Origin of the sequence: Amycolatopsis albidoflavus, from assembly GCF_039525725.1 — a bacterium.
In the GTDB taxonomy this organism is placed as follows: domain Bacteria; phylum Actinomycetota; class Actinomycetes; order Mycobacteriales; family Pseudonocardiaceae; genus Amycolatopsis; species Amycolatopsis albidoflava.
In genome coordinates, this window is the sequence record NZ_BAAAHV010000017.1 from 287365 (window position 1) to 513675 (window position 226311).

General features: G+C 67.6%; 224 protein-coding genes, 2 tRNA genes and 2 pseudogenes (2 of these 228 cut by a window edge). 126 read left to right on the forward strand and 102 right to left on the reverse strand.

The genetic code is table 11. From position 1 onward, the window contains the following. Positions 1-341: pseudogene (locus ABD156_RS28850) on the reverse strand (transposase) (its annotated part extends 257 nt beyond the left edge of the window); the annotation flags it as partial. 1048 nt (positions 342-1389) lie between these two features. Here ABD156_RS28850 and ABD156_RS28855 point away from each other — a divergent pair. The 3 genes from ABD156_RS28855 (at position 1390) to ABD156_RS28865 (ending at position 3698) form a co-directional block, all read left to right on the forward strand. Then, positions 1390-1848, forward strand: a complete 459-nt coding sequence (locus ABD156_RS28855; RefSeq protein ID WP_344280531.1) for a hypothetical protein — start codon at positions 1390-1392, stop codon at positions 1846-1848. Positions 1849-1862: 14 nt separating this feature from the next. Then, entirely contained in the window at positions 1863-2657 is a 795-nt protein-coding gene (locus ABD156_RS28860) for a hypothetical protein (RefSeq protein WP_377925991.1), read from the forward strand. 237 nt (positions 2658-2894) lie between these two features. Beyond that, positions 2895-3698, forward strand: coding sequence for a hypothetical protein (locus ABD156_RS28865; RefSeq protein ID WP_344280537.1), 804 nt, complete (start codon positions 2895-2897; stop codon positions 3696-3698). A gap of 81 nt (positions 3699-3779) precedes the next feature. On the opposite strand, the gene ABD156_RS28870 is transcribed toward ABD156_RS28865, so the two are convergent. The 8 genes from ABD156_RS28870 to ABD156_RS28905 are packed head-to-tail and all read right to left on the reverse strand — an operon-like array spanning position 3780 to position 13300. Next, entirely contained in the window at positions 3780-4415 is a 636-nt protein-coding gene (locus tag ABD156_RS28870) for a hypothetical protein (RefSeq protein WP_344280540.1), read from the reverse strand. Continuing rightward, entirely contained in the window at positions 4369-4674 is a 306-nt protein-coding gene (locus ABD156_RS28875) for a trypco2 family protein (protein ID WP_344280544.1), read from the reverse strand. Before ABD156_RS28875 ends, ABD156_RS28870 begins: the two co-directional genes overlap by 47 nt. Before the next feature lie 28 nt (positions 4675-4702). Next, complete coding sequence (locus ABD156_RS28880; protein ID WP_344280547.1) at positions 4703-7273, reverse strand: serine protease; 2571 nt, start codon at positions 7271-7273, stop codon at positions 4703-4705. A gap of 50 nt (positions 7274-7323) precedes the next feature. Then, positions 7324-8460, reverse strand: a complete 1137-nt coding sequence (locus ABD156_RS28885) for an AbiJ-related protein (protein WP_344281240.1) — start codon at positions 8458-8460, stop codon at positions 7324-7326. A 19-nt stretch (positions 8461-8479) separates the two neighbouring features. Further along, a complete protein-coding gene (locus ABD156_RS28890) occupies positions 8480-9238 on the reverse strand; it encodes a TatD family hydrolase (protein WP_344280550.1) in 759 nt (252 codons plus the stop codon). Next, positions 9235-10605 (reverse strand): Qat anti-phage system QueC-like protein QatC, encoded by a 1371-nt coding sequence (gene qatC / locus ABD156_RS28895; RefSeq protein ID WP_344280553.1) that lies wholly within the window; start codon positions 10603-10605, stop codon positions 9235-9237. The genes ABD156_RS28890 and qatC overlap by 4 nt, the downstream gene beginning before the upstream one ends. Further along, positions 10602-11339, reverse strand: coding sequence for a hypothetical protein (locus tag ABD156_RS28900; protein ID WP_344280556.1), 738 nt, complete (start codon positions 11337-11339; stop codon positions 10602-10604). The genes qatC and ABD156_RS28900 overlap by 4 nt, the downstream gene beginning before the upstream one ends. Beyond that, positions 11339-13300: a KAP family P-loop NTPase fold protein gene (locus ABD156_RS28905; RefSeq protein ID WP_344280559.1), complete on the reverse strand. Its 1962-nt coding sequence runs from the start codon at positions 13298-13300 to the stop codon at positions 11339-11341. The genes ABD156_RS28900 and ABD156_RS28905 overlap by 1 nt, the downstream gene beginning before the upstream one ends. A 480-nt stretch (positions 13301-13780) precedes the next feature. On the opposite strand from ABD156_RS28905, the gene ABD156_RS28910 reads away from it, so the two are divergent. Continuing rightward, a complete protein-coding gene (locus tag ABD156_RS28910) occupies positions 13781-15616 on the forward strand; it encodes a hypothetical protein (RefSeq protein ID WP_344280562.1) in 1836 nt (611 codons plus the stop codon). 47 nt (positions 15617-15663) lie between these two features. Here the strand turns inward: ABD156_RS28910 and ABD156_RS28915 are convergent, their stop codons facing one another. Next, complete coding sequence (locus tag ABD156_RS28915; RefSeq protein WP_344280565.1) at positions 15664-17064, reverse strand: sigma-70 family RNA polymerase sigma factor; 1401 nt, start codon at positions 17062-17064, stop codon at positions 15664-15666. Between the two features lie 169 nt (positions 17065-17233). Between ABD156_RS28915 and ABD156_RS28920 the strand changes: the two genes are divergently transcribed. Both ABD156_RS28920 and ABD156_RS28925 read left to right on the forward strand, forming a co-directional pair. Then, positions 17234-18502 carry a hypothetical protein gene (locus ABD156_RS28920; protein WP_344280568.1) on the forward strand — a complete coding sequence of 423 codons (1269 nt, stop codon included), beginning with the start codon at positions 17234-17236 and terminating at the stop codon, positions 18500-18502. Positions 18503-18523: 21 nt separating this feature from the next. Further along, positions 18524-20032: a hypothetical protein gene (locus tag ABD156_RS28925; RefSeq protein WP_344280570.1), complete on the forward strand. Its 1509-nt coding sequence runs from the start codon at positions 18524-18526 to the stop codon at positions 20030-20032. 456 nt (positions 20033-20488) lie between these two features. On the opposite strand, the gene ABD156_RS28930 is transcribed toward ABD156_RS28925, so the two are convergent. The 9 genes from ABD156_RS28930 to ABD156_RS28970 all read right to left on the reverse strand — a co-directional run bounded on the left by ABD156_RS28930 (position 20489) and on the right by ABD156_RS28970 (position 32784). Continuing rightward, positions 20489-22714: a thiopeptide-type bacteriocin biosynthesis protein gene (locus ABD156_RS28930; RefSeq protein ID WP_344280572.1), complete on the reverse strand. Its 2226-nt coding sequence runs from the start codon at positions 22712-22714 to the stop codon at positions 20489-20491. An 8-nt stretch (positions 22715-22722) separates the two neighbouring features. Beyond that, positions 22723-23964 carry a lanthionine synthetase C family protein gene (locus ABD156_RS28935; RefSeq protein ID WP_344280575.1) on the reverse strand — a complete coding sequence of 414 codons (1242 nt, stop codon included), beginning with the start codon at positions 23962-23964 and terminating at the stop codon, positions 22723-22725. After that, on the reverse strand, positions 23961-27014 hold the full coding sequence (locus ABD156_RS28940; protein WP_344280578.1) for a lantibiotic dehydratase: 3054 nt from the start codon (positions 27012-27014) through the stop codon (positions 23961-23963). Before ABD156_RS28940 ends, ABD156_RS28935 begins: the two co-directional genes overlap by 4 nt. Before the next feature lie 124 nt (positions 27015-27138). Then, the gene (locus tag ABD156_RS28945) at positions 27139-27342 is read right to left on the reverse strand and encodes an FxLD family lanthipeptide (RefSeq protein ID WP_344280581.1); all 204 of its coding nucleotides are present in this window, start codon (positions 27340-27342) and stop codon (positions 27139-27141) included. 14 nt (positions 27343-27356) lie between these two features. After that, a complete protein-coding gene (fxlM, locus tag ABD156_RS28950; RefSeq protein WP_344280584.1) occupies positions 27357-28643 on the reverse strand; it encodes a methyltransferase, FxLD system in 1287 nt (428 codons plus the stop codon). Between the two features lie 529 nt (positions 28644-29172). Next, complete coding sequence (locus tag ABD156_RS28955; RefSeq protein ID WP_344280587.1) at positions 29173-30372, reverse strand: inositol monophosphatase family protein; 1200 nt, start codon at positions 30370-30372, stop codon at positions 29173-29175. Then, the gene (locus tag ABD156_RS28960; RefSeq protein WP_344280590.1) at positions 30369-31142 is read right to left on the reverse strand and encodes a 7-cyano-7-deazaguanine synthase; all 774 of its coding nucleotides are present in this window, start codon (positions 31140-31142) and stop codon (positions 30369-30371) included. The genes ABD156_RS28955 and ABD156_RS28960 overlap by 4 nt, the downstream gene beginning before the upstream one ends. Further along, positions 31127-32218 carry a DegT/DnrJ/EryC1/StrS family aminotransferase gene (locus ABD156_RS28965; RefSeq protein ID WP_344280593.1) on the reverse strand — a complete coding sequence of 364 codons (1092 nt, stop codon included), beginning with the start codon at positions 32216-32218 and terminating at the stop codon, positions 31127-31129. Before ABD156_RS28965 ends, ABD156_RS28960 begins: the two co-directional genes overlap by 16 nt. Next, the gene (locus ABD156_RS28970) at positions 32215-32784 is read right to left on the reverse strand and encodes a hypothetical protein (RefSeq protein ID WP_344280596.1); all 570 of its coding nucleotides are present in this window, start codon (positions 32782-32784) and stop codon (positions 32215-32217) included. Before ABD156_RS28970 ends, ABD156_RS28965 begins: the two co-directional genes overlap by 4 nt. Positions 32785-32934: 150 nt before the next feature. On the opposite strand from ABD156_RS28970, the gene ABD156_RS28975 reads away from it, so the two are divergent. The 3 genes from ABD156_RS28975 (at position 32935) to ABD156_RS28985 (ending at position 35695) form a co-directional block, all read left to right on the forward strand. Further along, the gene (locus ABD156_RS28975) at positions 32935-33390 is read left to right on the forward strand and encodes a hypothetical protein (protein WP_344280599.1); all 456 of its coding nucleotides are present in this window, start codon (positions 32935-32937) and stop codon (positions 33388-33390) included. 27 nt (positions 33391-33417) lie between these two features. Next, on the forward strand, positions 33418-34764 hold the full coding sequence (locus tag ABD156_RS28980; RefSeq protein WP_344280602.1) for an NsdA family TPR-like regulatory protein: 1347 nt from the start codon (positions 33418-33420) through the stop codon (positions 34762-34764). Positions 34765-35032: 268 nt separating this feature from the next. Beyond that, entirely contained in the window at positions 35033-35695 is a 663-nt protein-coding gene (locus tag ABD156_RS28985; RefSeq protein ID WP_344280605.1) for an HAD family hydrolase, read from the forward strand. Here ABD156_RS28985 and ABD156_RS28990 read toward each other — a convergent pair whose 3' ends face one another. The 3 genes from ABD156_RS28990 to ABD156_RS29000 form a co-directional block, all read right to left on the reverse strand. Further along, on the reverse strand, positions 35696-37105 hold the full coding sequence (locus ABD156_RS28990; RefSeq protein WP_344280608.1) for a helix-turn-helix domain-containing protein: 1410 nt from the start codon (positions 37103-37105) through the stop codon (positions 35696-35698). It lies immediately after the preceding gene. A 247-nt stretch (positions 37106-37352) separates the two neighbouring features. Further along, positions 37353-37592: a DUF397 domain-containing protein gene (locus ABD156_RS28995; RefSeq protein WP_344280611.1), complete on the reverse strand. Its 240-nt coding sequence runs from the start codon at positions 37590-37592 to the stop codon at positions 37353-37355. Positions 37593-37632: 40 nt separating this feature from the next. Next, the gene (locus ABD156_RS29000; RefSeq protein ID WP_344280614.1) at positions 37633-38487 is read right to left on the reverse strand and encodes a helix-turn-helix domain-containing protein; all 855 of its coding nucleotides are present in this window, start codon (positions 38485-38487) and stop codon (positions 37633-37635) included. Positions 38488-39046: 559 nt separating this feature from the next. On the opposite strand from ABD156_RS29000, the gene ABD156_RS29005 reads away from it, so the two are divergent. The 3 genes from ABD156_RS29005 (at position 39047) to ABD156_RS29015 (ending at position 41542) form a co-directional block, all read left to right on the forward strand. Further along, positions 39047-39526 carry a hypothetical protein gene (locus ABD156_RS29005; RefSeq protein WP_344280617.1) on the forward strand — a complete coding sequence of 160 codons (480 nt, stop codon included), beginning with the start codon at positions 39047-39049 and terminating at the stop codon, positions 39524-39526. 525 nt (positions 39527-40051) lie between these two features. After that, positions 40052-40420 (forward strand): hypothetical protein, encoded by a 369-nt coding sequence (locus tag ABD156_RS29010; RefSeq protein ID WP_344280620.1) that lies wholly within the window; start codon positions 40052-40054, stop codon positions 40418-40420. Positions 40421-40492: 72 nt separating this feature from the next. Then, a complete protein-coding gene (locus ABD156_RS29015) occupies positions 40493-41542 on the forward strand; it encodes a sigma-70 family RNA polymerase sigma factor (protein WP_344280623.1) in 1050 nt (349 codons plus the stop codon). A 181-nt stretch (positions 41543-41723) separates the two neighbouring features. Here the strand turns inward: ABD156_RS29015 and ABD156_RS29020 are convergent, their stop codons facing one another. Further along, a complete protein-coding gene (locus ABD156_RS29020) occupies positions 41724-42368 on the reverse strand; it encodes a prepilin peptidase (protein WP_344280627.1) in 645 nt (214 codons plus the stop codon). A 453-nt stretch (positions 42369-42821) separates the two neighbouring features. Here ABD156_RS29020 and ABD156_RS29025 point away from each other — a divergent pair, with 453 nt between their 5' ends. The 13 genes from ABD156_RS29025 (at position 42822) to ABD156_RS29085 (ending at position 54451) form a co-directional block, all read left to right on the forward strand. Beyond that, on the forward strand, positions 42822-43241 hold the full coding sequence (locus ABD156_RS29025) for a hypothetical protein (protein ID WP_344280630.1): 420 nt from the start codon (positions 42822-42824) through the stop codon (positions 43239-43241). 14 nt (positions 43242-43255) lie between these two features. Continuing rightward, positions 43256-44278: a hypothetical protein gene (locus ABD156_RS29030; protein ID WP_344280633.1), complete on the forward strand. Its 1023-nt coding sequence runs from the start codon at positions 43256-43258 to the stop codon at positions 44276-44278. Positions 44279-44397: 119 nt separating this feature from the next. After that, positions 44398-45111 (forward strand): SAF domain-containing protein, encoded by a 714-nt coding sequence (locus ABD156_RS29035; protein WP_344280636.1) that lies wholly within the window; start codon positions 44398-44400, stop codon positions 45109-45111. After that, a complete protein-coding gene (locus ABD156_RS29040) occupies positions 45111-45953 on the forward strand; it encodes a CpaE/TadZ family protein (RefSeq protein ID WP_344280639.1) in 843 nt (280 codons plus the stop codon). The genes ABD156_RS29035 and ABD156_RS29040 overlap by 1 nt, the downstream gene beginning before the upstream one ends. Further along, positions 45950-47392 carry a TadA family conjugal transfer-associated ATPase gene (locus ABD156_RS29045; RefSeq protein WP_344280642.1) on the forward strand — a complete coding sequence of 481 codons (1443 nt, stop codon included), beginning with the start codon at positions 45950-45952 and terminating at the stop codon, positions 47390-47392. The genes ABD156_RS29040 and ABD156_RS29045 overlap by 4 nt, the downstream gene beginning before the upstream one ends. Continuing rightward, the gene (locus tag ABD156_RS29050; protein WP_344280645.1) at positions 47389-48312 is read left to right on the forward strand and encodes a type II secretion system F family protein; all 924 of its coding nucleotides are present in this window, start codon (positions 47389-47391) and stop codon (positions 48310-48312) included. The genes ABD156_RS29045 and ABD156_RS29050 overlap by 4 nt, the downstream gene beginning before the upstream one ends. Beyond that, the gene (locus tag ABD156_RS29055; RefSeq protein ID WP_344280648.1) at positions 48309-49202 is read left to right on the forward strand and encodes a type II secretion system F family protein; all 894 of its coding nucleotides are present in this window, start codon (positions 48309-48311) and stop codon (positions 49200-49202) included. Before ABD156_RS29050 ends, ABD156_RS29055 begins: the two co-directional genes overlap by 4 nt. Positions 49203-49249: 47 nt before the next feature. Next, the gene (locus tag ABD156_RS29060; RefSeq protein WP_344280651.1) at positions 49250-49435 is read left to right on the forward strand and encodes a hypothetical protein; all 186 of its coding nucleotides are present in this window, start codon (positions 49250-49252) and stop codon (positions 49433-49435) included. Between the two features lie 76 nt (positions 49436-49511). Further along, complete coding sequence (locus tag ABD156_RS29065) at positions 49512-49925, forward strand: TadE/TadG family type IV pilus assembly protein (RefSeq protein WP_344280654.1); 414 nt, start codon at positions 49512-49514, stop codon at positions 49923-49925. 53 nt (positions 49926-49978) lie between these two features. Beyond that, positions 49979-50419: a TadE/TadG family type IV pilus assembly protein gene (locus ABD156_RS29070; RefSeq protein WP_344280657.1), complete on the forward strand. Its 441-nt coding sequence runs from the start codon at positions 49979-49981 to the stop codon at positions 50417-50419. Further along, positions 50416-50868 (forward strand): TadE/TadG family type IV pilus assembly protein, encoded by a 453-nt coding sequence (locus ABD156_RS29075; RefSeq protein WP_344280660.1) that lies wholly within the window; start codon positions 50416-50418, stop codon positions 50866-50868. Before ABD156_RS29070 ends, ABD156_RS29075 begins: the two co-directional genes overlap by 4 nt. Before the next feature lie 48 nt (positions 50869-50916). Beyond that, positions 50917-51354: a hypothetical protein gene (locus ABD156_RS29080; RefSeq protein ID WP_344280663.1), complete on the forward strand. Its 438-nt coding sequence runs from the start codon at positions 50917-50919 to the stop codon at positions 51352-51354. Positions 51355-51397: 43 nt separating this feature from the next. Next, positions 51398-54451 (forward strand): AfsR/SARP family transcriptional regulator, encoded by a 3054-nt coding sequence (locus tag ABD156_RS29085; RefSeq protein WP_344280666.1) that lies wholly within the window; start codon positions 51398-51400, stop codon positions 54449-54451. Between the two features lie 28 nt (positions 54452-54479). Here ABD156_RS29085 and ABD156_RS29090 read toward each other — a convergent pair whose 3' ends face one another. Next, positions 54480-54902, reverse strand: a complete 423-nt coding sequence (locus ABD156_RS29090) for a winged helix-turn-helix transcriptional regulator (protein WP_344280669.1) — start codon at positions 54900-54902, stop codon at positions 54480-54482. Between the two features lie 1814 nt (positions 54903-56716). Here ABD156_RS29090 and ABD156_RS29095 point away from each other — a divergent pair. From ABD156_RS29095 to ABD156_RS29185, 19 genes are all read left to right on the forward strand, one after another. Further along, complete coding sequence (locus tag ABD156_RS29095) at positions 56717-57112, forward strand: hypothetical protein (RefSeq protein ID WP_344280672.1); 396 nt, start codon at positions 56717-56719, stop codon at positions 57110-57112. A gap of 360 nt (positions 57113-57472) precedes the next feature. Beyond that, positions 57473-58246: a DUF7178 family protein gene (locus ABD156_RS29100; protein WP_344280675.1), complete on the forward strand. Its 774-nt coding sequence runs from the start codon at positions 57473-57475 to the stop codon at positions 58244-58246. A gap of 369 nt (positions 58247-58615) precedes the next feature. Continuing rightward, positions 58616-58924: a hypothetical protein gene (locus tag ABD156_RS29105; RefSeq protein WP_344280678.1), complete on the forward strand. Its 309-nt coding sequence runs from the start codon at positions 58616-58618 to the stop codon at positions 58922-58924. A gap of 23 nt (positions 58925-58947) precedes the next feature. Beyond that, entirely contained in the window at positions 58948-59685 is a 738-nt protein-coding gene (locus ABD156_RS29110; RefSeq protein WP_344280681.1) for a hypothetical protein, read from the forward strand. Positions 59686-59745: 60 nt separating this feature from the next. Then, positions 59746-60618, forward strand: a complete 873-nt coding sequence (locus tag ABD156_RS29115) for a hypothetical protein (protein ID WP_344280683.1) — start codon at positions 59746-59748, stop codon at positions 60616-60618. 118 nt (positions 60619-60736) lie between these two features. Then, a complete protein-coding gene (locus ABD156_RS29120; RefSeq protein WP_344280686.1) occupies positions 60737-61165 on the forward strand; it encodes a hypothetical protein in 429 nt (142 codons plus the stop codon). Positions 61166-61243: 78 nt separating this feature from the next. Next, entirely contained in the window at positions 61244-61831 is a 588-nt protein-coding gene (locus ABD156_RS29125) for a hypothetical protein (RefSeq protein WP_344280689.1), read from the forward strand. Between the two features lie 33 nt (positions 61832-61864). Further along, positions 61865-62422 carry a hypothetical protein gene (locus tag ABD156_RS29130; protein WP_344280691.1) on the forward strand — a complete coding sequence of 186 codons (558 nt, stop codon included), beginning with the start codon at positions 61865-61867 and terminating at the stop codon, positions 62420-62422. A 5-nt stretch (positions 62423-62427) separates the two neighbouring features. Then, the gene (locus tag ABD156_RS29135; protein WP_344280693.1) at positions 62428-63243 is read left to right on the forward strand and encodes a hypothetical protein; all 816 of its coding nucleotides are present in this window, start codon (positions 62428-62430) and stop codon (positions 63241-63243) included. Between the two features lie 43 nt (positions 63244-63286). Beyond that, positions 63287-63667 carry a hypothetical protein gene (locus tag ABD156_RS29140; protein WP_344280696.1) on the forward strand — a complete coding sequence of 127 codons (381 nt, stop codon included), beginning with the start codon at positions 63287-63289 and terminating at the stop codon, positions 63665-63667. Positions 63668-63783: 116 nt separating this feature from the next. Beyond that, on the forward strand, positions 63784-64215 hold the full coding sequence (locus tag ABD156_RS29145; RefSeq protein WP_344280699.1) for a hypothetical protein: 432 nt from the start codon (positions 63784-63786) through the stop codon (positions 64213-64215). A gap of 118 nt (positions 64216-64333) precedes the next feature. Then, positions 64334-64600: a hypothetical protein gene (locus ABD156_RS29150; RefSeq protein WP_344280705.1), complete on the forward strand. Its 267-nt coding sequence runs from the start codon at positions 64334-64336 to the stop codon at positions 64598-64600. A 115-nt stretch (positions 64601-64715) separates the two neighbouring features. Then, entirely contained in the window at positions 64716-65966 is a 1251-nt protein-coding gene (locus ABD156_RS29155; RefSeq protein WP_344280708.1) for a phosphoadenosine phosphosulfate reductase domain-containing protein, read from the forward strand. A 125-nt stretch (positions 65967-66091) separates the two neighbouring features. Further along, on the forward strand, positions 66092-66619 hold the full coding sequence (locus ABD156_RS29160; protein ID WP_344280710.1) for a hypothetical protein: 528 nt from the start codon (positions 66092-66094) through the stop codon (positions 66617-66619). A 159-nt stretch (positions 66620-66778) separates the two neighbouring features. Next, a complete protein-coding gene (locus tag ABD156_RS29165) occupies positions 66779-67987 on the forward strand; it encodes a hypothetical protein (RefSeq protein WP_344280713.1) in 1209 nt (402 codons plus the stop codon). Between the two features lie 42 nt (positions 67988-68029). Then, positions 68030-68830: a hypothetical protein gene (locus ABD156_RS29170; protein ID WP_344280716.1), complete on the forward strand. Its 801-nt coding sequence runs from the start codon at positions 68030-68032 to the stop codon at positions 68828-68830. 71 nt (positions 68831-68901) lie between these two features. Continuing rightward, on the forward strand, positions 68902-69780 hold the full coding sequence (dprA, locus tag ABD156_RS29175) for a DNA-processing protein DprA (protein WP_344280718.1): 879 nt from the start codon (positions 68902-68904) through the stop codon (positions 69778-69780). Then, positions 69777-70556: a M48 family metallopeptidase gene (locus tag ABD156_RS29180; RefSeq protein ID WP_344280721.1), complete on the forward strand. Its 780-nt coding sequence runs from the start codon at positions 69777-69779 to the stop codon at positions 70554-70556. Before dprA ends, ABD156_RS29180 begins: the two co-directional genes overlap by 4 nt. A gap of 172 nt (positions 70557-70728) precedes the next feature. Further along, entirely contained in the window at positions 70729-71010 is a 282-nt protein-coding gene (locus ABD156_RS29185) for a hypothetical protein (RefSeq protein WP_344280724.1), read from the forward strand. Between the two features lie 124 nt (positions 71011-71134). Here the strand turns inward: ABD156_RS29185 and ABD156_RS29190 are convergent, their stop codons facing one another. From ABD156_RS29190 to ABD156_RS29235, 10 genes are all read right to left on the reverse strand, one after another. Next, complete coding sequence (locus ABD156_RS29190) at positions 71135-72001, reverse strand: hypothetical protein (protein WP_344280727.1); 867 nt, start codon at positions 71999-72001, stop codon at positions 71135-71137. A 195-nt stretch (positions 72002-72196) separates the two neighbouring features. Further along, entirely contained in the window at positions 72197-73153 is a 957-nt protein-coding gene (locus tag ABD156_RS29195) for a C40 family peptidase (protein WP_344280730.1), read from the reverse strand. A 4-nt stretch (positions 73154-73157) separates the two neighbouring features. Continuing rightward, a complete protein-coding gene (locus ABD156_RS29200) occupies positions 73158-74201 on the reverse strand; it encodes a replication-relaxation family protein (RefSeq protein ID WP_344280733.1) in 1044 nt (347 codons plus the stop codon). 124 nt (positions 74202-74325) lie between these two features. Continuing rightward, on the reverse strand, positions 74326-76866 hold the full coding sequence (locus ABD156_RS29205) for a helicase HerA domain-containing protein (RefSeq protein WP_344280736.1): 2541 nt from the start codon (positions 76864-76866) through the stop codon (positions 74326-74328). Positions 76867-76918: 52 nt separating this feature from the next. Continuing rightward, complete coding sequence (locus ABD156_RS29210; RefSeq protein ID WP_344280739.1) at positions 76919-77761, reverse strand: GP88 family protein; 843 nt, start codon at positions 77759-77761, stop codon at positions 76919-76921. A gap of 63 nt (positions 77762-77824) precedes the next feature. Then, positions 77825-79735, reverse strand: coding sequence for a VirB4 family type IV secretion system protein (locus tag ABD156_RS29215; protein WP_344280742.1), 1911 nt, complete (start codon positions 79733-79735; stop codon positions 77825-77827). Beyond that, on the reverse strand, positions 79732-80955 hold the full coding sequence (locus tag ABD156_RS29220; RefSeq protein WP_344280745.1) for a PrgI family protein: 1224 nt from the start codon (positions 80953-80955) through the stop codon (positions 79732-79734). Before ABD156_RS29220 ends, ABD156_RS29215 begins: the two co-directional genes overlap by 4 nt. Continuing rightward, positions 80952-83027, reverse strand: a complete 2076-nt coding sequence (locus ABD156_RS29225) for a TrbL/VirB6 family protein (protein WP_344280748.1) — start codon at positions 83025-83027, stop codon at positions 80952-80954. Before ABD156_RS29225 ends, ABD156_RS29220 begins: the two co-directional genes overlap by 4 nt. Positions 83028-83030: 3 nt before the next feature. Continuing rightward, complete coding sequence (locus ABD156_RS47975) at positions 83031-83540, reverse strand: pilin (protein ID WP_452039187.1); 510 nt, start codon at positions 83538-83540, stop codon at positions 83031-83033. Continuing rightward, positions 83531-84508: a serine/threonine-protein kinase gene (locus tag ABD156_RS29235; protein WP_344280751.1), complete on the reverse strand. Its 978-nt coding sequence runs from the start codon at positions 84506-84508 to the stop codon at positions 83531-83533. The genes ABD156_RS47975 and ABD156_RS29235 overlap by 10 nt, the downstream gene beginning before the upstream one ends. A 543-nt stretch (positions 84509-85051) precedes the next feature. On the opposite strand from ABD156_RS29235, the gene ABD156_RS29240 reads away from it, so the two are divergent. From ABD156_RS29240 to ABD156_RS29260, 5 genes are read left to right on the forward strand one after another with little or no spacing between them, the layout of a single operon-like run. After that, positions 85052-86044 (forward strand): hypothetical protein, encoded by a 993-nt coding sequence (locus ABD156_RS29240; RefSeq protein WP_344280754.1) that lies wholly within the window; start codon positions 85052-85054, stop codon positions 86042-86044. After that, positions 86037-86987, forward strand: coding sequence for a DNA methyltransferase (locus tag ABD156_RS29245; RefSeq protein WP_344280757.1), 951 nt, complete (start codon positions 86037-86039; stop codon positions 86985-86987). Before ABD156_RS29240 ends, ABD156_RS29245 begins: the two co-directional genes overlap by 8 nt. Further along, positions 86984-87778, forward strand: coding sequence for a recombinase family protein (locus ABD156_RS29250; protein WP_344280760.1), 795 nt, complete (start codon positions 86984-86986; stop codon positions 87776-87778). Before ABD156_RS29245 ends, ABD156_RS29250 begins: the two co-directional genes overlap by 4 nt. Beyond that, the gene (locus ABD156_RS29255; protein ID WP_344280762.1) at positions 87775-88296 is read left to right on the forward strand and encodes a VUT family protein; all 522 of its coding nucleotides are present in this window, start codon (positions 87775-87777) and stop codon (positions 88294-88296) included. Before ABD156_RS29250 ends, ABD156_RS29255 begins: the two co-directional genes overlap by 4 nt. After that, positions 88293-89081: a deazapurine DNA modification protein DpdA family protein gene (locus ABD156_RS29260; RefSeq protein WP_344280765.1), complete on the forward strand. Its 789-nt coding sequence runs from the start codon at positions 88293-88295 to the stop codon at positions 89079-89081. Before ABD156_RS29255 ends, ABD156_RS29260 begins: the two co-directional genes overlap by 4 nt. 29 nt (positions 89082-89110) lie before the next feature. Here ABD156_RS29260 and ABD156_RS29265 read toward each other — a convergent pair whose 3' ends face one another. Next, the gene (locus ABD156_RS29265) at positions 89111-89389 is read right to left on the reverse strand and encodes a helix-turn-helix domain-containing protein (RefSeq protein WP_344280768.1); all 279 of its coding nucleotides are present in this window, start codon (positions 89387-89389) and stop codon (positions 89111-89113) included. 643 nt (positions 89390-90032) lie between these two features. On the opposite strand from ABD156_RS29265, the gene ABD156_RS29270 reads away from it, so the two are divergent. From ABD156_RS29270 to ABD156_RS29285, 4 genes and pseudogenes are all read left to right on the forward strand, one after another. After that, entirely contained in the window at positions 90033-90344 is a 312-nt protein-coding gene (locus tag ABD156_RS29270; protein ID WP_344280771.1) for a hypothetical protein, read from the forward strand. A gap of 145 nt (positions 90345-90489) precedes the next feature. Beyond that, on the forward strand, positions 90490-90933 hold the full coding sequence (locus tag ABD156_RS29275) for a recombinase family protein (protein ID WP_344280774.1): 444 nt from the start codon (positions 90490-90492) through the stop codon (positions 90931-90933). Between the two features lie 84 nt (positions 90934-91017). Next, positions 91018-91317: a hypothetical protein gene (locus ABD156_RS29280; RefSeq protein WP_344280777.1), complete on the forward strand. Its 300-nt coding sequence runs from the start codon at positions 91018-91020 to the stop codon at positions 91315-91317. 100 nt (positions 91318-91417) lie between these two features. Further along, positions 91418-92281: pseudogene (locus tag ABD156_RS29285) on the forward strand (recombinase family protein); the annotation flags it as partial. 402 nt (positions 92282-92683) lie between these two features. On the opposite strand, the gene ABD156_RS29290 reads toward ABD156_RS29285, so the two are convergent. The 6 genes from ABD156_RS29290 to ABD156_RS29315 form a co-directional block, all read right to left on the reverse strand. Then, the gene (locus tag ABD156_RS29290; RefSeq protein WP_344280780.1) at positions 92684-92917 is read right to left on the reverse strand and encodes a hypothetical protein; all 234 of its coding nucleotides are present in this window, start codon (positions 92915-92917) and stop codon (positions 92684-92686) included. A gap of 262 nt (positions 92918-93179) precedes the next feature. Beyond that, positions 93180-93252: transfer RNA gene (locus tag ABD156_RS29295), tRNA-Ala, on the reverse strand. 72 nt (positions 93253-93324) lie between these two features. Then, the gene (gene sepX, locus ABD156_RS29300) at positions 93325-94140 is read right to left on the reverse strand and encodes a divisome protein SepX/GlpR (protein WP_344280782.1); all 816 of its coding nucleotides are present in this window, start codon (positions 94138-94140) and stop codon (positions 93325-93327) included. Between the two features lie 161 nt (positions 94141-94301). Further along, the gene (locus ABD156_RS29305; RefSeq protein WP_344280785.1) at positions 94302-94961 is read right to left on the reverse strand and encodes a GNAT family N-acetyltransferase; all 660 of its coding nucleotides are present in this window, start codon (positions 94959-94961) and stop codon (positions 94302-94304) included. A gap of 3 nt (positions 94962-94964) precedes the next feature. Next, positions 94965-96326, reverse strand: a complete 1362-nt coding sequence (glp, locus tag ABD156_RS29310; protein ID WP_344280788.1) for a molybdotransferase-like divisome protein Glp — start codon at positions 96324-96326, stop codon at positions 94965-94967. Next, positions 96323-97228, reverse strand: coding sequence for a UTP--glucose-1-phosphate uridylyltransferase (locus ABD156_RS29315; protein WP_344280791.1), 906 nt, complete (start codon positions 97226-97228; stop codon positions 96323-96325). Before ABD156_RS29315 ends, glp begins: the two co-directional genes overlap by 4 nt. A gap of 24 nt (positions 97229-97252) precedes the next feature. Between ABD156_RS29315 and ABD156_RS29320 the strand changes: the two genes are divergently transcribed. The 4 genes from ABD156_RS29320 (at position 97253) to mscL (ending at position 100048) form a co-directional block, all read left to right on the forward strand. Beyond that, positions 97253-97852 carry a 5-formyltetrahydrofolate cyclo-ligase gene (locus tag ABD156_RS29320; protein WP_344280793.1) on the forward strand — a complete coding sequence of 200 codons (600 nt, stop codon included), beginning with the start codon at positions 97253-97255 and terminating at the stop codon, positions 97850-97852. A 583-nt stretch (positions 97853-98435) separates the two neighbouring features. After that, positions 98436-98765: an FmdB family zinc ribbon protein gene (locus ABD156_RS29325; protein ID WP_344280796.1), complete on the forward strand. Its 330-nt coding sequence runs from the start codon at positions 98436-98438 to the stop codon at positions 98763-98765. 129 nt (positions 98766-98894) lie between these two features. Continuing rightward, the gene (locus tag ABD156_RS29330) at positions 98895-99554 is read left to right on the forward strand and encodes an SAF domain-containing protein (protein ID WP_344280799.1); all 660 of its coding nucleotides are present in this window, start codon (positions 98895-98897) and stop codon (positions 99552-99554) included. A gap of 74 nt (positions 99555-99628) precedes the next feature. Further along, complete coding sequence (mscL, locus tag ABD156_RS29335) at positions 99629-100048, forward strand: large-conductance mechanosensitive channel protein MscL (protein ID WP_344280802.1); 420 nt, start codon at positions 99629-99631, stop codon at positions 100046-100048. Between the two features lie 5 nt (positions 100049-100053). On the opposite strand, the gene ABD156_RS29340 is transcribed toward mscL, so the two are convergent. Next, the gene (locus ABD156_RS29340) at positions 100054-100227 is read right to left on the reverse strand and encodes a hypothetical protein (RefSeq protein WP_167493483.1); all 174 of its coding nucleotides are present in this window, start codon (positions 100225-100227) and stop codon (positions 100054-100056) included. 62 nt (positions 100228-100289) lie between these two features. Next, complete coding sequence (locus tag ABD156_RS29345; RefSeq protein ID WP_009083558.1) at positions 100290-100790, reverse strand: MogA/MoaB family molybdenum cofactor biosynthesis protein; 501 nt, start codon at positions 100788-100790, stop codon at positions 100290-100292. Between the two features lie 123 nt (positions 100791-100913). On the opposite strand from ABD156_RS29345, the gene ABD156_RS29350 reads away from it, so the two are divergent. Both ABD156_RS29350 and ABD156_RS29355 read left to right on the forward strand, forming a co-directional pair. Then, positions 100914-101975: an NAD-dependent epimerase/dehydratase family protein gene (locus tag ABD156_RS29350; RefSeq protein ID WP_344280815.1), complete on the forward strand. Its 1062-nt coding sequence runs from the start codon at positions 100914-100916 to the stop codon at positions 101973-101975. 20 nt (positions 101976-101995) lie between these two features. Then, positions 101996-102877, forward strand: coding sequence for an MBL fold metallo-hydrolase (locus tag ABD156_RS29355; protein WP_344280818.1), 882 nt, complete (start codon positions 101996-101998; stop codon positions 102875-102877). Between the two features lie 18 nt (positions 102878-102895). On the opposite strand, the gene ABD156_RS29360 is transcribed toward ABD156_RS29355, so the two are convergent. Genes ABD156_RS29360 through ABD156_RS29370 form a run of 3 tightly spaced genes read right to left on the reverse strand, consistent with a single transcriptional unit; the run spans position 102896 to position 106055 of the window. Next, positions 102896-103945 (reverse strand): sensor histidine kinase, encoded by a 1050-nt coding sequence (locus tag ABD156_RS29360; RefSeq protein ID WP_344280821.1) that lies wholly within the window; start codon positions 103943-103945, stop codon positions 102896-102898. Next, the gene (locus ABD156_RS29365; RefSeq protein ID WP_344280824.1) at positions 103942-104643 is read right to left on the reverse strand and encodes a response regulator transcription factor; all 702 of its coding nucleotides are present in this window, start codon (positions 104641-104643) and stop codon (positions 103942-103944) included. The genes ABD156_RS29360 and ABD156_RS29365 overlap by 4 nt, the downstream gene beginning before the upstream one ends. Positions 104644-104651: 8 nt before the next feature. Continuing rightward, positions 104652-106055: a hypothetical protein gene (locus tag ABD156_RS29370; RefSeq protein WP_344280827.1), complete on the reverse strand. Its 1404-nt coding sequence runs from the start codon at positions 106053-106055 to the stop codon at positions 104652-104654. Between the two features lie 159 nt (positions 106056-106214). Here ABD156_RS29370 and ABD156_RS29375 point away from each other — a divergent pair, with 159 nt between their 5' ends. From ABD156_RS29375 to ABD156_RS29395, 5 genes are read left to right on the forward strand one after another with little or no spacing between them, the layout of a single operon-like run. Continuing rightward, positions 106215-106859: a glycosyltransferase family 2 protein gene (locus tag ABD156_RS29375; RefSeq protein ID WP_344281245.1), complete on the forward strand. Its 645-nt coding sequence runs from the start codon at positions 106215-106217 to the stop codon at positions 106857-106859. Next, entirely contained in the window at positions 106856-107527 is a 672-nt protein-coding gene (locus tag ABD156_RS29380; RefSeq protein WP_344280830.1) for a TIGR04282 family arsenosugar biosynthesis glycosyltransferase, read from the forward strand. The genes ABD156_RS29375 and ABD156_RS29380 overlap by 4 nt, the downstream gene beginning before the upstream one ends. After that, entirely contained in the window at positions 107524-108153 is a 630-nt protein-coding gene (locus ABD156_RS29385; RefSeq protein WP_344280833.1) for a methyltransferase domain-containing protein, read from the forward strand. Before ABD156_RS29380 ends, ABD156_RS29385 begins: the two co-directional genes overlap by 4 nt. Next, positions 108150-109367 carry a molybdopterin-dependent oxidoreductase gene (locus ABD156_RS29390; RefSeq protein WP_377928054.1) on the forward strand — a complete coding sequence of 406 codons (1218 nt, stop codon included), beginning with the start codon at positions 108150-108152 and terminating at the stop codon, positions 109365-109367. Before ABD156_RS29385 ends, ABD156_RS29390 begins: the two co-directional genes overlap by 4 nt. Then, on the forward strand, positions 109364-109816 hold the full coding sequence (locus tag ABD156_RS29395; RefSeq protein WP_344280836.1) for a hypothetical protein: 453 nt from the start codon (positions 109364-109366) through the stop codon (positions 109814-109816). The genes ABD156_RS29390 and ABD156_RS29395 overlap by 4 nt, the downstream gene beginning before the upstream one ends. A 292-nt stretch (positions 109817-110108) precedes the next feature. Here ABD156_RS29395 and ABD156_RS29400 read toward each other — a convergent pair whose 3' ends face one another. The 5 genes from ABD156_RS29400 to ABD156_RS29420 all read right to left on the reverse strand — a co-directional run bounded on the left by ABD156_RS29400 (position 110109) and on the right by ABD156_RS29420 (position 115946). Further along, the gene (locus ABD156_RS29400) at positions 110109-111749 is read right to left on the reverse strand and encodes a trypsin-like peptidase domain-containing protein (protein ID WP_344280839.1); all 1641 of its coding nucleotides are present in this window, start codon (positions 111747-111749) and stop codon (positions 110109-110111) included. A gap of 79 nt (positions 111750-111828) precedes the next feature. Further along, positions 111829-112899 carry a galactose-1-phosphate uridylyltransferase gene (gene galT / locus ABD156_RS29405; protein ID WP_344280842.1) on the reverse strand — a complete coding sequence of 357 codons (1071 nt, stop codon included), beginning with the start codon at positions 112897-112899 and terminating at the stop codon, positions 111829-111831. Continuing rightward, positions 112896-113696, reverse strand: coding sequence for a DeoR/GlpR family DNA-binding transcription regulator (locus ABD156_RS29410; protein WP_344281251.1), 801 nt, complete (start codon positions 113694-113696; stop codon positions 112896-112898). Before ABD156_RS29410 ends, galT begins: the two co-directional genes overlap by 4 nt. Before the next feature lie 118 nt (positions 113697-113814). Beyond that, the gene (locus ABD156_RS29415) at positions 113815-115257 is read right to left on the reverse strand and encodes a sensor histidine kinase (RefSeq protein WP_344280845.1); all 1443 of its coding nucleotides are present in this window, start codon (positions 115255-115257) and stop codon (positions 113815-113817) included. Next, complete coding sequence (locus tag ABD156_RS29420) at positions 115254-115946, reverse strand: response regulator transcription factor (RefSeq protein ID WP_344280848.1); 693 nt, start codon at positions 115944-115946, stop codon at positions 115254-115256. The genes ABD156_RS29415 and ABD156_RS29420 overlap by 4 nt, the downstream gene beginning before the upstream one ends. Before the next feature lie 140 nt (positions 115947-116086). Between ABD156_RS29420 and ABD156_RS29425 the strand changes: the two genes are divergently transcribed. Beyond that, positions 116087-116455, forward strand: coding sequence for a hypothetical protein (locus tag ABD156_RS29425; RefSeq protein WP_344280851.1), 369 nt, complete (start codon positions 116087-116089; stop codon positions 116453-116455). A 2-nt stretch (positions 116456-116457) separates the two neighbouring features. Here the strand turns inward: ABD156_RS29425 and ABD156_RS29430 are convergent, their stop codons facing one another. Together ABD156_RS29430 and ABD156_RS29435 are read right to left on the reverse strand one after the other, a co-directional pair. Beyond that, entirely contained in the window at positions 116458-117078 is a 621-nt protein-coding gene (locus ABD156_RS29430) for a trimeric intracellular cation channel family protein (RefSeq protein WP_344280854.1), read from the reverse strand. Positions 117079-117087: 9 nt separating this feature from the next. Then, positions 117088-117741 carry a response regulator gene (locus tag ABD156_RS29435; RefSeq protein WP_009083595.1) on the reverse strand — a complete coding sequence of 218 codons (654 nt, stop codon included), beginning with the start codon at positions 117739-117741 and terminating at the stop codon, positions 117088-117090. An 810-nt stretch (positions 117742-118551) separates the two neighbouring features. Between ABD156_RS29435 and ABD156_RS29440 the strand changes: the two genes are divergently transcribed. Both ABD156_RS29440 and ABD156_RS29445 read left to right on the forward strand, forming a co-directional pair. Further along, entirely contained in the window at positions 118552-119352 is an 801-nt protein-coding gene (locus ABD156_RS29440; protein WP_344280859.1) for a trypsin-like serine peptidase, read from the forward strand. Between the two features lie 72 nt (positions 119353-119424). Further along, entirely contained in the window at positions 119425-119769 is a 345-nt protein-coding gene (locus ABD156_RS29445) for a hypothetical protein (protein ID WP_344280861.1), read from the forward strand. Between the two features lie 111 nt (positions 119770-119880). Here ABD156_RS29445 and ABD156_RS29450 read toward each other — a convergent pair whose 3' ends face one another. Continuing rightward, the gene (locus ABD156_RS29450) at positions 119881-120567 is read right to left on the reverse strand and encodes a GntR family transcriptional regulator (RefSeq protein WP_344280864.1); all 687 of its coding nucleotides are present in this window, start codon (positions 120565-120567) and stop codon (positions 119881-119883) included. 110 nt (positions 120568-120677) lie between these two features. Here ABD156_RS29450 and ABD156_RS29455 point away from each other — a divergent pair, with 110 nt between their 5' ends. The 7 genes from ABD156_RS29455 to ABD156_RS29485 are packed head-to-tail and all read left to right on the forward strand — an operon-like array spanning position 120678 to position 128852. Beyond that, on the forward strand, positions 120678-121511 hold the full coding sequence (locus ABD156_RS29455; protein ID WP_344280867.1) for a fumarylacetoacetate hydrolase family protein: 834 nt from the start codon (positions 120678-120680) through the stop codon (positions 121509-121511). A 13-nt stretch (positions 121512-121524) separates the two neighbouring features. Further along, the gene (locus ABD156_RS29460; RefSeq protein WP_344280870.1) at positions 121525-122451 is read left to right on the forward strand and encodes a VOC family protein; all 927 of its coding nucleotides are present in this window, start codon (positions 121525-121527) and stop codon (positions 122449-122451) included. A 27-nt stretch (positions 122452-122478) separates the two neighbouring features. Beyond that, positions 122479-123453: an amidohydrolase family protein gene (locus ABD156_RS29465; protein ID WP_344280872.1), complete on the forward strand. Its 975-nt coding sequence runs from the start codon at positions 122479-122481 to the stop codon at positions 123451-123453. Between the two features lie 5 nt (positions 123454-123458). Next, positions 123459-124664, forward strand: coding sequence for an MFS transporter (locus ABD156_RS29470; RefSeq protein WP_344280875.1), 1206 nt, complete (start codon positions 123459-123461; stop codon positions 124662-124664). Positions 124665-124678: 14 nt separating this feature from the next. Continuing rightward, the gene (locus tag ABD156_RS29475; RefSeq protein WP_344280878.1) at positions 124679-126130 is read left to right on the forward strand and encodes a bifunctional 3-(3-hydroxy-phenyl)propionate/3-hydroxycinnamic acid hydroxylase; all 1452 of its coding nucleotides are present in this window, start codon (positions 124679-124681) and stop codon (positions 126128-126130) included. Then, complete coding sequence (locus ABD156_RS29480; RefSeq protein WP_344280881.1) at positions 126127-126933, forward strand: SMP-30/gluconolactonase/LRE family protein; 807 nt, start codon at positions 126127-126129, stop codon at positions 126931-126933. The genes ABD156_RS29475 and ABD156_RS29480 overlap by 4 nt, the downstream gene beginning before the upstream one ends. Then, a complete protein-coding gene (locus ABD156_RS29485; RefSeq protein WP_344280884.1) occupies positions 126930-128852 on the forward strand; it encodes an acetoacetate--CoA ligase in 1923 nt (640 codons plus the stop codon). The genes ABD156_RS29480 and ABD156_RS29485 overlap by 4 nt, the downstream gene beginning before the upstream one ends. Here ABD156_RS29485 and ABD156_RS29490 read toward each other — a convergent pair. Then, a complete protein-coding gene (locus tag ABD156_RS29490) occupies positions 128836-130272 on the reverse strand; it encodes a carboxylesterase/lipase family protein (RefSeq protein ID WP_344280887.1) in 1437 nt (478 codons plus the stop codon). The genes ABD156_RS29485 and ABD156_RS29490 overlap by 17 nt on opposite strands. A 51-nt stretch (positions 130273-130323) precedes the next feature. Here ABD156_RS29490 and ABD156_RS29495 point away from each other — a divergent pair, with 51 nt between their 5' ends. Beyond that, positions 130324-130926 carry a TetR/AcrR family transcriptional regulator gene (locus tag ABD156_RS29495; RefSeq protein ID WP_344280890.1) on the forward strand — a complete coding sequence of 201 codons (603 nt, stop codon included), beginning with the start codon at positions 130324-130326 and terminating at the stop codon, positions 130924-130926. On the opposite strand, the gene ABD156_RS29500 is transcribed toward ABD156_RS29495, so the two are convergent. Then, positions 130923-131507, reverse strand: a complete 585-nt coding sequence (locus tag ABD156_RS29500) for a TetR/AcrR family transcriptional regulator (protein ID WP_344280893.1) — start codon at positions 131505-131507, stop codon at positions 130923-130925. The genes ABD156_RS29495 and ABD156_RS29500 overlap by 4 nt on opposite strands. Before the next feature lie 102 nt (positions 131508-131609). Here ABD156_RS29500 and ABD156_RS29505 point away from each other — a divergent pair, with 102 nt between their 5' ends. The 3 genes from ABD156_RS29505 to ABD156_RS29515 are packed head-to-tail and all read left to right on the forward strand — an operon-like array spanning position 131610 to position 133275. Next, positions 131610-132338, forward strand: a complete 729-nt coding sequence (locus tag ABD156_RS29505; protein WP_344280896.1) for an FAD-dependent oxidoreductase — start codon at positions 131610-131612, stop codon at positions 132336-132338. Continuing rightward, positions 132338-132658 carry an FAD-dependent oxidoreductase gene (locus ABD156_RS29510; RefSeq protein ID WP_344280898.1) on the forward strand — a complete coding sequence of 107 codons (321 nt, stop codon included), beginning with the start codon at positions 132338-132340 and terminating at the stop codon, positions 132656-132658. The genes ABD156_RS29505 and ABD156_RS29510 overlap by 1 nt, the downstream gene beginning before the upstream one ends. Next, positions 132655-133275 (forward strand): DUF3159 domain-containing protein, encoded by a 621-nt coding sequence (locus ABD156_RS29515; RefSeq protein ID WP_344280901.1) that lies wholly within the window; start codon positions 132655-132657, stop codon positions 133273-133275. The genes ABD156_RS29510 and ABD156_RS29515 overlap by 4 nt, the downstream gene beginning before the upstream one ends. 68 nt (positions 133276-133343) lie before the next feature. Here the strand turns inward: ABD156_RS29515 and ABD156_RS29520 are convergent, their stop codons facing one another. The 6 genes from ABD156_RS29520 to ABD156_RS29545 all read right to left on the reverse strand — a co-directional run bounded on the left by ABD156_RS29520 (position 133344) and on the right by ABD156_RS29545 (position 140890). Beyond that, complete coding sequence (locus ABD156_RS29520; RefSeq protein WP_344280904.1) at positions 133344-136598, reverse strand: type ISP restriction/modification enzyme; 3255 nt, start codon at positions 136596-136598, stop codon at positions 133344-133346. Between the two features lie 1225 nt (positions 136599-137823). Continuing rightward, the gene (locus ABD156_RS29525) at positions 137824-138996 is read right to left on the reverse strand and encodes a methyltransferase domain-containing protein (RefSeq protein WP_344280907.1); all 1173 of its coding nucleotides are present in this window, start codon (positions 138994-138996) and stop codon (positions 137824-137826) included. Beyond that, a complete protein-coding gene (tgmB, locus tag ABD156_RS29530; protein WP_344280909.1) occupies positions 138993-139982 on the reverse strand; it encodes an ATP-grasp ribosomal peptide maturase in 990 nt (329 codons plus the stop codon). The genes ABD156_RS29525 and tgmB overlap by 4 nt, the downstream gene beginning before the upstream one ends. Positions 139983-140015: 33 nt before the next feature. Further along, positions 140016-140279 carry a hypothetical protein gene (locus ABD156_RS29535; RefSeq protein WP_344280912.1) on the reverse strand — a complete coding sequence of 88 codons (264 nt, stop codon included), beginning with the start codon at positions 140277-140279 and terminating at the stop codon, positions 140016-140018. A gap of 21 nt (positions 140280-140300) precedes the next feature. Then, entirely contained in the window at positions 140301-140711 is a 411-nt protein-coding gene (locus ABD156_RS29540; protein ID WP_344280915.1) for a hypothetical protein, read from the reverse strand. Then, complete coding sequence (locus ABD156_RS29545) at positions 140708-140890, reverse strand: hypothetical protein (RefSeq protein ID WP_344280918.1); 183 nt, start codon at positions 140888-140890, stop codon at positions 140708-140710. Before ABD156_RS29545 ends, ABD156_RS29540 begins: the two co-directional genes overlap by 4 nt. A 178-nt stretch (positions 140891-141068) precedes the next feature. On the opposite strand from ABD156_RS29545, the gene ABD156_RS29550 reads away from it, so the two are divergent. Then, on the forward strand, positions 141069-142301 hold the full coding sequence (locus ABD156_RS29550) for an NsdA family TPR-like regulatory protein (RefSeq protein ID WP_344280921.1): 1233 nt from the start codon (positions 141069-141071) through the stop codon (positions 142299-142301). A 111-nt stretch (positions 142302-142412) separates the two neighbouring features. Here the strand turns inward: ABD156_RS29550 and ABD156_RS29555 are convergent. Together ABD156_RS29555 and ABD156_RS29560 are read right to left on the reverse strand one after the other, a co-directional pair. Further along, positions 142413-142485 (reverse strand) — tRNA-Arg (locus tag ABD156_RS29555). Between the two features lie 16 nt (positions 142486-142501). Then, the gene (locus tag ABD156_RS29560; RefSeq protein ID WP_377928107.1) at positions 142502-143122 is read right to left on the reverse strand and encodes a TetR/AcrR family transcriptional regulator; all 621 of its coding nucleotides are present in this window, start codon (positions 143120-143122) and stop codon (positions 142502-142504) included. A 78-nt stretch (positions 143123-143200) separates the two neighbouring features. Here ABD156_RS29560 and wzt point away from each other — a divergent pair, with 78 nt between their 5' ends. Continuing rightward, complete coding sequence (gene wzt, locus ABD156_RS29565; protein WP_344280926.1) at positions 143201-143947, forward strand: galactan export ABC transporter ATP-binding subunit Wzt/RfbE; 747 nt, start codon at positions 143201-143203, stop codon at positions 143945-143947. 30 nt (positions 143948-143977) lie between these two features. On the opposite strand, the gene ABD156_RS29570 is transcribed toward wzt, so the two are convergent. After that, entirely contained in the window at positions 143978-144829 is an 852-nt protein-coding gene (locus ABD156_RS29570) for an SDR family oxidoreductase (protein ID WP_344280928.1), read from the reverse strand. 61 nt (positions 144830-144890) lie between these two features. Then, positions 144891-145406, reverse strand: a complete 516-nt coding sequence (locus tag ABD156_RS29575; protein ID WP_344280931.1) for a pyridoxamine 5'-phosphate oxidase family protein — start codon at positions 145404-145406, stop codon at positions 144891-144893. A gap of 420 nt (positions 145407-145826) precedes the next feature. Here ABD156_RS29575 and ABD156_RS29580 point away from each other — a divergent pair, with 420 nt between their 5' ends. From ABD156_RS29580 to ABD156_RS29600, 5 genes are all read left to right on the forward strand, one after another. Further along, positions 145827-147449 carry an NRAMP family divalent metal transporter gene (locus ABD156_RS29580; protein WP_344280934.1) on the forward strand — a complete coding sequence of 541 codons (1623 nt, stop codon included), beginning with the start codon at positions 145827-145829 and terminating at the stop codon, positions 147447-147449. 85 nt (positions 147450-147534) lie between these two features. Continuing rightward, positions 147535-148776, forward strand: a complete 1242-nt coding sequence (locus tag ABD156_RS29585; RefSeq protein WP_344280937.1) for an LCP family protein — start codon at positions 147535-147537, stop codon at positions 148774-148776. Positions 148777-148914: 138 nt separating this feature from the next. Beyond that, positions 148915-150183, forward strand: coding sequence for a putative lipid II flippase FtsW (gene ftsW / locus ABD156_RS29590; protein WP_344280940.1), 1269 nt, complete (start codon positions 148915-148917; stop codon positions 150181-150183). A gap of 16 nt (positions 150184-150199) precedes the next feature. After that, positions 150200-150982: a helix-turn-helix domain-containing protein gene (locus ABD156_RS29595; protein ID WP_344280943.1), complete on the forward strand. Its 783-nt coding sequence runs from the start codon at positions 150200-150202 to the stop codon at positions 150980-150982. A gap of 46 nt (positions 150983-151028) precedes the next feature. Next, positions 151029-151838 (forward strand): SDR family NAD(P)-dependent oxidoreductase, encoded by an 810-nt coding sequence (locus ABD156_RS29600; protein WP_344280946.1) that lies wholly within the window; start codon positions 151029-151031, stop codon positions 151836-151838. Between the two features lie 46 nt (positions 151839-151884). Here the strand turns inward: ABD156_RS29600 and ABD156_RS29605 are convergent, their stop codons facing one another. Both ABD156_RS29605 and ABD156_RS29610 read right to left on the reverse strand, forming a co-directional pair. Beyond that, entirely contained in the window at positions 151885-153039 is a 1155-nt protein-coding gene (locus tag ABD156_RS29605) for an AAA family ATPase (RefSeq protein ID WP_344280949.1), read from the reverse strand. Further along, positions 153033-154001, reverse strand: coding sequence for an RNA polymerase subunit sigma-70 (locus ABD156_RS29610; RefSeq protein ID WP_377928069.1), 969 nt, complete (start codon positions 153999-154001; stop codon positions 153033-153035). Before ABD156_RS29610 ends, ABD156_RS29605 begins: the two co-directional genes overlap by 7 nt. A 66-nt stretch (positions 154002-154067) precedes the next feature. On the opposite strand from ABD156_RS29610, the gene ABD156_RS29615 reads away from it, so the two are divergent. Beyond that, positions 154068-154628 carry a TIGR03086 family metal-binding protein gene (locus tag ABD156_RS29615; RefSeq protein WP_344280952.1) on the forward strand — a complete coding sequence of 187 codons (561 nt, stop codon included), beginning with the start codon at positions 154068-154070 and terminating at the stop codon, positions 154626-154628. Here ABD156_RS29615 and ABD156_RS29620 read toward each other — a convergent pair. Next, positions 154625-155611, reverse strand: a complete 987-nt coding sequence (locus tag ABD156_RS29620; RefSeq protein ID WP_425546118.1) for a methyltransferase — start codon at positions 155609-155611, stop codon at positions 154625-154627. The genes ABD156_RS29615 and ABD156_RS29620 overlap by 4 nt on opposite strands. Before the next feature lie 90 nt (positions 155612-155701). Continuing rightward, positions 155702-156160, reverse strand: a complete 459-nt coding sequence (locus tag ABD156_RS29625) for a cupin domain-containing protein (RefSeq protein WP_344280955.1) — start codon at positions 156158-156160, stop codon at positions 155702-155704. A 126-nt stretch (positions 156161-156286) separates the two neighbouring features. Here ABD156_RS29625 and ABD156_RS29630 point away from each other — a divergent pair, with 126 nt between their 5' ends. Then, the gene (locus tag ABD156_RS29630; protein WP_344280958.1) at positions 156287-156925 is read left to right on the forward strand and encodes a TetR/AcrR family transcriptional regulator; all 639 of its coding nucleotides are present in this window, start codon (positions 156287-156289) and stop codon (positions 156923-156925) included. Positions 156926-156980: 55 nt separating this feature from the next. Then, positions 156981-157655, forward strand: coding sequence for a TetR/AcrR family transcriptional regulator (locus ABD156_RS29635; RefSeq protein ID WP_344280961.1), 675 nt, complete (start codon positions 156981-156983; stop codon positions 157653-157655). On the opposite strand, the gene ABD156_RS29640 is transcribed toward ABD156_RS29635, so the two are convergent. Together ABD156_RS29640 and ABD156_RS29645 are read right to left on the reverse strand one after the other, a co-directional pair. Continuing rightward, the gene (locus ABD156_RS29640; protein ID WP_344280964.1) at positions 157656-158969 is read right to left on the reverse strand and encodes an MFS transporter; all 1314 of its coding nucleotides are present in this window, start codon (positions 158967-158969) and stop codon (positions 157656-157658) included. A gap of 32 nt (positions 158970-159001) precedes the next feature. Then, entirely contained in the window at positions 159002-160021 is a 1020-nt protein-coding gene (locus tag ABD156_RS29645; protein ID WP_344281260.1) for a glycoside hydrolase family 113 protein, read from the reverse strand. Positions 160022-160119: 98 nt separating this feature from the next. On the opposite strand from ABD156_RS29645, the gene ABD156_RS29650 reads away from it, so the two are divergent. Next, positions 160120-160716 carry a TetR/AcrR family transcriptional regulator gene (locus ABD156_RS29650; protein WP_344280967.1) on the forward strand — a complete coding sequence of 199 codons (597 nt, stop codon included), beginning with the start codon at positions 160120-160122 and terminating at the stop codon, positions 160714-160716. 4 nt (positions 160717-160720) lie between these two features. On the opposite strand, the gene ABD156_RS29655 is transcribed toward ABD156_RS29650, so the two are convergent. Next, the gene (locus ABD156_RS29655) at positions 160721-161071 is read right to left on the reverse strand and encodes an antibiotic biosynthesis monooxygenase family protein (RefSeq protein ID WP_344280970.1); all 351 of its coding nucleotides are present in this window, start codon (positions 161069-161071) and stop codon (positions 160721-160723) included. A 207-nt stretch (positions 161072-161278) separates the two neighbouring features. On the opposite strand from ABD156_RS29655, the gene ABD156_RS29660 reads away from it, so the two are divergent. Together ABD156_RS29660 and ABD156_RS29665 are read left to right on the forward strand one after the other, a co-directional pair. Continuing rightward, positions 161279-162457 (forward strand): cytochrome P450, encoded by a 1179-nt coding sequence (locus tag ABD156_RS29660; RefSeq protein ID WP_344280973.1) that lies wholly within the window; start codon positions 161279-161281, stop codon positions 162455-162457. Positions 162458-162559: 102 nt separating this feature from the next. After that, positions 162560-162943, forward strand: a complete 384-nt coding sequence (locus ABD156_RS29665; RefSeq protein WP_344281263.1) for a hypothetical protein — start codon at positions 162560-162562, stop codon at positions 162941-162943. Positions 162944-162947: 4 nt separating this feature from the next. Here ABD156_RS29665 and ABD156_RS29670 read toward each other — a convergent pair whose 3' ends face one another. Together ABD156_RS29670 and ABD156_RS29675 are read right to left on the reverse strand one after the other, a co-directional pair. Continuing rightward, complete coding sequence (locus tag ABD156_RS29670; protein WP_344280976.1) at positions 162948-163889, reverse strand: MBL fold metallo-hydrolase; 942 nt, start codon at positions 163887-163889, stop codon at positions 162948-162950. Positions 163890-163898: 9 nt separating this feature from the next. Next, on the reverse strand, positions 163899-164888 hold the full coding sequence (locus ABD156_RS29675) for a fumarylacetoacetate hydrolase family protein (protein WP_344280979.1): 990 nt from the start codon (positions 164886-164888) through the stop codon (positions 163899-163901). A gap of 119 nt (positions 164889-165007) precedes the next feature. On the opposite strand from ABD156_RS29675, the gene ABD156_RS29680 reads away from it, so the two are divergent. After that, complete coding sequence (locus ABD156_RS29680) at positions 165008-165607, forward strand: TetR/AcrR family transcriptional regulator (protein WP_344280982.1); 600 nt, start codon at positions 165008-165010, stop codon at positions 165605-165607. Positions 165608-165886: 279 nt separating this feature from the next. Here the strand turns inward: ABD156_RS29680 and ABD156_RS29685 are convergent, their stop codons facing one another. Genes ABD156_RS29685 through ABD156_RS29710 form a run of 6 tightly spaced genes read right to left on the reverse strand, consistent with a single transcriptional unit; the run spans position 165887 to position 172639 of the window. Further along, entirely contained in the window at positions 165887-166768 is an 882-nt protein-coding gene (locus tag ABD156_RS29685) for an SMP-30/gluconolactonase/LRE family protein (protein ID WP_344280985.1), read from the reverse strand. Position 166769: 1 nt separating this feature from the next. Next, complete coding sequence (locus tag ABD156_RS29690) at positions 166770-168251, reverse strand: CoA transferase (RefSeq protein ID WP_344280988.1); 1482 nt, start codon at positions 168249-168251, stop codon at positions 166770-166772. Beyond that, a complete protein-coding gene (locus ABD156_RS29695) occupies positions 168248-169105 on the reverse strand; it encodes a 3-hydroxyacyl-CoA dehydrogenase NAD-binding domain-containing protein (RefSeq protein WP_344280991.1) in 858 nt (285 codons plus the stop codon). The genes ABD156_RS29690 and ABD156_RS29695 overlap by 4 nt, the downstream gene beginning before the upstream one ends. Positions 169106-169119: 14 nt before the next feature. After that, positions 169120-170283, reverse strand: a complete 1164-nt coding sequence (locus ABD156_RS29700) for an acyl-CoA dehydrogenase family protein (protein WP_344280993.1) — start codon at positions 170281-170283, stop codon at positions 169120-169122. Positions 170284-170296: 13 nt separating this feature from the next. After that, the gene (locus tag ABD156_RS29705; RefSeq protein ID WP_344280995.1) at positions 170297-171469 is read right to left on the reverse strand and encodes an acyl-CoA dehydrogenase family protein; all 1173 of its coding nucleotides are present in this window, start codon (positions 171467-171469) and stop codon (positions 170297-170299) included. A 3-nt stretch (positions 171470-171472) separates the two neighbouring features. After that, entirely contained in the window at positions 171473-172639 is a 1167-nt protein-coding gene (locus tag ABD156_RS29710) for a CaiB/BaiF CoA transferase family protein (protein WP_344280998.1), read from the reverse strand. 111 nt (positions 172640-172750) lie between these two features. Between ABD156_RS29710 and ABD156_RS29715 the strand changes: the two genes are divergently transcribed. The 12 genes from ABD156_RS29715 to ABD156_RS29770 all read left to right on the forward strand — a co-directional run bounded on the left by ABD156_RS29715 (position 172751) and on the right by ABD156_RS29770 (position 187303). Then, positions 172751-173641: a LysR family transcriptional regulator gene (locus ABD156_RS29715; RefSeq protein WP_344281001.1), complete on the forward strand. Its 891-nt coding sequence runs from the start codon at positions 172751-172753 to the stop codon at positions 173639-173641. 46 nt (positions 173642-173687) lie between these two features. Further along, positions 173688-174923, forward strand: coding sequence for a TIGR02679 family protein (locus ABD156_RS29720; protein WP_344281004.1), 1236 nt, complete (start codon positions 173688-173690; stop codon positions 174921-174923). Between the two features lie 50 nt (positions 174924-174973). Continuing rightward, on the forward strand, positions 174974-176512 hold the full coding sequence (locus ABD156_RS29725) for a TIGR02677 family protein (protein ID WP_344281007.1): 1539 nt from the start codon (positions 174974-174976) through the stop codon (positions 176510-176512). Continuing rightward, a complete protein-coding gene (locus ABD156_RS29730) occupies positions 176509-177750 on the forward strand; it encodes a TIGR02678 family protein (protein WP_344281010.1) in 1242 nt (413 codons plus the stop codon). The genes ABD156_RS29725 and ABD156_RS29730 overlap by 4 nt, the downstream gene beginning before the upstream one ends. Continuing rightward, on the forward strand, positions 177747-181799 hold the full coding sequence (locus ABD156_RS29735) for a TIGR02680 family protein (RefSeq protein ID WP_344281013.1): 4053 nt from the start codon (positions 177747-177749) through the stop codon (positions 181797-181799). Before ABD156_RS29730 ends, ABD156_RS29735 begins: the two co-directional genes overlap by 4 nt. A gap of 128 nt (positions 181800-181927) precedes the next feature. Beyond that, positions 181928-183328: a fatty acid desaturase gene (locus ABD156_RS29740; RefSeq protein ID WP_344281016.1), complete on the forward strand. Its 1401-nt coding sequence runs from the start codon at positions 181928-181930 to the stop codon at positions 183326-183328. Further along, a complete protein-coding gene (locus tag ABD156_RS29745) occupies positions 183328-183519 on the forward strand; it encodes a ferredoxin (protein ID WP_067576490.1) in 192 nt (63 codons plus the stop codon). The genes ABD156_RS29740 and ABD156_RS29745 overlap by 1 nt, the downstream gene beginning before the upstream one ends. Continuing rightward, complete coding sequence (locus tag ABD156_RS29750; protein WP_344281021.1) at positions 183516-184715, forward strand: NAD(P)/FAD-dependent oxidoreductase; 1200 nt, start codon at positions 183516-183518, stop codon at positions 184713-184715. Before ABD156_RS29745 ends, ABD156_RS29750 begins: the two co-directional genes overlap by 4 nt. Position 184716: 1 nt before the next feature. Next, complete coding sequence (locus ABD156_RS29755) at positions 184717-185340, forward strand: TetR/AcrR family transcriptional regulator (protein WP_344281023.1); 624 nt, start codon at positions 184717-184719, stop codon at positions 185338-185340. 42 nt (positions 185341-185382) lie between these two features. Next, on the forward strand, positions 185383-186111 hold the full coding sequence (locus ABD156_RS29760; RefSeq protein ID WP_344281025.1) for an SAM-dependent methyltransferase: 729 nt from the start codon (positions 185383-185385) through the stop codon (positions 186109-186111). A gap of 59 nt (positions 186112-186170) precedes the next feature. Next, complete coding sequence (locus tag ABD156_RS29765) at positions 186171-186566, forward strand: VOC family protein (protein WP_344281028.1); 396 nt, start codon at positions 186171-186173, stop codon at positions 186564-186566. Positions 186567-186592: 26 nt separating this feature from the next. After that, the gene (locus ABD156_RS29770; RefSeq protein ID WP_344281032.1) at positions 186593-187303 is read left to right on the forward strand and encodes a nucleotidyltransferase domain-containing protein; all 711 of its coding nucleotides are present in this window, start codon (positions 186593-186595) and stop codon (positions 187301-187303) included. 385 nt (positions 187304-187688) lie between these two features. Here ABD156_RS29770 and ABD156_RS29775 read toward each other — a convergent pair whose 3' ends face one another. Then, positions 187689-188405, reverse strand: coding sequence for a CDP-alcohol phosphatidyltransferase family protein (locus ABD156_RS29775; RefSeq protein ID WP_344281035.1), 717 nt, complete (start codon positions 188403-188405; stop codon positions 187689-187691). Positions 188406-188438: 33 nt separating this feature from the next. On the opposite strand from ABD156_RS29775, the gene ABD156_RS29780 reads away from it, so the two are divergent. Genes ABD156_RS29780 through ABD156_RS29790 form a run of 3 tightly spaced genes read left to right on the forward strand, consistent with a single transcriptional unit; the run spans position 188439 to position 190557 of the window. Further along, the gene (locus tag ABD156_RS29780) at positions 188439-189413 is read left to right on the forward strand and encodes a zinc-dependent alcohol dehydrogenase (RefSeq protein ID WP_344281038.1); all 975 of its coding nucleotides are present in this window, start codon (positions 188439-188441) and stop codon (positions 189411-189413) included. A gap of 11 nt (positions 189414-189424) precedes the next feature. Then, positions 189425-189823: a 6-pyruvoyl trahydropterin synthase family protein gene (locus tag ABD156_RS29785; protein WP_344281041.1), complete on the forward strand. Its 399-nt coding sequence runs from the start codon at positions 189425-189427 to the stop codon at positions 189821-189823. After that, positions 189820-190557, forward strand: coding sequence for a class I SAM-dependent methyltransferase (locus ABD156_RS29790; protein ID WP_344281044.1), 738 nt, complete (start codon positions 189820-189822; stop codon positions 190555-190557). Before ABD156_RS29785 ends, ABD156_RS29790 begins: the two co-directional genes overlap by 4 nt. Here ABD156_RS29790 and ABD156_RS29795 read toward each other — a convergent pair. The 5 genes from ABD156_RS29795 to ABD156_RS29810 form a co-directional block, all read right to left on the reverse strand. Beyond that, positions 190540-191505, reverse strand: coding sequence for a DNA polymerase domain-containing protein (locus tag ABD156_RS29795; protein ID WP_344281047.1), 966 nt, complete (start codon positions 191503-191505; stop codon positions 190540-190542). The two genes, ABD156_RS29790 and ABD156_RS29795, sit on opposite strands and share 18 nt — an antisense overlap. Before the next feature lie 77 nt (positions 191506-191582). Continuing rightward, a complete protein-coding gene (locus tag ABD156_RS29800) occupies positions 191583-192362 on the reverse strand; it encodes an oxygenase MpaB family protein (RefSeq protein WP_344281050.1) in 780 nt (259 codons plus the stop codon). A gap of 42 nt (positions 192363-192404) precedes the next feature. Then, complete coding sequence (locus ABD156_RS29805; protein WP_344281052.1) at positions 192405-193448, reverse strand: cytochrome P450; 1044 nt, start codon at positions 193446-193448, stop codon at positions 192405-192407. 78 nt (positions 193449-193526) lie between these two features. Next, positions 193527-193877 carry a tryptorubin family RiPP precursor gene (locus ABD156_RS47880; RefSeq protein WP_352268552.1) on the reverse strand — a complete coding sequence of 117 codons (351 nt, stop codon included), beginning with the start codon at positions 193875-193877 and terminating at the stop codon, positions 193527-193529. Next, positions 193808-194683 (reverse strand): LysR family transcriptional regulator, encoded by an 876-nt coding sequence (locus ABD156_RS29810; RefSeq protein WP_344281055.1) that lies wholly within the window; start codon positions 194681-194683, stop codon positions 193808-193810. The genes ABD156_RS47880 and ABD156_RS29810 overlap by 70 nt, the downstream gene beginning before the upstream one ends. 70 nt (positions 194684-194753) lie before the next feature. Here ABD156_RS29810 and ABD156_RS29815 point away from each other — a divergent pair, with 70 nt between their 5' ends. Next, positions 194754-195896 carry an FAD-binding oxidoreductase gene (locus ABD156_RS29815; RefSeq protein ID WP_344281058.1) on the forward strand — a complete coding sequence of 381 codons (1143 nt, stop codon included), beginning with the start codon at positions 194754-194756 and terminating at the stop codon, positions 195894-195896. Between the two features lies 1 nt (position 195897). Here the strand turns inward: ABD156_RS29815 and ABD156_RS29820 are convergent, their stop codons facing one another. Beyond that, positions 195898-196302, reverse strand: coding sequence for a nitroreductase family deazaflavin-dependent oxidoreductase (locus ABD156_RS29820; RefSeq protein WP_344281061.1), 405 nt, complete (start codon positions 196300-196302; stop codon positions 195898-195900). A gap of 86 nt (positions 196303-196388) precedes the next feature. Between ABD156_RS29820 and ABD156_RS29825 the strand changes: the two genes are divergently transcribed. Then, complete coding sequence (locus ABD156_RS29825) at positions 196389-196838, forward strand: MarR family winged helix-turn-helix transcriptional regulator (protein ID WP_344281064.1); 450 nt, start codon at positions 196389-196391, stop codon at positions 196836-196838. Positions 196839-196870: 32 nt separating this feature from the next. On the opposite strand, the gene ABD156_RS29830 is transcribed toward ABD156_RS29825, so the two are convergent. After that, positions 196871-197542 carry a GNAT family N-acetyltransferase gene (locus ABD156_RS29830; protein ID WP_344281067.1) on the reverse strand — a complete coding sequence of 224 codons (672 nt, stop codon included), beginning with the start codon at positions 197540-197542 and terminating at the stop codon, positions 196871-196873. A gap of 119 nt (positions 197543-197661) precedes the next feature. On the opposite strand from ABD156_RS29830, the gene ABD156_RS29835 reads away from it, so the two are divergent. Further along, positions 197662-198510 carry a PaaX family transcriptional regulator gene (locus ABD156_RS29835; protein ID WP_344281070.1) on the forward strand — a complete coding sequence of 283 codons (849 nt, stop codon included), beginning with the start codon at positions 197662-197664 and terminating at the stop codon, positions 198508-198510. Here ABD156_RS29835 and ABD156_RS29840 read toward each other — a convergent pair. Next, complete coding sequence (locus ABD156_RS29840; RefSeq protein ID WP_344281073.1) at positions 198500-198892, reverse strand: RidA family protein; 393 nt, start codon at positions 198890-198892, stop codon at positions 198500-198502. The genes ABD156_RS29835 and ABD156_RS29840 overlap by 11 nt on opposite strands. A gap of 67 nt (positions 198893-198959) precedes the next feature. Between ABD156_RS29840 and ABD156_RS29845 the strand changes: the two genes are divergently transcribed. After that, the gene (locus ABD156_RS29845; RefSeq protein WP_344281076.1) at positions 198960-201311 is read left to right on the forward strand and encodes a bifunctional salicylyl-CoA 5-hydroxylase/oxidoreductase; all 2352 of its coding nucleotides are present in this window, start codon (positions 198960-198962) and stop codon (positions 201309-201311) included. Then, positions 201308-202453, forward strand: a complete 1146-nt coding sequence (locus ABD156_RS29850) for an acyl-CoA dehydrogenase family protein (RefSeq protein WP_344281079.1) — start codon at positions 201308-201310, stop codon at positions 202451-202453. The genes ABD156_RS29845 and ABD156_RS29850 overlap by 4 nt, the downstream gene beginning before the upstream one ends. Positions 202454-202550: 97 nt before the next feature. Here the strand turns inward: ABD156_RS29850 and ABD156_RS29855 are convergent, their stop codons facing one another. Then, a complete protein-coding gene (locus ABD156_RS29855; protein WP_344281266.1) occupies positions 202551-203180 on the reverse strand; it encodes a DUF2306 domain-containing protein in 630 nt (209 codons plus the stop codon). 410 nt (positions 203181-203590) lie between these two features. Between ABD156_RS29855 and ABD156_RS29860 the strand changes: the two genes are divergently transcribed. Further along, positions 203591-204808, forward strand: a complete 1218-nt coding sequence (locus ABD156_RS29860; RefSeq protein ID WP_344281081.1) for a family 16 glycosylhydrolase — start codon at positions 203591-203593, stop codon at positions 204806-204808. A gap of 287 nt (positions 204809-205095) precedes the next feature. Here ABD156_RS29860 and ABD156_RS29865 read toward each other — a convergent pair whose 3' ends face one another. Continuing rightward, on the reverse strand, positions 205096-205773 hold the full coding sequence (locus ABD156_RS29865; protein ID WP_344281269.1) for a GntR family transcriptional regulator: 678 nt from the start codon (positions 205771-205773) through the stop codon (positions 205096-205098). 148 nt (positions 205774-205921) lie between these two features. On the opposite strand from ABD156_RS29865, the gene ABD156_RS29870 reads away from it, so the two are divergent. The 5 genes from ABD156_RS29870 to ABD156_RS29890 are packed head-to-tail and all read left to right on the forward strand — an operon-like array spanning position 205922 to position 210206. Further along, positions 205922-207181, forward strand: coding sequence for an MFS transporter (locus ABD156_RS29870; RefSeq protein WP_344281083.1), 1260 nt, complete (start codon positions 205922-205924; stop codon positions 207179-207181). Then, positions 207178-207972, forward strand: coding sequence for a putative hydro-lyase (locus tag ABD156_RS29875; RefSeq protein ID WP_344281086.1), 795 nt, complete (start codon positions 207178-207180; stop codon positions 207970-207972). The genes ABD156_RS29870 and ABD156_RS29875 overlap by 4 nt, the downstream gene beginning before the upstream one ends. 1 nt (position 207973) lies before the next feature. After that, a complete protein-coding gene (locus ABD156_RS29880; protein ID WP_344281089.1) occupies positions 207974-208723 on the forward strand; it encodes a LamB/YcsF family protein in 750 nt (249 codons plus the stop codon). A 5-nt stretch (positions 208724-208728) separates the two neighbouring features. After that, positions 208729-209334 carry a 5-oxoprolinase subunit B family protein gene (locus ABD156_RS29885; protein WP_344281092.1) on the forward strand — a complete coding sequence of 202 codons (606 nt, stop codon included), beginning with the start codon at positions 208729-208731 and terminating at the stop codon, positions 209332-209334. After that, the gene (locus tag ABD156_RS29890) at positions 209331-210206 is read left to right on the forward strand and encodes a 5-oxoprolinase subunit C family protein (RefSeq protein WP_344281095.1); all 876 of its coding nucleotides are present in this window, start codon (positions 209331-209333) and stop codon (positions 210204-210206) included. Before ABD156_RS29885 ends, ABD156_RS29890 begins: the two co-directional genes overlap by 4 nt. On the opposite strand, the gene ABD156_RS29895 is transcribed toward ABD156_RS29890, so the two are convergent. The 6 genes from ABD156_RS29895 to ABD156_RS29920 all read right to left on the reverse strand — a co-directional run bounded on the left by ABD156_RS29895 (position 210175) and on the right by ABD156_RS29920 (position 214717). After that, entirely contained in the window at positions 210175-210801 is a 627-nt protein-coding gene (locus ABD156_RS29895) for an alpha-ketoglutarate-dependent dioxygenase AlkB family protein (RefSeq protein ID WP_344281098.1), read from the reverse strand. The two genes, ABD156_RS29890 and ABD156_RS29895, sit on opposite strands and share 32 nt — an antisense overlap. A 173-nt stretch (positions 210802-210974) precedes the next feature. After that, positions 210975-212030 carry an alcohol dehydrogenase catalytic domain-containing protein gene (locus ABD156_RS29900; protein WP_344281101.1) on the reverse strand — a complete coding sequence of 352 codons (1056 nt, stop codon included), beginning with the start codon at positions 212028-212030 and terminating at the stop codon, positions 210975-210977. 148 nt (positions 212031-212178) lie between these two features. Then, entirely contained in the window at positions 212179-212529 is a 351-nt protein-coding gene (locus ABD156_RS29905) for a transcriptional regulator (protein WP_116201118.1), read from the reverse strand. 72 nt (positions 212530-212601) lie between these two features. After that, a complete protein-coding gene (locus ABD156_RS29910) occupies positions 212602-213420 on the reverse strand; it encodes an LLM class flavin-dependent oxidoreductase (protein ID WP_344281107.1) in 819 nt (272 codons plus the stop codon). Positions 213421-213503: 83 nt separating this feature from the next. Then, positions 213504-214187, reverse strand: coding sequence for a metal-dependent transcriptional regulator (locus ABD156_RS29915; protein ID WP_344281110.1), 684 nt, complete (start codon positions 214185-214187; stop codon positions 213504-213506). Positions 214188-214276: 89 nt separating this feature from the next. Beyond that, positions 214277-214717, reverse strand: a complete 441-nt coding sequence (locus tag ABD156_RS29920; RefSeq protein WP_344281113.1) for a GNAT family N-acetyltransferase — start codon at positions 214715-214717, stop codon at positions 214277-214279. 58 nt (positions 214718-214775) lie between these two features. On the opposite strand from ABD156_RS29920, the gene ABD156_RS29925 reads away from it, so the two are divergent. Further along, entirely contained in the window at positions 214776-215090 is a 315-nt protein-coding gene (locus ABD156_RS29925) for a hypothetical protein (protein ID WP_344281116.1), read from the forward strand. A 13-nt stretch (positions 215091-215103) separates the two neighbouring features. Here the strand turns inward: ABD156_RS29925 and ABD156_RS29930 are convergent, their stop codons facing one another. Further along, on the reverse strand, positions 215104-216681 hold the full coding sequence (locus ABD156_RS29930; protein WP_344281119.1) for an amidohydrolase: 1578 nt from the start codon (positions 216679-216681) through the stop codon (positions 215104-215106). Positions 216682-216728: 47 nt separating this feature from the next. Here ABD156_RS29930 and ABD156_RS29935 point away from each other — a divergent pair, with 47 nt between their 5' ends. From ABD156_RS29935 to ABD156_RS29955, 5 genes are all read left to right on the forward strand, one after another. Next, positions 216729-217472, forward strand: coding sequence for an enoyl-CoA hydratase/isomerase family protein (locus ABD156_RS29935; protein ID WP_344281121.1), 744 nt, complete (start codon positions 216729-216731; stop codon positions 217470-217472). Then, positions 217469-219004: an ATP-dependent acyl-CoA ligase gene (locus ABD156_RS29940; protein WP_344281123.1), complete on the forward strand. Its 1536-nt coding sequence runs from the start codon at positions 217469-217471 to the stop codon at positions 219002-219004. The genes ABD156_RS29935 and ABD156_RS29940 overlap by 4 nt, the downstream gene beginning before the upstream one ends. Next, a complete protein-coding gene (locus tag ABD156_RS29945; RefSeq protein WP_344281124.1) occupies positions 219001-219648 on the forward strand; it encodes a TetR/AcrR family transcriptional regulator in 648 nt (215 codons plus the stop codon). The genes ABD156_RS29940 and ABD156_RS29945 overlap by 4 nt, the downstream gene beginning before the upstream one ends. Positions 219649-219694: 46 nt before the next feature. Beyond that, positions 219695-220021 carry a hypothetical protein gene (locus tag ABD156_RS29950; protein WP_344281126.1) on the forward strand — a complete coding sequence of 109 codons (327 nt, stop codon included), beginning with the start codon at positions 219695-219697 and terminating at the stop codon, positions 220019-220021. 129 nt (positions 220022-220150) lie between these two features. Further along, a complete protein-coding gene (locus ABD156_RS29955) occupies positions 220151-220840 on the forward strand; it encodes a 4'-phosphopantetheinyl transferase family protein (RefSeq protein ID WP_344281128.1) in 690 nt (229 codons plus the stop codon). A 79-nt stretch (positions 220841-220919) separates the two neighbouring features. Here the strand turns inward: ABD156_RS29955 and ABD156_RS29960 are convergent, their stop codons facing one another. From ABD156_RS29960 to mihF, 3 genes are all read right to left on the reverse strand, one after another. Further along, complete coding sequence (locus tag ABD156_RS29960; protein ID WP_344281129.1) at positions 220920-222092, reverse strand: IS481 family transposase; 1173 nt, start codon at positions 222090-222092, stop codon at positions 220920-220922. Positions 222093-222220: 128 nt separating this feature from the next. Continuing rightward, on the reverse strand, positions 222221-223387 hold the full coding sequence (locus tag ABD156_RS29965) for an isochorismate synthase (RefSeq protein ID WP_344281131.1): 1167 nt from the start codon (positions 223385-223387) through the stop codon (positions 222221-222223). A gap of 94 nt (positions 223388-223481) precedes the next feature. Beyond that, positions 223482-223793, reverse strand: a complete 312-nt coding sequence (gene mihF, locus ABD156_RS29970; RefSeq protein ID WP_020664542.1) for an integration host factor, actinobacterial type — start codon at positions 223791-223793, stop codon at positions 223482-223484. A 461-nt stretch (positions 223794-224254) separates the two neighbouring features. Here mihF and ABD156_RS29975 point away from each other — a divergent pair, with 461 nt between their 5' ends. Together ABD156_RS29975 and ABD156_RS29980 are read left to right on the forward strand one after the other, a co-directional pair. Next, the gene (locus ABD156_RS29975) at positions 224255-225883 is read left to right on the forward strand and encodes a long-chain fatty acid--CoA ligase (protein ID WP_344281132.1); all 1629 of its coding nucleotides are present in this window, start codon (positions 224255-224257) and stop codon (positions 225881-225883) included. 99 nt (positions 225884-225982) lie between these two features. Continuing rightward, on the forward strand, positions 225983-226311 hold the start of the coding sequence (locus ABD156_RS29980) for an ABC transporter substrate-binding protein (protein WP_344281135.1). It continues 976 nt past the right edge of the window; only the first 329 of its 1305 coding nucleotides appear in the window; its start codon is at positions 225983-225985; its stop codon lies beyond the right edge, outside the window.

Consider the following 226311-nt stretch of genomic DNA (forward strand, 5'->3'; position numbering starts at 1 on the left):
AGTCATAGAACGCCGGCAACTGCTCGACACAGTCGGCGACCTTGGCGACGGCCTTGGGAAACCAACACCGCTGCTCGCGGGTGGCTGGGAAGACCTCGCGCAGCGCGCCCCAGAATCCCAGCGCTCCCGTCACCGACGGCCAGGACCGGCGCGACCATGCCGCGCCGGCGGCGGTCGCGCAGCAGATCCGCCAACGACTCGGTCGTTTCCCGGTAGCCATCGGTCAACGTGACCAGCTCCTTTCGGCCATCAGCACGCACGCCGATCGTCACCAGAAGACACAGTTTGTGTTCCTCCAGCCGGATGTTGACGTGGATACCGTCCGCCCACAGATACCCGTAGTGGTGCTTCCAGGAGTACTAGACCGGCGAGTGGAGCGCGCCCTCGTCAACCCCTACTACATGAGCGTCGTCAGCTACCAAGGCATCCACTACGAGGGCAAACATCAAGCACTGGTCGAACCCAACACATGGCTGGCCGTACAAGACGTACTCGCGGCCCCCCCCAACCACACAGGAGAAAAGGACCGCGTCCACTTGCACTACCTCCGCAGCACGATCTACTGCTCGGACTGCGGAGGACGATTGGTCTTATCACGCTATCGAGACCGGCGTGGCGAGATCTACGGCTACTTCCTGTGCCTAAAGAAGACGAGAGCCAACAACTGTCGTCGACCTGCCGTCAGCGTGGAACGCATCGAGGATGGGACAGCGACTTTCTACGGCAGCTCCCAGATTGAGGAGGAGTACGCCGAACAGATACGTGCGACCGTCCGCGCCGAGCTGGCAACCGAACAAGCCGAAGCGGCACGAGGGTTACAACGGGCACGCGCCGCAAGCAACAAGCCCAAGACGAACGACAGAAGCTGCTTGCTGCCCACTACGCCGGTGCGGTTCCTCAGGATCTGCTGGCGACGGAGATGCAGCGTCTTACGCGTGTGCTGCTTGAAGCTGAAACTGAAATCAAGGCTGCGGAGACCACCACGGCGGACGTGGAAGAGACCTTGGTGAAGCTCTTGACGTGGCTAGTCACTGCGAACGGGCCTACTTGCGCCTGACAAGATTCGACGCCAGATCAACCAAGGATTCTTCGAGAAGCTGTACATCGGGAACGACGGCACTGTCATGCGCGCCGAGCTGACCGAACCGTTCGCCGCATTGCTGACCGCGAGAACAACGATCCGGACCGACAGGGCCACCGACGCCAGAGAACGGTGATCTGGGCGTCTCAGGCGATCTCGGAACGGCGAAGACCGCCGCTGACGCGTCCCTGCGCCGATGACCGTGTGGATCGTTCTGCAACGACACGACGGTCAGGACGCACGACATACGAAACAACACGGCCAGCGAGAATTTCCTCGCTGGCCGTGTTGTGAATGAGAACCATCTGGTGGACCTTGGGGGAGCTTATTACAACCCAAAAGACCAGGTCAGGGCCCTCGAACAGCTTCGCGAGAAGCTTCCCAGCCTCGACGCACCCGAACCGACGTCGGGCAAGCGGGACCGGCCGCGGCGGGCCCGGCAACTCGGCAGCGATCAAGTCGAACAGCTGATCGCCGACTACCGGTCCGGCGCGACCGTATACGAACTCGGTGACCGGTTCGGCATTGAACGGCGGACGGTCAGCAGCATCCTCCACCGGCACGGCGTGCCGATGCGTCGCAGTGGCCTCTCTTCCGAACAGGTCGACAACGCCATCCACTTGTACAACCTCGGCTGGTCCCTCGCGCGAGTCGGCGATCACCTGGGCGTCAACCACACCACCGTGCTGAACAAGCTGCGTGAACGCGGCATCCCCACGCGAGACACCCATGGGCGTCCGCGCGTCGAAGCAGGTGGTGCTCGGTGAGCCGGCAAGCAGTTATGCCAACTCGATCAGGTTCGGACGGAGCTTCTGTCGTTCGCGCCGTCACCGTGATCATGGGCGTCGTCGTCGGACTCACCTTCCTGTTCGGCTTCGGCAACGTCCTCAACCTCGCGCTCCGGCTCGGAGTCCCGGTCTGGGTCGCACCGCTTGTCGCACCTGCGGTCGATCTGTCGATTCTTGGTCTACTGCTGGGCACCCGACATCTGGCGCTCGCAGGCGCGTCTGCGGATGTACTGCGGCCGGCTCGTCGACTCCTGATCTTCGCGAGCTTGGTCACGTTGGCGTTGAACGTGGCCGACCCGGTTATGGCGGGTGAGTACGGAAAGGCAACTTTCGACGCCGTCGGCCCGCTCCTTTTGATCGGCTGGGCTGAAGTAGGCCCCAGCTTCCTGCAGGCGCTGGGTGACTTCAGTTCTTCGACGGCCACGCGCAGTGCGGTCGCTGAAGAGCAGTTGGAAGTGCTCATGCGAGAGAAGCCGGAAGTCAGCTCGGCGAGCAGTGAGACCAAGTGGGACGGAGCAGTCGACCGGGATAGGTCCCACCTGCCGCGACAGAAGCGTTCGCCGGAGAGGCTCTTGGGATTGGCGCGGGAAGCGGACGCTGCGCATCGAACCGCGCACCAGAAGCCGATTTCAGCGGACACGCTTCGTGTTCAGTTGAGCATAGGTGCGACTCAGGCGCGGCGGCTGGTCAAGGCCGTGCGCTCCGAGTTCCAGGCTCGGAGCGAAGGCGGTCAGCGGCAGAGCGGCGTTCCGCAAGACGGTGGGCGGGGCGAGCCTGTTGCCGCCTGATGTACAAGGCCAGGACATCAGCCGCGGTCGCGGCGTTGATCGAGGCCGGAGCTCCGCCAATATGGCGCGCAGTTCCCACGACCAGCGACACGGCCGGCGTGTGCACCGCTGCCAGAGCCTGCGGGGGCGGCACCAACGATAGCCGCGCCGATCCGACTGCCACGGTCGCGCCGACCAAGCCGCTGTTAACCCTGACCTGCTGTCGGGTCAACGTTCCTGAATGAGAGTCTGAAGGGCGTGAGTCTTGATGACGACGCGATTGAAGAACTCGACCTCGTGCTCGGGCAGACGCATCACCTACTTGGTGAGGCTGGCGACGAGTTGGCACAGCGCCTCGTCCAGGCGGCCAAGCTGACTCTGCGCCGTGACGGCGGGTACTTCCACCCGATGCCTGGCGACAACTGGCGGTCGGATACCTACGAGGCCGTGTTCGAGGTGGCACCGTCGTTGGTTCCGGAGTTCACCAGCGAGATTGTCGACCGTATCTGGAGCAAACTGGAGCCAGTGCTGCGACAGCACGACCGTCACGATGTGTTCGGAGTCGTCGTTGAACCGACAGTGCCGCCGCTGCCGGAGGTGGCTGCTGACTGGCGGGCGCGAGCCGAGCGGCCACCTGTTGCTCTGCCGGGCAACCAGGCTCGTCGGGAGCGAGCTGATGGCGGCTACCCGGTAGTTGACGGGCTAACGTTCGGTAGTCGAGCCGAGATTGTGGTTTATGAGTTGCTCGTCGAACTCCAGCGGGCGTGCTCCCGACACCGAACCATCGCAATGATGCCGTTGCCAGCAGCCAAGCTGCGCGACGCCGGTGTGCGCACCCCGGATTTCGTCGTGGTCGGCAACGGCCGCGCGATAGTGATCGAGGTCGATGGACCGCACCACTACGGCACCACACGGAAGGCCGACGACGCCGACCGTGACCGGCACTGGGATCGCTGTGGTGTGCATACCGTCCGGATCGGTGCTCATCACACCGACGAGCCCGCTGCCCTGAAGGAGCTACTGCGGGAAGAACTAGACCGGTGGCTCTTCCAGACAAGGTGACGATCAGCACGATTCACGTCCCGTACGACCCGACTCGATCACCCACCTGGTGCCCGCGACGACTAGGGCTAAGGACTCCGACTACGAGCTGTACAGCTTGTACGGCATCGTCCGAGGCTCGCGCGGCGGTGCGACGAGGTTGTCACCCGGCCAAAAGGGGCCCTCCGCCACGAAGCGGCGAATGTGCCCCGTCAACTCGTCCAGGTGTTGTTGCCGGTCGACGGGTCCGGCTTGGGATCGGGAGCCATCCGGATGGTGCAGTTCGTGGACCGTGTTCGGACCACCGCCGACCAGGACGGCCGTCAGTTGCGGCAGGCCCATCGGCATCGCATCGCACCCCTGGTTCCGTGCCACGTGAGCCACGGCTTCGACAACCCGCTCCCAGTCGCCGATGCGATGCCACAATGCACCGCCGTCCAGCTCGTACGTCAACGTGGACAGAGGCACCAGGCATCCTGGTGTCCGTCCCGGGAACTCGGTCAGGCATCGGTACATCCGGCCGCCGTCGGGTTGCGGCACTACAGGATGCAGCAGGGTCAGAGCGTGCACGATCGTTGCGTTGATCGGTACCGGATGCTGCGGAGACTGGTAAGGCTCGTGCAACGTCAGCAGATACACGTCTTGCACCGTCACGACTGCCTGTACCTCCTTGATGTCGCGCCAGGTCCGTTCACTTGAAATCTTCAGCCGAAGCGCCGATGCGTTCTGGCCGGCCATCTGGACGCTTCGGGTGCAGCGTGATCTTGACCTGATGGGTTCGCTGGCCGGTGAGAGTGCCGCTTGTGCCTGACTCAATCACCCAAACCTTGACTCCGGCGTTGGCTTTGCCTTCGCGGGTGAGGGCGACGGTGAACTGCATCTCGACTGGGCCGACCTCGAACTCCATGGGACTGCCAGCGCCGAGTTCTTTGGCACGCAGTAGTTCGGCGCGCACAGCCTCGACGGCTTCGGCGAGGTCGGTTGATGCTTCCTGCACTTGAACTCCTGTTTGTCGTCCGAAGGGGTCAGTCCGATCCAGCAGCACCGAAGTCCTCGGCAAGTTCGTCTAGTCTCTGCCGAATGTCGGTGATCTCCGACGCGAGCTCCCTCAACGCAGGGCCGAGTTCATCGAGTACGCCGGGGGCCTTTCTGAAACTGTTGCGATACGGAGAAAGCTCGTCGAGACGGCCCGTGACACGCCTTGCTGCATCACGGGCTCTTCTCGTAGTTTCCATCGCGTACTCGTTGTATCCGTGGCCGCCGCGACCGGTGGCCTCGGCGAACTCTCCGCCTTCGGCGAACGCGCGGTACAGCGTGTCCAGATCATCGGACACCAGTGGAAGCATCTCCATCCCCGCGCCGATTCCGTTGGTCAACCCAGGCCGGACAATGTTGAGCAGCTCCTGGATGCTCGCGATCCTGCTGGCCGCTCTCCGAAGTTGAGCCTCTGGAAGGTTTGAGTACGCCTGCGAGTAGAGGTTCCACAGGTCGCGCCGGGCCTGCTCGGTTGGTGTTTCGCCGCTGAACGCCACCAGAACTGCCTGTTGATCGGGACGCAGTTCGCGATGTGCCTCGGCGATGACCGCAGCGATGCCACGGGAATCGGGCACCGCCACCGCGGCGCCGGCGAGCAGCTCGAAAGGCATACGCTGCCGATGTTTCTTCGCCACACTCGCAACGTGACCCCACAGGACTTTGTCGGTCGGCGCCGCGCGGCTGAGCAACGTTAACGCGTGCACCAGCTGGTAATCGCGTACATGGGGAAGGATACCGATGATCACCCACGGCTGGGCGCGAATCCGTTCGACCACAAGATGTTCAGCGACCGAGCTGGGGTGCACCGGTTGCCAGTACCCGTCCGATGGACGGCCGAGTATCTGACCGAGAAAATCGGCGATGCGGCCTAGCGATTCCGGTTCGTCTCTGTTGGCGTAGCGGGCGAGGACAGCGAGAGCGTCGGCTCTTGTGCGGGCACCGTACAAGCACACAAGCGCCACCAGGTCGTCGAGAAGCCCTTCGGGGAACTTGTCGAAGCCCAGTTCCTGTGCGACACGCAGCCAGTACCGGCGTTCGTGCGCCAGCAATTGATCTCGCGTGGACTGTGCGACGACCTCATCGCCCATTGATCCAGCGGCGAGCAGCGCCGTCAAAGCCGCTACCTGGCAGGACATCGGAGAGCCGTTCACCGTGGCGGGGAGTGCTGCGCCTGCTGCGACACGTTGTGCGATACCTGGCCAGTCCCGTCCTGCGCATTCACGGATGCTTGGAAGGCGCGCGGCGAAGCCGCGTACGGCCTCGCTGAACAGCCTGACTTGCTGTTCGGTTGATAACGGCTCGACGTCCACCTGATGTGCGCGAGCATCGTGGAGGACGTCTTCGAGCAGGCTGCTCCGGGTGCGCATCAGGTCCCACCAGGTTCCTGCTGACCGTGCCAGGAGCAGGAGTTTTACCGGTAGCTCCTCGTCCTCGTTACGCGACAGGTGTTCGATCAAGGGGCCGATCACGTCGGGTTTGGTCTCGGCGTAGTCGATCACCACGAGCGTTGGTTGGCGCAAACGGGTCAGCCGAAGGAGGCTGTCTCGGGCTTCGGGGCTCATGGCGTCGAACTCATCAACGAACGCGGCGGCGCCACCGCGCTTGGCCACGGCACGCACCAGCTCGTGGGCGAGCCGGGTCTTCCCGACGCCTGTGGCGCCGTGTAGGAGGCAGGCGCCGAAGCCGGCCTGCGACGCCCAGTCAAAGAGGTCGACGAGGTCGTTGCCCTGCGAGCGGTACGGCAGGACGTCAGCAGTAGGCCGAAGGAGCGAAACCCACGAACGGGGCTTCTGCCACGGCAAGTTGACGCTGATGATACCTTCGAGGTCGGCGGGTTCGACGATCGGATCGTGCTGCACGCTTGCCCGAAGTGCCTGCTGCACCTCCTTGCCGAAGATGAACTCGGTGATCGGAGTGGCGGCGAGGCGGTTCGAGTCGCCCACGGTCTCAGTGATCACACCGATGAGCCGGCCATGGCACAGCACCGGCGCGCCGGACATACCCGGCCATGGATGCGGCCCCGTCCGCCACAGCTTGCTGTCGACGCTGATGTGAAACTGGCGTCGTGCAGCTCCCGACAGCGGATTCACATGCCCGTCAATCTGCTCGTAGTCACGAGGAGCGTCCGCGCCGAGCGCTTGAAAAGTCGGGAACCCGTGGGCCTCTACCGGTACCCGCGGTGCCGCAGAACTCAGCAGGCCCCATCGAGCTGGCGAGACAGTAGGAAGGCCGATCGCCTCTAGTTTCAGCAGGGCGACGTCCAGGTCGTCGTCGTACCATACTCGCCGAAATGGCAGCCAGTTGTCGGTGTCGAAGAGTTTGACTTCGCCAGACTCACCCACGACGTGTGCCGCTGTGAGAACCAGGTCGTCGGAGATCCGGTAGCCCGAACCGCCCTGGGACGAACGCACCATCACCACGCGGTGTGCGGTCCGCGGCACGAACAGACCTCCAACAGGCTGCAGGGTCACGCTCAGATTCAGGTGACTCACGACGACAAGATCAGCACCGATAGAAGAACAGGGAACCTCGCGATGGATACAGATCAGCGCAGTCTTCACCCAATCGGACGCGGGTGAGCTAGCCAGGCGATTCGGCAGGAGCTGCGGTGTCAGGTGGAGTAGCGCTCGGCTAGCCGGTCGAAGAACGCGGCAAGCCGCTTCTCCGTTGCCGGGCCCTCGGCGAGCTCGGCGCCGCCGAAGCGATAGACCTCATAGCCGCAAAGCCGCAGGTCGCGGTCCTCGGCGACCATCTCGGCGTACCGCTGCGGGTCGGAGCGCCCGGACTCGTCTGCGTAGTGCTGCCGGCCGTCGCATTCGATCACGATGCGGATTCGCTGTGGCAGGAGCAGCAGGAAGTCCATGCGCTGGCGGGGCAAGGGCGCATCACCTGGAACATGGCGTGCTCGGGTGTACGGGTCGTAGTGGAGGTACACCTGCGGGAGCAGAGCCGGAATGTCGTCACCAAGCCGGACGTAGCGCTCAGCGTATGCACGCAGGATCCGCCGCTCCGCGTCGTTGTCGCCCAGTGAGCGGTCGAGCCGCCGGTACAAGCTGCGCGAGACCTCGCGTGGAGGTTCCGCCGTCAGCCCTTCGCACTCGGCCCACCACCTGGTCAGATCAGTCCAGGTGAGGCCGTGCGCCGCTAGCGGCCGGTCGTAGATGAGGCAGAACTGTTCGTTCCTGACCACCTGGACGTCATTGTTGAGCGCATCGGTGAACACGATCTCCGGTTTGGGGCCGTCCGCGGCGAAGATCAGGTTCTTCATAGAGCCGGACACACCAGTGCCGATCCTGCGGCCGGCAAAGACGGGCGCACCGCTGATGGCGTCGACCTGGACGATCTCGTAGCCGTCGTGAACCAGTGTCTGGTTGAGGAAGTCGTGCAACTGCTCGACTTCGGCAAGGTTCGTCCGGACCGCTGGGTGCAGCATCTCGGCCAGGAACCGCAGGAGCGCGTCATCGCTGTCGGCCAAGCCGAACCGCTCGTCGTCGAAGATCCAGTCGTCGGGCCAGTCCAGGTTGGCGATGCAGTGCTGAATGATGTCCTCCCGCGCCGTGGGGAACTGCGTGGACCGGAAATCTGTGGTGGGCAGCGTGTCCAGGTCGTAGAGGCGCCCGAGGAACTCCGCTTCGTTGAGCACGCCGTACCAGGCCGTGGCGGCGAGACCCTCGACGAGGCGCCGCCGGGTGACATCGGTGATGCGGCTCGCCGTGGCGATGGTGTACCTCCTGGGAGTCGGCTGCAGGCTGTGAAGAGGTCGTCAGTCAGGCTGGCGGCGGCTCGCTGGCCGTGCAGCGAAGTCGCTGTTCGTTCTGTGCAATCGCCTTTCGCGCTTCATCGGTCGACATGCCCCAGAGTCGTGCGAGGTGATCGAGTGTTCCGAGGAGATCGGAAGGCACGGCTGGGCGGCTCCCGGAGCGGGCGAAGGGGCCGTCGGTTTCCAGCAGGACGCGCTTCGGTGGAATCCGTTGGAGCAGCGGCACGGCTTTCTTCGACCGGACCATGGCCGGGTTGATCGAAAACCAGAGTCCTGCGGTAAGTGCGTCGTCTACGGCCGACAGCGGCCCGGTGTACCAGTGCAGGATTGCCGGCACGTGCGCTTGCGCGAGTCGGGCGATGGTCTCCCGCTCGGCGCCCCGGCTGTGGACGGTGACAGGTCGAGTTCGCACCTGAGGGTCGGCCAAGATGGCCTCGAACACACGAAGCTGTTGCTTTCGGGTTGCGACTCCGGCGCGGGAGAAGTCAAGTCCGATCTCGCCGATCCATGTGGCCTGCGGCAGAAGTCGGAGAAATCGAGCTAGATCATGAGGGGATGCATCTCCTGCGCGAAGCGGGTGAAAGCCCAGTGCGACATCGACGCCGTCACGACGGCCGAGGCGGGTGCGCAGGAGACGGTACTTGCCGGGATCTTCGGTCACAGCGATCACGTGCACTCCCGCGGCGTGGGCGCCGTCTAGAACCGCGACCGGGTTGTCGTAGGCATCGATGTGGCAGTGGGTGTCGGTCAGCGCTGGCGTAGTCACGATCGCGGTTCCATCAGTTCGGTCAGGGCGCCGCGTGCTCCGTTGGCTAGCCAGGCGCGAAGCTCGGCGAGTCCCCGTCGCCAGACTCCTGTGAACGCTGCGCGTTCGCCTTGTGGGAGCGGGCCGTTGCGTAGGACGTCGCGATCCGGTCGATCCGCGAACGCACCGGCTATGACAGCCCGTAGGTCCGCTCCACGGCGGCTGCGGCGGTTGAGGAGGATCGTGATGTCGTGCTCGTCGAACACGTCGTAGGCGTACTCGTCGTCGTCCCATCCGACGTGCGCCAGCGAGGCGCGGCGAATCAGGCAGGGGAAACAGTATCCGCAGTTTCCTTGCTTGCGGCCGACGTAGCGGGCGGTCTCGGGGTGCGAGCAGGAGACGCTGAGTGGCACCAGTCGGCGCAGCAGTTCGGCATTCCGGGATTCGGCGAGGATCTCGCCCTTGGTACGCAGTCGGTACGGGTTGAGAACCGGGTTTGGCACGCCGATCGCGGTGGCGGCGGCGCCGAGTTGGTTCATGAAGTGTGGGTGGGTCGTGCGGGTGCTCGCGCTGCCGACGCGGGATCGGATGAGGGGCACGTTGATGCCGATGAAGCCGTTCTCCGGCACGTACACAGGCGTCTCGATTCCCTCGGCGGCAGCGAGAGCCAGGGCAGCGGTCAAGAAGAGTATTGACCGAGATCGCGTTGTGTTCTCGCGGAACCTGGGCAGCGCGCGTGCCTGATGGCTGTTCGCGGGAGCGGGACGCAGGTAGAGGCGGCGAGAAACGATGCGTTCGGCGCCGTACTGTTCGTTCAGTTCGTCGAGGAGAAGCTGTTGGGCGGTGGATGCCTGTCCGCCTTCGTGGTGGGACAGCAGGCACAGCCGACGGCGGGGATCTTCTTCGAGAAGATCGATGACGCCGCACAGCGAGTCGAGACCGCCGGAAAACAGACACACGCCGTCCACGTCGAGCCCAACCGGCCGATCAGCGGGGGGAACGCCGGCCACTTGACCGAGCGGGTGGCGATCAGACTTGTAAGGGCTGATCTCCCAGTGGTCACCGGTCAGAAACCGTAGGGCCGTGTCAAAGCTGGCGCTTTGCCAGGCAGCAGTGTCTTCGACGGGAAGCCGGAGGTTGATCTCCCTCGTCCAGGAGTCCAATGTGTCACGCCGCCGGGTGGTCTTGTCGGCGCAGTACACGGCTGCTCCAAGCAAGAGGAGGTCGGCAGCTGGCCGGGGCGGTCTCCAGCCGGCGAAGAACTCAGGGCCGGTATCGCCGGTTTGGATCGTGGCCGCGGTCCGAGCAGGAGCCCAGTCGAGTAGCCGGACATCATCGGGTTCGGTCACCGAGGTGGTGAGATCGGTGCGCACCAGGTAGGTGGTCACTGTGCGTCTCCGTCCAGTCCTTGGAGGGCCTCGTACGTCATGCGGACGGTGTCCTCGGCGATCTGGCGTCCCTCAGGGCCGGCCCAGTCGACCGCGTAGGGGTCGTCGGGGATGCGGAGTGAGACGAGGACCTGGATGATCTGGCGCATTTCCTCGTCCGCTTGGCGCACGGCGTGCGGATCGGTGATGCGGCTGAGGCGTTCGGCAATGACCGGAACCCGGTTGTAGACGTACTGGGCGAGGAACGTTTCCAGCAGGGTGGGCAGGTTCTCCCGCGAGACGGCCGTCTCAGCGGTGTCGGTCAACTCGGTCCACGTGTCGGCGTCGCCGAAGACCTCGTCCAGCACGTCGCACGCGGCGTCGCGAGCAGCTTGGGAGTCCAGGTCATCGCCGTCTCCCGCGATGAAGGTGATCAGTTCATCCAGGACGTCGAACCGGGTCCGGCCAACGAGAGTGTCCAGTCCCAGCGAGGTCAGTGTGTTTTCGAGCCCGGTTCCGCCGACACCAGCGAGCAAGGCGCCGAGGCGCTGGACGCCACTGCGTCCGGCACGGGCGCCTGCTGCGGCACCGCCAGCTCCACCCAACACGGGAACGTGGCGAGCGAGCACTCGCTGGGCATACGTGCGAGTGCTCGGAGATCCGGAGGTCAGCCCGCGCACGTAGGACGCGGTGGCGTGTTTGAGCGGAGTCCACGCTCCGCCGCTGCCCGCGGTGCGATCGGCCGAGGTCCCCATCAGCGCCGGCCGCTGAGTCGTTGTGCTTCGCGGGCGGTGCTGATCATGGTCCTCAGACCGGGGACGTCGCTGTTTTCCCACTGGTCCAGCAGCGTGGACACTGTCGGATGATTGGCAGGGAGGCGACGAACGGCGTTCCCGGCCTGCGCAGGCGGGACGGCCGCGGGTGGGATCCGCATGAGGGCGTCGCAGATGCCTGACAGGGTGTCGGGTGCCCGCTCAGCGAGTTCGAGCGCGGCAACGAAGGCCGGTCCGCCTGGTCGACGCGTCAGTACCTCCACCAGCGCTTCCACGAGCTGGGCACGCTCGTCGTCAGGCAGCTTTGCGATCTCGTCACAGGCGAGTCGGCGCGCTCCGGCAACCTCGGTCTGCACCCTGGTGAGTAGTTCCTGCAGGTGGGGAGGAAGCCGAGTGACGGCGACGCCGAATGCGAGTTTGTCGCGGGAGTAGGTGAAGTACGGTCTCAGGTCCAACTCACCGAGCGGAGGCTCCAACCCCAGCCACGCGCGCACGTGCGATTTGTCCGCCCACGCCCGCACATCTTCGGCGACCGGCGGCTGTTGTGAAGCCCTCCGCCCCCGCTTGCCGGCCGGGGATCGGCGGGCGCCCGAAGACCCGTCGGCGGTCTCGTTCTCGTCAGGCCGAGGCGTGTCCCTCTCGTTGTTCGGTTCAGAGATGGTCGCTCCAGCCCGTGCGATGGCCTCCGCAGCCGCAAGCTCAGGGATCGGGCCGGGCGAGGTGAGTTGCCAGTCGAACAGCCGCTGGAAGTCGCTGAAGTGTTGTTCCTCCAGGACCATGAGCTTGGCTAGTACCGGCAGGTCAAGGGCGATCTTCCGGCGCTGCGCGCTGCGGTGCTTGAGCAGCAGGTTGTTGAGGAACCGCTTGAGCTGCCTCGGGTTCCCGCGCAGCCCGCCCCCGAGGACCTGGGCGATGCTCGCCGCCCAGTTCAGGTCGCGCACCAGGTCGTCCGGCACGTTGCCGAGGACCTCCCCGGCCACGCCGACGTTGAACGCGACCTGCAGGTTCCCGGCTTCGCGGCGGCGGCGGGTCTCGTCCAAGACCTTGGCGAACTGTTCGTTGTCGAGGCGCAGCTCGGCCAGCAGCAGGTTGACGTAGGTGTCGGCCTCCGGAGCGGCCAGCGGCGGGATGGCCACCTTGAGCTGCAGCATCTTCTCCAGGTAGTCGGCACCGATCCCAGCGCCGTCGGGCCGGCGCAACTGCGGATAGCGCGAGTCGATCGCGGACTCGACAACCGCCTGGTTGGCCGCCATGACGTAGGCAGTCTTGGGAGTGTTGAGGAACAACCGGATCGCCTCGAACGTGTCCACCACGGTCTCGGGCAAGCACCGGTCGAGGTCGTCGATGAACACCACTACGGCATCCACGTCTTCCAACGTCATGACGACCTTCGCGAACTCAGCCCGGAACCGCCCCGCATCCGCGATCGCCTCGGCCGTGTCGTTACCCGACGCGGCCTGCTTGGTCTTGGGATCCTCCAGCAGCTTGTTGGCCTCACTCGCCACGGCGTTCACCGCGGCCTTCGTCACGTCCAGGACCTGCGGATCGATGCTCGGATCCATCGCCTGGATCACGAAGGGAGCCGCGGTCTGGGCGCCGGCTACCGCGACCCGTCCGCCCCTGCGCCCCCACCGGCCGAAGCCCTGGGCAAACCTACGGAGCCTGGACACATGTTCCTGCTCGTCGGGGGCGACCCGTTGGCCGACCGCGTCGAGCACGGTCGTCATCAGCGCGACCTTGACGTCGTCGTAGTCCTCGTACTGCCAGGGACTGAACTCGACGCACACATACCGTGACGGCAACTTCTCGCCGTCACGGATCTTCAGCAGCTCCTGCCGGGTGATCCGCATCAGGCTGCTCTTCCCAGAGCCCCAGTCCCCAAGCAGGCCCACCGTCAGCGGGAGCAGGCGCGGCTCGGTGAGCGCCACGAACAGGGTGTCCACCAGGAAGTCGAAGCCGAGAAGATCAACCTCGGTTTCGTTGTCCGCCCACATCGCTTCGCTCCGTCCGACGCGGCAGCTTGACTATCCGCTCCTCGGTGGCCGCCGGCCGAAGGCGAACATCGAGGATAGATCGGCGATCAGCGTCGATGGTCATCTGACAGGCGTGTCGGCGACAACCACATACCGTTACTGTCGGTTACCAAGGCTTGACCGGTGCGTTGTGATCACGATGCAGCTGCCTGGTGCATCCCTGGTGCGGCCGTTTACTCGCGTCGTTGCAGGATCCTGGATGGACCCAGCCGGTCAACGAAGTGCAGCCCTGCGCCGAACCGGTGTGCCGCGATCCCGGCGGATGGGCGCACAGACTTCCCGGACTCCGGGCGGGAAAGTTCATGCTCATTCCGGGCGCCAGCGTGATCACGAGGGGACCAAGACGAGGGCCGATGCGGTCTTAGTACTGCGATCGGCGAGGATCAATGGGTGGTAGACGACCTGAGCGGGCTTGGTCCGCAGGGCTTCGAGCGCCTGAGTCAGGCGCTGGCCGTCCGTGTCCTAGGGCCGGGCGTTGAGGTGTTCGGCGAAGGACCGGATGGAGGGCGCGAAGCGACCTTCCGCGGCCGGCTGCCGTATCCAAACTCCACCGAACCCTGGGACGGCTACGGCGTCCTACAGGCCAAGTACAAGGCGAAGATCATGGGGACCGGATCGGATACGGCGTGGCTGCGACAGCAGGTCACCGCCGAACTGAAGGCGTGGTCCAACCCCAGCAAGAAGCGTGTACTCAATGGTCGGGTGCCCGAATATCTGATTTTCGTGACCAACGTATCACTCTCTGCTGTCCCTGGGCAGGGCGGGAAAGATCAAATCGACGCGTTGATCCGAAGCTACGCGACAGCGCTGGGTCTGAAGGACTGGGCAGTCTGGGACGGGACCGCCGTCTCCACCTTGCTCGACAGCTACCCCGACGTCAGGCGGGCGTTCAGAGCCTTGATCACGCCGAACGAGGTGCTGGCGGCGATGCATGATCGTCTCACTGCACCTCCCGCTCCTTCGCGAGTCGATGTCGTTCTTGCCGGTCCGCAGTTTCGCCCTGGCCAGCCCGGACGCGAAGCGACCTTCCAACCCGTCTATGACGTGGCCGGAGGCGCCGACCGTCTAGGCGAGGCGATGGGGGAAGTACAGGAAGCCGGGCCGGGCTGGGTTCAGCACTTCGCTGGCGGACCTCGTGGCGAGCCCACGGTACTGGTCGAATTGCCCGGAAAGCCTGCTTCAGCCGTCGCTCGCACCATATGGGACGACCTGCAGGCGATCGGAGGCGGGCTGCCAAATTCCGGGACGATCGGGATTGGTTTTCCGGCCGTCAACCGCGCCGACCCTGATCCATTCATCGGCTCGGACCGCCAGGTGATCGAACTGGTGGGCGGGCAGTGGGGGCGTAAGGGTCGTGGCCGCCTGATTCGCCGGCCCGGCGAGACCCCGGTGTGGCAGACGGAGATCGTCTTGGACAGCGAAGCGACCCGAGACAAGGACTCCTGGACGAGCTTGTCGGACAAGCGGGACCTTCGGCTACGAGTTGCCGGACGAATCCCGCTGGCAGTGGAGGACTGGGCAATCACCGACCCCGGTCGGGTGAAGATGCTGACCGTCCTACAGCAGACCGGAATGGGTGAGGTTTGCCGTCGCCTTGCAGACCGATATGGACTCGACGCCGCCGGGGTGGACTGGCAAGAGATCGACGAATCTGACGGTCACAACAACAGCCGGTTCAGCGCGTATCACCTCAGTGTGCCCGGCGTCGATGCCCGCCCGGCAGTGTCGATTTGCTTGTACATGGTGCTGCCCGACGGCTACACCACGGAATTGCGGACTGTGGTTGACCTGCGCGTCGACTTCACGGCGCTAGGACCCAATACGGAACCGACTGCTCCCGCGCAGATTCCCGCCGCTCTTCGAATCACGATGACCGAGTTGATTGAGTTCTTCACACAAGCCTGGCACGTCGCCACGATGGTGATGCCGCTGGCAGCCTTGGACGACCTGATCCATACACCGCCTGCCGGCGCACCGCGCCTGGAGTTCTACATCCAGAGCGAACGTCCGGAAAACGGAGGAACAGATCGGACTGTCAGGCCCTTGGACATGGTCGACCTGTCTCGTCTTGGCACTCCACGCAGTAGGCAATCCCGAGATCTATCCGTGGCCATTACTACTCCCCTAGGGCTATCAGGCGAGGACGTCGACAAGTGGATCCATCAGGCGCTGGACCGGATGGCCGCCGACTTCGGGCTGGTCGTCCGCCCGCCGAGCGTGAAGTAGTTGAGCCCGACTCGACTGGCTGACGCACGGAATTCTCGTGAGGCAGTTCAGTTCTCGTCGAAGTGCTCGACCGCGGCTCTGCGGATCTGCGCCAGGCGCTTCGAGACGGCGCTGTGGCTGGCGTACCCGAGTATGTCCGCGATCTCGGTCTTGCTGGTCATGCCGCTGTTGAGCAGCACCACGATCTCCCGGTTCCTGGCGTCCAAGAGCGCGAGGAAGTCGTTGGTGACCAAGTTGCCCAGCACCTCGCTCTCCGGACCTTGAACCGGCGTGGTGTCGGTCAACTCAACGAACTTCACGGTGACCTTGCGTCGCTTGCCGTGCAGCTTGCGTTCGAAGTCTTCCCGCGCGTACGACCAGTGGCTGGAAAAGTCGTCCTCGATCCTGTGCGAGCGGACTGCGTCCACGATGCTGCGCAGGCGGCCAGTCTGGTCGGCGGCCTCCACGGTCTCGACCACCGCGTCGTGGGCATCGTCCTCGCCGAACCACACCGGTCCGCCCATCCGGGGGTTGCCGGCTACGGCCCCGGTGAGAACGCTGCCATCCTCCAGGGTGACCGGACCGGGAGTCTTGCCCTTGTCGACCTCGGGGAAGTCACGCAGTCGGTCCTGGATGGTGGCGGTGACCGCGGGCACCCAGAAGTCCAGGTTGTGGGCCAGCAGCCGGATCGGGTCATCGGCCGAGAACGCCTTCATCTTCGATCCCGAGATCAGGTGCGGCCACACGGTCGATGCCCAAGCGCGGGCAAGCCGGGCTTCGAAATCGGCCGGCAGGAACTCGTCGATGCCCGCGTGGTCAGCCAAGAACGGCCACTGGCCGCCACGTAGCGTCGGCAGTCCGAACATGTCCACGACCGGCTTGGGCAGCATGTGCAGCAGGGGCGCGTACTCGAAGTACCGCGACCGAGTGCGCGGCACGAACGTCACGTTGACGTCGCCGAGGTCCGCGATCTTGGCGATTGGCTCCGGCATGTCATCAAAGTCGAAGAAACGGCGCCGGAACTGCGCAGACTCCCACAGGAGGTTCCATTGCCCAACCGCGCCGACTAGTTCCAGGTCCGAGGTGTGGGGCATGGCGAGCGCTACGTACTCCGGCGGAGCCGGTTCCAGTGGACGGACCACACCACTGAACAGGAACCCGGCCGACATGTTGGTCAGGCACGGGAACTCTTCCGGGGTCGCCGCCTCGTCGGGAAGAAGCACGTTGTCACGGCGCCACGCCAGCATTTCCGCCGCGGTTGGCTTGCGCTCCTCGCCCACCTTGTCCTCCGCCGTCCGCTGGTCTGCCCGATCGTCGATCTGAGTCATACCTACATCACGACAGTCGCGGCTGATTTCGTTCCGAGCGCCACGACCAGCAACACATCGAGTACTCCCTCCGCCTCCAAGGAGGGTGACCGAAGACGAAACTGCAGGCGCAAACGCGAGCTGCGGCACGCCATCGACCACGTTGCAGGGTGCGGGTGCTGACCGGCCAGCAAGCCGCCGACATTGCACGGTGATCAGGTGTATCGCCGCGAAGCTGATCGCGACGCAAAATCGCAGGTCAAGGCAATTTTCTGGGGGTAGGGTGACCTTGATTCGGGCGTTGGGCCCTGGCCGGTAAGAAGGAGACGCGGTGGACGGGGAACACGACGTCGATGGAGCGGCCGACCGCGTGGCGCCTGCCCTTGCCGAGCCAGGCCCGTACCTGTGGCGCACTCTGCGCGCGCAGGCGTCCGGGGCGACGGCGACCGCCGGCAAGGAGGCCCTGCTCTACACCGACAGCGTGCTGACCTCCGCGCAGGACAGGCTCGACATCGGCGCGGCAACCGTCCAGGTGGCGGTCGGCTCGCTCACCGATCCGGCGGTCCCGGCAGCGCGGGTTGTGCTGCGCTGGTGGGAATACGACGAGTCCGACGCACCCCTACGGCCCGACTATCCGACGCGGGTCGTCAACGCCCAGGACTACTGGCTCGGGATGCACGTTGACCAGGAGTTCGCTGCAGTGCTCAGCCTGCTCCTCGGGGTGCGGATGCGCTCGGGCGGCACGATCCGCCGGTATCGCCCCGATGACCTTGCCGGCCGCACCGACCTCGTCGAGCACGTCGTCCCCACCCTGCCGCCGCGAGCCTGGAGCGGGCGCCCGATCGTGCGCGTTCCCGTGGGCGGGCAGGAGCGGGTCCCGCTCGACGACGTTGTGCCGCGCGTGGCGAACCTGCGCCTCGTGAGCGCGCTGCACGCGGTCACGATGGTCCGCGCCGCGTCGGTGTTCTCCGACGCGCTCTGGGTCTGTGATCACGAACCGGAACTGGCGTGGCTACACTGCGTCACCGCGCTGGAGTTGGCCGCCGACCGCTACGACCGAGACCAGGTCAACGCCGTAGAGCTGCTCCGCAAGGAGACGGGCAAGAAGAACTTCGAGAAGGTATCCGCGGAAGGACCGGAGGCGTTGGCTCGCGCCGCCGAGCAATACCGTCGCCGGACCAGGGCGGAGAAGAAGCTCTACGCCCTGCTCGAAGCTTTCCCTCCCGCGGCTCCGGCCGTTCGGCCCGCCAGCCCCACGTGGGCCGGGCTGAACTGGGATGACCAGGCCGATCTGCGTCGTCGGGTTGAAACGATCTACGCGCACCGCAGTGCACGCCTACATGGTGGGGTGCAATTCCCCGCCCCGCTGCTGATCCCGCCGCTCGTGCCGGGCGCCGAGCACGCGGGTGGCGTCGACGACGTCGAACCGGTCTGGCACGGCGGAGGACTCGGCTGGCGCAACGCCGATCTCCCGCTGACCTTGGACGCCTTCGTCCACCTAACCCGCAGCTGCTTGCTCGCCTGGTGGGAGTCGCTGACCACCGCGACAATGACCTCCGCGAAGCACGAACCGAGTAAGGCTGGAGACTGGCAGCGATGACTCATCAGAGGACGGCACAGCGTGGGTAGGTCGCGATCCCGCAAGATCAGCGCGGAACTCGGTCTCAGTTTGGCCGAGCGGGACTACCTCACAGCTGCAGTCTTCGATGCGAACTGCTTCGGTTACGGTCGCCCCGATCTGAACTATCTCGAATTTTTGGCTCGCCGGTTGGCAGAGGTCGGGATCGAGACCTGGGTTCCCGAACCTGTGGCATGGGAGTGGGCTCAGCACGTCGCAGACGACTGGGACGCGATGAGAGTCCGACTCGGCGATGAACATCGCAGGGTGAAAAAGGCTGGTCTGTCGTCGTTTGAATCGCCTTATGGGGACGTCGCTGAAGTGGCTGACGCGTTCCTGGTCAAACTTGGCGAATTATCCAATGTGACCTTGGTACCGTTGAGTTCCAACAACGCCCGCCAGGGCCTCCGTGACCAAATCCTTCAGTTGGCGCCAGGGCGCCGGAAGGAGGGAGTCAAGACTGGCGCATCGGACTCTGCCTGGCTGCGGGACGTTCTCGACCGAACCGAGAGGGACGTCGCTCGGCTCCTGTTCGTTAGTGAGGACAAGGACCTGCGTGCTGCTTTGGCCGCGTGGGGGTACGCGGAGCCGCTCACGCGTCCGCTGAAAGATCTCTTAGCCACACTGTTCGTCGTCACAGTCGACTCTGGTGCCGCCACTCAGGTGTTGCTGCGGTACCTGCTGGACACACTGCCGGCGGAACAGGGGGCGAACGTCTTCGACGTCGGCGAGGCCCCCGACCTTCAATCAGTCGTCGAACGGATCATCGACCCGCCCGAGGAGAGCCCGCGCATTGACAACGTGACGATCAGCAGGGTGACCAAACTCGCCGGCATCGTCTCGGTGACCGTGGAGGTGACTGACAGGGGGCAACCTCAGGGCGCAGATGGCGGAGATGGCGAACCCGACGTCAGCAAACGTGGTATGTACGGCCAGTTCGAGCAAAAGTCGCCGCACACGGTGCAGGCGACCGTGATGCTCCTGGCTGACGCGGAAGCTGCCGTCAGTCGTTACGACGCCGATGACCGCTACGTGACCACCGTAACAACGGTGCCGGATGTACTCCTGCGCGCAAACATGGTGTTCGACTTGGAAGCTGGGGTGGTCGTCGCCGTGCGACCCGAAGGGGAAGTGGCCGCGTTCGGACACCACGATGCCTACGATGATGAGAACGATGCGTACTTCGCGGTGCTAGAGGAGATCGGGGATTTGGTGCCCGGTCTGGAGATGTCTGAGAAGTTGGCCATGTCGGAATCGTTCGACGAAGAGATCAATGGTCGTAAGGTTCATGTTGAGTACAGGGCGATCGATGCTGGCGAGTGGGTGCTGCACGTGGAGATCGACGAGCACGAAGCTGAGCTCAGCTGTTGGTACGACGTCGGCGCTCGGGTATGGGATGGCAAAGACTCGTTTGATATGCCAGGTGCCTATCCGATGAGCGTGAGCATTTCCGCATCGTCCAATCCGGCATGGGCCCTGTCCGGCTGGATCATCGAACGGCTCTACGGCTAGTCCCCCCGTCCACGTCACATCAGAGTTTTCGTAGACCCCGTAGCACACGGGCGAGGAAATCGAGGGTGGGATCGGGCTGTGCGCGGGCGGCTGCGGCTGCTGAGGCGCGCTCGTCTTCGACGCTCACGATGGTAGCCGCCACGCCATCGCCGGGTACGCCAAGCTGCCCCACGCACGGTAGGTATTCGGTCGGTGGCCCGTGTTCGGCGACAGGGGGCGGTGACCGGTGATCGGCCGAGACACCGCCGGTGCGTAGCGGGCTGAAAGGCAATCGCGGAAATGGCAACGCACTGATGACGGCGCCTCGACCGACGCAGTGTGCATGGGGTGCCGGTTCGGACCCTTCGATGAGACAACTGGGCTCGGAAATCACCTGTGGCACAACAAGTCCTCGGTCGAGGTCATCAACGCGGTTCGTGGAGTTCTGTCTGCCAAGAGACGAAGGCTTCTTTGAGGTCAACCTTGGCCGCTGGCCATGGCGCTCAGCGTGTCGACCAAGACAGATCCGGCGGTCTCGACGGACCCCAGGAGGTCGTTCAGTATTGCCTCCGGGATCCGTCCGGCGCCGAGGCCGGCCTGCTCAACGAGCGCGCTCAACGCTGCGATCTGCTCGGGTATCGCCCAAGCGCGACATTCGCTGTGCGCCAGTACCTCCCGTGCAACGAAGGCATCACCTGATCGCTCAGCATCCTCGACGAGCTCGGTGCAGAGAATGCGTGCTTGGCATCCTGCTGCAAGGGCAAGGTCTACGGCAGCAAGCCCGAGCCGAGTCCAGAACAGTGCTGTGGGACGGTCCGTGGCCTCGCGCGCACGCCGGACTGTGGTGATTAGGTCGATAACCTCAGCAGCATCAAGGCGCTGGTCTCTGTGGAGCGCATAGCCGCGAAGCAAGACCGCGACCGCGTGCTCCCAGGATGCGGTTGCGACCGCGTGCCCCCAGGACTCGGTCGCGGCCGAGGTGTCGATCAAATCGAGGGAATGGTCGATCTGCCCACTGAGGGCACAGGCGACGATGCGTGCCTGCCGAGCCTCGCGAAGATGGGTGCTCGCGTCGTCGTACTTCTCGGCGTGTACTGCAGCATCGACCCACTGACCAGCGGCCGTGAGTGCACGGGTTCCCTCATCGCGCATGACGTCACGAAGCCAAGGGTCTACAGTGGACAAACTGTCCGCAATCAGTCCGTTGAAGTCGATTTCCTCGCCATGGACAACAACATAACCACCATTGTGCACAGCGTCGCGGATTGCTTCGAGCTCGCGATAAGCGCCTGCAGGATCGCCAGCCCGGCGGGTCAGTCGAGCAAGATTGACGATGGGCTGAAGCGCGGGGATCATCGCGACACCAGAGATGGGCGACGCAGCGCGGAAAATCTGGAACTGCTGGCGGCAGAGGTCAACCGCGAGGCCGGGCAAGCCGCAGTCAGCGGCGATCAGCGCGGAGAGGTTCCACACCGTGCAGGCCCGGTTGATACGCTCCTCCGCGGTGACTGGCTCACGACAGGAGGCTGCGCACTCCCGCACGTTACGCGCGTTCGTTTCCAAGTCAGGGCAACGAAAACGGCGCTGAGGTACCAATGGGAACCGCGCCAGGATCCGTTCCTCTGCATCGTTGGTAGTTCCGCTCGTGGAAGTCGCCGGCTTTGCTGTTTCAGCGGACTGCCGATCCGTTGCCTGACTCGGAACCGTACGCGCAGGTAGGTCCAGGATTGCAGTGCGTGCCGCCCATGCAAGGATGCTCTGTGTCCGCGCGGGCAGCCCGAGGCGGTTCCAATGGAAGATCACGGCGTAGCTCAGGACGTCGCGTAGACCGCGGCTCAGCGTGCCTGTGCGGGCTGCTTCACCCAGTTCCCGGCCCGCCTGTCGGAAGGCGTTGGCCCACGGCGTTGCGGAGGCCAGGGGGCCATCAGCGCCCAGCAAGGGGCCATCCGGGGTCGTGTCGGCCACCATCAATTGCTTGAGATCGCTCGCCATGGTGGTCACCTTGGCGACCGGGACGCCTTCGGGGAGTGGGCGTTCGTGAGCAACCCGGTCCCAGGTGTCACCCTGCTCGTACCATTCCAAGCCAGCGGCGCGCATCAACGTGTTGCACAGCAACAGTGACAGTTCGCGTCGTCCCAGGCCGACATCACCATCGCGGACGAGGCGCATGATGGCGCGGCTGTCCTCGCAGAATAGTCCGTGTGCGGTCGCCATGCCTTCCTCGCCGCCGAATGCTGCGGTCTCCGCTTCGTAGATTCCGGGCCACCACCGAGAGATTCGCCCATCGCTGGCGACTTGGTCGAGTGCGGCTGCCAGGTGATCTCGCATGACTTGTCCAGCTGTGCCGGGATGCAGCCGTAGTCGCCAGCAAGGGTATTTCCTCATGAACCACCAGTTGCTGACGAGACCGTTCTCTTCGGACTGGTTCAGTAGCGGAACGATCGTGTCGGCCGCGACCTGTTCGGAGGTGCTCCAGTCGGCGAACTGGATGTAGATCTGCCACCAACCCGACACTTGCTGTCGTTCGAGCGCCTCGCGCCCGGCGTGCCTGTAGACCTCGACGGCCTCGGCAAGGTCTGCCTGTCCGACTTGCTCGGCTGCGGCTGCCTCGTTCAGTGAAGTTCCGCCCAGGACCTGGAGAATGGCGCGCTCCGCGCACGAAGAGTCCGACGGCTGCGGCGCGTCCTCGCCTCGTTCCGCCACTCGTGGCGCTAGTCGATGAGTAGACATGCGTCCCATCCGGAGATCGGCGCGCTGTTGCGCGCGGCGGTGTGCAGGGCAAGAGCGGTTCCCGCTGTGCCTTCGAGGAATCCGCGGTTCGTAGCCGGCTTCTGATTGGCTTGGTGGCCTAACCGCGAGGCCAGCCCTGGAAGGTGTTCGGCGAGCCCAGCGGTCTGGGAGTCTTGTGCGGATCGCCAGACGGTTTGGTACAGGCCAGCCCAGCCGTGGCACACGCTGCCGTCCGTGATGTGTCCTTGTTGGACAGGGTCGTCGAGGCAGCGAGTCAGTGCCTGTTCGTACATCAGTTGCCGTTGAGCATCGCCGACGGCGATGCCAGCCAGCTGGCCGGCCCGGGCGATGCCGGGTGTGCCGTAACACCAACTGGGACGTGCGGGGCCTGACTGGTTGGGATGGCCGGTGCGCAGCTCTGCGAGGGTAATCCATTCCGGCCACCAAGGGCCGGCGTCGCCCTCCTGCTGCCAGGCGTCGAGCCATTCGCAGATCGCGGCGATCGCCGCGTGCTGACCGTCTACGGAGCTCCCTCGCCGGATCGCCTGGCTGAGCAGGGCAAGAGGCCCGGCGATTCCGTGCGCCATGCCAAAGTTGCTGTGCCCGTGCTGGAAAGGAGCAGAGTCACGGCGGTGGGGATCGTGGCCAACCCACCAACCAGGCAGCACGTCACCGTTGATCAGCCGAGGTTTGGCCAGAGCGACGAGGTAGCCAAGAACTCGCTCCATGGCGGTGCTGCCAGGTGCGCGACGCAGGAGCAGCGCGCCGATACCGCTCAGCCCGAAGAACACGTCGTACTCGCGGAAGTCCGGGAGTCTGCCGGCCTGAAGGCGGGCCATTGCGGATTCGACGCGTCGGTGCGCGAGCGCGACGACGTGCCTGTCGACATCGGCGAGTGCGTCTTGGTAGCGGTCCTTGGTACCGGACGCGGCATTGTCCAACATGAACGTGACAGCAGGGGCGCCCAGGTAGAGGCCCGAGGTGTCGGTTGCGCTGACTTGCCCGGCGACCGCTGCCATGATCCAGCGATGAGCATGTCGCCATGTACCGCGCCCGGCCAGTGCGCGTTCGATGTGAAGTAGGGCGATCCCGGCTGTCCCCTTGGTGAGTGATTGCGCGACCCAAGGTTCGTCGTCGGGCGGAGGCTCGGGAAGATCCACATCAGCTGCGCGTCGCTGGGCAATCTCGGCGATCTCGGCCGGTGTGATCGTCACCGTCGTCACTGGTTCTCCGCGCGACGAGCGTTGTGCCGCAGCGCGCATGCCCGCGCGAGCCGGCCTGTGACGCGCTCAAGCGCCGGATCGACGCCGACCGAGCGGTTGTGGTGCAGATGAAGCAGCGACGGCAGAACCGCCAACGGATCGCGTTGCTCCGCAAGAGCTTCTCGATACGCACCCAGCGCGACAGCGCGGCGCTGCCATGCGGCCATGACGTCGTCACCACCGGGCAGGGATCGCAACGTCGTCAATGCGCCATCTGGGTCAGCAAGTGCCAGGGATCGCCTGCGGAGCGCAGAATCCAGCGGCCCGTGCTCCCGACGAAGCTGGCGAATCAACCAGTCAGCTCCGGCCTGCGCGGAGCCGGCGAAGTTCACCGCGAGGTCGACGAAGCTGGCAGCCGCTACTGCTTGGGCGTGAGCACCAGCCCGGACAGCCAAGTTGATCTGGGCGAGAGCAGCTGCGGAGTCCGCGGAGAAGACGTCGTACGCGCGATCCAATGCCGTTCCTGAACCGAATCGCCCAGCCTGCGGCTCGTAGGTGGACAGGGCTAACTGCGACAGCAGGTGCTCGACGCGCAGGGCGTTCACCCACTCAGAAAGGCGTTCGGCAGCCGGGCCGTAAGTGGACGGGCCGGGCAGACGCAGATACAGCACGAGGTACTGGTACGCGTCGGGTTGGCTCATCTGGCGATGGCGGCGGAACCACCAGCTGGGTCGGTCTTCGTCACCAAAGGCTTCGACCAGCCTGGCAAGTCGCTCGGTGAGTACCTCGTCGAATCGCCCTGGGTGTCCGTAGAGCTGTGCACACAGGATGCGTGAGACGCTCGGCAGATGGCCGGCATCGCCCGCGACGACCTGTCGCGGACCGGTGACCAGTGCGTGCTTGCGGGCCGCGGACGACGGGCCGAGAAACAATGGGATCAGAACCTCGTGGCGCCGGCCCAGCCAGGCGTTGTCTTGCGGATCAGATGCTTCGCGCAGTTCGAGCCGGTCACCGCGGTCCAGACGAGTCCGTAACAGAAGTCGGTGCACCCGGTGACTTAGGTCCACCGGCTGCCGGCGGTCAAGTTCGACCATTGCAACCCAGTCGGGGACACGCCACTGTTGCCGCCAGGCGTCCAGCCCGGCCTCCCACTCGGCGAACGTGGCACCGCGCCCCGGCAAGTCACTGGCAGCGAGCAGCCAGCGCGCCGGAGACAGGATCGTTCGCCGGTAACGAACTCGGGGAAGGTACGGGAGCCTGGCTGCGGCCCCGAAGTGAAACGCCTTGTAGACCGAAGCCCGTGCGGTCGTGATGTCGGCGAGGAACCGGGCCAGCGGCGGAGTCTGGATGCTGGCTTCCAGAGCATGTGCCACGCGCGGCTCGACCTCTCGACCGGTGGATATCTGGACGAGGTAGAAGCGGCGGTCGTCTGCGGTGACCGCAAGGTCTGCCATCGTGATCAGGTGCTCGCCAGATTCGCGGTGTTCGGCAATGGGAATCACGTGCGGCACCAGCTGTTCGGAGCGGACTAAGTTCTCGTTTCGTCGCTTGCGTGGTGTGAATGACAGCTGGGCGGCGATCGCGTGAGGCCCAGCGGCGGTGAAGGAGGCGGCGATGGCGTCACGGGCTTCTGCAGGCAGCAGGTGCGCATGGCGGCCGGCCATACTGCTGCCCGGCCTGGGTGTTCCAGTCACCGCCAGCGTGAACCGGCCGCGGGACAGGGCTTCCGCGGAGTGGGCACGGATCTCGACGGCCATTTCGGTACGAGTCGGCAGGTGCAGGTCGGCCGGATCGCTTGCCGCGAGGTCCTCGATTACGTGATCAGTCAGGACGATCTCGTCGCTGCCGTTCAGCGTTGCTCGCTGGATCATCGCCAGCAGCTTTTCGTCGCGTTCGGTCAACTGGCTTGGTGCGCGTCCGCGTGACGACCCCAGGTAGTCGGCGGGCAGACCGAGTCCGCTGTCGGCGACCAGGTCCAGGACGGGCACGAGCGCACCGATTCCATAGCGGGCACGGAAGCGGGAGTGATAGTCGCGCCACGCGGGATACCCCAACGGATACGGGGAAAGGCGATGCAGGATATGGACTGCGTCGCGCGCCTCGTGAATGACCTGCTCGGGAATCTCGATGTCGCAATCCAGGATCGTGTCTACGATCACCGGCAGATCCGCGACAGCGCTCAATGCCTGCATCCGTCTGGTCAGGGCCCCATCGCTGACAACACTGCGACCACCCGCCGAAAGCTGACGGTGAATCGCCGCGAGCTCCCGCGTCGTGCTCGCGACCTCAGGGATCGTCTCGGCTTCGACTGCCTCTAGTTCTTGGCAGACGTGGCCGAGGGCGTCTGAACAGGTCATCGGCGCGCTCAAGCCGCTGATCAAAATCCTCTGATCGAGCAGGCCCGTCAGCATTCCGTCGATCTGCTGTGCAGTCGCCGTCGAAAACTGAGCCATGAGCAGGTCGCGGAGGACGCTGAACCGCACGGGTGTTCGGGCTGCTTCGACGGCTGCACGGACCGGTCGGCTGTACTTTACGGAAACCTCGACTGGCGCCAACTCCTGGCCAGCTCCGTCTGGAGCTGGCCCCGGCGCCACGAGTCGATCGCCGCGGACGTGGGCGGCGTCGTTGACGACCACGGACAGCCGCTCCAGTAGGGGCGAGCACTGGTGCAGGCGTACGAGAACGTCGCCGAGCCATGCCGCATCCGCACGGACGGCGACGGGGTGGTCGAGACCCCAACGTACTTTTGCCGTGGTCCCTACCCGCGCCAAGCCGATGCCGGCAAACAGTCCAAAGGGGGTTGGGCGCTGCTGCCACCGAAGGAGGTAGGACGCCAAAGCGGTGACGACTCGACGAACCGTTCGGGCGTCATGGCTCCCGGTAGCGAGCATCTCGTCGAGCTGATGGTGCAGCGCAGGACTCGCGTATGCGATGGCTTCGCGAAGGTCGCTGCTCTGCCACTGCCTCGACAGCCACGCCACGCCGTTCTGGACGGGGTCCTCGTCGAACAGCTCCGGCGCCTCGGATAGGTCCAACCCGCCCGACTCGGTGCTGGCGCGGAGCACAGCCATGCCGGTATGCACGTACGTCGTCGATGACCTGGGTGTCACGTTTGGACTCCTGGGACTCTGCGGCGGGCGGATTAGCTGACGGGTGCTGCTGGTGCGCCGCGGCGCACCAGCAGCACCCGATGAATCAGGACGGATCGTCTGCGAACGAGTTGCAGGAACTGTCGCTGCCGGCGCAGGTGTTGCCGCACCCATCGTCCGTCGGGCAGTCCCCCATGACCGGGCCATAGGCCACGACCACCCGGACGTCGAGCGCGAACTCGTCCTCACCCGCGGCGGCAGGTCGCTCTGCCAATGCCGTGGCGCCGCCCGAAGACAGGACCTCCAACATGTGGGTCACTCTCCTTACTTGGTGTGTTGGTGCAGGGACACCTGACCGGCCGCGGCGTTCGCCGCATTTGGCCAGGAGATCGTGATCCGGCTGTGCTTCTTGTCGACGACGCGTCCGTCGGGAATCTGGTCGTCCGCCGTGTCGATCGGGTAGACACGGAACTGCGGGCCGGGTCCGCCGCGGTGCTCTCGCTCCCAGATCCGAAGCTGTTCTGCTACTTCCTCGGCGAGCTTCTCCGCGTCCGGACCGAAGGCGTGGGCGCCGAACTCCACGTCGTCCTCGTTGGAGGTGCTGCGAGTCGTGACATAAGCCAGGTTTCCGCCAGCGACCACGGCCATCGCGGCGGAGTGACTTCCTGGCGGGGAAATCAGGCCGGTGCTCAGCTTCTTGTCCACCACCACTCGGCAGAAGCCGGACAGCGCCGTCGCGAGCCACATCTGCGTGTCGGCCCACGGCTCGAACCGCCCGATGGTCGCTCCGCTCCAGACCTCTACCCGCGGCATGGCGAACACGCCTGCCAGCGCGGTCGGGTCGACAGGAACCTCGTCGTCCATGCGCAGAGTGACTTCGCCGTCGCGCATCACGAGGAGCTTGCCCTGGTGCGCTCCGGCGCCCTGCATCTGCACGAACCCGAACAGCCGGGCCGACCGGCTGACCAAGCACCCGTCCGCCTTCTCGAAGGCGATCGTCCGCGAGAGGCCCCTGATCTGCAGCGGCACGATGAGACGTCCGGCCTCAGCAAGTTGCTCCACCCAGGCCGGGGGGACGTCCCACGCGCCGACGGTGACGAGGATCCGGTCGTACGGACCGTGCTCAGGAACGCCGAACTCGGCGTCGGCCCGCACGACATTGACGCCTGAGTAGCCTGCTTCCCCGAGGAAGCGGCTGGCCCGTTCGGTGATGTCGGCGTCGATGTCGACCGTGGTCACCCGTCCGGAAGGGCCGACGAGCTCCTTGATCAGCGCAGCGTTGTATCCGCCGGAGCCGATTTCCAGCACGTTCATGCCTTCGGTGATCTCGGCCTGCTCCAGCATGTGCGCCTGCACCTGCGGCGCGGACACCGAACTGACCGAGGTCCCCTCCTCGTCGCGCTTGGTGACCACGCCGTTGTAGAGCTGGTAGACCTCGTCCAGCTCGACACCGGGAGCGAACAGCTCACGGGGCACCTTGCGCATCGCCGCCTCGACCTGAGCCGACAGGATGGTGCCCTCGACGATGAGGGTGTCGACCATCTGCTTGCGCAGCTCGGCGGCACGGTCCGAGCCGGCCGCGCCGCTGTTCGCTTCTTCGGGTACAGCCATGTCGTTCACAGGTCTTCCTCGTCGTCACTCGTTGCGGTTGGAAGGTGAAACTTCTTCTCTGACAGCGCTGGTCAGAGCGTTGTACTGTATCGGTTTGATCACGGTGCGCAATCACCTGTCGTCCTTTGTTACCGACCGTCACACTCCTTCTGCCTCTGTCGGCCTCGCCACCACGCACGGCCGCGTACTGGGGCCGACGTTGTCATCGATCCTGCTCCTCCTGGTCGAACCAACTGCCGTCGTCCTGGGGCAACAGCGGAGATGTTTGCGGCCTCTTTCGCGGCCACAGACGGTCGTGCAAGTCGAGCGGCACTAGATCGCCAAGCCGCAAGCCGGCTGCCAGCGCACGGTGGGCGGCGTCATCGAACCCAGCGCAGGGCCAGGACTGAGCCGAGCACAAAGGGCACGCCCGCGGCTGATCCGGCGACGGCAGATGCGCCGCCAGGTCGTCGACTGCTCGGCCCGCTCGACCGAGCGGACTGTCTGCCGCAACGATCACAGCGAGAACCTCGCGGACACGCCCCACCTGTCACACCACCGCGTCCGGAGCACCGCGCCATTGCACCTGCCCATCAACCAGGTACGCCTCCGCGTCATCTGTCGAGCTTTCCCCCGCCTGCCAAGCGATCCGGCCTCCGACCGTCCGCACGTAATGTCCGCGCTGCACGGCGCCAAACAGGTAAGCACCCGCTGTTCCCCGTGAGCGTCTAGCCACCCATGGTGGGAACTCCGCAGCCGGGAGTTCTTGTTCTAGCCACGATCGAGCATCGCGGGACGACGGGAACTCCCTTTCCGCGATCGTGTCTGCGGTGTCGTCGTCACCGATGCCGACGCCGACTGTGGCGAGGAACGCCGTAGCGTCGGCAACGCGTTCCCGTGCAGGCTCAGCAACGGAAAGCGTAGCGCCGTTGGTCGTAGGGATCGGCCAGTAGCGTGTTCCGCGGACGATGCGCAGGAGTGGCAGTAGATCATCGCGCAAGCCGGGTGTGATCGCGATGGCGCAACGAGAACTCGTGCTGTGCTGACTGCCGTCCGCGTCGACAACGAGCGCGCCGGCCTCCAGGGCGATGATCGTTCCTGCCGCAGTATCCCAACTGCGGTTGCCCAGCGTGAGGCTGGCATCGATCGCGCCCTCAGCAACCCAGGCCAACTCAACCGCCGATGACCCAATGCGTCGAACTCGTTGCGCTCGTTGGGAAAGTGCTCGGTCCAGCTTGGCTGAGGCTCGCGTCCGGGCGGTGCCACCCTCTCCTGATCCGTAGTCGCTGAGCGCGATCATCGAATCCTCAAGGGCTGTCGACCGTGAGACAGTTATGGGATCGCCGTCTCGGAATGCCCCGCCTCCTTTTGTCGCCCAGTAACGGTGGCCAAGGAACGGGGTGTCGATGACACCGAGAACAGGTTGGCCGTGGTGAACGAGCCCCAGCGCCACTGCGCAAAGCGGAACTCCGTGGACGAAATTGGCGGTCCCGTCAACAGGATCGAGCACCCAGTAGACGCCCGGGTCTCCGGTCGCGCCGGTCTCCTCGCCAAGGAAGCCGACATCTGGTACGCGCTGCGCGAGGTGGTCTCGTACGAGATGTTCAATAGCCACCTCAACCTCGGTCACCAGGTCACGATCGCCCTTGGCCTGAACTTCGCCGGCCTGGCGGCGCATGAGGAGATTGACTGCCTTGTCCATGGCGTCGTGCGCAACGACGAGTAGGCGTGCAGTGTCCAGAGTGCTCATCGAGATCTTAAGCGCCCTTCTGGTGACGAGGCTCGGATTCCGACAGAACTCCGTGCCTGCTGGAGCTCTTCAATGCAGAGTCCGTATACGCTCCCAAGCTGGTCGTCGTGGCGGCCGTCATCCTCCTGAACTTGTTCCCACCGCCAGGGGTCTTCGGCGAACGGTGCTTCGATGCCGTTGTTGGCAAGCGCGACCCAGCGGCGAACGCAACCCACACAACGTCCACAGTGGAGCAATGTGTTTTTGGGCTTCATGCAGGAGTGCGTACAGATGAGATCATCGACCGGCAGCGACTGGTCGACATACCAGCGCACCACCTCGGTCTTGGTCATGTCCCGAAACGGGCTGTCGACTCGAACCTGACGTCCGACTGCCTGGGAGATGAGCTCAGATAGGCGCTCAAACGTCACGGAGCTCTTGTCGGCGCCGCGATTCCGCTTGACCGCGACACACCAGACAGTGTCCGCGCGATGACACGCAAGCGCAACGAGATGCAGTTGTCGCAAGGGGATCACACCGTCCTGCAACTCCCACGACCCCAAGTCGAGCTCGCGGCTCACAGCCAACCTGATGCCATGTCGACGCGCGAGGGTGTCGAGGGCCCGGTACTCCTGGTCGCGGTTCCGATCGCCGAGGTCAAAGTAAAGCGCCTGCGGCCTGCCGAGGTAGTGCCACGCGACAAAGCTGTCGATGCCGCCGCCGCAGAGGAGAATCTCCCCTGGGGATGCCGTTCCCGTTGTTGTCCTGTTGCTGCTCATTCCGGTGCCCACGTCTGCGCCTCCCTGTCGATGACCGAGGCGATCTGACGGATTCGGTCGTCCGTGTCCCGCTGCGTGAGGATGATGGCGAGGGTTGAGTCGACGTAGTTTCGCGCTCGCAGGCACCCGTCATCGGCATAACGTCCGAACAGTGGCACCTTGTCGGCCGCGACCGTCAGGAAGCTGCCGACACAATTGAGCACACCCAACGCTGCAAGGCGTGCACTGAACTCCCGAGGCCGCGGTAGTTCAAGTCGGAACAGCGGGTACTGGTGGTTCGGATCCTCGAAGCGCACGCTCTCGGTTGGCCGTATGCGTGGCGTACCAACCAACAACTCGGCCAGCAGCCTTGTCTGCTGGGCACGGTCGCTCAGCAGCTTGTCGAGTCTGACCAGGTTGAAGCGGGCGATCGCAGCAAGGGGTTCAGCGAGCGCATAGTTGTGACCCAGTTCGGCGTTTTGCTGATGACCAGGCGGCGGAGTTTGCCAGTGACTGCGGGCTGCACGGCAGCGGTCTGCCAGGATTTCGTCATCAGTAAGGACAAAGCCACCTTGGCCGGACCAGAGGATCTGTCTATCGCTTGTGGACATACAGCCCAGTTCGCCGAAGGTTCCCGCGTACTGGTCGTCGAAACGGGTGCCGACCGCGTCACGCGCGTCCTCTACAACCTTGAGTCCGTGAGATCCCGCGAACTCGACGAGCCTGACAACGTCGCCCGTGCGGCCCCAGAGGTGCACGGCGATGATCGCGCGGGTTCGCTCGGTGATCTTGGATGCAACGTCCTGAAGGTCGAGGCTAATTCCACCGATCCCGCTGTCAACGAAGACCGGCGCGGCTCCCAAGTAGAGGATCGGAGCGACCGAACTTGGCGATGCGGCGGCCGAGACGAGTACCTCGTCATCCTTCCCCACGCCAAGTGCGATCAGGGCACAGTGCAAGGCGGCGGTGCCGCTTGCTACGGCGATCGCTTCGGCGGTGCCGAAGTGTTCAGACAGCTCCCTCTCATACAGATCGACCTGGCCGGTAGCCCAAGGATCCGGCATTCGTTCTGATACGGACGTCAACGCGTCGGGCAAGGTGATGGTCACGCGGCAGATCCAGATGCGGAGTGCTCGGCGGGTTCGTGAGAACCTTGGCGATCTCCCTCGCCGTGCAGCAGCCCTGCGGCGTCCATGGCAATGAGTTCGCTCGCGAGTGCGGTCGCCAGCCGACGTTCACGGTTACCGGCCTTCCACGACTCCGGGGACTTGAACGTCATCGGACGTTGAAGGCGAGCTGGGATGGTCATGAGCTGCGGTGGCTCCGTCGTTGCGGTCGGGTGGTCGGGGTGGTCAGGGTGTTTCAAGTCCAGGAAAGCCCGAAGGGTCGGATCAGCTTCGTTGCCGAAGGCCCAGACAACCCTGCCAGGGTTGAAGACGTCGAAGTCCGGCTCCCGAAGGGCTCGCGCTGCGGTCACGCGGTCAGACTCCGTGATGGTGAGCAAGTCGACGTGGCTCCTCCAGTGATAGGAAGCGACCAGGGCCACCGGATCCAGTCGTTCGCCGCACAGGTGGAAGGCGAAGCCGTCGTCGACCAACTTGTGGAGCATCTCGTCAACCGCGTTGGACCAGCCGTTCCTGATCGTCAGGCGGTTCATCGTGGTCAGCAAGCTCATCGTGATCACCGTGGTAGTCGTTGGAATGGGCAACCGGCCACGGCGAGGTCGGGGGGCGGCCCTCGCCGCGGCCGGTGCGTTCATGAGATCGTGACCAGGCACGACGGGGGCAGATGACATTCGATGACATTCGCGGAGGAGCACGCGAGCGTGGCTCGACATGTGACGATCACCGGTACCCGCTCGATCCCCATCGAGTCTGAGCTTCCCGGCTTGTTCGACAGCTACCTCCGGCCGTTCGCTGCCCCGGACGCTCACTTCTACCTCGGAGGTGCCGCCGGCATCGACACGACCGCACTGGACTGGCTGGCTGACCGCAGTCAAGCGGCGTTGACCGTCGTGGTGCCGTGCACGGTTGTCGACCAACCGGCAGCGGCGGCGGCGTCCATCCGGCGATGGCAGGACGCAGGCCGACTCGTCGAGGTCGTGGAGTTGGGTGCTGCCCGGTTGGGTACTGCGGCCTACCACGCTCGCAACCGGTGGATGGTCGATCGCAGCGGCTTCGTGATCGGCTTCCCGCGAGGCACCGCGCCGGCCAGCGGCACCTGGTACACCGTGAACTACGCAGCCGAGCAGGGCAAACCGCGACTCGTCGTACCCGTGTGACCTCGTCCGGATGGTGTACTGAACATCGTGACCACGACCGACCGGGCGTCCGGGGCGCTCCTGCTGCGCCAGCTGCGCGAGGGGCGCGGCTGGTCCTGGGCTGATCTGGCTAGAGCACTTCGAGATACCGCGCGTCAGCTCGCGGTTGCCTCCCTGATGAACAGGCAGGTCGCCAGCATCCAACGCACCGTCGCCCGGTGGGAAAGCATCGCCGACCGAACCAGCCCCGGCGACCGCTACCAGTTCCTTCTGGCGCAGGTCTACGCGCGAACCCCAGCCGGCGACCTGGCGATTGGTCCCGGATCCGATTTCGACACCTTGCTGGAGGCGCTTCGTCATTTCGGAACGCCGCCTCAGCGGGTACGACAGCTCGTCGAGCTGATTGGCCACGGCGGACGGGGCGACAGCGGCGACCTGCTCATGCTGCTGGCTCCTGGTACCCGGTCGACCATCGCCGCGATTCAACGTGACCCCTCGAAGCTCGACCATGAGGTCGTCAGCCGGTTGCACGAGGCGGTCATGGCGATCAACGGGCTGGTCGGTACGACCCCATTCGTCCGTCTCCAGCTCCAGCTCGCGCCCATCGTCCAGTCCTGCCGACGGCTCCTGGAGCTTGACCAGGTCGGTCCGCGGCAGGAGCTGATCCTGCTCGCCACGACCGCGTACTCGCTCGCCGGCCGATTGGCCTTCGAGACTCGTGACGACGAGGCGGCGATGGCCCTGTACGCCGATGCAACCAAGGCTGCCGGGAATCTCGCGGACCGAAGCCATCGAGCCGCCGTCCAGACGAGCCACACGATGGTGACGTTGCACGCGACCGACGACCTGAAGGTGGCGCGGACGATCGCCCGCGCCGCAACCGTCGACGCTCACCGCGGCTCCAGCTACGCGATTCGAGCTCGCGCACACGCCGTGCACGCTGAAATTTGCGCTCGGGCTGGTCAAGCCGACGAGGCGGCTGCTGCCCTGGATCGAGCGTGGAAGACCGTCGAGCAGCTGACCGTCGATGATCCGCACGGTGGGTTTAACGCTGACCGGTTGAACGGGTTCGATGGCCTGTGCGCTCTCCACGCGGGCGACGCGGGCCACGCACACGACAGCCTCGACAAGTCGGTTTCCGCTTTGCGGTTGTCGCGAGACGCTGTCCAACGCGGCATCGTCAGCACCGATCTGGCTCTCGCACGTTTGCGTCTCGGCGATCCGGCCGCCTGCGTCAATCTCCTGCACGAGGCCGTCGACATCACCGCGGCCACGGGCGGCCGAGTCGCCGCACAGCGGATTCGGCTGGCTCGGCGCGATCTCCGCCCGTGGCGAACCGAGGATTTCTTGGCTGAGCTCGATGACCACATTCACGACACCCTGATTGGGCGCTGAACAGCACCAACGCAGTCGATGTGCTCGGTATGCACGATCGACGGCCGTGGCGACCGCCCGAGGCCGAGCGCACTGCGCGTCCGACATGTGAACACCTTCTATAACGATGCGTGCATGAACCGAGACGCATAGTCAACCCGCCAAGATCGTGACGAGGTACCGTCCACGACCCGTCCGCTGGGCGTCCGCGGACCGGCCTCCAGAGCATCGGGACACCTACATCGGGCACCATGACGGTGACCGTCATGCAGGCAGGGAGGATCTTCACGTGGCAAGGATCGAAGCGGTCTTCTTCGACGTGGGCGAGATACTGGTCGACGAAACCCGCGAGTACGGGACCTGGGCCGATTGGCTCGGAATTCCGCGCCACACGTTCTCCGCCGTCTTCGGCGCCGTGATCGCTCAGGGTAAGGACTACCGGGAGACCTTCCAGGTCTTCAAACCGGGCTTCGACCTCGCGGTGGAACGCGAGCGGCGAGCCGCCGCCGGCCAGCCGGAGACCTTCTCCGAGGAGAACCTGTACAGCGATGTGCGGCCGTGCCTGCGGGAACTCCAGGATTCCGGTCTTCGGGTCGGCCTCGCCGGGAACCAGACCGCACGAGCGGAGGAGATCCTCAAAGCACTGGAACTGCCCGTCGATGTGATCGGTACTTCCGACGGCTGGGGCGTGGAGAAGCCGTCATCCGGGTTCTTCGACCGGGTCATCGAGGAGGCCGGGGTCGCTGCGAGCTCGGTGTTATACGTCGGCGATCGGCTGGACAACGACGTCCGCCCCGCCCAAGAGGCCGGTATATCGACAGCACTCGTTCGCCGCGGGCCGTGGGGGCACATCCTCCGGATGCCCGAGGTCGAGCAGCGCTGCTTGTTCCACCTGGCCGGCCTGGCCGAGCTACCTGCTCGTGTCGCCGCGCACAACGCCGAGCAAAGCTGATCAAGCCTCGCGAACGGGGCCACTCAACGCCCGAACTCGTTCGTCCAGCTCGCCGATGTAGGGAGTGGCGCTCAGAGCTGCGCGAACGTCAGGTACCCGTTGCAGTGCTGTGCTGTACGGAGCCTGCTCAATCAGGTCACATGCCTGTCGAACGGTGGCGACGGCGAGTTCAGCATCGGTCGGTGCATGTGCCGCGGCGAGGTCGAACAGCAGGACGGCCTTCTGCTTCGTCGCGGTGTCGGCGAGGTTGTCCAGCGCGCTTTGTAGCCGGCCTGCTGCCTCGCGGTTTCGGTCAGCCAGCAGCAGGGCGTTGCCGGCGAAGCCGTCGAGTCGTGAGGCGTCGAAGAAGTCGAGCCATGTGGGGTCGGTTCCGGCTGTCACGAGCGCGTCCTCGGCAGAGCGGATACGAGTGAGGCTTGCCCTCGGCTGCCCAACGCGGGCGGACACCTCGGCGTCGACGCAGTGGAGCCACGAGCGCAGCAAGGGGCTCGCGCCATAGCGTGCGTGCGCGTGCGCTGCCGCGAGGTAGTCGCGAGCTGGCTTTACTTGCCCGTCGAAGCCGGGCACGAACGCGCGATGGCCCAGCACAGCGGCGGCGATAGCGTGATCTTGCGACGTGCTAGCTGCATCGTCCGCAAGCTGGAAGAACTGTTCGGCTGTATCTGCTTGAGCCAGGTCGAAGAACAACAGGCGCGACGCAAGAAGCGCGGACTCGGCGACGGCGGATGCCAATTGCCGTGACTGTGACGCTTCAACGTCCGAGGTCGACTTGAGCATGCCGGTGCCGAGGTGGACGTGCGCTGTCACGGACGGCAGGAGTTCGGCCGCTGCAGTGGTCCAATACAGCTCGCGATGGGAGGTGGTGATCGCGGCGAAGGCGTCAACGGACTGTCGGTCCAGCCGCGTCCGATGTTCACCAGCCAGTACTTCGGCGCCGTCGGGGATCGCGATGCCGTTTGAGAACAGTGCGGCGAGACTCGCCCCGAGCAGGCCCTTTAAGAACACGGGCCGACTGAACTCAGCATTGCCACCCAGCAGCACCAGCATCACCTTCTTCACCACGGTGTCGACGAGTTGCTCGTCCATGAGGCCGTTGGCCGTAGGCGCAGGTACGACCAGATCGGCAGGACACAGCGCGAGCTCCTCAGCAGAGAGCAGACCGAGCTCGCTGGCCGGAAGGCCGAAGACCAGCACGAGGTGCTTCTTGTACCGCGGGTCCGGCTTGCGACCGCCCGTTTCCCAACGTCCGACCATGTCGGCGTTCAGGCCGGCCTCGCCTTCACCGGCCTGCTCGATGCTCCGCTTGATCTGTTCGACGACTTCTTGATGGCTCCAGCCGCGCTGGAGCCGTTGCCATCGCAGCCGCGTGTTCGGAGGGTGCTTCGGCGTCGACGTTCGACGTGTTCCCATCGCGTCTTCCTCTGGTCTGCCTGGTGAGCTCGCCTTACCCGAGAGTAGGAGCTGACGCGGCTGGGCGCGACGCTGGCCGGGGTACGGACGGGCAGTGGACGGTCCCTGGGCGGTAGTCCTTCGCCGCGAGCGAGGGTTCGATCAACAGTGGACCGCTACCAGCGCAAACGCAGGGATACCGAAGACAGTGACTGAAGACCACCGGGTGCTGGCATGCGGGCGACGACGTGATCGCCGCCCGTGCGCACTACGGGATCTTCGGCAGGTTGAAGCTTCCGCTTGCGGCGCCGCCGATGAACGCCTCCCACTCTCCAAAGGTGAAGACCAGCACGTAGCCATCCGGGTTCCGGCTGTCCCGCAACCCGACGGCGTTGCTGCTGAACGACACTTCGACACACTGGTTGTCCGGAGGGTTGCTCAGGGGCGACTTGTGCCATTCGGCGAAGTTGGTGTCGAGATGACGCTTGTGAGCGTCCTGGATGTTCATCTGCTTCTTCGTGCCCTTCCGGTCTCAAGCCGCAGGTCAGCTACAACGACGCGGCGATTTCCAGCAGAGTGCGTCTGGTCTGCTCGGGCCCGCTGGCCGCCGCCTTCTGGTGGTCCCACAGGGTCAGGTACCGCGCGGTCCTCTTGCTGTTGTCGACGTACTCCCCACCGTCATGCTGCTCCAGGTAGATGATGTCAACCGCCGGCTTCGTGTCATAGCCGAAGATCGTGTAGTCGTGACCTTGCCCCATGTAGTAGCCGACGCTGAACGGCACGATCTGAAGTTCGACGTTTGGCCGGTCGATGGTCTCGACGAGCTTCATGATCTGGGCCTTCATGACCGGACCGCCCTCGGTCCGGCGCAGGGCCGCCTCGTCGATGATGAACCAGAACTTCTGGTCGACGTTGTCCAGCACGGTTTGCCGGGCGATGCGGTCGGCGGCGTACTTGTCGATCTCCTTGGCCGACAGCGAGGGCCTCCAGGCCCGTGCGTTCGTGCGCGAGTAGTCCTCGGTCTGCAGTAGCCCTGGGACGACCAACGCCTGGTACGCGGAGTATCGGTTGCAGCTCGGCTCCATGTCGACGAGCAGCCGGAGGTACTGCCGGAACCTGGTGCTGAACGCCCCGCGCTTCGTGCGGTGCTTGCTCTCGGCTTGGAGGTCTCGGGTGTAGTCCCGGTCCGCTTCGTTGGCGTCGTAAAGATCGAGCAGGGCGTTCAACTCGGTCAGCTGAATCCCGCTTCCACCTTCAATGTGGGCGATCTTCTGCTGCGTACATCCGAGGACTTCGGCCGCCCGATCCTGCGTGACGTCCGTAGCGTCTCGGAGCCTCGCGAGCTGGTTGCCAAGGACGACCTTCATCACGGCCGGAGGCAGCTCTCGGCGCGGTTGTGTCACGGACTCCCTCACCTCCACAGCGTGTCTGGTTGCGGAGCGTATCCGCAATTCACCCAATCGGTCGCCTAGTTAATCTGAGTACACAAGTTACCGTCTAAGTGCAGACGCACCAAAGCCCCAGGCCAGAAGGAGCGCAGAGCGATGAGTACACAAGTTAACATCGCCGCTGCGACGGCCGCGGTCGCCCCCAGTGCCATACAAGTCCCCGCTGAGACGTCGTGGGGGTCTGGGTTGGCGATCGCAGCGGCGCTCCTTCTCATGGTGGGCTGCGTGGCCGGAGTCGGTGCCGGTTGGTGGTACCTCGGCGAGCGGCGTCGAGTCCGACGCTGTCGTGCGCACGTACCACCGACTCCACGCCCCGAGGCACCGCTGACGACGGGTGTCACCCTTGCCTCCCAGGGTGTTGATCAACCCGTCGCCCGGTCACGCAGCCCCCGGCACACAGCGCCGACAACCCGCTCGGCTGCGAGCCGCCGAGCGGCTCCGCCAAGCACATCTCCGCAGCGCAGCGCGACTCGCGCTGCCTGACACCCTGCCCTGTCGAAGGAGGTGGCCCGTCGTGACCACGTCGACCACTCGTACTTCAGCCGCATGCTCGGATTCGACCTCCGAAGATCGCTGCAACTTCTACCGCAGTGAATACGGACTACCGGCGACCGTTGACCGCTCGAAGCGGCGCATCCTCTTGCCTGTCGGTGGGCTCATCGGCGCCATCACCATGCCGCTCGAACTTGGTCGGCGAGTCCAGGCCGGCCTCAAGATCCGGATGCTCGCCGGCCCAGTCATCGAACGCGCACAGACCCAACGATGGACATTCATCACGGGCCCCGGCCACACACTCGACGACGCGGTCCACGCGGAAGTCCTCCGATTGGGAGCATCGGTCGCCCCGGAAGGCGACAACATCGTCCTGCCATCCCCCGACGACGAGCGCCTCGGCCTCTGGTGTTGGGAATGCGCTCCGAAGGCGCTGAAGGACTTCCCGCCGCAGTCGGCGGTGATTGCTACCACGAGGGCTATGGCCTCCGCCGGAAGGTGACCGATCCGCGGCAGCGACGCCGCGGCCAACCCTAGAGCGCCGGTGCGCCGATCCGGCCCCGACCCGGATCGGTACACCGGTTCCCAAACGACTCGGCCTGCATCGAGCAAGCGACGAAAGGACATCGATGATGAGCCCAACGATCTTGCTCTCCCCGTCCCCGCTGGCCCCGTCGATAGTCACCATGCGAGGCAACGCTTTCGACACAGCGAGGCTGCGCATCCTCCCACCTGCTGCACCGCAGTGGTCGCCGGCAATCCTGCGCTCCAACATGGTGCATCTTCAGGAAACTGAAGATGGACAGCCGCGAAAAGTTGCCATCGGCAACCACATCGCTCGCATCGCACCAGCACCTTGCCGCGCCTTGCTTTCAGATCACTCGCTCCCGTCACCTCTCGATGTCGGAGCCGATGTCTGCCCCGAGTGCAAGGCGATCGCCGAGCTGCTACACGGGCAAGACTGGGCGGGATTCCTGTGACAGCAACAGTTATTGATCTGCAGCAACGTAGGCCGGCTCGGTGAGTCATGACCGAACCACAGGAAACGTCTGAATCGCTGCTGTACTGGGGAACCAATCATCAGGGCGGAACAGCGGATCACTATGCCGGACGCGTGCACGTCGTCTGGCCGGAGAACGAGTTCTACGGCCTGTGCGGCCTCCCCATCGAAGAGATCTGGGAGCAGCGTCCCCCGGTGCCGGACAACCTGTGCACGCTGTGCTGCGTGCGCGCCATGGCTGCTCTGTTCCCGGCATTCTCGGAGTCTCTGTTGGTTCCGTCTTCAGGAAGCGGAAAGCATGAGCTTGCCCCTCAGGATCACCGCGTTGCTCCGGAGAGAGCCACGGAGCGGACCACGTTGATCCCGGCTGTCGAGTCTGCGGACTCGTGCGCCTGAAGGGAATGTCACTGAACGTGCGGAAGGTCAGTCCGCGCTTTCGTTTACGCATCAAGGAAGTGGAGTGCGACCATGGCCGCCAGTCCCGTCGACATCCGTAGCGAAACGGGTGGTCAGCTCGCCGTCCTCGCCGGTCCCCGACGGAGCTGTGCAGTCAGCCGGGCCCGCGCTCCTCGACGACAGGCGCAAGCACATGAGCAACTTGTCCTGGCAGCGCAACCAAAGCCATCCGAGCCATCGGTCGCCAGCGAGACACCTATCCCACCGTTCTGCAACGTTCGTGAACGTGACGACGCCGACCTGATCGAAGCCGTTCGCCATGGAGACGTCGCGGCCTACGGTGATCTGTACTCGCAACACGTTGGCTCTGCTCGCAATCTCGCCCGTCAGCTTTCCCGGACGGTGACAGAAGCCGACGATCTCGTCTCGGAAGCGTTCATCCGGGTCCTCCAGGCGCTCCGCGCGGGAGGCGGCCCCGACTCTTCCATCCGCGCATATCTCCTCACGGTGCTACGGCACACGGCGTACGACAGGACCCGCAAGGAACGCCGAGTCGAGCCGTCTGAGGACATCACGGAAACGGTCGATCCTGCACTCGTCAGCGTCCCCTTCAATGACACCGTGACGGCAAGTGCAGAAAGGGCCCTGGCGAAGAAGGCGTTCGCCGGGCTGCCCGATCGGTGGCGGAAAGTACTCTGGCTGACCGAGGTCGAGGGGCAGACGCCAGCGGAAGTCGCGCAGAGCCTTGAACTCACACCCAACGGCGTGTCTGCGTTGGCGTACCGAGCTAGGGAAGCGCTTCGCCAGGGATATCTGCAAGCTCATTTGGCTGCCGCTCAAGCAAAGCAGTGCGGACCAACGATCGAGGTCCTTGGCTCGTGGACACGAAGTGGCCTGCCGAAGCGACAGGCCAGAGAGGTTGAAGCCCACCTCGACAAGTGCTCTTCCTGCCGGGCGCTGTCCGTCGAACTTGCCGAGATCAACAGTTCCTTCCGTGTCGCCAAGAAGGCGCCCGCGAAGCCTTCTGATCGTCGCAAGAACGTTCGCCAGTCGGGCGCTCGTCACCAGTGCCTCAGGATTGAGACCGGGCACAGCTTCCTCAGCATGAAGCTGGCGAGCTAACCGGCAACACGTCACACGTGACTCCCCCGATTGGGTTGCTTCACGCGCGACCCCAAGGCGGAGGTCGGGTACCGGCGTACGGTTGGGCTCTCCGGAGGCGCCGACCTCCCCCTTGCGGCGCCGTCCGGGCCGCCGCCGACCGGCGCGGTACCCCCAGTCGCGGACCGGTCGGCGGCTTCATTCAGTTCGTCGAACTGAGCAGCACGGCGGCGAGCCCTCCGATGACCAAAAAGGGACCGAGCGGACTGTCGCGGCTCGCCTCAGATCCTCGAACGGCACGCAGCACGAGAAGTGCGATTGCTGCGGAGAGCCAGCCGAGCAGGGTTCCCGTCAAGATGACCGTCCAGCTGACCCAGCCCAGCGCGAACCCCAGCAGGCAGCTGAGCCGGAGGTCACCGCCGCCGAGTCCGCCAGGACGAAGGAAGTACAGCGCTCCGTAGAAGATGAGGAGCGCGAACATGCCGGCCACGGAGCGGATGAGCGGGTAGGCGTCATGGTCGAGCACGGCGGCCAGGCCGAAGAGCGAGGCCAAGAGGATTCCGGTTGGCCAGATCAGCTTGGTGGGCAGGATGCGGGTTTTCCAGTCGATCGCGGCGAGTTGGACACCGGCCGCAGCCAGCCAGGAGTAAGCGAACAGGGCGGGTTCCGCGCCGAGCCGCCAGGCGAGTGCAGAAAACAGAACTCCGGTTGACACTTCGAGCACGGCGGGCGGCGCCAGCCGCTCGCTCCCCGCTGGAAGGAACGAGCCCCGCTCGACTACGACTCGCAGGACGATGGCGAGTACGAACCCGACCAAACCCCAGCCGGCGATGTTGACCGCGGTCACCACGGATCCAGCGCCGCTCGCTTGCTCGCGGGAGTGACATACCCGCTCACGATGTACCCCCTGTGGACCCCTCGTACGGCTTTCCGGTGTAGCGAAGCTACTACTCAGCGACATTTGGACACGTTGTCTTTAGCCCATTCGGGTGAACCTTGTCCAGTTTTCCCTGTTCCGACACCTGTGTCCCCTCATAGGGACATTGCAGTCTCCTAGGGGGCGCCAGGTAGACGTGAGGTGTACCACAGTTAGATCGAAAGGAATTTTCGCAGATCCGAGGGGGTGCACGTGGTCGGGGGCAACGTACACGGCCGCAACGGCCGGCGTAGGGCGGGACTTGCAGTTGCTGGACTCGCGGCGCTGACGTTGGCGGCCTGTAGCTCGAACTCGTCTTCGACGCCTGGGGGCACGACTGGGGTGGCAACTTCGTCGCCGACGACCAGCGCTCCGCCGTCGTCGATGTCGCCGGCAGACAGCGCTCGTCAGCAGGCGACGGCTGCCTACGCGAGCATGTGGCGGCAGATGGCCAAGGCCGGTGAGACCGCCGATTGGCAGTCGCCCGAGCTCGCGAAGTACGCGACCGGCGATGCGCTCGGGGTGATCAACCGCAGCCTGTACACCGATCACCTCAACGGTGTCGTATCCAAAGGCGCACCGACAAATACGCCGCAGGTGTCCAAGGTCGATCCTGCGGACAACCCGACCACGGTCATGATCTCGGACTGCAGCGATAGCTCTAACTGGTTGAAGTACAAGGACGGCCAGTTGGTCAACGACACACCGGGCGGACGGCGCTCGATCACCGCGGAAGTCAAAAAGCAGCAGGACGGCACGTGGAGGGTCACCCGCTTCGCCGTGGAGGGGGTGGGCTCGTGTTGAAACGCTTAGGGATCGTGATCGGTCTTTCTGCAGCCGCACTGGTGGTGAGCGCCCTGCCCGCGCTCGCGGACGACGGATACGGCTTCACCGACTGCAGCCAGTATCCCAACCCTGGGTGCGAACTTGGCGCGGGCAAGAACCCTCATCCGGGGAACGGCAATCAGGGCAACGGAAACGGCAAGCCAGGGAACCCAGGTAAGGGCAATCCCGGCACGGGGCAGTCCAACGCCAACGGTGACACGATCATCGGCGGCAACTCCAACCTGGCCCAGTGCGGCTACGTACGCAGCGATTACCAGGGCCCGCCACCGGGTGGTGCCCAGCCGGCGGCCTTCCATGTTCCGCCGAAGACCGGCACGGTCACGGCGGTGCCCGCGGTGTACCGACCGCAACGCGAGGCGGCGACCGTACAGTTCGCGGTCGCGGAGCCGAGGTTCGCGCAGGCTCAGCCGCCGGCCGGTGCCTGGTACGTGTACAAGTGCACCGGGCCTGGCATCCGGGACACGCTGTACCGGCCGCCGGTTTGGATCGCGGACGGCCAGCCGGGTCCGGCGGCGCTGCCGTCACCAGCCGAGTTGGCGGCGCAGGCGCGGAACCAGCTGCGGCTGCCGACGCCGAAGATCAAGGCTAACCCGGCCGGCGACCAGCTGGTCACCCTGCCGACGTGGCTGTGGCTCGACCGCAGCAGCTGGGGCGAAGTCTCGGCCACCGCATCGGTTCCGGGCGTCTCGGTGACCGCCGTGGCGAAGCCGACCTCGGTGACCTGGTCGATGGGCGACGGTGGCTCGGTTACCTGCACCGGTCCCGGCTCGGCGTTTCCTTCCGGCGGTGACCCGAAGAGCGCCTCACCGGACTGCGGCTACACGTACAAGACGTCCTCTGCCGGTCAGCGGGCCGATGCGTTCCCGGTGACCGCCACGGTGAACTGGACGGTGACGTGGTCGGGCGCGGGCCAGGGCGGCACGTTCCCGAACATGACGACCTCGGCGTCGGTGGCGTTCCGTGTGGCGGAGAGTCAGGGAATCGCGACCGGCTGAACCAAGCCTTCCGCCTCACGAGGCCGGGCGTGCACAACGAAACACCCTGTTGAGAACAAGGCACGTCGAACACCCGAGTCGACGCGTCGCGATGGCTTCATGCCTGAAGGAGGTCGGCGGTGACCACTACCGCAGGTTCGACCGGCACGGACACGACGACGCAGAAACCAGCGTCGGCGAACGCGTGGGCCAGTCGTGACGGCAAGTCTCCTTCGCGCTTAAGCGGTGGCAACCGGCGCCGCAGCGTGCCCTACCTGTTGCTCGGCGTGCTGCTAGTCGTGGTCTGTGCGGCCGGCGGCGTATTCGCCGGAATGCAGCTGGGCGACCGGGAAAGCGTCCTTGCGTTGGCCCGTCCTGTTGCGGTGGGCCAGATCTTGACACCGCAGGATCTCAAACAGGTCAGCCTGGCAGCGGACTCCGGCATGGACGTGATCGAGGCGTCGGCCGCGTCCACTGTGGTGGGACAACCGGTCGCGTTCGGTCTGCCCGCTGGCTCGCTGGTGACCCGCTCCGTCCTCGGCGCGCCGCAGATTCCCGCGCAGGGCAAGGCCATCGCCGCTGTGGGCCTCAAACCGGGGCAGTTCCCGCCCGACCTGTCACCCGGAACAACCGTGGCTGTACTCGCCGGGCCGGGGCAGAGCACGACAACCGGAACGGCAACGGGATCCGGCCAGACGTCGTCGTGGACCGCGGTCGTGACGGGCATCGCCGCGCGCGAAAACGAGCAGACGACGGTGGTTTCGCTGCAACTATCCGAATCGGACGCTCGCGCCTTGGCCTCGTCTCCGGCGGGACAACTCAGCCTGGTCGCGATTGCGGGAGGAGGCCGCTGATGCTCATTGCCGTCTGCTCATTGAAAGGGTCGCCGGGCGTGACCACGCTGGCGACCGCGTTGGGCGCCCGGTGGCCGGGCCAGGAAAACCCGATCGTGGTTGAAGTCGATCCGGCCGGCGGTGACTTGATGGCCCGCTTCCGCTTGCCCGACACCCCTGGACTGGTCAGCTTGGCCGCAGCGGCACGAGGCCGCGGCCACGCTGACCCAAACCTCATTGCCCAGCACACGCAACTCCTGCCGGGCGGCCTCCGAGTCGTCCTTGGGCCAGTCGGCGCCGAACAAACACGCGCAGCCCTGGCAGTCCTCGCCTCGGGACCATCGTCGCCGCTGCGGCGGGCCGCCGACCAGCCGGACACGACGGTCATCGCCGACTGCGGCCGGGTCGATCCTGACTCGCCTGCGTTCCCGATCATCCGGAGCGCGGACGCGATGCTGTTGGTCGCACGTCCCCATGACGACGAGCTCGCGCATATTGCGCTCAAGCTGCAGGCCGCCCAGCAATGGTCGCGCCGTCCCTGCTTCGTGTTGATCGGCGACGGGTACTCGACCGCGGAAGTCTCCCAGGCCCTGCAGATCCCGGTGATGGGCCGGGTTCCGCGCGACGCCAGGGGCGCGGCCGTGCTCTGCGGCCACGGCACCGGTCGACGCCGACCGGACAAGTCCATGCTGGGCCGGGCCGCGGCGAAGATCGCGCTCAACATCTACTCGCACGGGCATGCGCGGACCGCCTCTCACGGCACCCATGCGCCGCACCTGCGGCTGGCTGTTCCCGGTGAACCGATCTCCGGTGCGTCCCTGCAACCGCTCGGGCCGCAAACCCGTAACGGAGCGACGCCATGACCCGGCCCGGACTCGGCGACCCTCGCCTGACGATGTCGGCCAACGGCACCGGCCCGAACCCAGTCGGCGCCCAACACATGCCCGGCCCGGCAGAGCTTCCGCACCGGCCGGCTGGCGAAGCCGCTGCCGTGGAACGGTTCCGGCAGTACCTGCGCGAGCAACTGTCCACCCAGCTCAGCCAGCGCATCAAGAACGACGAGAGCGCCGGCCGAGCCCCGATGGGCGCCGATACGCGCCGCCAGATGGCCGAGGCGATCCTGCAGGACGCAGCGGAGGCGCACGCCCAGGCGGAGATGCGCGAAGGTCAGGACCCGGTTCGGCCGGAGGTTGAGCAGCGGGTGATCGCCTCCGTGCTCGACGAAGTCTTCGGCCTGGCCGGCCTGGAACCGCTGCTGGCCGACACCGAGATCGAGAACATCAACATCAACGGCGACCGCGTGTTCGTCAAGTACGCCGACGGTCGTCGCACCCGGTTGCCACCGGTCGTCGGTTCGGACACCGAGTTGATCGAGCTCATCCGCGATCTGGCTACCCGTAGCGGTGTGGAGGAGCGCCGCTTCGACCGCGGCAGCCCGATCGTGAACTTCCAGCTCCCCGGCGGCGAGCGCGTCTCCGCCGTCATGGCGGTGACCGCAAGGCCGTCGGTGAGCATCCGCCGGCACCGGTTCAGCAAGGTCACGCTGGCCGAGCTGCGCGAGAACGGCACCATCGACCTCGCCCTGGAGAGCATGCTGACAGCGCTCGTGCGGGCCAAGCGCAACATCCTGGTTACCGGCGGCACCGCGATCGGCAAGACCACCTTGTTGCGTGGATTGGCCTCGGCCATCCCGTCATGGGAGCGGCTGATCACCATCGAGGACGTCTTCGAACTCGGTCTCGGCGAGGACGCCAGCGCGCACCCGGACGTGGTGGCGTTGCAGGCCCGCGAGCCGAACATCGAGGGCCAAGGCGAGATCTCGCTGTCGGACCTGGTGTGGCAGTCCCTGCGTATGTCGCCGGACCGGGTCATCGTCGGCGAGGTCCGCGGTCCCGAGGTCATCCCACTGACCAACGCCATGTCCATGGGCAACGACGGCAGCATGGGCACCCTGCACTCCTCCAGCAGTCAGGGCGCGTTCACCAAGCTGGCCGCCTACGCGGTGCAGGGCCCCGAACGACTGCCGATGGAGGCCACCAATCTCCTGGTGGCCGCCGCGCTGCATTTCGTGGTGCACCTGGAAAAGCCCCGCGACGACGCGAGCAAGCGCGTCGTGTCCTCCATCCGCGAAGTCGTCGGCGCCGACAACGCCCAGATCATCAGCAACGAAGTCTGGCGACCTGGCCCTGATCTGCGTGCCGTGCCCGGCGCGCCGCTGCGCACCGACACCCTCGACCTGCTCGTTGACGCCGGCTACGACCCCGACTTGTTCGAACGGCGCGAAGGGTGGTGGAGGCCGTGACCACCACAGCCGCCCTGTTCGGCCTTCTTGGCGCCGGTGCAGCCGCCGGCCTCCTGCTCATCCTGGTCGGCTTGCGCGGCCGGCCTGCTCGCCCAGCGACGCCGTCACGGCTGAACCTCTGGCTGGCTGCACGGCACGACCGCAAACAGGTCGGCCTGCTCGTCCTGGCCGTCCTCGCCGGCCTGGCAATCGGCGCCGTCACCGGTTGGGTGGTCGGGGCCATCCTGACCGTGCTCGCCGTCATCGGCCTGCCGCGGATCCTCGGCTCGAACGTCGACCACAAGCACCACCTCGAACGCATCGAGGCGATCGCCGGGTGGACGGAGATGCTGCGCGACACCCTCGTGGCCGCGGCCGGCCTGGAACAGGCCATCCTCGCCACCGCCCCGGCCTGCCCCGAGGCGATCCGCGAGGAGATCACCGAGCTCGCCGTCCGGCTGGAACGCGGCGAACGCCTCGCCGCCTCCTTGCGTCACCTCGCCGAACAGCTACGCGACCCGACCGCCGACTTGGTGATCTCCGCGCTCGTGCTGGCCTCCGAGCACCAAGCCCGGCAGCTGGCCGCTTTGCTCGGCGAACTCGCGAGCGAGGCGCGCGAGCAGGCATCGATGCGGATGCGGGTCGAAGCCGGCCGCGCCCGTACCCGAACCAGCGTGCGCGTCATCGTGATCACCACGCTGTCCTTCGCCGTCGGGCTGGTGCTGCTCAACCGCGGCTACCTCGCCCCTTACGACTCCGCGTTCGGCCAGATCATGTTGCTGTTCGTCGGTGTGCTGTTCGCAGTGGCCTTTGCCTGGCTGGCAAGGATTGCGCGCCTGCGCGAGCCCGAGCGGTTCTTGACCGAGCTGGGCGCGATCCGGCCACACGACGCCGATGAGGACGCCGATGACCTCCTTATCAGGAAGGGAGCGTCGTCATGATCAGCGCGTTGCTGTGGGGAGCCGGGCTCGGCATCGGTTTGTGGGCACTCGCGGTCTACGCGTTCCCGCCACGGCCGCCGCTGCGCGCCTTGGTCGACCGGCTGCACACAAGGCCGGCGCCACCACCGATCCTCGCCACGGACTCCGACGGCTGGGCGCTGCGCGTCGGCCGCCCATTCGTCAAACCGTTGGCTGCGCTCGGGTTGCCCAACCGCAAGCTACGCAACGATCTCGCGGTCACCGGCAAGAGCGTCCAACACCACCTGGCGGAGAAGGCCACGTTGGCGCTGACCGGGCTGCTGTTGCCGATCCTGATGCAGCTGGTGTTCGTGGTGGCCGATATCGGGCTCGGCTGGGAAGTCCCCGCGGTCGCGAGTCTTGTCTTCGCCCTCGGCGGGTTCTTGCTTCCGGACATCAGTGTCCGCCAGGAAGCCGAGCGGCGTCGCTCGACGTTCCGGCATGCCCTGTCGGCGTACCTCAACTTGATCCGGGTGCTGTTGGCTGGTGGTGCGGGAGTCGATGGCGCGCTGTCGGATGCGGTGCACATCGGCAAGGGCTGGGCCTTTCAACAGCTTCGTCGAGCCCTGGTCACTGCCAAGCTGACCCGGAGCACACCCTGGTCCACCCTCGGCCAGCTCGGTGCCGAACTCGATGTGCACCAGCTGTCCGAGCTCGCGGCGTCGGTGAGCCTCGCCGGCACCGAAGGCGCCCGCGTCCGCGCGAGTCTCGCGGCCAAAGCGGCGGCGTTGCGCACCCGCGAACTCACCGACGCCGAAGGCGATGCTCAGGCAGCCACGGAACGGATGAGCCTGCCCGTGGTGATGCTGTTCGGCGGGTTCTTGCTCTTCATCGGGTTCCCGGCGCTGGCAAGCGTGTTGGGAGGGCTCTAAGTTCCTCGACTGTCCACTTTGTACTGAGATCTACAGGAGAGAAGCTGATGTTCACCGAAGTTCAAGTTCTCATCGCTCGTATCCGTGTCGAGCTGGAGCGACTGCGCCACGACGAAGGCGGCTACTCGACCGAGACCGTGGTGGTCACCGCTCTGTTGATTGCGCTCGCGATCGCCGCATTGGCGCTTCTCGCCGCTGCCGTCCTGAAGAAAGCCGGGGGAATCACTCTGTAGGCCGGTGCTGACCATGTCGCGACAACGCAGCCGGACTGGCACGCCGCACACACACGGCCGTCCACGGGAGACTCGTGTGCGAGCGGCGCTGCGCAGGTTGCGTTCTGATGAACGGGGTTCCAGCACGGTCGAGCTCGTCATCGCCACGCCGCTCCTGTTGCTGCTGATCTTGCTCATCGCCCAGTTCGCGCTCTACATGCACGCCACTCACGTCGCTCAAGCCGCCGCATCGGAAGCCCTGTCTGCGGCGCGGGTGTCCGGTGGCAGCGCTGCCGCCGGCAACACCGAAGGGCAGCGGGTGCTCGCCCAGCTGGGAAGTGGCCCGCTGCGAGGGACGTCGGTGAATGTCCAGCGTGGACCGACCCAAGTATCCGTGACGGTCACCGGGACGGTGATCAACGTGATTCCGTTCGCGACCTTCACGGCTCATGCCGAAGCCGTTGGGCCCGTTGAGAAATTCACGCCGCCCACCGGAGCGGGGGCGCCATGATCACGATCCGCCAGTGGTCCACGGTCGCACGGGCGGCGTGTGCGCGAGTCCGCGTGCTGCGCCGTGACGAACGGGGTTCTGTCGCAGCCGAGCTCACTCTGCTGACTCCGTTGTTGATCCTGCTGCTGTTGTTCCTTGTCTTCTGCGGCCGGCTGGCCGACACCAAGATTCGGATCAACGACGTCGCGCACCAGGCCGCCCGTGCCGCCACCCTGGCCCGCACGCCCTCGCAGGCCACCGCCAACGCCCAGGCCACGGCCAGCGCCGCGCTCGCGTCTGCCGGGATCACCTGCCAATCTCTGACGGTCTCCACCGACACCCAGGGACTCAAACCGGGCTCCACGGTCACGGTCACCGTCTCGTGCAGCGTCGGTCTGGGAGATCTGACCTCGCTCGGCGTGCCCGGCAGCCGGACCTTCGAATCCAGCTTCTCCTCTCCAGTTGACGTCTGGCGCGGGACCTCGACACTCGCCCAGGCCGGAGGCGCGCCATGAGGTTCGTTGCGTCGCTTCGCCGTCGCGTGCGCGGGCTGAGAGACGACGAAGACGGTCGGGTAACCGCCTTCGTTGTGATCATGGCGGTCGCCGCGTTGCTGTTCTCCGGGCTCGTGCTCGACGGCGGACTCGCCCTCGCGGCGAAGGTCCGCGCGATCGGCGAAGCGCAGGAAGCCGCACGGGCCGGCGCCCAGGAAATCGACCTGACCGCCTACCGCGCTGACGGGACCCTACGTCTGCTTCCGCAACAAGCCAGTGCCGCAGCCCGCAATTACCTTGCCGCTGCGGGCCACGCCGGCACCGTGTCGGTCGCCGGCAACACAGTCAACGTGTCCGTCACCATCACCCAGCCCACCCAGCTGCTCGGCCTTGCGGGCCTGGCCTCGATCACGGTCACGGGCACCGGGCAAGCCCAGCCACAACGCGGAATCTCCGGAGTACTCCCATGAGTCTCCACCGGCACCCAGTGCAACCCATCCACCGGAAAGGAGCCCAGGATGGCAACGACGGATGAAGAGATCGAACGCCGGGTCGAGGAGAACGACGCCCCTCGCACCGCAGAGCGAAAGGCTGCCGCGAAACGCGTGCGCCAGCTCGCACGGCAGCGGGCTGAGGCAGCCGAGAAACTTGCCGATGTCGAACGCGAACTCGGCGACGTGCTCGCCGAGTCCAGCGATGTGATCGGCGTCGAGGAACTGGCCAAGTTCACCGACGTCCCGGCCGCCGACCTCAACCAGTGGCTCAATGGCCGTAGGACGACCCGTCCCAAGCGCAAGCGGACGACCGCCAACTCCTCGGCCGCCAAGGACCATGCGAACCACACACCGCCGACCGCGACGACCGCGGCGACCGGCCAGCCCTCCAAGCAGGCGGAACTCGCTTCCTCCCGCACCGTCGAGGGCACGGCCGTCCGCATTCCGGAACCGGTGACCTGACCGCCGACCCGAAATCCAGTACGTCCAAGGAATCGAGCACGTCGTGACCGCACATTCGCAGTTCTCCCGCAGGAAGCTGACACGGCCGGGCACCACCCGCCCCATCTGGTCGGTGCTGTCGGCCACGGTCCGGTTCGTCCGCGGTCTGCTCGCGCTCGTCGTCCTGCTCGCGCTCGTGGCGGGCCTGCCCTGGGCCCTAGTGCACTTCGTGGGGTGGCCGCTGCCCGACCACGTGCCGACCTGGGGCGAGATCCAGGCGACGCTGCTCAACGCCATGAGCGCCCAGTTCCTGCTCGACACCTTGGCCGTGCTCTGTTGGATCGTCTGGTTCTTCTTCGCCGTGGACGTCGTGCGCTGCACCGTCGACGCCGCTCGTGGGATCACCTGGCCGCAGGTCCGCCCGCCCGGCCCGTTGAACGGGTTGGCCGCGGCGTTGATCGGCACGATCGTGCTGACCCTGCTCGGCAGCCGAGCCCCGTACACAGCGCCGTCTCCCACCGTCGCTGCCTTGACCGGGGAGTTCGCGCCGGTCGCTGTTGTCGCACCGCTGCACCCTGGGCCGGCCGCGTCGACAACCGCGCAGCCCTCCGTTGTGGTTACCCCGACGACGTTGGTCATCGATCGCACCGCGCCCGCTCCGCCCGGCACGGTCCAGGTGATTGAGCAAGTCCGGCTTCCACAGGACGGGATCTACGACAGCCTGTGGCGCATCGCGGAGCGCATCTACGGGCCCGGCGGCGGCAATCGCTGGCACGAGTTGTTTCAGCTCAACCGCGGTGTCGAACAGCCCGACGGCCGCACACTGACCAATCCCAACCTCGTCCGGCCCGGATGGAAGATCATCGCCTACGTCCCCACACCAGCCGACCAGCCACAACCCGGTGAGCAGCCACCGCAGGTGCCACCTGAACAACCGCCACCACCGACGAGCACCGCGCCGACCACACCGCCACCGTCAACCCAGCCCGCGCCGAACACCGCCCCGGCGCCGACCGCAACGAACGAGGCCGGCGACAGCAACGGACAGGCCGGCTCGGGCATAGACCTGCTGACCGGTGTGTTTGTCAGCCTCGGCTTGGCCGGCGCGATTACCGCGGCCATGGTCTCCGTACGGATGCGGCGGCGGCGCCGCTACCGCATCGGCAGCGGTGACCGCGCCGACCTGCAGCGCCCGATCGCGCCGGTAGTCCGCGCCCTGCGCGCTGCGCACGACCGCCAAGATGACGGCGATCAACGGCCGGACGACGAGGTGGAATTCGTCGACCTCGCGCCAGCCCCACCCCGGATCCACATCACCGCGGCCGGAGCTCTCGAACCCGACGACGAACCGACCCCGGTACCGGCGCGAGTCGGCGTGCGGGGCGATCGCGAACTCGCGTTGAACCTCGCCAGCACCCGCGGCCTCGGCTTGGCCGGCCCCGGCGCCACGGCCGCCGCGCGCGCCCTGCTGCTGCACCTGATCACCGAACAACAGCCGGGCAACGGCATTCGCGTGCTCGTGCCCGCCAACGACCTGCACCTCGTTTTCGACGGCGCGGACGTGGCGAACCTGCCGTCCACCGTTCACGTCGTCAGCTCGCTCGACGCCGCCCTCGACGAGATGGAAGCCGCTCTGCTGACCCGGACCCGGCACGTCATCGAGGAAGGCACATCCCGCACAGCCCCCGCCGCGATCGTGCTGCTTGCCAGCCCCGAACCCCACGCCGAACGCCGCCTGCAAGCCGTCCTCGACAACGGCTCCACTCTCGGTCTGGCCGGGGTGCTTCTCGGCCCATGGCGCCCCGGCGCCACCGTGCGCGTCCGCGTCGACGGCACCGTCAGCGTGACCAGCCCCGGTCTCGGTGACGCCCTCGCTGGCACCCGACTGTTCAACCTGCCTGCCACCGACGCCACCGAGTTGCTCGCCGTGCTCCGGGAGGCCGAAGTCCCCGCCGACCCCACCGCAGACGATCATGCCGATCTCGTCGGCGAACAGCCGGAACCGCCCGTGGGCGACCATCAGGACGACGTGGTGACGGCCGCTCCTGTTCCCGAGCAGCGCTCGGTCGAGGACATGACGCACCTCGAATCGACCCGTCCACCCACACCGGTCGAAGGTCGGCAGGCCGCGCCGGTACCGAGCCTGCACGTGCTGGAGGTCCAGCCCATCCCCGTGGAGGTCCAGCCCACCGATGCAGCCTCAACCGCCGCTGCGGCCAATCGCTCGGACGATCACCAGGTGGCGACCGACGATGGCCAGCACACCAGCGACCAGCCATCGCGGAGTGCGCGGCCGTCGATGCCGAACCACGCCGACCAGTCCCCGGCTGGGCGCCCACTGCACGTACTCATGCTGGGACGTCTCCAGCTCACGCTGCAGGAGGACGCGGGCGACCGCGAGCTCAACGGCGCGCTCACGCCGAAGCAACGGGAACTGCTCGTCTATCTCGCACTGCATCCCCAAGGCGTTCGCCGCGAGGTCCTCAACGAAGCCGTCTGGCCCGACAGCCGGCCGCCGCGGCCCTACAACAGCTTCCACAACACCCTGTCGATGCTGCGCCGAGCGCTCAGCGACGCCACGAACGGCCTGCTCGGCAACGCCGTCCTCAACGACGACGGTCGTTATCAGCTCAACACTGACCTCGTCGTCGTCGACTACTGGCAGCTTCAGCACGCTCTACTGACGCCTCGCCAGGACAACGAGGCTATCCAGGCCCGGCTGCACGATGCCGTCCAGTTGTATCAGGGCGACCTCGCCGAGGACCTGCTCGTGCCCTGGATTGAACCGTTCCGCGAGGCCACCCGGCGCGACGTCCTCGACGCGCTCGGCGCATTGATCCGCGCACACGGCGACTCCGACCCGGAAACGATGCTCACCCTGCTGGAACGCACCCGGAGGCTCGACCAGTACAACGAGGGCGTCTATCGCGACATCATCCGCACCCAAGCCCGACTCGGCCAGTACGCCGCCATCCCGCGGACTCTCGCGCTCCTGACCACCACGCTCGGCGAGATCGATCAACACCCCAGCGCCGACACGCTCAACCTCGCCGACTTCCTCCAGCGCCGCGGCAGCACCCGCCGGCCGGCCCCCACCGACAACGCCGCAGCCAGCTGAACCCGCCGCCGTCGACGACAGCCACGCTTCAGTCCGGCTGTTCGTCGTCCGGCGACTGCTCGCCGTCCGCTTGTGCCCGTTGCAGGCGTTCGATCAGGTCAAGATTCTCTTCGGCCCAGTCGATGAGTGGCCGCGACCGATCCAGCAGGTCCGCGGCAGCCTTCGTCAGCGAGTACACCACCGACCGCGGAAATGTTCGCTCCTCGACCCGGTCCACCAACCCGGCGGTCTCCATCCGACGCAGCGTCCGGCCCAACGCTCGGCTCTGGATCTTGCGTTCGGATCCCGTCCACGGATCGAACGTCGTCATTTCCTGGATAGCGGCGTACAGCTCGTTGTAGTGCAGCGGACCAGCGCTCAACGCCACCAAAGTGTGCGTAATCCACTCGCCATTCAGCAGGTGGCGGAGATCCCGCGACCGCTGCAGAAACCTAGCGTCCCCCGTTACCATAAAGCACTCCCCGCTCATCTTCGTCGGCTCGCCCGCACCCCGCCCCCGCGGTACTAGACGAGCCCCCAGAATCAACGAAATCCCATCGCCTCCTTTCCGACCAGAGGGCGTATAATTTCGGTCGTCATCAGCTACCTCGGTGATCAGCGTCAAGGTTGTCAACGCTACGCCAAACGAGGTACCCGGCGCAGCGTATTTCTACTTAGGACGAACCAGCGTCACCACATCGAGTGACGAACTAGTAGATCAACCACACTCTCCGTGAGCACTTCGGACCGTCCCCGTGACATACCAGGCGACAGTCCCAGTCACTTGCCCGTTAGAGCGGTAGCCCCTCGACTCGCAGAAGCACCTGCTCAGAGGGTCCGCAGGGCCTACCGAAGCAACGCCCGACTCGGTGGCCGGCAGGCATATGAACAGTCGATTTGGGTGGGTGGTCGCCTGCCGTAGCTCTTGACTCGGTGGTCACCTTGGCTGCTCTGGTTACGATCTCTTCATACCCCCACTTTCCGCCGTGCGATGACCCATGCATTACCGCGCCCTTGCGGCTCGCTTGCCGCGGTCGCGCCCGACTGCCGCGCGCGTCTCGGTGATCAACCTCCATCAATTCCGATGTCTGTTTCAATTCGCATACGATTGCCAATCGTGCTTGACGAGCACAATTTCGGCCGCACGTCAATACTCGAACCATGATTCGAGTCTTCTTTAGGCTGAATCGCGCTAGCGGGAACCCAATTAAAGCGCTCGCGATTCGCCATTTCTCGGCATTTCGCCATTCAAAACCACAAAAACGCAAGAGATGAGCTGTCCGCTCCGCCGGGCGTCGCCGTGCCGGCCGCTGTCCGCTCCGCCGGGCGTCGCCGTGCCGGCCGCTGTCCGCTCCGCCGGGCGTCGCCGTGCCGGCCGCTGTCCGCTCCGCCGGGCGTCGCCGTGCCGGCCGCTGTGGCTCTTCTATGCCTGACTCCGTCGGTCCGGACCGATCAGCCCGGATGAGTCCGCGCGGCTCTGACCAGCAGATTTGAACCACGAGGTCACGGAACGGTAACGGCAAGGGCTCCCAGGCTTGCAAAGTGTGGACCCAAGGTGTGTACTTCTACATGTCGACTCCACATCAGGAAGTCAACAGATCGAACCGAGAGGGTGAGGACCAGGGCACGGCGTCCCTGCGAGCTCTCCGATTCGGGTCAGTACCTCCTTCCGGGTGTCGAGATGACAGTAGTCCCGTAAAGCGCGGGCAACGGCTTGGGCCGTGCGGACAGCAGCGAAACCGTGCAGAGCAGCGTGAAGAACGACGCGTAGCCAAACGCGCATTTCTAGTCTGGAATGCGTAGTAACTGCGCTTGCAGCTTCGCGACGTAAAGCTCTTGCTATAAAGCGGAGAAGCGCGCATAAATGGCATACCTGCCACAGGTGTGTCCCCAAGATAAGTCAATGGTGGTCTAGCACCGAAAAACGTCGCAATGTGTAGGCGTTCGGGGTTGTCTTAGGCGGTTGCCGAAATTGGGTTTCTCTGGTTTGAGAGCGTCGCTCTCGCCTGCCCATAGCACGCCAAACCCTTACGGACATGGTTCCTTGCGTTGCGCGCTAGACATAACGGCTTATCCCAACAGAGTTTTAGAGACTCAGGGAATGTGCCACCGGAACGCGCAACCCTCGCCACGCGAGTAGTGCCGTATTGCACGGATACAGGATGTGTCCCCTTTGCGGAGATCTCGCAACGGCGAGGATTGCGCGTTTCGGTGCCAGCTCACAACTGGCCTGAATCGCTGTCAGCCAACCACTTTTCGCACACGAAACGGAGTACCGCCATGACTATGACTCTGATCGATTGGTCTGCCCGGATTAATGCCATGGCGGACGCTCTGTCCGTTCCCGACGGCGGATTTTCCGTCAACCCGAACGACGGTTCTGACCTCAGTGCCGGCTATGCGGTCGCCGTGCACCCGGAACACGAACGCGTTTTCGACGGACCCGTGACCAGCAACGACCTACACGAATACATCGCGCAAGCGAAAGACGCCCTGACGCTGCCCGGTCGCGTTCTCGGCGGATGGCGCGACCCTGCGACCGGTCACGTCTACCTGGACGTTTCCGTCGTGACCGCAGATCTGGCCGAGGCAATGGCGCTCGCGCGGGAAACTACACAGCTCGCCATTTTCGATTTTTCCGCCATGGAATCCATTCCGGTTGCGACTCCGGTCGCGGCGTGAATCAGGGGGCAAACAATGAGTGTAGCCACCGTCATGATCACCGATGGACAAGCGCGACGTATCGCGTCCGATTGGCACGGCGGTATGTCGTCCGCCCTGTATTCCCTCGCGTCATCCGGCGCGATTGACCTTGACCGTTTGCGGGATGAGATCTCCCGCGAGCTGCGGCAATTGGACGTCGGAGAAGTGCGACGCGAATTGCTCGCCCTGGACAAATACGTACGAACGGCCGGCGCGCGTCCCCCACGAGCGGGATGGTCCCGCTTGTGGGACGACTCGCCGGTAACCGTGAACCACACCTAAGAGGACTGAATTGTCATGTCTGCCCCCAGTGATCACTCATGGTTCCGGGCACACCCCGTGAGCCAAGAAAACATCGTGTGGCACTGGGAACAGGCCACACGCGACGAAATCGCGCAAGGAATGCGCTGGTATGCCGACGCGCACCACGTGGCAACCGCCATCGCGAACGGTGACGCCCATCTCGGCGCCGGAATGCTCGCGATTTACTCGCCCCAGCAAGGATGGATCGGCAACGTCCTTAATGCCGCTCGCGTACTGCGCGAGGGTAAGGGAATCGGCGGGCCCGGTTCCGGAATGTTCGCCACAACCGGTCAGAAACGCGCCGCTGACCGGTTGCTCGCCGGTGAGCGGTATGGGGACATCCTAAACGGTCCCAAGATCCGCGACTTTGCCCACCTGATCGAGTTCGGCGGAGATCAAGACCCGGATGACCCGCGCGTGGTGATCGACCGGCACGCGCTGTCAGTGGCGCACGGTCGCGCGCTCACGTCTGAGGAGTATGACTCCGCGCCGGTCAACGGGTTCCGTCGCAAGGACGGAACGGTTTCCCGTCGGCAGTACGACCACGTGGTGAGCCTGTACCGCCGTGCCGCGGAGCTGATCTCCGCACGCGCGGGGGAGCGGATCTCGGCGCACCAGGTTCAGGCCGTGACCTGGTTGACCCGTCAACGGCTCAACCAGGAAGCCGAACAACAGCGCGGCCCCAACCGGCTGGACAAGGGACGCAACCACGCTCGCGCGAATTCCGAACGCGCGTGGAACGAATTTCGAACCGTCTACCTGCCTGACCTGGCCACGTGCCCCGGAACGGGCTACCAGTCAGCCGCCTAAAGCATCCCGAGTGAGGTCTCACGATGACTGACACGCAACGCCATTCGATTCGGATGACCGCTATTCGGATCGGTGATCTTATCTTCCTGGACAGTTTCTCCGGACTCGTGCCGGCCAAGGTGACCGGGTACACCACGCGCGGTGAAATCACCGCGTTGGTCACCGCTACGCGGGGTGCTTACCGCCGTGGTGAACACACCACGTTCGCCCCGAGCGGTTGTGTCCCGCGCGGACACGTGCGCGTGCGTTGTGGACATTTCCGCATTTTCGGTGCGTGGACGTTTGACGGACTGCGCGAGGAATTCCAACCGCGCTGGGCCTGAACCGCGCACGCAACCGACCCAACCGGACAACGTCAAGGGAGATCACATGTCCACCGACACGGACAGCGTCGTTGAGCTCCACTATCAGTACGCCCAGAACGGCTACGTCATGACTGACGACACCTACGGCGAACAGGACGCCGATAGCGCGGTCGCGTTCACTCGTGACGGGTGCGCGTTCGTCGCATGCGAACGCGCACCGCGCGGACGGTGGCGCATCGATTCGACCGACGGGGCACCCACTCCGGTGCCACTGTCCGCCTATCGCTACCGGTTTTCGACCCTGGCGGACGCTGCGGACTACGTCGCCAAGAAATGCGGCGCCACCGTCCGCCGCGTCGATTCCTGGATCTAGCGCAACGTCCGTCTTTCCCGGACATGGCACTGAAAGTCAGCCGCGTGTCCGGCGCCCGTTCCATGACGGGCGCCGCGCAGCTCTCACCCGCGCGCAACGGTTGCAACGGCTCGGCTTTCCGTTGTGGATTGTTCGACTCATCCGCGCGCACGTCATCACCACCGTTTCCGAATCAGCAAAGGAGCTCAACCATGTTCGTGTACGGCGTGTCCCTCACCGATATTCAGCGCGTCGTACGCGACGTGTCGAGCGCGCTCTACGACGGAAACATTACCGTGCGCACCGGCGAGGATCGCAGCAACCGCGCCGGCCGCCGCGCGACGTTCACCCTGCGCGCCACCGACACGGCCGGTTGTGGCGCCAAGGGGAGCGCGTCCGCGTGCGGCAAGGGCACCGGACCGAACGGCAGGCGCCGCACGATTTCCGCGTGCTGGCACGCCCATTACGACGTGTTGGCCGAGTTGTTCGCCCGATTCCCGGTCGCTCGTGTGGTCACCGCGATTGCCACCTATACCGCGCCCACGTTCCGTGACCGCGCGCTGGCCACCGCGTCTCGGAACGTCGGCAGTCAGTTGTACCCGGTGACCGCCCCGGACTGCTGCGAATGCGACCACGCCGACTACGTCGACACCTTCGACCAGGTCGCTGGCACCGGTTACGTCGACGACTTCGACTGGATGCCGTCGGGCGACGCGATGCGTCCGAACACGGACGTCGACTACTTCCTTGATCAGCTCGACCGCGTGCTCGCGGAACAGTGACTCCTTTTCCCATCACCTCCGCACATTCACTCAATTCGACCGACGAAAGCGAGCACCACGATGACCGCCGACCACTCGACCACTCTGGATGCGCTGCGCGCCGAGCTCGCACGAGAACGCGCACGCGCTGATTCCTTCGAAGCGATCAACCGCGTGCAGGCGGCCAGCCTCGCCGAGCTGGCCAAGCGGGCGGGGAACCTCCGGTGTCAGGTTGCCGACCTGGCCGACGACGCCCTGAGCTCGAAACCCATGCCGATACAGGGCCTGCGCAACGTCACCGGCCGGATGAACGGCTTGGCGGAGAGCCTGAGCAGGTCGGCACACGGCTACGCGGGCGCACGCACCACGGACATGCTGTACCCGACCGTGGACGACGATCTCCGCGCGCACAAATGGACGCCTCGCCCCGACCGGGGCTTGGACGGCACGTTGCCGCCGATCCCGATCAGCGAGATGGGCGACCGTCGGGGCTACGCCCAAGGCTGGCACCGCGGCCCGCAGTGGATCACGTTGTGGTTCACCGGACCGACCGCCCTGGCGTACGGGGACAGCAGCGACCACGGCCGGCTCACCAGCGTCGACGCCGTGCGCGCCGTGATCACCTCCGCTCAGTCGCTGTCCGCTTCGGCGCTGGCGGAGTGGGTTGCGGCCCGCCAGAAAGCGCACACCGTGCCGTTCGACGCTCCGTATGTGCGGGTGTTCGCACATCTCCAGGCCGGGCCGTGGTCCGCGACGGACATCGACCGGTGCGACGAGTACGGCGTCCGGCGCCCCGACGGCATCGGCAACACCTCCGTGTGGGTCAGCCCGACCGATCCCGATTTCCGGCTCTATGTCTGGGGAATCGGCAACGAACCAGCCCACGTCCGTTACTGGGCCGGCCCGGTCGTCGACATGGCCCACCTCGTCCAGATCACCGGCCAGTACCGCTGACGAGTGATCACGGAATCCGCTCCCGCACACGAGGTCCCACGGCGGGTGTCGGCTGCGCTCAGCCGACACCCGCCCACCGATTGGCGCGTTGCCCACACCTCGAAGGAGATGCCTTCCCATGCCCGACAACACGAACACACACACCACCGCCGTCGTGACGCTGTGGGTCAACGGACAAGACTCCCGCGACGGCATGGCGACCCTGACTCAGATCGTCGACGCGACCGGTGAGCACACCGTCCACATCGTCACGATCGACGAACGCGCCGCCGCGTGCTACGGCATTCCTCAGCCCGTCAGCGTCATCGGTGGCCTCGTCCGAACGCGTGGCCGATGGTCACCCACCGCCTACCGCGACCGTGCGCACCTCCTAGGCGGCGGGGGACTCGTCTACTTCCTGCCGAACGCCCCAAGCCGCGTCCGCGCGGTCCGAGCGTTGCTGCGCTGGTGGTTCGTGGTCGCCCGCAGTGCCCGCGATGGCGCCGATCCGCACCACCTCGACCCATGCCAGGAATCGCCTGCGTCTCGCCGATGGCTGCTGGCCTAACCGCATCACCCTTCTCACTTCGACCACCTCACCAGTTCTCTGCTGCACCACCTTCGGCCGGAAAGGACCGACACCGCCATGTCCACCTCCTCAACCGCCACCGTGGCGGACGTCCTCGACTGCGGCCACCCGCCCACCCCAGACTCCAGCGGGATCGGCACCGGCCGCACGATCGACCCGACCACCGGCGCCACGAGCTGCTACCCGTGCTCAGACGAACGCGAACGCGAGGCCATGACCCGCGCGACCACCTTCGTCGCCTACGTGTCCTCGGCCGGCGACGCGCTGACCACCTGGCCCGGCGGACACCTGGCCACGATCGACCCCACCGACGCCCACCAGATCGGCCGGCGCACCTACACCCCGTCCGGCGGACGGTGGACCCGCTACGTCTGGCACGCCACCGACGTCGACGGAGGCCGCTGGGCCGGCATCAACGGCGGCCCTGGCCTCGTCATCCGCGTCCACCGGCTGCGCGCGTGCACCTGGCAAACCGAGTTCGGCAACGGCCGACCCCCGCGCTACTGCCACCGCCGCGCCACCCACGCCGGCCAGGGCGGCGCCTTCGACCTCTACTGCCGCACCCACGCCCGCCACGTCTTCGACCTCTACGGCTGGACCACCACCGCCCTGCCACCCCGCGCACTCGCCCAGAGCCGCGCCTGAACCCGCGCCACCACACCGAAAGGGGAGTCCCTCGTGTTCGTGAAGTTCTACGACCGCCTCGACCTGTCACGGGCCCACCTGGACGACGTGCTCACCGTGCCCGCCAACCGCGCCAAGGCGCTCGACGTGGCACGGGCCCGCCACCTTCCGCGCCAGTCGCTCACCCGCGCGACCACCCGCATGGGCCTTTGGGTCTACGTCTTCCAACTCGGTGCCGACGTCCAGCTCGGCACGGTCACCCTGGCCGGCGCCGAGCCCGGACCCGAGCACGTGGTCACGCTGCCGTTCCGCCAGCTCGACCACTACACCACCCCCGGCATGCCGTTGACCGAGATGGCCGGGCTGCTGGCCGCGGTCGCCGAGGACTACCCGCCCACCGCGCTGACCGCGCTGCTGGCCGACAGCCTCACCAAGGTCCTCGACCTGTCGGCCGACGCCCGCCGCACCGGCCGGACCGCGATCGACATCCGCGACCTCGACCGCGCCGTCACCAGCGAAGTCGCCCCCGCCGTCCGCGCCTGGCGCACCGGCGACGCCTTCCCACGCCCTCGCCTGGCCGACACAGCCTGGCCCGAACCCGTTCCGAGGTGAACACCATGCCCATCGAGGACTCCACGACCGCAACCCCGTCCGAGATCGACGAAGAGCTCGCCCGGCTCGGTATCGAGCACGCCAAGGCCACCGACACCGTCAACGGGCTCACCGCCCGCGTTCGCCGTCTGGTGAACGACGGCATGGACGAGTACGCGACCGAGTTGCGGCCCCGGATCGAGCAGGGCCGCCAGACGATCGCCGAGTGCGAGGCCGCCGCGCGCCCCCTCGATGCGGAGTTCGAGCGTCGGGGCGGCTGGACCCGCGCGTGGCTGGTCCTCAACACCGGCGGCCACGTCCACCGCACCATGGCGTGCCGAACGTGCTTCCCGTCCACCCGGTTCGCCTGGCTCACCCAGTTCTCCGGGCACGACGAGACCGAGATCGTCGAGCAGGCCGGCAAGGCCGCGTGCACCGAGTGCTACCCCAGCGCGCCGGTCGACGTCCGCAATCGGCCCAGCCGGATCAAGACCCCGGAGCAACTCGCGCGGGAAGCGGAGAAGGCCGAACGCGCGAAAGCCAAGGCCGCCAAAGCTATCACCGCACCTGACGGAACACCCTTGCGCACCAAGCAATACGGGCAGATCGACACCGAGTTCACCGCGCGGCGCTCCTACATCGACGCGCTGTCCTACGCCCGACTCCTTACCAAGCGCAACGTGGCGTTCCACCGCGACACCATCGCCGAGTATCACGAGGATGCGCAGCTCATCCTGGCCGCGCTCGCCGCCAAACACGGCCGGACCGAGGACGACGTGCGCGCCGAACTGGCGCCCAAGGTCGAAGCCAAGTGGAACCGCGAACACCGCAACTGGGGCTAATCGCTCCCGTCAGCCAACCCGTTCTCGCGAAAGGACTCACCCGATGATTCTGGTCGAAACACTGGAAGACCTGGTGCACAACTACCTCGAAAACCCCGCTCGGCCCGGCTCGGCCGTCGGCAAGGTCAACGCGCAAGACCTGGTCAGCCACGTCGTGCAGCACCTCGCCGAGCGCGGGGTCGACGTGGGATTTCACGACGGCTCACGCCTTACCCTGCCGGGCAACGCGCCCCGGCGGCCGGAGCCCGAGCGGCACCGCCTTCCCTTGGTATTCCAGGAAGACGACGGGCACGTCCGCATCTACTGCGACGGCCGCGACTGCGTCTGGTCCTGGCCGCTCTACCAGCACGCGAGCTCGCAGACCAACGGCGACACGATCACCACCGCTGTCGAGCATGCCATCCGGCGACACCGCCACTCCTGACCACTGCGGCAACCAGCTACGCACCTCAGCTCGATGCCCTCCCCAGCACCAACTTGACACGGGGAGGGCATCGCGCTGCATGGGGCTGATACACATCCGAAGGAGCTCGAACCGCCATGACTACCAACGACATTCACGATGCCCGGCAACTCATCGCCGAGATCGACGTCCCCACGGAACGCCCGCGCTGGGCGTGGTGGGCCCCCGGTGACGCCACCCGGTACCACGCCACGCTGATCAACGCAGCACCCAGCGCCAGCATGATCGGTCCCGCATCCGGCGGCACCTTCCGCGCTCTCGTGATCACGATCGACCTGTTCAGCTTGAGTCCCACCTCGATCGTGATCCCGCGGCCCAACGCCGACCTAGACCGTTACACCGCCGAGGAATGGCTCTTCCGGCGGTTTCCTGGTGGCTGGTGGGCCGGTATCCGGCCGCTGCTGGCCGCACTGGGCTGGACGCCCACGAGCGACCGCGACACCAGCTACCGCAGCACGGACCACCGCGACATCACCACGGCGCAGCGCGGCCCAGACGCCGCCCGCTAGCACCAGGCACCGCAGTTCGCCGGCCACGCGGTCGGACCATCTCACCCGCATCCACGCCACACAGGCCCGCGTCCGCGCGGCCGGCAATGAGGGCCACCCGCCTTCCGAGGAGATCATTATGAACAGCACCGCCAACACCGATCTGTCTGTCGTCGCCGGTACGGCCAACCGTGCAGCCATCTTCGAGCCGATGACGAACGAGGACGAACGGCCGACGATCACCGTCGCCGGAGTCCACGTCGCGCTCTACGTCGATCCGGCCAGCCGGCAGGTCCGAGTTTCGATCGATCTCGACGACACCGAGTCGTGGCTGCTGCGCAACGACAAGGACAGCACCGTTCCATTGCGCGTCTGCGTCCAGGGCGACGTCACGTTCGAGGGCTGACAAACCGATCGCGCGAGCGTCGACCCGCGCTCGCGCCATTCGCGCACCGCCGGACAGCTCCATTGTTCGTCCACTCAGGACATCAAATCGCGTCACGTTGATGAAGAGGTGACTCATGCACGCGTCAACCAACGAAATGCCCGGCCTCGCCACCTATGACGTCATCCTCGTCAACAGCAGCGGCGGCAAGGACTCACAAGCAATGCTCGATGAGGTCTGTACTCTCGCCGAGACTGCGGGAGTCCTCGATCGCATCACCGTCCTGCACTGCGCGCTCGGACACGTCGAGTGGCCCGGTACCAGCGAACTCGCCCGCGCCCAGGCTGAGCACTACGGGGTGCGCTACGAACAACGCCACCGCGAGCAAGGGCTGCTCCTCGACCAGGTTCGCCGCCGCGGGCGTTGGCCTTCGGCCTCGGCTCGCTACTGCACTTCGGATCAGAAGCGAGGACCTGCACGGAAACTCATCACGCAACTGGTCGCCGAGCTCGGTGATCTGGGCCGTCCGGCCCGCGTGCTGAACTGCATGGGCCTGCGCGCCGAGGAATCGCGGGCACGGCTGAAGAAGGCGCGCCTAAGCCGTGACGAGGCCGCCAGCAGCGGCCGGCGCACCGTCGACACCTGGCTTCCGATTCACGACTGGACCGAAACCCAGGTATGGCAACGCATCCATGCGTCCGGCGTGCCGTACCACCCGGCCTACGACCAGGGCATGACCCGGCTGTCGTGCTCCCTCTGCGTACTTGCCAGCCGCGCGGATCTCGTTCGCGCCGCACAACTGCGCCCGGAGCTGGCTGCTGAGTACGCCGAGCTGGAAGCCGAGATCGGGCACCGGTTCCGCAACGACCTGTCCATGGCCGAGATCATCGCCACCGCCGAGCAAGCCGCAACCGCGGAAGACACCGAGGAGACAGCCACGATCGAGCTCGGCCAAGGCCGACTGTGGTGGCCGAAGTTCGAGCGCCAGTCCGACCGTTACGGCACCGTCTTCCTGCTCACCGGCCCAGACGCCGAGGACTACGTCTCATTCGACAACGCACCCGTCGGACAACCTGGACGACTCGTCGCGATCGTGATCGAAACCCGTCGCTCCGGCCACTGCGGCGACATCGCACGGTCCCTCGCACCCGTCACGCCCTCGGTCGGCGAGGAGATCACGCTCGGCATCGGCACGTTGTTCACCGACACCGATGCCGATCTCGGCGTACCCACCGCCGTCGGCCTCGTGCCGGACGACGAACGGGACACCGACTGGCTCGACCCACGCGCCTTGTACCGCTGCCACAACCAGACCGTGCGGCTCGAACTCCGCATTGGCAGCCACACCAACGGGTGCGCGCGCGACACCACGTCACGCGCCGCCTGACAGCCCGGCCGCCGAATCCGACACGGGCAAGTCGCCCGGCCGTCATTCACCCACCTTCAGTGTCGCGCACGTGCCTTCGCGTTCGTGCGCGACGCCACAACCCCATGGAGACAGGAGAAAGGATCATGACTGACGTCACCGTGCCCCCGATCCCGTTGTCGCTACGCCACCTCCCGACCGTGGGTGGACTTGTCGTGCCCTGGATCACGCCCCGCGCGGCCGACGGTCGATACCTGTTCGGCTCGGTCGATCGCGATCGGATGGGCCGCGCCTTGCTCAACCGGTGGTGCGGAGTGTGCGGCCGGCCACTGGAGCACCGCGCCGTGCTGATGATGCGATTGTCCGACCTGCCACGGCAGTGCACGAGCGAGCCAGCGCTACACCCGTGGTGCGCCGCGTACACCAGCCAGTCCTGCCCGATGATCGGCGGACGACTGGATCACTACCGCTCGTGTCTGCCTCGGCTGGACACGAACATGCTGTCGGCACCCGACGCGTCGGCCCGCCAAGGCGCTGCTGCCGAACCGTGGTTCGCCGTGTGGCTCGCCGGCTATCGAGTCATCACCGACCACGGCAACCTCGCCGCCTCCTACGCCGGCACGAAGCCGTTGCGTATCCGGACCATCACCTGGCGCCTGCCGAACATCTTCTAACCACCGCCGTTGAGACCGCGCGGATCACCTGCCGGCAACGACATCACCACGGAGGACAACATGCAAAGGAGGACACGAACAACCACCAGGCCCCTCGACCGAATGCCTTACGTCTGGTCGTACGGGATGGGCGCGGAATCAACGGCCGGGATCCACCGCATGCTCACCGACCCGGCCGCTCGACCTGACACGGTCGCGCCGGACTTCTCAAACCTGGTCGTCGTGACCGCCCAGACTGGAGACGAGTGGAGCACCACCGGAAGACTGGTCCAGCGCTACATTCTTCCCTTGCTCCGCAAGCACAACATCCGCCTGGTCGAAGTCGCCCGCAAGGGCCCGACCAAAAAGGACGGCATCGCTGTACTTCAGGACACCAGACAACCGTACCGGCTGCACCTCGACGGAGTGTACAAGCTTTCCCGCGAGAACCGTATCACCGGCACCATGCCGCAGCTCGGCGGAGTCCGCAAGTGCAGCCAAAAGGCAAAGGGTGCACCGCAGGATGCTTGGCGGGCCAACGAGTTCGGTGACCGGTCCTACATCCACGCGATCGGATTCAACGTCCACGAGGGAACCAGGATCACGCGCGACTCCGCGTATTCCATGGGCGGACAACGAATCCCCACGTACCCGATCTACGAATGGGGATGGAGCCGACAGGACTGCCTCGACTACCTGTACCGCAAACTCGGCGTGGCGTGGCCGAAAAGTTGCTGCCGACACTGCCCCTACGCCGGCAACAAATCCGGCTGGCCCGAGCAACGCGCACGGTTCGCCTCGCTCCCAACCGAAGCGGCAGAGCACATCATCGACGAGTACGTCTGTCTGGCGCTCAACCCTCGATCCGGCCTGTTCGGGCCCGGCAAGTCACTGATCACCCGACTGCGCCGTGACCAGGTGACCGAGCCCATCGCCCTCGCCGTCAACCGCATGAAGACGATGCCGTGGGCCATCTATCGCGTACGCCGGCTCTACTACGCGCCGGCCAACGCGGCCCGATCCGTGGACAGCGTCCTGCTCGGTGGACACCGCACCGTCCACACCGCGCTGGCCGAGGTCAGCCGGCTCGTCGACATCCCGTTGACGAAGAACGAGGAGATCGCTGGAGCACCGGCCCGCGATGGCGATCGAGATGCCCACCGCCGGCTGTGGCTCCGCAGGCGCTCCGACGGGATCTATCCGACCCAGGAGGAGTTCTACACGGTCGCGCCCGCCCAGGCACAGGACAAGGAGCTCGACAGCTTCGCCGACGCCTGGGTCGACCACACCGACGAGGCACTGGTCCGGCTGGAACGCCGCGTCGACACGGCTGTCGCCGTCGTGCAGCAAGCCCTCGTCGAGGGCCAGCGCCGCAGCAACGCGGCCTGAACCCCTCACCGAAATTTATGTTCTCTTTGAAGGGATACCGCTATGTCTCGTTTCGACTTGCACCCTGCGCACATCGACGGACTCGTCAACGCTGGCCTGCAATTCGGCCTGATCGGCGTCTTCGACGACCTCGCTCCGGTCGGCCAGATGCTGCTTCAGCAGCACCGACCCCGCCGCGACGTCGAGCAGGAGGACGGTGAGCCGCCGGACTACGTCGCGACGGTGACCGACCGCGTGCTGCATCCGATCGCGGTGCTGTGCCTGCTGGAGTGCTACGAGTACCAGACCAGCGGCACGATCGGCTGGCATACAAGCGAGGCGCACGCCTGGACGCAGCGCCTACGCGAGACGGTGCTGACCCGGCTACCCGCCGAGGCCAAAGCCACTGTGCGCCATGGCGCCGACTACGTCCCGGCCTACCGGCTTCTCGCGGCGTACACCGAGACACCGTGGGGCATCACGGAACTCGACCAGATCCCCGAACTCGGGGACGGCGTCATCGAGGTCCCGGTCGTCCGGAAGGGACTGCGCGCGGAGATCCTGACCGGCCCGATCCACTGCCCGAACAACGGTCTGTCATCCCGCGTCCGCTACGTGACCATCCTCGGCGTTGGGGAGGAGCGGACGCTGCCCGCGTTCGCCCGGATTTTCGAACCCTCGGACGACGCGCCGGGCGTCTACCTGCTGTTCCAGTACGGCCGCTTCGTTGCGCGCCCGGCCGATGCCCCGCCCGGCAAGTGGTTCATGGCCTCCGGTGCTCACCTGCACACCAGCGATTCTCGCTGGGAGGAGCTGATCGGTCACCGCCTGCCCATCCCGCTGCACGACCGCACCGAGCCCTAGGCGAACCAGCGCCAACCGCACTCGCGAAGCCCGCGGACCCGCACAAACCCAACCCATCAAGGAGTTGAACCATGCCTGCACACGACGAACTGCACGCCCGCTTGTTCCTTCTGCACGCGGCCGAACCACCCGCACCCGCCATTCACCACTACGTCGCCGTCCACGGGCCGGTCGATGCCGTCGCGCAGATTCGACACGGCACAGCCCCCGCCGCCGTGCTCAGCGAGATCAGGCGGCCCGACGCCCGGATCGACGACGACCTGCGCGCCCTCGACAGCGGCACGGCGCGGCTGCTCACGCCCGAAGACGGCGACTGGCCGCTCGGGCGACTGACCGGCCTGGCCAGCCTCGGCGTCCCGCTCGCGCTGTGGGTGCGCGGCAGCGGCTCGTTGGCCGAGCTCACCAGCCTCGCCGTCACGGTCACCGGCGCACGTGCTTCCTCGGCGTACGGAAACACGATCGCCGCGGACCTCGGCTACGAGCTCGGCCGCGCCGGGGTGACCGTCGTCAGCGGCGGCGGTCTCGGCGTGGACGAGGAGGCGCACCGCGGCGCATTGGCTGCTGACGGTCGGACGGTGGTGGTGCTCGCCAACGGGGTCGACCGGACCTATCCGCACCAGCACGCTCGGCTCTACCAGACCGTGATCGCGCAGGGCGGATTGCTGGTCAGCGAGTACCCGATCGGCACGCCACCGGCCCGCATCCGGTTCCACGCGCGGTGCCGGCTGCTGGCTGCTCTCGCCGCGGCGACCGTCATCGTCGAGGCAGGGCAGCGCAGCGGTGCCCTCGCCGTCGCCCGTGCCGCCGGAGAGCTCGCCCGCCGGGTCTACGGCGTGCCGGGACCGATCCACTCCGCCACGTCGAAGGGCGTGAACGAGCTGCTGCGCACCGGCGCCGCCACCGTGGCCACCTCGGTCGAGCACATCAACTACCAGGAGGGAGTGCGATGACCGGCCCTGACGCCTTCCGAGCCGCCCTGGCTGCCCTCGACCTGCCACCCGAGTGGCAGGTCGAGGTGGCCATCCGTCCGCGGCGCCGTACGACCGGCATTCAGGTCAATCCGGGAGGCGGTATCGCCGTACTGATCCCGCCGACGGCCGCCCCGGAGCAGGTTGCACGGTTTGTTGGCAGCCATCGTCGATGGATCACCGAGAAGGTCGTCACCGCCACGCGGTTGGCTCCGGATCACGCGGTCAAGGAGTTCGTCAACGGCGAGGAGTTCGACCTCCTCGGCCTGCGCTACCGGCTCCAGCTCGTCGACGGCTCGTCCGCGGGTGCCGCACGTCTGCCTCTGATCACGTCCGACGGCCTCCTGTCTGTGCGGAGACAGCGGCGAGAGCTGGTCCGACGTGCGGTGATCGGGGTGTACCAGCAGGCCGGGCTCGCCTGGTTGCGCCGCGAAGGACGCCAGTACGAACTGGATGGCCGCATCACCGGCCTGAGCTACGCGGTTCGCGATCTCGGACGGCACCGCTGGGGCATCTACGAGGGACCGCCGAAGCACGCTACGACGCTGCACTGGGCCGTGTTCGGCCTGCCGATGCCGCTTATCGAGTACGCGCTCGCCCACGAGCAGGCGCACGCCACCCAGCCCAGCGGACGCGCCCACGGCCGTGCCTGGCAACGGCGGATGTACCTCTGGATGCCGGACTGGCAGCAGCGCCGAACAGAACTGGCCGAGATCGGCCGTCACGCCTGGCTTGGCGACTGGGTCGCCAGGTCATGAACGCCATAGTTCGTCCGCTCGGCAGCCAAGGCTCTCGTGCCGGACCGGCAGCTTCGGCCGGTCCGACGCGAGGTCCACGGTGTCGAATGACAGTGTGGTCGTCTACACCGTGATACAACATACGTGGCGGTCAGCGCGACCGGCGTGAGGAGCGAGCCGGAAAGGGCAGGAAGTGGACAAGGAACAGCACTTCGAGCTGCTTCGCGAGAGCGCGGCCGAAGTCAAGAAGCTCACCGACCAGATGGAGAGCATCCGTGATCAAGAAGCGGCGCTGCAGGCCCAACGGGTCACGACGCTCAAAGAACTCAAGACAGCCCGTGACGTGCGGTTTCAGCGTATGACCGCCGCCATCGAGGACCGAGTCCCGAAGGCTCAGGTCGCCCGCGAACTGGGGATGGACCGGACCAACCTGTACAAGCTGCTCGAAGGCAAGGACGACGGCGTCGAGGCGTGAGTCACCAGCTGACCACGAGACCAGCCGCAGGGAGGCGGACGCTGGGGCCGCGACTCGCCGCCTGCCGGACCCGAAAGCCTCCGAGTGCGCTCTGCGCTAGCACGCGCGTCATCGGCGGAGCGCCTCAATCGAGTTGGGCCGCCCGCGCGAAGTCGACTCCCTCTATCAGGCCGAGACCAACCTCGTCGAGATTCGGCAGCGTCCCACGTCCGTAGTAGCCGGCGTGAAAATGCAGCTCCAGGCCGCGCACCCAGCGCACGTCGGATGTCGGCTCGCGACGTTGGAGAGTCATCGGTTGACCGGCGTCTCGGGGCGGCCACAACCGGATGGCTTCAGCGGTCCGTTCGTGAGGATGCTCGACGGGCCAGCCGGGGTGGTACAGCAGCGTGACGGACAGGAACCGCAGACCGTGCTGGGCGACCTGGAACACGTGTTCCTGACCGTCCGCATGCACTCGGGGAAGTTGCATCGCCACTTTGCGGGGGTGGGGCTGGTCAGGCTGCCGACCGATCCAGAGCGACAGACTCGACGGCGGCGTCTCGCCGGTGATCGTCCATCGGTAGAGATCGGCGGGTGGGGCGGGAGACCACACGTACGGCCGAGAGCCGGGATCGGTGTGCCTGACTCGGTGATGGGAGCGGAAGAGCGCGGTTTTCATGAACCACTCCGCCGCGGTGTTAGCCTCCTCGGCGGTGAGCTCGACGTCAGAACTACCCAGGATCCTGCGGATCACCGGCTTGGCTGGCTTCTCGAAGCGGCGGTCGAGTTCCCCGTTGCACGACATGCAGCACGGCAGGAAGACGCGAGGGAAGACGGCGTTGCGCCGCGGCACGCCATCGCGGTTGGTGACAGCGCGCCCGTTCCTCTCGGTGACATACGGTCCGTCGGAGACAGGGAACTCCTTTAGGAGCCACTGGGGCCACACGTGCTCACCCGTGGGCGTCGAAGGCTCTGAGCCGCATAGGAAGCAGTTCTCACTGGGGGTGAACACCTCGTCATTGTGCCTCAGTGGACCCGTGGCCCGTGATGTATTTCGTTGAGCACGACCTGGCGTGCCGCGACGTCGACCACGAGCAGGCCCGAGCGGGACGCACTGCTGAGTCGCTCCAGCCCGGTCAGGCTGGAGCGACCGGCCAGCAAGAACAGGTGCCCAGGTACATCTGGAATCGTCGAGGTACGAAGGGAACTACATCCGAGAATCGACGGTGGGGCGCGAGGCGGCGAGATAGTCGTCGCCGCCCCAACGGTACCCACTGACCTGAATCGGCTGTCCAAAGTCAGGCGCGTGCACCATCTTTCCAGCCCCGATGTACAACCCGACATGGTGGACGTTGCCCGGCGTGCCGTAGAAGACGAGGTCTCCGGGCAGCAGTGGCTGTCCGGCCGGCACCAGCGGACCGGCGTTGTATTGCGTTTGGGCCGTACGCGGCAGTGCGATGCTGGCTGCGTTGTAGGCCGCCATGGTCAATCCAGAGCAGTCGAAGCCCTTGTCTCCGTTGGCCGGCCCGTTCCCTCCCCAGACGTACGGCAGGCCGATCTGGCCACATGCGAAGTTGATTGCCATTGCGGTCGCCGGGTTCGGCGCCTGGATGTTCTTACAGTCGCCGGTGCCGACCATGGCGTCGCCGTATTTCTTCGCCTGCGCAAGAACATCGTTGACGTACCAGTCGGCGTGGTTGTAAGCAAAGATCGCCCTGCGGATGTCTTTGGGCGCTCCGGAGTCGCAGAGGTAGTACGCCGCGGCGTAGATCGCGTCATGCGGGTTGTATCGGGACGGAGGTGTGGATCCTCCTGCTGGCAACGGGTGCCGTGCAACAACAATGTCGAATGTGGACTGAAGGAACTGCATGGGTCCGCCAGCCCCCGCGTAGTTTTCTCCGCTGGAAACGCCGGGCAACGTTGATCGGCCGTGGTTGGTTTCGATCTTGCCGATGGCTGCGAGGATCGACCAGTCCAGGCCGGGGCATGCGGTCACGGCTTGCTGGTAGAGGGCGAGGTAGTTGCCGGGGATGTCGGCGAGTGCTTCCTGGCTGGGCTGGGTGCTGTTGCTGCCGAAGAGAGCCTTGACGACGGCTTGCCCGATGCCGCCGATCAGCATGGGGATGGCGATGATGGCCGCGACAGCGGCAACGGCGATCTTCATAAGGTCACCTCCGGAAGCGGCTGGTGGGTGCGGATGGCGGGAGCGGGTCCGGCGCGGTGAGTTCTGCTGGTCCCTGCTGGGGTGAGGGCGTCGTCGTCGACGGCGCTGCGGCGGGCGGGTCGGCGTGGGGCCAGAGTTGAGCGAGCTCGACGAGCCGTAGCCGGCCCGGCCGCCGTGATGGCGGGCCGGAGATCGGCAGCCACCGAGCGGCAGCGGGGTTGTTCTCGCCGGCCACTCCCGCGACGTCCGCGGCGCTGGTGGCTACCGGCACTAGGGCAGGACGGTCCAGTTGGGACAGTGCGTCAGCGAGTGCCCTGCGTGCGTTGGTTTCGCGGCGGTTGGTGGGCAGCCACACCAGCACTGGTGTGGTGATTCCCGTTGCGGTGGCGAGCTTTTCGTAGCCGTGGAGCTTGCGTCCGAGCTTGCCGAGATCTTCGGTGCCGAAGTCGAATTCGAGGAAGAATTCGATCTGGTGGCCGTCCTCGCGCCAGCGTCCGTAGGCGTCCGGGCGGACCACGTCGCCGAACAGCCGCCCACAGCGCAGCTCGGACCACCACGCGGTCAGCCGTCCGCGTGCGCCGGCCCGCCTGCTAAGTGCCACGAGGGTGGTGAAGAATCCGTTGATGCCGACGGTGTGTGCCAGGCGAAGTGAGTGGGCGATGCCGATGGCGTCTTCATGGCGGTAGCCGAGTTGCTTAGGATTCAGGCCGTCCTCATAGGCCAGGGCGACCGAGCCGGCGATGTCGAGCACGTAATGCATGGGGGACGTGCCCGTGGTGACGAACGGCTGAAACCTGTCCAGCACTCGCCATTTGTAGAGGTCGAGCAAGCGGTGGTTGGCCGCGCGCACGCTCGGGTAGCAGAGTTCCGCGATCTGCTGGGTGGTGAGCACCTTGTGCTCGTGCAGCATGCGAGCCAGCCATCGGTCCCGGAGGGTGAGCCGCCCGGCGAGCTGGGCGTGGTGTTCTCCGGTGGTGGCCGCGCGTGGTGTGGGGCGTTGCGGCATGTGTCCGCGCAATGCCCGCTGTGGCGTGGGATTGGAAATCATGGGTACGCACCTCCCAGTCGTGGGCAGTAGTTGGCGAAGGACGAGGAGCGCAGGACCGGCTCAACGGGCCGCGACGTGCGCTAGGTGACCCGCATGGCGCTGCGGGAGAATGAATCCGGCGGAGCTAGGCCGCTCGGCGTGGGTCTACGGTCGCCTGTCCGGACCGGGTCGTGGCGGTGTCCGCATCGGCGACCGGCGGACGTGTGTTGATCTTTGCTGCCTTGCGGATTGCCTTGGCGCGTCCGGGAATCGCGGGCCGGAGTTTCTCGGTGATCGCGGTGAACGGTGGGGCTTCCTCGCCGCCCAGGACCAGGCGGGCGGCGACGTGGTAGACGCCGAGGTTGGACAGGTCGTGATCAGAAAGCCGCGGCATGGTGTGGCGCGCGAGGCGTTTCGCGTCTTCGGGTGACGCGTTGAAGAAGATCTTCGAACGGGCGTTGGTGCTGATGCCTTCTTCGAGTTCCTTCGGCAGCTGCCCGAGATACTGGTGTGCCAACGCCATGGAGAGCCGGTAGCCGCGGGCCTCGGCGAGCATGTCCTCCAACGGATACGCGAGGTTCAAGAAGTTGTGACACTCGTCGACGTATAGGCCGCAATCGCGGCGTTGCCGTTGCGGGACGCGCGCCCGGCGGGTGGCGGCTTGCCAGGTGCGGGCCACCACAATCGACCCGACCAGTCGCGCGGTTTCCATGCCCAGGGCGTCCCGAGCGATCCGGACCAGGCAGATACCGCCGGTGTTGAGCACCTCGTCCATGTCCACTGTGGACGCGCCGCCCGCGATGGCGGCGCGGACGAACGGGCGCAACAAGAAGCCGCGGACCTTGTTCATCAGCGGTGCGATCACTTGTGCGCGTGAGGCTTCGGACAGGTCGTCGTACCAGGACCAGAAGCCCTTGAGCACGTCATCGTCGATCTGGTCGCAGGCCCGAGCTCGGAACGCTGGCACGGTCAGCAGCTTCGGCAGGTCAATCAGGGTTGGTGTGCCGGGCATCGCGGTGAGGGTGAGCAGCCCGGCGCGCAGGATGTCGTCGGTGCGCGGCCCCCACGAGGAGGCGTAGATCCGAGAGAAGATGCTCACGAGGTTGTCGACCGCGCGATTCTTGTCCTCTCCCTCCAAGGGATTTAGCACGGGCGGGCGGGACCTGCTGTCGGCGTCGAAGAGCACGACCTTCTCGCCGAGCTCCTCGGGCAGTCGCATCAGGATGTCCGAGACGAGATCACCCTTCGGATCGACGACCACCACGCCGCGGCCGGCCTCGGCGTCGTCGAGGATCATTCGGGCCATCAATTCGGACTTGCCGGAGCCGGTGGCTCCGAGGATGTGCAGGTGATGGCGAGCGTCGGCGACGTGCAGGCCGACCGGGCGGGAGTGCCCGGAGTCCGACAATCCAAGGGGCTTGATCAGGTCGCCGGTTGTGGCGATGCCGGGCGGCGGCGGTACCGCTCGCGCCCCGGCCCGTTGCAGGCCGGGAGTGGCGTCGTCGATCGGCAGGTGTGCGATCGCGGCCAACTCGGGGATCGACAGCAGGTCACCCTTGCCGAGCCAGCGTTCTGCCAACACAGTGGTCGGCTGACGCAGCCGGACCCGGCGGTAGTAGTTGTGCTCGGAGTACGCGGCGAACGCCGAGGCGATCGCATGCCCGCGGCCCCGCAGCACCTCCCGCACGGCCTGGATCTCGCCGGGCGTCGCGTCCTCGGGGACGGTGGTGGCGACGGCATAGCGGATGCGGGTCTCGAACTGGTTGGCGCGCAGCTTCTCCACGACCACCCGGTCCTGGGCGGCGTATTCCAGGCTGGTTTGCCGATCCAACTGCGGAGTCCGCGTGCTGGTCGACGTCTTGGCGGTCTTGCCGGGCGTGATGGCGTCGAGCATCCGGCCGACCAGGTTGACCGAGCCGCCCGCGTGCACCCGGCGGGCTGCCCTGCGGGCCTTGGTCACCCGGTGGCCGGCGACCGGGCGGGCGAGGAGCTGGACGCACGCGCGTTCGTGCGGGCCGAGTCCGACCGGCGCGCCGAGCAGCGCTCGGATCGGGTCAGCAGGGTGATCAGTGCGGATCGGCAGGGCCTCCGAGCGCGCCAGCCGCAGCTCACCGCCGACCGCTTCGACCTGTCGACCGGCCGCAGCAGTGAGCGGGATCGGCGGCTTGGCCGGGGTAGTGCGAGTGTGGGCACCAGGCCAGGCCGCTTCGATCGCGCGCTCGACCATGCCAGGCGGCACGAGACCCGGCACCCATAGCCGGATCTGCACGCCGTCGTCGGTGAACGTCAACTCAAAACCGAGGTGCGGCTGCCCGCTGAACCGGCGCCGCCAGCCTGGTCGGAGCAAGCCGACCAAGTTGGACCACACCGTGATCGCGCCGGACGGGTCGACCGTCGGCGGCGCCAGCACGGTGACCAGCCGGGCGTCGGTGACCAGCTTGTCGTGGTAGCGCCGACGCCACCGCCGACGCGCGACAACGGCGGTAGTGATGGCGACCGCGAGGATCGGCCCTGCGATCGGGCCCCAGTTCAGCGCGAGGTCGCGCAGGTGGGCCAGCACGTTCTCAAACGCGCCGAGTGGGTCGCGCAGGTAGTCGCCGACCGGCGACGCGAGCACACCGACCGCCGGATCGGTACGCGGTTGGGAGATAGAGGAAACGGGTTCGGCGATGAGAGACCAGGACATCGAAGACCTCCCCACGAGGGCGGCGACGGAACAGGGAATGAGCTGAGCCGTGTCAGGCAGCCCACGGCCGGTCGGCCTGCTGTGAAGTGCGACCGGGTTCGCTGGGCTCGGCTGCGGGACGGGTGTTGTCGACGACCAGGCGGAAATGCCGGCGGCGCTGGCGGGCGGTGCGTTCGGCGTCGACCTCGGCTTGCCATTCGGAGAACCGGCGGCCCGCCAGCCGCTTGAGGTAGGCGGGGATCCGATTGGCCGGCACCCCCACCAGCCGCGGGCCGAGCACCGCGAGCAGGTCGCTGGCTTCCTGCGAGGCCCACCCGGCGGCGGCGATCGCCGCGTCGTCGGGAAACACGTCGGCCACCCGGTCTGTAGCGGGATCCAGGGCGGCATCCTGCGTTCCACCGTAGGAATAGACCCACAGGAAATTCGCGGGTGGGTTCGGTTCGGTGAGTCGACGGAACCTGTCGACTTCCTTCGTGTACGCATAGAAATTCACGTCGGGGCGGGCGCGACAGATGCGCAGCCATGCCAGCAAATAGGCGTCACTGAAGAAGTCGCCCGCGTCGTGAATCCTGATCCAGGCGCCGTGAAATTTGGGGGCGCCCAACTCGGCGACCATGGCGGTTTCCCAGCCGGGCAGGTCGTCGAGGACGAACATCAGGTTGGCTTGGTGCTTGGCGCGCACGACTGGCCACGTGTAGGTGCCGTGGCGGGCGTAGCACGCCTGTGCGCAGATTCCGGCGCTGGGACAGGTGTTGAAGGTGCGGCCGTCATCCAGGCGGCCGGCCCACGCAGGCAGGGACCAGTTCCACACGCCGATCTGGCGCATCTCACTGTTCTGTGTGAGCAATCGGGCAGGGCGGCGAACGTCGCCGGATATGGGCTGTGATGCGGACATGGGTATCCCCTGAGTGGTGAGTCGGTAAGATTGGATTTGGTGAGCGATGCGGCGCTGGAGTGGCTAAGCTGCGTCGAGTTCGATCTGCGATGCGTCACCGTCGTCGAACGCGTCCGCGATTCCTGAATCGTCGGCTGCGCCAAGTTCGACGAAGGACTCCTCGATTCCCGATGAGGTGTCGGAATACCCCGCGATTTCCGCGGGGTTAGACGTGACTAGCTGATGCTCGACCGGCGAAGCAATAGACTGGAACGCAACTCTCTGCGTCCCGGTCGACAAGAGCCCCTGGCCCCGATCAGCGGAGAGCAGGAACTGCCGCTCGCCCATGGAGAGATCGAAGGTGCGGCAGATCTCGTCGATCGCCTGCGAGGCTTGCCGCAACAGGATCTGCGTCGCTGCGTTCGCGACGACCGCCTTGCCGAGATCCGAGCCCAAGACGTCCGCGGTGTCCTGGGTCGCGACGGTCAACCCTGCCCACTGCTTCCGGCTCGCCTTCGCCATCCGGAACAAGAACTCGGCACCCGCGGGTTCCTTCATCAACAACCAGGCTTCGTCGACCACGACCAGCCGCGGTTTGCGGATGGCCGGGTTGGACACCTGGCGCCAGACCGCGTCGAGCGTCAGCAGCGTGCCGATCGGCTTGAGCTCGTCGGGCAGGTCGCGCAGCGAGAACACCACCAGGTGCCCCTCCGGGCGTGTCGACGTCGGACCGGAGAACAGCCCCGAGAACGCCCCGGTGACGTACGGGTGCAGCCGCGCCGCGAGCTCGACCCCGGCGGGGTCACCGGTGTCGGCGAGGACCTCGGCGAGGTCGGCCAGCAGCGGCGCCGGGCGGGTCCAGGTCCGCGGATCGGACGTGATGCCGGCGCGTTGGTAGGTCGCGGTGATCGCCCGGTCCAGTGCTGCGCGTTCGGTTGCCGCCAACTCCGCACCGAGTAGTACTGAGATGACGGTGTGCAGAAACAGCGACCGGCGGATGAGCGCGTCGCGGGGCGCGGTGCGGCGCCCGTCTGGGCGGGTGTGGATCGGCAGATCCATCGGATTCAGGCGTACTTGCTCGGCGCCGAGGTGGACGTACGTGCCGCCGACCGCGGCGGCCAGCCGGGCGTACTCGTCCTCGGGGTCGATGACGTGGATCTCGATCCCGCGGTACAGCGAGCGCAGCAACTCCAGCTTCACCAAGTACGACTTGCCGGCGCCGGAGCGGCCGAGGATCACGCTGTTGTGGTTGTCCAAGGCGAACCTGTCGTGGTGCACGAGACCTTGGCTTCCGACGTTGAAGCCGTAGAGCACGCCGCTCGGCGCGCCGACCGAGGTCGGGTCCGGCGGCGGCAGGTCTGGCGAGGTGAACGGGAACGCCGCGGACAACGCCGAGGTGTCGAACGTACGCCTCATGCCCACGAGATCGAGGCCCATGGGCAGGCTGGTGATCCAGCCTTGCAGGCTGCGGTAGGTGGTGGGTTTGCAGTCCAGCAGCAGCGACGCGGCCAGCGACCGGATCGCGGCGACCTCGTCGCCGAGGGCTTCTTCGCTCGGGGCGTGCACCGTGAGGTACAGGCCCATCCGGTACAACTTGCCCTCGCCGCGAGCGACCCGTGCGGACAGGTCATAGGCGTCCTCGGTGGCCGCTTCGACTTGGGGGTCGAGCAGCCGGCCTTTCTCGCTGGTGTGCCGGCGCCCCGACTCCAGTTTCGAAAGCTGCTTCTTGAGCCGGTTCGCCGCCGTGACCGGGTCGATCGGTTCGATGTGCAGTGACACGTCGACCCGTCCGGGGTAGGTCAGCAGCGGCTGCAGCCACCCGTTGTGCACTTCGCGCGGGTAACCGGTGACGGCAAAGCTGGCCACCCACTCGCCGCCGACTTCCAGTGCGCGGGGACGGACGGAGATGGCGTCCGGGGTGAACGCGCCGGCCCGCCCCAGCGGTGGCTGCGCGGCCGGGGCGTTCCGGCGGCGACGCTTGTCCTTGGTCTTCATGAGCGGTACCTCCCTGCGGTGTTGTCGTAGTCGTCGGGCTCGTCGGCGGTGTCGTCGAAGCCGTCGTCCCAGGCGTCGTCGCCGTCGGCGAAGTCGTCGTGGGCGGTGAACACGGAGCGGCCGAACGCGGCGTCGTCCCAGCCCTCGTCCGGGGCGGTGGTGATGACCTCGTCCGAGCCGGCGAGACCGGAGTTCGGCGGGATCAGGCTGTCGGGATTGCACGCTGCGGCGAGCACCGCAGTGGCCTGCCCGGAGTCCAGCGGCGTGACGGTGATCCCCGATGGGGAGAGCAGCTCGACCGCTTCCCCGAGCCGGCGCACGAGCCGGGCTTCGGCGGCCCGCCGGATGGCATCGTCGATCTGGCCGGCCTGCTTGGCGGCTTTACGTTTGGCTGACAGCGCGGCCAGCGGCGAGGCGCCGCCGAGCCCGTCGGTCGGGCCTGTGGTGAGCAGCGGCTCGCGCAGGATGAGCAGGACCTGCCGGCGCAACAGGTCGGTGGCGCGCCCGAGTTGTTCGAGGTACTCGGCGTGCTCGCGCGCCGCTCGTTCCAACGCCGGGTGCGGCAGTCCGCCGGCCTGTTCGCGGAGCTCGGCTATCTGCCCGGACAGGTCCAGCCGTTCGGCGCGGATGAGCACCTGCACGGGGGCGGTCAGGGAATGCAGGTACCGGCCGAACGACGCGACCAGCGACTCCTGCTCGGCTGGCGTGCGCAAGCCGAAGTTGATCGTGGAGCACACCGCCACCACGGCGACGCCGTCCTTGCCGAGGTCGATGACGCCAGTCTCGGTAACCGCCTCGGCGGGCAGTCGCAACGCGGCCGGCGACACTGCCGAAGCTGCGCCCGCCGCGTTCTCCTTCTGCTTGGCTCCGCTCTTACCGGCGGCATTGACTTGGTGGTTGAGCCACTCCGGGGCAGGGCGGATACCTTCCGGCGCGGCCACCCGGTGCTGGGGACTCATCCGCTGTCGCAACGCCGCCAGGACCAGTCGATCGAGGGTGACGCCGTCGCGCTGGCCGAGCGCGAGGAACGCGGCGATCGCCCCGATCGGGATGGCGACGATGAGGAACACCGGCAGCGGGACGAACGCGCGGGTGATCGTGTACGCGCCGTACAGCACGATCCCGGTGACGGCGAGGATGAGCAGCTGCCGCGCGGTCAGCGGACCGATCACGCGGTCCTCGCGATCGACGTCAGCAGGAATACGGACTGGCTGACTCATTTCCCTTCACCTCCTGGTGCGGGTTTCGGCGCGCGGAACACCGGCGGCGGGACGGACTGGGTGCGCCGGTAGGCGTCGCCGAAGCGGGGCTCGGGCTGCGCTTGGCGGAACGCCGGAGCACCGGGCGGGGACGCCGGCTTAGCCGGCGGTGCCGGTTGCGGCGCGGACGGAGTGGCCGACTGGAACCGCAGCTGTGGCGGCACCGACGCGACACGGATCGGGCGGGCCGGCGGCGGTGCGCTGCCGCGTCGCCGGGGGCCACCGGCGGCCTGGAACTGTGGCGCCGAGCCGGGCCGCGATCCTCGCTTCGGAGGAGACATCGGTGTGGCGGGCGTGGGTGCGGAGCTGAATTCGGGAGGCATGGTTCGTCCCTGGTTCGCCGGGGTGACGGCGGGGTCGTGGGTGGTGTCTTGCGGTGAGGGCTGCAGGAACTGCGGCGCCTGCGACGGCAGCCGCGAGTGTCGGGCCGCACGGGCGCGGTCGGCGTCGTGGGCCGCCTGAAGCCGCTTGTTGACCATGGCCGGAGTAGGCGCGAGACGTGGCTGAGCGGGCCACGGCGGATCGGCCGCCGCGCCGCCTCCGCCACCACGGCCGCCGCTCTTCGCAGCTCCGGCGGCGCCGGCCTTGCCGAACGCGCCAGCCTTGCCGGCGACCATGCCGAAGGTCTTCGCCGCGATGTAGGCGCGAGCCAAGCCCCCGAGGAACGAGCGGCCCTGGCCGACCTTGACCGCCTTCAGCAACCAGAACGGGATCTTGAACAGGATGAAGAACAGCGCGATCGCGGCGACGAGGGTGCCGAGTGCGGAGAGCGTCGAGCCAAACAGGTGCACGCCGCCGGACAAGAACGTGCGCACGGCTGTGATCAGCACTAGCGCCTGCGCGACCTGAATGCCAAGCGTCGCGGTGATCGCCTTCCACCACCAGCGCGCCAACGGGTCCGTGTGCGGCAACGCGTGACACATGAGGAACAGCGGTCCACTGATGAGCAGGACCAGGGTGATGACGATCCGGACCACGTAGACGACCAGCAGGGCCAGACCCACCACGACGAGGACCAGGCCGACCAGGATGATGAACAGCCCGCCGGTCTGGATGCCCTGGACGGCTTCCTGAAGCGTGCTGCCGAGCGAGGGCGCGTTCACCCCGTCGCCGAGCACGCCCAGGGTCAGCGCGTTGGCGAGCTTGATGAGCTTGTCGGCGAAGAACAGCGACAGCGCCGAGGCCAGGAACGCGATCGGAATCCGCGGCCCGATCTCCTTGATCGAGTAACGCGCCTGGACGCTCTCGTGGCCCATCAGCAGGATGCCGCCGCCGAGGATGAAGAACCCGTAGAGGGCGAGGACGAGCTCCCAGGAGTTGTTCCAAAGCTCGCCGATCCCGGGCAGGTCGCTGATCGCCGGGGTGGACAACGCGGTGTGCCCGATCAGTTCGAGGATCGGGGAGAGCGCCGCGTCGACGATGCCGCGGAATGCCGAGTTGATGGCCTCAGTGATGCAGGCGCCGATATCGGTAATGCCGCATTCCGAGTCGCTGTCGCCGTTGCCGTTTCCGGGTTGCTGCGGGCCGGTGCTCGGGGGTGGTGTGCTCGGCTGCGGGATGCAGTCCTCACCAGTGCATGGCTTGCTCGGAGTCGTGGTCGGCGTGGACGAGGTGCAGCCGATCTGGCCGGGGAAGCTGCATGTGGTCGGCGCAGGCACCCCGGTCGGGAGCGGCAACGGCGCGGTGGGCAGCGGCTTGGTCGTCGTCGGCGCAGGCAGGTGACAGACCGGCAGCGGCGAATCCGGCGTGCACGGGTCCACGGTCGGGATCGGCAGCGGCGGATTCGGTGGAGGCTGCTGTGGCGCGGTGGGCGAGGCCCACGCGCTGACGGCGAAGACGCCGACCAGGAGCACGACGATGCTCAGCGCCAGCAGCCAGCCCGCGCGCCAGCGCCGCGGCCGACGGGTCGGCGGCCGGTCGGCACTGGCGTCGGCGACCGGGGAGAGCAGCTCTCGATCGGCGGCGGCAGCGGTCGCGACCGGGCCGCCGGACCGGCGGTACGGGCGAACCGTGGGCGGGGTGCTGACGGCCATCGGTCAGGCCCCCACGATCCCTTTGAGGATCTCCACGACCAGCGGCGCGAGTGCTGCCAGGCCGTAGCCCCACCCCGCGGACTTGAAGGCCGTCTTGGCCTTCTCGACCTCGCCGGGGTCGCCGCCGCCCATCACGTAGCGGACGCCACCGATGGACAGGAACACCGTGGCCAAGCCGGCCAGGATGCCCATGATCCAGTTGCGGACGTTGTTCAGGACGTCGGTCACCGAACCGGCGATCGCGAGCACCACGGTGTCGGCGTGAGCCGAGGAGGCTGATGCCAGCAGCGCGAGGACGGCCAACTGGACGATCAGCGCCACGTGCGACCAGCGCGTGGGCCGGACCGGTGTCCAGTCCTCCGGCGTAATGATCGGAGCACTGGTCGACTTGCTGCTGGTGTGCGCGTCCGGTGTGCTCGTCGCAGTTGTCTCGTTCGGCAGCTGTGGATGTACGTCGCGATGGGCGTTCTGTGACCCGGTCGCGGCGGGGAAGAATCGGTCGATCAGGCGCATTGGGGCACCTCCGAAGGTCGGGCTGAGCGCGGGTGTGTCCCGCAGCCCTGAACTCCGGAATTTGGGTCCGTTTTGGACACGCGACCCTGAGGTTTCTCCGCTGATTCGACCTCAGCGACCGATACGGACAGTGATGACCGTGGCAAGTCGCGGGCGGGCACGGCCGGGTGCGCGAGGGCCATCGCGGTGGCGACCTGGTCGGTCAGCGGGTCGGTCGGGTCGGCTTCGGCGGCGCCGTCGCGCAGGTACGCGGCGAGCCGGAACTCGGCGCGCTTGCGCGTCTTGTAGACCGCCCACTCGCCGGTCTCGTGCTGCGCCGCCCAGTCCGCAACGGGCACCTGCTCCAACCGGGTCGCGCCGATCAGCGCGGCCTCGGTCTGGGTCAGGACTCCGTCCGCAACCGCGCGAGCGAGGACCAGATCCGGGTGACCCCAGGGCGCGTGCGGCGGAGTGGATCGGAAGCCCGGCGCGACCGGAGTCGGACCCGCGAGCGCTTCGGCCAGCGCTTGATGACCGGACCGGTACGCCTCCCAGCGCAGCCGCAGCATGATCCGCGGCGGACGCAGATCGATGGTCGACAACGCAGTCAGGAAGCCACGGAGAACCTCGGCGTGAATGTCGGCCGGGTCGCCGGCAAATCGGTCGGTCAAGGTCGCCGCGACCGAGGTCAACGCAGGCAGCGCAACCCCGACCGCGGCGACCGTCCAGGTCGCTCCTTCAGTACGGGAGCGCAGCACCAGGTGCGCCCACACCGCGTCCCGTGTCGCCTGCGGGCACCGACGCGCCAACAGCCGGTCACGGACCTCGTCCAACGGGATGTACCGGTCGGGCAGGCCCGGAAACAGCCGGCCGTTCAGGGACACCGGATGCGGCCCGGTGACCAGCCAGGTAAACGTGTCCCGCGCGATATCCAATGAGTTCGGAACAGTGTCGTCGCCGCCGCGACGAAAAACAGATTGTGCTGCCATGTCGTAACTCCCACGGCGTCGATGCGAACAACAACGACGTCAGGAAGCCACGGCCGATACCAGCGAAATACCACGCCATTACTAGCGGCCAACTAGTGAGCCGCTCCAGGTGCTACTAGTGACCTACTATTTCGACCCAAGTGACCCACTCGACAAGATCAACAAGGCGGCGGGTAGGCCACGTCGTCGTGATCAGCACTAGTAGGGGTTGAGCAGCGAATATAGTCACGCGCTAGTACTGCGCTGGTATCCAGTCGAACAGCAGGAGCGGGCCGCCTGAAGATCGACAACGCAGGCGCGGGAAAAATCTTGAGAAAATTGCCTGCCGCTCGTCCAGAACGCGGCTCTCCACGCCTGCTCCGACATCCCGCGACCAGCTCGGCCTTCGCGCAATGACGGGAGTCGACCAGGCTGTTTCCGTTGAATCCAGGCGGACTCGGGTTGCCGTGAAGAAAATCAATTCGAGGTGTCCAAAACAGGGTCGAAAAGCGGAGTTAAGGGGCGTCAGAACACACGGCACCCATCCGTCGGAGGAGACCCGCGATGACCCCGACCCACGGCGGCGACGTCCCTGGAGACGAGTCCCAGGAGCACCGCCGCACCGACCCGCCAACCGTCCCCATTCCGCTGCCGCAGAGGCGGCGAGCGCCGCGCTTGCGCACCCTGCGCCTCGCGCTGCGCCACCCCCGTCCGGCCCGGCCGAGCACCGTCTGGCCGTGCGCGCAGGAGGACCTGCGCGAGGGCACCGGCCTGCTCGCCGACTGGCTGCTGACCGCGGTCATCAGGATCGTCACCGGCTACACCTCGCCCGGCGAGCGCGTGCTGCTCCTCGACCCGGCGCCCTACCTCGCGCCGCCTCGCTCGTGGTCGGCAACCGCGCTCCGCAGTCAGTCCCGGCCCGGCCCGTATGCCGGACTGCTCGAAGCCGGCTGGACCGTGGTCCGACTCGGCCGCGGCATCCAGACCCAGACCGCCGTCGCGCGCCCCGACCCGGTCGGGGAGCCCACCGTCGGCGTGCCAGTCCAGTCGGAGTCCGGACCCGGACTCCCCGCGGATGGTCCGTCCGCCGAGCACGCAGTCGGACCGTCGACCGACCGCGATCGCGAACCCGATTCGACCCCGACCGGACACGGTCCGGACCGCTACGACCTGATCATCACCGCAGCCGACCCACGCACGCTCGACTGGTTCCACCCCACCGACTGGGCCGACCTCCTCACCCCGACCGGCACTCTCGCGGTCGTTACTCATGGTGACCGATCCGGTGGTCGGCTCGCCGACCCGGCAGGGGCTCTCGTGCGCGCCGCGCACCACGCCGGGCTGCGCTTCCTCGATCGCATCGCACTGCTGCGCGTCCCCGTCCGCGACGGCGCACTTGCCGCGACAGCCCCGGCCGCACATGACCGTTCCCAGACGACATCGGGACGGTCGACGACCTACGTGCGGCACCTGCAGGTGCACGAGGACCTCTTCGTCTTCACCCGCCAGTCCGTCCCGACCAGGACGGCCGACGGCGAGGAGACCTCCGATGACTGACCGTCCCACGTCGCCCTGGTCGCTCCCCCTGCCTCCGGGGGAGGAGCCCTCGATGCCGCCGTTGTCGGTCTGGCCGACCGGGCAGCGCGATCCCTCGACGCAACTGCGCGACAGCGGCTGCGTGCCCGGCACTGACGCCGACACCGACCGGATCCCGCCGGCCGTCGCCGCCTTCGCGATCGCCACCTACACCCGTCCCGGCGACCTCGTCCTGGACCCGGACTGCGGCGCCGGCACCGTCCTGGTCGAGGCGCTGCGCGCCGGCCGGCACGCGCTCGGACTGACCGCCCGCACCCGGTGGTGGACGCTCGCCCGGGCCAACGTCACCGCCGCCAAGGCTTCGGGTTCGTGGCGCGACGGCTCGGTACTCGACGCCCGACCGAAGGTGCTCGCCACGGCCCGCGCCGCCGGTCTGATCGGGCGAGTCGGACTGGTCCTGACCGCCCTGCGGACCAGTCCCGACGCCCCGACCGATCTCGGATCGAGTCCGGACCGCGGCCCCGATTCCGCGCTCGCCGGGTTCGCCGCCACGCTGCTCTACTGCGAGCCGTTGCTCCGCTCCGGCGGACACCTCGCCGTCGTCGCGCGGCCCCTCCGGCACCCGGACGGTTCGCTGGCCGACCTGACCACTCCGCTGATCGCCGCGGCGACCGCGGCGGGGTTGGCGCCGGTCGAGCGGTGCATCGCGCTGACCGCCGGTCTGCGCGGGAGCCGACTGGTCTCCCGCACCTCGCTGACCGAGCGACGTGCCGCCGCCCGCGCCCGTACCGCCGGGACGCCGACCACGCTCACCGCCCATCACGAGGTGCTCGTCTTCCAGCTCGCCCACGACGCCGAACTCGCCGCCGCCGCGGCAGCCGGCATCCCGTGGCCGACCGAGGACGACGTCATCCGGCCCGCCGTCAACGGCGTCACCTACCCCGGCTGGAGGCGAGCGGCATGACCACACGCCTGTACTGCCGCGAGTGCGGTTGGCACCCCGAGTTCCGACGCAAGCGTGCGGCGCTGCGCGCCGCTGCCCGCCACCACTGCACCGGAACCCCGGTCGCCGAGACGTGTCCACCGTGGTGGTCCCGACTGTGGACAAACCTGTGGACGGGTCGGTCCCATGCGGTCGCCGTCGACGCTGAAGTCGGCACGGATGACCAGGCCAGTAACGGCGAGATAGTCGATGCTCGCGGTCACCGCATCCAGTGGGCTGCGCTCGCCGCGCACCACGCCGAGACCACGCGCCGGGCCCGCGCGGCGATGGTCGACATCGTCCGCGCCGGCTACCAGATCGGGCCGCCGCCCTACGGCTACCGCGCCCTGCGCATCCGGGTCACCGAACCGACCGGACACAGCAAACTGCGGGCGGTCCTCGTCCCGGACTGGCGGACTGCTGCGGTCGTCAAGCAGATCTTCATCTGGCGTGCCGACCACAGCCTGACGTTCGCCGTCATCGCGGCGCGGCTCAACAGCGACCTGGGCCAGTACCCGGCTCCGACGCCCAACGGGCCGTGGACCGCGAAGGCGGTCCGGCGGATCGTCACCAACGCCAAGTACACCGGGCGGCAGGTCTGGGCCCGCACGGTCGCCGGCCGTCCGGCGCCGATGGAGCAGTGGGTCACCTCGGCGCCCAACGTGCACGAGCGATTGGTCGACGACCGCACCTTCCACCGCGCCCAACCCGGACCCGCTGAGCTCTCATCGGGCCCGGCGGCCGGAGCCGACGTCCCGCCGAGCGCAGCATGACCACCCGCCGGTGGAGCCCCGCCGCCGTGGTCCTGTTCGCCGCGTACGCGGCGACGATCGCCAGGGCGAACTGGGCCTCCACCCTCTGGCCAGCGATCGCCGTGGCCGGCCTCCATACTCCCGCGGGCGCGCTGTTCGCCGGGCTCGCGTTCACCGTCCGCGACCTCCTGCAGGACGCGGTCGGCGACCGGACAACGCTGCTGGCGATCGCGCTCGGCGCAGCGTTGTCCGGGTTGGTGGCCGAGCCGCGCATCGCTCTTGCCAGCGTGGCGGCCTTCACCGTCTCCGAACTGGTCGACCTCGCCGTCTACACCCCACTCCGACGGCGGAACCACCTCGCGGCCGTGGGCCTGTCGAACACGGTCGGCCTCGTCGTCGACAGCCTGCTGTTCCTCCCACTGGCCTTCGGATCCCTGACCTACCTCGCCGGACAACTCGTAGGGAAAGCAGCCACCACCGTCCTCGCCGTGGCCCTGCTTGCCGGCGCCCGCGTTCATCGGCGGGCGGTGCCGGCGTGAAGTTCTACTTGGGCGTCCATCAACCCATCTGGCTGACCCGCGTGCCGGACATTCCACTGCTGGTGTCGCACCGGCGGCTCGGCCACCGCCGGACCCTGCCCCGCGCCCTCACGGAATGGGCACTCGACTCTGGTGGGTTCACCGAGTTGCAGCTTCACGGGCGCTGGCAGATCAACGAGAAGGACTACGTCCGGGCCGTCCGGCGCTACTCCGACGAGATCGGCCATCTCGCCTGGGCCGCGCCCCAGGACTGGATGTGCGAGCCGAGCATCCTCAAGCGCACCGGTCTTACCGTTCGCGAGCATCAACGGCGCACCGTGCGCAACCTCGTTCGTCTCCGCGAACTCGCGCCCGATCTTCCGTTCGTACCGGTCCTGCAGGGCTGGACGATCGCGGACTACCAGCGCTGCGCCGACCTCTACTACCGGGCCGGGATCGACCTCGAAGCCGAGCCGCTCGTCGGCGTGGGGACCGTGTGCCGTCGGCAGCACAAAGCCGTTGTGGAAGAGATCATGCGAGCGTTCGCTTCACGCAACTTCTCGCTGCATGGCTTCGGCATCAAGCTCGGCGGCCTCAGTCAGTACGCGGAGGCGCTGTCCAGTTCGGATTCGATGTCGTGGAGTAGGCGGGGTCGGTATGTGCCCGGCTGCGGCCCGAGTCACCGCACCGAGTCGAACTGCCTGCGCTTCGCGCTGAGCTGGTATCGGCAGATCCAGACCACCTTGGGTTCGGCCGGTCTGTCCGCGGACGGACCGTCCTCAGAGCCGTTGGCGAGGGTCGCATGAAGACCATCGCCGTGTCCGCCGACGCGGGCTTACTGGTCGCCGCGAGACTCCGCGTCGTCGGGTTCGACGAGCGAGACGTCGCGGGGCACGTCGACTCCGAACAGCTCGTTGGGCGTGCACCGCAGCGTCGTGCACAGCGCCTGCAAGGTCGCCACCCTGACCTGAACCGGCGGCTTTTTCATCAGCACGTCAACCGACTGGAGAGACAGCTCGAATCCAGCGCGCTGGACGAGGAGTTCGCGCAGTTCGGTCGCAGTCCAGACATTGCGGGAGGCCATCACCTTCCGCAACCGCCACTCGATCTGCACCCGCTGCCATCCCGCGCTCGTCGCTCCGCGGCGCCTCGCGCCGTCCAACCGACGCTCAGTCTCCCCGATCGCGACAGACGCTGGCCGCCGTACGCCCGGCGTGTTCAGCAAGCACCTACCAATCAACAGGTAGTACATGAGTTATTCAGGCTATACATGGCTCACTCAGGTGTTACCTTAGTTGAATGACAGACCTGTGCATGGTTCGACAGAGGGGAGCTGCCTCGGCATCCGTCACGTTCATCACCACGCCGACGCGCCGCTGTTCGCGGTCCGCGCCGGTAGCGTTCTTCTGGACTCGCGTCGACCGGCCATCTCGCGCTGACGAGGTGACCGAGCACCCGTTCGGCAAGGCACACGACCCCGCCGAACAGCACGAGTCCAGCACGACCACGAGCGCCGGCCCCGCACACACGTACGCGGGGAGTAGAGGCCCGCTGGCCGTGACAGCTTCGGCGATCCCAGCTCATTCAACGCACGTCATGGTGCGTGCCCGCGTCACCGCGAAACCCGCCTCGCGCGGACCGGCGACCGCAGGTGTCACCGGCTGGGAACGCCCGCTGTGTCGACGGTTCCTGTCGCCGACCAGCAGCCCCGTGCACCTCCGCCACCCGCGGACGTCACGGGCACGAAGGGGGCGCTCATGTGCGCGCAACCTCGCAACGCCGATCAGCCCAACGACGACCGCGCCGACGTCCCTGCTCCGGTCGACGACCAGAAGCAGGAAGGCCCCGCCAGCGCGTCGAGCACACAGTCCCGGCGGCGCAGTGGCGCGGGTAGGACTGGACGCAACTTGGTCGTACGCGGCGTTCGCCGCGATCCGCCCGACATGCGCAAGCTCGCGCGGGTCATCGCCAGCCTCGCCGCAGACATGGTGGCGGCCGACTCCCGCGAGCAACCGCCGCCCGCCGAGCCGGACGACGGCCACCGCGACCACCTCCGCGACGCGGCATGACGCCGCACGTTGGCGCGCGCTCAACGAATGCGACGGACCGGCCTCGCTCGCACTGCCCGAAAAAGAAAGGTTCAACACGATGCCACCTACCGGTTGCGACCCCCACAGTCGTCCCTCGGTCGCAGACCCGCCAGTTCGCCCCTTTATGCGTGTCGCCCTGTACCAGCGATCGCCCGTTCTCGGCGAAAGCGACTTCCTGCAGTCCTACGTCGCCTCCCAGCCTGATTGGCGCATCGCTCTTCGCAGCAGCGACGACGGATCAGGTGCCACGTTGAAGCGACCTGGGCTGCAACGAGTATTGGCGGCAGCCCGATCCGGCGACATCGACGTGCTCGTCGTCAAGCACATGTACAACCTGTCCCGCACAACTCGACACCTCGCCGACTTGCTCGACGAGCTGACGTCGCTAGGTGTGCGGGTCGTCTCGGCCGCGGATCCCGGCCTCGATACCGGGTCCCCGTTTGGCCTCTTCCTCGTCCGCGTGGTGAGTGCTGTAGCCGAGATCGAGTACGCGGGCGCGCTCGCAGACCGCCGCGATCGCCTTCGTCACAAGCAGGAATCCGCCGACGAGTCACCACTCGCGGGTTAGCCCGCAACAACAACCCGGCAGATCTGCCAGACCAACTGCGTCGACCCACACCGTCCACACCAGACCGACCAACAGCGAGGTGTCATGAACAACGTCGATGCCCACCCCGACAACGGACTGCAGCAGGGCGGCCCTGTCCGTGCCATGCGGCGGCCGGAAGCTCCTGAGCCCGCCAACCGCGTGGTGATCTGCCGGCGTGCGTCCTCGCCGGAACGGGTCGAGACCGAGTCCAGCGTCGCGGCCCAGCGCGAGGCATGCCTGAAGATGGCCAAGGAACTGGGATTCTCACTTATCGACCCGTATGTCGACCCGGACATTCGACTCCGGGACCGTGCCGAACGCCGAGTGCTCCGGCGCGTCTTCGCGTGGTTCCGCCGCCGTTGAGTCGCGCCAACTCGCCCACGAATTCACCGCTCGCCTTCAGCGCGCGATCCAGCAGCCGGCTGCACGGGTCCACCGTCCATGCCGTTCCCAAGGAGGTGTCATGAACAGCGCCTATGTCGATTCGGACGACGAACTGCAGGCAGACGTCGCGCTCTGCGTCCAGCGACCGTCCAGTGACCTCGAACCCGGTACACGCGCCGTGATCTACCTGCGTGTGTCCTCGTCCGGACAGGTCAAGACTGACTACAACGACGAGGGCATCTCCATCCCAGCACAGCGTGAGTCATGTCTGCGCAAGGCGAGGGAACTGGGCGTCACGGTCATCGACGAGTACGTCGAGCCCGGACGCTCGGGAACGGAGATGACCAAGCGCGAGGCGTTCCAGCGCATGCTCGCGCGGGTACGCAGTCAGGGCGACGTAGACGTCATCATCATCTACCAACTCTCGCGCATGGCGCGAAACCGCTACGACGACGCGGTCGTCATGGCAGACCTGCGCAAGCGCGGCGTCACCCTCGTCTCGGCCACCGAGGCCATCGACGACACCCCGGTCGGCCAGCTGATGCACGGCATCCTGGCCACCTTCAACGAGTACCAATCCCGCCAATCCGGTGCCGACATCGCCTACAAGATGGGTCAGAAAGCCCGCAGCGGCGGCACCCTCGGCCGCGCCAAACTCGGCTACCTCAACTACATCGACCATTCCGATGGCCGAGTAATCCGCACGATCATCGTTGACCCCGAGCGGGCACCGATGGTCAAGCTCGCCTTCGAGCTCTACGCCACGGGCGACTATTCCTTGGACGAGTTGGCCGACGAACTGTACGACCGCGGACTCCGCACCCGTGCCACCAATAGGCATCCGGCGAAAAAGGTGTCGATCAACAAGCTCTCGCAGATGCTGCGCGACCGCTACTACCTCGGCTACGTCGACTACAAGGGCGAGGAGATCCGCGGCCGACACGAGATCCTGATCGACGACGAGGAACTTTTCGACCAAGTCCAGGAAATCCTCGAATCCAGGCTCACAGCGAAGGAACGCCGCCGCGTTCACCACCACTACCTCAAGGGCTCGGTGTACTGCGGCTACTGCCGACGCGCCGGCAAGACACAGCGACTGGCGATCCAACGCACGGTCAACCGCCACGGCTACGAGTACCTGTACTTCTTCTGCCGCAACAAACGCGACGGAATCTGCCCAGGGCCGCACGTCCACATCTACCAAGTCGAAGAAGCCATCGAACGCCACTACGCCAACATCCGATTCCGTCCGGAATTCATCGCGGACGTAGGCGCGCACATCGACGCCGTCATCAACGAACAGGAGGCCGCCGCGCGTCTGCTGCACAAACAGATTTCCAGCCAACTACGCGAACTCGACACCAAGGAGGAGAACTTGATCGACCTCGCCGCCGACGGCACACTGCCGCAAACCAAGGTCAAAGCCAAACTCCGCGATATCGGCACAGAACGACGTCGCCTCACCCAGCGGCTCGACACCGCCAGTGCCGACCTCACAGACAGCGCTCGACTCATCCAGGCCGCCCTCAAGTTCCTGGAAGCCCCCGAAGAGCTCTACCGACGCTGCAACGACCAGCAACGGCGCCTACTCAACCAAGCGATCTTCCACGGCCTCTACATCGAGGACGACCAGGTCACTGACCAGGACCTCCACGACCCCTTCGGACAGCTTCACGCCCTTCAGCGCGAACACGTCCCTGGGCCCAGGCTCGCGACGGCTCGGTCACCGCGTGGGAGCAGCAAAAGGGCCACCCGCTCAGCGGATGGCCCTTCGACTTCCGGCGTTGCCCTCTTGCTCAAGGGCGTTGACGCGGGCAAGGGTTCTAATAACAACCCTAGGGTGGAGCTGAGGGGAATCGAACCCCTGACCTTCTCGATGCGAACGAGACGCGCTACCAACTGCGCTACAGCCCCTAGGAGCGTGAGCCCCTGTCGTTCAGTGCTTGGAAAGCTTAGCAGCGCCCTCCAAGCACCGAACAGCGGGGGTCACTCTCCGACTGCCCGGCGGTACGGGCCCGCGGTCGGCTCGGCGAGTTCCTCGAACGCGGGGTCCTCGTCGTCCAGGTCGACCACGACTGCCTGGCGGCGGATGCGGGACATCGGGGACGGCTTGCGCTCCACGATGTCGCGCGGCACCTCGGGGGCGACGACCTCGACGTCCTCCTCTTCCTCCTCGAAAGAGTCGTACGCCTCAGGAGAAGGAGCAGGAGCCGTCGTCGAGTAGCGGGCCATCCGGCGCTGGCGGATTTCGTTCTCGATGCGGACCTGACGGCGGAGGTACACGAGGTAGCCGACGAGGGCGATGTCCACCGCGGCGTGCGCCCACCAGGCGAGCGAGAGCGCGAATCCGGCGATGGCGGCCGTGACGACGGCGGCGATCAGCAGGATGACGACCACTCGCTGGCGGAATGCGTACTTGGCCTTGGCCGCGATCTCCGCCGCTTCCGGGTCGAAGCCGCCTCGGCCGGGCCGGTAGCTGCGGCGTTCGCGGCGCGGCGCGGCGGCACGTTCCGCGCGCGCGGGCTGCGGGAGCGGCTCCGGCTCGGGTTCGGGCTCCTCGTCCAGGTCAGCGTCGAGTTCCGCCTCGAGTTCGGCGAGATCATCCTCCACCGAAGGATTCGCATTGTCGGACACGGCGTCGTCCTCCTGTCCCTCGTTGCGAGCACTGCCCCTTCGCACTACCCGGGCGGCCAGCGCGGAGGTTGGCGTCCGCGCGACTTGCTGGCGTTTGCGAGCCACCATGGGCACGAGAACGACGAGCCATGCCGCGGCGAGCGCGACGATGATCACCGAACTGGGCATCTCCCGTCACCTCCCCCGATCCTCTGCTGTAGTCACGCTAGCCACAACAGTCACACAGGAGGCGCAGACTCGCCGGGTTCGATCACGAAAATGCATCACCGCATTAGGTGAATCTCACAGGATGTGGTAACGCGTGATCATGCTGGGACGCGTAGTCACCGTCAGGCCAGGTCGGCGCGCCCGGACGCCACCAGGCGGGACACCAGGCCGTCGCCGGTCTCCTCTTTCGTCACGGCGAAACACAGGTGGTCACGCCATGCGCCGGCCACATCGAGGTACCGCTCGAACAGCCCCTCCTGCCGATATCCGGCCTTCGTCAGCACGCGGATGCTGGCGTTGTTCTCCGGCCGCACGGTCGCTTCCAACCGGTGCAGGCCGGCGACATCGAAAGCGTGATCTGTCACGAGCGCGACGGCCGCGGTGGCGACGCCTCCCCGGACGATCTCGGACGACACCCAGTACCCGATCCAGGCCGACCGGAGTGCGGCGCGGATCACATTACCGACAGTGATCTGCCCGGCGAACTTTCCGTCCACCGTGATCGTGAAGGGCAGGCACTGGCCCCGGCGCGCCAGCCCGCGCAGCGCCGCCCACTGCGACGGCCACGACCAGAACGCGTTGCGGTCGGCCCATGGCCCGATCCCGGTCGGCTCCCACTCCTCGAGGTGCTCGCGGTCGCGCAGCCGGACACGGCTCCACTCGCCGGCGTCGCGCAGCCGCACCGGGCGCACGGCGATCACGCCTGCCGGAATCCGCAGCGGGCCGAGCGTGGCGGGCCAGCCCGGGTGCCGGTTTTCGACCGAATCGGCGAGTGCGGCCACGGATCAGGCGCGCTGGGCGAGGAAGGTGACCTTGACCTGGTCGCCCGCGGCCACCTCGGTGAGATCCTCTTCGACGGTGATGAGGCAGTTGGCCTCGGCCAGCGACGCGAGCAGATGCGCGCCCGACGTGCCGAGCGGCTGCACCAGGTACTCGCCGTTCGCTTCGTCGCGCAGCAGCTGGCCGCGCAGGTAACCGCGACGGCCCTTCGTCGAGGTGATCGACGACAACAGCCGCGCCCCGACCACCCGGCGGTGCGGGTTGCGAGTGCCGCGCGCGGTGCGGATCAGCGGCCGCACCAGCACCTCGAACACCACGAGCGCGCTCATCGGGTTGCCCGGGATGAGGAACGTCGGCACCGAGTCCGGGCCGAGCCTGCCGAAGCCCTGCACCGAACCTGGGTGCATCGCGACCCTGGTCAGGTCGATGTGCCCGAGGTCGGACAGCGCGGCATGCACCTCGTCGCCGGAAGCGCCGCCGGCTCCGCCCGCGACGACCACGATCTCGGACATCAGCAGCCGTCCTTCGACGACCTCGCGCAGCCGCTTCGGGTCGCCCGGCACGATGCCGACCCGGCTCACCTCGGCACCGGCGTCGCGCGCGGCCGCGGCCAGCGCGTACGAGTTGACGTCGTAGACCTGGCCGACCGACGGCGTGCGGTCGATGTCCACCAGCTCGTCGCCGACCGACACGATCGACACTCGCGGCCGCGGGTAGACCAGCACCTTCGCGCGGCCGACCGCGGCCAGCAGCCCGACCTGCGCGGAGCCGATGGTGTCGCCCTTGCGCACCGCGACGTCGCCGATCTGCACGTCCTCGCCGGCCCGGCGCACGTAGCCTGCCGACGGCACGGACCGGTTCACGGTGACCTTGGCCTGGTGGCCGTCGGTGTAAGCGGTCGGGACCACGGCGTCCGCGAGCGTGGGCAGCGGCGCGCCGGTGTCGACCCGCACCGCCTGCCCCGGCTGCAACCGTCGCGGCTGACGCGAGCCAGCCGGGATCTCGCCGACGACCGGCAACTGGACCGGCTCCTGCCCGGCGGCGCGCACGTCGACGCTCCGGACCGCGTAGCCGTCCACCGCGGCCTGATCGAACCCGGGCAGCGCGTGCTCGGCGACCACTTCCTCCGCGCAGAGCAGGCCCTGCGCTTCGGAGATCGCGACACGAACCGGCCGCGGGCGCACGGCGGCGTCGAGGGTCAGCGCGATCTGCTCGTCGACCGAGCGGAAGTCTCCGGACTCAGCGGATTCTTCCGTCGGGACAATGATTTCCGCCGTTTCCGCTGCGGCGACGGCCTGAACCGCCGGCTCGGTCGCCGCGACTTCTTCGGCCGGGGTGGCGGGGGTGGAATCGAGGGAGTCCGTCATGGGCGATCGTTTCCGATCCGTTCGGTCAGCCAGGTGCGCAGCGACGGCCCGTAATCCGGGTCCTCGAGCGCGAAATCGACAGCGGCGCGCAGGAATCCGCCCGGGTTGCCCAGGTCGTGCCGCCCGCCGCGATGGACGACGATGTGCACCGGATGCCCCTCCTGGATCAGGAGCGCGACGGCGTCGGTGAGCTGCAGCTCGCCGCCCGCGCCGGGCTCGATCCGGCGCAGCGCGTCGAAAATCGCCCGGTCGAGCAGGTACCGCCCGGCCGCGGCATAGGTCGACGGCGCGTCCTCCGGCTTGGGCTTCTCGACCATGCCGTGGACCTGCTTGACGTCCGGGTCGTCGGTGTCGGTGACGTCGAAAACGCCGTACGGGGAGATCTGCTCCTTCGGGATGTCGAAGGCGCAAAGCACGCTCCCGCCGTGCTGAGCGCGGACGGCCGACATCCGGTCGAGGACCCCGGCGGGCAACACGAGGTCGTCGGGCAGGAGCACGGCGACGGCGGTGTCCTCGTCGGCCAGGTTCGGCTCGGCCTGCGCGACCGCGTGCCCGAGCCCGAGCGCCTGTTCCTGGATCGCGACCTCGACGTCCAGCAGCTCCGGCCCGCGGCGGACCTTCGCCAGCAGTTCGGTCTTGCCCTTGTCCTCGAGCGCCTTCTCCAGGTCCGGTTTCGCCTCGAAATACCGGACGACGGCTTCCTTGCCCGGCGAGGTGACGATCACCAGCCGCTTCGCGCCCGCACTCGCCGCCTCGGCCGCGACGATCTCGATCCCCGGCGTGTCGACCACCGGCAGCAGCTCTTTGGGCACCGCTTTCGTGGTCGGCAGGAATCGCGTGCCGAGGCCTGCGGCAGGCACGATGGCGGTTCTGAAGGTCTGGGTGGTTGAGGCGCCCGTCATGGGCGCAAAGCCTAACCTGGTCTCATGCACGAGCCGGGCAATGAGACCCCGAGCAAGGCGGAGTGGCGGACACGAATCCTTCGAGCCCGCGCCGAACTGCCCCCCGAAGCCCACGCTCGCGAGGCAGCCGCCCTGGCGACCGCCGCATCGTCAATCCACGCGGAAACGGTGTGCGCGTACCTCCCTTTCGGCACCGAGCCCGGCCAAATCTCCCTGGTGAACGCACTGGCCGCGACCGGCGCGCGCGTCCTGCTGCCCGTCATCCCGGACACTCCCGGCCCGCTCGACTGGGCCGAGTACACCGGCCCGGACGCCCTCATCCCCGGACGCCTCCGCGGCGTCCTGGAACCGTCCGGCCCACGCCTGGGCACCAGCGCGGCAGCCTCGGCGCAGGTGCTGCTGATCCCAGCCCTGGCCGTCGACCGCCGCGGCACCCGCCTCGGCCGCGGAGCCGGCTACTACGACCGCACCCTGACCGCCGCGGCTGACACCGCCCGCGTGGCTGTGGTGCGCGCAGAGGAGGTCGTCGACCGTCTCCCGGCCGAACCCCACGACGTGCCCATGACCGCCGTCCTGACGCCCTCCGGCCTCATCCAGCTGCCGACCGCCGCCGCGGCCTGGTGACGAACGGCCTCTGCGGGACACCTGGCGACGAAGTGGTCAAGACCACTCGATCGGCCCGCGAGGCGTCGGTGCCGCCGCTCAGGCTGAATGACTGCCGCCCTTGCCCGCCGCCTAGTTCGAGGCCACAGCCGACAACCGCCTTCCGAACCGAGGGCCTTCCGGAGCCGAGGGCCTCAGCTGGCCGCGCGCCCGCTGCGCACAATCAGCCGGACACGTCGCCAACTCCGCCCAGCTCACCCTCCCCAGCATTCAGCCGCGAACCACACGAACCACCCAAACCACGCACTCGCTCACAATCCGCACCAGGACCCACACCCGCAGCCGCCCGAAACCGGCTCACCCAAGCCGCCCACAGGCACCGCCAGGCCCCGCCAACCGGCCCGGCAACGGCCCGTCCGACCGGACCAGCCGCAGTCCAGCCACCGAGCCGCACCCGCCCAAAACGCCCTGACCAGCGCTAACCCTCCGTTGCCCCTTCCGCCGCAGCACTGTGAGCAAGGGGTAATTGCGCTGAGGGAATGCCGTCCAGCACAATTGGGTTAGCACTCTTGTAGGTCGAGTGCCAGTGCATGAAGGAGCTTCAGTGCCCACGTACCAGTACGCCTGCAAGGAATGCGACCACCGCTTCGAGGCGGTGCAGTCCTTCTCCGACCCCAGCCTGACCGTCTGCCCGCAGTGCTCCGGTCCACTGCGCAAGGTCTTCAGCTCGGTCGGCGTGGTCTTCAAGGGCAGCGGGTTCTACCGCACGGATTCGCGTGATTCGAGCAAGTCGAGCACTTCCGCGACTCCGGCCAAGACCGAGAGCGCCAAGTCCGACTCGTCGTCCACCACCTCCTCTTCGTCGACGTCTTCTTCGTCCTCGAACACATCCTCCGCCTCGGGTACGACGAAAACGGCTTCCACGCCCTCCTGACCCCCGAGTTATCCACAAGGGGCCAGTTGTCCACAGGTTCGCGAATCGGCCCTTTCGGCCGGTTCGCGACGTCCTTAACGTCGGATTCGTGCGGCATCCCGTCGCATCGGAACCGACGAGGGGACAACCGTGAACATCTTGCTCAGCCGCCTTCCCGCGCTGCCTGACGTGCGTCTGCCGCGCGGTCGGCGAGCCCGGATGCTCCGCCGGTGTCTCGCGGCGGCCTTGCTCTTGGCCGGCCTGCTCGTCCTGCTTCTCCCGCCTTCCGCGCGGGGCGCACCCGCCACCTCGACGGTGGTCTCCGCACGCGACCTGCCCGCGGGCTCTGTCCTGCGCGCCGCCGACGTGCGGACCGTCGCGCTGCCCGACGACCTCCGCCCGTCCGGTGCACTGTCGGCGTCCGACGCCGCGGTGGGGCGGCTTCTGTCCGGCGCGGCCCGGGCCGGAGAGCCCATCACCGACGTCCGGCTCCTCGGCAACAGCCTCCCCGTAACGGGTGAACCCGGCGCGGTCACGGTCGCCGTCCGGCTCGCGGACGCGGCCGTCGCCGAGCTGCTTCAGCCGGGTCAGCGCGTCGACGTCGTCGCGGGCGCGGATACCACAAATTCCGCGTCTGTGCTGGCCAGAGGGGCCACGGTGGTCACCGTCCGGCGTTCCGACGACGCCGGGAACCACACGCTGGGCCCGCCGCAGAAGGGGCCGCTGGTACTGCTCGCGCTGCCAGCTCAGGTTGCCACGCAGGTCGCTGCTTCCTCGCTCGAACGACCGGTAACGGTTACTCTCCGCTAACCCGACCCTGTTCCGACGGGCGACGGCTGTCTTGCGACGGCCAGACGCCTGTCCCGAATCCCCTGGGAGCAGCAGTGCTGAAAGGTTTCAAGGACTTTCTGATGCGCGGCAACGTCGTCGACCTCGCGGTCGCCGTCGTGATCGGCGCCGCCTTCACCGCGATCGTCACGGCGTTCACCAACGGCCTGATCAAGCCGTTGATCAACGCGCTCGGCGGCTCGGACGCGGCGAAAGGCCTCGGCTTCAACGTCCTGCACGGCAACGACTCGACGTTCATGGACTTCGGCGGCGTGATCAACGCGGCGATCAACTTCGTGATCGTCGCCGCGATCGTCTACTTCCTGATCGTGCTGCCGATGAAGCACGTCCAGGAGCGGCGCAAGCGCGGCGAGGAGAAGGGCCCGGCCGAGCCGACGGACGTCGAACTGCTCACCGAAATCCGCGACCTGCTGCGCGCGCAGCAGGGCAACGGCTCCTCCTCCAGCAGCAACTGAGGGAGTCAGCGATCGTGATGCGGGGGCCGGTTCTCGAGATACCACGAATCCGGAGTGGTCTCCGGGCCCCGGCCCCGCTCATCGGACGTGGTCTCCGGCAGCACGTCGCCGAAGATCTCGTCGACCCGGCGGCGGCGCTGGGCCTCGGTCACGCGGGGACGTCGTTCTTCGTGCGGCATGGGTCCATCGTCCCACCTGTTGTTTGACAAGTGCAGAGAGACAGAGAGACAGCCGGCCGGGCTCAGACCTCTTCGAGGCCGGAGAGCTCGTCGATCACGTGCGGGACCAGCGAAGAGAGGGTCGCCATGCCGTCGCGCACAGCCGCGCGCGAACCGGCCAGGTTGACCACCAGCGTGCTGCCCGAAACGCCGGCCAGGCCGCGGGAGATCCCGGCGTCGACCGCGCCCGCGGCCAGCCCCGAGGCGCGCAGGGCTTCGCCGATGCCCGGGATCGGGCGGTCGAGAACGCCGGCGGTGGCGTCCGGCGTGCGGTCGCGCGGCGACACTCCGGTGCCGCCGACCGTGATCACCAGGTCCGCACCGCCGATCACCGCCGTGTTGAGCGCGTTGCGGATGCCCGCGGTCTCGGCCTCGACCACGACGACGCCGTCGACGATGAACCCGGCCTCCTCGAGCAGCTCGGTGACGAGCGGCCCGGAGGTGTCCTCGTGCTCCCCGTGCGCGACCCGGTCGTCCACAATCACCACGAGTGCCCGGCCCAGCCGTTGTGCGCTCCGTTCCATGCCGACACCGTATCCGGTTCCGGGCCCCCTTCGCCGCCGCGGGCCCGGTGATTTCTGACGATTCGGTGACGTGGTCCGCGCAGGCCGCGCGCACCCCGGGGCGGGCGGCCTAACGTCGGCCAGGTGCGAGTGCTCCTCACCGGCGGCGCCGGGTTCATCGGGTCCCGGATCGCCGACCAGCTGGCCGACGACGGCGACGAGGTCGTCGTGCTGGACAACCTGCTGTCCACCGCGCACGGCTCCGCCACACCGCCCGAATACACCCGGCGGCACCGCTTCCTGCGGGGTGACGTCACCGACACCGAGATCGTCGCCGAGCTGCTCGACGGCGTCGACGCGGTCTGCCACCAGGCCGCGGTGGTCGGGCACGGAGTGGATCCCTCCGACGCGCCCTCGTACGCGCTGAACAACGACTACGGCACCGCCGTGCTGCTGGCCGCGATGCACGCGGCGAAGGTGCGCAAGCTCGTGCTGGCCTCGTCGATGGTGGTCTACGGCGAGGGCCGTTACGCGTGCGCGGAACACGGTGTCGTTCCGCCGTCGCCTCGCCGGCAGTCCGATGTGGACGCCGGACGATTCGAACCCGCCTGTCCGCAGTGCGGCGCCGAGTTGGGCTGGCAACTCGTGCCCGAAAACGCGCCGCTGCTGCCTCGAAGCACCTACGCGGCAACAAAACTGGCGCAAGAGCATCTCGCGGGTGCCTGGGCGCGGCAGACCGGCGGCACGGTCTGGGCGTTGCGCTACCACAACGTCTACGGCCCGCGGATGCCCCAGAACACGCCGTACGCCGGGGTGGCGTCGCTGTTCCGCTCGTCGCTGGAGCGCGGAGAAGCGCCGACCGTGTTGGAGGACGGGCGGCAACAGCGGGATTTCGTGCACGTGGACGACGTAGCCCGCGCGAACGTCCTCGCGCTCCGGAACGACGGTCCGGAGGCAGACCTCACGCCGCTGAACATCTGTTCCGGACAGCCGCACAGCGTCGGTGACCTGGCCCGGGAGCTAGCGCGTGCCTGCGGCGGGCCGGAGCCGCGGATCGTCGGCGGTGCGCGGCCTGCTGACGTCCGGCACGTGGTCGCCGACCCGGCCCGAGCACGGGAGCTGCTCGGATTCCAAGCGGAAACGTCCTTCGCGGACGGCATCGCCGCGTTCGCCACCGCGGAGCTGCGCGCACCCGTCACCCGATGAGGTGAAGATCACTTTCCGGAATGAATCGGCCGTACCGGATCTTGATGCTGGGCATGCGTTCCATCGTGGTGGGGGACATCGAAATCCACGCACTGACCGACGGACGGCTGCAGCTGCCGTCGTCGTTCTTCCCGGGACTCCAGGGCAAGCGCTCGGCACCGAGCACTGTTCCCGTGGTCGTCGGTGCCTTCCTGATCCGGACGGGCGGCCGCACGGTGCTGGTCGACGCCGGTTTCGGTCCGCGTCCGACCGGCGAGCCGCATCTGCCGCAGCACTCCAAAGAGCAACTGCACCCGGTGGTCAGCGCTGTCGAAGCCGAGCACACCGGCGGCTTGCCCGCGGCGCTCGCCGAAGCCGGGGTCGCCCGCGAAGACATCGACACCGTGGTGCTGACTCATCTGCACGCCGACCACATCGGCTGGGTCGCGCCGAACGGCGAGCCGTACTTCCCGAATGCCGAAGTGCGGTACGGCGCGCCCGACTGGGCGGCGTTCGTCGAACCGGCGGGACGACACGATCGCGGCCGCGTCGCGCTGGAAGCCCTTCGCGCTCAGGGCAAACTGCGTCCGCTGCTTGACGGCGAAACGGTCGCTCCCGGCGTCATCGTTCGGCATGCGCCCGGGCACACGCCGGGGCATTACGTGTTGGAGGCCGCGGACCAGGACCGTCGCGCCGTCCTGATCGGTGACGTCTTCCAGATTCCGGAGCAGATGGCCGATCCGACGATCGGCGCCGCGTCCGATGTCGATCCTCGGCAGGCGGAGCTGACCCGCCGTCGCTGGCTGGGTGAGGTGGTCGGCACCGGCACGATCGTCGCGGCAGCGCATTTCCCAGACGAGCCGTTCTTCCGGCTCGCCGCCGATCTCACCGTGGAACCGGTCACGGCCGTCGCCGCGTCCTGACTGTCCAAAGCAGACAGTTCAGGACGCCGCCAGCGGCAACCGCACCTCGAACCGGCATCCTGGGCCGTGGTTCTGCACGCCGATCCGTCCTCGGTGTGCCTCCACCAGGCCCTTCGCGATCGCCAGCCCCAGCCCGCCGCCGCTGGTGGTGCCGCTGCGATCGGGGGTGCGGGCTTGTGTGCCGCGGAAGGCGACGTCGAAGACCCGGCTGATCTCGTCGTCCGGAATTCCGCCGCAGCCGTCGTCCACGGCCAGCAGCGCCTGGTCGCCGTCGATGCCGAGCTGCACGGCGACCGTACCGTCCGGCGGAGTGTGCCGGATGGCGTTGGACACGAGGTTCCGCACGATCCGCGCCAGCTCCGGATCGCTGCCGGACACCACCGGCCACGCCGACGCGTTTTCCAGCACCCGCACGCGTTTGCGGTCCGCCACCGGTGCCTGCGCGGCGACCGCGTCGCTCACCACGTCGCGCAGCGGCACCGCCGACATGCTCAGTTCGAGTGCTCCCGCGGTGATCCGGGACAGCTCGAACAGGTCGCCGACCATGCCGGACAGCCGGGTGGTCTCGCCGCTGATGCGCTGGGCGTAGTCGGCCACCTCGGCGCGTTCGGAAACCACGCCGTCAGCCAGCGCCTCCGCCATCGCCTGGATCCCGGCCAGCGGGCTGCGAAGGTCGTGACTGATCCACGCGACCAGTTCGCGACGCGACTTCTCCGCCGCGCGTTCACGTTCCCGCGCCTCGCGTTCCCACACACTGCGCCGCGCGATGACCCGGCCCAGCACCATCGCCGCGGGCACCGCGACCAGTGCCACGAGCAGGCACACGAGCAGTTCGGTGGTCAGCGCCTCGGTGAACATGAAGCCGCTCACGCCGAGGATTCCGACCAGCATCGCGGCGATCGGAGTCAGCACGAGCGTGGTCATCGTGGTGGCCAGCGATCGGTGCCGCAGCAGGTAAAGCGCAAGCCCGCCCAAGGCCGCCACGGGCAAGGCGAACAGCAAGGCGAGCGGAAGAATGTGCAGGACGTGGACGAACATGTCCCACGCCGACTCGCCCGAGCCGATCATGGCTGGGTCCGGTCGTAGCGGTAGCCGACGCCCCACACCGTGGCGACGCGGATCGGTTTGGCCGGGTCACGTTCGATTTTCTCGCGCAGCCGTCGCACGTGGACGGTCACCGTCGATTGGTCGCCGAAGTCCCAGCCCCACACCTTCTCCAGCAGGTCAGCCCGGCTGAACGCGACACCGGGGTGGGAGAGGAAGAACGCGAGGAGGTCGAACTCGCGCGTGGTCAGCGGCAGCACCGCACCGTCCAGCGTTGCCTGGCGAGCGGTCATCTGGAGCCGGAGGTTTCCGTCCGCCAGCTCGGCCGTGGGCGGCTCGGGCCGTGGCATCCGGGCCCGGCGCAGCACGGACGCGACGCGAAGCGTGAGTTCCTTGGGGCTGAACGGTTTGGTGACGTAGTCGTCGGCCCCCAGCTGCAATCCGGCGATGCGGTTTTCCTCCTCGCCCAGCGCGGTGAGCATGACGATCGGCACCTGGCTCGTCTGCCGTAGCCGACGGCACACCTCCAGGCCGTTGAGACCGGGCATCATTACGTCGAGCACCACCAGGTCCGGCACGCGCTCGGCGAACTGGGCGAGCGCCGCCGTGCCGTCGCCGGCCAGGTCGACGGTGAAACCGGCGGTTTCGAGGTAGCGGCGGACGACGTCGCGCACCGTCTCGTCGTCGTCGACCACGAGCACGCGACCCGCTTGGTCTTCCATGCCTCACCTCACCAGTTCGTCAGCAGCAGGTGGTTGACCGCGAGCGCGACCACCGCCTGTCCGGCCAGCCACCAGCGGCGGTGGCCCGCCGGAAGCAGCGCCGTGGCCGGGATCAGCCACGCGCCGAACGGTAGCCAGATCCGTTCTACCTCAGCCTTCGACAGGCCGGACGAATCGGCGAACACGATCGTGAGCACAGCGGCGACCACGATCAGCAGCACCGGATCGCGCAGGAGCGTCCGGCGAGATGGCAGGAAGACCGCCGAAGCCACCCCGCGGCGGGCCGCCGCGACCACCGCTGGCCCGCACGCGACCGCCACCGCGGCCAGATCCGCCCACACCCAGTAGGAATAGGGCCGCACCACCGCGACGCCCTGGTAGTAGCGCTCGACTACGAGGTGGTAGCCGTCGAACCACCAGAATCCGGCGAGCGCGAACACAGCGACCACGGCCAACGCGCCGACGACAGCGCCTGCCGCAGCACGCCATTGCCTGCCGAGCACGGCAACGGCCAGCGCGACCAAGCCGAGCAGGACGAGGCCGTAGGAGAGGAAGATGCCGAATCCGACGAGAATCCCGGCGGCCAACGCGGTGGGCCAGGCGTAACCACGGCGTTCGCGGAAGCCCACCGACGCGAGTGCGAGCAGTGCGATGCCGGTGGCGGTGACGCCGGCGAAGAGACCGTCCGCGGACACGCCCAGCCAGATCGCGCCTGGGCTGAGCACGGCGAACGGCAGCGCCGCGCGGGCTGCGTCGGGACGGCCGAGCAGGGCGATCGTCGCTGGCACTGCGACCGCGATCAGCGCGGCCACCAGCACCACGGCGGTCGACGCCCACGCACCGCCGTGGAGGCCGAGCCGGTCGAGCCAGACGAAGACGAGCGTCGCGCCTGGCGGGTGGCCGGACACGTGGGTGGTCCACGAGTTCGGCTGGAAATCGAGGATGCGCGAGGAGAATTCGCGGAGGAATCGCGGGATGTCCGTGATGCCCGGGACTTCGTGCAGGTACTCCTGCGGAGTGGTGAGCCGGCCGGTGAAGCCGCGGGTCCAGCCGTCCACCATGGCGAGCGAGAAGATCCAGGCGAGGGACGCCAGGTAGCCAGCTGCCAGGGCGCGTCGCCATCGCAGCCGGGCGGCCAGGGCCGGGCCGTACAGCACGACACCGGCGGCGATCAGAACGGCGAACACCGAGCCGGGGCCGACGTGCGGCAGCCAATGCGCGAACAGCGGCGGCGCGAACGCGTAGATCACCACGCCCGAACCTGGCCGGTTGTAGTACACGCCAACCGCGGTCGCGGCGGCGATCACCACGAGGGTGACGCCGACCGTCACGAGATCAGCGCGGAACCGGGGACGGACGGGAACCGGGGGCGGCGGCTCGGCGAGCCGGGCAGCCTTCGTCGACTCGCTCATCGCCGGTCACGATAGCCCCGCGGACGGCCGTTCGGCGGATTCCCATCGGATCCGTGAGAACTCGGTAAGATCCTGCCGGACGTCAGGATTTGGTAAGCACAGCAAGGGTTATGCACTGTCCTTTCCAGACTTACCGTACGCCTCGTGAACGAATTCGGAGTGGACGTCGTCCTCCCCTGCCTCGACGAGGCGGCCGCGCTGCCCGGCGTGCTCGCCAACCTGCCGCCGGGGTATCGCGCGATCGTCGTGGACAACGGGTCGCGCGACGGTTCCCCTGGCGTCGCGGCCGCACACGGCGCGAAAGTCGTCGACGAGCCGCGACGTGGTTACGGTGCCGCCGTCCACACCGGGTTGGAGAACTCGACCGCTGACATCGTCTGTTTCGCGGATGCTGACGGGTCGCTCGATCTGGCTGAGTTGCCGCGACTCGTTGCCGCGGTGGTGGAGGGCGCTGATCTCGCGGTCGGACGGCGGGTGCCGGTGTCCCGGGCGGCGTGGCCTTGGCATGCCAGAGCGGGGAATGCCGTTCTCTCCCTGCTCTTGCGGTCCCGGGGACTGCCGGTGCGGGACATCGCGCCGCTGCGGGCCGTGCGCCGCCGGGAACTGCTGGCTCTCGCAGTCGCCGACCGGGCTTTCGGCTATCCGCTTGAACTGCTGGTGAAGGCTGAGCGAGCGGGCTGGGCGGTCCAGGAGTTCGACGTCACCTACCGGGAACGGGCGCGGGGCACGAAATCGAAGGTGTCCGGTTCGGTGCGCGGCACGCTGCGGGCGGTGCGTGACTTCGGGCGGGTGTTGGTCCGATGACGTTTTGCCTGCTTGTGGTCGCGAAAGCTCCGGTGCCCGGGTTCGCGAAGACCCGATTGTGTCCGCCCGCGACGGCAGAACAGGCCGCAGAGATCGCCGCGTCCGCGCTGCTGGACACGTTGGACGCCGCGTTCGCCACTGACGACGCGATCACCGTGGTGGCGATGACGGGCGACCTCGCGGCGGCAGCGCGGGGTACCGAGATCGGTCGTGCGTTGCGGAAGACGACGGTGATCGCACAGCGGGGCTGGGATTTCGGCACCCGGCTGGCCAACGCGCACTCCGACACCGCTGCGGTGCATGCCGGTATGCCCGTGCTGCAGATTGGCATGGACACGCCGCAGGTCTCGCCCGCGTTGTTCGCGTCGGCAATCGAGCCGGTCCGCGCCGGAGCCAGCCGCGCGGTGCTGGGCGACGCTGAAGACGGCGGCTGGTGGGGGCTGGGGCTTGCTGACCCGCGGCAGGCGCAAGTGCTCGCCGGAGTTCCGATGTCGCGTCCGGACACCGGGTTTCGCACCCGAGCGGCGCTGACGGGCGCTGGTCTGCACGTCGGCGAGCTGCCGATCTTGTCCGATGTGGACACCATGGAGGACGCGCTGCGGGTTGCCGCGATTCGGCCCGGCGGCAGGTTCGCCACCGCAGTTGACGCAGTGGGGGTGGTGGCGTGAAACTCGCGACTGGCCGGGAATTCGACCGCGGGCTTCTTGGCCATCACTGCTGGCTGGAGCTTGCGAACGGTGACCGCATCGAGCTTCCAGTCGGCCGTTGGGCGGACGGTTGCGAGGCGGGCGACGCCGTGCTGCTCGACGCGTGCGAGGGGCCGACGCTCGACGTCGGTTGCGGACCTGGCCGGCTCACTGCCGCGTTGACGCGCCGAGGTGTGGTGACCCTCGGCGTGGACAGTTCGCCGGTCGCCGTGCGGCTGACGCGACGGCGCGGGGCAAGTGCGTTGCAGCGCAACGTTTTCACGCGCTTGCCCGGCGAGGGACGATGGAATCACGTGTTGCTGGCCGACGGCAACATCGGGATCGGTGGCGATCCCGATGCGCTGCTGCGGCGAGTGCGCGAGTTGCTCACGCCCGACGGCGACGTGCTGGTGGAGTTGGAGGAACCCGGCCACGGCGTACGCCGGGATCACGTCCGGCTGCGGCCGGATCCCGCGGCCGGTAGGTGGTTCACGTGGGCGTGGGTCGGCGTCGACTCCATCGCGGAAATCGCGGCACGGACTGGGTTCCGGGTTGTCTGGACGACCAGTCGCGGGCACCGCTGGTTCGCGAAGCTGGCACGCGCATGAAACGCGGACGGCTGGCGGCCGCGTGGCGCAGGCTCGATACTCGGGTCACCGCGGTGCAAGCCAAGATCGGCGAACAGGCCCGCGCCATCGAACGCCGGGTCCCGAAGGCGGAGCAGTTCAAGGGCGGCGCGCACGGCGAGCGCGTGACGGCCCGGGTCGGCAGCCTGCTCGGGCTCGCGTTCCTGATCTGCTTCGTCACCGGCTTGTTGAGCCATTTGATCCAGCATCCGCCGGAGTGGTTCTTCTGGCCCAGCCGGCCGGTTTGGCTGTATCGGGTGACGCAGGGCGCGCACGTGCTGTCCGGGATCGCGGCGATTCCGTTGCTGCTGGCCAAACTGTGGAGTGTCTACCCGAAGCTGTTCGAACGGCCGCTGGTGCGTTCGGTGCCGCACGCGGTGGAGCGGTTGTCGATCCTTGTCCTCTCCGGGGCGGCGTTCTTCGAGTTGAGTTCGGGATTGCTGAACGTCGCGCAGAACTACCCGTGGAACTTCTACTTTCCGCAGGTGCACTACGCGGTGGCGTGGGTGGCGATCGGGTCGATCCTCGTGCACGTCGCGGTGAAGCTCCCGGTGATCCGGCGGGCGCTTACCCGGGAGCGTTCGCCGGTCGAGCCCCCTGGCCCGGGGTTGTCGCGGCGAGGATTCCTGACCACCACGGGGATCGCGACGGGAGTCGCCGTGGTGGCCACTGCGGGAGCGACGGTTCCCGCGCTGCGGAACTTCTCCGGGTTGTCGTGGCGATCGGACAAGGGTTCGCAGAAGTTGCCGGTCAACCGTACGGCCGTGGCGGCGCAGGTAACGCGAAGCGCGCAGGATCCCGGGTGGCGGCTGTCCGTGGTGACTCCGGCGGGAACGCGGCAGTTCACGCTGGCCGAGTTGCGGGCGTTGCCGCAGACCACTGTGGACTTGCCGATCGCGTGCGTCGAGGGATGGAGCCAGATGGCGACGTGGCGCGGCATCTCGTTCCCGGACCTGCTGCGCGCGAGCGGCAGTGCGCCGGGGGTCGACGTGCGGGTGTCGTCGTTGGAGAAGACCGGTCTGTACGGCGTCAGCGTCCTGCCTGGCGAGCACACGGCCGACCCGCTCACGGTGCTGGCGCTGGAACTCAACGGCGAGGTGCTGAATCTCGACCACGGCTATCCGTGCCGGGTGATCGCGCCCAGCCGGCCGGGCGTGCTGCAGACGAAGTGGGTCGCGAAGCTGGAGGTGCAGTGAAGACCGCGCGGATTGTGCTGGCGCTGCCCGGATTAGCGGCGCTGGCGTACGGGATCGTGTTGTTCCTCGACTACGCGGCACCGGCGTGGCCGGACAGCTTCACGACATTGCTGTGGATCGGCGGCGGTCCGATCGTCAACGACGCGGTGTTCGCTCCGATAGCGGGGCTGGTTGGCCTGCTGCTGGCGCGAAACCTGCCGAAGCCGTGGCGGGGGCCGGTGCAAGTTGGCGCGGCACTGACGGCGGTGCTGGGGTTCGTGGCGTTCCCGCTGCTGTGGCGTGCTTATGGCGTGCCGCCGAAACCTGGGCTGCACGACGGCAACACGTGGCTGGGGCTGGTGGCGACGCTCGCGGTGGTGTGGGGCGCGGTCCTGGTGGCGGCGATCGTCCGGATTGTCCGGGTCCGGTATCGCGGCGCACGGAAAATTCGGGCCCGCGACCATAGTTGACCTGGGTTTTCTTCCGGTACCGGAATTTTCCCGCAGATTCGGCGTTTGGGACGTCAGGCGCGTGGGCACCTCACCGCACGCGGAGAGGCTCTCCGTGCCGAGTCGGAGGCGGCACGGAGAGCCTCTTCGTGTTTTCGTGCGGGAGCCGGTTTTCGGGCGCTGGTCAGTAAAACGGCCACGCGCGACCGGCACGGATGCTCCGGTCGCGCGTGGCCTGCAAAGGTTCGGCCCCAAGCGCGGATCGGGGGTCGAGCCGTGGCTGGTCTCGGCCGCGCCACGGCGGCCGAGCGATCTAGTTGGCCGGTACCGCCTGCCCGCCGAGAGTGACCTGCACCGTGCGTCCGCCGGCGAGGGTGAAGGTCGTCTGGTCGTTCGGGGCGCGCGTGCGGATCGCGGCGACGAGGGTGTTGGCGCTGTCGATGACGCGGTCGTCGATCTTGGTCACCACGTCGCCGGACTTCAGGCCAGCCTTCTCGGCCGGGCTGCCCGGCGTGATGTCGCCGAGCTGGGCGCCGCCCTGGGGCGCGTCAGTCACCTTCGCGCCGATGAACGTCTGGGTCGCGTGCCCGGTCTTGATGATGTCCTGCGCGGTGCGGCGCGCCTGGTCGATCGGGATGGCGAAGCCGATGCCGACGTTGCCGCCCTCGCCGCCGCTGCCCTGGCCGCGGCCCGAGTTCGGGCTGTAGATGGCCGAGTTGATGCCGATGACCTGACCGCTCATGTTCGCCAGCGGACCGCCCGAGTTGCCGGGGTTGATCGCGGCGTCGGTCTGGATCGCGTCCATCACCGTGGTCTGGTCGGTCTCGTCGCCGCCCGCCTGCACAGGACGGTGCAGAGAGCTGACGATGCCCGAGGTGACCGTGCCGGTCAGCTCGTACGGCGAGCCGATGGCCACCACCTGCTGCCCGACCCGCAGGTCGTCGGACCGGCCGAGCTCGACCGGCGTGAGGTTGCCGACGCCGGACACCTTGACCACGGCGATGTCCGTGGTCGGGTCCCGGCCGACGACCTTCGCCGCGGCCTTCTTGCCGTCCTGGAACACGGCCTGGATCTGGCCGCCGTTCGCGGCGACCTGGACGACGTGGTTGTTGGTGAGGATGTAGCCGTCGCTGCTGAGCACGAAGCCGGAGCCCTCGCCCGCCGCGGTGCGGCCGGACACCTGCAGTTCGACCACGCTCGGCGACAGCTTCTGCGCCACCGATTCGACCGAGCCGGCGGGCACGTTGCCGGTCTGCTGCGCGGGTTTCGGCGCGTCGAGCGCGCTCACCGACGAACCGGATCCGCCGGTGAGGTACCCGACGGTCCCGCCCGCCACGCCGCCGATCACGAGCGAGATCGCGGCGACGCTCGCGAGGAGCTTGCCCGCCGAACCCTTCTTCTCGCGCTGCGCGGGAACGCCGTACACCGCGGTTCCCGGTGCGCCGTAAGGGTTGGCCGGGGATCCGGCGGGCGGAGTCTGCGTCCCGCCGGGGTATTGGCTGCCGTACGGCTGACCCGCCGCGGGCTGCTGCTGCGCGCCGGGGAACTGCCCGCTCTGGGGTGCGCCCGCTGCGCCTTGGGCCGACCACGGGTTCGGCATGCCGCCGGCCGGAGCGGCACCGGCCCCGTACGCCGCGCCACCAGCCGGGGCGGCACCGTACTGCCCCGCGGGCGCTCCGTACGCGCCGGAAGCGTCGCCGCTCGCCGTGCCGGGGCCGGACGTCCCCGCCGAGCCCTCAGCGGCCGAACCGTACGCGGCAGTCGTGCCAGGCGTACCGGTGGCTCCCGGGGCCTGCTGGCCCGCGTCGCCGCTCGCCGGATCGGCTGACGGGGAGTGGCTCGCTGGCTGAGCCGGGGGCTGCTGCCAAGTCGCCTGGCCTTCGGCGCCCGGCTGGGCACCCGGGTCCTGGCGACCCGCCGCGGAGTCGGGCGCGTGGGGGTCGTTCTCGGTCATATCCTCACCTAAGCGGCTGGGCCTGAGAGGTTCCTGAGTCGAACCTGTGTTTCGTAGATGAGTATGCCGCGAGTTCCGGTCAGCCTGCCGCGCGAAGCCGTTCCGCGATCTGTTCCGGCGTGGCGTCGTTGATCCAGACCGCCATGCCCGACTCGGATCCGGCCAGGTACTTCAGCTTGTCCTTGGCCCGCAGCACGGAGAACAGTTCCAAATGCAGCCACGACAGTTCCCGGTCCCGCCGCACCGGTGCCTGGTGCCAGCCCGCGATGTAGGGCAGCGGCCGGTCGTACAGCGCGTCGCAGCGGCGCAGCACGTCGAGGTACACGCGGGAAAAGTCGTCGCGCTCGGCGTCGGTGAGCGACGGGAGGTCCGGCACCTGCCGGTGCGGCACGATCTGGATGTGCACCGGCCAGCGCGCGGCGGGCGGCACGAATGCCGTCCAGTGCTCGCCCGCGGCGATCACGCGTTCGCCGGATTTCTGTTCCGCGGCCAGCACCTCGCCGAGCACCGGCCCGCCGTGTTCCCGCGCGACCGCCAGCATTCGCTCGGTCTTCGGCGTGACGAACGGATAGCCGTAGATCTGGCCGTGCGGATGCGAGAGCGTGACGCCGATTTCCTCGCCGCGGTTCTCGAACGGGAAGACCTGTTCCACGCCAGGAGTCTGCGCGAGCGCGGCGGTGCGGTCGGCCCAGGCGTCCACCACGAGGCGCACCTGTTCCGGAGTAAGCCGGGAGAACGCGCCGTCGTGGTCGCTGGTGAAGCACACGACCTCGCAGCGGCCGAGGCCCGGCGCGGTCGGCACCAGCCCCAATCCGTCCACAGTGGACGGATCGCCGGTCGCCTGTTGCGAGAACGACGGGAACCGGTTCTCGAACACGACCACGTCGTAGTCGGCTTCGGGGATCTCGCTCGGCTTGCCCGGCCGGGACGGGCAGAGCGGGCAAAGATCGGCAGGCGGCTTGTACGTGCGCGTCTGCCGGTGCGCCGCCATCGCGACCCACTCGCCGGTCAGCGGGTCGCGGCGGATCTCCGAGGCCGCCGCGACGGGAGGCAGGTCCCGGGTGTCGGCGGCGAGCCGCTCGTGGGCGTCGGTGTGGTCGAAATAGATGATCTCCCGGCCGTCGGCCAGGTGCGCCACAGTGCGTTTCACGCTTCTTCTGCCTCGAGGTTCTCCGCCGTTTCGGCGATCATGAGTTCTCCGACCCGCTCCGCGAGGTCTTCCCGCGCGCGGTCGTCCAATCCGTCGTCGGTCACCACGACCTGTGCTTCCTCCAGGTCCGCGATCGTGGAAATGCCGACCGTGCCCCACTTCGTGTGGTCGGCGAGCACCACCAGCCGCCGTCCGGCCTCCACCAGCGCGCGGTCGGTCTCGCTTTCGGTGAGGTTCGGGGTGGTGAACCCGGGCCCCACCGCCATCCCGTGCACGCCGAGGAACACCAGGTCGAGGTGCAGCGTCCGCAGGCTCTGCACGGCGACCGGGCCGACCAGCGCGTCCGACGGAGTGCGCACGCCGCCGGTGAGGACCACCGTGCGGTCCGGCTGAGCGGCGCTGCGCAGAACGTCGGCGACCTGGATCGAGTTGGTGACGATGGTGAGGCCCTCGATGCCGTCGAGCGCGTGCGCGAGCGTCCAGGTGGTGGTTCCCGCGGACAGGCCGATCGCCGTGCCCGGTTTGACCAGGGTGGCGGCCAGTTCGGCGATCGCTTCCTTTTGCGCGCGCTGGCGCACCGACTTCGCCTCGAACCCGGGTTCGTCGGTGCTCTTGCCGACCAGCGACGTCGCACCGCCGTAGACCTTCTCGACCAGGCCGCGGCCCGCGAGCACGTCGAGGTCGCGGCGGACCGTCATGTCGGAAACGCCGAGCCTCGCGACGAGGTCACTGACCCGGACCGCACCGGTCCGGCGTGCTTCCTCGAGGATCACCGCCTGTCGCTGCCGCGCGAGCACCGCCACTCCCCAAGCACACCATCAACTACACAAAATCCTACACGATTCAACATCAGGTGTGCGCGACATGCAGATCGAGCGTCCCCCTGCCGGGCGACCGCCAAGCGTGGCGGCTCATTCAGGCGACCGGCGCCCCTGGTAGCCGGATGGTGAGCAGCGCCCCGCCCTCCGGCGCCCGGTTGGCGTAAACCGTGCCGCCGTGGCGTTCGGCCGCGTGCTGCACGATCGCCAGCCCGAGGCCGGATCCGGGCAGGGTGCGAGCCTCCGACGAGCGGTAAAAACGGTCGAACACCTTGGGCAAGTCCTCCTCGGCGATGCCGGGACCGGAGTCCGCGACCTCGACCACCGCGGTGCCGTCGCCGAGCGGACGCAGCGTGACCCGCACCCGCGAACCCTGCGGCGAGAATTTCACCGCGTTGTCCAGCAGGTTCAGCACTGCCCGTTCGAGTGAGCTGTTGTCGCCGGTGAGCACCCACGGCTGCAGCGAGACCTCGAACTCGATCTCGCCCGCCCGACGGCGCGCCCGGTCGAGCGCGCGCTCGACCACGTCCATCAGGTCGACGCGTTCGGCCTGCTCGCGCGGTTCGTCCTGGCGCGCCAGCTCCACGAGGTCGCCGATGAGCTGGGTGAGCTCGTCGAGCTGGCCGCGGATGTCGGCCTCGATGTCGGCGCGGTCCTCGTCCGGCAGCGACGGCGCGCCCGGGCGGCTCGCCGACAGCAGCAGTTCCAGGTTGGTGCGCATGGAGGTGAGCGGGGTGCGCAACTCGTGCCCGGCGTCGGCGACGAGTTGCCGTTGCCGTCCCTGCGAGTCCGCGACCGTGCCGAGCATGATGTTGAAACTGTGCGTGAGCCGGGCGAGTTCGTCGTCGCCGCTCACCGGGATCGGACGCAGGTCGCCGGTCGCGGCCACCCGTTCCGCGGCCGACGTCAGCCGGTCGACCGGGCGCAAGCCAGCGCGCGCGACCGCCGTGCCCGCGCCCGCGGCCACCACGATTCCGGCGCCGCCGACCAGGAACAGCACCACGGACAGCTGGTTCAGCGCGCGCATCGTCGGAGCCATCGACTGCGCCAGCACGATCGCCTGCCCGTGCCCGAGCGGCACCGCGACCACCCGCATGCCGGTGGTCGCGTCGGTGCGCAGCGACTGGGACAGCACGCCGGTCGCGACGCGCATCTCGGCTGGCCCCACGGGCGGCCGGGTGCCCGGCTGCGGATAGATCAGGTCGCCGGTGAGGCCGTTGAGCTGACCGATCTGCAGGTCCGCGCTGGCCAGCAGCGCACCTGGCACCTCGCGCAGCTGGTCGGTCGGCACCTGCGGCGAGTTCGCCGCGGCCTGCGCGCGAGCGAGCAGGTTGTCGTCGAGTTGGCTCAGGAGGTTGTTGCGCACCACGAGGTACGCGCACAGGGAAACGAGCGCCACCGCACCCGCCACGCACGCGGCGGCCAGCAGCGTGACGCGGCCGCGCAGCGAGAACCGGCGGGTGCTCCACCGGGTGCCCCGCGGATCCGGGACCTCCTCCCCCGCCGGCGCGGTCTGCTCGCTCGCCGGGTGGTCGGTCACGGCGGGGTCTCGCGCAGGACGTACCCCACTCCGCGGACCGTGTGGATCAGCCTCGGTTCGCTGTCCGCCTCCGTCTTGCGGCGCAAATAGCCGACGTAGACCTCCAGCGCGTTGCCCGACGTCGGGAAGTCGTAACCCCATACTTCCTCCAGGATCCTTCCGCGGGTCAGCACGTGCTTGGGGTACGAGAGGAACAGCTCGAGCAGCGCGAACTCGGTGCGGGTGAGACTGATCTCGCGACCGCCGCGGCGGACCTCGCGAGTGCCCGGGTCCAGCGTGAGGTCGGCGAACGACAGCACCTCCGACGTCTCGCCCTGCTGCCCGTCCGGCGCGGCGCGGCGCAGCAGGGCGCGCAGCCGGGCGAGCAGTTCCTCCAAGGCGAACGGCTTGGGCAGGTAGTCGTCGGCGCCGGCGTCGAGGCCGGAGACCCGGTCGGAGACGGTGTCGCGCGCGGTCAGAACGAGAATCGGCAGGTCGTCGCCGGTGCTGCGCAGGCGGCGGGCCACTTCGAGCCCGTCGAGACGCGGCATCATGACGTCGAGGACCATCGCGTCCGGCCGGTTGGCGAGGATCGTCTCCAAGGCCTGCGCACCATCGCTCGCGAGCTCCACGGTGTAGCCGTTGAACTCCAAAGACCGCCTGAGCGATTCACGGACGGCACGGTCGTCGTCCACTACGAGGATGCGCATGCCGCCAGTCTTACGCAGAGTGCTGAGACCCGCCTAAGAACACACGCAGAACACACAAAGAGCATTTCCTCGGAGTGCGGCGCGTAACAGGTGGGGCGGGAGCCGCGACCATCAGCTGACCTTGAGAACGAGGAGCGCTGATGGCCCATCGGAAACGCCTCGGCCCCGGCTGGCTGGCCGGGATCTGTGTACTCGGCGTCATCGGGATGATCGGCAACGCGTGCGGCAGCAAGGACGCCGGACCTTCCGCACCCGCCTCCGTGACGGTCCCGCTCACCACGGCTTCGGCACCTGCTTACAGCCCAACTCCGTCGTCCGACCTGCCGGCTACCCCGGACACGCCGACGTACTCGCCCTCCTCTGGCGATGCCGTCGACACCGGAACCGGGTCAGGCGTCACCGGCGCGCCCCTGCCCGACGACTCAGGCGGCAGCGTGCACGTGCCGCACATCCCGCACCCACACGTACGCACCTGCGTCGGCGGGAAGCACATCCATATCTGCAGCTGACCTCACAGCGAACGCTCCTCCGGCGGCCGCGCGACCGGAGCGTTCCAGTGTCGCCAGAGTGTGAGCACCCGAATCGCGACCACGACCACCGCGGAGAAGGTCGTGACCGCGCCGGCCGGGAGGTCGAGCGCGTGCCCCGCCCAGACGCAGACCGCGCCGGTCAGCGCCGCCATCGCGTAGATCTCCTTGCGCAGCACGAGGGGAATCTCCCGCAGCAGCAGGTCGCGGACCGCGCCGCCGCCGATGCCGCTGGTCATGCCGATCAGGCAGGCGGCGTACCCGGTGGCGCCCGCGTTGAGCGCCAGCGTCGTCCCGGCCGTGGCGAACACGCCGAGCCCGACCGCGTCCGCCAGCAGCACCGCGTGCCGCAGCCGGGCGACCTGCGGATGGAAGGCGAACACGATCAGCGCCGTCGCCGCGCAGACGGCCAGGTACGGCCAGTTGCGCAGGGACGTCGGCGGATGGATGCCGAGGAGCACGTCGCGGATGATGCCGCCGCCGAGCGCCGTGGTCAGCCCGACCACGACGACCCCGAACACGTCCAGCCGCGCCCGGACCGCGGCCAGCGCCCCGGACGCCGCGAACGCCACCAGCCCGAGGAACTCGAGCGCGGTCAGCAGCATGTGCTGGTTCTACTGGTCGAGGAGCCCGCCGCGGTAGGCCAGGAGTGCGGCCTGCACCCGGTTGGCCGCGCCGATCTTCGACAGGACAGCCGAGACGTATCCCTTCACCGTCGCCTCGGACAGATGCAGCCGCCCGCCGATCTCGGCGTTCGACAACCCCTGCCCGATCAGCGCGACGACCTCTCGTTCGCGCTCGGACAGCGAGGCCAGCAGCTTGCGCGCCGGCTGAGCGGCCCGCTGCTCGTCGCGGTGGCTCTGCACCATGCGTACGGCCACGCCTGGGTCGAGGACAGCCCCGCCCTTGGCCAGGTCGCGCACCGCGCGCAGCAGCGCCGCCGGGTCGATGTCCTTCAGCAGGAACCCGTTGGCGCCGAGCCGCAGCGCGAGGCTGACGTACTCGTCGATGTCGAAGGTGGTGAGCATGGCGACGGTCGGCGGATCGGGCAGCGCGAGAATGGCCCGAAGCGCGCGAATGCCGTCGTCAGGGGCGCGCATCTTGATGTCTAGCAGCGCGACGTCAGGGTGATAGCGACGGGCGACCTCGACCGCCGATCTGCCGTCGCTTGCCTCGCCCACGATCTCGATGTCCGACGCCCCGGACATCATGGCGCGCAGCCCCGACCGAACTAGTTCCTCGTCGTCGGCGAACATGAGCTTGATCAACGAAGCCCTCCGGCAAACCGTGGGTTGGAGGCGGCTCCCCGCACCCGTTACGGAAGATTACCTACTGTTGTTCACGGTTTCGAAACCAGACACGACCAGGTGACTCGACTGGTCCACCGGAGCGGCCGAGACCAGGAGTCAGCCCCGTTGCGGCTCACCCATCTGAGTGAGTTCATGAGGTGGGTCTCACCGGGTTGCGTAACCGATCCAGAAGGAACGGATATTCATCGGCCGCACACCTGCGGCCGGTACGCCGCGTCTGCGGCCGCCACCGTTGATGGCCCCCGAGGCCGTACTGCAGCCGGAAGGGCTCGTTGGCTCAGTGCCGACAAATCGCCGTGCCGGTTGCGGAGAGTGTCGCTGAGATGAAGAAAATGCGCCCAGAGTGACAGCACGCTGGGGTGCGCACCGGGCGCCTGAGGGCCGGGGTTCATTCCTCCCCGTCATGAGCCGGGCACTCCGCCTCGCCGACAGGGTCGCCTACGACTCCTTCGCGTGAAACCGACCTTCGCCCGCGGAAATCCCCGGCGATCCAGCGTCACCCCGATGGATCACGCCAAGGCTCAGCCTTGAGTGCTAGCGTGAAATCGCGTGAATGCTTTCATTCGGGGAGGAATGATGCAGAAAATCTCGCAAGCAATAATAACTGCCGGAATATCATCATTACTATTGAGCGGATTTTCAACGCCAGCACACGCAGGCACTCAAGATGTATCCGGTCGGTATACTCAGGCAATAATCTCCAATCCTGCCGGAGGACCGCTAGCCGAGTACGAACAGGAGACCAGATCCTACCGGACTCCTGACAGAATGAGACACGCAGAACCGGCCGATCAGAACGAACACCAGCAGACACCCGTCGATCCAGCGCCAGCGATCGAACCGTCAATCGACGTCGCGGCACCTCTGTCACCCAACGAACATAGTTCCGAAATTCGGAACATCTATATCACGCGCACAGCAGGAAAAGTTTTCTTCCACAACCCCGGAGACGGAAAGGACTACGTCTGCTCCGGGAGCATCGTCAACAGTCCGGCCAAGAACATGGTGGTCACCGCCGGACACTGTGCGTACGAAGACAAGAAGTGGATGGAAAAGTTCACCTTTGTGCCGGGTTACCACAACGGAGACAGCCCGTACGGCCGGTTTGTCTCCTACAATCTCGGCACCCTCAAAGGATGGTCCGACGGAAACTCCTGGGGATACGACACCGCCATCGCCGTCGTAGGGAAAAATTCCGAAGGACGCACCCTCGTCGACGCAGTCGGGAATTTCGCGAACGGGCTGCAGGTCGGCGGCCCCTACGAACGCGATGTGACGATCATCGGCTACCCGGCCGACAAGGACGGCGGGCGAGAGCAGTACAACTGCCAGGGGAAAACCGCCAAGGCAAGCGTTTTCTTCCCTAACCAAGTGACGATCGGGTGCGCCCTCGGCGGAGGTTCGTCCGGCGGCCCGTGGCTTGTCGACTACCAGGACAAGCCGGACGGCACCGGCGTTGGCCTGGTACACGGCGACACCAGCAACGGAGATATTTTCCACAACCTCCGTTCGCCCTATTTCACCGACGCCGGCCAAGGAAACCTTTACCGAAAGTTGGCCAACGGGTAGCGTCCAGGCGCGGAGGCGGACGGCTTCTCGGCAGTGTCCGTCTTCGCGGTTGCCCGGCCAGAGGGAGCTCGCATGCGCCGTCCGCGCCAGATTCTTATGTGCTCGACAGCTTTGGCACTGTTGGCGGGCTGTTCCAGCACACAGCCGCAACCCAGCAAAACGGTGACTCAGCCCATTCCAGCGACTGGCACGGTTCCCGAAAGCCCGTCGTTCACCGATCCGCAGCCCGCCGGGCCGGCGATGGCGTTTCCGCCGGCATTGCTCATTCTCGGAGCGGTTGCGCTTGCACTCGGCGCAGTCGGGCTTTTCCTTGTACTCACCAAAAACGGGACCCCTCGCATGGTCGGCGCCATACTGCTCGGCGGCTGCGGCGGGATCATTCTCGCCGCGGCCGTCGCGCTGATCGTCCCGAGCTGATCGTCAGCGCACCGCGGGCGGAGCGCGCAGCAACCATGCCGCCAGGTTATCGACGGATAGCGAACCAGTCTTGGACGCCGGTTACGCGACGTGGCAACACTTGAGGCATGGTCACCCCACCTCTTCGCCTCCCCGGTTCCGATAGTCGTCGAGCAGCAGCTTCGTAGTCAGCTCGATGTGGTCCCGCAGGGCCTCGACCGTACCCGGGACGTCTCGTTCGATCGCGCGTTCGCAGATCAGCCGGTGTTCCGCGACGACGTCCCGGTGGCTGTCCTCACTTGAGGTGCGGGCCCAGCATCGGTAGACCTCGGCGGATTCGCGCAATTGCGTCGCCACCGCGCGCAGGTGCTGGTTGGGGCAGCCTTCCAGCAGGACCTGATGAAACCGGGCGTGCGCGGTCAGCCATCGCTCGTTGATCGCGTCTGACTCGTCGGCGAACGTGGTGCGGGCGAGATTGTGGTGCGCCGCGAGCAGGTCCGATTCCCATTCGATGCTGCCGTGCGCGAGGGATTCGCGGACCACGTACGTCTCGACGACCACGCGTGCTTCGGTCAGGTCTTGCAGAGTGTCCGGGGAGACGTCGATGACCCGGAATCCTTGCTGCGGCGCGAAAGTCGCAAGCCCCTGGCCCACGAGACGCGGGAGTGCTTCACGCAGGACGCCGCTGCTCGCGTCGTAGTCCCCTTTGAGCGCTTCCACGCGCAGCCGCGATCCCGGCGCATGCCGGCCGTTGAGGATGTCGGCGCGAAGACGCAGGTAGACGTCCTCGACGCGGGTCGTGCTGCGAGCGCCAGTCATGTCGAAGATCGTACCCGGTTCCGCATTCACCCGAGAATCTCGAGATTTAGTTGACTTATCGAGATTCCCAGGTGTTCACTGGCCGGGACGCAGACGGAAGGACGCGGAGCATGAAAACGACGACACGGGCGGGCCGGATGTGCCTGGTGCTCGACGACAAGGTGATCGACGTCGAGGGCGCGAGCAGCGGGCGGTTTCCGGCCGATCCGCTCGCGGTTTTCGAGCGCTGGACCGAGTTCGCGGAGTGGGGGCGAGCGGCGACGGACGGGCCGGCCGCGTCCGAGGGGCGCGCGGGGAGTCCCTCGCCGAAGCCGCGGCAGATCTTCGCGATCGGGTTGAACTACCGCGAGCACGCGCGGGAAGCGGGGCTCGCGCTGCCGGAGTCACCCGCGACTTTTACGAAGTTCGCCACCTCCCTCACCGGGCCGGACACCCAGCTGCGGCTGCCCAGCGAGTTCGTCGACTGGGAAGCGGAGCTCGTGGTGGTGATCGGCCGCCGGGCCGAGAAAACCGCGGCCGAGGACGCCTGGCTGCACGTGGCCGGATTGACCGTGGGGCAAGACTTTTCCGAACGGGTCGTGCAGGCGGCGGGGCCGGTCCCGCAGTTTTCGCTCGGCAAGTCGTTCCCGGGATTCGCGCCGACGGGGCCGGTGCTGCTGACCGCGGACGAGTTCGCCGACCCCGACGACCTCGCGATCGAATGCCTGGTCAACGGCGAGACCGTGCAGAAGGCGCGCACGTCGTCGATGGTCTTCTCGGTCGCCGAGCTGATTGCCCGGCTGTCGGCGGTATGCCCGCTGTTGCCCGGAGACCTGATCTTCACCGGCACGCCCTCGGGCGTCGGGCATTCCCGGTCCCCGCAGCGCTACCTGCGGGCGGGCGACGAAGTGGTCACGCGGATCGAGGGCATCGGACAGCTCCGGCAGATCTGCGTCGCCGGGTGAAAGGGGTAATTCCATGGCACTGCACAGATTGAAGTCGCTGACCGTCGGTGTCCCCGACGTCGCGGGCACCGCCGGTTATTACGACGACTTCGGGCTTACGCAGCTCGCACCGGGTCGGTTCGCCACGGTCGAGGGCGGGGAGCAGTTCGTCCTCAAGCACTCGCGCGTCCGCCGTCTGCTCGGGATGACCGTCGCGGTCGACGATGCTGACGACCTCGGCCGGATCGCCGCGAACCTCGACCGGCTGGGCATCCCGGTACAGCGCGACGCGGAAACGCTGCGCGCACGGGAACCCATCGCGGACATCGCCGTCGAAGCGGTCATCGCGCCTCGGCTGGTGCGCGTATCCGTACCGGCGACCCTGTACAACGGGCCTGGCCGGCTGGACCGCGCCGACACCCGGGCACCGGTTCTGTCCCGGACCGAGGCGGTGCGGCCGCTCGCGCTGGGGCACGTCGTGATCGGCACTGTCGAGCAGGAATCGACCCAGCGGTTCTTCACCGACGGAATCGGGTTCAAGGTCAGCGACGTGGTCCCCGGCCGCGCGGCATTCCTGCGGTGCTCCACCGACCACCACAACCTGTTGGTACAGCAGGCTCCTCTCAATTTCCTGCACCACACCTCTTGGCAGGTGTCCGATGTGGACGATGTCGGGCGGGGTGCGATGAGCATGCTCGCCGACCATCCGGAACGCCACGTCTGGGGACTGGGCCGCCACCACATCGGGTCGAATTTCTTCTGGTACCTCAAGGATCCCGCCGGGAACTTCGCCGAGTACTACTCCGACATGGACGCCATCGTCGACGACCAGCTCTGGACGCCGCGGTCGTTCGAGGGCCTCCAGTCGCTCTACGAATGGGGTCCGCCGCCTCCGCCGTCGTTCATCAATCCGGAAGACCTCGCGGCGCACATGACCGGCGCGCACTCAGAAGGCAGTTGAGCACATCGCCGAAGAAAGGCAAAAACCTTGCGTTACATCGCTATGGAGGAAGCGTTCGCGCTCCCCGAACTGCAGGCCGGTTACCCCGTGCCCAAAACGGAAACCGCCACGAGGTGGGTCGAGGACTGGGGAAAACGGTTGTGCGACTACACGACCTACCGGCTGCCGGAAATGGACGAGCACGGCATCGACGTCCAGGTGCTTTCCCTGACCGCACCCGGTATCCAGGGCCTGACCGACGCCGCACAGGCAGTCAACGACGCCCGGATCGCCAATGACCACCTAGCCGAGGTGGTCGCCGACCATCCGGATCGGTTCCGCGGGCTGGCGGCCCTGCCGCTCCAGGATCCCGAGGCGGCGGTGGCGGAACTCCGCCGAGCCGTCGGCACGCTCGGGCTCAGCGGCGTACTCGTCAACGACCACACCAACGGCGTCTACCTCGACGACCCGCGCTACGAACCAGTGTGGGCGGCGCTCGAAGAGTTGCGGGTGCCCCTCTACCTCCACCCAGGCGCTCCCCCGGCCGAGCCGTGGCAGGTGCTCGAGGGACGGCCGGAACTGCGGGGTCCATTGTGGAGCTGGGCGGCGGAGACCAGCGGGCACGCGCTCCGGCTGATTTTCGGCGGCGTCTTCGATCGGCATCCCGGGGCCACGGTCATTCTCGGCCACCTCGGCGAGTTCCTGCCGTTTCAGCTCGCGCGGCTTGACTCGCGCTACGACCGGCAGGAACACCGGACACTCGCGCGGAAACCGTCGGAATACTTCGGCGACAACATCCTGATCACCACCAGCGGCGTGTGTTCCCCGGCCGCGCTCGCCGGCGCGATTCTGGCCGTCGGCGCGGACGCGATCCTGTTCGCCGTCGACTACCCCTTCGAGGACACCGCCGAGGCCGTCCAGTTCCTCGAACAGGCACCGATCAGCAACCGGGATCGCGAGAAGATCAGCCACGGCAACGCCGAGCGAGTGCTGCGCCTGCCGACAGCGACGGCACGCACGTGAGGACGATGCCGTGGCGAGCCATCGCGATCGGGCTGGCCGTCATGACGCTGGAAGGGTACGACCTCGTCGCTTTCGGCGCGACGACGCCGCTGTTGCTCCGGCACCAGCCGTGGCATCTTTCCCTCCCCGAATTGGGCACGTTGGGCAGCCTCACCCCGGTGGGCATGCTTTTCGGCGCTCTGCTGGTCGGTCCGCTCACCGACCGGTACGGACGCCGCCGGACGACCTTGCTCAGCATCGCGGTCGTGTCGCTGGGCATGTTCGCCTGCGCGTTCGTGTCCAATCTGGAACTGTTCGGCGCCAGCAGGCTTGTCGTCGGGCTCGGGGTCGGCGCGGTCTACCCCGCGATGGGGCCGCTGATCTTCGAACTGGCGCCGCCGAAGCGGAAGAACCTCAGCTCGGCGATCGTCCAATGTGGAGTCACGGTGGGCGGATCGCTGGCCTCCGTCGTGGCCGCGTCTTTCCTGCAGGGGGACAACTTCCGGCCGGAGTACGTGGTCGGCGGCGCGGTCGGACTGCTGTTGCTGCCAATGACTTACCGCTGGCTTCCCGAATCTCCGGTATATCGGCGAGAGCCGGCCGGGGCACGCGGCTTGCGCGTTGTGCTGCGGCAGCCGTACGCGGGAACGACAGCGCTGTTCTGTGTGATGGTGATCTGTTCGTTCTTGCTCATCTTCGGGATCAACACCTGGCTGCCGCAATTGATGCAAGCCGCACGGTATCCGCTGGATTCCTCACTGATGTTCCTTACCCTGCTCAATGTCGGCGCGACTGTGGGAGGTCTCGCGATCGCGGTGCTGGCCGACCGGGCGGGGTCGAGAATTCCCATTATCGCTTGTTTCGTCGTCGCCGCGGGTGCGATGGCCGCCTTGAGCATCCGGTCGCCGTTGATCGTGCTCTCCGTGATCGTGTTGATCGGCGGCGCGGGCGCGTTCGGCGTGCAGGGATTGATCAACGTCTACATCGCCCGCACTTATCCGGCGCACGCCAGGGCCAGCGCGATCGGTGTCGCATTGGGAATCGGCCGGATCGGCGCGATCGCCGGGCCGGTGCTCGGCGGCTGGGTTCTTGCCGCCGGCCTCGCTCCACAGTGGAACTTCCTTCTTTTCGCGGTGCCGGCGATCCTCGGGGCGCTCCTCACCGTTGCCCTCGGAGGTTTCCGCCGCACCGCGGAAGCCCGCACATCTCAGCTAGTCGAAGAACCGGCTTGAGCGGAGGAACAGTCATGGACACATACGACATCGCCGTCGTGGGCTGCGGTCCGGTCGGCTTGACCCTCGCGCGATTGCTCAGCGCGAAAGGACTCCGGGTCGCCGCGATCGATCCGAACCGGATCGTCTGCCACCATCCGCGAGCGACCCATCTCGACGACGAATCGATGCGCACCCTGCAAACGCTCGGCGCGGCCGATCTGGAGCAACGATTCCTGCGGCAGGCCGGATGGACGCTGCAACTGCCGGACGGAACGCCCTTCCTCCAATTCGCCCACGCACGAGACGAATCCGGACAAGGCTGGCGTACGGATTACCAGTTCCACCAACCTGATTTCGAATCCCGGCTGCGCGGTTTGCTCGCGAGCGACCCGAACGTCGACCTGTGGTTCGGCTGGTCCGTCACCGAGATCGCCCAGGACGCCGACGCGGTGTACCTCACGGTGACCGACCGGAACCAGGTCAAGACGGTGAAAGCGGCCTACGCCGTCGGATCGGACGGAGCCAATTCGTTCGTCCGGCACTTGATGGGTTCCGAAGTCGAAGATCTGGAGGGGACGCAACGCTCGCTCATCGTCGACATCCATCCGTTCGAGCATCCTCCGGCACTGCCCGTGGACTCCGGATTCATTCTGTGCCAAGGAAAGCGGCCGATTACCTACGTGCCGATCTTTCCCCCGATGCTGCGGTTCGAATTCATGCTCCTCGACGGAGACGACGCCGCCGCGCTCGAACGCCCGCAGGCGGTGTACGACGCGCTCAGCCGTTGGATCGAACCGGGCAGCTATCGCATCATGCGAGCCGACACGTACGAATGGCACGCGCGGCTCGTGCACGGCTGGCGTTCGGGAAGGCTGTTCCTCGCCGGCGACGCCGCGCACGAGATGCCGCCGATGCTCGGGCAGGGCATGTGTTCCGGGCTCCGCGACGCGGCGAACCTCGCCTGGAAGCTCGCCGCAGTCGTCCGAGGTGTCGGCTCCGACAGCCTGCTCGACACCTACGAAAGCGAGCGCGCCCCGCACGTTCGCCCCTATATCGCCGAATCCGCCCGGCAGGCCAACCTGATCGAGTCCTTCGGCATCGGCGACACCCATCCGGAGCTGGGAGAACCCCAGACTCTCGAACCGCTCAGGCCGCCGCTCGGCCCTGGGCTGAGCGGGGAGCCCGGTCGGCTCTGCCCGCAGCCCCGAGCCGCCGACGGTACCCGGCTCGACGACGTCACCGGATACAACTTCGTCGTCGTGGGCAAGCAGGCCGTGTCGGCGGAGATCGCGGAGTTGTGGCGACGGCTTGACGTCGCGGTGGTCGTTGACGCTGGTCCGGCGGTCGAGGCGCGGTTGGCCGCGAATTCGGCCACTGCGGCCATCATCCGCCCGGACCGGTACGCCTTCGCGCTCGCCGCCGACACGGCGGAACTGGAGACGGCAACTAAGGAACTCGCGCGGCAAATGGCGGTGCGCGCATGAAGCCGTACGGAACCGGAATGATCTGGGGCGAGGGACCGCGCTGGCACCAAGGCGCGCTGTGGCTGTCGGACACCCAAGGCAGTCAACTGTGGACGGACCACGGCGGAAGCTGGAGTGCCACGAAGCTGGGCTCGCCGTCCAACGGGCTGTGGTTCTTGCCCGACGGCAGGCTCGTCGCGGCGATGATGCACGAGAAGCGCATCGGCGTCTGGGATGGCGCGCAGTTTGCCACCTACGCGGACCTCAGCGCGGTGGCCACCGGTCCGCTCGGCGATCTTGTCGGTGACGAGCAGGGCAATCTCTACGTTGACGACGTCGGTGAACCATCGCGGCTAGGCCGTCTGGTCCGGGTCGCCATCGACGGCTCGGCCACCGTTGCCGCCGAGAACCTCGACTTCCCCAACGGCCTCGCCTTCCTCGACGGCGGACGCACCCTGATCGTCGCCGAAACCGCTGCGCAACGGCTGACCGCCTTCACCGTCAGCGCGGACGGCGCACTGACCGATCGGCGGCTTTACGCCGACCTTGCCGAATTGGTCGATCCCGACGCTCGTCCGGACGGAATCTGGCCGGGGCCGGAAGGAATCTGGGTCGCGACCACCACCGGGCACGCGGTCGTGCTGGTCCGGGACAACACAGTGCGCGAGACGATCAAAACCGGCGCGGCATTCCCGATCGCGTGCTGCACCGACGGCGCGAACCGGCTGTTCGTCACCCTCGCCGACACCGGCGGACGGCCGCTGTTCGAAGCCCTCGCGGCCAAAGCAGTGCAGACTACGGCCGCGGAATGGGACATTGAATGAGCGGCTGGGTCCCGGTGGAGGAAGCACAGATCACCGATTTCGCCCGGTACGCCTCGGCCCGCACCAACCGCGACCTGACCGGCGCATACCGGACGCTGTGGGAATGGTCGGTGCGGGATCTCGACGGTTTCTGGTCCGCGGTGTGGGACTACTTTGGACTCCCGGCGCGTCCGGAGGGGCAACCGGCGCTGGCGACCGAGGCGATGCCGGGCAGCGTCTGGTTTCCGGGGAGCTCGCTGAACTATGCGGCCGAGGTGTTCCGGGGCCGCGACGAGGCCGGCACTGCCGTGCTCGCGGTGACCGAGGACGGCGCTCCGGTTGAGCTGAGCTGGGGTGAATTGCGTCGGCAAGTCGGGTCGGTCGCGGCTGCGCTGGCCGAACTGGGCGTGTCCTCCGGCGACCGGGTCGTGGGGTATCTGCCTAATTCGGCGGAGGCGATCGTGGCGTTTCTGGCCACCGCGAGCCTCGGGGCGGTCTGGGCTGCCTGCGGGTTGGACTACGTCGGATCGGCCGCGGAGGCGCGCTTCGCCCAGCTCTCGCCGACTGTGTTGATCACCGCGACCCGGTCGCGACACGGCGGCCGGGTGGTCGAGCGCGCTGCTGATGTGGCAGCTCTGCGAGCCGGACTGTCCACTTTGGTCGCTACCGTGGTGATCGACGACCCGGAATCGTTACCCGGAGCGATTCCCTGGTCCTCGATCATTGGCGACGATGCCGCACTGGCACCCGTGCCGGTTCCCTTCGAGCATCCACTGTGGATCTTGTTCTCTTCGGGGACCACTGGCCGTCCTAAAGGAATAGTGCATGGACACGGCGGTGTTGTCGTTGAGCAGTTGAAGCATTCCGCGTTCCACCAAGATCTGCGTGCTGGTGATCGAATCCTCTGGTACACCACGCCCAGTTGGATGCTGTGGAACTCGCTTGTCGGCGCTCTGCTGGTCGGAGCGACCGCGGTTTGTTACGACGGCAGTCCCGCGTTCGGCCGCCCGGATGCGTTGTGGGAGTTGGCCGCCCGCTTGCGGGTCACGACGTTGGGAACCAGCCCCGGCTACCTGGCGTCCTGCCGCAAGGCCGGTGTCCGGCTTGACGAGCACGACCTCAGTGCGCTGGTTCGGTTAGGCGTCACCGGATCGACATTCCCGGCCGACCTGCACCGCTGGATCGAGCACGAACTCGGGTCGCGGGTCCAGGTCGTTTCGAGCAGCGGCGGGACGGACGTCGTCACGGCCTTCGCGAGCGCAGCGCCCACCACTCCGGTCTGGGCGGGTGAGCTGTCGGCTCCCTGCCTTGGTGTCGCGCTCGATTCCCTGGGGTACAGCGGGGAATCTGTACGCGAGACAGTCGGCGAGCTGGTGGTGAGACGCCCGATGCCGTCCATGCCAGTCCGTTTCTGGAATGACCCCGACGGTGTCCGTTACCGAGCCGCGTATTTCGGCACCTTCCCGGGCGTGTGGCGGCACGGCGATTGGACGACCATCACCGACCGCGGCTCGGTCATCATCCACGGTCGTTCAGATGCGACGCTGAACCGGCATGGCGTACGGATGGGCAGTAGCGATATCTACGGTCCGGTGGAGGAACTCCCGGAGATCGCGGAGGCTCTTGTCATCGGCGTTGAACAGGGCGACGGCGGGTACTGGATGCCATTGTTCGTCACCTTGATCGATGGGGTGAGCCTCGACGAAGCGCTTCGGAAGCGGATCGCCGCCGCAATTCGCCAAGGTGCTTCAGCACGGCATGTTCCCGACGAAATCATTGCGGCACCGGGGATTCCGCATACTCGCACCGGGAAGAAGCTGGAAGTCCCCGTGAAACGGTTGCTGCGAGGGGAGGATCCGGAGGTCGATCCAGGCAGCGTCGACCAGCCTGATCTTCTTGACTGGTACCGGCAGATCGGACCGCCTATGCGGGAAGATTAAACGGCACCGGCGAGTGGTGCTCCCAGATTTTCCGCGAAGCCTCTTCCGGATACGGAACTGTCTTCGACTCGACGTCCAGCACGCGGGTCAGTCGTTCATCGGGACGATAGGCAGCCCATCCAGGATCGCCATTGGTCGCAAAGCCAATCCAGGCCTGTCGAAGCTCCTCAGACACCCGAAGCGTTGCGGCATCAGGTTTCTCGCCGAACACCTGACGGCCGGTTGGACTGTCCAAGGTTCCGAATGCGAGAGGTACGTCGAGGCTGTGACACGCGCCCAGACCAGGCGCGGACAAGCACAGCTCGAAGAGATACGACCTGCCGCCCGCCAACGCGTTCGCTTCAGCGAGTTGCTGGCTCGGCATCCGGAAGAGCGCGTCCGAATAGACGATCTCCATCAGCTCCTCCGGGCTGGCTCCCGCGTAGGCGGCGCGATAGCCATTTGGTTCGGGAGCAAGGAGATCGAGGGCCAGCTGGGCGTCCTCGGCGGTGAATGTGCCGACCCGCCCGGCCATGACGGAGAACAGCCGGAACTCGTCGCGGGTGTGGCCGACGAGCAGCTCGACCCCGCTCTCGAGAGCGGACCAGGGTGTCTTCGGAAGGGAAGCGTCCAGCACAGGGCAAACCCCGGCCCCGACCTGAGCCATCGGACCCCAGCGATCGCGCTGGCCGGACAGGCTGGCGTTGAACGCGGTGAGCCTGTCGGCCAACTGCCACGGGTCGACGTTCCGGAGGTCTTCCCCGTTCGCGAGCGCCGCGGTGACCTTTTTCGCGAGCGAGGGAAGAGTGAAAATTCCGGGCACGGAATGGGTAATGGCACGCCGGAACAGGCCCTGCGCCATCACGAGCAACGCCGCGATCGATCCGGCGCCCGCTGATTGACCGGCGACGCACACTCGGGCGGAGTCGCCGCCGAAACGGGAGATATTGCGCCGGACCCAGTCCAGGGCGGCGATCTGGTCCAGGAACCCCCGGTTGGCCGGCGCGCCGTCGATGAGGGCGAATCCCTCGACGCCGACCCGGTAGTTGACGCTCACCACGACCAACCCCGCCCCGCACAACAAGGTCGGGTCGTAAGTCGGGTCGCTGCTCACCGAGATGACGTATCCGCCGCCCGGCAGCCACACCAGCACCGGCAGCCCCGCCGCGCCCGGATCCGGCGTCGAGACATTGAGCGTCAGCCAGTCGGTCTCGTGCGCTGACTCCATCCGGACCGGCCCGGATTGCGGAGGCAGCGGACCGAACTCGGTCGCCTGCCGCGTGCCGTCCCAGCGCGAAACCGGGACAGGCGCGGCGAAACGGAGATCGCCCACCGGCGGCCGGGCGTACGGGATTCCGCGGAACTCCGCCATACCCGCCCGCCAGCGGCCCGCCACGGCCCCCTCGACCGTCCGGACCACTGGCTGCGTCTTGTCACCCATTCTCATCCCCCTCAGGTTTCAAGTCAAGTGTATTATGTCAGCTGTATTGGAATGAGGGAAAGGGCCGACGTGCCGAAGAAGGTCGACCACCGCGAGCGACGGGAAGCGATCGCGCGCGCGTTGTGGCGGGTGGTGGCGCAGCAGGGCTGGAACCGGGCGACCATGCGCGAGGTCGCGCACGAGGCAGAGGCGTCTCTCGGCCAGGTGCAGCACTACTTTTCGACGCGGACCGCGATGCTCGCGTTCGCGATGGAGTTCGCCGCGGAGCAGGCCTCGCGCCGAGTCGCCGAGAGCCTCGCCGGCGCCACGCACCCTCGAGACGTACTGCGGGTGACGCTCACCGAGATGCTGCCGCTGCATCCCGACGCCCGCGCCACTAGCCGGATGAACGCCGCGTACGTCCTCGAAGCACTGCACGATCCGGAGTTGCACACGAAGCTGCGCGACGACCTGCGCGAGAAGCGAGCCCTCGTCGAACACCTGATCCGGCAAGCCATCGCCGACGGACACATCGCCGCCGATCGCGACCCGGCTGTCGAGACGAACCTCGTCCTGGCTTTGACCGGACTGACTCCGCTGCTTGAGCTGGACGTGATCGAATCCCGCGCCGCGCTGATGGCTGTCGACCAGTATCTGGACCGGCTTTTCGCCTAGCCGCCCTCGGTCAAACACTGCTGCACGAGCGGCCCGAACCGGCTGACCAGCTCGTCAGCCGACGCCGACGCGATCGGCTCGATCCGCACGACATACCTCGCCACGGCAAGGCCGAGGAGCTGGACATTGACCATACCGGCCCGGAACGCGGCGTCCGGGGTGTCGAGCAGGTCCGCCAGCCGCCCGGTGACTTCGCGGTCGACGTACTCGCGAATCAGGGCATCGGCTTGGTCGTCGGCACGGGTGAGCATCGCGAGTGGCGTGCGGCCCGAAGCGTCGAGGTTCTCCACGAGCGTCCGGACGATGCGCTCCCCCAAGCCGTCGAGCCCGCCGGCGAAGACTGCCTCGATGGCGGGCGGGGCTTGAGCGGACATCTCGATCGCCGCGGCGAAGAGACCCTGCTTGTTGCCGAAAAAGTAGAACACCATCCCGGGGTCGACCCCAGCTTCGCCCGCGACCGCGCGCACGGTGGTGCCGCCGTAGCCGTGGTGCCGGAACAGCGCGCGTGCCGCGTCCAGGATGCGCTGTTTGCTCTCCGCCCCAGTTCGCCAGCGTCCTGGGCGAGCACCTTGTTCTGTCATGACGCCGGTGAGTCTAGCCGAGCTTTCTTCATCGTTGGTGGAGTTTCCTGCCGACCCGCGCTAGCCTGAACTTCATCAGCGGTGAAGAAACAGGGGGTTGCGATGAAAGTGCTCGTGATCGGCGCAGGCCTGGGCGGGTTGACGCTCGCCCAGGGCCTGCGCCGAGAGGGAATCGACGTCGCCGTCTACGAGCGGGACGACGCGGCGGGGCGGCCGCAAGGGGTCAGCCTGCACATCGACGATCGAGGCGGTGCGGCCTTGCGCGGATGCCTGCCTCCACCGCATGCCGCGATGATCGACGCCACGATGGGCGGCCTGCGCGAACAGACCCTTTCACTGTCCGAAGTGGACGGTGCGCTCGCCGTTGTCGACACTCAGCCCTCCGACGCGCGACCAGGACGGCAAGCGCATCGCCCTTTGCTGCGGGCGGTATTGCTGACCGGGTTGGAGGACGCGGTCCGCTTCGGTGCGGAGTTCACGAGGTTCGAGCGACAAGCTGACGGCACGGTCCGCGCGTGGTTTGCCAACGGCAGAACGGATACCGCGGACGTCCTGGTCGGCGCAGATGGGGTCGGTTCCGCGGTGCGCCGTCAATACCTGCCCCACGCACGAGTAGTCGACACGGGACGGCGCATGACCATGGGCGCGACCGCACTGTCGGCGATACCCAGATTGCCTGACCAGATCGGCAACAACCCCGCCGTCGCCCGGTGCACGGCGCGACAATGGTGCTGGCCGCCCTGCGATTCGCCTCGCCACCTGTCGACGCACGGGAACGGTTGCTGCCCGCCTTACGCGATAGTGCGGTCGCCTCGATCGAGGACTATCTGATGTGGGCTTTGCCCGACCCGGACCAAGATCTTCCCGCCGCCTTGCGACAGGTCGTCGACGAGGCGTGGCCGGAGATGACGTCCACGCTGCGCATCGGGATGATCCCGCCGATCCCCGCCTGGCCCGCCAGCCCGGTGACCGTCCTCGGAGATGCCATCCACCTGGCCCCGGGTTTCGGCGGCAACCTCGCCATGCAGGACGCACACCGCCTCTGCTCGGCGCTGGTCGAGGCGAACCGCGGGCAGCGCGATCTTCTCGACGCGATCGGTTCGCACGAAGCGACGATGCGCGACTCGGTACAGGCCAAGGCGAGCGCATGAGGCTCGCGCTGCTGACGGAGAAGTCGCTGTCCCTGTTCACCGCGGTGGGTGGCTGGCGCACAGTTGCCGAAGGAGTCGCGTCGCGGGTGGTGTTCCTGGTCGCCTACCTGGTGACCGATCAGGTGCCGACCGCCGCACTGATCGCGGTCGGCGGGGTGGTGGTGTTCTCCGGGGTTCGCACGTTCACCGACCTGAAGTATTGGCAGTCGGCGATCGGCCTGGTGATCGTCGGGGCGTCGGCGTTGCTGGCCGGAAGCACCGGGCGGGCGGTGGACTTCTACCTGCCAGCGGTGCTCATGCAGGCGGCCGGAGGAGCGGTATTCCTGCTGTCAATCCTGGTGCGACTGCCGGTGATCGGGGTGGTGCTGGTGCTCGGCCGAGGCGAACGGCTTGGCTGGCGACGGGATCCCTTGCGACGGCGGCGTTATCAGCTGTGTACGGGGATTTTCTTGGCGAAGTACGTTCTCGCTACGGCGGTTTTGGTGCCGCTGTATCTGGGTGGGTTGGTGACTCCGCTGGGGATCGCCGCGACGGTGCTGGGCGGGGCGCCTGCGGTGGGGGTGTGCGGGTATTTGTGTTGGCGGTTTCTGCAGGCCCAGGGTGAATTGGCTGGCTGAACCGCTTGGACCGACAGCGAGTGCCGGTCGGTATGCGTTGCCCTTGCACAACTGCTGCCGGCGTCTGCTCAGCCGCCATCGAAGAGGTCGTGCTGGTGGTCAGCCTTCGGTGTCTTCGTAGCCGACTTGGGAACCGGCAGAACCCCAGACAACATGAGGTCCTCGATCGTGACCAAAGGTCCGGCGACGATCTTCGCCAACAGTTTGTCTTGTGCGGGTTCCAGGGCTATGCATCGTCCGAGAACGTTTAGCAGGTCAAGCAACTCGGTAGTCATGGCAGCCGTCCACGTGGTTGCGACGATGTCGTTGAGCGGCGACGAATGGGTGCCGTCGGGACTCTTTTTCCGGTAGTCGAACCAGTGCTTGACAACCGGCATCCCGGAAACCTCGAACGCCATGGCCTCGGGCGGAACTGGTGAAATAATGCCTTCGCCGACATGGAGAGCGCGACCCGACTCGTCGTAGCGGATCTTGTCCGGCATTCGTTCCGGCGTGTCTGGTATTCCCACTCGCACAGTCGGTCGCTCGGCTCGCGCCTTCAGCCGCGGTACGGCTGCGGGACGGCCCGCGGCCGGGGAGACGCAATGCTCCCCGTAGGTATGGAGCCATAGAACTTCTTGGCCCAAGTCCACCGCCAGACGCCAGGAACTCCGGCTTCTCGTGAGAGGAATCCGCACGCCAGGCTGTTTCAGGTCCTGCGCGAAACGACGAGCAAAACCCTGATGAGCCGTGACGGCAGCCAAGTACGCCACAAGATCCTCGGCACTGACCGGGCACTTCAACTGACGGGACAGGAAATCGAGTAAGCCCGGGCTGACATTGGCGGAGTTCGCCGAAGAATTCCTGTACAACGGAAACACACGACCTCCACGACCCGAGTGGTAGTGCATGTCCGGGATCAGCGACGAAAAGACCAGCGCGGGGCCGCCCACGATGGGATGTGCGTGCTGTTCGACGACGAAGACCTGCTGGCCTGAGTACGTGTGCCACAGCGGCGGTCTCGGCGTGTCATGCAGTCGCGCATCGGGGACCACCCACTTGCGATCGAAGGATCTGTGCGCCACCCGGCGCAGCGCGGGACATGGTCCCGTCTCGCCGCTGAGAGTGCCGGAGTGCTCAGCCATTCCCGGGATCTGAGCTTTCTCCGAGCCCACCCGGGTGTCACGGGTTTCCTTCAACAGTCCGGGCTTCTCTGAGCGCGACGCCTTGACCAACGTTGCCCATCGCTTGTGGAGGGTTTCAGGCTCGGGTGCGTAAACCCACGTTCGATTCGGCTTCACGCCTGGTATCGCCCAGGGCATGAGATCGGTGACAGAGGGCATGGACGCCCATTCCTTGGAACCGCCAAGGTCGAACGGTGCATCCCAGCCGTTTACGCACTGCCGCCATCGTGCGTCGTCGATCGTCAAACTCGTCAGCGCTTCGACTTTGTCGCTCACTGTCCCCTCGACGGATGCGCGGTGCACCCGCGCGGGTGCGTCCGGATCGGGGCCTCCTCGCCGGATGAACACCGCGAGGCAAACGGGCTGCTGGTTGGCTCGGAAGAACCTGGTGTTCATCGGAGGCTGATGTCCTTCGGGGGTGAGGTCGATGATCCATCCCTCGTCAGCTGTTCGGCGAAGATACTCACGCATACCGGCAAATCCCGACCCGGCAAGAAATCCCGCGGAGCAGACGAAAGCAACGATGCCCGACGGGTGCCCGGGGTGGGCATCGAATGCTTTCCACGTAGCCCATCGCCAGAAGTAGACATACTTGTTTGACAGCACGTATTCGCGACGCCCATTGCCGATCTTGCGAAATGCTTTCAGCCCCGGGGCTTCCTTGCCCGCGGCCGACTTCTCGACCCAAGGGGCTGTGCCGCCGGCCTTGTCGGCATACGGCGGGTTGCCAAGCACCACCATGACTGGTTCTTCGCGCTTGACCTGGTTAGCTCCGCGCCGAGACCGCTCGATCGCCTCGTACATCTTCCCCAAGGGCAACGTCTGCGCGTCGGGATCGTCCAGGGTGTCCGCGAGAAACCGGCGCTCGCTGTGCGGCACCTCGGAGCGGTGCCGCTTCTTCAACAAGCTGTGCAGCCGTAGCTCGGCGACCGCGTAAGGGGCGGCCTGATTCTCAAAACCAATCAACCGCCCCGCTAGCTCCCGAAGATGCGGCGCGACCGCACCGGGACCTTCTTCCGCGGCAACGGTTGCGGCGACCGTGTTGACGACCTCGGCTAGGAAGCTGCCAGTTCCCATCGCCGGGTCGACGACAATCACGTCCCGCTCGGCGAACCCCAGCCGACGACCGAGCTTCTTCTGGAGTACTTCATCCACGAAGCGAGCAATAAAAGACACCAGCTCGGCCGGGGTGTAGTAAACCCCGCTCTTGCGGCGCAGCGCCGGGTCGTAGGTGTCGAGGAAGTTCTCATAGAGCATCGCATAGGAGTCGTCGGGGAACGCCGCCCAATCAACGACACCAAGCACTCTGAGCATTGTCGTGAGCGCGATGCTCAACTCCTCCTCGGGCTGGTCGGTGAGTACCGTGAGCGCCCGGCCCATCAGCGAGTGCTTCTTGCCCAGCAACCTGGCGATCTCACCGATCGAGCGACCTTGGAAACTCACGCCCTCGACCCTCGCCAACAGCAGCGCGAACGTGACGGTCTGCGCGTACTGATCCGCGAACTGCGCGTCGGTCAGGTTCGGAAAGAGAACCTGTCGCCAGTCCATCGCCAACGCGCTGAACGTCTGTTGGCGGGCACGGCCTGCCTGTTCCAGGTCTAGCTCGGCGGCGACATCATCACGCAACAACCGGCAGAGATTCGACGCCAGGCGCACGAGATCATCCAGTGAACGTGGTTGCTCTGGTTCCCAAAGCAAGAAGTCCGTCATGACCCGAGCGAAAGCACTACCTTGCGCATGCAGCTTGTCGCCCGCATGACCGAGCCCTGGCACCAAGCGAGCAACCTCGCCTTGCAGTTTTCCAAACTTATAGCGCGCGAATTGCTCGCCGTCGCTGTAGAGAACGTTAGGCAACAGCCGAAACTTCTCCCACTGCTCCCTATCGTGCACGGAAGGGTGCGGCCAGGTACCAGGAACACCGTGCCCAGGCTTCTTCAACTCAACGTAACCGACGCGCGAACCCGCCACGTCGACGGCGTAGTCGGGACGGAGCGCCAAATCTGGCAGTCTGGTTTCACCAATCGTGGTGACCGGAAGCCCGACGCTTGTCGCGATACCCGCAAGCATCTTCTCAAATGGCCCGCGCAAGTGGTCTTCTCGGGAACCGTGACCAGTAAGAAGCTTTCTGGTCACGGCACGGCCGAAGTCGGAAATAACCAACTCAAGACCTAGCGCGCCATTCGCAGCCGCAACTCGCCGACCTCGATGCATGTCCGTCTCCCCGTGCCCGACACACCTATTCCATCCAAGAAACCTCGTTGCGACCGATGTGTCAGCAGCTCAATGGGTACGATCAGGAACGCTTAAAATCGCGCAACGTCACAGCTATTTTCACTTTCTCCACACTCGCAACACAAGTAAGATCGCGATGCGCAATAACACCGCCGTTCGAGTGAACGAGCCCAGGTCGCAGCAAATAGCAGCGGCGGTCCCGCACACTAAACGACTTCGACGCGTCGTGAAGTTCGAGCTATTCGGTGATAACGATTCTGCGCTCATGCGAGCGCGCCCCTGGCGTAACAGCCCCGGTGCTCGCGAGCGATCTCTACCAAGCAAGCTTTACGCGAGGCCGCAGAGCCTTGACCAGGAGGGAACTGCCGATGAGCGCGCTCACCAATCATGGCAGCAGAACGCAAGTAAATTCCTCGGGCCCTCTGGCCCTCGGGCCCTCTGGCCGCCGGGAAGCCTCGGACCGCTGCAGGGCACCGGGTTGAAGTCAAAGCCATACTCTCGGGGTCGGCTGGTCGACAACTCCGCTTCCGTCACCGCCGCACAGGGTGATCGTACTGTTCGAGATCCCTTGGACCGAGACGAACAAGCGATTTCGAGCCACGGTTCAGTTGATCGATCCCGATGGCAAACCGGTTGTGCATAAGGGCCCAATGGGGCCTCGGCCTCTTCAGATAGAGGGAAATTTCGAGGCTGGCCGAGCACCCGGTGCCGTGGCAAGCAGTACGACGTATGTTCCCATGCCCTGGCGAGAGTGCGGCGCCTATCGCCGGCGACTTCCGTAGGTGACTTCGTCTGGGACAGCAGCGAACGCGCGGACGCCACGTCGTAGCCGGTGCAGCCGGATCCACGCCGATCCAGGCAAGGCGTGTAGGTCGACCCGAGCAGCTTCGAGCCGCAATCGGCGACCGGTTCCAGTCCATCGCCATAAGCCTCAATGGCGCGGTTGCCGTACTTGGCGTATTGGCGTAGCTCGGTCTGTCAGCGTCGTCGTCCGTCACGTCTCCCCCTGATTCGTGGCTCGCGATCAAGGATCGGCGAATAGACGTACGCTGTTGCCCGATACGCGAGGGTTGCTCCGATCGCCGCATCCGCAAGCCGAACAGATCCAGCGACCGCACCCGGATACGGTCCTGGTCCTCGTCGAGCAGGGGCGCTAGAACGACAAAGTCCACTGCGTGGCGCGGTCAGGGAGGCTGACGACCTGCTCGCTGTCCGCTGAAACTGTGATCGCGAAGTCTGCGGGTGACGGCTGGTCCAAGCGAGTCCAAAGTTCGTGGGCGGTCTCCAGTTCGTCCCACAGTCGCCGGTCCCCGCCTTGGGTGACTTCGCGTTCGGCCTCGTCGGTGTCTGCGTCGACCCGCGCCCACGACTCGGTTTGCGGATCCGTGAGGCAGTAGTACATCGGGCCGCCCTGGATCCTGACGCGTCCGGCTCGTGTTCCCGGCATCGACAGTTGTGCGAGGAAGGCGAAATCCCACGTGCGCAGAGTGGAGGGAGCGAGGCCGGTTTGCCGGTGCTGACCGGGAGCGCTGACGGCACGAGACGCCAGTTCGGGCAACTCGTGAAAGCGCTCTTCCTTGCTGCGCAAGGGCATGAAGTTCACCCGCTTGGGCAGAAAACGACCGTTCGCGGACCCGTCTCTATTCACAGTGAGGCGCGCGAGGTTGCCGGCGAAGTCGCCGCGCAAGTCCGCCAGGATTGTGCCGCCCGGCCGTACTTGGGTCAGCCAGGCCGACGGCACCTTGCGCAGAGACGCCGTGGCGATGATCCGGGCGTATTGCGCGCGGGCGGGGTACCCGAGGTAGCCGTCCGAGACGACGAGCATCGGATCCAAACCCAGTCGATCCAGGCGTTCTCGCGCCTCGGCTACGCACCGCGGGTCGATGTCCACGGAGGTGACGGCCGCCGGTCCGAGTCGGTGGGACAGCAGACCCGCCGTCCATCCCGTTCCCGTGCCGACCTCCAGCACCGCGTCCCCGTCGGTCGTCTGACTGGACTCCAGCATCATCGCTACCACCGACGGCGCGGAACACGAGGTCGTGACCATGTCGCGCTCGTCGAAAATCGTCAAGAGGGCCTCGTCCTGGTAGACCGCTTTCAGCCATTCCTCCCGACGGCCGCTGTCCTCGACGTCCAGGACGAGACCGCCGAGGTTGTCCGGGAGGGTGAAGCGCGGCGCGAAAAGGTGGCGAGGAATGCCCTCGAACGCAGCTCTCCAGGCACCGGCGCTGAGGTTCCCGGAGTTCTTCAGGCTCTCGATAAGGTCGGCGTTGAGGTCGGCGGCCAGCTGGCTGAGCCTGCTGTCCTGCTCGATCACGTCGGTCACTGATCTTCTCCTGTGAGTAGGGCGGCGATCGCGTCCGCGATGGGAAGAGCCGTCGCGTCCTCTATCCAGCCCCATTGCCCGCTGGGGTTCAAGTCCACGAAGTAGTGGGTGTTGTCGGCGGTGACGACGAAATCGGCAGCCGCGAAGGCCAGGCCGAGGTGGTCGGTCATCTTCAGGAGCGCCAACTCGACGCTTTCGGGCAGGGTCACGGGTTCGTAGCGCAATGCCGTGTAGTCCGCGCGCCAGTCGAGCAGTTCTCCGGCATCCTCGTCGGCGACGAGGATGTTCGCGGCGAACACGCGCCGGCCGACGACGGTTGCCCGCACGTCCCCGGTTTTCGGCATCCTCTCCTGAAACTGGTGGGCGGTAAGCGCTATCCGGTCGTCGGCCATGTCCGCCACCGTGACCGGAGTCGTATAGACGAGCGACACCCGCTGCCCGTCGGGGACCGAGGCACCCGAGAGCGTCTTGTAGACGACCGAGTCGCCGAGACGGTCTCGGAGGTCGACAGCGTCGCCGGGAACGTTGGTGATCGCGGTGCGCGGCACGCTCAGGCCGCACGCCGCGGCGGTGGCGAGCTGGAGCGGCTTGTACTCCGCGTCCGCCGCCTTTGACGGGTCGTTCACCCACGAGCACCACGGAAGGCTCATGAGCAGCCCGCCGAACGCTCGACGAGCTTCGCGCGCGGCGAACCGTTGCTCGGCATCGTTCATCTTCGCTGGAAAGGTGAACGCGGTCGGCCTGCGGACATACACGCTGCGAATGTCGCGCAGGCCGACCGATCCATCCGGACTGCGGATCTCGCCGTCCCACGAGCCGTCGAACCAGGCACTCACGCTCACTGAGAGCGGGAAGTCGCCGGTGTCCGCCCGAAACACTCGCGTGTTCCGTCGCTCCAGTTCGCGGACGACGAGATCGGCTGATTTGTCGCTCGGCTCCGTCAACACCAGCACGGTGCTGGCGATGCGGTCTGATTCGAGTTTCATGGCGTCAGCGAGTCCTTAGGTTCGTCGGCGCCGTCAGATGTCGTTGGCGACGTCGAAGCGGGTGTCGCCCTCGTCCTGGCCGTCGGTGGACTGCTCGGTCACGCTTTCGGTCGCCATCGTGGCACCGGTTCCGGTGCGCAAGACGACGACGTTGCGAGGCGCGGGTGCGGTCCGCAAGGTCAAGCCGAACGGGGTGCTGTCCGTGTCCGATACGGGTTCCGCTGTCGGAACGAATCCCCGCCGGACGCCGAGCCCGAAACGCTCGTCCGCATCGGTGAGTGACATACGGGTCGTCATGATGAGCTTCTCCTTTTCCTTTCACCACACCGTTTTCGGCGTGGGGTCTTGGACGAGGCCGGTCGGCCGGATCGTGGCCGGCCGGCCGAGTTCGAGGGGTACCTGTGCGTCCGGCGCTGGAACGAGAACCTGGCACGGCGCATCCGCCCGTCCGGGCGCGCCGATAGTGAGAACGGCGCGCAGCGTCCAGAGAGCATCCGCTCCGTACTGCCACGAGACGACCGTCGGCCGGAAGGGGTCGCCGTTGGGGAACCGCGGCGTCCGGTACGCGGTCGCGCGTTCCTCGCTGCGGATGATCAGCACGTCCGTGCAGGTGTTCCACTGGAGCGTCGCGGCGTACAGGTTCGGCGCGTGCCGCTTGCCGAATAGCCACAGCGTCCACTCGTGGTAGCGCAGTTCCCGGAAAAGATCATCGAGCCCTAGCCCGGTCACCGGTGCCGTGCCTCCTCCACCAATCGGAAGGCAATCCGTTGCCGTCGGTGTTGTTTCCGTTGCTGGCGCGCGCGTTTCCACTTCGACACCCATTGGATGGACACTCCGATCACGACCGCTGCAACGACGATGGATGCGATCTCGGCGACCAGCGCCACGCCGAGCATCCCGAAGGCCACGTTCGTCACCTTCTCCCCAGTTCAGTTGCTCGGGCGGGACCCGGGCACCTCGAATGACCTTGCGGCGCGCTCGGCGGCTTGACCAGGAAGCAGTCCGGCAAAGAGCGGCAATTGGTACGCTTGACCAGCGGTTACGTTGTGAGCGGTTGTGAGCGAACGTCGCACGATTGGACTACGCATGACGGTGGGGCGGCCGGGGATGCGGCGGGCGCGCGAAGCGAAGAGCATCACGCAAGAGCAGCTAGCGGAGCGCGTCCGCGTATCCGAACGGACCGTCCGCTACTGGGAAAGCGGAGAGTCTGCTCCGGCGCTGCATGTGCGATCGCGGCTCGCACGGGAACTGGGGATCTCACGCACAGAGCTTGAGGCGCACATCAACGGCGACACCGACCCGGATTCGCTCGAGCTGTTGCCGAGCGCTTCCGCGCTGCGACCGGTCGGCAGCTCCGCCGAGGACGACGAAGCCGCCGCGCTGGAGCTGTCCCAACGCGTCGCGGCGAGCGACGTAGGCGACGCGACGCTGTGCCAGCTAGAGGCCATCGTGGACGACTTGGCGATCGACTACGCAACCACTGCGCCGTCGACGCTGGCACCCCGGATCCGGGGATATCTCGCGTACGTCTCCCGGCTGATGGACGCCCGGATGACGCTGTCCGAACACCGGCGGCTGTTCGTCGTCGGCGGCTGGTTCTCGCTGCTGTCCGCAACGGTGCACATCGATCTTGACAACACCTCGACGGCGCGCGCGGGGCTCCGCAATGCACACGATTTCGCCAGGGACGCGGGACACGACGAGATCCGCGCGTGGGGATACGAAACCGAGGCGTGGCAACTCCTCACGAACAAGGACTACGTCGGCGCCCTCGACCTGTCGCGCCGAGCGCAGGCCTTCGCGCCCCGCGGAAGCTCGATCGAGATTCAGTCGTCGGCGCAGGAGGGGCGCGCGCTGGCGCGGCTCGGCGACCGGCGAGAGATGTACGCCGCGCTGAGCCGGGTCGCCACCCTCGTGTCGCCGCTGAAAGTGCCGGACCGGCCGGAGCACCACTACCGATACGACCCGAACAAGTCGGTCGCCTACATGGCTACGACGCTGGCGTGGGCTGGCGATCCGGCCGCCGAGACCTTCGCGCGGGAGATAATCAAACGGCTTGAGCGTCAGACCCCTGACGGGAAATGGCCGCGGCGCGTTGCCTCGGCGAACCTCGATCTGGCGCTCGCGCTGATCTCTACCGACCGGCTAGACGAAGCGGTCGGCGCGACGCACTCGGCGCTAGCCTCGGGGCGCGTGGTCCCCTCGAACTACTGGCGCGCCGCCGAGGTGGTCGAGTCCGTCGAGGCACGGAAGATGAGCGAGGCGCGCGACCTGCGCGACGCGTACGAGGAGATGCAGCGCTCCGGAACGTCGCGCTGAGCTAGCGCGAACGTCCGAATCGTCACGCAATGAATTTGGACAGTTCATGGACTCCTAGGCCTTCGCGGTTCGAACATCCTTGCTCGAAAACGGTCCTGACCTGCAAAGATGTGCCCCCGGCAGGATTCGAACCTGCGACACCGGCTTTAGGAGAGCCGTGCTCTATCCCCTGAGCTACGAGGGCAGTCGCGCGCTGCAGCCTACATCCTAGCGGGGCCTGGAGCCGGGGCTGCGGCTGGTGAAGTCAGGTACGCCAGTGCCATTTCCGCCGCCTCTGCTGCCCACGTCTCCCAGGACCGGTCGTCCGGCCAGAATCTGCTGGTCGCGGCGCGGTGGACGCAGGCGCCGATGATCGTTCGGGCCGCCATTCTCGCCTCGCTGGACTCGGTCAATGAAGACACGGCTTCCAGCAGGGCGTCCTGGATCGCGGACAGGGCGGCGAGGCCGCGGTCTCGGCCGTCGGAGCGTTGGGCGTCCAGGAGTTCCGGGAAGATCCGGTCGTGTTCCTGGAACGTACGCGCCAGAGCAGCCACGAAGGCGTCGAAGATCGAGCGAAGGTCGGGTGGCGCTGAGAGGAGGGCGTCTCGGACAGCCACTTCCAGTTGGCTCAGCAGCTGGTCCTTGACGGCGTACAGCAGCTGTTCCTTGCCCTCGAAGCGGCGGTAGATCGCGCCGACCGACAATCCGGCTTGCGTGGCCACCGCGGCGACGGTGAACGACTCCAAGCCCTGCTCCGCCAGCACCTTCTCGGCGGCGGCCAGGACTTTCTGCAGCGAAGCTCGGCTGCGCGCTTGTTGCGGCGGGCGGAAGCCCTCGCTGATCTCGCTCACCTGGGGCACCTTAACCTGGCCACCGACCAGATGCGAATGGTAGTTTCCATTCGCATCTGGGGAGGGATCATGGTCAGAATCGAGGTACGCAACGCTTACGTCGACTTTCCGATCTTCGACGCCAAGACTCGGTCGTTGAAGAAGCGCGTGCTCGGGAAGGTCGGCGGGAAGATCGGCACCGAGGCGAAGGTGCCGGTGATCGAGGCGTTGCGGGACGTGTCGTTCCGGCTCGGCGAGGGCGATCGGGTCGGGCTGGTGGGGCATAACGGGGCCGGGAAGTCCACGTTGTTGCGGTTGCTGTCCGGGATTTACGAGCCGACCCGCGGCGTCCGAAAAGTGAGCGGGCGGGTCGCGCCGGTGTTCGATCTGGGGGTCGGGCTGGATCCGGGCGAGTCCGGGCGGGAGAACATCCTGGTCCAGGGGTTGTTTCTGGGGATGAGCCGCCGGCAGATGGCGAAGCGGGTCGAGGACATCGCGGAGTTCACTGAGCTCGGCGACTACCTGCAGCTGCCGTTGCGCACGTACTCGGCCGGCATGCGGGTGCGGCTCGCACTCGGCGTGGTGACCACGATCGACCCGGAGATTTTGCTGCTCGACGAGGGGCTGGGCGCGGTCGACGCGGCGTTTCTCGCCAAGGCGCGCGATCGGCTCCGGGACCTGGTAAAGCGGTCGGGGATTCTGGTGTTCGCGAATCACTCCGAGGAGATGCTCGCGGAGTTTTGCGACACCGCGTTGTGGATGGATGAGGGACAGGTGCGGCAACACGGTTCGCTGGCCGAGGTTCTCAACGCTTACAGCGGGAAGGCCGCCGTCTAGCAGAGTCCACAATGGACAACCGCCCGATGCTTACTCGAAGCACTGCCGATGCGCCGTCACGAACTCGCGGAGACTCCGCGGCCTCCGACCGGTGACCTTCTCGACCGTCGACGTTACGGTCTCCGCACCGCCGTCCAGGTACGTATTGCACACCTCGACCAGAGCCTTGGCATGAAACGGCGACATCCCAGACTCAGCCAACACCGAAAGCGCTTGCTCGTTCGACATTCCGCGGTACGCGATCGGACGGCTCAGCACTTCCGACAGCACAGCCGCGGCCTCGTCGTACGTCAGCGCCTCGGGGCCGCTGAGTGCGTACGCCTTGCCTGCGTGACCATCCTCGGTCAGGGCGCGAAAAGCAACGCGGGCGATGTCTTCGGCGTCCACAAATGCGATCGGGCCGCGAATAAGGGGGCTGGCGAAGAAATTACCGGACCGGATGGTTCCGGACCAGTTTCCCGAGAATGCTTGCAGGTAGAAGTTCGCCCGGAGAAAGGTCCACGACAGCGGCGACGTTTCCAGCATCCGCTCGACCGGACGGTGCAAGCGGGCGATCGGCGTGAGTTCCTCGTCGGCCCGCCACAACGATTGTTTCACCACGTGCGTGACCCCTGCGGACACCGCGGCTTCGACCACATTGGACTCGTTGCCGGTCTGTCCTGGGCTCATCGCGCCGAGCAGGAACACCTTCGACACTCCGGCCAGCGCTGGTTGCACGGTGGCAGGATCGGACATTTCGACGGTGATGGCGTCGATTCCGGCGGCGGCTTTCCTTGCCTTTTCCGGGGAATGATAGGCGGCGCGGAACGGCACCTCGGCCGCGCGCAGTTGCGCGACCAGCGCTGATCCCACATTGCCGCTCGCACCCGTCACCAGGATCATGCGCTCCGCCTTCGCGCGTGGAGGGAATCACGTTCGCGTGTAGGCGATTCAGTGTAGTGGATCAGCCGGTGACGGCGGGGCTTTCCGAGCCGGCCGCCCGGCGTCGCACCAACTCCTCGACCGCGGACGGCAGGGTGGTCTCGAAGTCGATGAGCTTCGCCCAGGTCGGGGTGACGACGATGCGGACCATGCCCTCCGCGTATAGAGAGCGGATCTCGGCTTCCCATTCGACGCGCTGCTCGGGCGTGATCTCGTAGGAACCGTTCATTTCCAGGAACTCGTCCGGGATCCCGTCGGTGTAGTCCAGTTCGGCGCGGCCCCGCAGGAGCAGGATCTTCGGCGGGTGCACTTCGGTGTCGATGGTCAGCGCGACCATCGGGTTCTCCTTCAGCGCGTGCAGTTTCGCGGAGTTTTTGGTGGTGCACAGGACAATCTCGGTACCGTTCCAGCTGAACGAGATCGGGATGCTGCGCGGCGTGCCGTCCTTCGCGACGTAGGCCAGCCGGGTCAGGTCGCGGGCGAGCAGTTCGCGGCTGAGCGGGCGGTTCAGGACCTCGGCGACTTCCTGCGGTTCCATGGCGGTCTCCTTCTCGTCGGGCAGCCGCGTCGTGCGGCCAGGTGCTGCGGGGACGGAGCCGCGGCGGGGTTCTCGACATTACCTCGACAGTGACCTGAGTCACATTGATGACTACAACACTTGTACAAGTGCTTGACAGTTATCCGGCGGATGGCGTTGAGTGGTTCCAGGGCGGGATGTCCCTGCCCAGAAAACCGGAAGCCGGACGCGAGCCACGGGGAGGTGAGGGCGATGAGCGATACGAGCCCGGGGCGAAGTACGCCCCCGGACCCCGGATTGTCCCCACCTTCCGGCATCCCCGGCTGATCCCGGTTTCCCCGCCCGTCCGGCCCGCTCCGGACGGGGTCGTCATCGTGCGCGGAAACCGGCGGTCGCGGGTGCCCTGATCGGCCTGGAAGAGGGCCGAAGGGAGTGCTCGTCATGACCACCGACACCACCGTAAGCATCGACCGGCGCACCTCCGCCGTCCTCGACGAGCAGCACGTCGGCGACATCCGCGGCGCGCTCGGCACCATCAAAGCGGGCGATTCCGCGCCGCGCACCGGCCTGTCCGCCAAGCTCAAGACCCTGCTCGCGATCGTCGGGCCGGGGTTGATCGTGCTGGTCGGCGACAACGACGCCGGCGCGTTCGCGACCTACGGCCAGGCCGGGCAGAACTACGGCCCGAAACTGCTCTGGACCCTCCTGCTGCTCGTCCCGGTGCTGTACGTGAACCAGGAAATGGTGCTGCGCCTCGGCGCGGTCACCGGCGTCGGGCACGCCCGGCTGATCCTCGAACGCTTCGGCAAGTTCTGGGGCGCGTTCTCGGTGATCGACCTGTTCCTGCTCAACGCGCTGACGCTGGTCACCGAATTCATCGGCATCACCATGGCGACGCGCTACCTCGGCCTGCCGACAGTTCCGTCGGTGGTGCTGGCCGCGGCCGTCATCATCGGAGCCGCGTTCACCGGCAGCTTCCGGCGGTTCGAGCGGATCGCGATCTTCTTCTGCCTCGGTTCGCTGACGCTGATCCCGGTGTACGTGTTCGCGCACCCGGCGCCGGCGGAAATGCTCGGCGGGCTGGTGCCCACGATGCCCGCCGGACCTGGCGGGATGGCCGAGCTGATGCTGCTGATCATCGCGATCGTCGGCACCACGGTCGCGCCGTGGCAGCTGTTCTTCCAGCAGTCCTACGTGATCGACAAGCGCATCACGCCGCGGTTCATGCGGTACGAGAAGGCGGACCTGTGGATCGGCCTGGTCGTGGTGATGATCGGCGCGGCCGCGATCATGGGCATCGCGTCGGCGGCCTTCGCCGGTGCCGGCACGTCCTTCACGGACACGGCTGGCGTCACGGACGGCATCGAGGCTTACGCGGGACGTACAGCAGGCGCACTGTTCGCGGTCGCACTGCTGGACGCTTCGATCGTCGGCGCGTTCGCAGTGTCGCTCTCGAGCGCGTACGCGATCGGTGACGTCTTCGGGATGAAGCACTCGCTGCATCGCGGGGCGCGGCACGCGAAGGGCTTCTACGCCGTGTACGCCGGTCTCGTCGCGCTGTCGGCCACCATCGTGCTCATTCCGGGCTCGCCACTCGGCTTGCTCACCACCGGAGTGCAGACGCTCGCCGGAGTGCTGCTGCCGTCGGCGACGGTGTTCCTGTTGCTGCTCTGCAACGACAAAGCGGTGCTCGGGCCGTGGGTCAACGGACGGCTCACCAACCTGTTCACCTCCGTGGTGGTCGGGGTGCTCGTGGTGCTGTCGGTGATCCTCACCGCGGCGGTGCTGTTCCCGGACATCAGCGCGGACCAGATTTTCCTGATCATGGCGGTCAGTGGCGGGATCGGCGTGCTGACAGCCGGGTACGCGCTGCTTCGCCGCCGCCGGAACGCCGCGCCGATCGATCGCACCGGACGCGCGGAGTGGCGGATGCCGCCGCTGCAGTACTTGCCGCCGCCGGAGATGTCGACCGGGCGCAAGATCGGGCTGACCGCGCTGCGCACGTATCTGCTCTTGGCGATGGCGCTCGTCATCGTGAAGCTCGTCCAACTGGCTCTGGGTTAACTCTGCGTGAGAGAACTTCTCAGCGTGTACACAGCGAGTGTGCACAACAGTGGGTAACCGTGACGCCCTGGCACCGGAAGGCCTGATGACCGACCCCAACGACAGACGCGCCGCCGCATCCCGAGGTGCGGCGGCACGCGGTGTCGCCGCTCGCGCCGCGGCCCGGCGGCGGCGGATCACCGGCCGGGTCGCGCTGGCCCTCGCGGCCGCGCTGACGCTTTCGCTGACCGGCTACGGCTGGGCGGCCTACAACGGCATCGTGTCCGGGCTGCAGGTGTCCGACGTGCTCGACGGACAGTCGACCTCCAGCGGCGGCGACACCAACATCCTCATCATGGGCCTCGATTCACGGCTCGACGAGAACGGCAACCCGCTGCCGAAGAACATCTACGACTCGCTGCACGCCGGCGATCAGCAGGACGGCGGCTACAACGCCAATGTGCTGATGCTCCTGCACGTCCCCGGCAACGGCGGCAAGGCGACGTCGATCTCGATTCCGCGCGACGATTACGTTCCGCTGGCGGGCTGCCCGGACAACGTGTGCAAGGGCAAGATCAAACAGGCCTACGGGCTGGCGTTCGACGAAAAGGCCAAACAGCTCGTCCAGCAGAACGTCACCGACAAATCCCAGCGCGAGCAGCAGGCGCGGGACGCGGGCCGGCGCGCGGAAATCGACACCGTCCGGAAATTCCTCGGCGACGTCCCGATCGACCATTTCGTCGAGGTCACCCTGGTCGCGTTCTTCGAGATCGCCCAGGTCGTGCAGCCGATCACGGTGTGCCTCAACGAGGACACCCAGGACAGCTACTCGGGCGCGAACTTCCACGCCGGCCAGCAGGAGATCAGCGCCGAGCAGGCCGTCGAGTTCGTCCGGCAGCGCCGGGACTACGTGCATCCGTCGCTCAATTTCACCGACCTCGACCGCGAACGCAGGCAGCAGGCGTTCATCTCCTCGCTCGCGTATCAGCTCAAACAGGGCGGGACCTTCACGAATCCGGCGAAACTCCAGGGAATTCTGGACGTCGCGAAGCAGAACACCGCGGTCGACAGTTCACTGGACCTGCTCGCGCTCGCGAAACAGGCGTCCAGCCTGACCGGTGGAAATGTCAGTTTCGTGACCCTTCCGGTGGACCATTTCGGCAAGAGCCCGTCCGGCGAAGACGTCAACTTCGTCAATACCGCGCAAATCCAGTCACTGGTCGCGCAACTGCTCAGCGGAGCGCCGGTGCCGAGCCCGGCCGCGTACGTCACCCCGCTGGCGCACGGAAACACCACCCCCGCTCCCCCGCCGGCGTTGAGCGGAGGCGGAATCCCGTGCGTGAAATAACTCGTGAAATAGCTTCAGCACCGCGAATGAGACCACGGACACTCCGCGCGCCTCAATGTCCTTTCAGGACAGAGCAGGCATAATCGGCCCGGCGCGTTCTTTCCCGCGCCGAAAGAATCGGCGGACGGCGGTGCTCGGGTGGCTACGACACGGAACAGACGAAGCCGGGTTCCGGTCGCGATCGTCGGCTGGCTGTCCCGGCCGTTGGCGTCGTTCCACCTTGTGCTCGCGCTGTGCGGCCTGCTCACGCTGCTCGGCGTCATCATGGTGCTGTCGGCGTCCTCCGCGCAGCCGGGCGGGGTGTACAGCACCTTCCAGAAGCACATCATCTTCGTCCTCATCGGCCTGGTCGCGCTGTGGGCGGGGCTGCGGATTCCGTTGCGGCGGATCAGGTCCCTCTCGCCGATGCTGATGCTGGTCACGCTGGCGATGCTCGCGCTGGTGCTCACCCCGCTCGGCGCGAAGGTGAACGGCGCGCAGCGGTGGTTCACGCTCGGTCCGCTGACGCTGCAACCGGTCGAGCTCGCGAAGGTCGCGTTGACCTTGTGGGGCGCGCACATTCTCGTGGTCAAGGCCCGGCTGCTGCACCACTGGCGGCACCTGCTGGTTCCGTTGGTTCCGGTCGCGCTGCTGATGTTCGCGCTGGTCATGGCGCAGCCGAACCTCAGCGGGACGATCTCGCTCGGCATCGTGCTGCTGTCGCTGCTGTGGTTCTCCGGCGCGCCGGGACGGTTGTTCGCCGCGCTGCTGGCCGGCGGCGTCGGCGGGTTCGTGGTGCTCGCGCTGGTCGCGGACTACCGGCTCGCGCGCGTGCTGTCGTTCCTCTCCCCCGACGCGGACACCTCCGGCGCCGGATACCAGGCGGTGCAGGCGCAGTACGCGCTCGCCGAGGGCGGGCTGTTCGGCGTCGGGCTCGGGCAGGGCGCGTCGAAGTGGAAGTACCTGCCGAACGTGCAGAACGACTTCATTTTCGCGCTTATCGGCGAGGAGCTCGGGTTCCTCGGCTGCGCGGTGGTGCTGCTGCTGTTCGGCGGGCTCGCGCTGGTCGGCCTGCGGATCGCGACGCGCAACCTCGACCCGTGGATCCGCATCGTCGCCGCGACGATCACCGTGCTGCTGGTGGCGCAGGCGGCGGTCAACATCGGGTACGTCGTGAACGCGCTGCCGGTGACCGGGGTGACGCTGCCGCTGGTGTCGTACGGCGGGACGTCGCTGATCGTGACGATGTTCCTGTTCGGGGTGCTCGCCAGTTGCGCACGGCACGAGCCCGCCGCGGTGGCGGACCTGAATCACCTCGGGCCGGGCAAGATCGGGCGGATTCTGCGGCTGCCGGTGCCGGAGCCGTATCGGCCGGTCCGGGCGTCGGCGAAGCCGGCTCGCGCACGACGGCCGGTGCGGCCTCGCTGACTCTTACACTGCGGTAGTGGAGAGCGCCGCCTGGGACGTCGCGCGACCCGCTCGCGCGGGTCCGTTGTCCCTGGGCGGATTCCGCCACCGGACGGGCGGCACGGTCGATCTGCGAGTGGTGCCGCATCCGGCGATCACCGTGGTGCTGGAGTTCGGCGACGGCAAACTTCTCGTGGACGACGGTGCTCAGCACGGCAGCTTCGTCGCCGGGCTAGGGCCGCGCGGGGTGCGGCTGCGCGGGGAAAGCCTCGAATGCGTAGAGGTCCGGTTGCCGCCGTTGGCCGCTTGTGGATTGGGCGCTGGACCTGCGGAGCTGGACCGGACGGTCGGGCTGGCCGAGTTGTGGGGCCGGGACGCGGACCGGCTTCGGGACCAGCTGAGCGAAGCCGATTCGTGGGACGCTCGGTTCGAACTGGTGGAGAACGCTTTCGCCCGGCGGCTCTCGGTGGTTCCGGCGACGGATCCGGAGGTGGCCTGGGCTTGGCGGCGGATCGTCCGGAGCCGCGGCCGGGTGCGGGTCGAGTCGCTGGCGGCCGAATGCGGGTGGAGCAGGCGGCGGTTGTGGGACCGGTTCCGCGCGCAGGTCGGGTTGCCGCCTAAACGAGCGGCGAAGCTGGTGCGCTTCGACCATGCTGCTCGGCGGCTGGCGGCAGGGGCTAGTGCGGCCGATGTCGCGGCTGCGTGCGGGTACGCCGACCAGTCGCATCTGCACCGGGATGTCGTGGCGTTCGCCGGGGTGACGCCGGGTGGTCTGGCAGTCGACGCGGGGTTCGCGGCGGATCGCAGGGCGTTCGCCTGAACATTTGTGCAATACCCGAAGGTCCCGCGCGCGCCACACTGCTGGCATGGCGAAATTGTCCACTGTGGAATTGCGGGGCGCGAAGACCTTGCTGACCGGAGCGACCGGCGGACTCGGGCGGACGCTCGCCCGAACGTTGGCCGCGCACGGTGCCGACCTGGTGCTCACCGGGCGTCGGGCGGAGTTGCTCGAACCGCTGGCCGCCGAGGTGGGTGGCCGCGCGGTTCCGGCTGACCTCGCCGAGCGGGGCGCGGTCGAGGAACTTCTTGCGGTGGCGGGGGAAATCGACCTCGTCGTCGCCAATGCGGCTCTCCCTGCGGCGGGGCTGCTGGCTGATTATTCGCTCGACGAGGTCGATCGCGCGCTTGAGGTCAACCTGCGGGCGCCGGTCGTGATGGCGAAGCTGGTCGCCGAGCAGATGATGGCGCGGCGGCGTGGGCATCTCGTCTTCATCTCGTCGCTCTCTGGGAAGACGGCGTCTGGGCAGGCTTCGCTGTATAACGCGACGAAGTTCGGCTTGCGCGGGTTTGCTCTTGCGCTCCGTGAGGATCTGCGGGCGTTCAATGTTGGTGTGTCGTCGGTGTTTCCTGGCTATATCAGCGATGCGGGCATGTTCGCCGATTCGGGGGCGGCGTTGCCGTTCGGTGTTGGAACCCGGACGCCGGACGAGGTCGCGCGGGCGACCGTGCGGGCGATCGAACGGAACCTCGCGGAGATCGACGTGGCACCGTTCGGGTTGCGGATGACGGCGTTGCTCGGCGGGATCGCGCCAGGGTTGGCAGCGGCTGTGCAACGGCGTCTTGGTGCGGAGGCGATTACCGAACAGTTGGCGGAGGGGCAACGGGCTAAGCGGTAGAGTTGTGCGGAAGCCTCTTCAGCGGCCAGCCCAGCGACTCCAGGTGTCACCGTTTCGGCCAATGCCACGACGGTTGGTCGAGCCGACCCTGCCCAGCCACCACGGTCGCGCCGAATTCCTTCTCCAGTTCCAGCACCGAAGCGTCCTCCAGGAACCGCACCAACAGCTGCGAATGCGACACCACCAGCAGTTGCGTCTTCTTAGCCGCAGCGGTGATCAACGCGGCCAACGCTGGCAACAGGTCCGGATGCAGGCTGGTTTCCGGCTCGTTCAATACCAGCAACTCCGGCGGGCGCGGGCTCAGCAACGCCGCGGCCCACAGCAGGTAACGCAGGGTTCCGTCGGAGAGTTCAGCGGCGCTCAGCGGGCGCAGCAGGCCGTGTTGGTGGAAGCGGAGGTCGAATCGGCCGTCGGCAGCGACAACCTCTACGGACGAGCCGGGGAAGGCGTCGTCGATCGCGGTGGTCAGGGCGTCGGCGTCGATGGACTCTTGGATGGTGCGCAAGGCCGCGGCCAGGTCGCCGCCGTCGTGGTTCAGGGCCCAGGTGCGGGTGCCGATGCGGCTTTGCCTGGCGGGAGCGTCGGCGTCGGTGCGGAAATGGTCGTAGAACCGCCACGCGCGGACTCGGTCTCGTACGATCAGGAGTTCCGGGCACCGGCGAGGGTCGGCGAACTCGCTCAGCATGCTGTCGGTGAGGGCGATCGAGTGGCCGCTCTCGGCCCAGCGACCGGAATCGTCGCGGATGCGGACTCTCGTGCCGGAGCGGTCGGCCAGCAACGCGGAAGGACGCAGAACTGGGCCGTGCCAGACGCATTCGCGTTTGTACTCGGGGTCCAGGTTGAAGGCGGTCTCAGCGGGGACGGGGAGGCCGAAGTCTAAGGCGTAGCCGAATTCATCGCCGGAGTAACCCAGACGCAGGCCGACCGCTTTGGTTCGCTGCAACGGTTGTACCGGCGTCCGGCCTTCACGCACGGATCGGCTGATCGTCTCCGGACCGGCCCACAGCGTCGACGGCAGGCCGCCCTCACCGGCTAGGGCGGCGACCGCGCCGTTGCGTCCGGCGTCGGCGAGCAGCCGCAGCGCGCGGTACAGGCTGGATTTTCCGGTGCCGTTCGCGCCGACGATCACGGTGAGCTGCGACAACGGCAGCACCAGGTCGCGCAGCGAGCGGTAGTTCTGGATGGCCAGGGTGGTCAGCACGCCGATACCTCCGAGGGGAGGCCAAAGCGCGGGAACAACTCAGGTTCGAGAAACCAGGTGACGGTGCGGATTCGGTCGCCCCACGGCATGAGGACGAGGATTCCGGCGGGATGCGCGGCATTCCCACCGGGTTCCGTGAGGTAGCAGGCGAAGGCTGGGTGGGTGTTGGCTCGCGTTGAGACCAGGCGGAATCGCCGGTTGCCGCGCCATTCACCGAACATGGTGAGGAAGGCGGCGACCGCTTCTCGGCCGACGTACTCGTGCGGCGCGGGCGGCATGGCGAGCCAACCGTCGTCGGTGAGAAGTGCGACTACGCCCTCGACGTCGCCCTCGCTGAACGCGTCCGCGAAGCGTTGCGCGATCTCCCGTTCCCGGGGCGCCGGCGGAGCGGGTTCGACGGTCTGGCGCAACTGGGCCCGCGCGCGTTGCAGAGCGCCTTTGACCGCATTCGGGCTGGTATCCAGCATCTCCGCGACCTCGGCGGTGGAGTAGTCGAGCACGTCCCGGAGCACGAGGACGGCGGCCTGGCGCGGCGGGAGTTTCTGCAGGGCCGCGACGAACGCCAGCTCGAAGGTTTCCTTGGCGCTGTAGTGCGCGGCGGGGTCGTCCGGCGCGGGCTGCAGCCACGTCACGTCGGTGCGGCGCGTGGGTTCGGTCGGGGTGAACGGCGGCGACGGTTCGGCCGGTACGCGGCGGCCGGCGTCGCGGATAGCGTTGAGACAGCGGTTGGTGGCGATGCGGTACAGCCAGGCGCGCACCGAGGCTCGACCGGCGTACCCGTCCAGGCCGCGCCAGGCGGCGAGGAGCGTCTCTTGCAGCAAGTCCTCGGCGTCGGTGAGCGAACCGAGGAGGCGGTAGCAGTGGACCTGCAACTCATGCCGATAGGGCTCGACCAGCTCGCGGAAGGCGTGCGCGTCTCCGGCGCGTGCGCGATCGAGGATGTCCTGGCCCACCCTTCGCATCCTGCCACCGTTCCGTTTCCGGGGCGGGCGGTGTCTCTACTGGCGACCCCTGAGAAAGGCGAAACGATGAACCCTGTCGACGATCTGGCCGCCGTCCTCGAGTCCACCGGCGAGCTGGTCGCCGGCGTGTCTCGCTGGGACGCGCCGACGCCGTGCTCGGAGTGGACCGTCCGCGAACTGGTGAACCATCTGGTCCTCGGGCACCGGCTGTTCACGGCCGTCCTGCGCGGCGAGGCGGGCGGCTCGCTGGACCCGCGTGCTTCCGACGCGCTCGGCGACGATCCGGTCGCGGCCTATCGGGACGCGGTGGCCGGGCTGCTTTCGGCGTTCCGCCAGCCGGGGGTGCTGGAGCAGGTTGTCGAGGTCCCGGCCGGGACGGTTCCCGGGGTCGCCGCGGCGCATCTGCGGATTGTCGAGGAACTCGTGCACGGCTGGGACCTCGCTTGCGCCACCGGTCAGCAGGCGAAGTTCGAGGATGCCTTGGTGGAGCGGGAAATCGCGTTCAGTTCGGCACAGCTGGCCGAGCTTCCGGCGGAGCGGAGTCCGTTCGCTCCGCCGGTGCCGATCGAGGACGACGCGCCGCCACTGGATCGGCTGGCCGCGTTGCTCGGCCGGTCGCCGAATTAGCCGGCGCGGAAGGTCAGCAGACCCCGCTGGTCGGTCAGCGGGGCTGCTGATTCCAGCGTTAAGCCGGCGGAATCGGCGAGAGTGCGGAATTCCTCCACCCGTCGTTCGCGCCCGCCGAAATGGACCAGCATGACCAGGTCCATTTCGGTGCGTGCGCGAATTCCGCTGACCGCTTCGATCGCGAGGATTCGACCGGACGGGCCCGCTGCTTCCGCGCACCGTCGCAGGATGCGCCGGGCGTTCTCGTCGTCCCAGTTGTGCAGGATGTCCACCAGTACATAGGCATCCGCTCCGGGCGGGAGCGGGTCGAAGAAGCTGCCGCCTCGCACCTCGGCTCGGTCGGCGAGGCCGCGTGCGGCGAAGGCGGCGCGGGTCTCGCTCGCGGTGGGTTCGAGGTCGATCAGATGGGCGCGCAGTTTCGGCTGAGCTTCGAGAATCGCGGCGAGCAAATCTCCTCGTCCGCCGCCGACGTCGACTACGGTGCCGAACGCGGACCAGTCGATTCCGGCGACCACTTGCGGGATCTCGGTACGGAACCGGGTGGTCATCTGCTGGTCGAAGGATTGCCGCAGGTGCGGTTGTTCGGCGAGATCGGTCCAGAAATCCTTGCCGTACCGACGGGAGTAAGCAGCCTCGCCGGTACGGAGGCTGTGCGCCAGTTCGACGAAAGCGAGTTCGGCACGACCGGCGGCGCGGTCCAGGTGCAGCAGGTTGGCTACGCCGTTTTCCTTGTCCGCGCATAAGTTCTCGCCGTACGAGGTGGTCAGGTAGCCGTTGTCGGTGTGCTCGACCACGCCGAGCGTGACCAGGTGGCCGAGCAGGACGTCGAGCGCGATCGGCGAGAGATCCAGGTCCGCGGCGAGGTCGTCGACAGTTCCGGGGGTGCGCAGCCGGTCGGGCAGGCCCAGCGTTACCGCGACCCGCAACGCCATCGGGGTGGCCAGGCTGGCAGCGCGGAGGAGGTGGTTCGCGTCATCACTCACGTGACTCCACTTTGCCAGCCCGGTCAACCGGTTTTTCCCGGCTACGCCAACGCTTTCACGCTCAGCGGCCTTCAAACGCCGCGAACACCGTCACAAAAGCTCGGTGTGATACTTCGCCGCCAACGACTGCGCCCGCTGGCCTTGCTCCGCTTTCTCCGCACTTGCCACTTGCCGGAAGAATTCCTCCTGTCCGGCCGGGGAGCACATGCAGTACATCCGCGCGGGCCGGTCGGAGATGTTGCGGAAGAAGTGCGGCGCGTTGGCCGGGATGTTCACCGTCTCGCCCGCGTGCACGATCGTTTCCTCGCCGCGGAAGGTGAACCGAAGCTCGCCTTCGAGCAAGGTGAACATCTCCTCGAAGTCGTGCCGGTGCGGCGGTGGGCCGCCGCCGGGCGGGACGCGCATGTCGATCAGGCAGTAGCGGCCGTTGGTCTGGTCGCCGGACACCAGGATCGTGTAGCTGTCGCCGACGAGCTCGATGCTCGGCAGGTCGTTCGGGCGCGCGACGGTGAGCTTGCGTCGCGGATCGTCCGGGGGAAGAGAGGTCATCGATTCTCCCTGCGAGGCAACGGAATCCGAAGACGGACGACTCGACAGAAAATCCGGAACATTTCGTCCGCTTATTCAGATTAGCCTAAACTGACGGGCAGTGTCCAGGCACCGCAAGGAGACCCGATGTCCCGCCCGCGCAAGGTCCGCAAGGACGCCGAGGCCAACCGCGAACGGCTGCTCGCCTCGGCTGCCGCGGCGGTGCTCCGTGAAGGCCGGCACGTTCCGTTGGCCACTATCGCCGCCGAGGCCGGTCTCGGGATCGGCACGCTCTACCGCAGCTACGCTGACCGCGACGCGTTGCTGCAGGCGCTGGAACACCGCGCGTACGGCCTGCTCAACAGCCTGCTCGACCGGATCGAAGCCGACGAAGACTGCACTGGCCTCGACGCGGTCGCCCGCTATCTCGAAGGCACCGTGGATCTCGCCGACCAGCTGGTACTCCCGTTGCACGGCGCGCCTCCGCTCGTCACCCCGGAGGCCGTCGCGGCGCGAAAGTCGATTTACCGACGGCTCGGCTTCTTCCTCGCGACCGGCCGTGCGGACGGCAGCATCCGCGGCCAGGTCAACGCCACCGATCTCATCGCGTTCAGCACCCTGCTCACGCAGCCGAAAGCCGCCGTCCTCGACTGGACCCACCTGGCGAGACGGCAGATCGCGCACTTCCTCAACGGCATCGCGACCGCGGGGCCGAGGGAAGTGCCTGGTCCCGCCGTCGAACGCGAGGAAGTCGAGCAGGCCTTCGAGAGCACGGCGAAGAGTTAGAAGGTCTTCCGAACGATCGGCCATGTTACCGTCGGGCGTCGTCAAGGAGGTGGGGATGCCCGCAGCAGGCACCCGCAAGCCGATGCGCGAACGGTTCCGCGAGCAGGTGCGCGAGGAGGTCAAATTCGTCGCGCTCAACCAGCTCGCGGCGGGCGGTGCGCAGGCGATCTCCATCAACGCCATCGCCAAGCAGCTCGGCGTCTCCGGTCCTGCGTTGTACCGCTACTTCTCGAGCCGCGACGAGCTGCTGACCGTCCTGGTCATCGACGCGTACCACGATCTCCGCGAGGCCATGGCGAACGCCCTCGACACCGACGCACCCGACGCCGAAGCGCGGGTCCGGCTGCTGGCCGCCGCATACCGGCGTTGGGCGCGGGAAGAACCGCATCGGTACGAGCTGCTGTTCAAGGCGCCGTTCCCCGGATACGACGCGCACGCCAAGCCGCTCGCCGAAGCGGCCCGGTCGCTGATGGGCGTGGTGCTCGGGGTGTTGCACCACCTCGATTCCGCCACCGTCGAGAAGCCGACGGCATACGAGAACGAGGAAGTGCTCGACGCCCGGCGCGCGAACACCGAGAACCACCAGCTCGCAGTCGCGCTGTGGTCGCGGCTGCACGGCTTCGTCAGCCTCGAAATCGGCGGCGGCTTCACCGCGATGGGACTCGACGCCGACGCCTTGTTCGAGACCGAAGTACGAGTGCTGACCGACCGAGTACGCCGCGCCTCCTGATCACCGGCGAGACGCGCGCGGCTTCGCCCCCAACGCCACCGCCAGCACGGCCCCGGCCACCATGCACGCGCCGACCACCCACAAACCAGTCCGCTGCGTACCGGTCAGATCGCGCAGCCAGCCCGTCATATACGGCGCGACGAACCCGCTCAGGTTGCCCAGTGCGTTGATCAGCGCGATCCCGCCGGCGGCAGCCGCGCCGGACAGGAAGTTCGACGGCAGCGCCCAGAACGTCGGCAGCGCCGCGCACACGCCCATCGCGCAGATGGTCACCGCGGTCATTGTGGCGTAAGGGTTTCCGAGATACAGCGCGACCGGGATCGCCGCGCCGCCGACGAGCATCGGCAGCGCGACGTGCCACGTCCGTTCGCCGGTGCGGTCGCCGTGGCGCGCCCACGGGACCATCACCAGCGCACCCGCGACGTACGGGATCGCGTTCACCAAACCCGCCTGCAGCACAGTCAGTTTGGTGCCGAACTCCTCACCGAACCCGGCGATGATCGTCGGCAGGAAGAAGCCCAGCGCGTACAGGCCGTAGACGACCGCGAAGTACACGAACGCCAGCCCGAGGATCCGCGGGTGGGTGAGCGCTTTCCGCAGCGGCCAGTGGTGTTCGGCTTCCGTGGCGCGGCGTTCGGTGTCGAGTTCGTTGGTGAGCCAGTCGCGTTCCTCCGCCGACAGCCACTTCGCGGTTTCCGGCCGGTCGCTCAGGCAGAACCACGTGACGACCGCGAGCAGGATCGCCGGAACGCCTTCGACGAGGAACATGAACCGCCAGCCGGACAGGCCGAAGATGCCGTGCCCACCGCTGATCAGCAGGCTGGAGACGGTCGAGCCGATCGCGCTCGACACCGGCACCGCGCACATGAACAGCGCGACCGCCTTCGCCCGCTGCGCCGCCGGGAACCAGTACGTCAGATACAGAATGATGCCGGGAAAGAACCCCGCTTCGGCGACGCCGAGCACGAACCGCAGCACCACGAGCGTCGTGGCATTCGGCACGAACGCCATCGCGACAGCCACCGCGCCCCAGGTGATCATGATCCGCGCGATCCAGCGGCGCGCGCCGAACCGGTGCAGTGCGAGGTTGCTCGGCACCTCGAGGATCAGGTAGCCGATGAAGAAGATCCCCGACGCGAGGCCGAACGCCGTCGCGGTGAGGCCGAGTTCTTTGTTCATCCCGTTCGGACCGGCGAACCCGATGTTGACCCGGTCCAGGTAGTTGACGAAGTACAGCAGCATCAGCAGCGGCATGATCCGCACCGCCGCCTTGGCCATGACCCGGTTGCCCAGTGCGCTCGTCTTCGTCGACATGTCCGGATCTCACCCGCCCGGACCCTGCCGCGTCAAGGTTTTGCGTAATGCTCGGCGACCGCGGCGAACGCCTCCTTCGGTTCCCAGTTCAGCCCTGGGTACGCCGTGCCCGAGCGGTCTTCCAGGACCTTCACCAGGCCGAAGCTGGCGAGGTCGAGATCGTTGCCGCCGGGCCGGTGCGGATAGTTGTAGAGCGCGAACAGGAACACGAACGCGCTGTCCACTCCCTCCTCGTCGAAGATCTCCAGCAGTTCGCGCAGATACCCCGCCTGCCCGGCTTCGTCGCGCTCGTACTCGCCGTCGATGCGGAGCGGATCGCCGGTTTCCTTGTCGTACTCGACGATTTCCATGCTCCGCGGCGCGACGTCGCCGGAGCCGCGCCAGGTCGCCGTCCCGAATCCGGTGATCGCGACCGGTTTCCCTTGCGCCACCAGGGTTCGCACACCGCCCTGGAAGATCGGCGCGACCTCGGCGGAGCGGATGAGTTCCACCGTGACGAAGTCGAACCGGCTCCAGTCCACCTGCTCGAACTGGATGCACGCGTAGGTGACCGGCCCGTGGAACCGCTCCCGCACGAGCTTGACGGCGGTGTCGAGGAACGGGTCGAGCCGCTTGCCCACCGCGGCCAGCCGCTCGGCGCGGCCCGCGGGTTCGGCGAGCAGCAAACTGACCCGTTCCGCGACGTCCTCGCCGGGCAGGAAGCCGTGGTTCATCACGCTCAACTCGACGCCGGTCACGAACACGACGTCCGCTCCGGTGGCGCGCAGCCGTTCCGCCCGGGTGGCGCAGTCGGCGAAGAGGGCGAGCATCTCTTCGTGGGTCTGCTCCAGCGGATACGGCGAGAACCAGACCTCCAGCCCCAGGTCGGCCGCCCACCGCGCGGCCCGCTCCAGCCGCTCCGGATCGCCGCCGACGAGATGCACCGCGGTGCAGTGCAGGTCGTCGCGGATGATCGCCAGTTCGCGTTTCACCACCTCCGGTTCGAAGCTCTCCCGCGACGACCGTCCATTGCGGACGAATCCGGTCTCGTACGTCATTCCCTTGCCGCGCATGGCGGTTTCCTCTCGTTCGGGGACGCCGCTCACTCTACGCACGAAACTTGCGCGCGCGCAAGTTTGCGTAGGCGCACGAACACTGCGAGACTGGGCACGTGACCGGATTGCGCGAACGGAAAAAGGAGGCCACCCGCGTCGCACTGCGCGAAGCAGCGCTGCGGCTGGCGCTCGAACACGGGCCGGCGAACGTCCGCGTCGACGACATCGCCGAGGCGGCCGGAGTCTCGCCGCGGACCTACAACAACTACTTCTCCAGCCGCGAGGAAGCGATCGTCGCCGCGGTCACCGCGGACCGCGAAAGCCGGATCGCCGCCGCGGTCACCGAGCGCCTCCCGGAGACTCGGCTGGCCGCGGCGATCATCGACGCGATCGCCGAGCAGTACACCGACCCCGGCGAGCAGAGCCGCGACGCACTGCTGCTGATCACCACGAATCCCGGGCTGCGTACGGCATTCCTCGACGCCCCGGCCGCGCTGGAAGACCCGCTGGAGGAAGTGATCGCGACCCGGATCGGCGACCCGCAGACCGCGCGCGTGCTGGCCGCCTCCGTCGCGGCGGCGGTGCGGGTCGCGTTGGAGCAGTGGACGCAACCGGCTGGCAACGGCCTCGTTGTGGTGTCCGGATCACTGCCGGAGCTGGTGCGGCGCATGCTCGAACCGCTCGTTCCGGCCCTCGACGCCGCGGAGGCCTGAGGGCTCAGACGTCGATCTGCTCGAAGATGTGCGGGTACGACTCGATGTCGTCGGAAGTCTCGGCCGCCAGGCGCTGGAACTCCGGGCTGCCGAACGCGGCGGCGAGCGCCCCGGTCGATTCCCAGACCGCGACGTTCATCAGCAGCCGACTGCCCGCCGTTCCGCGGTGCATCCGCAGCGAGACGAATCCGGGCTGAGCCTTCATGTACTCGGCCTGCTTCTTGAAAATGGCCAGGAACTCTTCAGTCTTCCCCTCCGGGACGACGAAGGTGTTGGCCAGGACGATCGGTCCGGTCTTCTCCTTGAACTGAGCGAACATCGGCGTGCGCGGGTCGAGGCTCTGCAACTTGGCCATGTGGGCACTTCTCCTTGCCGGTGACTGAATCTAGCGTTGCTAGATGTTGAGGCAACGCTAGCACTGCTGCCGCTCGGTTGTCTAGCGGCGCTAGCACTAGGCCAGGCCGGTGAATCCCCGCCCGCCCCGCGTTCAGCTTGGACATTCTATTCACAAATTTGTGAAAGCTGTGTACCTTCTGAACTATTCAGAGGGGAAGGAGCGACGATGACCCGTCAGGCAGGACTCCCGCTCGAAAGGGGCGCGTGTCCGTTCGATCCGGCGCCGGCCCAGCGCACCCAGGCTCCGGTCGAGCCGCTGACGTATCCGGACGGCGGGCAAGGCTGGCTCGTCACCGGATATCAGGAGGTGCGGGCAGTCCTCTCGGACAAGCGGATGTCCGCGCGAGTGGAGCTGTCGAAGATCCCGCTCGACTTCGGCCCGTTGCCGGAACCGAAACCAGCGGATCCGGGGGTGTTCAGCGGAATGGACGACCCGGACCACCACCGCTACCGCAAGCTGCTGACCGGGGCGTTCACCGTGCACCGGATGCGGAAGCTGGAGGACCGCGTCGCCGAGATCGTCGACGACCACCTCGACGCGATGGCCGCCGCGGACGGTCCGGTCGACCTGGTGGAAGCGTTTGCGCGGCCGGTTCCGTCACTGGTGATCTGCGAACTGCTCGGCGCGCCGTACGAGCGCCGCGCCGAATTCGACAGGTTCACCACCACGATGTTCTCCAAGGACGTCCCGATCGCCGAGCGGATCGACGCCACCCAGGGCGTCGTCGCGTTCATCGCCGGGCAGATCGAGGAGAAGCGGGCGGCGCCGAGCGACGATCTGCTGTCCGACCTGGTCCGCGGCGGCGAGCTGACCGACGAGGAACTCGCCAACATCGGCATGATGCTGCTGGTCGCCGGGTTCGAGACGACCCGCAACATGATCGCGCTCGGCACGCTGGCGCTGCTGGAAAACCCGGAGCAGCTGGCGAAGTTCAAGGCTGATCCGGACCTGGTCGCGGGCGCGGTCGAGGAACTGCTGCGCTACCTCAGCGTGATCCACATCGGCCCGATCCGCACCGCGCGGGAGGACGTCGAACTCGGCGGCGTGGCGATCAAAGCGGGCGACCCGATCGTCGTGTCGCTGCCGGTGGCCAACCGGAATCCGGAGAAGTTCCCGGACCCGGACGAGCTGGACGTCACCCGGAAAGCGGCCGGGCAGCTGGCTTTCGGGCACGGCGTGCACCAATGCCTCGGGCAGCAGCTGGCCAGGGTCGAGATGCGGACCGCGCTGTTCCGGCTGTTCGCGCGATTCCCCGGCCTGCGGCTCGCGGTGCCGTTCGCTGAAGTGGAACTGCCGCACGACGCGTCGATTTACGGTCCGGTGCGGCTGCCGGTGACCTGGTAGCGGGAGTAGCCTGGCAGCGGCGGATCGAACACGGGAATCGAGGTTTTCCGCGCTGTGCATGGGATTGCGTTGATTGGCGCCTTCACGTTCGTCTGGTTCGGGATGGTGCTCGCCATCTCGTTCCTGGAAGCCCCGCTGAAGTTCCGAGCGCCGGGAGTCACCATCCCGATCGGCCTCGGCATCGGCCGGTTGGTGTTCCGGGCCTTGAACCTCGCCGAGATTGTGCTCGCGGCGGGGGTGGTGGTCGCCGTGGTGGTCGGGCAGCCGGGGGTCGCCGTAACAGTGCTGGCGGCGGTGGCTGTCGTGGTGCTGATCGGGCAGCTGGGAGCGGTCCGTCCGGCGTTGAACCGGCGGACGGACCGCGTCCTCGCCGCCCCGGAAGGCGCGGAGTTGCCGCGGTCTCGGGCGCATTTCGTTTATATCGCAACGGAAACCGTGAAGGTTCTCGTACTGCTGGCGCTCGGGATCCTGACCGTGGCCGGTTAGCGGCTCACGCGAACCCTTCCAGTTCGGCGATGCGGCGGAACACCTCACGCGTGTCCACCCGTTCCATCTCCGGGTCTAGTTCGTAGTACACCGCAAGCACATTCTGCGCGAGACGGCCGTGCTCGTCGAGGTCCGCGAACCGGCCAAGCGAGATGTCGCGCATCGCCTCCTCCGGGGTCATCCCCCGGCGGTGGCGGTCGGCGGCCTCGGCTTGCACCCACTGCAGGTAGTCGAGGACCGAGCGGATGCCGTCGGCGTCGGTGACCGGGCCGTGGCCGGGGACGACGAACTCGGCGTCCATCGCCAGCATCGCGTCGCAGGCGGCGATCCAGTTCGACACCGGGCCTGCCCAGGTGATCGGGGTGCCGCCGATGAACAACAGGTCGCCGGCGTACAGCACACCCTCGTCCGGAACCAGCACGACGCTGTCGCCCTCGGTGTGCGCGGGGCCGAGACAGCGGATTTCCACTGCCACGCCGCCGATATCGAGCTTCAGCTGTTCGGCGAACGTCCGGGTCGCGTAGGTCGCGGTGATGGAGTCGAAGTCGAACGGGTGGAGGATGTGCTGGGCGAACCGGCCGAGCGGACCTTCCTGATGCACCAGGCCGCGCATGAGGTCGGGGCCGTTGGTGCGCATTTCTTCCGCCGTGGCCTCGGACGCGACAATGGAGGCGTCAGCGACCAGTTCGTTGCCGAACCAGTGGTCCCCGTTGGCATGCGTGTTCACGACTGTCTTGATTGGACTGTCTACTGTGGTTTCGTACAGACCGGTCAGCATTTCCCGGGTCATCGGCACGTCGAAGAGAGTGTCGACGAGAAGGGACTCTCCGGCCCCGGCGATCAGCCCGGCGTTGCTCCAGCCCCACGTTCCGTCCGGGACCAGCCAAGCCGAGCAGTGTTCGGTGAGCCGGTGATGTCCTTTGGTGTAGGGAATTTCTTTGGGCATGGCTACCTCCTAGTGAAGGTGCACCTCGGGTGCACCGTGATATGAAGCCAATCCCGCACCTTCCGGCGGGATCTGCCGTTGCCCCACCGGGTTTCGCAGCACCCCGACGCCAGACGCGGCAAGTTCCACCACGTCGCCCGGCTGGATCCAGCGGTCCAATTCCAGCCCGCACCCGCCGCCGACCGTGCCGAGCCCGAAGAACTCCCCCGGATAGACGTCTTCGTCCAGCGACGCCCACGCGAGCACCTCGGCGAAGGAGAACTGCCGGTCCTTTGTGGACCCGGAAGCCCAGACCTCGCCGTTGACCGTCGCCGACATTTGCACCGCCCATTCGTCGACCTCGTCCATGGTGAGCACGCACGGGCCCATCGCGGTGCAGAAGTCTTTTCCTTTGGAGGGCCCGATCGTCATGCTCATCTCGAACAGCTGGATGTCGCGGGCGCTGACGTCGTTGAAAATCGTGACGCCGGCGATGCGTCCGGCAGCCTCGGCCGGGGTGAGGTTTTTGCCGCCGCCGGAGGTGAAGAAACCGAGTTCGAGCTCGAAATCGAGCTGCGCGGTGTAGGACGGCCACAGCAACGGCTCCTCCGGGCCGATCACCGTCTCGACGTTGGCCTTGTAGCAGATCGGCATCGCCGCGAAGGCGGGCGGAACGGCGAGGCCGGAGCCGGAGGCGTGCTGGGTGTAGGTGAGATAGTCGCGAATCCGGCGCGGCCTCGGCACCGGGGCGAGCAGCCGGACTTCCTCCTGCGGAAGCACTGCCGGATGGCCTCCGTCGATCAACAAGTCGCCCTTTTCCGCCGCAGCGTCTGCGAGCTGAAGGGCCTGTTCAGCCCTGGCGTGCGCCTCGGCCCCGCCCTCGAAGAAGGCGACCATCTCGACCGGGACTTCGGCTCCGGCCTTCGCCGCCCGCAAGACGCGCGCCGGATCCACCACGACGTCGCCGTGCAGCACACCGAGCCGGGCCGTACCCGCGGATTCGTAGGTGACCAGCCGCATCGCCGCCTCCTTGAACTGGAGTATAAGTTTGGACTTGAGTCCAAGTTATGCCGCGACGTAAGTAGCGTCAAGGGGGCGTTCAGCAGGCGCCGGGAGGAAATGATGGTTGACTGCCAGACATGACGGCAGAAGCGACGGGCGACCGGCGAACCAGGCAGCGACACGAACGCCGGGACCGGCTGTTCCAGGCGGCCGTGGAGCTGTTCGTGGAGCGCGGCTACGACAACACCACGATGGAGGACATCGCCGAACGCGCCGACACCGCGCGCGCCACCGTGTTCAACCACTTCCAGCGCAAGACCGCGTTCCTGGACGAGTGGAGCCTGCGGCGGCGGGAACGCGCGATGACCGCGGTGCGCGCCGAGAACCTGGAGGACCGGCCGCTGCGCGAGGTGCTCAGCCGGTACCTGATCGAACTGGCGCGCAACAGCCTCGACTCCCGAGCGGAGACGATCGCCTGCATGGGCGCGGCGATCCACTCGACCAACGTGTTCGGCAACCCGGAACTGGCCCGCGAGTTCGGCACGTTCGTCGCGCGGGCGCAGGAGGCTGGGGAGATCCGCGCGGACATTGATCCGGCGCAGGCTGGGTTGTTGCTGGCTACGTCTTATTTCGGGACGCTGAGTTCGTGGATCGAGAGCGAGGCTGCTCCGTTTGATCTGCAGGAGCATTTGCTGAACATGGTGGAGATGATCCTGCGCGGGATCGCGGTTCGGTAGCTGCTCGCGATTGTTTGTGCCGGTAGAACCCAATGCCGCGTAGCTTGAGGCGGCACCACGGGCGCGATTGAAGCACGTCCGCCCGGGTCGAAGGCGCTGACCGTGAGGGGAACCCTGAGGGACTCAGAGTCCCTCAGGGTTCCCCTCACGGACTTCAGCAAACGGCCGCAGGGGCAGGAAGCGGGCATTTCGTCACTTTTTGCGTCCCTTGTGGACGGTCGCAGGCCTATGCCGCAGGGCTTAAGCTGCGCGGCATTGGGTTCTAACCGGCGTAGGCGCTTACGAGGCCTGAACTCCTGCGATCCCGGACAACAACTCGCCCATGTCCACCACCACGCGCGGCTCGCCGCCAGCCAACGGCACCGCGGTGATCCGCCCGCCTAAGTCGGACACGTAAGCGACTTCGTCATCCACCGCCAGCCCGATCGCCTCGGTGAAACCGCTCGCCAAAATCTCCGGTTCGGCGCCCTTCTCTCCCGGGCCGGGGAGCGGCGCGCGGTTCAGTGTGTTTCCCTTCGGAGCCGCGCCACGGTCGGTCCAGTACAGGTACCCGCCATGGATTTCCAGGTCGATCGGCTCTGGCAGGTGGTCCCACAGGGTCTCCACATCGGACCGGTCGCGAGCGGTCTCGCCTGAAGGAATCTCCAGCCCAGCACGGAAAATCCGGCCGACGCCGCCCTTGGCCGGGCCCTTCTGGGTCCAGTAAAGATGCGTCGAGTCCACAGTGACGCCGACGCATTCCTGCGTCCCGCTGTCGTCCGGCTCGTTCACGATCAGATCCGTGAGCCCGGTGCCATCCGGACGTACCCGGGTGATTCGGTAGCCTTCCCGGTCACCCCAGTACAGGGAACCGTTGTATGCCAACTGTTTCCCGGTAGTCAGAGTTCCATTCGGGACCACATCGCGTGCACCGGTGCCATCGAAGGACACCGCGTGCAGGCCGCCATTGCGGGCCGAGTAGTCGAGGCCAGCTTCGCCTGGCACCGAAGGGTCGCGCGTAGGCATTCCCATGGTGGTCCAATAAACAGTGCCATCGGCGACGACAACGCCGTCCGGCGAGACACCGCCTTCTTTGTACAGCGGGGTAACCTGCCCGTCGGGAAGTCCGACGCGGTAAATCGTCCCGGTGCGAATGCCCAGCACTACCAGTTCGCTGAACATGTCACCTCCACTCTGGACGGTGCGATCCCCTCGGGATCAAAGGATTCGTGTAATAGCCCGGAGTCTCCGACATCCGGATCTGCTCGGTGACGCCGCGATAGCGACCAAGCGGGGTGTCCGCGGTGAACGTCTCGGGGTCGAAGTATTCGTGTCCGGGTGCGACACCGGCGACCTCCGCCGCGTAGCTCTTGTCGAAGATTCCCAGGCTCAGCAACCACAAAGCGACACGGGTCAGCGAAACCTGCACCCGATAAGAACCGCCCCATTCCGCGCGGAGCATGAGGGCGCGCAGGATTCCCAGCTGCAGGAACCATGAAGTGATGTAGTCGTTCACCACCGGCACCGCGGGCAGCGACGGGACGCCGCCCTCGCCTTCCAGCAGCATGACGCCGGCCAGGCAACCGGCGGTCTGGTCGAAGCCGACGCGGCCGGACCATGGGCCGGTGCTGCCGTTGAGCGTCACTTCGGCGTGGATGATCCCGGGGCGGATCTCGGCGGCGGTTTCCGCGTCGAGCCCATGGCGCGCAAGATATCCCGGGCGGCGGTTGGCGTAGAAGATGTCGGCACCGGTCAGCAGCCAGTGCATTCGCTCCTGGTCGGCCGGGCGGCGGAAGTCGAGGCGGGTGGAGCGAACGCCCACATTGGACGTCGCATAGAGCAGCGGGAGTTCGTATTCGCCGGGATCCCAGACGTTCAGGACGTCCGCGCCATGCAAAGCCAGCGCCCGGCCACAGCCAGCGCCTGCGATGATGTGTGCTCGGCCCAGGGCGCGAATTCCTTCTAGCGGCGTGGAAGGGTTGGGATGCAACGGTTCCGGCGGGCTGTCGCCGATCCGCTCGACGATTACCGGCGGCATCGTCGACAGCACCGACTGGTACTGCTCGGTCGCCATCAGCTCTTCGGTCGTGCGCACCACCGGCATGATGACGCCCGCGGCCTCGGCGGCGTCCTCCAGTTCGAACGAGTTCCACTGCGAGATCGCTTGCCGCACCACGGCATCCCGTTCGGGGACGCCGAGCAGCGCGGCCGCGTCGTTGCGCAGCTTCGGGTACGGGCTGATCGGGTGCACCCAGCGTCCGTCCGAAGTGGAGTAGAACCGATCCGTGCCGAAGGCGGGGTCGACGCGCGCCGGATCGCCTTGCGGATAGCCGTCGAGCAGTTCCCACTTCTTGTCGTAGAACGGGCACAGCCGGTGCGGCGCGGTTCGCAGGTCCATCGAAATGTCCTGCCCGCGTCCGCCGCGCAACTGCCAGATTTTCGCCACCGCGACGGATTTCGCCGCCAGCGCGATGGACGTCGCCCCGGCCAGTCGCAGTGCGCCCGGCAGGATCGGGTCTGCTCCGGTGAACTCGATCCGGCCGCCGGCGTCGGATTCTTGCAGGCCGACTGAGCCGAGCAAGTCCGCCAGCGGTTGGTGCGGGTCGTACTCGTCGGTGGTGGCTGGCTTGGCGAGCGCGGCTTCGAGGTGCTCGGTGAGAGTCATTCCTTCTCCAGCGCGTCCAGCAGCGCGCGGGTACGGCTGTCTCGCGCTTCGACCCTCGACGCGTACGTGTCCGCGGTGCCGTAGGTCTGCTCGACCTCGTCGATCACCGCGTCGAGGTGTTCCCGGTCCGGGCGGCCGATCTCGAACTTCATCTGCGAGCCGACGTGGCCCACCAGGTGCCGGATCCCGTCCGGGCCGCCGCCGAGGTGCATGCTCTCGAACGGCCCGATGGTCGCCCACCGCGGCCCGAGCGAGGCCTTGACCAGCTCGTCCAGGTCCGCCGCGGAAATCACGCCCTGCTGCACGAGGTACATCGCCTGGTCGTTGAAGACCTTCTGCAGCCGGTTCCCGACGAAGCCGGGCACTTCCTTCTTCAGCGTGATCGGCTTCTTGCCCAGGCCCCGGTAGACCTCGACAGCCTTCGCCACGGTCTCCGAAGAGGTCGAAACCCCGGGCACCACCTCGACCAGCGGCATCAGTTCGGGCGGGTTGAACGGGTGCCCGATCACGATCCGCGACGCCGCCGCGTTGCCCTCGGCGATCACCGAGGGCAACAGCGACGAGGAGGAGGAAGCCAGTACTACGTCGTCGCGCGTGGCGGCGGCGAGCGTCGCGAACATTTCCCGCTTCAGCTCGATCCGCTCCGGGCCCGACTCCTGGACGAAGTCGGCGCCGTCAGCGGCTTCCGCGAGGTCCGCGACTGCCGTGGCGGGCAGCCCGGCGAGGTCTCGATCGACGATTTCCCGCAGGTCCGGGCGCGGATCGGTGACTCGCACCGTCCAGCCCGCCTCGGCGAAAAGCCGAGCCCACGACACTCCGATGACCCCAGCGCCGACGATCGCGACGACCGGCATGGCGCACTCCTTTCTCAGGCGGTGACCGCGTCCGCGTTGTTGAGCAGCGCGCTCGGCGGCGTCAGCAACGCGTCCGACGCTAGCGCGCGGCGACGGGCCGCGCTCACTCCGCCGTAACTCTCCGTAATGGCAATCAGCCGCGCCGCGTGGTGCGCGACCTCTGATTCGTAAGTCATTCCGATCCCGCCGTGCAGCTGGACAATCTCCTCGGCGGTCGCGGTCGCCGCGTCGGACACGAACACGAACGCGTCGTCAGCCACGGCGTCGAGGTCCACTGTGGACGCACCCTTGTCGTATGCCTCGACCGTCGCGGTGGCCCACAGCGCCAGCGAACGAGCCAGCTCGACCTTCGCGTACAGGTCGGCGGCACGGTGCACGAGCGCCTGGAACGCCGCCAGCGGAACGCCGAACTGCTTGCGGGTCTTGAGGTATTCGACGGTCATCGCGAGCCCGGTCTCCATCAGGCCGATCGCCTCACCGGTCACCGCGATCCGCGCCCGCGAGAACGCGCGACGCAACGCAGCCGGTGCGTCGGAGTCCGCGGTGCCGAGCAGAACCGCTGGCGTACCAGCGAATTCGACCTGCGACGTGTGGCCCCAGTCCGCGGCCCGGCCGTCGACCCGAGTGATGCCTTCAGCGGTCGCCTCGACCAGGTACACCCCGGTGCGGCCGTTCTCGTCGACCGCGGTGACCAGGAACTTGTCGGCCTGATCGGCGTTGCGCACCGGCGACTTCACGCCAGTCAGCGCGGAACCGGCCGCCGACACCGACGGCGCGACGCCCCACGGACGTCCCGGCTCGGCGTGCGCGACCGCGATCGTGGTGCCACCGGCTGCGAGCACCGGCAGCAGCGCCTTGACCTGGTCGTCAGTGCCCAGCTCGGTGATGATCCACGACGGCAGGAACACGCCGTCGAGCAGCGGTTCGGCCGCCGCGTGCTTGCCCATCGCCTCCAGCGTCGCGTAGACCTCGACCGGGCCGGCGTCGGCTCCGTCGTGGTCGCCGGAGATCGGGAGGCCGGCGAGACCCAGTTCGCCGAGGGTGTTCCAGACCTGGTCGTTCCAGCCGAGTTCGCTGCTCGTCGCGGCCGCGCGGCCGCCTGCCGGGTAGCCGCGGCCGACCGCCGTGTCGACGGTCTCGAACAGCAGCTTCTGGTCTTCGTTGAATTCGAGGTTCATGAGTCGCCGTCCCTTACAGACCGAGGATCGTCTTCGCGATGACGCCGCGCTGGATTTCGTTGGAGCCGCCGAAAATCGACAGCTTCCGCTGGTTCAGGTACTGCGCCGCGGCCACCACCGCGGCCTCGTCGGCCTTCACCGGGGATTCGGTGTCCAGCAGCATGCCGTCGGAACCGGCCGCGCGCATGCGCAGCTTCGTGAGCGCCTGCAGGGCCTGCGTGCCCTCCATCTTGAGCAGCGACGACACCGGGCTCGGCTGGCCGTTTTCCGACGCAGCAGTCACCCGCATCTGGGTCGCTTCGAGCGCCAGCAGCGTGGTCTTCGCGGTGTGCATGGCGGCGCGGAACTCCGCGTCGTCAGCGAGCGGACCGTCCTCTGTGGGCAGATCTGCGGCTGCGGCGGCGAGGTCGGCGAAGATCCGCTGTCCGGTGCCGACCTGGGCGATGCCGTTGCGCTCGTTGCCGAGCAGGAACTTCGCGTACGTCCAGCCCTTGTTCTCCTCGCCGACGAGGTTCTCCGCCGGGATCACCACGTTGTCGAAGAAGAACTCGTTGACCTCGGCGGACCCGTCGACCAGCTTGATCGGCCGGCGCTCGATGCCCGGCGTGTTCAGGTCCAGCAGCAGGAAGGACAGGCCCTGCTGCTTGCGCGGCGCGTCCGGGTTGGTCCGCGCGAGCACGAACATCCAGTCGCCGTACTGGCCGAGGGTGGTCCAGGTCTTCTGTCCATTGAGGACGTAGTGGTCACCCTCAAGACGGGCGGTGGTGCGCAGCCCGGCGAGGTCCGAACCGGCCTCCGGCTCGGAGAAGCCCTGCGACCACCAGATGTCGAGATTCGCGGTGGCGGGGAGGAACTTCTGCTTCTGCTCCTCGCTGCCGAACTCGGCGATGATCGGGCCGACCATGCTCGCGTTGAAGGCGAGCGGCTGCGGCACCGCGTTGCGCTGCAGTTCGGAGGCGTAGATGTGGGACTGCGTCGGGGTCCAGTCCTGGCCGCCCCATTGCGTCGGCCAGTGCGGCACCGCGAGACCGTGCTCGTTCAGGATCCGCTGGCTGGTGACGATGTCGTCGCGCGTGATCAGGCCGAGTGCGCTGCGCTTGCGGATTTCCTCCGGAATCGCGCCGAGGAACACCTCCCGCAATCCGTCGCGGAACGCGAGGTCCTCTTTCGACAGTTCGAGATCCATGGATCAAACCCCTTCAGTGGTGCGTACGGCTCCGACGACTTCGGCGGTGCTCGCTCCGGCGCGTTCGGCGTGCCTGCGGAACCCGGCCGGGGTCCGCGAGAAATGCAGCGGGCTCTCCACTACGCGGATCGTCCCCTCGGTCGGGTGTTCCCGCTCGGTGATCAGCCCGACTTCCTGCACGTACGGGTCGGTCGGCAGGTCGGCGATGTCGACGACGACCGCGTACGGAACGTCGTGGGCGGTCAGGTACTCCTCCCACTCCGCGGTGGTGCGGCCGGCGGAGTTGGCCAAGACCTTCTCCACCCCCGCGGTGAAAATCTCCCGGTCGATCACCGGGGAGTCCCAGGCCGGATCGGCCGCGGCGTCGTCGAGGCCGGCGCCGATCAGCAGCGTCCGCACGGCGTCGTTGGTGTAAGGCACCGCGGCGATCGCGCCGCCGTCGGCCGTGCGCATCGCGGCGTGCGTGTCGCTGAGCGAAAGCGGGTTGCCGACGTCGCCGGCGGCCGGGACGAAAACGTCGCCCGCCAGGTGCTCGACCAGGTTGACCGCGATCATCGCGTCGGCCATCGCCAGTTCGACCTGCTGGCCCTTGCCGGTGCGCTGCTGGTCGAAGAGCGCGGCGAGCACGCCGTTGAGCAGATACAGCGCGGCGGTCTTGTCGGCGATGAAGGTCGGGACGAACTGCAGCGTGCCGCCCGCCCGGTCCTGCAGGCTGACCAGGCCGGACGTGGCCTGGATGACCTCGTCGTAGGCGGGCCGGTTGGCGCGCGACGAGCCGGGCGCGAAACCCTGCGCGTGGGCGTAGACGAGGCGAGGGAAGCGTTCGCGCAGCTGCTCGTAGCCGAGGCCGAGCCGGTCGAGCGCGGCGGCGCGCATGTTGGTGACGAGGACGTCCGCGTCGGAGAGCAGGGCGAAGAGGTCTTCGCGGCCGGCGGGGTCCTTGAGGTCGATTTCGATGCTGCGTTTGTTCTGGTTGACCTGCATGTACAGCGGGGCCATCCCGGGCGTGCGGCCGGTGTTGGCCGGCGAGTGCCGGGCGACGTCGCGCAGCGGTTCGACCCGGATCACGTCGGCGCCGAAGTCGCCGAGGATCTGCGTGGCGTACGGGCCCATCACCGCGGACGACAGGTCGAGCACCTTAACCCCGGAAAGCGGTCCGGTGGCATCCATCTTCGCGGTCCTCCCGTTGACGATCTTTGCTTCACCACTGACGCTAAGCGCTTGCTCACCAGAAGGGAATGACCGAGTGCATCAGATCGGTATGACCACGGTGATAACACCGTGGGTACGCTGCTGGTCGTGGAGATTCACCACCTGCGGTACTTCCTCGCGGTCGCGCGCGAGCTGAACTTCACCCGCGCCGCGCGGTCGCTCAACATGTCCGTGCCGCCGCTCAGCCAGCGCATTCGCGACCTCGAACGTGAACTGGGCGAGCCGCTGTTCGACCGCTCCACCCATCACACCCGGCTGTCCGAGGCGGGCGAGGCACTGCTGCCGCTCGCCGAATCGGTCGTTTCGGGCTTCGACGCCATCCCCGCCCGGATGCGCACCCGCGACCAGCGCGCCGACATCCGCCTCGCCATCCCCGACGTGCTCAATCCCGCGCACCGCCGCCAGCTCAGCGAATCGATCCGCGCGCTGGACGGCTCCTACCGGTTCACGCTGCGGCAGATGCCGTCGCTCGGGATGGAATCCGCGCTGCTCAGCAACTCGCTCGACCTCGCCGTGTCCCACCTGGGAACTTCCGACGACCGGCTGTCGACCATCGTCCTTTACCGCGAACCGCTCGGCGCCGTGGTGGACGCGTCGCGATTCCCCGGCCGGACCTCGCTCACTCTCGCCGACCTGCGCGGATTCCAGTACCTGCAAGGTCCGCGGCACTGGGATCTCGGCTCCCGGCGCGCCGAGCAGCTCGCCGCCAAGGGCGTGCTGGTCGATCCGGAAGCGCAGTTCTCCGACGTCAGCGGGCTGTTGATCTTCTTGCGCAGCACCAAAAGCTTCACGCTCGTACCGATCGAATCCGCGACCGTGCTGGCACTAGACCCGAACGAATGCGCGGTCCTGCCGATCGACGATCTGGTCGCCACGTTGACCACATTCCTGATCCGGCGGACGGCCGACACTCGGCTGGACCCGGTGGTCGAGGTGCTGCGGCACGCCCGCGTCTCGTGAGCGTCTGAACCGGGTATTGCCGCTCACGACCCCTACACTCGCCACAGTGGACCCTGTCGGCCAGCTTCCCGCGGCACTGGCTCCGGTGTGGCAAGCGGTGCACGCCAGGCTCTCGTCCGGACTTCCGGTCAGCCGCGTCCGGGTCGGCCCGCTCGATTCCGAGCAGCAAACGGCCGTCGCCGACCTGCTCGGCTTGGCACAGTTTCCCGGCGAGTACACGAACATCGCCCTTGCCCGGCTGGACGAGACCCTTCGCGAGGCCGTCGGAGCCGGGGCGCGCGAAGTCGTCGCGAGGCTGGTCGGCCCGATCGGCAACCGCGCCGAGGATCGCCGGACGGCCGCTGAAGCCCGCGCGGGTCTGTGGGATTGGCTGGACGGCCATCCCGTGGTCACCGCGCAACCGGCCTTGCGGTCCTGGACTGCGGGCATTCGCCGGGCGGGCTTGATCGAGAGCTCGATCGAACGCACCCGGCTCGAACTCGAACGGGCGCTGCGCGTGCTTTCCGAACTGCCGGCCACGGGGGTGCCGCTGCCGGTATTCGCCGATTCCGTGCTCGACGCGACTCATGCGCTGGACGACGGCACCCGCACCGCGAATCTCGTCCTCAAAGCCCTGACCGCGATCTACGACGTGCCGCCGCCGGCGGACGCGCCGGAACGCCGAGCGCTGTGGGAACGAGCGGGCATCGCCGACGACGAACTGTCGTCAACCGTGCTCGCGGCCGGGCTCCGGCTCCCCGGCGACCACGTCGTCGGCCGGATCCTCGACGCGTGCGGCGACGCGGGAACCGCGGCGGTTTTGACGTCGCAGCAGCTCCGCGGCAGCAGGCTGACCGCCGCGCCGAGCGCGGTCTGGGTGTTCGAGAATCCCAGCGTGCTGGCCCTCGCGCTGGCTCGCTTCGGCAGGTCCTGTCCTCCGCTGGTGTGCACCTCCGGCTGGCCGAGCAGCGCCGGAGTCGCCTTGTTGAAGCAGCTGGCGAAACTCGGAACAGTTCTTTACTACCACGGTGATTTCGATGGCGACGGGCTGCGAATCGCCGCGAATGTCGTAGCCCGAACCGGTGCGAAGCCCTGGCGGATGACGAGCGCCGACTACCTCGCCGCGGTCGCCGACGGCCCTCCGACGGGACGGGCGACCCCGGTTCCCTGGGATCCGGAACTGGCGAATCATCTGGCTGAGCAAGGAAAAACGGTGCCGGAAGAGCGCGTCGCCGACAGACTTTTGGACGAGATCATCGAGCACCCGATCTCGCAGCCGGGTGCGCCGCGGCCGAACGGCTGAAGTGTCGGTGCCCTCCCGTACCGTTGCCGGTGACGATGGCAGGAGGACGCATGGACCCGATCCGTGTCCCGCCTGAGATGTTCCGCTTCACCAGCGGAGACCTGGCCGGGCTGTACGTGTCGGTGCTGCACGCTTTCGGCGAGGCGAACGAGCGGCTGGAGACTTCCCTCGGATTGGACGACGTCCGGGCCCGCCTGCGTTCGGTCGGCTGGCTCGACGCGCTCGAAGACGAGGAACTCCGGCGCGCGCTGGAACAGCTTCACGCGTGGCATCTCGTCGACATCGTCCAAAACCATTCGGAGAACTACCGCTCGGCCACCGAGTACGAGCGGCGCAACCTGCAGTATTCCCTGACGCGGCAAGGCGAAGCCGCGTTCGCCGGCGTCGTGCACGCGATGAGCATGCTCGCGTCGGCCGGAGCGCTGCAGACAGCGGTTCTCGACGCGATCGCCGACCGGCTCGCCGACCTGGCACGCGAACTGGACGCGGGTTCGGATCGCCGGGTGTTCACCACGCTGACCGAACTGGAAAGCCATCTCGAAGCGTTGCGCGCCAACACCAAGCAGTTCAACGGCGAACTGCAGCGGCTGCTGCGTTCGGAAGGAACCACCCTCGCCACCTTCCACGAGGTCAAGGCATCCACCGTGGCCTATCTCGAGGAATTCCTGACCGATCTGGAGCAGCGGAGGCACACGATCGGCGTCCGGATCCAGCGGGTCGAAGACCGCGGAGCCGGGCTGATGCACCAGCGCGCGCTGGCCGGGGCGGATCTCCCCCGGCTGTCGGGAGCCGATCCCGGTCCTGAATGGCTGGCGCGTCGCCGGGCTCGGTGGGACGGACTCCGCGCCTGGTTCCTGCCCTCGGACGGGTCGACGCCCCGGGCCGAGCACCTGCATGTCGTCGCCCGGCGCGCGATCATCACGCTGCTGCAAGTTCTCGATCGGATCACCGAGTCACGACGCCGGGCCAGCAGCGCGGCGGCCGATTTCCGCGAGCTGGCCAGGTGGTTCGCCGTCGTCCCCGCGCAGGGCGACCTGCACCGGTTGTGGTCGACGGTTTTCGGGCTCAGCCCGGCTCGGCACGCGCATCTCGCCCATCCCGATCCCGAGCTGATCAGTTCGAGCACGTCATGGGAAGAAGCGCCGCCGGTCGAGGTCTCCCCCTTGCTGCGCACCTCGGGGAAAACTGAACGGTTCAGCCGCACCGGCAAGGTCCGCGACGTCGCCGCGATCAAGGCAGCGAGGGCGGAACAGGCCCGTGCGGAGCGAGCCGAGCTGGAAGCCGCCTGGGACTTGCTCGACACCGGCGGGCCGATCCGGCTCTCCGCCTTCGACAGGCTCGACCACGCCGTGTTCGAAAGGCTGCTCGACCTGCTCGGCCGCGCCCTCGGAACCGCCCCGGGGCGAGGCGGTGTCCGCCAGAGCACGACTTCCGACGGCCGGATCGAGATTCTGCTTCGACCGTCGGCCGACGGTGCCGTGGCAAAGCTTTCCACTCCGCGCGGGCTCTTCCACGGCCCCGACTACGAGATCGAGATCCGCGCCGCGGGCAGCAGCCAGGCCCGCCGGGCGAGCGGAGGCGGCTCATGAGCCAGTTGGCGAATCAACTGGCCGCGGCCGAGCGCGAGGAGGTCTCGCTGGGAATCCGTCAGCTCCTCGCCGCCCCGCTGATCACCGAGCGCGGCAAGCCGGACGCGTTCGACCTGATCCGGCGGCGCGGCGAACCGATCCGGCAATGGTTCGACTACTACTGCGGCTGGCCCTTGACGATCGAGCCGAGGCTCGGTTACGCGCGCCTGGCCAAGGTGCGGGTAGCCGACGACCCGCGTCGACCGCTGCGCCGGCTCCGCTCCGGCAAAGCTCCGTTCGACCGGCGCCGTTACGTGCTGTTGTGCGTTACCGCGGCGGAGCTGCTCGCGACGCCGGTGACCACCATCGGGCTGCTCGCGAAGCGAGTGGTTCAAGCCACCGCCGCCGACGAAGCGATCACGACGCTGGACACCGCCAGCCGCGAAGAACGAAGGGCATTGGTCGACGTCCTCCGGCTGCTGGAGCACTACGGCGTCCTCGACGCGGTCGACGGCTCGACCGAAGCGTTCGTCGAATCGGCCGAAGCCAAGGTGCTGTACCAGATCGACGGCACGCTGGTGCTGCGATTGTTGTCCGCGCCGATCGGGCCTTCTCGTCTCGAAGTGCCGCTTGACGAAGTCGCGCTTCGCTTCGAGGAACTCCTCGCCGCGGTTTCCCGCGAACGTCGTTACGGCGTCTCCAGCGCGCACAGCGATCGCCCCGGGCAATCGGAGGTGCAGCGCAATCTGTGGCTCCGGCACTCGGTTTTCCGCCGGCTGGTCGACGATCCCGTGCTCTACTTCGATGACCTCAGCGATGCCGAACGCGCGTACCTCGCCTCGCCCACCGGACGGCAGCTGCTCCGCCGGGCCGCCGAACAAGGCGGCTTTGTCTTGGAAGAGCGCGCGGAGGGCGTGCTGCTGGTGGACGTCGAGAGCGTCGCGACGGATTCTCGGTTCCCCGACGACGCGGGCAACGCGAAAGTGGCCGCACTTCTCTTGCTGGAAACGCTCACTGGTCCGGTCACTGTCGAGCAGCTGCGGATCCAGGCGGGCGAACTGCTCAGCCGCTTTCCCCGATGGGCCGAGGGATATCGCGGTCCGGACGGCGCCGAGCGGCTGGCCGCCGACGCGATCGAGGTGCTGATGGCCTTCGGTTTGGCGCAGCTGTCTTCCGGAATCGCCCGGCCGCTTCCGGCGGCGGCGCGCTACACCGTCCGCGAGGCCCGGACCGCCGATTCCGAAGGAGCGTCAGGATGACGGTCACCGAACTCCCCCGGCATGCCGAGGACTCGTTCTCCCGTCCGGCGGACCGCTGGCGACCGGCGCGCGCCGGGATCCTGAACATCTGGCGGTACTACGACGAGGTCTTCGAATTCCACCACGGCCGGCTCCTGCTCCGGGGCCCGAACGGCAGCGGCAAGTCGAAAGCGCTCGAGTTGCTCCTTCCGTTCCTCTTCGACGCGAGCCTCCGCGCGAACAGGTTGTCCACGTTCGGCACCGGCGAGCGCACGATGCACTGGAACCTCATGGGCGAAGGCGCGACCGGCGTGACCCGGGTCGGATACGTCTGGCTGGAGTTCCGTTTCCCGGGAACCCCCGAGAGGCGGTTCACCTGCGGCGCACGGCTTCAGGCCAGTTCCCGCACCTCGGCCGTGCACCCGGACTATTTCACGACGTCCCAGCGGATCGGGGTCCCCGGCGGCCTCAGCCTGGTCAACGATTCCGGTCAGCCGCTGACCCGGCAGGTGCTCGAACAACGGCTCGGCGCCGACGGCACGCTCCACGGGAACGCGACCGACTACCGGGCCGAAGTCCGCACCACGCTTTTCCCCGGGCTGAGCGAACAGCGGTTCGACGCATTGATCCTCGCGCTGCTCCAGCTGCGCATGCCGAAGCTGTCGCAGCGGCTGGACCCGGGCATGCTGTCCGATCTGCTTTCCAAGGCGCTCCCGCCGCTGGGCCAGCAAGAAATCGCCGACCTCGCCGAAGGCTTCGAAAGGCTGGACAAACATCACGAGCGGCTGAAAGAGCTGGAGGAGCTGGTCGAATCGACCCGCGCGCTGGCCGCCCGGCAACGGACGTACGCCCAGCGAGTGCTGCGCGCCGGCGCGGGCGCGCTCACCTCAGCCACCACCGAGATGGAGAAGCGAGCCTCGACAGCGCACGAGTCAGCGGCCCGGTACGAAACCGCGACGCGGGAAAAGGAAGCCGCCGAGCAGCAGATCGAAGAACTGGCCAAGCAGATCCGCACCTCGTCGGCTCGCAAGACCGGACTGATCGAGAGCGAGGCATACCAGCGCGGGTCCGAACTGGACCTTCTTCGCAGGCGAACGGGCGAAGCCAAGTCCCGGGCGGAGCGGCTGCTGGCCGAGTCCAGCCGGAAGAAAAAGGCAGCGGAGGAAGACGAGCGAGACAGGAGCATCGCGGAACAAGACGTCCGCCTCCGGACGGAGCACGTACGGAACCTGGCCGACGAAACCCGGCAGGCCGCCGTACGCGCCGGGATGCCCAGCGGGCACGGCGAGATCGCGGCGCAGCTGGACGGCGACAACCCGGCCAGGGCCCGGCCGTTGCTGCGCGCCGCCGTGCAAAGCCGGGAGGAGCAGCTGCGGGCAGTCGAGGAAGGGCTGGACGGCCACGAGCGCGCCGTCGAGCGACGAGGCCAGGCGGAGGAGGAACTGGAGCAAGCGAGGTCGGCGTTCTCCGCGGCGAAGGAAGAACTGGATCTTGCCGCGGAGCAGCGGACAGCCGCGTTGGAACAGCTGCGAACCGATGCGCTCGCGTGGGCAAGTGCCTGCCGGGAACTGCCGTTTCCCGAGCCTGACCTGCTGCTGGACCTCCTCGAATCAGAGCGGGCGTTGAACGCCGAGGCGGAGCGCGCGGTCAACACGGCGTTGGAGGACATCACCCGGCAGGAAGCTTCCCGCGAAGCGCGGGCGGCCGAACTGCGGCGGCGACGGGACGACTCCGGCGCGGAGATCGCCCGGCTCCAGTCCGAGAAAGACCTTCCCCCGCCCGCACCGCCGACCCGCACCGCTGATCGAACGCGGATGACCGGTGCGCCGTTGTGGCGGCTTGTCGACTTCTCCGCCGCCAGTCCGGAGGGCGACCGTGCCGGAATCGAAGCCGCTCTCGAAGGCGCGGGACTGCTGGACGCTTGGGTCGGCTCGCGCGGAGAGGTCCAGGGACACGACGTATTCGCCGACCCGGACTCCTTGCCCGCGGCGGCCGGACGTTCGCTCGCGGATGTCCTTTCCCCCGAGCCCGACGGCGAGGTCCCTGCGTCCGTGATGCGCAGGCTGCTCGCTTCGGTGGGTTTCGGCGACGTGCTGCCGGCCGAAGGCCCCGCCGCGATCGGGGCGGACGGATCGTGGCGGCTCGGAAACCTCACCGGCAGCTGGCGCAAGGAGCGCCCGGCCTACATCGGCGCGGCTGCCCGCCGACGCGCTCGCGAGCTGCGGATCGAGGAACTGCGGAACGAAATTCTCCTGCTGGACAAGGAAATAGCCGACGTCGAGACGGAACTGTCCGCGCTGTCCCTACGCCGGGGAACCGTGCGCGACGAGCGAGCGAGCCTGCCTCCGCACACTGTCCTCAACGCCGCCACCAGGCAGTTCGACCGGGCGGAGATCGGGCTCGCCGCGGCCGATCGGCTCGTGCGCGAGCGCATCGATCGGGTAGGCAGGCGAGAACGCGAGGTCGCGGATGCCCTGCGAACGCTGACCGCCTGTGCCGCCGAATACGGGATGCCCGCCGAACGGGCCGCGCTGGCGAATCTCGCCTCGGCCACCCGTGCGTTCCGCACCGCGTGCGAGAACTGGCTGGAAAGCCACGACGGACTGCGCTCGGCGCGGCAGGTGCTCTCCTCTTTGGCCACGCAGGCGGACCGATCTGCCGGCGATGCCCGTCAGCGGGCAGAAGAAGCGCGGGAAGCAGAGGAGGAGTACCTGGAGCTAGCCGCGACCCTCGAGGCAGTAGACAGCACCGCCGGCGTCGAGTATCGCGAGGTCGCGGCCAAGATCGAAAAGCTTCGCGTACACCTCGACGAACTCGAAACCGCGCGGAAGTCCACGCAAAGCCGGCATACCGAGTTGGCGATCGAGGTCGGGGAATGGCGCAACCGCCAGGAGACAGACGCGGCCGAACACGAAAAAGCGGTGGCCGACCGCGATGCGGCAGCGCTCCGCTTTCGCAGGCTGGCGTCCGGGGTGTTCCCCGCGGACAGCGGCCTGAACGACCTTGAGCGATTCGAGAGTTTCCTCGATTCAAGCGACGGCGTGCGCGCCGCTTTGGATGCCGCTCGGCTGGTAACCGCTGCCTGGCCGAGTGTCCCGCACTCCCAGAGCAACATCGGCGACGCGCTGCACCGGCTGTCCGAGTCCATGCACACGTGCCGGGACGTCCTCCACACCCGTGCCGACCTCGACCTCGAAACCGACGAGGACGTGCAGATCTTCACCGCCGTGGTGGACGGGATCCGGGTCGGAGCGGCCGAACTGCTGAAGATCCTGCACGCAGAAGCCGAGGAAAGCCGCCGCGAGATCACCGAGCGGGAACGAGAACTGTTCGACCAGACGCTCACCGGCGACACACGACGGCACCTCGCCGCGCGGATCCGCCAGGCGAACGAACTGGTCGAAAACATGAACAACCGGCTGGAGCAGGTGCGCACCGCGTCGAAGGTCGCGGTCCGGCTGGTCTGGCAGGTCGCCACCGACCTTCCGCCCGGCACGAAAGCGGCCCGCGACCTCCTGCTGAAAGATCCGGTCCGGCTGACCGCGGCCGATCGGGAATCCCTGCACCAGTTCTTCCGCGACCGGATCGAGGAGGCCAAGGCCGACGACACCGCCACCGGCTGGGAGCAGCAGCTGGCCAAGGTCTTCGACTACACCGCTTGGCACCGGTTCGTGGTGAAGGTCGACCGGGCCAACGGCGAGGGCTGGCAGCCGCTGACCCGGAAACTGCACGGCGCGCTGTCCGGCGGGGAGAAGGCCATCGCCCTTCACCTGCCGCTCTTCGCCGCCGTCGCCGCGCATTACCAGGCCGTGCCGGAGGCGCCCCGGGTCATCCTTCTCGACGAGGTCTTCGTCGGCGTCGACACGACGAACCGCGGCCAGGTGTTCGCCCTCTTGTCCGCCTTGGACCTGGATCTCATGCTCACGTCCGACCACGAATGGTGCGTCTACGCGGAACTCAGCGGGATCGGGATCCACCAGCTCATCACCGGCGCCGACGGCGACGACGCGGTCACCACTGCCCGCTTCACCTGGGACGGACACCAGCTCCGGTCGATCGACGCGGAGTGACCGCGGCTCGCTGACCGCTCCGCCTGCGGATTCACCCAGCCGTGGCAACTTTACATTTCATCGCCTCTTGTCAATCGAGGTGTACATGTCTTACCGTCATGTAAAGCCAGCCAACGGAGGAGGGCGCGATGAGCGAGATGACCGGCACGGTGCCGCTGGGGTCGACCGAACGCTGGACCGACAAGAAGCGGTACCTGTGGCTGATCGGGCTGGTCGTGCCGTCGCTCGCGTTCCTCGCGATCGGCCTGCACGCCGCGACCGGCTGGGGCGTCTGGTTCTGGATCGGGCCGATCGTGATCCTGGCGATCGTGCCCGCGATCGACCTGGTCGCCGGCCTCGACCGGAGCAATCCGCCGGACGACGTGATCGAACGGCTCGAACAGGACCGCTACTACCGGTGGATCACCTACCTGTTCCTGCCGATCCAGTACGTCGGGTTCGTCTTCGCGTTCTGGCTGATCGCCCGCGGCGAACTGTCCGTTGTGGACAAGATCGGCCTCGCGATCTCGATCGGCTGCATCGGCGGGATCGGCATCAACACCGCGCACGAACTGGGCCACAAGAAGGAAAGCCACGAGCGCTGGCTGTCGAAAATCGCGCTGGCGCAAAGCTTTTACGGGCATTTCTACATCGAGCACAACCGCGGGCACCACGTGCGTGTCGCGACTCCGGAGGACCCGGCGTCGAGCCGCGTCGGCGAGAGCTTCTACCGGTTCTGGCCGCGCACGGTGTTCGGTTCGCTGAAATCCGCGTGGGGCCTGGAGCGCAAGCGTTACGCCCGCCGCGACAAGCATCCGTTCCGGATCGGCAACGACGTGCTCAACGCGTGGCTGATGTCCGCGGTGCTGTGGGTGGCGATGGTGGCGTGGCTCGGCGTCGGAATCCTGCCGTACCTGGCGATCCAGGCGGTGATCGGGTTCTCGCTGCTGGAAGTCGTGAACTACATGGAGCACTACGGGATGCGGCGGCAGAAGGTCGGCCCGCCGGAGCGCCGCCGGTACGAGCGCGTGGATCCCAGTCACAGCTGGAATTCCAACAACATCGCGACCAACGTCCTGCTGTACCACCTGCAGCGGCACAGCGATCACCACGCCAACCCGACGCGCCGCTACCAGACCCTGCGCGACTTCGCCGAATCTCCGGTGCTGCCGACCGGGTACGCCGGGATGATCGTGCTCGCGCTGTTCCCGCCGCTGTGGCGGCGCGTGATGGACCAGCGGGTGCTCAACCACTTCGAAGGCGACATCAGCCGGGCGAACATCCAGCCGTCGAAGCGGGAGAAAATCCTTGCCCGGTATGGATCTTCTGCTCACGAGACGGTGGCCGTGCCGGACGACGTGCGCGGTGACGCCAGCGAAGGCGGCATGTGCCCCGGCTGCGGATACGTCTACGACGAGCAGCGCGGCGACCCGCGCGAAGGCTTCCCGGCCGGTACGCCATGGTCGTCCATTCCGGACAGTTGGTGCTGTCCCGACTGCGGCGTAAGGGAAAAGGTCGACTTCGTTGCTCCCGGAAGGATGAGTGTGTGATGCGGATCGAAGCGGATTTGAACAAGTGTGACGGCCTGGGCATGTGCGAGGCGATGGCTCCGGACTTCTTCGAGGTGGGCGACGAGGGCACGGTCGTCGTGCTCGACGGCAACCCCGGCGAGGAGCACCGGACCGACCTCGCCGCAGCGGTCGACGCCTGCCCGGTGCTCGCACTGAAACTGGTGTCATGACGCTCGCGGTGGTCGGCGCCTCGCTGGGATTGCGAGCAGTCGAATCGGCGCGGCGGACGGGATACGACGGCCGGATTGTGCTGCTCGGCGCGGAGGATCGCCTGCCGTATGACCGGCCGCCGCTGTCGAAGGCTTTCCTCGCGGCGGACGGACCAGTTGCGGTGGAACCGTTTCTCGGCGCGGACGACCTGCGTGACCTCGGCGTCGACCTCCGGCTGGGAACTCCCGCGACCGGACTCGACCCGATCGCCCGGGAGATCCACACCGGCGACACGACAGTCCCCTACGACGCAGCGGTCATCGCTACCGGAGCCGCCGCCCGAGTCCTTCCGGACACCGAGGGGATCTCCGGCATTCACTCCCTGCGCACCGCGGACGACTCCGCCGCCATCCGGTCCGCATTGGACAGTGGTGCTAGGACAGTCGTGATCGGTGCCGGTTTCATCGGTTCGGAAGTCGCTTCAGCCGCGCGCAAACGCGGCCTGCCAGTGTCCATTGTGGAAGCGCTCGACACTCCTTTGGTGCGCGCGGTCGGCCCCGAGGTCGGTGAGGTTTGCGCGGATCTGCATCGCGCGGCGGGCACCGACCTCCGGCTGGGCACCAGGGTCACCGGCTTCGCGTCGCAAGATGGCGCGGTGACCGGCGTGCAGCTGTCCACCGGTGAAACTCTCCCAGCCGACCTCGTCGTTGCGGGAATCGGCGCGGAACCGGCCACCGGCTGGCTGCGCGACAGCGGACTCCTGCTGCACGAGCGCGACGGCGGCATCATCTGCGACGGCACCCTCGCCGCCGCGCACGGCGTCTACGCGGCCGGCGACGTCGCGCACGTGGCGAACGCGCTGTTCGACGGCGAGCTGATGCGGCTGGAGCACTGGACGAACGCGGCCGAGCAGGGTGCGGCCGCGGCTCGGCACGCGCTGGACCCCGCGAGCGCGCGGGTGTTCAGTGCCGTGCCGTATTTCTGGTCCGATTGGTACTCGCACCGCATTCAGTTCGTCGGGACGCCGCGGGCGGACGAGGTCGTCGTCGCGGTCCCGGCCGAGGACGGCTTCACCGCCCTGTACCGGCGCGGCGACCGGCTCGTCGGTGCGTTCACCGTCGACCGGCCGCGCGACATCATGAAGTACCGCAAGCGGATCGCCGCGCGGGCGCCGTGGTCCGAGGCAGTCGCTTTCGCGCTCGAAACGGCCGCCTAGAATGACGGCTATGAGCGTGCTTCCGGTGCCCGCGGGCGGCCAGTACCGGCAGCCCATCATCACCGCCGCCATCGAACTCACCGCGAAATCCGGCTGGTCCGCGGTCACCATGGCGCGGCTGGCCGATCTGGTCGGGGTGAGCAGGCAGACCGTCTACAACGAGATCGGCTCGAAAACCGCGCTCGCCGAGTCGATGATCTCGCACGAGCTGCGCCGGTTCCTCGCGGTCGTGAGCACCGCGTTCGACCGGCATCCGGACGACCTGGTCGAGGCGATCTACGACGCGGTCCGCGCGGTGCTCGAACTGGCCGACGACAACATCCTCTTGCGCGCCATCGCCTCCGCGACGCACGGCACCGACAACGAATTCCTGCCCCTGCTGACCACCCGCGCCGGCACCCTGCTCACCGAAGCGAAAGCCGTCCTGCGCGGCCGGGTCCGCAGCTACGCCCCGCCGTTGGACGACGGCCAGCTCACCGTGGTCATGGACCTCGTCGTGCGCACCGTGCTGAGCCACGTGATGCAGCCGTCCGGCACGCCCGCCGAGACCGCCGACGGCCTGGCCTGGGTCGCTACTCGCGTGCTCGGCACCGCCCCGTCGGCGTCGATGCGCACCCGCTCGTAAACGAGATGCGCGTTGGTGGGCGCACGTGTCAGCCTGCCGCGCGTGAACCGTGAACGACTTTCCGCACTCGCCCACACCCGGCACCCCATCGCGTCCCCGATCAGCGACGACGAGGTCCAGCGCCTGCTCGACCGCAGCATCCCGCACGAGGACGCGGCTGTTTTGGACCTAGGCTGCGGCGGTGCCGAATGGCTGATCCGCGCGCTCGCCGCGTACCCGAAACTCCGCGCCGTCGGCGTCGACACCTCGGAATTCGCCCTCTCGCGCGCCCGCGCCGCCGCCACCGAACGGGGCGTCGCCGACCGGCTGACCCTCCATCAGCAGTCAGCCACCGAATTCCCCGCCACCGCCGAATTCGACACCGTCCTGTGCATCGGCTCGACCCACGCCTTCGATGGATTGACCGACACCCTCGCCGCGCTGCGCACCCACGTCCGCCCCGGCGGCCGCGCCCTGATCGGCGACGCCTACTGGGAATCCGAGCCCACCCCCGCCGCGCTCGAAATCTTCGGCGACCTGCCCGACCTGCCCGAACTCCTCGACCAGGTGATTTCCGCAGGCTGGACGCCGACCCACGGCCACACCAGCACCCGCGGCGAACTGGACGCCTACGAATGGTCGTGGACCGGCAGCCTCGCCGAATGGGCCCTGGACCACCCGGAAGACCCCGACCAGGCGGAAGCCCTCGCCGCCGCGGCCACCCACCGGGACGAGTGGCTCCGGGATTACCGGCACTCGTTCGGCTTCGCCTGCGTCGTGCTGCGCGCTTGACAAAACTTCTTGTCAATGCCACGTTCGGACCTGACCCCAACCTGCGAAAGGGCGCTCCGATGACCGACCTCGTGCCGTTCCTGATGTTCCAGAAGCGCGACGCCGCCGAGGCGATGGCCTTCTACACCTCGCTGTTCCCCGGCGACTCCGTGCTGTCCGAGCAGCGTTACGGCGCCGACGGCCCCGGCCCGGAGGGAACGATCGTGATGGCCGAGTTCACCGTCGCCGGGCAGCGCGTGCGGTGCAGCGACAGCTTCGTCCAGCACGCCTTCGACTTCACGCCGTCGACCTCGCTGTTCGTCACCGTCGACTCGGCCGACGAACTCAAGCGCATCTACGAGGCCCTCGGCGAGGGCGGCGGAACGCTGATGCCGCTCGACGACTACGGCTTCGGGCCATTCGCGTGGGTCAACGACCGGTGGGGTGTGTCTTGGCAGTTGAGCGCCAAGGGCTGAGGCGCTGACGGAAGGGGGCCGCGGCGTTGGACCTGCGGAGAAGTGAGCCAGTCGCCGCCGCCGGTGAGCTTGCCAGCCGGTTGCTCGCGGACGCCCGGGTCGTGATCGTCGGCGGCAGCGTGCTGGCCGACCGGCGCACGCCGACGTCCGATCTCGACCTCGTGGTGATCACCGAGCCCCGCGACGCCCCGTACCGGCATTCGTTTCGCTGGGAAAACTGGCCAGTGGAAGCGCTGGTGCACGACGAAGAGGCCCTGCGGGCCTACTGCGCCGACAATCTGGCACGCCGCTGGCCCGGAATCCCGCGACTCATCGCCGAGGGAGCGCTCGTAGCCGATCGCGACGGCCTCGGCACCCGGCTGCAGGCCGAGATGCGGCAACGGCTGGCCGAGGGCCCCGCCGCCGCGACGCCGGACGAACTCGACGCTCAGCGGTACGAACTCACCGACCTGCTCGACGACCTGACCGGAGCCGGCGACCCGGCCGAGATCGCCTTCATCGCCGTTCGGGTGCTGACCAAGACCGCGCAACTGGCTCTGCTGGCCGGACAGCACTGGCAGGGCAGCGGCAAATGGCTGTGGCGCGAACTCCACGACCACGACCCCCGGCTGGCCGGACGACTGGCCGCCGCCGCGTCCGATGCGCCACGGCTCGGCGCTGTCGCCCGTGCGGTGCTCGACCTCGCAGGCGGACCGCTGCAGGACGGATACCGGGTCACCGACCCTCGCCTTCCCTGACCGGAGGAGCCAGCAAGATCCTCGTACGGTTTCTTTTTGCGATCGCTAACCACAAGAGATCCGCAGCTCGAGAGCAATTCTCCACACTATTGACTCACCGACAGATACCTCGAAAGGAATACGCCCCGGTTAACCACGGACGGGTTAAGCGGAGGTATTCAGACACCGCTAGAGTGGGCTTTGGGAGGTTGGCAATCAGCCGGAGGGGGGCCGATACCGCATCCCGGGGCCAGTCGTTCTACCTGCGGTAGTCCGCTGAAGCGGAGCTGCGCGGGGCGAACGGCTGGCCCTTTTCGCGGTCCTGCGGAAACAAGAGCCACGACAGTGCGGGAACCACGGTTTCCGATACGTAAACCCCGGCCGTGGAGAATCGCGGTAGCGGAATTCAGGCGGCGCGGTTCCGGTACAGCCACCACACATCCCGGCCGAAAGACCAGCTCAGCGCAACCACCGCAATCCCCGCCAAGACCGTCGGCGCGAGTCCCGCGGCCGCGGCGGTCAGGGCGATTCCTTGCAGGGCCGCGACCGCCTTTCGTGCCCAGCTCGGGCGCAGCGGGGCTCGAAGCCACGGCCACAGCCGGGCCGCCGCGACGAAGGCATAGCGCATCAGGCCGATTGCCAGGACCCAAGGGCCGACGTTCGTGGCGACCAGGACGCTCAGCACCAGGATCAGGAACGCGTCCGCTTCCATGTCGAAGCGGGCGCCCAGCGCGGAGACGGTGCCGGTGCGGCGGGCGACGTGGCCGTCTAGTGCGTCCAGGGCCAGGGCGACCGCGGCGATGGGGATGATCAGGGCCAGCTGCGGGTGCCCGCCCAGGCGATCGGCTACCAAGGCTGTCACGGTGCCGATCAGGGCCGCTCGGGCGAGGGTCACCTGGTCGGCGGGGCCCAGCCGGTAGACGCGGATCCGCCAGGCGCCCTGGGTGAGCAGCACTAACAGGCCGAGGAGGTAGGCGACGCCGACGGCCCAGCCGGCGAGGCCAAGGCCGGTCGTGACGGTCAGCAAGGTCAGCAGCGCGAGTTGCGCCAGCAGCGCGGGGGCCTGCTGGACGACAGTTGAACCCAGCTCGGCCGGGGTTCGTGTACAGGTGGAGACAGCCATTTCGCCTCGATCCGGCAGCAACGGAGGACAACCTTGACACGGGCGGTGCGGGCTTTCTGGTTCACTTCGGCCGCGGGCGGGGAGGTCCGATCAGCGCAGGTGGCTGCTCCGCGAGCCGACGAAGTGCTGGTCCGAACGCGATTTTCGGCGTTGAGCCGCGGTACGGAAAGTCTCGTATTACGCGGCGGCGTGCCCGCGAGTCAGCAGGACATCATGCGCGCGCCGTATCAGGAGGGCGACTTTCCGTGGCCGGTCAAGTACGGCTACCTGAACGTCGGCGAGGTCCTTTCCGGACCGGCGGAGCTGACTGGCCGCACGGTGTTCTGTCTCTACCCGCATCAGACCGAGTACGTCGTGCCCGCCTCGGCGGTCACGGTGGTGCCGGACGACGTCCCCGCGGCGCGGGCGGTGCTCGCCGGGACTGTCGAGACCGCGGTGAACGCGCTCTGGGACGCTGCGCCGCTGGTCGGCGACCGGATCGCAGTGATCGGGGCTGGAATGGTCGGCTGCAGCGTCGCGCGGCTGCTGTCGCGGTTTCCCGGCGTGGACGTCCAGCTCGTCGACCCCGATCCGGACCGCGCGGAGGTCGCGGACGCGTTCGGCATCCGTTACGCCACCCCGGAAACCGCGACCGGCGACCTCGACCTCGTGGTGCACGCCAGCGCGACCGACGCCGGTCTCGCGCGTTCGTTGGAGCTGCTCGGCCGCGAGGGCACGGTGGTCGAGCTGAGCTGGTACGGCGACCGTCAGGTGTCGGTGCCGCTCGGCGAGAACTTCCATTCGCGGCGGCTCACCGTGCGCGGCAGCCAGGTCGGCACCGTCTCGCCTGCTCGCGCCGCGCGGCGCAGTTACGGCGACCGGATGGCGCTGGCGTTGCGGCTGCTCGCGGACCCGGCGTTCGACGTCCTCATCACCGGCGAATCCGCCTTCGCCGAACTGCCGGACGTCGCGGCACGACTGGCGGACGGAACTCTGCGCGGACTGGCGCACCGGATCACCTACCCGTAAAGGAGAACGCGTTGTTCAGTGTCACCGTGCGCGATCACATCATGGTCGCCCACAGTTTCCGCGGCGAGGTTTTCGGCCCGGCGCAACGCTTGCACGGCGCGACGTTCGTGGTCGACGCGACGTTCCGGCGGTCCGAATTGGACTCGGACAACATCGTCGTCGACATCGGGCTCGCGACCCAGCAGCTGGGCACGGTGCTCGCCGACCTGAACTACCGGAATCTCGACGACGAACCCGATTTCGCCGGCATCAACACCTCGACGGAATACCTCGCCAAGGTGATCGCCGACCGGCTCGCGGACCGGATCCATGCCGGGGAACTCGGCGAGAACGCGCGGGGGCTGGCGCAGATTTCGGTGACCCTGCACGAATCCCACGCCGCTTCCGCCGGATACGAGCGTTCCTTGTGACCACAGTGGACTCTTCCGGTTACGCGCCGGAATGGCTGAAGCTCAGAGAGCCCGCCGACACCGCGGCCCGGGCGGCCGATCTGGTCGCCTTGCTCCCGCGCAGTCCGGCAGTCATCCGGGATCTCGGCTGCGGCACCGGGGCGATGGGACGCTGGTTGAGCGGTCGTCTTCCGAAGCCGCAACGGTGGATTCTGCACGACCAGGACCCGCGGCTGCTGGAGATCGCCGCGCGCAGCCTTCCGCCGGGCGTCAGCGTCGAGACACAGCAAGCCGACGTGACCCGGCTGGACATCAGCGACACTTCGTTAGTGACAGCTTCCGCGTTGCTGGATCTTCTTGCCAAGGAGGAGATTCAGCGGCTGGTGCAGTCCTGTGTGGATGCTCAATGCCCGGCGTTCCTCACTTTGTCCGTGACTGGATCCGCTCACCTCACCCCCGCGGACGCCGTAGACGAAGCGCTCAACGAGGCCTTCAACAACCACCAGCGCCGGGACGGAAAGCTCGGCCCGGAAGCCGTCGCCTTCACCGCGGCGGAGTTTCAGCGGCACGGCTGGACAGTCCACACCAGACCGTCGCCGTGGCGGCTCGGGCCGGAACACCGCGAACTCATCGACACCTGGTACCGCGGATTCGTTGCCGCGGCACAAGAACAAGACCCGACGCTGGCATTGCCCGAGGACCGGCAGATCACCGAGGTCACCGTGCACCACCAGGATCTACTCGCTCTCCCCTGACTCCCGTCGCGCCCGGGCCCGGCGTTTGCCCTCGTGCATCGCCGCGACCCGGGCGACCGGGATCGTGTGCCCCTCGGCCACGAGATCCGCCGGAAGCTCCTGCGGCTCCGGCAATTCCTCCGCCCACGGATCAGCGCTCCCCAGCAGCCCGATCGCGGTCTTCACGGTGAAATCCGCCGGTTTGACGTCGTCCGCGTCCGCCCAGCGAACCGGGAACGACACCGGCGCACCAGGCCGGATCCGCGGACTGTAGACCGCCGCCACAGTGGCCCCGCCCGCCCGGGTCGAATCGAGGAACACCTTGCCGTGCCGGTCTTCCCGGATGAACGCCGTGGTCGCCAGCTCCGGGTCGATCCGCTCCGCTCGCGCACCGACCGCGCGCGTCGCCGCCGCGACGTCCTCAAAGGACAAACCGGGAACCAGCGGCACGAACACATGCACACCCTTGGATCCGCTGGTCTTCAACGCACCGGCGAGCCCGACGTCGGCCAAGGCCTGCCGCACCAGCCGGGCCGCCGCCACCGCGACGCTGAAATCCGCACCCTCCGGCGGGTCGAGGTCCATGATCAGATCGGTCTGGCCGACCGGCTCCACTCGCGTCAGCGCGGGATGCAGCTCGACCGCGCGCTGATTGCCGAACCACAGCAGCGTCCGGCGGTCGTTGCACAGGCCGTAGGTGACTGTCCGTTGTGAACTCTCCGCCCATAGCTTCGCCCGCGGCACCCACTCCGGCGTGTACTTCGGCAGGTTCTTCTGCATGAACGCGTCCTGCCCGCGCAGCACCCGCATCACCGACAGCGGACGGTCGCGCAGCACCGGCAGCAACCGGTCCGAAACAGCGTCGAAGTAGTCGACGAGGTCGCGCTTAGTCACCCCGGCGTCGACGAACAGCTCCTGGTCGAGGTTGGTCAGGGAAACCCCTTCGCGCACCTCATCCGCTTTGCTCATGCTGCCTCCGCGGCAGGGATTACGTCGACAGTGGCCATGCATCAACCCTTGCCGACCACCGCATCCCGGTCAACCGCTTAGACGAGCGGTTTTCCCTTCCGCAACCGCCGCCGGAAGTCCGCGAGGCAGGCGTCATACGGGAATCGCCGCACGCGCAACGGAAGCCGTTCGACCATTCGGCCGATCCCGCGCGTCAGCCGATCGAACCGGCGCTGATCCGCGGCCGACCACGGCAGCCGCATCTGTTCGCGGAAGACCTCCGGCAGGAACCCGGTCGTCACGAAGCGGTGGAACCGTCCGAAGAGGAGCGACAACGGCCGCGGCAGGAATTCCAGGTTCGCGATGGCCGTGAGGTACTCCCGCATCGGGTCGTCGATGTCCACTTGGGCCAGTCCGTCCGCCCAGTACGCGGCGAAGTCGTCCGGCCAGTCCTCAGGACGCACCTGCAGCGTCGTGCCCAGCGCCGAGGCCTCGGCGTACCACGATTCCGGCGCGGGCCGGCCAAGAAACGCGCGGTGCACGTCCTCGACGCCATGACACAGACAGGCGGCGACCCACAGCTGCAACTCCCGGTCGAAAGCGCGGTACTGCACCGGACTCGCGTCAGTCGAAACCACCTGCGCGTGCACCGCGTTCACCGCTCGCCGGTACGCCGCCCGGTCAGCGTCCGTGCCCAGCACGGCGACCGCGAGGTAGGTGACAGTGGTGCGCGTGCGCTTCAGCGGATGCTTGAAGAGATTCCCGGAATCGACGCGGCTTTCCATCACGCCGTACCCGACCGCGGGCCGGCCCAGCTGCATGATCACGTTCGCGCCGCCCGCGAGCAGGCTGACGCCGAGCATGCCGTCCTGGAGCATCCGTCCAGGGGAACGCCTCCGTTGACACGTTGTCAAGAGCTGTCAGGCACGCACGATCCGCACGTCCGCCACCTCCAGCAGCCCGTCCAGGTGCACCCGGGCCCGCGTCTGCGCCGGGTCGACGACGAGCCCGTCGCGCCGGACCAGGTCGAGTATGCGTTCCGCCAGCGGAAGCACGAGGTGCCGTCCCCAGCAGCGTTCATTGCTGTGCCCGAAGGGCAGGTAACCGGGGTGGCTGTCCGGGTCCAGCGCGGCCCAGCGGCTCGGCCGGAACTCGTCGGGCGCGTCCCACAGTTCGGGGTCGCGGTGGCTGAGCAGCGGCAGCAACAGAACGTCGTCGCCCGGGCCGATCCGGGCGTCCACCTCGGTGAACTCCGGCGAACGCACCCGCAGGATGTTCCACGACGGCGGCAGGAGACGGAGCGCCTCGTTGAGCACGTACTCGGTCGGCACGTCGTCGTCGAGCGGCGAACTGAGCCACAAAGCGTTCGTGACCAGCGCGGCGACGGTGAAGCAGATCGGCCCGGCCACGCGCCGGTAGAGGTACATCGCGAAACGGCGCTGCTCGAAGGTGTCCGCTTCCAGCACCATCCGCGCCAGAGTGGACAGCGCGACCTCGGGCGCGGGCCGTCCCCAGAGCGCGGCACCGGTGGCGACCGCGGCCCAGGTGATCTTCGGCGTGAGCTCCAGCCGCCGGTCGACGAGGACGCGGAACCGCCGTTGTTCGCGGCCGAACACCAGGTCGCGCAGGTAGTTGTGCGGCACGGCGGGCCAGGTTCCGGCGAGGTCGGCGCCGTCGAGCGGCTTCTTGAGCGCGGCCCGCACGTCCGCGCCGACCGCCCGCATCAGCGCCGACGATTCCGGCCGCGTAACGACCCGGCCGCGCACCGGCTTGAACGTCGGCCGCTCCTCGGCATTCGCCGGACGGCTGCGCAGCAGTGCGTCCATCAACTCGGCCCCGGCGACGCCGACCGTGTCCGGTTCCAGCCGAAAGAAGGATTTCCCCCGATAACGGTCGAACAGTTCTTGAATCCGCGGCGCGAATACCACCTGCCGCACTTTGTTCCGTTCAGCGGGAATGGTCACCTAACAACTCCTCGTGAGCGGCGGTACCGGCCGGTACCGGGAATTCCGGAACCGGCCGGTGCCGCCCTGATGAGACCGTCAGATCCAGCCGTACCAGGCGTAAGACTTCAGGCTCTTGCTCGGGAGGGCCTTGCGCACGAGACGAACAAGCTTCACGGAAATGCCTCCGTCTTCTCGGGAAGTTCGACCGCACTCGCGGCCGATGCCGACAGTACGACGAATTCCCGGGAATTCACGAGAAGACAACCTGAACGGCCCACTGCGGTCGTTCTGTTTGGGAGCGCCAGGTCGTCGGTTCGGGAATTCCGGCCCGAATTCCTTGGCGCATCCGCGGCGGCGTCGGTATCCTTCGCGCCCTGCTAAAGCACCGACTGGGCGAACTCGATGAGCGCCCGAGCGGCGGGCCCAGCCGGACCATCGGACCGCCACGCCAGCGCCAACTGTCCCCGCAACTCCGGCCGCAGTCGCAAAGTGTGCAGCTCTTCGGCGTAATAGCGAGCCAGCGACAACGGGACCAGCGCCACGCCAAGACCCCGCATCCCGAGCTTGGCCAGCACGTTCGGATCGCTCGCCTCGATCGTCACCCGCGAATGCAGCCCCGCCGCGGCGAAGCCACGGTCCAGCACGCCGCGCATGCCAGTGCCCTTCGGCAAGCAGATCAACGACCGTTCAGCCAGCTCAGCCAAGGTGACCGAGTCCCGATCAGCGAATTCGTCCCGCAGCGAGGTGACCGCGACGAGTTCCTCGTCAAGCACGATCTGGGTAGTGAGCCCGGCGGGTACGCCATCAGCCAGGCCGATCACCGCGGCGTCCAGCCGTCCTTCGCGCAGTGCGTCCACCATCAGGTCGGAATTCGCTTCACTGAGCGTGATTTCCACGCCGGGGTAGCGCTCGGCGAACTCGGCAAGGAACTCCGGCAGCTCGACCGGCCCGAGTGAAGTCACCATCCCCATCGACACCTGACCGCGCACCAAACCCTCGTGCTCCGCGACCGTCTCCCGCACCGCCGCGACCGCCGCCAACGCGGCCCGAGCGTGCGGCAGAGCGGCCTCGCCGACCCCGGTGAGCCGTACTGTGCGGCCGGACCGATCGAACAACGGCTGCCCCAGCTCGCGTTCCAACCGCCGGATCTGCGCGCTGACCCCGGGCTGCGCGACGTGCATCCGGGCCGCCGCACGGGTGAAGTTGGCTTCCTCGGCGACCGCGACGAAGTACTCGAGCTGATGCAGTTCCATAACCAGTCATTCTAGCTGCTGGAACTAGTATCTCTTGGACTTATCGCCGAGCAGCCAGCAGGCTGAAGGCATGCAGACGTTCACCCCTGACCAGGCTGGTTACCGCGGAGAGATCGCCGGATTCCAGACCGGCATCAGCTCCACCCCGCAGCTGGTCGTCGCCGCCGCCAGCGCGGACGACGTCGCGGCAGCGGTCCGGCTCGCGGCCGAGCGCGACCTGCCGGTTTCCGTGCAGGCGACCGGACACGGCCTGCGCGCGCCGGCCGAGGGCGTGCTGATCTCGACGCGCCGAATGACCGGCGTGACCGTCGACCCGGACCGCGCTGTGGCGCGCGTCGAAGCCGGAACCACCTGGGGCAGCGTCATTACCGCCGCCGCGGAACACGGGCTCGCGCCGCTGAGCGGTTCGGCGCCGGGCGTCGGCGTGGTCGGCTACACCCTCGGCGGCGGTTTCGGTCTCCTCGGCCGGCACTTCGGCCTGGCCTCGGACCGCGTCCGCTCCGCGGAGATCGTGCGGCCCGACGGAACCCGCACGACCGGCCCGATCGACGCCGGGATCGTGACGTCGCTGGAGTTCGGTCTGGTCCCGGTGACCGAGCTGTACGGCGGCGGCCTGTACTTCGACACCGCCAAGATCCCCGACGTCCTGCGCACCTGGCGCGACTGGACCGCCGATCTGCCGGACACTGTCGGCACCTCGGTCGCGATGCTGCCGTACCCGGATCTGCCGATGGTGCCGGAACCGTTGCGGGGCAAGCACATCGCGCACATCCGCGTGGCCTATCTCGGCACCGGCGGCGACGAACTCGTCGCGCCGCTGCGCGCACTCGGCCCGCTGCAGGAAACGCTCTCCACGATGCCGTTCACCGACTCCGGCAAGATCGCCGCGGAACCGCCGAACCCGCACTCGTACCTCGGCGACAACCGCGTGCTGCCGACGCTCCGGGACGACGTGCTGAGCACTGTGCTCGACCACGCCGGCCCGGACGCATCCGTGCCGACCGTGCTGATCATCGACCTGCTCGGCGGCGCGTACCAGCACTCCACAGCACCGGATTTCACCGCCGATTCGCGCTACACCGTGCGCGCGCTGTCGGTGATCGAGCCGGACGCGGCGACCATTCAGGCCGCGCACGCCAAGCTCTTCGCTCCGCTGGATCCGATGTCGACTGGACGGCTGCGGAGCTTCGTCTACGGACAGCCGCTGGGCTGAGTCAGCGCTCGAGAACGAAGACCGGGATCACGCGCTCGGTCTTCTTCTCGTAGTCCGCGAAGCCCTCGGCGTGCGCGACCATCCCGGCGTACAGCCGGTCGCGCTCGGCGCGGTCTTCCACGAGCTTCGCGGTCGCCGGGAACTTGTCGGTGCCGATCTCGACCGTGACGGCCGGGTTGGCGACGAGGTTGTGGTACCAGTCCGGGTTGGTGTCCGCGCCGCCCTTGGACGCGACGATCACGATCCGGTCGCCGTCGGTGGTGTACACCAGCGGGCTCACCCGCTCTTTGCCGCTCTTCGCACCGATGTGCGTGATCAGCACCATGTTCTTGCCCTCGAACATGCCGCCGACCTTGCCCGCGTTCGCGCGGAACTCGTCGATGATCTGCTGGTTCCAGTCCGACATCGGAGAACTCCCCTGTTGATGATGTAACAACAAACCTAGGATCGCGCGAATCGGGCTGTCAACACACGCGCAGGTACTGTCGCGACATGGTCACCGAGCCCGGCCCGACCCTGGACGACGGGGTCCGCGAACTGCTGCTTCTCATGCCCCGTCTCGTCGGGCGCGCGAAGCGGACGCCGCCGCCTCCGGAACTCGACGACGTCACGCTCGCGCCGCGGCATCTGTCGCTCCTGGCCTATCTGTTGTTCGACGGCCCGATGACGGTCAACGAACTCGCCGGGCGGCTCGAAATCGCGCCCACCACAGCGAGTCTGATGGTCGGCGACCTCTCGCGGCAAGGCGTCCTGGAGCGCACCGAGGACCCGGACGACCGGCGGCGCACCATCGTGAGCATCCACGCGGACAAGCGCCCGGCGGTCGACGCGTGGCTCGCGCGCGGGGCGAAGGCGTGGCAGGCGGCGTTGGCGCCGTTGAGTCCGGGCGAACGGGCCATGGTGATCAAGACGCTCAAGGTGTACGAGCAGTACGGGTCGTGAGTGTTTATGCCGGTTAGAACCGGCATTGTCACTCACGAGGCGACTAGCCACTGCGCCTGCGGTCCCGCGCATTTCTTCGGCCAAGCCGCGTCGTGCTGGTACCACCAGGCTTCGCAGGCCCGCCCGTCCGGCAGCGTGTATCGCGGCGGCCCCGGCACGCGGCGCAATCCGGCGGCTTCCAGCGACCGGCCGCTCGCGACGTTGCCGACCTCCGCGCCCGCGCGCACCCGCGAAAGCCCGAGATGTTCGTGCGCCAGCACGAGACCGGCGGCGAACAGGTCGCGGCCGAATCCCTGTCCGCGATACTCCGGCGCGAGATAGCCGCCGGTTTCCGGGCCGCCGTCCTCGCCCGCGTGCACGCTCACGAGCCCGGCGCAGCGGCCCGCCACGAGATCGATCGCGACGACGTCCACCGAATGCGGGTCGGGCGTGGTCCAGTCCGGTCCGGTGCCGGGGAGGACGCGCAGCGCCTCGGCGCGCATCGGTTCGGCCACCACGGAGTCGGCCAGCCAGCCGAGCCAGCGTTGCGCCGCCGGATCGCTGCCGCCCGCGACCGCCGCCGCGTACTCCCACGCGGTGGGGGTGCGGAAAAGGAACCGGCCGAACGCGAAGGCGTGCCCCCGGCGGTCGCAGGTGCGTTTCGCCATCAGCCGTCCGCAGCGGGTCAGCCGGCTCACCAAAGGTGCATTGCTCACAAACGCCATCGCGCCGGAAATGCTACCCCTCGCCGGTTGAGCCGGTTCGCGGCCGAGGGGCTCGCGGAAACCTGTCTCCGCCGCGGCGGCGGCCGGATTGGCGGCGATCGGCACTGTATGGTGACCGGGTGACGGCCGTACCGGAAGCAGCCGATGCCGACGGCGGGCGCGCGGCCCAGCCCCGGCACCTCATTGTGTCGGTCTACGGCGTGCACCATCTGACTGGCGGCGAGTGGCTTTCGGTCGCCTCGCTGATCGATCTGCTCGCCGCGGTCGGAGTCGACGAGCCCGCGGTGCGGTCGTCGATTTCCCGGCTCAAACGGCGCGGGGTCCTCGAAGCCGTGCGCCGCGACGGATCCGCCGGGTACGAATTGTCCGGTACCGCACTGGAGTTGCTCCGCGAGGGCGACGAACGGATCTTCCGCCGCGACCGCGCGAAGCTCGCCGACGGCTGGCTGCTCGCGGTGTTCTCGGTGCCGGAAGCCGAACGGCACAAGCGGCACGTGCTGCGCACGCAACTGTCGCGGCTGGGTTTCGGCACCGCTTCCTCGGGCGTCTGGATCGCGCCGGCGCATCTGTACGAGGCCACTGTCGGCGCGCTGGAGCGCCTTGGGCTCGCCGCGTACGCCGACGTGTTCCGCGCCGAGCACCTCGCCTTCGGCGACCCGCGCGAGAAGGTGCGCGAGTGGTGGGACCTGGACCAGCTGGACGAGCTCTACACGGCGTTCCTCGAAGAGCACGAACCCGCGCTGCGTCGGTGGCAGCGCCGCCGCACGACGCCCGCGGACGAAGCGTTCGCCGATTACCTGCGCGTGCTCACCGGCTGGCGGCGGATGCCGTACCTCGACCCGTGCCTGCCCGCGGAATTGCTGCCCGAGGGCTGGTCCGGCATCCGCGCCGCGGAGGTGTTCTTCACGCTGCACGACCGGCTCGAGGAAGCCGCCCGTACACACCTTCAGCAGGTGCTCAGCGGTTGACCACCGCGTAGCCCTGCACTTCCACCAGCGCCTCGACGTCCCACAGCCGGTTCACGCCGATGCCCGCCATCGCCGGGTAATCCGCGCCCACCAGCCGCTTCCACACGCGGCCGATCTCGCGCGCGTTGGCCTTGTAGTCGTCCATGTCCACGATGTAGACGGTCAGACTGCACAGGTCCGCGGGTTCGCCGCCGGCCGCGCGCAATGCGGTGAGCAAGTTGCCGAGCGCGCGCTCGAACTGCTCAACGACGCCCTCGCCGACGATCCGGTTCTCCGCGTTCAACGCGGTCTGTCCGGCAAGGAACACCAGCCTGCCCTGCGCCGCCACCGCGTGCGAGAACCCCGACGGCTTGCCCAGCTCGGGGGGATTGATCCGCTCCATGCCGGGGAGCGTAACCCATCTATCGTCTTCTTGACGACCGTACTTCAAACGACATACCCTGGGTCGCGTGCGGATTTCAGTAGTCGGCGGCGGGCCTGCGGGCCTCTACTTCGCCGTGCTCGCGAAACAACTCGGCCCGGACCACGAGATCACGGTCTGGGAGCGCAACGCGCCTGACGACACGTTCGGCTTCGGCGTCGTCTTCTCCGACGAGACGCTCGGCGGCATCGAGCACGCCGACGCGGACGTGCACGAGGCGATGAGCCGGGAGTTCGCGCGCTGGGACGACATCGACGTGCACTACCGCGACACTGTCTCGACTTCGGGCGGGCACGGATTCGCCGCGATGAGCCGCAAACGGCTGCTCGCGATCCTGCAGCAGCGGTGCCGCGAAATGGGCATTGATGTCCGATTCCGCAGCACCGCGCCGGATCCGGCCGAACTGGCCGCTTCTTCCGACCTGGTGGTCGCCGCGGACGGCGTGAATTCCGCGGTGCGCACGGCGTTCGCCGATTCGTTCCGGCCGAGCGTCGAGACCCGGCAGTGCCGTTACATCTGGCTTGGCACGGACCTCGTGTTCGACGCGTTCAAGTTCTACGTGCTCGAAACGCCGCACGGCATCATGCAGGTCCACGGTTATCCGTACGGCCGCGACGGCAGCACGTTCATCCTGGAGATGCACGAGGACGTGTGGCAGCGGGCGTTCGGCCCGATCGCCGCCACCGGGCTCGGTCCGGGCGAAAGCGACGAGAAGTCGATCGAACTGATCCGCGAACTGTGCGGCGACATTTTCGACGGACATCAGTTGCTGGCCAACAACTCCAAGTGGGCCACCTTCGGCACGGTCCGCTGCGAAAGCTGGGTCCACGACAACGTCGTGCTGCTCGGCGATGCCGCGCACACCGCGCATTTCTCAATCGGTTCCGGCACGAAGCTCGCGATGGAAGACGCGCTCGCGCTCGCCGCCTGTCTGCACGAGCAGCCGAGTGTCCCGGAAGCCCTTGCCGCGTACGAAGAAGAGCGACGTCCGGTCGTCAATTCGACGCAGCGGGCGGCGCAGGCGAGCCTGGAGTGGTTCGAGAATTTGGCGCAGTACACGCATCAGGAACCCGAGCAGTTCGCGTTCAACCTGCTTACCCGAAGCCGTCGCGTCACCTATGACAATCTGAAGCTGCGCGACAAGGAGTTCGCCGCCTCGCTGGATCAGTGGTTCGCTGATTCGCTCGGCACTTCCGTCGCGCCGCCGATGTTCCAGCCGGTGCGGATCGGTTCCCTGGAATTGCCGAACCGGATCATCGTGTCGCCGATGGACATGTACTCCGCGGTCGACGGTGTGCCCGGCGAGTTCCACTTGGTACATCTGGGAAGCAAGGCACTCGGCGGGGCCGGGATAGTGATGACGGAGATGATCTGCGTGTCCGCCGAAGGCCGGATCACGCCGGGTTGTCCCGGGCTGTACACGTCCAAACAGGAAGCCGCGTGGAAGCGGATCGTCGAGTTCGTGCACCGCGAAACCCCGGCGAAGATCGGGTTGCAGCTGGGACATTCCGGCCGCAAGGGCTCCACGAAACTGATGTGGGACGGCATTGACGACCCGCTTCCGGAAGGAAACTGGGAGGTCTGCGCGCCGTCCGCGCTGCCGTATTCGCCGAACAACCAGACGCCGCGCGAGCTGACCGTCGCCGAATTGGGCGAGATCCGCGACCAGTTCGTTTCTGCCGCGGAAGCCGCCGCGCGCGCAGGGTTCGATCTGCTGGAACTGCACTGCGCGCACGGCTATCTGCTGTCGTCCTTCCTGTCCCCGTTGACCAACCAGCGCACCGATTCCTACGGCGGCTCGCCAGAAAACCGGCTGCGCTTCCCGCTGGAAGTCTTCGACGCGGTCCGCGCCGTGTGGCCAGCCGACCGTCCGCTGACCGTCCGGATCTCGGCCACCGACTGGTTCGAGGGCGGCAACGACTCCGACGAAGCCGTGGCCATCGCGCAGGCGTTCGCCGAACACGGCGCGGCCGCGATCGATGTGTCGACCGGCCAGGTGGTCAGCGAAGAACAGCCGAAGTTCGGCCGCAGCTACCAAACGCCGTACGCCGACCGCATCCGCAACGAGGTCGGCCGCCGCTATGGCACCGCGGTGATCGCCGTCGGCGCGATTTCCTCTTACGACGACGTGAACTCGCTCATCCTCGCGGGCCGGGCCGACCTGTGCGCACTCGGCCGGACCCACCTGTTCAATCCACAATGGACCCTGCACGCAGCTGCCGCGCAAGAGTATCCGGTGGCGTGGCCGAAACAGTGGGCAGCGGGCAAACGCCCACCGCAAACCGGCCGCACCGACGGTCCAGAGCCGCGACTCGACCTGGTCCGCACCGGCGGCCACCAGACCGCCCACGCCCGCTGGCGACCGGAGGACGCCCGATGAACGCCTTCGCTTTCACTCCGGAACAGACCGCGTACGCCTCTTCCGTCCGCAAGATCGCCGCCGAACAGCTCGTCGACCTGGCCGCCGCCGGCGCCGAAGGCGCGGTAAACCGACCGTTGCTGAAGGCAATGGGATCGCACGGCCTGCTCGCCCGGCTGTTCCCCGGTGTCGAAAATGGACAGCCGACCCGGCAAGCCGCCGCGACCGATCTGTGCCTGCTGCGGGAAGCCCTTGCCACGCAAAGCACCGAAGCCGAGACCGCCCTGGCGTTGCAGGGCCTGGGCAGCTACCCGGTACTCCAGTCCGGTTTGGACGAACAGGTCCAGCGCTGGCTCCCCGCCGTCGCCGCCGGTGACGCTGTCGCCGCCTTCGCACTGACCGAACCGGACGCTGGCTCCGACGCCGCCGCCCTGCAACTGGCCGCCGAACCAGACGGTGACGGCTGGCGGCTCACCGGCACGAAAATGTGGATCTCGAACGCGCCCGAAGCAGACTTCTACACGGTCTTCGCCCGCACCACTCCCGGCGCCGGTTCACGCGGGGTCAGCGCCTTCGTCGTCCCCGGCGACCGTGCCGGGCTCAGCGGCGAACACCTGGATCTGGTGAGCCCGCACCCCATCGGCACCGTGGTGTTCGACGGCGTCCGGGTAAACCGCGACGAACTGCTCGGTGAGGAAAACCGCGGTTTCGCCGTCGCAATGCGCACTTTGGACCTGTTCCGCCCGAGCGTCGGCGCCTTCGCCGTCGGGATGGCACAAGCCGCCCTCGACGCGACCGTCGAGTACACCGCTTCGCGCGAAGCATTCGGCGGCCCATTGGTGAAGCAGCAAACTGTGGCGCACACACTGGCCGAAATGGCGACGCGAACGGAAGCCGGCCGCTTGCTGGTCTACGCCGCCGCAGCGGCTTACGACGCGGGCGAGCAGAACCTGGCCGGTCGCGCGGCAATGGCGAAGTTGTTCGCGACCGAGACCGCGCAATACGTCGTGGATCAAGCGGTGCAATTGCACGGCGCACGTGCGTTGCGGCGAGGGCATTTGCTGGAGCATTTGTATCGAGAGGTCCGAGCGCCGCGCATCTACGAAGGCGCGTCGGAGATCCAGCGGACGATCATCGCGCGGTCCCTGCAGCGGCGCGGATGAGCCGGCATTCGGTGTACCCCTCGCACCGAATGCATCCGCGCCGCCCGCTGGTGTTTTAACAAGCGGGCGACGCGGATGCCAAACTATTCAGCCACGGCTAAACACTCGCGCGGCGCTTCGGTTTCCGGTCGAGCCACAGCTGCGCCGCGATCAGCGCGACCGTCCAGCTCACCCACGCCCCGAGCGCCGCGATCGACTGCCCGAACGCGATCTCGTTGCCGCCGAACGTCGTGGCGAGCTGCGGTTCCAGGAAGATCGCCGCGACCGGGCCGATGAGCCGGTTGAGAATGATCGACATCGTCAGCGCGAAACTGCGGACCATCCAGCGCCGGTGATCGCCGAAGCGACGTTCGCGAGCGGCGCGGTAGCCCGCCCACGTCGTACCGAGCCACAGCACCGCGAGCAGCACGTCGCTGGCCCGCGTCACCGGCCCGAACGGGGTCGCCGCGCCGATCGTCAACGCCAGCAACCCGGACGGCAGCACTCCCGCGAACACGTACGCGCGGCCGGAGTAGCGGTGCAGCACCGGGTGCTTACGCCGGATCCACGGCCAGATCTGCAGCAACGCGGTGACCATCGCGATCGACCCGAACACCACGTGCCCCACCAGGAACAAGTAGTGCGCGGGGAACGTCGACGGGACCCGCGACCGCGCCGGATCGAACGCCAGATACGGCGGCAGCGAATAAGCCAGGAACGCGACCACCACCAGCGCCAGCGGCCCCAACGGTGTCGCCCATGATCTCCGCCACCACTGCTTCTTCGGCTCGACCCGTACCGTTCGCTCCGCTGCGGACGTGGTCCGCGGTGGTCGAAGATCCGTCCCCGCCGTCATGTCGGCCTCTCTCTTCTCGTCCGTTCTCGGCTGGCACTTCCGAACGTAGGACGGGTACCCCGGGCGGACCATGGTGCCGACCGGCGTCAGCGCGGTGGGGGCAGCCTTACCCTCAGTCAGGTGACCCCGCGGGCCGTCCGTGAAGGGAACCTTCACGGACTCTGAGTCCCTCAGGGTTCCCCTCACGGACCTGGACCATTGCCGCAGAGGTCCAGACCAGGCATACTCTTCCTACTTTGTTGCCCGCCACAACAAAGCATTCCCTCGTTCAAGGTTCCTCCCCGAAACCGAGGTGACCACGCATGCCCGGATTCCTCAGACGCGTCCCCGCCGCCTTCGCCGCAGCCGCCCTTCTAGCGCTCGGCCTGCAGACCGCCCCAGCGGTGCTCGCCCCTCCCACCGCGGCAGCCGCCGAAAGCTTCACCGACGATTTCAACGGGCCCGCCGGGGCCGCCGCCGACGCGTCGAAATGGACCTACGAAACCGGCGACAACAACGGAAACAACCACGAACGCCAGTGGTACACCGCCGGTGCCGCCAACGGCGCCCTCGACGGCCAAGGCCACCTGGTCATCACCGCCAAACGCGAAAACTCCGGACACACCTGCTGGTACGGCACCTGCCAGTACACCTCCGCCCGGCTCAACACCGCCGGCAAGTTCAGCCAGGCGTACGGCCACGTCGAAACCCGGATGAAGATCCCGCGCGGGCAAGGCATGTGGCCCGCGTTCTGGATGCTCGGCGGCGGAAATTGGCCCAACGACGGCGAAATCGACGTCATGGAGAACATCGGCCGTGAACCGAACACCGTGCACGGCACCATCCACGGCCCCGGTTACTCCGGTGCGGGCGGCATCGGCGCGCCCTATAACGGCGCCGTTTTCGCCGACGATTTCCACACCTACGCGGTCGATTGGTCGCCGAACAAGATCGTCTGGTCGGTCGACGGCAACGCCTACCAGACCCGCACTCCCGCCGATCTGAACGGCAACCGCTGGGTCTTCGACCATCCCTTCTACCTGATCCTGAACCTCGCCGTCGGCGGCGACTGGCCCGGAGATCCGGACGGCAACACGCAATTCCCGCAGCAGCTGGTCGTCGACTACGTGCACGTGAACACCAGCAGCGACGGCGGGTCCAGCGGCCGGATCATCGGCATCGGCGGCAAATGCGTCGACGTGCCCTGGGCCAATCCGGCGAACTTCACCCAGCTGCAGATCACCGACTGCAACGGAAACGCCGCGCAGAACTGGACCATCGGCGGCGACGGGACCATTCGCGCGCTCGGCAAGTGCATGGACGTCAAGTACTCCGGCACCGACGACGGCACCCCGGTCCAGATGTACGACTGCAACAACAGCAACGCACAGCAGTGGGTCGTGACCGCGGCGCACGACATCGTCAACCCGCACGCGAACAAATGCCTCGACGCGGCGGGCGTCAGTTCGGCCAACGGGACGAAACTGCAGCTGTGGACGTGCACCGGCAACGTCAACCAGAAATGGTCGGTGAACCAGTAGCCGTCCACTGTGGACTGAGCAGGACGGCGGGCCGTGACCTCCCCCCGGTGGCCACGGCCCGCCGCGGACACCGCGCGGGCCGGGCGGGAACCAAGGTCGACCGCCCGGCCGTGGGCCGTCCTCCGCGCGTCGGCTGGGGGTCCCGACGCCCGGGGCGGCGCTCTCGCGCGGCCCACTGCCGACCGTAGCCAGACCGCGGGCGCCGTGGCGCCTTCCGGCCGGCAGGAGGGGCCGAACGGCCATTCTCACTGCCTTCCCGGGCAAACCGGCCGGTTTCGGCCGGACCCTCAGCGGCTTCCGGCCAGCTCCGCGTAGGCCTCGACCAGCTGCGCTTCCGCGTCGTCGAGGTAGACCGCGAGCATCTCCGCAGTACGGATCCCGTCGCCGGTCGCGAGCACGTCCAGGATTTCGTGGTTCCGCGGCAGATACCGCTCGTGAAAGCGACGCGGATCGGCCATCACGTGGAACACCAGCCGCAGCTCCGCGGCGAGCGCCTGCATCAGCTCGACGATGCGCTCGCTTCCGGTGAGCGCCGCCAGTTCCGCGTGGAAACGGATGTTCGCGGTACCCAGGTCCTGCCACTGCGCCTGTTTCGCCGCGCGATCGCCGTCCGCGACCGTGCTGGCGATCTTCTCGTACGCCGCCGGCTTCTCGGTCACATCGCGGACCGCCGCGCATTCGATGATCTTGCGGACCCGGTAGATGTCGCGCACGTCCTCGACGCTCGGCACCCGCACGAACACCCCGCGGTTCAGCTCGTGCACCAGCAGCCGTTCGTGGGTCAGCAACCGGAAGGCCTCACGGAGCGTATTGCGCGAGACCCCGAGCGCGTTGCCGATGTCCTGCTCCGAAAGCCGTACCCCGGGCAGGAAGTACCCCTCGGAAACACGCGTGCGCAGCACGCCGGCGACCCGCTCCGCGGTGCTCGTCCGGCCGAGCAGGCCGCGATCCGCTTCCAGGCCCATGGGCTCTCCGTCGGTGACCACGTCGCCCAGCGTAGCCAGCGGGCGGTGAACAATAAAATGAGGGACTTGTGGAATTGTTGAACGATCCGTACGGTAGCGGCCATGTGACTCGTGCCACCATGAGTTCGTCCCCCTTGTGAGGTGCCCTATGAACGTCAACGTCGCCGACGGCACCGCGAACGCGGCCCGCCCGTTCGGCTGGTATCGCTCGCTCGGCCACAAGGGCCGCCGCGCCTTCCTCGGCGCCTTCGGCGGCTACGGCCTCGATTCGTTCGACTACCAGACCCTGCCCTTCGGCCTGGCCGCGATCACCGCCTACTTCGGCATCACGTCCGGCGAAGCGGGCCTGCTCAGCACCGTCACGCTGGTCGTGTCCGCGATCGGCGGCGTCGGAGCCGGCGTGCTCGCCGACCGCATCGGCCGCGTCCGCACGCTGCAGCTGACCATCGCGATGTACACGATCTTCACGGTGCTGTGCGGTTTCGCGCCCAACTTCGAGACGCTGCTGATCTTCCGCGGCTTGCAGGGGCTCGGGTTCGGCGGCGAGTGGGCGGTCGGCGCCGCGCTGGTCGCCGAGTACTGCTCGGCCAAGTACCGCGGCCGCACCGTGGCGTTCGTGCAGAGCGCGTGGGCGGTGGGCTGGGGCCTGCTGGTGATCGTCTACACGGTGCTGTTCAGTGTCCTCGACCAGGACATCGCGTGGCGCGTGCTGTTCTGGGTCGGCGTGATTCCGGCGCTGCTCGTGCTGTGGGTCCGGCGCAGTGTCGAGGACGCGCCGGAGGCGGCCGCACGACGGGTTTCAGCCAAGGTCAAAGGCTCGCTCGCCGGGATTTTCAAGCCGAATCTCTTGCGTACCACGGTTTTCGCCGCGCTCCTCGCGACCGGCGTCCAGGGCGGCTACTACACGCTGTTCACCTGGATGCCGAAGTACCTGCAGAGCAGCCGCGGCCTCTCTGTGGTCAACACCGGCGGCTACTTCGCGCTGCTGATCCCGGGCGCGTTCATCGGCTACGTCTGCGGCGGCTACCTCACCGACCTACTCGGCCGGAAGAAGACGTTCCTGCTGTTCTCGGTCGTTTCCGCGCTGCTGATCGTGCTCTTTGTGCAGCTGCCTTACGGCGCGAACGGCCTGATGCTGCTGATCAGTTTCCCGCTCGGCTTCTCGACTTCGGCGATCTTCAGCGGCTTCGGCGCGTACCTCGCCGAGCTGTACCCGACCGAGCTGCGCGCCACCGGACAGGGCTTCACCTACAACTTCGGCCGCGCGGTCGGTGCCGCTTTCCCCGCTGTGGTGGGCTTTCTCGGCGCGGGCGGCGCGATCGTGCTCGGTGCGGTCGGCTACGCGATCGCCGCGGTAGCGCTGCTCGGGCTGCCGGAAACGCGAGGCAAGGAACTGGTGGAGGTATGACCACCGCCTACGACCCGTCGACGCTCACTCCGGCCGAAGCTCGCGCGCTCTTCCGCGCCGGCACCGAACGCCCGACCACCGGCTGGGCCGACGGTTACGCACAGACCAACCTGATCGCGGTACCGGCGGACTGGGCCGACGACGTCCGCGAGTTCTGCGCCCGCAACCCGCGGCCGTGCCCAGTGCTCGACGTCAGCGAACCCGGCGACCCGACCACCCGGCTCGCGCCCGGCGCGGACCTGCGCACCGACCTGCCGCGCTATCGCGTGTGGCACAACGGCGCGATGACCAGCGAAATCACCGACGTCACCGGGGTGTGGCGCAGTGACATGGTCGCGTTCTCCATCGGCTGCAGCTTCAGCTTCGAGACGTTGCTGCGCGCTGCGGGCATCCCGTTGCGGCACGCGGAGCAGGGCCGCAACGTCGCGATGTACGTGACGAACCGGCAGTGCGAACCGGCCGGACGGCTGAGCGGCCCGATGGTGGTGTCAATGCGGCAGATTCCGGAAACCCAGGTCGAGGACGCCGTGCGCATCACCGCCGCGATGCCCGCGGTGCACGGCGCTCCCGTGCACGTCGGCGACCCCGCGGAGCTGGGCATCGCCGACCTCGCCAGGCCGGATTTCGGCGATCCGGTGGACGCCGCGCCCGGTGACGTGCCGGTGTTCTGGGCCTGCGGCGTCACCCCGCAGGCGGCGCTGATGGCGTCCCGGCCGCCGTTCGCCATCACGCACGCCCCCGGGTACATGTTCTTGACCGACCAGCCCGATCGCGACTACCAGGTGGGATGACATGGACCTCAACAGCGACCTCGGCGAAGGCTTCGGCGCCTGGACCATGGGCGACGACGAAGCCATGCTCGACATCGTGACCAGCGCGAACATCGCGTGCGGCTTCCACGCGGGCGACGCGAGCGTGATGCGCCGGGTGTGCGAACGCGCGGCCGAACGCGGCGTCGCCATCGGCGCGCACGTCGGCTACCGCGATCTGGCCGGCTTCGGCCGTCGCGCGCTCGACATCGCGCCGGAAGACCTTGCGGACGAAGTGCTGTACCAAATCGGCGCTCTCGACGCCTTCGCGCGCGCGGCGCACAGCTGCGTGCGTTACGTGAAGGCGCACGGCGCGCTGTACAACACGGCAGCTGTCGATCCGGAGCAGGCAGCTGCGCTTGTCGAAGGCGTACGGCGCTATCACACCGATCTGGCACTGCTGTGTCCTCCGGACTCCGAAATGCTGCGCGCAGCTCAAGCAGCGGGCGTGCCTGCGTACGCAGAAGCGTTCGCCGATCGCGCATACACGCCCGAAGGACGACTGGTGTCGCGCAAGCTTCCAGGTGCGGTGCTGCACGACACCGACGAAGTCGCCGCGCGAGCGCTCACCATGGCGACCACCGGCGAGGTCGTCGACGCCGAAGGCGGCAAGCTCACGCTGCGGGCGGATTCCCTTTGCGTGCACGGAGATACGCCCGGCGCGGTCGAGCTGGCCCGGCGAATTCGCGAGCTGCTCACCGAATCCGGCGTCGTGCTGAGGTCGTTCGTGTGACCGGTATGAACACTGTTTTGCGCTACGGCCGTTCCGCGTTGCTGGTGGAGGTCGACGACGTGCTCGGGTTCCAGGCGGCCTGCGAAGCCGCTCAGCCCGAGGGCGTCGTCGAGCTTGTTCCCGCCGCACGCACCCTGCTGGTCCGTTTCGACCCGGCCCGCACCGATTCCGCCGTGTTGGCTCGTTCACTCGCTTCACTGTCCACAGTGGACGTCTCTTCGCGCTCGGCAGCCACGGTCACCCTGCCGGTGCGCTACGACGGCGCTGACCTGGAGGACGTCGCCGAAGCCGCCGGACTGTCCGTTTCCGAAGTCGTGCAACGGCATTCGGCGGCCACCTACGTCGCCGCTTTCTGCGGTTTCGCCCCCGGTTTCGCCTACCTGACCGGCCTAGATCCGGCGTTGCACCTGCCGCGCCGGAGCACGCCGCGCACGCGCGTGCCAGCGGGTGCGGTGGCGATCGCCGGCGAGTACAGCGCGATCTACCCGCACCCGTCGCCCGGCGGCTGGCACCTGCTCGGCCACAGCGACGCGCAGGTGTGGAACGTCGACCGCGAGCAGCCCAACCTGCTGGTCCCCGGCACCCTCGTGCGATTCGAGGCGGTTCGGTGACCGGCAAAATCGAGATCCTCGCGCCCGGCCCGTTCGCGACCGTGCAAGACCTCGGCAGGCCCGGGTACGCCGCAGTCGGCGTCGGCCGCTCCGGCGCGGCGGACCGAGGTTCGCTGAAGCTGGCGAACCGGCTCGTCGGCAACCCCGAAACGCACGCGGCGATCGAGGTCACCCTCGGCGGTCTGCGGTTGCGGTTTTCCGAACACACCACCGTCGCGGTCACCGGCGCTCGGGTACCGATCCGCGCTGGTGGGCGGGCCGCCGCCGTCGGTGCGCCGATCGTGCTGCGCCCTGGGGACGAACTCGAACTCGGCGTCGCTTCACTCGGCCTGCGCAGCTACCTCGCCGTCCGCGGCGGCCTGGACGTCCCGCCGGTACTAGGCGCGCGAGCCACCGACACACTGGGCAAACTCGGACCGCCCGTCCTCGCGGCCGGAATGTCGCTGCCGATCGGCTCGGTAGTGCAGGGCAACCCCTGCGTCGATCTCGCCCCACTGACCCGGCTGGCGGAAGAACCCGTGCTACGCCTGGAACCCGGCCCGCGCCTGGACTGGTTCACCGCGTCCGCACTGTCCACTTTGCTCACTGGCAGCTACACCGTGACCAGCGACCTCGACCGTGTCGGCGTCCGTTTGGACGGCCCCGCGCTGACCCGCGCCCGGGTCGGCGAACTAGCCCCGGAAGCCGCTGTTCCCGGGGCGCTGCAGGTGCCGCCGTCGGGCGTGCCGATCTTGTTCCTCGCCGACCATCCGGTCACCGGCGGTTATCCCGTCGCCGCGGTGGTGGACGAGGACGACCTGGACCTCGCCGCCCAGCTCCGGCCGGGCCAGCGGGTCCGGTTCACATCCCCGACACCCGCAACGTCAGATTGAGCCGCCCGGTCAAGCCAAGATCCGGATCCGCCGTGCCCGGCAGGGTTTTCGGCACCCCGTGGAACGCCAACCGCGCCGGGCCGCCGAAGACGAACAGGTCGCCCGAGCGCAGTTCGACGTCGGTGTACGGCCGGTTCCGGTGCTCGGTGTTGCCGAAGCGGAACACGCACGTGTCGCCGAGGCTCAGCGAGACCACCGGCTCCGTCGAACGCTCGTCTTTGTCCTGGTGCATGCCCATTTTCGCGGTGGCGTCGTAGTAGTTCACGAGCGCGACGTCGGGCTGGTAATCGTCGGCGGGCCGGTCGTAGGCGTCGGCGAGCGCGCGGCGGCCGAGGTCGGCCAGCCAGCCCGGGAACGGCTCCACCGGCGAACCGTCCTCGCGCAGCCGGTCGTAGCGGTACGGCAGCCACTGCCAGCCGAGACAGACCGTGCGCACCGACATCACCCCGCCGCTGGGCAGCCGGGTCGACCGGTAACCGCGCCAGCCGCGACAGGCCGCGACGAGGTCGCGTTGTTCTTGCCCGGAAAGCCAATCCGGGACATGCACTGCTCCCGGGGCGATTTCCCGGCGGGGACGCGGCAGCAGCTCCATCACGCCGCTCCGGGGCCGGTGGCCGCAGGAGTCACCCGGACGGGCGCTCCTGCGGCGGGTTCCCCTCGCCACTTGCCGCCAAGCTTCGGAGAATCGCACACCACCGCGGGACCCGCCAGGTTTTCGTCAGCTACAACTCGGACTCGCCACCCAGGGTATTCGCCGGTCACCATTCGTCACCCGAACTCGACGACAGTCACCCCGGCCCGGGCAGGCACCGGATCACTCATCGCGGCGAGCGCGCCCGGCACTCCGTCCAGCCCGATCCGCGTGCCGATCAACCCGTCCAGATCGATGCCGGACCGCTCCACCACGCCGAGCAGCTCGGGGTATTCGTAGGCCTGCAGCCCGTGGATCCCGACAATCTCCAGCTCTCCGCCGACCACCCGATGCATCGGAATCGGCGGCACCCCCTGGCTGGGCGGCATCAACCCGGCCTGGACGTGCCGTCCGCGCTTGCGCAAGCTGCCCACCGAAGCCGCGCAAGTGATGGGAGAGCCGAGGCAGTCCAGCGACACGTGCGTACCGCCTTCGGTGCGCTCACGGACGTACGCGGCCAGCGCTTCCGGCCCGTCGAACGCACTGGCGTCGACGCTCAGTACGGCGCCAGAGCGCTCCGCCAACGCGCGCGCCTGCGGCGAGACGTCCACCGCGACCACCTTCGCGCCCGCAGCGGCAGCCAGGAGGACCGCGGAGATGCCCACACCGCCACAGCCGTACACAGACACCCACTGCCCCGCGCGTACGCCGCCCTGGCGCAACACTGCGCGGAAAGCCGTCCCGAAGCGGCAACCGAGCGCAGCAGCTTCCGCCGACGACATCGAGTGCGGCAACGCGACCAGGTTCGTCTGGGCATGCTCGATGGCGACCAGCTCGGCGAACGAACCCCAGTGCGTCGCGCCAGGCTGGAACTCGTCGTCGCAGATCTGCTGGTCGCCCTTGGCACACTGCGCGCAAACACCGCACGCGCACACGAACGGGACCGTCACCCGGTCGCCCTTCGCCCAGCCCTTGATTCCCTTGCCCACCTCAACGATCCGCCCGGCGAGTTCGTGCCCGGCCACGTGCGGCAACCGGACGGCCTCGTCGTGGCCCTGCCAGGTATGCCAATCGCTGCGGCACACGCCGGTCGCTTCGACGGCGATGACGACCCCGCCGTCCGGGGTCACCGGATCCGGTACTTCCCGCACTTCCGGAAGCACGCCGAACTCTTCGATCACGACCGCACGCATGAGCCTGATCGTAGAAGCCGCCGGTTCGCGCTACTGGCGCCGAGGTCCGGCAGCGAGCGGAAGATGCGGTTTGGCGAACGCGGCGGACGGCGGCGCGTAGACGTCGGGATACGCCGGCGCACTCGCCGTCCGCCGCGGCCGGGCGCGCTCAGGAGAGCTGCTGGCCCGGCTGGTGGAACTGGCCGCGCGGACGCGGCGGGCCGAGCAGCCTGCGCAGCGACCCGTCCGGGACGCCGAGGATCTGCTCGAGATTTCGCAATGCCCGCAAGGATTCCGGGCGTTCCGGGCGGCAGCGTCCGGATTGCCAATGGCTCAAGGTCGCGAGACTGACCGTGGTTCCCCTTCCCCGCAGCCGATATCTGATGCGTTCGAGTCCGAGCCCGCGGGCCCGGATGGCCGCGCGCAGCGCTTCGGCGAACGGGCCGGTTTCGAGCAATTGCCCGAGATCCCGCCCTGTTGTACTCCCCCGGTCGATCGTCGGTGTTCGCTGACCGGTCATCGCACACGCTCCGAACCACGTCGCTGGGAAACCTCGGAGCGTAGGCCGGATAACGCATGATCGGAAGAGGGGTCACCCTTGTGCGGAGAGTCCCTGGGCAATCGCGGCGAACGGTTCCCCGTAGCCGGAATTGACCGTGACACAGGAAATCCCCCACCGCTCTCGCCAGCGGAGAAGCATTTCCCCAGCGGCGTCGGGGTTTTCCGGCAGCACGGTGACGGCTTTCTCCTCGACCAGCTGCGGCACGTCGACCCCGGTGTAGCGGGCGAGCTGAGGCGAAGGCTTGTCCCCGATAGCGGTCAGGTTCACCGCCAATTCCACATCCCGGTCTCCCGCGAACGAGCGAAAAGTGTCCACAATGGAGTCAGCCTGTTCCTCGGTCGTGCGCGGCCCCCAGGAAAACGTCACCACGTCGGCGGTGCGCGCGGCGAGCGCGAGCATTTTGGGCCCGGAAGCCGCGAGCAATAGCCGCGGCCGGTCGGGGCGCTGCGAAAGCACCTCGATGGTGTCCGCCAACCGGGCGACGCGTTCCCCCGGCGAACCGAACTCGCGCCCCAGCGTTTCCGCGTGCTTGCCGGCACCGGGATGACCGATGCCCAGCCCCAGCAGGAAGCGGCCGCCAGTCGCCTGATGCAGTGAATCGGCCTGCCACGCGAGGTTCCGGGCGGCACGGAACGGATCGGCGAGCACGAAGGTGCCGAGGGTGAGCTCGCTGGTGACCGCGGCGGCGGCCGGAACGAGCGTCAACGGATCGAGCTCGCCGACCGGATCGGTGGCGAACATGATGTCGAACCCGAGGTCCTCGATCCGGCGGGCCTGCGCGGTCCAGGACGGCAGATCCGGCGCGTATCCGGTGACGATCCCGAAGCGGAAGGGTTTGGTAGTGGTCATGCCGTTTATCGTCGGCTCGGGGCCTTCGCGGCACATCCGTTCGGCGGCGACACTCGCGCGTACGCTCCGGAGCGCACGGTGCGTCAGCGCAGAGTCACGGACAACGCCTGCGCGATCTCCTTGCCGATCGCGTGCGTGGCGGCGTCCGGCGGCTGCCCGACCTTCACCACCATCGGCCCGCCGAACGGCTGCCGCTCGACCACCTCGATCCGCTCGCCGAGGCCGATCGCGTGCTCGGTGAGATAGCGCAGCAGGTCCGGATCGGTGTCCCACACCCGGACGATCTCGCCGACCGCACCGGGCGGCAGGTCGTCCAGGATGCGCATCGGAAGCTCCTCGACGCTGCCGTCCGGAGCCGGGATCGGATCGCCGTGCGGATCGCGCACGGGATTGCCGAGCTTGGCCGCGATGCGCTCGACGAGCCGATCGGAGACGGCGTGTTCCAGCGCGTCGGCCTCGGCGTGGACCTCGTCCCAGGTGAAGCCGAGCTCGGAGACCAGGTACGTCTCGATCAGCCGGTGCCTGCGCAGCACCGACCGGGCGAGCTGGCGCCCCTCCGAGGTCAGCTCGATGCCGCGGTAGGGCACGTGCGCGACCAGCCCGAGCTGCGAAAGCTTCGTGACCATGCCCGACGCCGACGACGGGCTCACCTCAAGCCGCCCGGCCAGCGACGCGTTGGTGACCGCCTCGCCCCGTTCGACCAGCCCGTAGATCACCCGCACGTAGTCCTCGACCGACGACGACCTCCGGACGGAACCATCTCCCATACCGCATACGATACGGGGCCGGGTCTGTCGCGGTCTGCCGGTCGGGGCCGCCAGCGGGGGTCCGGCGGCTGGCCCCGCCGCCAGCGGAGTCACGGCCGCCAGCGGTAGCGCACCCATCCCGGCACCGGCTCCGCGCCGAGCTGCGCGTAGAACGCCTCCGCCTTGGCATTGCCCGCCTGCATGTCCCACTCGACCCGCCCCGTGGTCCGGGCGCGCAACGCGTCGAGCAGCTCCCGGCCGAGCCCGTGCCGACGGTGCTCCGGGCGGATGAACAGGTCGTCGAGCCAGATCCCCGGGCGGCCCTCCCAGGTGGAGAAATTCCAGCTGCAGAAGGCGAACCCGGCAACGAGATCCGGACGCCCCGGCGGCGTGCAGATCAGCACCCACGCCTTCGGCTCCGGGCCGAACAGGTGGCCGCTCATCTCGGCTCGGTCGAGTTTCAGGTCGTGCTTGTCCTCGTAGACCGCGTGTTCCTCGATGAGCGTGCAGATCTCCTCGACGTCCTCGAAGACGGCGTCGCGAACGGGCATCGGGCACCCCTTTCTGGTTCTGGCGGTTTTTGTCGGTGGTCGCGGTTACCGTGCGGGAATGACAGCGGAGCGGTTCGAAGACCTGGTCGACGAGCTGCAGCAGTGCCCGGGGGTCACGCCGCCCCGGATCGGCCGCGGCTTCGGCTCCCACGCGCTCAAGGTGCACGGCCGGATCTTCGCGATGTTCGTCCGCGGCCGCCTCGTGGTGAAGCTGCCCAGGTCCCGGGTGGACGAACTGGTGGAGGACGGCCACGGCGTGCGGTTCGACGCGAACAAAGGCATCCCGATGAAGGAGTGGTTTTCGATGGATCCGGAGGCTCCGCTGGAGTGGAGCACGTTAGCCCGGGAGGCGATGGCGTTCGTAGGCAAGTGAAACACCGCCCCCGTCACGAGGCCTGGTAAAGAAGCTCGCCGCCCACCGCGGTGCCGAGCACCCGGGCGTCCTCCACAGTGGACAGTGGATCCGCGGACAGCACCACGAAGTCCGCGAGTTTCCCCGGCTCCAGCGTGCCGAGGTAGCTCTCCGCGAAGGTGGCGTACGCCGAACCGTAGGTATAGGCGCGCAGTGCCTCCGCCGGGGTCAGCGCTTCCTCGACCGAGAACGGTTCGCCGGTGGACGTCCGGCGCTTGACCATGTCGGCGAGGCCCAGCAGCGGGGCGCCGTCGACGACGGGGCGGTCTGAGCTGGCGGGCAGCACGCAGCCGGCGTCCAGGACGCTGCGGAGGCGGTAGCACCACGGCACCCGTGATTCGCCGAGGGCCGCGCGCATGCCGTCGCCGAGTTCGTTCACGAATCGGCCTTGCGGGGACGCGATCAGGCCCAGCGAGGCCAGGCGGGTCAGCTCCGCGGGCGGCAGCACGGCGCAGTGCTCGATGCGGTGCCGGTGGTCGGGGCGCGGGTTGGCGGCGAGGGCGGCTTCGTAAGCGTCCAGGACCACCGTGACGGCTCGGTCGCCGATGGCGTGGGTGGCGATTTGCCAGCCGGCGTCGTGGGCTTGGCGGATGGTGCGCGTCAGCTCGTCCTCGGGCACCTGGAAGTAACCGCGGTTGTCCGGTTCGCCGGCGAACGGTTCGTGCATCGCGCAGGTGCGGCCGATCAGCGAGCCGTCGGCGAAGAGCTTCATCGGGCCGACGCGCAGCCACTCGTCGCCCAGGCCGGTGCGCAGGCCCAGGTCCAGGCCGAAACCGGCGCCGTCCGGCAGGTCGTGCAGCACGCTCGCGGCGACCATCACCGTGCTGCGCACTCGCAGGACGCCGCGTTCGCGCGCGAGCTGGTACGCGGCCAGTTCGGCCGGTGTCTCGCCGACCAGGCCGCCGCCGATCCCGGCTTCCTGGACGCTCGTGATGCCCTCGGACAGGTACTGCCGGCTAGCTCGGTCGAGGCCGCGGACCACCGATTCGAGCGGCGTCGGGTACGTCAGCGGACGCAGCAGCAACTGCGCCTGCTCGCGCAGCAGGCCGGTCGGCGACCCGTCAGCCGACCGGACGACGTCGCCGCCGACCGGGACGTTCGCCAGGTCCAGCTGGTCCAGCACCGCAGAGTTGACCAGCGTCATGTGGCCGGACGTGTGCTTGAGCCGCACGAGCATGCCGGGGGCGGCCCGATCGAGGCCATGCCGGTCGGGGTGTTCGCCGCCGGCGAGCTTGTTCTGGTCGTAGCCGCTGCCGACGACCCAGCTCCCGGCGGGCAGCTCGGCCGCGCGCCGCGCCACAGCGGCATACACCTCGTCGACGCTGCGGCAGTCGCTGAGCGGCACGTCGTCGAGGCCCATGCCGAACCAGGCCATGTGGTTGTGCGCGTCGTGGAACCCGGGCGCGACGAAGCCCCCGCCGAGATCCACCCGGCGGCGGGCGGACAGCTCGCGCGCGTCGTCGCCCAGCGCCACGATCCGGCCGTGCAGTACCGCCAGCGCGGTGTCGCCGGTGACCAGCCTGGCGTTCTCGTACACCGCGTCAACCTGCATGCCTTCGACACTATCGATCGATCGATCGAACGTCTAGGCTCCCTCCCATGAGCACCGTTGACCTGGCCGTCGAGGGCGGCATCGCGCAGATCCGGCTGAACCGGCCCGAGCGGCTCAACGCCGTCGCGCCCGTGCTGGTGGACGACTTCCTGACCGCGCTGGAGGAGGTCGCGCACAGCGACGCCCGCGTCGTCCTGCTCGCCGGCAACGGCCGCGCCTTCTGCGCCGGGCACGACCTGAAGGAACCCACCCCCGAGGGTGATTCCCGGGCCCGGCTGGAGCGGCTCCAGGACGTCACGCGCCGGCTGCGCGCGCTGCGTCAGCCGGTGATCGCCGCCGTGCACGGGTACGCGATCGGCGCGGGCGCGGAGTTCGCGCTGGGCTGCGACCTGATCCTGGCCGCCGAGGACGCCGTCTTCGCGTTCCCCGAGGTGTCGCTGGGGCTGAGCGTCACCGGTGCCGCGTCGAGGCTGCTCCCGCTGCTGGTCGGGCCGGTCAAGGCCAAGGAACTGCTGCTGCTCGGCGACCGGTTCGACGGCCGCCGCGCGCACGACCTCGGCCTCGTCAACGCCGCCGTGCCGGCCGACGAGCTGATGCCGCTGGCGCTCGGCTGGGCGGAGAAGATCGCGCATCACCCGCCGGAGGCCGCCACGATGGCGAAGCGGGCGCTGGACGCCGGGATCGACCACGCCTTCGACTCCGCGCTGGAACTCGAGGTCACCCACGCCCTGATCACCGAGCACTCGGCCGCCGTCCGCGCGTCGACCGAAGCGTTCCGGAGCCGGGCGTGACGCCGCTGCAGCACGTCGACACGCTGGTCGCCCTGGTCACGCGCGCCGCGCAGCTCTGGCCCGAGCGCACGGCGTGGATCTTCGACAGCACCGATGCCCGATTCACTTTCGCCGAGGTCGACGACCACAGCGGACGCCTCGCGAAAGCGCTCCAGGACCAAGGCGTCCAGGCAGGCGATCGCGTCGCGGTGATGCTCCGCAATGAGCCGGAATTCCCGCTCCTCTGGCTCGCGCTCGCCAAACTCGGCGCAGTTCTGGTCCCGGTGAACATCAACTACCGCGAATTCGACGGCGCGCACGTCCTGCGCCACTCCGGCGCGCGACTCGCGGTGGCCGCCGAAGAGTTCGTGGAACTGCTGGAGAAAATCGCGCCGGAAACGGCCGTGGAACGCGTCCTCACGCCGGACGCGCTGCGATCGGAAACGCGCTGCGAACCGGAATCGGTCGTGGCCGAACAGCCGGTGAACATCCAGTACACGTCCGGCACCACCGGCGCGCCGAAGGGGTGCGTGCTGCCGCACCGCTACTGGACCACGCTCGCGATCGGCCTCGCCACCTGCTTCCCCGCCGTCGGCGAAGACGACATTCTGCTTACCGCACAACCGTTCCACTACATAGATCCACAGTGGAACGTCGCGCTCGCGCTGGCCGCCGGGGCGACGCTCGTCGTACTGGACCGCTTCCACCCATCCACGTTCTGGGCGAAGGTCCGCGAGCACGAGGTCACCTGGTTCTACTGCCTCGGCCTGATGCCGACGCTGCTGCTGCGCCAGCCGCCGCATCCGGACGACCGGAACCACCGCGTCCGCGCGATCAGCGCGTCGGCGATCCCGCCCGACCTGCACGCGCAGCTGGAGCAGCGCTGGGGCGTGCCGTGGTACGAGGCCTTCGGGATGACCGAGACCGGCGGCGACATCCGGGTCTCCGAGGCCGATCACGACGCCGCGGTCGGCACCGGCTGCATCGGGCGGCCGACCCGCGACCGCGAGGCGATGATCGCCGACGAGAACGGGAAACCGTTGCCGCGCGGCGAAACCGGCGAACTGCTGATCCGCGGTATCGGGCTGATGCACGGCTACCACGAGGATCCCGAAGCGACCGCGCGCGCCTTCGCCGGCGGCTGGTTCCACACCGGCGACCTCGCGCGGATGGACGCCGAGGGCCGCGTCTACTACCTCGGCCGCACCAAGGACATGATCCGCCGCAGCGGCGAGAACATCTCCGCCGACGAGGTCGAGCGTGCGCTGCTGCAGCATCCGGAAGTGCGGCTCGCGGCCGTGCTCGCGGTGCCGGACGAGCTGCGCGGCGAGGAAGTGAAGGCGTACGTCGTGTGCGGCGAGAACCGCCCGTCGCCCGAGGAGCTGGCGGAGTTCTGCGCCCGGCAACTCGCGTACTTCAAGGTGCCGAGGTTCTGGACGTTCGCGGACGACCTGCCGCGCACGCCGTCGGAACGCGTCGCGAAGGGCGAGCTGCGCAAGGTCGCCGACCTCCGCGCCGGGTCCTGGGACCGCAGCACCGGGGAGTGGCAGTGAGCAGCGCCGAGCGCGTCCGGGCAGCGGCCGTGAAACTGTTCGCCACCAAGGGTTTCCACGGCACAGGCATTCGGGATCTGGCCCAGGAGGCCGAACTTTCTTCGGCGACGCTCTATCACTACATGGGCACCAAGGAAGATCTTCTTGTCGAGATCATGACGACCTCGCTGCGCCGCCTGATCGACGCGGTCGCGAAGGCCACCGCGGGCAGCGACGATCCGGTGGTCCGGATGCGCACGCTGGTCGCGCTGCACGTCCTCGCGCACGCCGCGCAGCCCGGCGAAACCCGGGTGGTGGACAACGAAGTCGACGCGCTTTCGGCTCCGGCGCGTGCCCGCGTCGTCGCACTGCGGGACGAATACGAGCAGTACTGGGCCGACGCGATCGAGGACGGCGCCGCGGCAAACGTGTTCCACACCGCACAACCGGCCGTGACCCGGCTCGCATTGCTGGAAATGTGCAGCGGGGTGGCCCGGTGGTATTCGCCGAAAGGCCCGCTCAAGCTCGAAGACCTGGCCACGCACTACGCGGAACTGGCATTGCGGGTGCTCGGACATCCGGTCGCGGTGCGTGCCCGCGACCTCCGGCAATGCCTCGAAGTGGTCGCCCAGGTGTGGGACTTGCCTGTCCAAGAGGGCTTTTAGCGCCATACGCCTTGCTCAGACGGCGAACGTGGGGGACGCTCGAAGGGTGACTGAGCAAACGATCCAACTCGAACTGGACGACTCGGGTCTCTCGCCTGGCCTGCCCGCACCCGCAAACCCGCGCGATCAGGTCCAGGACGTCCCGTATCGGCCAGTCGAGTTTCGTGACGACGACCTGCCCAGCGCGCTCGAGCGCTGTGCAGTATGGCTGCGCCAAGCGCAGGAGTGGCTGGGAGAACCGCTCGACGTCCTCGCGATCCACCTAGACTACGACGAGCGCCAGGGTTCGCCCTACTACGACGTGAAATTGCTGTGCAACGAGGAGGACCTAGCCGGGGTCCCGATCGCGATGCGCGACAAGAACAAGTCTTAACACTCGTCATCTCCGCCGCGAAGGCCCTCTCGGACTCCGAGGGGGCCTTCGCCGCGTTCGCCGGTAGGGGCATGACAAACCTCGGCGCACCCGGGCAAGATCGGAGGCGGACGAGGGAGGGTATTGCCGGTGACCGAAATCGTGGTGCGCTGGTCCGAGCCGCTGCCCGCGGAGGACCGCTACCTGAAGCTGCTGGACGACCTGGAGCGCGGCCGCTACGACGCGTACCGGCTCGAAATCGACCAGCGCCGCTTCCTGACCGGCCGGGTGCTCGCGAAGACGCTCGTCGCGGAACGGCTCGGCGGCGCGGCGGAGTCCGTGCGTTTCGACGCGACCTGCGACGACTGCGGCAAACCGCACGGCCGTCCGCGCGTGCCGGGTTCGGACCTCGTGCTGTCGATCTCGCATTCGGGCAATCTGATCGGTCTCGCGGTGACTGACGGGGTGCCAGTGGGCCTCGACGTCGAAACGGCCAGCCGCAAAGCGGACGCCTCGCTCGTGGAGTACGCGTTGAGCCCGGCCGAACGGGAAGCCGTCGCGGGCCTGTCGGACGAGGAGCGTTCGGCGGCGTTCTTCATCTACTGGACCCGCAAGGAAGCGGTGATGAAGGCCACTGGCAAGGGGCTGAAAATCCCGCTGCAGAGCATCACGTTCTCCCGTTACGACGCCCCCGCCGAACTGGTGGCGTCCGGCGACGACGCGCTCGACCCGGCGCGGACCCGGCTCGCCGACCTCGAGGCGGCCGACGGGCATCGGGCGGCGGTGGCGGCGTTGACCGCGGACAGCCTGAGCGTCACCGAGGAGCACTGGCTGCCGTAAGCCTCGCCAGGGGTGTCGTGAGTGGCTACGCCGGTTCTAACCGGCTGCCATGTTTCAGGACCTCACGGACAGATGTGTTTCAGGACTTCGTGGACGGTTTGTGGTTGGTGAGGCGTTGGTAGCGTACTGATCTGTTGAGGGTGAGCTGGCGGGCGAGGGTGTCGCCGGTCATGACGGTGACGCGGTCTGCTTGCCAGTAGACGGTGGCGGTGTGTCCGGCCCAGTGGCGTCCGAGGACGATGGAGCAGCCGGAGAACGCGATGACGCCGGTGGCGGAGACGGGGCGGGCGGTGACGCCGCTGGGCTGGTGCGGGCCGGTGGCGGGGGCGGCTTTCGGTCGGGCGTCGTAGCGTTGCTGGGGTGTCTGGCCGTCGAGGCTCTGGTGGCGGCGGTGGTTGTAGATCCGCCGGTAGTCCTCGAGCAGTTGTTGCAGGTCGGCGAGGGTGTCGGCGGGCGGTCGGGCGGCGAGCCATTTCCGCAGGGTCTGGTGGCTGCGTTCGTCTTTGCCGCAGGTTTGCGGGTGGTGCGGGGTGGAGGCGATGGCGGTGATCCCTCGCTCGGCGAGGCGGCGTTCGAGTTCGACCATGCGGCCGCGGTGTTTGCCGGAGAAGGCCAGTCCGTTGTCCGAGAGCAGCCGGACGGGCAGGCCGTGGCCGGCGAAGGCGTGTTGCAGCGCGGCCCAGGTGTCGGCGCCGTTTTCGCTGGCCGCGGCGTAGGTGCCGACGTCGAGGCGGGAGTGGTCGTCGAGGATCTGGACGATGCAGACTTTGGTGCCGTCGGCGAGGCAGTGCTCCATGCCGTCGATCTGCCAGCAGCCGTTGGGGTCGGCGTATTCGAACCGGCGGCGGGTCCGGGGTTTCTTGCGGGGTTGCGGGACGATCTGGCCGTGGGCGCGCAGGATCCGGTAGACCGAGGACTGCGAGGGCACGGGGGTGGTTCCGGCGTCTTCGAGTCGCCAGCGGATCGAGATCGGGCCGTTGTCGAGTCCTTCGTCGGCGAGTTCTTTGCGGGCCCGCAGCACCGCCTCGGCCGCCTCCGGCCCGAACGTGGTCGGGCGGCGGTGCGGGGCGGTGCTGCGGCGGGTGAATCCGTCGGCGCCCTCGGCCCGGAACCGGTTCAAGTACTTGTGGAACACGCCTCGGGACAGGCCGTGCTCGCGGCAGAACCTCGCGATGTTGACGTTTTCGCCTGAGGCGGCGCGGGCGACCGCGGCGACGAACTCGGGATCCATCGAAAACCCTGTTCTGCCCATCGCCGCATGATCACCACGAAACAACTGGTCACCACGCCGACAGGCCGGTCAGTGTTCACGATGTCCTGAAACATCAACTGTTCACGATGTCCTGAACTGGAGCAGCCGGTTAGAACCGGCATTGCCACTCACGAGGCGCTGTCGTCCAGCCCCATCGCGCCGAGCAGCGTGCGGAACTTCGCGATCGTCTCCTGGTACTCCGTGTCCGGGTCCGAGGCGGGCACGATGCCGCCGCCCGCGTAGAGCCGCATCGAGTTCTCGGCCACCTCGGCGCACCGGATCGCGACGGCCCACTCGCCGTCGCCCGCCGCGTCGACCCAGCCGACCGCGCCCGCGTAGTAGCCGCGGTCGAACGGCTCCAGCTCCTGCACCAGCTCGCGCGCGGCGACGGTCGGGGTGCCGCAGACCGCCGGCGTCGGATGCATCGCGGCGGCGAGGTCGAGCGCGGTCACCGAGCGGTCGGCCAGCTCGCCGGTGATGGACGTCCGCAGGTGCCAGATCGCGGGGGTGGAGACCAGCTCAGGACCGGCGGGGACGTCGAGCTTGCGGCAGAACGGCCGCAGCGACTCGACGACGTAGTCGATCACCAGGTCGTGCTCTTCCCGGTCCTTCGCGGACGCGAGGAGGGCTTCGCCGTTGGCCCGGTCGGTCTCCGGGTCGGCCGAACGCGGCATCGACCCGGCGTGCGGGGTCGTGAACACGGAGTCGCCCGCCCGGGAAAGCAGCAGCTCGGGCGTGGCGCCGACGAGAGTGCGGCCACCGGGCAGTTCGGCGGCGTAGGTGAAGTGGCGCGGGTTGCCGCGCGCGAGGTTGCGCACGATCCCCTCGACCGGGATCGGCGCGTCGAATTCCAGCTCCAGCGCGCGGGCCAGCACGGCTTTGCGCAGGTCACGGTCGCGCAGGGCGGCGACAGCCGCCCGCACGTTCTCGCGGTGGCCTTCGGCGGACGGAAGCCGCCGGGTGGCCGCGGGAGCGGGCAGGTCCGCTGCGGGCGGAGCAGCCGGGGTCTCGGCATCGGCCTGGGCGCGATGCACCGTCCGGGGCAGCACGAGGTGCCCCGGCGAGGAAGCGCCGGGTCCGGTGTCGAACGGCAGCACCCCGACAGCGAGCGGCACACCGGAACGCTCCAGCTCAGCGGCTGCCGAGCGGGCGAGGCGGCGAGGGTCGGCGTCGGTGACGGTGCCGAGCGCACCGCGGGCGAGCAGGGCACGCCGGGCGGTCGCGAACAAGAAGTCGCCGCGCTGGTAGCGGACGGTGGTCTCGGCCGGGGTCGCCGGCACGGTACTGGTCGTCACTCCACCAGCGTCTCAGGATCCGGGAGCGCCGCGGGGAAAGTGTCGCCGGTGCAACACCTTCGCGCACACCTTCCCCGCGGCCGCCGGATCAGCGTTACTTGAGCGCGTCGATCAGCGCTTCGCGCTGCCGTTCGCCCAGGCCAGCGGCCCGGCGGTCGGGGTCGATCCCCGCCTGCTCGAGCAGCGCGGCGACCTTGACCGCGCCCAGGCCGGGCACCGCCTTGAGAAGCTGCGTGACCTTCGTCTTGCCGACGGTCTTGTTCTCCTTGGCCCGCTTGAGCACCGACTCGATGCTCTCCTTGCCGGACTTGATCGAAGCGAGCAGCTCCGAACGCGCCTTACGAGCCTCTGCCGCCTTGGCGAGGGCCTCGGCGCGCTGCTCCGGAGTCAACGTGGGCAGAGCCAACGTAATGTCCTTTCCTCTCAGGTCTCCGCTTTCGCGGCCGACGGTCTCAGCCGATGCTTGCAGCTGCAAGCGCTGGCCAGCCGTCACTTACCACGGCCCCAGTAAACGCCACGTGCCCGCAGTACGCGCAACCGACACGCACTTATCACCCGTCGACGGGCACGGCGGACCTGCGCGAGGGGACCCCTCGCGACCTGTGAAAACGGCCTCGAAGGGCTCATTTCCACCCCATTACCTCACCCGAACGGGAGTGTATTTCGACGCAGTTAACACAACGCATTTTCTTGTCCCGCAACAGAAAGCGCGACAGAAGTGGATCATGAACGGCCGGGGCCGCCACCCGATGGCGGGAGGGCTCCGACAAGCCGTTACCGAACTTGTTCGTGCCTGATCCGGCGGATGCGCATTAGAGTCGGGCGCACCCCCAGTTCACCGGCGAACCAGCACCACGGGAGTCACCCATGTTGAGCACGATGCAGGACGGACAGCTGTCGCTCGCGAAGCTGCTGCGCCACGGCACGAAGGTGCACGCGAAGAGCGAAGTCGTCACCTGGACCGGTTCAGAAGCCCGCCGGGAGACGTACGCGGAGCTCGGCAAGCACGCCGCCCGGCTGGCGAACGCGCTGCGCGGTCTCGGCGTCACCGGCGACCAGCGGGTCGGCACGTTCATGTGGAACAACGCCGAGCACCTCGCCGCCTACCTGGCAGTGCCCGCCATGGGCGCGGTGCTGCACACGCTGAACATCCGACTGTTCCCCGAACAGCTGGTTTTCGTCGCGAACCACGCCGAGGACCACGTCGTCATCGTCGACGGCACGCTCGTCCCGCTGCTGGCGAGCAACCTGCCGGGAATGAAGACGGTCAAGCACGTGATCGTGGCCAACGGCGACGCGTCCGCGCTCACCGCGCCCGAGGGCGTCACCGTGCACTCCTACGACGAGCTGCTGGCCGGGCAGTCCGACGAGTTCGACTGGCCGGAGATCGACGAGCGGGCCGCGGCCGCGATGTGTTACACGTCCGGCACCACGGGCGACCCGAAGGGCGTCGTCTACTCGCACCGGTCGATCTGGCTGCACTCGATGCAGGTCTGCATGACCGACAGCATGCGGCTCGCCCAGGAAGACCTGGCGCTGGCGATCGTGCCGATGTTCCACGCGATGTCGTGGGGCCTGCCGTACGCGGCGATGATGGTCGGCGCCTCGCTGCTGATGCCGGACCGGTTCTTGCAGCCGGCTCCGATCGCGGCGCTGCTGGCCGCGGAGAAGCCGACCTTCGCCGCGGCGGTGCCGACGATCTGGCAGGGCCTGCTCGCGCACCTGGACGCGAACCCGCAGGACATCAGCCACGTGCGCGAGGTGGTCGTCGGCGGGTCGGCCGCGCCGCCGTCGCTGATGCACGCCTTCGAGGAGCGCTACGACGTGCCGATCCTGCACGCGTGGGGCATGACCGAGACGTCGCCGCTGGGCAGCGTCGCGCGTCCGCCCGCCAGCGCGACCGGCGAGGAGCGCTGGGCCTACCGCTACACCCAGGGCCGGTTCCCGGCGTCCGTGGCGGCCCGGCTGATCGGCGACGACGGCGAGGAACTGCCGTGGGACAACGAGGCGGTCGGCGAGCTGGAGGTCTCCGGTCCGTGGATCGCGGGCGCCTACCACGGCGGGTCCGATATCGACCCGGAGAAGTTCCACGACGGCTGGCTGCGCACCGGCGACGTCGGCAAGATCAGCCCGGACGGCTTCCTGACGCTGACCGACCGCGCGAAGGACGTGATCAAGTCCGGCGGCGAGTGGATCTCGTCGGTGGACCTGGAGAACGCGGTGATGGGCCATCCGGCGGTAGCCGAGGCGGCGGTCGTCGGCATCCCGGACGAGAAGTGGGACGAACGGCCGCTGGTCGCCGTCGTGGTGAAGGAAGGCCAGCAGGCCACCGCCGAAGAACTGCGCGAGTACCTGTCGGACAAGGTCGCGAAGTGGCAACTGCCGGAGAACTGGACGTTCGTGGCGGAGGTGCCCAAGACGAGTGTCGGCAAGTTCGACAAGAAGCGGCTGCGCGCGTCCTACTCCGAGGGAAAGCTCGACATCTCACACCTCTGAGCGGTAAATCTCCGGCGAGTTGTCGGCCTGGGAAGGACTCCGTGCGGGAATCTGTTGCACGCAAGGAGTCCTTCCCAGCACGTCGGAGGAGAACTGGGGATGCAGCAGCGAAGCAGGAGGGCGTTCCTGTCGTTGGCGGGAACGGCGGCGGTGGGAGCGGTCGCGGCGGCGTGCGGGTCGAATACCGGACGGCCGGGGGATCCGCCGCCGTCCACGGCGATGTCGGCGGGGGCTTCGACCCCGTCGCAGGCCCCGAAGGCCACGCTGCAGCAGTGGTACCACGCCTACGGCGAGGACGGCGTGCAGGAGGCCGTCAAGAACTACGCGGCCAGCTACTCGGGCGCGAAGGTCAACGTCGTGTGGAACCCGGGCGACTACGACTCGAAGATCGTCACCGCGCTGCAGAACAGCCCGGTGCCGGACGTCTT

What these genes read in the sequence shown, in the direction of transcription:
- ABD156_RS29240 (WP_344280754.1), top strand. Translation starts at nt 85,052, where the DNA reads ATGACCCCGACCCACGGCGGCGACGTCCCTGGAGACGAGTCCCAGGAG.
- ABD156_RS29445 (WP_344280861.1), top strand. Translation starts at nt 119,425, where the DNA reads ATGCGCCGTCCGCGCCAGATTCTTATGTGCTCGACAGCTTTGGCACTG.
- ABD156_RS29800 (WP_344281050.1), bottom strand. Translation starts at nt 192,362, where the DNA reads ATGCTCCAGGACGGCATGCTCGGCGTCAGCCTGCTCGCGGGCGGCGCG.
- ABD156_RS29745 (WP_067576490.1), top strand. Translation starts at nt 183,328, where the DNA reads ATGCGGATCGAAGCGGATTTGAACAAGTGTGACGGCCTGGGCATGTGC.
- ABD156_RS29430 (WP_344280854.1), bottom strand. Translation starts at nt 117,078, where the DNA reads ATGCTGCTGACCGCGCTCGAGTTCCTCGGGCTGGTGGCGTTCGCGGCG.
- ABD156_RS29920 (WP_344281113.1), bottom strand. Translation starts at nt 214,717, where the DNA reads ATGCCCGTTCGCGACGCCGTCTTCGAGGACGTCGAGGAGATCTGCACG.
- ABD156_RS29840 (WP_344281073.1), bottom strand. Translation starts at nt 198,892, where the DNA reads ATGGAGCGGATCAATCCCCCCGAGCTGGGCAAGCCGTCGGGGTTCTCG.
- ABD156_RS29860 (WP_344281081.1), top strand. Translation starts at nt 203,591, where the DNA reads ATGCCCGGATTCCTCAGACGCGTCCCCGCCGCCTTCGCCGCAGCCGCC.
- ABD156_RS29160 (WP_344280710.1), top strand. Translation starts at nt 66,092, where the DNA reads ATGACTGACGTCACCGTGCCCCCGATCCCGTTGTCGCTACGCCACCTC.
- ABD156_RS28955 (WP_344280587.1), bottom strand. Translation starts at nt 30,372, where the DNA reads ATGAGCACTCTGGACACTGCACGCCTACTCGTCGTTGCGCACGACGCC.
- ABD156_RS29535 (WP_344280912.1), bottom strand. Translation starts at nt 140,279, where the DNA reads ATGACGACCCGTATGTCACTCACCGATGCGGACGAGCGTTTCGGGCTC.
- ABD156_RS29075 (WP_344280660.1), top strand. Translation starts at nt 50,416, where the DNA reads ATGAGGTTCGTTGCGTCGCTTCGCCGTCGCGTGCGCGGGCTGAGAGAC.
- ABD156_RS29795 (WP_344281047.1), bottom strand. Translation starts at nt 191,505, where the DNA reads ATGAGCAAAGCGGATGAGGTGCGCGAAGGGGTTTCCCTGACCAACCTC.
- ABD156_RS29440 (WP_344280859.1), top strand. Translation starts at nt 118,552, where the DNA reads ATGAGACACGCAGAACCGGCCGATCAGAACGAACACCAGCAGACACCC.
- ABD156_RS29220 (WP_344280745.1), bottom strand. Translation starts at nt 80,955, where the DNA reads ATGAGTCAGCCAGTCCGTATTCCTGCTGACGTCGATCGCGAGGACCGC.
- sepX (WP_344280782.1), bottom strand. Translation starts at nt 94,140, where the DNA reads ATGCCCAGTTCGGTGATCATCGTCGCGCTCGCCGCGGCATGGCTCGTC.
- ABD156_RS29600 (WP_344280946.1), top strand. Translation starts at nt 151,029, where the DNA reads ATGGCGAAATTGTCCACTGTGGAATTGCGGGGCGCGAAGACCTTGCTG.
- ABD156_RS29735 (WP_344281013.1), top strand. Translation starts at nt 177,747, where the DNA reads ATGACGGTCACCGAACTCCCCCGGCATGCCGAGGACTCGTTCTCCCGT.
- ABD156_RS29355 (WP_344280818.1), top strand. Translation starts at nt 101,996, where the DNA reads ATGAATCGGCCGTACCGGATCTTGATGCTGGGCATGCGTTCCATCGTG.
- dprA (WP_344280718.1), top strand. Translation starts at nt 68,902, where the DNA reads ATGCCTGCACACGACGAACTGCACGCCCGCTTGTTCCTTCTGCACGCG.
- fxlM (WP_344280584.1), bottom strand. Translation starts at nt 28,643, where the DNA reads ATGGCTGTACCCGAAGAAGCGAACAGCGGCGCGGCCGGCTCGGACCGT.
- ABD156_RS29150 (WP_344280705.1), top strand. Translation starts at nt 64,334, where the DNA reads ATGAACAGCACCGCCAACACCGATCTGTCTGTCGTCGCCGGTACGGCC.
- ABD156_RS29390 (WP_377928054.1), top strand. Translation starts at nt 108,150, where the DNA reads ATGAAACGCGGACGGCTGGCGGCCGCGTGGCGCAGGCTCGATACTCGG.
- ABD156_RS29865 (WP_344281269.1), bottom strand. Translation starts at nt 205,773, where the DNA reads ATGGGCCTGGAAGCGGATCGCGGCCTGCTCGGCCGGACGAGCACCGCG.
- ABD156_RS29570 (WP_344280928.1), bottom strand. Translation starts at nt 144,829, where the DNA reads ATGATCCTGGTGACGGGTGCGAGCGGCAATGTGGGATCAGCGCTGGTC.
- ABD156_RS29090 (WP_344280669.1), bottom strand. Translation starts at nt 54,902, where the DNA reads ATGGTAACGGGGGACGCTAGGTTTCTGCAGCGGTCGCGGGATCTCCGC.
- ABD156_RS29665 (WP_344281263.1), top strand. Translation starts at nt 162,560, where the DNA reads ATGGTGCTCGCCATCTCGTTCCTGGAAGCCCCGCTGAAGTTCCGAGCG.
- ABD156_RS29740 (WP_344281016.1), top strand. Translation starts at nt 181,928, where the DNA reads ATGAGCGAGATGACCGGCACGGTGCCGCTGGGGTCGACCGAACGCTGG.
- ABD156_RS29145 (WP_344280699.1), top strand. Translation starts at nt 63,784, where the DNA reads ATGACTACCAACGACATTCACGATGCCCGGCAACTCATCGCCGAGATC.
- ABD156_RS29705 (WP_344280995.1), bottom strand. Translation starts at nt 171,469, where the DNA reads ATGGATCTCGAACTGTCGAAAGAGGACCTCGCGTTCCGCGACGGATTG.
- glp (WP_344280788.1), bottom strand. Translation starts at nt 96,326, where the DNA reads ATGACGGACTCCCTCGATTCCACCCCCGCCACCCCGGCCGAAGAAGTC.
- ABD156_RS29885 (WP_344281092.1), top strand. Translation starts at nt 208,729, where the DNA reads ATGAACACTGTTTTGCGCTACGGCCGTTCCGCGTTGCTGGTGGAGGTC.
- ABD156_RS29120 (WP_344280686.1), top strand. Translation starts at nt 60,737, where the DNA reads ATGCCCGACAACACGAACACACACACCACCGCCGTCGTGACGCTGTGG.
- ABD156_RS29575 (WP_344280931.1), bottom strand. Translation starts at nt 145,406, where the DNA reads ATGGAACCGCAGGAAGTCGCCGAGGTCCTGAACCGCCCGCTCAGCCGC.
- ABD156_RS29105 (WP_344280678.1), top strand. Translation starts at nt 58,616, where the DNA reads ATGTCCACCGACACGGACAGCGTCGTTGAGCTCCACTATCAGTACGCC.
- ABD156_RS29320 (WP_344280793.1), top strand. Translation starts at nt 97,253, where the DNA reads ATGCACGAGCCGGGCAATGAGACCCCGAGCAAGGCGGAGTGGCGGACA.
- ABD156_RS29510 (WP_344280898.1), top strand. Translation starts at nt 132,338, where the DNA reads ATGTGGGCTTTGCCCGACCCGGACCAAGATCTTCCCGCCGCCTTGCGA.
- ABD156_RS29905 (WP_116201118.1), bottom strand. Translation starts at nt 212,529, where the DNA reads ATGACCGGTCAGCGAACACCGACGATCGACCGGGGGAGTACAACAGGG.
- ABD156_RS29400 (WP_344280839.1), bottom strand. Translation starts at nt 111,749, where the DNA reads ATGACCGAGAACGACCCCCACGCGCCCGACTCCGCGGCGGGTCGCCAG.
- ABD156_RS29110 (WP_344280681.1), top strand. Translation starts at nt 58,948, where the DNA reads ATGGCACTGAAAGTCAGCCGCGTGTCCGGCGCCCGTTCCATGACGGGC.
- ABD156_RS29515 (WP_344280901.1), top strand. Translation starts at nt 132,655, where the DNA reads ATGAGGCTCGCGCTGCTGACGGAGAAGTCGCTGTCCCTGTTCACCGCG.
- ABD156_RS29450 (WP_344280864.1), bottom strand. Translation starts at nt 120,567, where the DNA reads ATGACTGGCGCTCGCAGCACGACCCGCGTCGAGGACGTCTACCTGCGT.
- ABD156_RS29880 (WP_344281089.1), top strand. Translation starts at nt 207,974, where the DNA reads ATGGACCTCAACAGCGACCTCGGCGAAGGCTTCGGCGCCTGGACCATG.
- ABD156_RS29195 (WP_344280730.1), bottom strand. Translation starts at nt 73,153, where the DNA reads ATGAAGATCGCCGTTGCCGCTGTCGCGGCCATCATCGCCATCCCCATG.
- ABD156_RS29215 (WP_344280742.1), bottom strand. Translation starts at nt 79,735, where the DNA reads ATGAAGACCAAGGACAAGCGTCGCCGCCGGAACGCCCCGGCCGCGCAG.
- ABD156_RS29830 (WP_344281067.1), bottom strand. Translation starts at nt 197,542, where the DNA reads ATGGCGTTTGTGAGCAATGCACCTTTGGTGAGCCGGCTGACCCGCTGC.
- ABD156_RS28970 (WP_344280596.1), bottom strand. Translation starts at nt 32,784, where the DNA reads ATGAGCTTGCTGACCACGATGAACCGCCTGACGATCAGGAACGGCTGG.
- ABD156_RS29750 (WP_344281021.1), top strand. Translation starts at nt 183,516, where the DNA reads ATGACGCTCGCGGTGGTCGGCGCCTCGCTGGGATTGCGAGCAGTCGAA.
- ABD156_RS29380 (WP_344280830.1), top strand. Translation starts at nt 106,856, where the DNA reads ATGACGTTTTGCCTGCTTGTGGTCGCGAAAGCTCCGGTGCCCGGGTTC.
- ABD156_RS29015 (WP_344280623.1), top strand. Translation starts at nt 40,493, where the DNA reads ATGGCCGCCAGTCCCGTCGACATCCGTAGCGAAACGGGTGGTCAGCTC.
- ABD156_RS29630 (WP_344280958.1), top strand. Translation starts at nt 156,287, where the DNA reads ATGTCCCGCCCGCGCAAGGTCCGCAAGGACGCCGAGGCCAACCGCGAA.
- ABD156_RS29690 (WP_344280988.1), bottom strand. Translation starts at nt 168,251, where the DNA reads ATGACTCTCACCGAGCACCTCGAAGCCGCGCTCGCCAAGCCAGCCACC.
- ABD156_RS29870 (WP_344281083.1), top strand. Translation starts at nt 205,922, where the DNA reads ATGAACGTCAACGTCGCCGACGGCACCGCGAACGCGGCCCGCCCGTTC.
- ABD156_RS29695 (WP_344280991.1), bottom strand. Translation starts at nt 169,105, where the DNA reads ATGCCGGTCGTCGCGATCGTCGGCGCTGGGGTCATCGGAGTGTCGTGG.
- ABD156_RS29935 (WP_344281121.1), top strand. Translation starts at nt 216,729, where the DNA reads ATGAGCACCGTTGACCTGGCCGTCGAGGGCGGCATCGCGCAGATCCGG.
- ABD156_RS29165 (WP_344280713.1), top strand. Translation starts at nt 66,779, where the DNA reads ATGCTCACCGACCCGGCCGCTCGACCTGACACGGTCGCGCCGGACTTC.
- ABD156_RS29255 (WP_344280762.1), top strand. Translation starts at nt 87,775, where the DNA reads ATGACCACCCGCCGGTGGAGCCCCGCCGCCGTGGTCCTGTTCGCCGCG.
- ABD156_RS29930 (WP_344281119.1), bottom strand. Translation starts at nt 216,681, where the DNA reads ATGCAGGTTGACGCGGTGTACGAGAACGCCAGGCTGGTCACCGGCGAC.
- ABD156_RS29470 (WP_344280875.1), top strand. Translation starts at nt 123,459, where the DNA reads ATGCCGTGGCGAGCCATCGCGATCGGGCTGGCCGTCATGACGCTGGAA.
- ABD156_RS29655 (WP_344280970.1), bottom strand. Translation starts at nt 161,071, where the DNA reads ATGGCCAAGTTGCAGAGCCTCGACCCGCGCACGCCGATGTTCGCTCAG.
- ABD156_RS29140 (WP_344280696.1), top strand. Translation starts at nt 63,287, where the DNA reads ATGATTCTGGTCGAAACACTGGAAGACCTGGTGCACAACTACCTCGAA.
- ABD156_RS29275 (WP_344280774.1), top strand. Translation starts at nt 90,490, where the DNA reads ATGCGTGTCGCCCTGTACCAGCGATCGCCCGTTCTCGGCGAAAGCGAC.
- ABD156_RS29315 (WP_344280791.1), bottom strand. Translation starts at nt 97,228, where the DNA reads ATGACGGGCGCCTCAACCACCCAGACCTTCAGAACCGCCATCGTGCCT.
- ABD156_RS29730 (WP_344281010.1), top strand. Translation starts at nt 176,509, where the DNA reads ATGAGCCAGTTGGCGAATCAACTGGCCGCGGCCGAGCGCGAGGAGGTC.
- ABD156_RS29040 (WP_344280639.1), top strand. Translation starts at nt 45,111, where the DNA reads ATGCTCATTGCCGTCTGCTCATTGAAAGGGTCGCCGGGCGTGACCACG.
- ABD156_RS29710 (WP_344280998.1), bottom strand. Translation starts at nt 172,639, where the DNA reads ATGGATGCCACCGGACCGCTTTCCGGGGTTAAGGTGCTCGACCTGTCG.
- ABD156_RS29900 (WP_344281101.1), bottom strand. Translation starts at nt 212,030, where the DNA reads ATGCGTGCGGTCGTGATCGAAGAGTTCGGCGTGCTTCCGGAAGTGCGG.
- ABD156_RS29585 (WP_344280937.1), top strand. Translation starts at nt 147,535, where the DNA reads ATGACCGACCCCAACGACAGACGCGCCGCCGCATCCCGAGGTGCGGCG.
- ABD156_RS29810 (WP_344281055.1), bottom strand. Translation starts at nt 194,683, where the DNA reads ATGGAACTGCATCAGCTCGAGTACTTCGTCGCGGTCGCCGAGGAAGCC.
- ABD156_RS29025 (WP_344280630.1), top strand. Translation starts at nt 42,822, where the DNA reads ATGTCGCCGGCAGACAGCGCTCGTCAGCAGGCGACGGCTGCCTACGCG.
- ABD156_RS29490 (WP_344280887.1), bottom strand. Translation starts at nt 130,272, where the DNA reads ATGGGTGACAAGACGCAGCCAGTGGTCCGGACGGTCGAGGGGGCCGTG.
- ABD156_RS29200 (WP_344280733.1), bottom strand. Translation starts at nt 74,201, where the DNA reads ATGATTTCCAATCCCACGCCACAGCGGGCATTGCGCGGACACATGCCG.
- ABD156_RS28900 (WP_344280556.1), bottom strand. Translation starts at nt 11,339, where the DNA reads ATGGGGACCTCGGCCGATCGCACCGCGGGCAGCGGCGGAGCGTGGACT.
- ABD156_RS29960 (WP_344281129.1), bottom strand. Translation starts at nt 222,092, where the DNA reads ATGGGCAGAACAGGGTTTTCGATGGATCCCGAGTTCGTCGCCGCGGTC.
- ABD156_RS29365 (WP_344280824.1), bottom strand. Translation starts at nt 104,643, where the DNA reads ATGGAAGACCAAGCGGGTCGCGTGCTCGTGGTCGACGACGACGAGACG.
- ABD156_RS29170 (WP_344280716.1), top strand. Translation starts at nt 68,030, where the DNA reads ATGTCTCGTTTCGACTTGCACCCTGCGCACATCGACGGACTCGTCAAC.
- ABD156_RS29205 (WP_344280736.1), bottom strand. Translation starts at nt 76,866, where the DNA reads ATGTCCTGGTCTCTCATCGCCGAACCCGTTTCCTCTATCTCCCAACCG.
- ABD156_RS29480 (WP_344280881.1), top strand. Translation starts at nt 126,127, where the DNA reads ATGAAGCCGTACGGAACCGGAATGATCTGGGGCGAGGGACCGCGCTGG.
- ABD156_RS29755 (WP_344281023.1), top strand. Translation starts at nt 184,717, where the DNA reads ATGACGGCTATGAGCGTGCTTCCGGTGCCCGCGGGCGGCCAGTACCGG.
- ABD156_RS29680 (WP_344280982.1), top strand. Translation starts at nt 165,008, where the DNA reads ATGACGGCAGAAGCGACGGGCGACCGGCGAACCAGGCAGCGACACGAA.
- ABD156_RS47975 (WP_452039187.1), bottom strand. Translation starts at nt 83,540, where the DNA reads ATGCGCCTGATCGACCGATTCTTCCCCGCCGCGACCGGGTCACAGAAC.
- ABD156_RS29850 (WP_344281079.1), top strand. Translation starts at nt 201,308, where the DNA reads ATGAACGCCTTCGCTTTCACTCCGGAACAGACCGCGTACGCCTCTTCC.
- ABD156_RS29155 (WP_344280708.1), top strand. Translation starts at nt 64,716, where the DNA reads ATGCACGCGTCAACCAACGAAATGCCCGGCCTCGCCACCTATGACGTC.
- ABD156_RS28860 (WP_377925991.1), top strand. Translation starts at nt 1,863, where the DNA reads ATGCCAACTCGATCAGGTTCGGACGGAGCTTCTGTCGTTCGCGCCGTC.
- ABD156_RS29610 (WP_377928069.1), bottom strand. Translation starts at nt 154,001, where the DNA reads ATGCGAAGGGTGGGCCAGGACATCCTCGATCGCGCACGCGCCGGAGAC.
- ABD156_RS29455 (WP_344280867.1), top strand. Translation starts at nt 120,678, where the DNA reads ATGAAAACGACGACACGGGCGGGCCGGATGTGCCTGGTGCTCGACGAC.
- ABD156_RS29060 (WP_344280651.1), top strand. Translation starts at nt 49,250, where the DNA reads ATGTTCACCGAAGTTCAAGTTCTCATCGCTCGTATCCGTGTCGAGCTG.
- ABD156_RS29725 (WP_344281007.1), top strand. Translation starts at nt 174,974, where the DNA reads ATGGACCCGATCCGTGTCCCGCCTGAGATGTTCCGCTTCACCAGCGGA.
- ABD156_RS29080 (WP_344280663.1), top strand. Translation starts at nt 50,917, where the DNA reads ATGGCAACGACGGATGAAGAGATCGAACGCCGGGTCGAGGAGAACGAC.
- ABD156_RS29910 (WP_344281107.1), bottom strand. Translation starts at nt 213,420, where the DNA reads ATGACCACTACCAAACCCTTCCGCTTCGGGATCGTCACCGGATACGCG.
- ABD156_RS29010 (WP_344280620.1), top strand. Translation starts at nt 40,052, where the DNA reads ATGACCGAACCACAGGAAACGTCTGAATCGCTGCTGTACTGGGGAACC.
- ABD156_RS28995 (WP_344280611.1), bottom strand. Translation starts at nt 37,592, where the DNA reads ATGAACATCCAGGACGCTCACAAGCGTCATCTCGACACCAACTTCGCC.
- ABD156_RS29550 (WP_344280921.1), top strand. Translation starts at nt 141,069, where the DNA reads ATGACGGTGGGGCGGCCGGGGATGCGGCGGGCGCGCGAAGCGAAGAGC.
- ABD156_RS29925 (WP_344281116.1), top strand. Translation starts at nt 214,776, where the DNA reads ATGACAGCGGAGCGGTTCGAAGACCTGGTCGACGAGCTGCAGCAGTGC.
- ABD156_RS29280 (WP_344280777.1), top strand. Translation starts at nt 91,018, where the DNA reads ATGAACAACGTCGATGCCCACCCCGACAACGGACTGCAGCAGGGCGGC.
- ABD156_RS29095 (WP_344280672.1), top strand. Translation starts at nt 56,717, where the DNA reads ATGACTCTGATCGATTGGTCTGCCCGGATTAATGCCATGGCGGACGCT.
- ABD156_RS29460 (WP_344280870.1), top strand. Translation starts at nt 121,525, where the DNA reads ATGGCACTGCACAGATTGAAGTCGCTGACCGTCGGTGTCCCCGACGTC.
- ABD156_RS29475 (WP_344280878.1), top strand. Translation starts at nt 124,679, where the DNA reads ATGGACACATACGACATCGCCGTCGTGGGCTGCGGTCCGGTCGGCTTG.
- ABD156_RS29700 (WP_344280993.1), bottom strand. Translation starts at nt 170,283, where the DNA reads ATGAACCTCGAATTCAACGAAGACCAGAAGCTGCTGTTCGAGACCGTC.
- ABD156_RS29055 (WP_344280648.1), top strand. Translation starts at nt 48,309, where the DNA reads ATGATCAGCGCGTTGCTGTGGGGAGCCGGGCTCGGCATCGGTTTGTGG.
- ABD156_RS29270 (WP_344280771.1), top strand. Translation starts at nt 90,033, where the DNA reads ATGTGCGCGCAACCTCGCAACGCCGATCAGCCCAACGACGACCGCGCC.
- ABD156_RS29670 (WP_344280976.1), bottom strand. Translation starts at nt 163,889, where the DNA reads ATGCCCAAAGAAATTCCCTACACCAAAGGACATCACCGGCTCACCGAA.
- ABD156_RS29975 (WP_344281132.1), top strand. Translation starts at nt 224,255, where the DNA reads ATGTTGAGCACGATGCAGGACGGACAGCTGTCGCTCGCGAAGCTGCTG.
- ABD156_RS29660 (WP_344280973.1), top strand. Translation starts at nt 161,279, where the DNA reads ATGACCCGTCAGGCAGGACTCCCGCTCGAAAGGGGCGCGTGTCCGTTC.
- ABD156_RS29485 (WP_344280884.1), top strand. Translation starts at nt 126,930, where the DNA reads ATGAGCGGCTGGGTCCCGGTGGAGGAAGCACAGATCACCGATTTCGCC.
- ABD156_RS29115 (WP_344280683.1), top strand. Translation starts at nt 59,746, where the DNA reads ATGACCGCCGACCACTCGACCACTCTGGATGCGCTGCGCGCCGAGCTC.
- ABD156_RS29765 (WP_344281028.1), top strand. Translation starts at nt 186,171, where the DNA reads ATGACCGACCTCGTGCCGTTCCTGATGTTCCAGAAGCGCGACGCCGCC.
- ABD156_RS28990 (WP_344280608.1), bottom strand. Translation starts at nt 37,105, where the DNA reads ATGGGAACACGTCGAACGTCGACGCCGAAGCACCCTCCGAACACGCGG.
- ABD156_RS29225 (WP_344280748.1), bottom strand. Translation starts at nt 83,027, where the DNA reads ATGGCCGTCAGCACCCCGCCCACGGTTCGCCCGTACCGCCGGTCCGGC.
- ABD156_RS29640 (WP_344280964.1), bottom strand. Translation starts at nt 158,969, where the DNA reads ATGTCGACGAAGACGAGCGCACTGGGCAACCGGGTCATGGCCAAGGCG.
- ABD156_RS29820 (WP_344281061.1), bottom strand. Translation starts at nt 196,302, where the DNA reads ATGTCGGACTGGAACCAGCAGATCATCGACGAGTTCCGCGCGAACGCG.
- ABD156_RS29420 (WP_344280848.1), bottom strand. Translation starts at nt 115,946, where the DNA reads ATGCGCATCCTCGTAGTGGACGACGACCGTGCCGTCCGTGAATCGCTC.
- ABD156_RS28870 (WP_344280540.1), bottom strand. Translation starts at nt 4,415, where the DNA reads ATGGCCGGCCAGAACGCATCGGCGCTTCGGCTGAAGATTTCAAGTGAA.
- ABD156_RS29250 (WP_344280760.1), top strand. Translation starts at nt 86,984, where the DNA reads ATGACCACACGCCTGTACTGCCGCGAGTGCGGTTGGCACCCCGAGTTC.
- ABD156_RS28940 (WP_344280578.1), bottom strand. Translation starts at nt 27,014, where the DNA reads ATGGCTGTGCTCCGCGCCAGCACCGAGTCGGGCGGGTTGGACCTATCC.
- ABD156_RS29125 (WP_344280689.1), top strand. Translation starts at nt 61,244, where the DNA reads ATGTCCACCTCCTCAACCGCCACCGTGGCGGACGTCCTCGACTGCGGC.
- wzt (WP_344280926.1), top strand. Translation starts at nt 143,201, where the DNA reads ATGGTCAGAATCGAGGTACGCAACGCTTACGTCGACTTTCCGATCTTC.
- ABD156_RS29625 (WP_344280955.1), bottom strand. Translation starts at nt 156,160, where the DNA reads ATGACCTCTCTTCCCCCGGACGATCCGCGACGCAAGCTCACCGTCGCG.
- ABD156_RS29340 (WP_167493483.1), bottom strand. Translation starts at nt 100,227, where the DNA reads ATGCCGCACGAAGAACGACGTCCCCGCGTGACCGAGGCCCAGCGCCGC.
- ABD156_RS29825 (WP_344281064.1), top strand. Translation starts at nt 196,389, where the DNA reads ATGGTCACCGAGCCCGGCCCGACCCTGGACGACGGGGTCCGCGAACTG.
- ABD156_RS29425 (WP_344280851.1), top strand. Translation starts at nt 116,087, where the DNA reads ATGGCCCATCGGAAACGCCTCGGCCCCGGCTGGCTGGCCGGGATCTGT.
- ABD156_RS29875 (WP_344281086.1), top strand. Translation starts at nt 207,178, where the DNA reads ATGACCACCGCCTACGACCCGTCGACGCTCACTCCGGCCGAAGCTCGC.
- ABD156_RS29615 (WP_344280952.1), top strand. Translation starts at nt 154,068, where the DNA reads ATGAACCCTGTCGACGATCTGGCCGCCGTCCTCGAGTCCACCGGCGAG.
- ABD156_RS29135 (WP_344280693.1), top strand. Translation starts at nt 62,428, where the DNA reads ATGCCCATCGAGGACTCCACGACCGCAACCCCGTCCGAGATCGACGAA.
- ABD156_RS29815 (WP_344281058.1), top strand. Translation starts at nt 194,754, where the DNA reads ATGCAGACGTTCACCCCTGACCAGGCTGGTTACCGCGGAGAGATCGCC.
- ABD156_RS29685 (WP_344280985.1), bottom strand. Translation starts at nt 166,768, where the DNA reads ATGTTCAGCGAACTGGTAGTGCTGGGCATTCGCACCGGGACGATTTAC.
- ABD156_RS29045 (WP_344280642.1), top strand. Translation starts at nt 45,950, where the DNA reads ATGACCCGGCCCGGACTCGGCGACCCTCGCCTGACGATGTCGGCCAAC.
- ABD156_RS29675 (WP_344280979.1), bottom strand. Translation starts at nt 164,888, where the DNA reads ATGCGGCTGGTCACCTACGAATCCGCGGGTACGGCCCGGCTCGGTGTG.
- tgmB (WP_344280909.1), bottom strand. Translation starts at nt 139,982, where the DNA reads ATGAAACTCGAATCAGACCGCATCGCCAGCACCGTGCTGGTGTTGACG.
- ABD156_RS29505 (WP_344280896.1), top strand. Translation starts at nt 131,610, where the DNA reads ATGAAAGTGCTCGTGATCGGCGCAGGCCTGGGCGGGTTGACGCTCGCC.
- ABD156_RS29775 (WP_344281035.1), bottom strand. Translation starts at nt 188,405, where the DNA reads ATGGCTGTCTCCACCTGTACACGAACCCCGGCCGAGCTGGGTTCAACT.
- ABD156_RS29235 (WP_344280751.1), bottom strand. Translation starts at nt 84,508, where the DNA reads ATGGCAGCACAATCTGTTTTTCGTCGCGGCGGCGACGACACTGTTCCG.
- ABD156_RS29495 (WP_344280890.1), top strand. Translation starts at nt 130,324, where the DNA reads ATGAGGGAAAGGGCCGACGTGCCGAAGAAGGTCGACCACCGCGAGCGA.
- ABD156_RS29370 (WP_344280827.1), bottom strand. Translation starts at nt 106,055, where the DNA reads ATGAGCGAGTCGACGAAGGCTGCCCGGCTCGCCGAGCCGCCGCCCCCG.
- ABD156_RS29915 (WP_344281110.1), bottom strand. Translation starts at nt 214,187, where the DNA reads ATGGGAGATGGTTCCGTCCGGAGGTCGTCGTCGGTCGAGGACTACGTG.
- ABD156_RS29580 (WP_344280934.1), top strand. Translation starts at nt 145,827, where the DNA reads ATGACCACCGACACCACCGTAAGCATCGACCGGCGCACCTCCGCCGTC.
- ABD156_RS28945 (WP_344280581.1), bottom strand. Translation starts at nt 27,342, where the DNA reads ATGTTGGAGGTCCTGTCTTCGGGCGGCGCCACGGCATTGGCAGAGCGA.
- ABD156_RS29210 (WP_344280739.1), bottom strand. Translation starts at nt 77,761, where the DNA reads ATGTCCGCATCACAGCCCATATCCGGCGACGTTCGCCGCCCTGCCCGA.
- ABD156_RS29645 (WP_344281260.1), bottom strand. Translation starts at nt 160,021, where the DNA reads ATGCGCGGCAAGGGAATGACGTACGAGACCGGATTCGTCCGCAATGGA.
- ABD156_RS29635 (WP_344280961.1), top strand. Translation starts at nt 156,981, where the DNA reads ATGCCCGCAGCAGGCACCCGCAAGCCGATGCGCGAACGGTTCCGCGAG.
- ABD156_RS29500 (WP_344280893.1), bottom strand. Translation starts at nt 131,507, where the DNA reads ATGACAGAACAAGGTGCTCGCCCAGGACGCTGGCGAACTGGGGCGGAG.
- ABD156_RS29360 (WP_344280821.1), bottom strand. Translation starts at nt 103,945, where the DNA reads ATGATCGGCTCGGGCGAGTCGGCGTGGGACATGTTCGTCCACGTCCTG.
- ABD156_RS29345 (WP_009083558.1), bottom strand. Translation starts at nt 100,790, where the DNA reads ATGGAACGGAGCGCACAACGGCTGGGCCGGGCACTCGTGGTGATTGTG.
- ABD156_RS29245 (WP_344280757.1), top strand. Translation starts at nt 86,037, where the DNA reads ATGACTGACCGTCCCACGTCGCCCTGGTCGCTCCCCCTGCCTCCGGGG.
- ABD156_RS29180 (WP_344280721.1), top strand. Translation starts at nt 69,777, where the DNA reads ATGACCGGCCCTGACGCCTTCCGAGCCGCCCTGGCTGCCCTCGACCTG.